The organism is Dactylosporangium thailandense (assembly GCF_059739745.1).
This window is the reverse complement of the sequence record NZ_AP029195.1, coordinates 9,318,649-9,549,334: the sequence shown is the minus strand read 5'-3', so window position 1 is coordinate 9,549,334 and position 230,686 is coordinate 9,318,649. Positions and strand designations below refer to the sequence as shown.

At 71.3% G+C, this 230,686-nt stretch carries 181 protein-coding genes, 2 tRNA genes and 4 pseudogenes (2 of these 187 running past the window's edge); 99 read left to right on the top strand and 88 right to left on the bottom strand.

The annotated features are described in order from the left end of the window. Window positions 1-194, top strand: the end of a protein-coding gene (locus AC6JBM_RS42420; protein ID WP_497979420.1) for a hypothetical protein. It extends 2,632 nt beyond the left edge of the window; only the last 194 of its 2,826 coding nucleotides appear in the window; the start codon falls outside the window, past its left edge; its stop codon occupies window positions 192-194. Next, a complete protein-coding gene (locus tag AC6JBM_RS42415) occupies window positions 191-1,132 on the top strand; it encodes a glycosyltransferase family 2 protein (protein WP_497979419.1) in 942 nt (313 codons plus the stop codon). The genes AC6JBM_RS42420 and AC6JBM_RS42415 overlap by 4 nt, the downstream gene beginning before the upstream one ends. A 33-nt stretch (window positions 1,133-1,165) precedes the next feature. Here the strand turns inward: AC6JBM_RS42415 and AC6JBM_RS42410 are convergent, their stop codons facing one another. Genes AC6JBM_RS42410 through AC6JBM_RS42395 form a run of 4 tightly spaced genes read right to left on the bottom strand, consistent with a single transcriptional unit; the run spans window position 1,166 to window position 7,381 of the window. Further along, the gene (locus AC6JBM_RS42410; protein ID WP_497979418.1) at window positions 1,166-1,921 is read right to left on the bottom strand and encodes a class I SAM-dependent methyltransferase; all 756 of its coding nucleotides are present in this window, start codon (window positions 1,919-1,921) and stop codon (window positions 1,166-1,168) included. Further along, window positions 1,911-3,065 (bottom strand): glycosyltransferase, encoded by a 1,155-nt coding sequence (locus tag AC6JBM_RS42405; protein WP_497979417.1) that lies wholly within the window; start codon window positions 3,063-3,065, stop codon window positions 1,911-1,913. Before AC6JBM_RS42405 ends, AC6JBM_RS42410 begins: the two co-directional genes overlap by 11 nt. Window positions 3,066-3,089: 24 nt before the next feature. After that, entirely contained in the window at window positions 3,090-4,475 is a 1,386-nt protein-coding gene (locus AC6JBM_RS42400) for a class II fumarate hydratase (protein WP_497979416.1), read from the bottom strand. An 11-nt stretch (window positions 4,476-4,486) separates the two neighbouring features. After that, complete coding sequence (locus AC6JBM_RS42395) at window positions 4,487-7,381, bottom strand: AfsR/SARP family transcriptional regulator (RefSeq protein WP_497979415.1); 2,895 nt, start codon at window positions 7,379-7,381, stop codon at window positions 4,487-4,489. A 426-nt stretch (window positions 7,382-7,807) separates the two neighbouring features. Between AC6JBM_RS42395 and AC6JBM_RS42390 the strand changes: the two genes are divergently transcribed. Further along, window positions 7,808-9,115: a hypothetical protein gene (locus AC6JBM_RS42390; RefSeq protein ID WP_497979414.1), complete on the top strand. Its 1,308-nt coding sequence runs from the start codon at window positions 7,808-7,810 to the stop codon at window positions 9,113-9,115. Window positions 9,116-9,597: 482 nt separating this feature from the next. Here the strand turns inward: AC6JBM_RS42390 and AC6JBM_RS42385 are convergent, their stop codons facing one another. The 3 genes from AC6JBM_RS42385 to AC6JBM_RS42375 form a co-directional block, all read right to left on the bottom strand. Further along, window positions 9,598-10,752 carry a hypothetical protein gene (locus tag AC6JBM_RS42385; RefSeq protein ID WP_497979413.1) on the bottom strand — a complete coding sequence of 385 codons (1,155 nt, stop codon included), beginning with the start codon at window positions 10,750-10,752 and terminating at the stop codon, window positions 9,598-9,600. A 511-nt stretch (window positions 10,753-11,263) separates the two neighbouring features. Then, on the bottom strand, window positions 11,264-12,064 hold the full coding sequence (locus AC6JBM_RS42380) for an endonuclease/exonuclease/phosphatase family protein (protein ID WP_497979412.1): 801 nt from the start codon (window positions 12,062-12,064) through the stop codon (window positions 11,264-11,266). Between the two features lie 43 nt (window positions 12,065-12,107). Then, a complete protein-coding gene (locus AC6JBM_RS42375; RefSeq protein ID WP_497979411.1) occupies window positions 12,108-12,740 on the bottom strand; it encodes an IclR family transcriptional regulator in 633 nt (210 codons plus the stop codon). Window positions 12,741-12,807: 67 nt separating this feature from the next. On the opposite strand from AC6JBM_RS42375, the gene cysS reads away from it, so the two are divergent. From cysS to AC6JBM_RS42360, 3 genes are read left to right on the top strand one after another with little or no spacing between them, the layout of a single operon-like run. Continuing rightward, entirely contained in the window at window positions 12,808-14,214 is a 1,407-nt protein-coding gene (gene cysS / locus AC6JBM_RS42370; RefSeq protein ID WP_497979410.1) for a cysteine--tRNA ligase, read from the top strand. Between the two features lie 7 nt (window positions 14,215-14,221). Then, complete coding sequence (rlmB, locus tag AC6JBM_RS42365; protein WP_497979409.1) at window positions 14,222-15,307, top strand: 23S rRNA (guanosine(2251)-2'-O)-methyltransferase RlmB; 1,086 nt, start codon at window positions 14,222-14,224, stop codon at window positions 15,305-15,307. 29 nt (window positions 15,308-15,336) lie between these two features. Then, a complete protein-coding gene (locus tag AC6JBM_RS42360) occupies window positions 15,337-17,946 on the top strand; it encodes an Hsp70 family protein (RefSeq protein WP_497979408.1) in 2,610 nt (869 codons plus the stop codon). 333 nt (window positions 17,947-18,279) lie between these two features. Here the strand turns inward: AC6JBM_RS42360 and AC6JBM_RS42355 are convergent, their stop codons facing one another. Continuing rightward, a complete protein-coding gene (locus AC6JBM_RS42355) occupies window positions 18,280-19,371 on the bottom strand; it encodes an ABC transporter ATP-binding protein (protein WP_433082351.1) in 1,092 nt (363 codons plus the stop codon). A gap of 217 nt (window positions 19,372-19,588) precedes the next feature. Between AC6JBM_RS42355 and AC6JBM_RS42350 the strand changes: the two genes are divergently transcribed. Further along, window positions 19,589-19,661 (top strand) — tRNA-Thr (locus AC6JBM_RS42350). A gap of 636 nt (window positions 19,662-20,297) precedes the next feature. Here AC6JBM_RS42350 and AC6JBM_RS42345 read toward each other — a convergent pair. Further along, window positions 20,298-20,420, bottom strand: a pseudogene (locus AC6JBM_RS42345) (SRPBCC domain-containing protein); the annotation flags it as partial. Between the two features lie 348 nt (window positions 20,421-20,768). Next, a complete protein-coding gene (locus AC6JBM_RS42340) occupies window positions 20,769-20,894 on the bottom strand; it encodes a hypothetical protein (protein ID WP_497979407.1) in 126 nt (41 codons plus the stop codon). Window positions 20,895-21,016: 122 nt separating this feature from the next. Between AC6JBM_RS42340 and AC6JBM_RS42335 the strand changes: the two genes are divergently transcribed. The 4 genes from AC6JBM_RS42335 to AC6JBM_RS42320 all read left to right on the top strand — a co-directional run bounded on the left by AC6JBM_RS42335 (window position 21,017) and on the right by AC6JBM_RS42320 (window position 28,531). Further along, window positions 21,017-22,039, top strand: a complete 1,023-nt coding sequence (locus AC6JBM_RS42335) for a DNA cytosine methyltransferase (RefSeq protein WP_497979406.1) — start codon at window positions 21,017-21,019, stop codon at window positions 22,037-22,039. A 232-nt stretch (window positions 22,040-22,271) separates the two neighbouring features. Then, a complete protein-coding gene (locus AC6JBM_RS42330) occupies window positions 22,272-25,859 on the top strand; it encodes a helicase-related protein (protein ID WP_497979405.1) in 3,588 nt (1,195 codons plus the stop codon). A 21-nt stretch (window positions 25,860-25,880) separates the two neighbouring features. Continuing rightward, on the top strand, window positions 25,881-27,719 hold the full coding sequence (locus AC6JBM_RS42325) for a DUF8724 domain-containing protein (protein ID WP_497979404.1): 1,839 nt from the start codon (window positions 25,881-25,883) through the stop codon (window positions 27,717-27,719). Further along, a complete protein-coding gene (locus AC6JBM_RS42320) occupies window positions 27,695-28,531 on the top strand; it encodes a phospholipase D-like domain-containing protein (RefSeq protein WP_497979403.1) in 837 nt (278 codons plus the stop codon). The genes AC6JBM_RS42325 and AC6JBM_RS42320 overlap by 25 nt, the downstream gene beginning before the upstream one ends. Window positions 28,532-28,573: 42 nt before the next feature. Here AC6JBM_RS42320 and AC6JBM_RS42315 read toward each other — a convergent pair whose 3' ends face one another. The 3 genes and pseudogenes from AC6JBM_RS42315 to AC6JBM_RS42305 all read right to left on the bottom strand — a co-directional run. After that, window positions 28,574-30,826 (bottom strand): MBL fold metallo-hydrolase, encoded by a 2,253-nt coding sequence (locus AC6JBM_RS42315; protein WP_497979402.1) that lies wholly within the window; start codon window positions 30,824-30,826, stop codon window positions 28,574-28,576. Then, window positions 30,823-37,215, bottom strand: coding sequence for a hypothetical protein (locus tag AC6JBM_RS42310; protein ID WP_497979401.1), 6,393 nt, complete (start codon window positions 37,213-37,215; stop codon window positions 30,823-30,825). The genes AC6JBM_RS42315 and AC6JBM_RS42310 overlap by 4 nt, the downstream gene beginning before the upstream one ends. Window positions 37,216-37,560: 345 nt before the next feature. Then, window positions 37,561-38,932 (bottom strand): annotated as a pseudogene (locus AC6JBM_RS42305) (ISNCY family transposase); the annotation flags it as partial. A 129-nt stretch (window positions 38,933-39,061) separates the two neighbouring features. On the opposite strand from AC6JBM_RS42305, the gene AC6JBM_RS42300 reads away from it, so the two are divergent. Next, window positions 39,062-41,482, top strand: a complete 2,421-nt coding sequence (locus AC6JBM_RS42300) for a DISARM anti-phage system protein DrmE domain-containing protein (RefSeq protein ID WP_497979400.1) — start codon at window positions 39,062-39,064, stop codon at window positions 41,480-41,482. 705 nt (window positions 41,483-42,187) lie between these two features. Here AC6JBM_RS42300 and AC6JBM_RS42295 read toward each other — a convergent pair. Both AC6JBM_RS42295 and AC6JBM_RS42290 read right to left on the bottom strand, forming a co-directional pair. Then, entirely contained in the window at window positions 42,188-43,636 is a 1,449-nt protein-coding gene (locus tag AC6JBM_RS42295; protein ID WP_497979399.1) for a tyrosine-type recombinase/integrase, read from the bottom strand. Further along, complete coding sequence (locus tag AC6JBM_RS42290) at window positions 43,633-43,935, bottom strand: helix-turn-helix transcriptional regulator (RefSeq protein ID WP_497979398.1); 303 nt, start codon at window positions 43,933-43,935, stop codon at window positions 43,633-43,635. Before AC6JBM_RS42290 ends, AC6JBM_RS42295 begins: the two co-directional genes overlap by 4 nt. Window positions 43,936-43,952: 17 nt before the next feature. Between AC6JBM_RS42290 and AC6JBM_RS42285 the strand changes: the two genes are divergently transcribed. Further along, on the top strand, window positions 43,953-44,582 hold the full coding sequence (locus tag AC6JBM_RS42285; protein WP_497979397.1) for a hypothetical protein: 630 nt from the start codon (window positions 43,953-43,955) through the stop codon (window positions 44,580-44,582). A gap of 149 nt (window positions 44,583-44,731) precedes the next feature. Next, window positions 44,732-45,340, top strand: a complete 609-nt coding sequence (locus AC6JBM_RS42280; protein WP_497979396.1) for an AfsR/SARP family transcriptional regulator — start codon at window positions 44,732-44,734, stop codon at window positions 45,338-45,340. Between the two features lie 64 nt (window positions 45,341-45,404). Here AC6JBM_RS42280 and AC6JBM_RS42275 read toward each other — a convergent pair whose 3' ends face one another. From AC6JBM_RS42275 to AC6JBM_RS42260, 4 genes are all read right to left on the bottom strand, one after another. Further along, the gene (locus tag AC6JBM_RS42275) at window positions 45,405-45,938 is read right to left on the bottom strand and encodes a hypothetical protein (RefSeq protein WP_497979395.1); all 534 of its coding nucleotides are present in this window, start codon (window positions 45,936-45,938) and stop codon (window positions 45,405-45,407) included. Window positions 45,939-46,069: 131 nt separating this feature from the next. Next, complete coding sequence (locus AC6JBM_RS42270) at window positions 46,070-46,744, bottom strand: DUF2637 domain-containing protein (RefSeq protein ID WP_497979394.1); 675 nt, start codon at window positions 46,742-46,744, stop codon at window positions 46,070-46,072. A 342-nt stretch (window positions 46,745-47,086) separates the two neighbouring features. Beyond that, window positions 47,087-47,956 (bottom strand): replication-relaxation family protein, encoded by an 870-nt coding sequence (locus AC6JBM_RS42265; protein WP_497979393.1) that lies wholly within the window; start codon window positions 47,954-47,956, stop codon window positions 47,087-47,089. Between the two features lie 985 nt (window positions 47,957-48,941). Continuing rightward, window positions 48,942-49,250 carry a helix-turn-helix domain-containing protein gene (locus AC6JBM_RS42260; RefSeq protein ID WP_497979392.1) on the bottom strand — a complete coding sequence of 103 codons (309 nt, stop codon included), beginning with the start codon at window positions 49,248-49,250 and terminating at the stop codon, window positions 48,942-48,944. A 285-nt stretch (window positions 49,251-49,535) separates the two neighbouring features. On the opposite strand from AC6JBM_RS42260, the gene AC6JBM_RS42255 reads away from it, so the two are divergent. From AC6JBM_RS42255 to AC6JBM_RS42245, 3 genes are all read left to right on the top strand, one after another. Further along, the gene (locus tag AC6JBM_RS42255; protein WP_497979391.1) at window positions 49,536-50,123 is read left to right on the top strand and encodes a hypothetical protein; all 588 of its coding nucleotides are present in this window, start codon (window positions 49,536-49,538) and stop codon (window positions 50,121-50,123) included. A 3-nt stretch (window positions 50,124-50,126) separates the two neighbouring features. Continuing rightward, window positions 50,127-50,783, top strand: a complete 657-nt coding sequence (locus AC6JBM_RS42250) for a nucleotidyl transferase AbiEii/AbiGii toxin family protein (protein ID WP_497979390.1) — start codon at window positions 50,127-50,129, stop codon at window positions 50,781-50,783. A gap of 421 nt (window positions 50,784-51,204) precedes the next feature. After that, window positions 51,205-51,591, top strand: coding sequence for a GIY-YIG nuclease family protein (locus AC6JBM_RS42245; protein WP_497979389.1), 387 nt, complete (start codon window positions 51,205-51,207; stop codon window positions 51,589-51,591). 9 nt (window positions 51,592-51,600) lie between these two features. On the opposite strand, the gene AC6JBM_RS42240 is transcribed toward AC6JBM_RS42245, so the two are convergent. From AC6JBM_RS42240 to AC6JBM_RS42215, 6 genes are all read right to left on the bottom strand, one after another. Then, the gene (locus AC6JBM_RS42240; RefSeq protein ID WP_497979388.1) at window positions 51,601-52,002 is read right to left on the bottom strand and encodes a hypothetical protein; all 402 of its coding nucleotides are present in this window, start codon (window positions 52,000-52,002) and stop codon (window positions 51,601-51,603) included. After that, the gene (locus AC6JBM_RS42235; RefSeq protein ID WP_497979387.1) at window positions 51,999-54,440 is read right to left on the bottom strand and encodes an AAA family ATPase; all 2,442 of its coding nucleotides are present in this window, start codon (window positions 54,438-54,440) and stop codon (window positions 51,999-52,001) included. Before AC6JBM_RS42235 ends, AC6JBM_RS42240 begins: the two co-directional genes overlap by 4 nt. A gap of 157 nt (window positions 54,441-54,597) precedes the next feature. Next, window positions 54,598-56,403 (bottom strand): DUF6884 domain-containing protein, encoded by a 1,806-nt coding sequence (locus AC6JBM_RS42230; RefSeq protein ID WP_497979386.1) that lies wholly within the window; start codon window positions 56,401-56,403, stop codon window positions 54,598-54,600. Next, window positions 56,328-56,615 (bottom strand): DUF7669 domain-containing protein, encoded by a 288-nt coding sequence (locus AC6JBM_RS42225; RefSeq protein ID WP_497979385.1) that lies wholly within the window; start codon window positions 56,613-56,615, stop codon window positions 56,328-56,330. Before AC6JBM_RS42225 ends, AC6JBM_RS42230 begins: the two co-directional genes overlap by 76 nt. A 199-nt stretch (window positions 56,616-56,814) precedes the next feature. Then, window positions 56,815-57,927: a hypothetical protein gene (locus AC6JBM_RS42220; protein WP_497979384.1), complete on the bottom strand. Its 1,113-nt coding sequence runs from the start codon at window positions 57,925-57,927 to the stop codon at window positions 56,815-56,817. Window positions 57,928-57,999: 72 nt separating this feature from the next. After that, a complete protein-coding gene (locus AC6JBM_RS42215) occupies window positions 58,000-58,968 on the bottom strand; it encodes a phospholipase D family protein (RefSeq protein ID WP_497979383.1) in 969 nt (322 codons plus the stop codon). A 162-nt stretch (window positions 58,969-59,130) separates the two neighbouring features. On the opposite strand from AC6JBM_RS42215, the gene AC6JBM_RS42210 reads away from it, so the two are divergent. The 3 genes from AC6JBM_RS42210 to AC6JBM_RS42200 all read left to right on the top strand — a co-directional run bounded on the left by AC6JBM_RS42210 (window position 59,131) and on the right by AC6JBM_RS42200 (window position 63,797). Further along, complete coding sequence (locus tag AC6JBM_RS42210; protein WP_497979382.1) at window positions 59,131-61,035, top strand: hypothetical protein; 1,905 nt, start codon at window positions 59,131-59,133, stop codon at window positions 61,033-61,035. A gap of 585 nt (window positions 61,036-61,620) precedes the next feature. Next, window positions 61,621-63,198, top strand: coding sequence for a plasmid pRiA4b ORF-3 family protein (locus AC6JBM_RS42205; RefSeq protein ID WP_497979381.1), 1,578 nt, complete (start codon window positions 61,621-61,623; stop codon window positions 63,196-63,198). Between the two features lie 89 nt (window positions 63,199-63,287). Then, entirely contained in the window at window positions 63,288-63,797 is a 510-nt protein-coding gene (locus tag AC6JBM_RS42200; protein ID WP_497979380.1) for a hypothetical protein, read from the top strand. Between the two features lie 299 nt (window positions 63,798-64,096). On the opposite strand, the gene AC6JBM_RS42195 is transcribed toward AC6JBM_RS42200, so the two are convergent. Beyond that, window positions 64,097-65,548 carry a TOTE conflict system archaeo-eukaryotic primase domain-containing protein gene (locus AC6JBM_RS42195; protein ID WP_497979379.1) on the bottom strand — a complete coding sequence of 484 codons (1,452 nt, stop codon included), beginning with the start codon at window positions 65,546-65,548 and terminating at the stop codon, window positions 64,097-64,099. Beyond that, entirely contained in the window at window positions 65,451-65,651 is a 201-nt protein-coding gene (locus AC6JBM_RS42190) for a TOTE conflict system archaeo-eukaryotic primase domain-containing protein (protein WP_497986657.1), read from the bottom strand. The genes AC6JBM_RS42195 and AC6JBM_RS42190 overlap by 98 nt, the downstream gene beginning before the upstream one ends. 357 nt (window positions 65,652-66,008) lie before the next feature. Here AC6JBM_RS42190 and AC6JBM_RS42185 point away from each other — a divergent pair, with 357 nt between their 5' ends. Continuing rightward, window positions 66,009-66,644, top strand: a complete 636-nt coding sequence (locus AC6JBM_RS42185) for a CBS domain-containing protein (RefSeq protein WP_497979378.1) — start codon at window positions 66,009-66,011, stop codon at window positions 66,642-66,644. Window position 66,645: 1 nt separating this feature from the next. Here AC6JBM_RS42185 and AC6JBM_RS42180 read toward each other — a convergent pair whose 3' ends face one another. Continuing rightward, entirely contained in the window at window positions 66,646-68,079 is a 1,434-nt protein-coding gene (locus AC6JBM_RS42180; RefSeq protein WP_497979377.1) for a protein kinase domain-containing protein, read from the bottom strand. A gap of 183 nt (window positions 68,080-68,262) precedes the next feature. Between AC6JBM_RS42180 and AC6JBM_RS42175 the strand changes: the two genes are divergently transcribed. Together AC6JBM_RS42175 and AC6JBM_RS42170 are read left to right on the top strand one after the other, a co-directional pair. Then, window positions 68,263-69,657 (top strand): ferredoxin reductase family protein, encoded by a 1,395-nt coding sequence (locus tag AC6JBM_RS42175; RefSeq protein ID WP_497979376.1) that lies wholly within the window; start codon window positions 68,263-68,265, stop codon window positions 69,655-69,657. Between the two features lie 2 nt (window positions 69,658-69,659). Continuing rightward, the gene (locus AC6JBM_RS42170) at window positions 69,660-70,133 is read left to right on the top strand and encodes an FMN-binding protein (protein ID WP_497979375.1); all 474 of its coding nucleotides are present in this window, start codon (window positions 69,660-69,662) and stop codon (window positions 70,131-70,133) included. 48 nt (window positions 70,134-70,181) lie between these two features. Here the strand turns inward: AC6JBM_RS42170 and AC6JBM_RS42165 are convergent, their stop codons facing one another. From AC6JBM_RS42165 to AC6JBM_RS42155, 3 genes are read right to left on the bottom strand one after another with little or no spacing between them, the layout of a single operon-like run. Further along, entirely contained in the window at window positions 70,182-71,672 is a 1,491-nt protein-coding gene (locus tag AC6JBM_RS42165) for a vWA domain-containing protein (protein WP_497979374.1), read from the bottom strand. Between the two features lie 49 nt (window positions 71,673-71,721). After that, a complete protein-coding gene (locus AC6JBM_RS42160; RefSeq protein ID WP_497979373.1) occupies window positions 71,722-74,109 on the bottom strand; it encodes a hypothetical protein in 2,388 nt (795 codons plus the stop codon). Beyond that, the gene (locus tag AC6JBM_RS42155) at window positions 74,106-75,179 is read right to left on the bottom strand and encodes a hypothetical protein (protein WP_497979372.1); all 1,074 of its coding nucleotides are present in this window, start codon (window positions 75,177-75,179) and stop codon (window positions 74,106-74,108) included. The genes AC6JBM_RS42160 and AC6JBM_RS42155 overlap by 4 nt, the downstream gene beginning before the upstream one ends. A 160-nt stretch (window positions 75,180-75,339) precedes the next feature. Between AC6JBM_RS42155 and AC6JBM_RS42150 the strand changes: the two genes are divergently transcribed. The 5 genes from AC6JBM_RS42150 to AC6JBM_RS42130 all read left to right on the top strand — a co-directional run bounded on the left by AC6JBM_RS42150 (window position 75,340) and on the right by AC6JBM_RS42130 (window position 78,521). Then, complete coding sequence (locus AC6JBM_RS42150) at window positions 75,340-75,648, top strand: hypothetical protein (RefSeq protein ID WP_497979371.1); 309 nt, start codon at window positions 75,340-75,342, stop codon at window positions 75,646-75,648. Between the two features lie 28 nt (window positions 75,649-75,676). Then, window positions 75,677-75,991 (top strand): hypothetical protein, encoded by a 315-nt coding sequence (locus tag AC6JBM_RS42145; protein ID WP_497979370.1) that lies wholly within the window; start codon window positions 75,677-75,679, stop codon window positions 75,989-75,991. Next, complete coding sequence (locus AC6JBM_RS42140; RefSeq protein WP_497979369.1) at window positions 75,988-76,563, top strand: DUF7691 family protein; 576 nt, start codon at window positions 75,988-75,990, stop codon at window positions 76,561-76,563. Before AC6JBM_RS42145 ends, AC6JBM_RS42140 begins: the two co-directional genes overlap by 4 nt. A gap of 115 nt (window positions 76,564-76,678) precedes the next feature. Continuing rightward, window positions 76,679-76,927 carry a PspC domain-containing protein gene (locus AC6JBM_RS42135; RefSeq protein ID WP_497979368.1) on the top strand — a complete coding sequence of 83 codons (249 nt, stop codon included), beginning with the start codon at window positions 76,679-76,681 and terminating at the stop codon, window positions 76,925-76,927. Window positions 76,928-76,955: 28 nt separating this feature from the next. Continuing rightward, window positions 76,956-78,521, top strand: coding sequence for a hypothetical protein (locus AC6JBM_RS42130; RefSeq protein WP_497979367.1), 1,566 nt, complete (start codon window positions 76,956-76,958; stop codon window positions 78,519-78,521). Between the two features lie 14 nt (window positions 78,522-78,535). On the opposite strand, the gene AC6JBM_RS42125 is transcribed toward AC6JBM_RS42130, so the two are convergent. Then, the gene (locus AC6JBM_RS42125) at window positions 78,536-78,925 is read right to left on the bottom strand and encodes a hypothetical protein (RefSeq protein ID WP_497979366.1); all 390 of its coding nucleotides are present in this window, start codon (window positions 78,923-78,925) and stop codon (window positions 78,536-78,538) included. Further along, entirely contained in the window at window positions 78,922-79,503 is a 582-nt protein-coding gene (locus tag AC6JBM_RS42120) for a hypothetical protein (RefSeq protein ID WP_497979365.1), read from the bottom strand. The genes AC6JBM_RS42125 and AC6JBM_RS42120 overlap by 4 nt, the downstream gene beginning before the upstream one ends. A gap of 24 nt (window positions 79,504-79,527) precedes the next feature. Here AC6JBM_RS42120 and AC6JBM_RS42115 point away from each other — a divergent pair, with 24 nt between their 5' ends. Beyond that, on the top strand, window positions 79,528-79,833 hold the full coding sequence (locus tag AC6JBM_RS42115; RefSeq protein WP_497979364.1) for a hypothetical protein: 306 nt from the start codon (window positions 79,528-79,530) through the stop codon (window positions 79,831-79,833). Next, entirely contained in the window at window positions 79,824-82,868 is a 3,045-nt protein-coding gene (locus AC6JBM_RS42110) for an esterase-like activity of phytase family protein (protein WP_497979363.1), read from the top strand. Before AC6JBM_RS42115 ends, AC6JBM_RS42110 begins: the two co-directional genes overlap by 10 nt. A gap of 61 nt (window positions 82,869-82,929) precedes the next feature. Here AC6JBM_RS42110 and AC6JBM_RS42105 read toward each other — a convergent pair whose 3' ends face one another. Genes AC6JBM_RS42105 through AC6JBM_RS42090 form a run of 4 tightly spaced genes read right to left on the bottom strand, consistent with a single transcriptional unit; the run spans window position 82,930 to window position 88,516 of the window. Next, on the bottom strand, window positions 82,930-84,276 hold the full coding sequence (locus AC6JBM_RS42105; protein ID WP_497979362.1) for a DUF4407 domain-containing protein: 1,347 nt from the start codon (window positions 84,274-84,276) through the stop codon (window positions 82,930-82,932). After that, on the bottom strand, window positions 84,273-85,661 hold the full coding sequence (locus AC6JBM_RS42100) for a hypothetical protein (RefSeq protein ID WP_497979361.1): 1,389 nt from the start codon (window positions 85,659-85,661) through the stop codon (window positions 84,273-84,275). Before AC6JBM_RS42100 ends, AC6JBM_RS42105 begins: the two co-directional genes overlap by 4 nt. Next, on the bottom strand, window positions 85,658-87,925 hold the full coding sequence (locus AC6JBM_RS42095; RefSeq protein ID WP_497979360.1) for a hypothetical protein: 2,268 nt from the start codon (window positions 87,923-87,925) through the stop codon (window positions 85,658-85,660). Before AC6JBM_RS42095 ends, AC6JBM_RS42100 begins: the two co-directional genes overlap by 4 nt. Before the next feature lie 3 nt (window positions 87,926-87,928). Next, window positions 87,929-88,516 carry a toll/interleukin-1 receptor domain-containing protein gene (locus tag AC6JBM_RS42090; protein ID WP_497979359.1) on the bottom strand — a complete coding sequence of 196 codons (588 nt, stop codon included), beginning with the start codon at window positions 88,514-88,516 and terminating at the stop codon, window positions 87,929-87,931. Between the two features lie 112 nt (window positions 88,517-88,628). Here AC6JBM_RS42090 and AC6JBM_RS42085 point away from each other — a divergent pair, with 112 nt between their 5' ends. Then, entirely contained in the window at window positions 88,629-90,185 is a 1,557-nt protein-coding gene (locus AC6JBM_RS42085; RefSeq protein WP_497979358.1) for a helix-turn-helix domain-containing protein, read from the top strand. A gap of 118 nt (window positions 90,186-90,303) precedes the next feature. Here AC6JBM_RS42085 and AC6JBM_RS42080 read toward each other — a convergent pair whose 3' ends face one another. Then, entirely contained in the window at window positions 90,304-91,269 is a 966-nt protein-coding gene (locus AC6JBM_RS42080; RefSeq protein ID WP_497979357.1) for a hypothetical protein, read from the bottom strand. Window positions 91,270-91,463: 194 nt separating this feature from the next. Here AC6JBM_RS42080 and AC6JBM_RS42075 point away from each other — a divergent pair, with 194 nt between their 5' ends. The 4 genes from AC6JBM_RS42075 (at window position 91,464) to AC6JBM_RS42060 (ending at window position 98,597) form a co-directional block, all read left to right on the top strand. Continuing rightward, entirely contained in the window at window positions 91,464-92,882 is a 1,419-nt protein-coding gene (locus tag AC6JBM_RS42075) for a hypothetical protein (protein ID WP_497979356.1), read from the top strand. Continuing rightward, on the top strand, window positions 92,879-93,589 hold the full coding sequence (locus AC6JBM_RS42070) for a hypothetical protein (protein ID WP_350610040.1): 711 nt from the start codon (window positions 92,879-92,881) through the stop codon (window positions 93,587-93,589). Before AC6JBM_RS42075 ends, AC6JBM_RS42070 begins: the two co-directional genes overlap by 4 nt. 92 nt (window positions 93,590-93,681) lie before the next feature. Then, window positions 93,682-98,055 carry a coiled-coil domain-containing protein gene (locus tag AC6JBM_RS42065; RefSeq protein ID WP_497979355.1) on the top strand — a complete coding sequence of 1,458 codons (4,374 nt, stop codon included), beginning with the start codon at window positions 93,682-93,684 and terminating at the stop codon, window positions 98,053-98,055. Then, window positions 98,052-98,597: a GNAT family N-acetyltransferase gene (locus tag AC6JBM_RS42060; RefSeq protein ID WP_497979354.1), complete on the top strand. Its 546-nt coding sequence runs from the start codon at window positions 98,052-98,054 to the stop codon at window positions 98,595-98,597. Before AC6JBM_RS42065 ends, AC6JBM_RS42060 begins: the two co-directional genes overlap by 4 nt. Before the next feature lie 3 nt (window positions 98,598-98,600). Here AC6JBM_RS42060 and AC6JBM_RS42055 read toward each other — a convergent pair whose 3' ends face one another. The 5 genes from AC6JBM_RS42055 to AC6JBM_RS42035 all read right to left on the bottom strand — a co-directional run bounded on the left by AC6JBM_RS42055 (window position 98,601) and on the right by AC6JBM_RS42035 (window position 103,999). Then, the gene (locus AC6JBM_RS42055; RefSeq protein WP_497979353.1) at window positions 98,601-99,275 is read right to left on the bottom strand and encodes an RICIN domain-containing protein; all 675 of its coding nucleotides are present in this window, start codon (window positions 99,273-99,275) and stop codon (window positions 98,601-98,603) included. A 56-nt stretch (window positions 99,276-99,331) separates the two neighbouring features. Then, window positions 99,332-100,621: an AAA family ATPase gene (locus AC6JBM_RS42050; protein WP_497979352.1), complete on the bottom strand. Its 1,290-nt coding sequence runs from the start codon at window positions 100,619-100,621 to the stop codon at window positions 99,332-99,334. After that, a complete protein-coding gene (locus AC6JBM_RS42045) occupies window positions 100,618-101,994 on the bottom strand; it encodes a hypothetical protein (RefSeq protein WP_497979351.1) in 1,377 nt (458 codons plus the stop codon). Before AC6JBM_RS42045 ends, AC6JBM_RS42050 begins: the two co-directional genes overlap by 4 nt. A gap of 80 nt (window positions 101,995-102,074) precedes the next feature. Beyond that, window positions 102,075-103,193, bottom strand: coding sequence for a hypothetical protein (locus AC6JBM_RS42040; protein ID WP_497979350.1), 1,119 nt, complete (start codon window positions 103,191-103,193; stop codon window positions 102,075-102,077). 23 nt (window positions 103,194-103,216) lie between these two features. Next, window positions 103,217-103,999, bottom strand: coding sequence for a hypothetical protein (locus AC6JBM_RS42035; RefSeq protein ID WP_497979349.1), 783 nt, complete (start codon window positions 103,997-103,999; stop codon window positions 103,217-103,219). Window positions 104,000-104,135: 136 nt separating this feature from the next. Here AC6JBM_RS42035 and AC6JBM_RS42030 point away from each other — a divergent pair, with 136 nt between their 5' ends. The 4 genes from AC6JBM_RS42030 to AC6JBM_RS42015 are packed head-to-tail and all read left to right on the top strand — an operon-like array spanning window position 104,136 to window position 109,313. Next, entirely contained in the window at window positions 104,136-104,447 is a 312-nt protein-coding gene (locus tag AC6JBM_RS42030) for a helix-turn-helix domain-containing protein (protein WP_497979348.1), read from the top strand. 46 nt (window positions 104,448-104,493) lie between these two features. After that, on the top strand, window positions 104,494-105,531 hold the full coding sequence (locus AC6JBM_RS42025) for a DUF559 domain-containing protein (protein WP_497979347.1): 1,038 nt from the start codon (window positions 104,494-104,496) through the stop codon (window positions 105,529-105,531). Between the two features lie 6 nt (window positions 105,532-105,537). Further along, entirely contained in the window at window positions 105,538-106,221 is a 684-nt protein-coding gene (locus AC6JBM_RS42020; protein ID WP_497979346.1) for a hypothetical protein, read from the top strand. Further along, the gene (locus AC6JBM_RS42015; protein WP_497979345.1) at window positions 106,218-109,313 is read left to right on the top strand and encodes an ATP-binding protein; all 3,096 of its coding nucleotides are present in this window, start codon (window positions 106,218-106,220) and stop codon (window positions 109,311-109,313) included. Before AC6JBM_RS42020 ends, AC6JBM_RS42015 begins: the two co-directional genes overlap by 4 nt. On the opposite strand, the gene AC6JBM_RS42010 is transcribed toward AC6JBM_RS42015, so the two are convergent. After that, window positions 109,291-110,292 carry a hypothetical protein gene (locus AC6JBM_RS42010; RefSeq protein ID WP_497979344.1) on the bottom strand — a complete coding sequence of 334 codons (1,002 nt, stop codon included), beginning with the start codon at window positions 110,290-110,292 and terminating at the stop codon, window positions 109,291-109,293. The genes AC6JBM_RS42015 and AC6JBM_RS42010 overlap by 23 nt on opposite strands. After that, window positions 110,289-110,597 carry a nucleotide pyrophosphohydrolase gene (locus AC6JBM_RS42005; protein WP_497979343.1) on the bottom strand — a complete coding sequence of 103 codons (309 nt, stop codon included), beginning with the start codon at window positions 110,595-110,597 and terminating at the stop codon, window positions 110,289-110,291. Before AC6JBM_RS42005 ends, AC6JBM_RS42010 begins: the two co-directional genes overlap by 4 nt. 131 nt (window positions 110,598-110,728) lie before the next feature. On the opposite strand from AC6JBM_RS42005, the gene AC6JBM_RS42000 reads away from it, so the two are divergent. The 5 genes from AC6JBM_RS42000 (at window position 110,729) to AC6JBM_RS41980 (ending at window position 114,914) form a co-directional block, all read left to right on the top strand. Then, on the top strand, window positions 110,729-111,499 hold the full coding sequence (locus AC6JBM_RS42000; RefSeq protein ID WP_497979342.1) for an ABC transporter ATP-binding protein: 771 nt from the start codon (window positions 110,729-110,731) through the stop codon (window positions 111,497-111,499). Further along, on the top strand, window positions 111,484-113,229 hold the full coding sequence (locus AC6JBM_RS41995) for a hypothetical protein (RefSeq protein ID WP_497979341.1): 1,746 nt from the start codon (window positions 111,484-111,486) through the stop codon (window positions 113,227-113,229). The genes AC6JBM_RS42000 and AC6JBM_RS41995 overlap by 16 nt, the downstream gene beginning before the upstream one ends. Before the next feature lie 31 nt (window positions 113,230-113,260). Continuing rightward, window positions 113,261-113,776 carry a DinB family protein gene (locus AC6JBM_RS41990; RefSeq protein WP_497979340.1) on the top strand — a complete coding sequence of 172 codons (516 nt, stop codon included), beginning with the start codon at window positions 113,261-113,263 and terminating at the stop codon, window positions 113,774-113,776. Between the two features lie 99 nt (window positions 113,777-113,875). Continuing rightward, window positions 113,876-114,724: a helix-turn-helix domain-containing protein gene (locus tag AC6JBM_RS41985; protein ID WP_497986656.1), complete on the top strand. Its 849-nt coding sequence runs from the start codon at window positions 113,876-113,878 to the stop codon at window positions 114,722-114,724. A gap of 43 nt (window positions 114,725-114,767) precedes the next feature. Then, a complete protein-coding gene (locus AC6JBM_RS41980; protein ID WP_497979339.1) occupies window positions 114,768-114,914 on the top strand; it encodes a hypothetical protein in 147 nt (48 codons plus the stop codon). Window positions 114,915-115,056: 142 nt separating this feature from the next. Here AC6JBM_RS41980 and AC6JBM_RS41975 read toward each other — a convergent pair whose 3' ends face one another. From AC6JBM_RS41975 to AC6JBM_RS41965, 3 genes are read right to left on the bottom strand one after another with little or no spacing between them, the layout of a single operon-like run. Then, window positions 115,057-116,109 (bottom strand): hypothetical protein, encoded by a 1,053-nt coding sequence (locus AC6JBM_RS41975; RefSeq protein WP_497979338.1) that lies wholly within the window; start codon window positions 116,107-116,109, stop codon window positions 115,057-115,059. A 23-nt stretch (window positions 116,110-116,132) separates the two neighbouring features. Next, window positions 116,133-118,223 (bottom strand): ABC transporter permease, encoded by a 2,091-nt coding sequence (locus AC6JBM_RS41970; protein WP_497979337.1) that lies wholly within the window; start codon window positions 118,221-118,223, stop codon window positions 116,133-116,135. Then, window positions 118,220-118,873 carry an ABC transporter ATP-binding protein gene (locus AC6JBM_RS41965; RefSeq protein ID WP_497979336.1) on the bottom strand — a complete coding sequence of 218 codons (654 nt, stop codon included), beginning with the start codon at window positions 118,871-118,873 and terminating at the stop codon, window positions 118,220-118,222. Before AC6JBM_RS41965 ends, AC6JBM_RS41970 begins: the two co-directional genes overlap by 4 nt. Before the next feature lie 85 nt (window positions 118,874-118,958). Between AC6JBM_RS41965 and AC6JBM_RS41960 the strand changes: the two genes are divergently transcribed. Continuing rightward, on the top strand, window positions 118,959-121,538 hold the full coding sequence (locus tag AC6JBM_RS41960; protein ID WP_497979335.1) for a helix-turn-helix transcriptional regulator: 2,580 nt from the start codon (window positions 118,959-118,961) through the stop codon (window positions 121,536-121,538). 86 nt (window positions 121,539-121,624) lie between these two features. Next, window positions 121,625-122,041 carry a nuclear transport factor 2 family protein gene (locus AC6JBM_RS41955; RefSeq protein WP_497986655.1) on the top strand — a complete coding sequence of 139 codons (417 nt, stop codon included), beginning with the start codon at window positions 121,625-121,627 and terminating at the stop codon, window positions 122,039-122,041. 9 nt (window positions 122,042-122,050) lie between these two features. On the opposite strand, the gene AC6JBM_RS41950 is transcribed toward AC6JBM_RS41955, so the two are convergent. Next, window positions 122,051-122,773 carry a DUF429 domain-containing protein gene (locus AC6JBM_RS41950; RefSeq protein ID WP_497979334.1) on the bottom strand — a complete coding sequence of 241 codons (723 nt, stop codon included), beginning with the start codon at window positions 122,771-122,773 and terminating at the stop codon, window positions 122,051-122,053. Window positions 122,774-122,918: 145 nt separating this feature from the next. Between AC6JBM_RS41950 and AC6JBM_RS41945 the strand changes: the two genes are divergently transcribed. After that, window positions 122,919-124,178, top strand: a complete 1,260-nt coding sequence (locus AC6JBM_RS41945) for a pectate lyase (protein WP_497979333.1) — start codon at window positions 122,919-122,921, stop codon at window positions 124,176-124,178. On the opposite strand, the gene AC6JBM_RS41940 is transcribed toward AC6JBM_RS41945, so the two are convergent. From AC6JBM_RS41940 to AC6JBM_RS41930, 3 genes are all read right to left on the bottom strand, one after another. Beyond that, the gene (locus tag AC6JBM_RS41940) at window positions 124,169-124,588 is read right to left on the bottom strand and encodes a hypothetical protein (RefSeq protein WP_497979332.1); all 420 of its coding nucleotides are present in this window, start codon (window positions 124,586-124,588) and stop codon (window positions 124,169-124,171) included. The two genes, AC6JBM_RS41945 and AC6JBM_RS41940, sit on opposite strands and share 10 nt — an antisense overlap. Before the next feature lie 506 nt (window positions 124,589-125,094). Beyond that, a complete protein-coding gene (locus AC6JBM_RS41935; RefSeq protein ID WP_497979331.1) occupies window positions 125,095-127,032 on the bottom strand; it encodes an ankyrin repeat domain-containing protein in 1,938 nt (645 codons plus the stop codon). Then, window positions 126,998-127,072, bottom strand: a tRNA-Arg gene (locus AC6JBM_RS41930). The genes AC6JBM_RS41935 and AC6JBM_RS41930 overlap by 35 nt, the downstream gene beginning before the upstream one ends. Before the next feature lie 251 nt (window positions 127,073-127,323). On the opposite strand from AC6JBM_RS41930, the gene AC6JBM_RS41925 reads away from it, so the two are divergent. Both AC6JBM_RS41925 and AC6JBM_RS41920 read left to right on the top strand, forming a co-directional pair. Next, window positions 127,324-129,723 carry a hypothetical protein gene (locus AC6JBM_RS41925; protein WP_497979330.1) on the top strand — a complete coding sequence of 800 codons (2,400 nt, stop codon included), beginning with the start codon at window positions 127,324-127,326 and terminating at the stop codon, window positions 129,721-129,723. Window positions 129,724-129,727: 4 nt separating this feature from the next. Beyond that, complete coding sequence (locus AC6JBM_RS41920; RefSeq protein WP_497979329.1) at window positions 129,728-130,111, top strand: hypothetical protein; 384 nt, start codon at window positions 129,728-129,730, stop codon at window positions 130,109-130,111. Here AC6JBM_RS41920 and alr read toward each other — a convergent pair. After that, window positions 130,098-132,581 (bottom strand): alanine racemase, encoded by a 2,484-nt coding sequence (gene alr, locus AC6JBM_RS41915; RefSeq protein WP_497979328.1) that lies wholly within the window; start codon window positions 132,579-132,581, stop codon window positions 130,098-130,100. The genes AC6JBM_RS41920 and alr overlap by 14 nt on opposite strands. Window positions 132,582-132,633: 52 nt before the next feature. Between alr and AC6JBM_RS41910 the strand changes: the two genes are divergently transcribed. Further along, window positions 132,634-133,125, top strand: coding sequence for an Lrp/AsnC family transcriptional regulator (locus AC6JBM_RS41910; RefSeq protein WP_350610010.1), 492 nt, complete (start codon window positions 132,634-132,636; stop codon window positions 133,123-133,125). Further along, window positions 133,122-134,264 carry an aminotransferase class I/II-fold pyridoxal phosphate-dependent enzyme gene (locus AC6JBM_RS41905; protein ID WP_497979327.1) on the top strand — a complete coding sequence of 381 codons (1,143 nt, stop codon included), beginning with the start codon at window positions 133,122-133,124 and terminating at the stop codon, window positions 134,262-134,264. Before AC6JBM_RS41910 ends, AC6JBM_RS41905 begins: the two co-directional genes overlap by 4 nt. 22 nt (window positions 134,265-134,286) lie before the next feature. Here AC6JBM_RS41905 and AC6JBM_RS41900 read toward each other — a convergent pair whose 3' ends face one another. The 3 genes from AC6JBM_RS41900 to AC6JBM_RS41890 form a co-directional block, all read right to left on the bottom strand. Beyond that, window positions 134,287-134,505, bottom strand: a complete 219-nt coding sequence (locus AC6JBM_RS41900) for a hypothetical protein (RefSeq protein WP_350610008.1) — start codon at window positions 134,503-134,505, stop codon at window positions 134,287-134,289. Between the two features lie 106 nt (window positions 134,506-134,611). Beyond that, window positions 134,612-135,064: a ribonuclease HI gene (gene rnhA / locus AC6JBM_RS41895; protein ID WP_497979326.1), complete on the bottom strand. Its 453-nt coding sequence runs from the start codon at window positions 135,062-135,064 to the stop codon at window positions 134,612-134,614. Between the two features lie 7 nt (window positions 135,065-135,071). Beyond that, window positions 135,072-136,727 (bottom strand): glycoside hydrolase family 64 protein, encoded by a 1,656-nt coding sequence (locus AC6JBM_RS41890; protein ID WP_497979325.1) that lies wholly within the window; start codon window positions 136,725-136,727, stop codon window positions 135,072-135,074. A gap of 154 nt (window positions 136,728-136,881) precedes the next feature. On the opposite strand from AC6JBM_RS41890, the pseudogene AC6JBM_RS41885 reads away from it, so the two are divergent. The 3 genes and pseudogenes from AC6JBM_RS41885 to AC6JBM_RS41875 all read left to right on the top strand — a co-directional run. Next, window positions 136,882-137,118: pseudogene (locus AC6JBM_RS41885) on the top strand (MFS transporter); the annotation flags it as partial. Between the two features lie 106 nt (window positions 137,119-137,224). Next, on the top strand, window positions 137,225-138,106 hold the full coding sequence (locus AC6JBM_RS41880) for an MFS transporter (RefSeq protein ID WP_497979324.1): 882 nt from the start codon (window positions 137,225-137,227) through the stop codon (window positions 138,104-138,106). A gap of 256 nt (window positions 138,107-138,362) precedes the next feature. Continuing rightward, window positions 138,363-139,577, top strand: coding sequence for an IS110 family RNA-guided transposase (locus tag AC6JBM_RS41875; protein ID WP_497979323.1), 1,215 nt, complete (start codon window positions 138,363-138,365; stop codon window positions 139,575-139,577). 49 nt (window positions 139,578-139,626) lie between these two features. On the opposite strand, the gene AC6JBM_RS41870 is transcribed toward AC6JBM_RS41875, so the two are convergent. After that, on the bottom strand, window positions 139,627-140,619 hold the full coding sequence (locus AC6JBM_RS41870; RefSeq protein WP_497979322.1) for an aldo/keto reductase: 993 nt from the start codon (window positions 140,617-140,619) through the stop codon (window positions 139,627-139,629). A gap of 102 nt (window positions 140,620-140,721) precedes the next feature. Between AC6JBM_RS41870 and AC6JBM_RS41865 the strand changes: the two genes are divergently transcribed. From AC6JBM_RS41865 to AC6JBM_RS41850, 4 genes are all read left to right on the top strand, one after another. Next, window positions 140,722-141,561 carry a helix-turn-helix transcriptional regulator gene (locus AC6JBM_RS41865; protein WP_497979321.1) on the top strand — a complete coding sequence of 280 codons (840 nt, stop codon included), beginning with the start codon at window positions 140,722-140,724 and terminating at the stop codon, window positions 141,559-141,561. Between the two features lie 117 nt (window positions 141,562-141,678). Next, window positions 141,679-142,236, top strand: coding sequence for a sugar O-acetyltransferase (locus tag AC6JBM_RS41860; protein ID WP_497979320.1), 558 nt, complete (start codon window positions 141,679-141,681; stop codon window positions 142,234-142,236). Between the two features lies 1 nt (window position 142,237). Next, the gene (locus tag AC6JBM_RS41855; RefSeq protein ID WP_497979319.1) at window positions 142,238-142,783 is read left to right on the top strand and encodes a TetR/AcrR family transcriptional regulator; all 546 of its coding nucleotides are present in this window, start codon (window positions 142,238-142,240) and stop codon (window positions 142,781-142,783) included. After that, on the top strand, window positions 142,780-143,970 hold the full coding sequence (locus AC6JBM_RS41850) for an MFS transporter (protein ID WP_497979318.1): 1,191 nt from the start codon (window positions 142,780-142,782) through the stop codon (window positions 143,968-143,970). Before AC6JBM_RS41855 ends, AC6JBM_RS41850 begins: the two co-directional genes overlap by 4 nt. 19 nt (window positions 143,971-143,989) lie before the next feature. Here the strand turns inward: AC6JBM_RS41850 and AC6JBM_RS41845 are convergent, their stop codons facing one another. From AC6JBM_RS41845 to AC6JBM_RS41815, 7 genes are all read right to left on the bottom strand, one after another. Next, window positions 143,990-144,505 (bottom strand): hypothetical protein, encoded by a 516-nt coding sequence (locus tag AC6JBM_RS41845; RefSeq protein WP_497979317.1) that lies wholly within the window; start codon window positions 144,503-144,505, stop codon window positions 143,990-143,992. 169 nt (window positions 144,506-144,674) lie between these two features. After that, window positions 144,675-145,766, bottom strand: a complete 1,092-nt coding sequence (locus AC6JBM_RS41840) for a hypothetical protein (protein ID WP_497979316.1) — start codon at window positions 145,764-145,766, stop codon at window positions 144,675-144,677. Between the two features lie 8 nt (window positions 145,767-145,774). Further along, window positions 145,775-146,308 (bottom strand): SigE family RNA polymerase sigma factor, encoded by a 534-nt coding sequence (locus tag AC6JBM_RS41835; RefSeq protein ID WP_497979315.1) that lies wholly within the window; start codon window positions 146,306-146,308, stop codon window positions 145,775-145,777. Between the two features lie 105 nt (window positions 146,309-146,413). Beyond that, window positions 146,414-148,873, bottom strand: a complete 2,460-nt coding sequence (locus AC6JBM_RS41830; RefSeq protein ID WP_497979314.1) for a DUF2334 domain-containing protein — start codon at window positions 148,871-148,873, stop codon at window positions 146,414-146,416. 85 nt (window positions 148,874-148,958) lie between these two features. Further along, window positions 148,959-150,446: a collagen-like domain-containing protein gene (locus AC6JBM_RS41825; protein WP_497979313.1), complete on the bottom strand. Its 1,488-nt coding sequence runs from the start codon at window positions 150,444-150,446 to the stop codon at window positions 148,959-148,961. A gap of 34 nt (window positions 150,447-150,480) precedes the next feature. Then, complete coding sequence (locus tag AC6JBM_RS41820) at window positions 150,481-150,690, bottom strand: hypothetical protein (RefSeq protein WP_497979312.1); 210 nt, start codon at window positions 150,688-150,690, stop codon at window positions 150,481-150,483. A 333-nt stretch (window positions 150,691-151,023) separates the two neighbouring features. Next, a complete protein-coding gene (locus AC6JBM_RS41815) occupies window positions 151,024-151,455 on the bottom strand; it encodes a MarR family winged helix-turn-helix transcriptional regulator (RefSeq protein WP_497986654.1) in 432 nt (143 codons plus the stop codon). Between the two features lie 43 nt (window positions 151,456-151,498). Here AC6JBM_RS41815 and AC6JBM_RS41810 point away from each other — a divergent pair, with 43 nt between their 5' ends. The 4 genes from AC6JBM_RS41810 to AC6JBM_RS41795 all read left to right on the top strand — a co-directional run bounded on the left by AC6JBM_RS41810 (window position 151,499) and on the right by AC6JBM_RS41795 (window position 155,262). Further along, the gene (locus AC6JBM_RS41810; protein ID WP_497979311.1) at window positions 151,499-152,605 is read left to right on the top strand and encodes a substrate-binding domain-containing protein; all 1,107 of its coding nucleotides are present in this window, start codon (window positions 151,499-151,501) and stop codon (window positions 152,603-152,605) included. Between the two features lie 59 nt (window positions 152,606-152,664). Further along, the gene (locus AC6JBM_RS41805; protein WP_350609991.1) at window positions 152,665-153,531 is read left to right on the top strand and encodes an LLM class F420-dependent oxidoreductase; all 867 of its coding nucleotides are present in this window, start codon (window positions 152,665-152,667) and stop codon (window positions 153,529-153,531) included. Window positions 153,532-153,597: 66 nt separating this feature from the next. Continuing rightward, window positions 153,598-154,152 carry a Uma2 family endonuclease gene (locus AC6JBM_RS41800; RefSeq protein ID WP_497979310.1) on the top strand — a complete coding sequence of 185 codons (555 nt, stop codon included), beginning with the start codon at window positions 153,598-153,600 and terminating at the stop codon, window positions 154,150-154,152. A gap of 153 nt (window positions 154,153-154,305) precedes the next feature. Next, complete coding sequence (locus AC6JBM_RS41795; protein WP_497979309.1) at window positions 154,306-155,262, top strand: NAD-dependent epimerase/dehydratase family protein; 957 nt, start codon at window positions 154,306-154,308, stop codon at window positions 155,260-155,262. Here AC6JBM_RS41795 and AC6JBM_RS41790 read toward each other — a convergent pair. Further along, window positions 155,210-156,967 (bottom strand): polysaccharide biosynthesis protein, encoded by a 1,758-nt coding sequence (locus AC6JBM_RS41790; RefSeq protein ID WP_497979308.1) that lies wholly within the window; start codon window positions 156,965-156,967, stop codon window positions 155,210-155,212. The two genes, AC6JBM_RS41795 and AC6JBM_RS41790, sit on opposite strands and share 53 nt — an antisense overlap. Before the next feature lie 116 nt (window positions 156,968-157,083). Between AC6JBM_RS41790 and AC6JBM_RS41785 the strand changes: the two genes are divergently transcribed. Then, window positions 157,084-158,526 (top strand): tyrosine-protein kinase domain-containing protein, encoded by a 1,443-nt coding sequence (locus tag AC6JBM_RS41785; protein WP_497979307.1) that lies wholly within the window; start codon window positions 157,084-157,086, stop codon window positions 158,524-158,526. Here AC6JBM_RS41785 and AC6JBM_RS41780 read toward each other — a convergent pair. Further along, entirely contained in the window at window positions 158,501-158,995 is a 495-nt protein-coding gene (locus AC6JBM_RS41780; RefSeq protein ID WP_497979306.1) for an arsenate reductase/protein-tyrosine-phosphatase family protein, read from the bottom strand. The genes AC6JBM_RS41785 and AC6JBM_RS41780 overlap by 26 nt on opposite strands. A gap of 27 nt (window positions 158,996-159,022) precedes the next feature. Here AC6JBM_RS41780 and AC6JBM_RS41775 point away from each other — a divergent pair, with 27 nt between their 5' ends. The 12 genes from AC6JBM_RS41775 to AC6JBM_RS41720 are packed head-to-tail and all read left to right on the top strand — an operon-like array spanning window position 159,023 to window position 172,863. Then, window positions 159,023-160,141: an aminotransferase class I/II-fold pyridoxal phosphate-dependent enzyme gene (locus AC6JBM_RS41775; protein ID WP_497979305.1), complete on the top strand. Its 1,119-nt coding sequence runs from the start codon at window positions 159,023-159,025 to the stop codon at window positions 160,139-160,141. Then, the gene (locus AC6JBM_RS41770; RefSeq protein ID WP_497979304.1) at window positions 160,138-160,713 is read left to right on the top strand and encodes a sugar transferase; all 576 of its coding nucleotides are present in this window, start codon (window positions 160,138-160,140) and stop codon (window positions 160,711-160,713) included. Before AC6JBM_RS41775 ends, AC6JBM_RS41770 begins: the two co-directional genes overlap by 4 nt. Further along, window positions 160,710-161,333 (top strand): acetyltransferase, encoded by a 624-nt coding sequence (locus AC6JBM_RS41765; RefSeq protein ID WP_497979303.1) that lies wholly within the window; start codon window positions 160,710-160,712, stop codon window positions 161,331-161,333. Before AC6JBM_RS41770 ends, AC6JBM_RS41765 begins: the two co-directional genes overlap by 4 nt. Continuing rightward, entirely contained in the window at window positions 161,330-162,484 is a 1,155-nt protein-coding gene (locus tag AC6JBM_RS41760; protein WP_497979302.1) for a glycosyltransferase, read from the top strand. Before AC6JBM_RS41765 ends, AC6JBM_RS41760 begins: the two co-directional genes overlap by 4 nt. After that, window positions 162,481-163,734: a lipopolysaccharide biosynthesis protein gene (locus AC6JBM_RS41755; RefSeq protein ID WP_497979301.1), complete on the top strand. Its 1,254-nt coding sequence runs from the start codon at window positions 162,481-162,483 to the stop codon at window positions 163,732-163,734. The genes AC6JBM_RS41760 and AC6JBM_RS41755 overlap by 4 nt, the downstream gene beginning before the upstream one ends. Then, a complete protein-coding gene (locus tag AC6JBM_RS41750) occupies window positions 163,724-164,953 on the top strand; it encodes an O-antigen polymerase (RefSeq protein WP_497979300.1) in 1,230 nt (409 codons plus the stop codon). The genes AC6JBM_RS41755 and AC6JBM_RS41750 overlap by 11 nt, the downstream gene beginning before the upstream one ends. Continuing rightward, window positions 164,938-166,146 carry a glycosyltransferase gene (locus tag AC6JBM_RS41745; RefSeq protein ID WP_497979299.1) on the top strand — a complete coding sequence of 403 codons (1,209 nt, stop codon included), beginning with the start codon at window positions 164,938-164,940 and terminating at the stop codon, window positions 166,144-166,146. Before AC6JBM_RS41750 ends, AC6JBM_RS41745 begins: the two co-directional genes overlap by 16 nt. Beyond that, window positions 166,136-167,917, top strand: coding sequence for a DUF4012 domain-containing protein (locus AC6JBM_RS41740; protein WP_497979298.1), 1,782 nt, complete (start codon window positions 166,136-166,138; stop codon window positions 167,915-167,917). The genes AC6JBM_RS41745 and AC6JBM_RS41740 overlap by 11 nt, the downstream gene beginning before the upstream one ends. 58 nt (window positions 167,918-167,975) lie before the next feature. Continuing rightward, entirely contained in the window at window positions 167,976-168,665 is a 690-nt protein-coding gene (locus tag AC6JBM_RS41735; protein ID WP_497979297.1) for a hypothetical protein, read from the top strand. 18 nt (window positions 168,666-168,683) lie between these two features. Next, the gene (locus AC6JBM_RS41730) at window positions 168,684-170,003 is read left to right on the top strand and encodes a nucleotide sugar dehydrogenase (RefSeq protein WP_497979296.1); all 1,320 of its coding nucleotides are present in this window, start codon (window positions 168,684-168,686) and stop codon (window positions 170,001-170,003) included. Window positions 170,004-170,034: 31 nt separating this feature from the next. Beyond that, complete coding sequence (locus AC6JBM_RS41725; RefSeq protein WP_497979295.1) at window positions 170,035-171,846, top strand: ArnT family glycosyltransferase; 1,812 nt, start codon at window positions 170,035-170,037, stop codon at window positions 171,844-171,846. Between the two features lie 42 nt (window positions 171,847-171,888). Then, entirely contained in the window at window positions 171,889-172,863 is a 975-nt protein-coding gene (locus AC6JBM_RS41720) for a hypothetical protein (protein WP_497979294.1), read from the top strand. A 16-nt stretch (window positions 172,864-172,879) separates the two neighbouring features. Here AC6JBM_RS41720 and AC6JBM_RS41715 read toward each other — a convergent pair whose 3' ends face one another. Genes AC6JBM_RS41715 through AC6JBM_RS41705 form a run of 3 tightly spaced genes read right to left on the bottom strand, consistent with a single transcriptional unit; the run spans window position 172,880 to window position 177,323 of the window. Continuing rightward, on the bottom strand, window positions 172,880-174,349 hold the full coding sequence (locus AC6JBM_RS41715) for an O-antigen ligase family protein (RefSeq protein ID WP_497979293.1): 1,470 nt from the start codon (window positions 174,347-174,349) through the stop codon (window positions 172,880-172,882). Beyond that, window positions 174,349-175,296: a glycosyltransferase family 2 protein gene (locus tag AC6JBM_RS41710; protein WP_350609974.1), complete on the bottom strand. Its 948-nt coding sequence runs from the start codon at window positions 175,294-175,296 to the stop codon at window positions 174,349-174,351. Before AC6JBM_RS41710 ends, AC6JBM_RS41715 begins: the two co-directional genes overlap by 1 nt. Window positions 175,297-175,343: 47 nt before the next feature. Beyond that, window positions 175,344-177,323 (bottom strand): hypothetical protein, encoded by a 1,980-nt coding sequence (locus AC6JBM_RS41705; RefSeq protein WP_497979292.1) that lies wholly within the window; start codon window positions 177,321-177,323, stop codon window positions 175,344-175,346. Between the two features lie 136 nt (window positions 177,324-177,459). On the opposite strand from AC6JBM_RS41705, the gene AC6JBM_RS41700 reads away from it, so the two are divergent. Further along, the gene (locus AC6JBM_RS41700; protein ID WP_497979291.1) at window positions 177,460-178,629 is read left to right on the top strand and encodes an LCP family protein; all 1,170 of its coding nucleotides are present in this window, start codon (window positions 177,460-177,462) and stop codon (window positions 178,627-178,629) included. A gap of 63 nt (window positions 178,630-178,692) precedes the next feature. Here the strand turns inward: AC6JBM_RS41700 and AC6JBM_RS41695 are convergent, their stop codons facing one another. After that, window positions 178,693-179,550, bottom strand: coding sequence for an RNA polymerase sigma factor SigF (locus AC6JBM_RS41695; RefSeq protein ID WP_497979290.1), 858 nt, complete (start codon window positions 179,548-179,550; stop codon window positions 178,693-178,695). A 501-nt stretch (window positions 179,551-180,051) separates the two neighbouring features. Here AC6JBM_RS41695 and AC6JBM_RS41690 point away from each other — a divergent pair. Next, window positions 180,052-180,255 carry a cold-shock protein gene (locus tag AC6JBM_RS41690; RefSeq protein ID WP_190251213.1) on the top strand — a complete coding sequence of 68 codons (204 nt, stop codon included), beginning with the start codon at window positions 180,052-180,054 and terminating at the stop codon, window positions 180,253-180,255. 341 nt (window positions 180,256-180,596) lie between these two features. Here the strand turns inward: AC6JBM_RS41690 and AC6JBM_RS41685 are convergent, their stop codons facing one another. The 4 genes from AC6JBM_RS41685 to AC6JBM_RS41670 form a co-directional block, all read right to left on the bottom strand. Beyond that, window positions 180,597-180,875: a hypothetical protein gene (locus tag AC6JBM_RS41685; protein ID WP_497979289.1), complete on the bottom strand. Its 279-nt coding sequence runs from the start codon at window positions 180,873-180,875 to the stop codon at window positions 180,597-180,599. 132 nt (window positions 180,876-181,007) lie between these two features. Continuing rightward, on the bottom strand, window positions 181,008-181,331 hold the full coding sequence (locus AC6JBM_RS41680) for an STAS domain-containing protein (protein ID WP_497979288.1): 324 nt from the start codon (window positions 181,329-181,331) through the stop codon (window positions 181,008-181,010). Then, window positions 181,328-181,696 (bottom strand): ATP-binding protein, encoded by a 369-nt coding sequence (locus AC6JBM_RS41675; protein ID WP_497979287.1) that lies wholly within the window; start codon window positions 181,694-181,696, stop codon window positions 181,328-181,330. The genes AC6JBM_RS41680 and AC6JBM_RS41675 overlap by 4 nt, the downstream gene beginning before the upstream one ends. A gap of 220 nt (window positions 181,697-181,916) precedes the next feature. Beyond that, window positions 181,917-182,180, bottom strand: coding sequence for a hypothetical protein (locus AC6JBM_RS41670; RefSeq protein WP_497979286.1), 264 nt, complete (start codon window positions 182,178-182,180; stop codon window positions 181,917-181,919). A gap of 514 nt (window positions 182,181-182,694) precedes the next feature. On the opposite strand from AC6JBM_RS41670, the pseudogene rho reads away from it, so the two are divergent. After that, window positions 182,695-183,897: pseudogene (gene rho / locus AC6JBM_RS41665) on the top strand (transcription termination factor Rho); the annotation flags it as partial. 1,134 nt (window positions 183,898-185,031) lie between these two features. Here rho and AC6JBM_RS41660 read toward each other — a convergent pair. Next, window positions 185,032-185,892, bottom strand: coding sequence for a DUF2207 family protein (locus tag AC6JBM_RS41660; RefSeq protein WP_497979285.1), 861 nt, complete (start codon window positions 185,890-185,892; stop codon window positions 185,032-185,034). Between the two features lie 100 nt (window positions 185,893-185,992). Next, window positions 185,993-186,961, bottom strand: a complete 969-nt coding sequence (locus tag AC6JBM_RS41655; protein ID WP_497979284.1) for a zinc-binding alcohol dehydrogenase family protein — start codon at window positions 186,959-186,961, stop codon at window positions 185,993-185,995. A gap of 71 nt (window positions 186,962-187,032) precedes the next feature. Here AC6JBM_RS41655 and AC6JBM_RS41650 point away from each other — a divergent pair, with 71 nt between their 5' ends. The 4 genes from AC6JBM_RS41650 to AC6JBM_RS41635 all read left to right on the top strand — a co-directional run bounded on the left by AC6JBM_RS41650 (window position 187,033) and on the right by AC6JBM_RS41635 (window position 190,523). Next, window positions 187,033-187,377: a winged helix-turn-helix transcriptional regulator gene (locus tag AC6JBM_RS41650; RefSeq protein WP_497979283.1), complete on the top strand. Its 345-nt coding sequence runs from the start codon at window positions 187,033-187,035 to the stop codon at window positions 187,375-187,377. A 224-nt stretch (window positions 187,378-187,601) separates the two neighbouring features. After that, the gene (locus tag AC6JBM_RS41645) at window positions 187,602-187,784 is read left to right on the top strand and encodes a hypothetical protein (RefSeq protein ID WP_497979282.1); all 183 of its coding nucleotides are present in this window, start codon (window positions 187,602-187,604) and stop codon (window positions 187,782-187,784) included. A 16-nt stretch (window positions 187,785-187,800) separates the two neighbouring features. Continuing rightward, a complete protein-coding gene (locus tag AC6JBM_RS41640; RefSeq protein WP_497979281.1) occupies window positions 187,801-188,952 on the top strand; it encodes an FxsB family cyclophane-forming radical SAM/SPASM peptide maturase in 1,152 nt (383 codons plus the stop codon). After that, the gene (locus AC6JBM_RS41635) at window positions 188,949-190,523 is read left to right on the top strand and encodes an HEXXH motif domain-containing protein (protein WP_497979280.1); all 1,575 of its coding nucleotides are present in this window, start codon (window positions 188,949-188,951) and stop codon (window positions 190,521-190,523) included. The genes AC6JBM_RS41640 and AC6JBM_RS41635 overlap by 4 nt, the downstream gene beginning before the upstream one ends. Here AC6JBM_RS41635 and fxsT read toward each other — a convergent pair. Both fxsT and fsxC read right to left on the bottom strand, forming a co-directional pair. Beyond that, entirely contained in the window at window positions 190,492-194,478 is a 3,987-nt protein-coding gene (gene fxsT, locus AC6JBM_RS41630) for an FxSxx-COOH system tetratricopeptide repeat protein (protein WP_497979279.1), read from the bottom strand. The two genes, AC6JBM_RS41635 and fxsT, sit on opposite strands and share 32 nt — an antisense overlap. A 45-nt stretch (window positions 194,479-194,523) precedes the next feature. Beyond that, window positions 194,524-195,825 (bottom strand): FxsC protein, encoded by a 1,302-nt coding sequence (gene fsxC, locus AC6JBM_RS41625; protein WP_497979278.1) that lies wholly within the window; start codon window positions 195,823-195,825, stop codon window positions 194,524-194,526. Between the two features lie 186 nt (window positions 195,826-196,011). On the opposite strand from fsxC, the gene AC6JBM_RS41620 reads away from it, so the two are divergent. Continuing rightward, complete coding sequence (locus AC6JBM_RS41620; protein WP_497979277.1) at window positions 196,012-196,605, top strand: class I SAM-dependent methyltransferase; 594 nt, start codon at window positions 196,012-196,014, stop codon at window positions 196,603-196,605. On the opposite strand, the gene AC6JBM_RS41615 is transcribed toward AC6JBM_RS41620, so the two are convergent. Next, a complete protein-coding gene (locus AC6JBM_RS41615) occupies window positions 196,571-198,982 on the bottom strand; it encodes a Tex family protein (protein WP_497979276.1) in 2,412 nt (803 codons plus the stop codon). The two genes, AC6JBM_RS41620 and AC6JBM_RS41615, sit on opposite strands and share 35 nt — an antisense overlap. Window positions 198,983-199,126: 144 nt before the next feature. Here AC6JBM_RS41615 and AC6JBM_RS41610 point away from each other — a divergent pair, with 144 nt between their 5' ends. Beyond that, window positions 199,127-200,944: a sigma-70 family RNA polymerase sigma factor gene (locus tag AC6JBM_RS41610; protein WP_497979275.1), complete on the top strand. Its 1,818-nt coding sequence runs from the start codon at window positions 199,127-199,129 to the stop codon at window positions 200,942-200,944. Here AC6JBM_RS41610 and AC6JBM_RS41605 read toward each other — a convergent pair. Then, a complete protein-coding gene (locus AC6JBM_RS41605) occupies window positions 200,923-202,542 on the bottom strand; it encodes an MFS transporter (RefSeq protein ID WP_497979274.1) in 1,620 nt (539 codons plus the stop codon). The two genes, AC6JBM_RS41610 and AC6JBM_RS41605, sit on opposite strands and share 22 nt — an antisense overlap. Window positions 202,543-202,595: 53 nt before the next feature. Further along, window positions 202,596-206,474, bottom strand: a complete 3,879-nt coding sequence (locus tag AC6JBM_RS41600) for a wHTH domain-containing protein (protein ID WP_497979273.1) — start codon at window positions 206,472-206,474, stop codon at window positions 202,596-202,598. A gap of 133 nt (window positions 206,475-206,607) precedes the next feature. Here AC6JBM_RS41600 and AC6JBM_RS41595 point away from each other — a divergent pair, with 133 nt between their 5' ends. Both AC6JBM_RS41595 and AC6JBM_RS41590 read left to right on the top strand, forming a co-directional pair. Then, the gene (locus AC6JBM_RS41595; RefSeq protein WP_497979272.1) at window positions 206,608-207,942 is read left to right on the top strand and encodes an RICIN domain-containing protein; all 1,335 of its coding nucleotides are present in this window, start codon (window positions 206,608-206,610) and stop codon (window positions 207,940-207,942) included. Between the two features lie 275 nt (window positions 207,943-208,217). Then, window positions 208,218-208,601 (top strand): DUF6082 family protein, encoded by a 384-nt coding sequence (locus AC6JBM_RS41590; RefSeq protein ID WP_497979271.1) that lies wholly within the window; start codon window positions 208,218-208,220, stop codon window positions 208,599-208,601. A 19-nt stretch (window positions 208,602-208,620) separates the two neighbouring features. Here the strand turns inward: AC6JBM_RS41590 and AC6JBM_RS41585 are convergent, their stop codons facing one another. Together AC6JBM_RS41585 and AC6JBM_RS41580 are read right to left on the bottom strand one after the other, a co-directional pair. Continuing rightward, complete coding sequence (locus tag AC6JBM_RS41585) at window positions 208,621-209,184, bottom strand: DUF1684 domain-containing protein (RefSeq protein WP_497979270.1); 564 nt, start codon at window positions 209,182-209,184, stop codon at window positions 208,621-208,623. 10 nt (window positions 209,185-209,194) lie between these two features. Continuing rightward, on the bottom strand, window positions 209,195-210,190 hold the full coding sequence (locus AC6JBM_RS41580) for a fatty acid desaturase family protein (protein ID WP_497979269.1): 996 nt from the start codon (window positions 210,188-210,190) through the stop codon (window positions 209,195-209,197). A gap of 101 nt (window positions 210,191-210,291) precedes the next feature. On the opposite strand from AC6JBM_RS41580, the gene AC6JBM_RS41575 reads away from it, so the two are divergent. Together AC6JBM_RS41575 and AC6JBM_RS41570 are read left to right on the top strand one after the other, a co-directional pair. After that, window positions 210,292-211,248, top strand: a complete 957-nt coding sequence (locus AC6JBM_RS41575) for a lactonase family protein (RefSeq protein ID WP_497979268.1) — start codon at window positions 210,292-210,294, stop codon at window positions 211,246-211,248. A gap of 84 nt (window positions 211,249-211,332) precedes the next feature. Beyond that, window positions 211,333-211,572 carry a hypothetical protein gene (locus AC6JBM_RS41570; RefSeq protein WP_497979267.1) on the top strand — a complete coding sequence of 80 codons (240 nt, stop codon included), beginning with the start codon at window positions 211,333-211,335 and terminating at the stop codon, window positions 211,570-211,572. Window positions 211,573-211,858: 286 nt separating this feature from the next. On the opposite strand, the gene AC6JBM_RS41565 is transcribed toward AC6JBM_RS41570, so the two are convergent. Further along, window positions 211,859-212,785: a hypothetical protein gene (locus AC6JBM_RS41565; RefSeq protein ID WP_497979266.1), complete on the bottom strand. Its 927-nt coding sequence runs from the start codon at window positions 212,783-212,785 to the stop codon at window positions 211,859-211,861. Window positions 212,786-213,198: 413 nt separating this feature from the next. Between AC6JBM_RS41565 and AC6JBM_RS41560 the strand changes: the two genes are divergently transcribed. Further along, entirely contained in the window at window positions 213,199-214,251 is a 1,053-nt protein-coding gene (locus tag AC6JBM_RS41560; RefSeq protein WP_497979265.1) for a DMT family transporter, read from the top strand. Here AC6JBM_RS41560 and AC6JBM_RS41555 read toward each other — a convergent pair. Further along, window positions 214,248-215,312, bottom strand: coding sequence for a hypothetical protein (locus tag AC6JBM_RS41555; RefSeq protein WP_497979264.1), 1,065 nt, complete (start codon window positions 215,310-215,312; stop codon window positions 214,248-214,250). The genes AC6JBM_RS41560 and AC6JBM_RS41555 overlap by 4 nt on opposite strands. A 203-nt stretch (window positions 215,313-215,515) precedes the next feature. On the opposite strand from AC6JBM_RS41555, the gene AC6JBM_RS41550 reads away from it, so the two are divergent. From AC6JBM_RS41550 to AC6JBM_RS41540, 3 genes are all read left to right on the top strand, one after another. After that, window positions 215,516-217,234 carry a potassium channel family protein gene (locus AC6JBM_RS41550; protein ID WP_497979263.1) on the top strand — a complete coding sequence of 573 codons (1,719 nt, stop codon included), beginning with the start codon at window positions 215,516-215,518 and terminating at the stop codon, window positions 217,232-217,234. Window positions 217,235-217,367: 133 nt separating this feature from the next. Then, on the top strand, window positions 217,368-218,609 hold the full coding sequence (locus AC6JBM_RS41545; RefSeq protein ID WP_497979262.1) for a trypsin-like serine peptidase: 1,242 nt from the start codon (window positions 217,368-217,370) through the stop codon (window positions 218,607-218,609). Between the two features lie 65 nt (window positions 218,610-218,674). Continuing rightward, window positions 218,675-219,391, top strand: coding sequence for a phosphatase PAP2 family protein (locus AC6JBM_RS41540; protein WP_497979261.1), 717 nt, complete (start codon window positions 218,675-218,677; stop codon window positions 219,389-219,391). On the opposite strand, the gene nagA is transcribed toward AC6JBM_RS41540, so the two are convergent. Both nagA and AC6JBM_RS41530 read right to left on the bottom strand, forming a co-directional pair. Beyond that, window positions 219,355-220,467, bottom strand: a complete 1,113-nt coding sequence (nagA, locus tag AC6JBM_RS41535; RefSeq protein WP_497979260.1) for an N-acetylglucosamine-6-phosphate deacetylase — start codon at window positions 220,465-220,467, stop codon at window positions 219,355-219,357. The two genes, AC6JBM_RS41540 and nagA, sit on opposite strands and share 37 nt — an antisense overlap. Continuing rightward, window positions 220,464-221,405 (bottom strand): ROK family protein, encoded by a 942-nt coding sequence (locus tag AC6JBM_RS41530; protein WP_350609944.1) that lies wholly within the window; start codon window positions 221,403-221,405, stop codon window positions 220,464-220,466. Before AC6JBM_RS41530 ends, nagA begins: the two co-directional genes overlap by 4 nt. A 185-nt stretch (window positions 221,406-221,590) precedes the next feature. Here AC6JBM_RS41530 and AC6JBM_RS41525 point away from each other — a divergent pair, with 185 nt between their 5' ends. Genes AC6JBM_RS41525 through AC6JBM_RS41510 form a run of 4 tightly spaced genes read left to right on the top strand, consistent with a single transcriptional unit; the run spans window position 221,591 to window position 224,249 of the window. Further along, window positions 221,591-222,376 (top strand): DeoR/GlpR family DNA-binding transcription regulator, encoded by a 786-nt coding sequence (locus AC6JBM_RS41525; protein WP_497979259.1) that lies wholly within the window; start codon window positions 221,591-221,593, stop codon window positions 222,374-222,376. Between the two features lie 49 nt (window positions 222,377-222,425). After that, window positions 222,426-222,911: a SigE family RNA polymerase sigma factor gene (locus AC6JBM_RS41520; RefSeq protein WP_497979258.1), complete on the top strand. Its 486-nt coding sequence runs from the start codon at window positions 222,426-222,428 to the stop codon at window positions 222,909-222,911. Continuing rightward, window positions 222,908-223,846 carry a hypothetical protein gene (locus tag AC6JBM_RS41515; RefSeq protein ID WP_497979257.1) on the top strand — a complete coding sequence of 313 codons (939 nt, stop codon included), beginning with the start codon at window positions 222,908-222,910 and terminating at the stop codon, window positions 223,844-223,846. Before AC6JBM_RS41520 ends, AC6JBM_RS41515 begins: the two co-directional genes overlap by 4 nt. A gap of 28 nt (window positions 223,847-223,874) precedes the next feature. Beyond that, complete coding sequence (locus AC6JBM_RS41510) at window positions 223,875-224,249, top strand: DUF3263 domain-containing protein (protein ID WP_497979256.1); 375 nt, start codon at window positions 223,875-223,877, stop codon at window positions 224,247-224,249. Between the two features lie 18 nt (window positions 224,250-224,267). Here AC6JBM_RS41510 and AC6JBM_RS41505 read toward each other — a convergent pair whose 3' ends face one another. After that, complete coding sequence (locus tag AC6JBM_RS41505) at window positions 224,268-226,520, bottom strand: AAA family ATPase (protein WP_497979255.1); 2,253 nt, start codon at window positions 226,518-226,520, stop codon at window positions 224,268-224,270. Between the two features lie 77 nt (window positions 226,521-226,597). Here AC6JBM_RS41505 and AC6JBM_RS41500 point away from each other — a divergent pair, with 77 nt between their 5' ends. From AC6JBM_RS41500 to AC6JBM_RS41490, 3 genes are all read left to right on the top strand, one after another. Further along, a complete protein-coding gene (locus AC6JBM_RS41500; RefSeq protein ID WP_497979254.1) occupies window positions 226,598-229,297 on the top strand; it encodes an alpha/beta fold hydrolase in 2,700 nt (899 codons plus the stop codon). Window positions 229,298-229,382: 85 nt separating this feature from the next. Further along, window positions 229,383-230,258: an ABC transporter permease gene (locus tag AC6JBM_RS41495; protein ID WP_497979253.1), complete on the top strand. Its 876-nt coding sequence runs from the start codon at window positions 229,383-229,385 to the stop codon at window positions 230,256-230,258. Between the two features lie 43 nt (window positions 230,259-230,301). Further along, a protein-coding gene (locus AC6JBM_RS41490; protein WP_497979252.1) for a hypothetical protein crosses the window boundary here: on the top strand, window positions 230,302-230,686 show its 5' portion. Its footprint extends 101 nt past the window's final position; only the first 385 of its 486 coding nucleotides appear in the window; its start codon is at window positions 230,302-230,304; its stop codon lies beyond the right edge, outside the window.

The window sequence follows — 230,686 nt, the reverse complement described above, 5'->3', positions numbered from 1 at the left end:
CCGACCAGGCGGTGGTCGCCGTCGCGGTCCCGGCCGGCGTGCACACCGTGGACCTTCGGTATTCTTCGCCCTACTCGGGCGCCGGCGGCTGGATCACGCTCGCCGCGGCCCTCGCGGCGGCCGGCCTGTTGCTCGCCGGCCGATGGCACCGACGGGGGCGCCGGCAATCACAGCGAGAGGCGGTACTTCGATGACCAGCTTCGACACTGCGCCCCGGACGTACCTGGAACCCGCGCAGCGCGCCGAGACCCTCGACGTGACGATCGTGCTGCCCTGCTACAACGAGCAGGACCACGTGGTGCGGGAGCTCGAGCGCATCACGGCGGCGATGGACGCGAGCCCGCACTCGTACGAGCTGCTGGTGATCGACGACAAGTCGACCGACGACACGCTGCCCGTGCTCACCGCGGCCGCGCACCGCTTCCCGCGGATGCGCCTGATCCCGTTCCAGCGCAACGGCGGCTCCGGCACCGCGCGCCGGATCGGCACGGCGGAGGCGCTCGGTCGCATCGTCGTGTGGACCGACGCCGACATGACCTACCCGAACGAGCGCATCCCCGAGTTCGTCCAGATGCTGCACGAGCGGCCGTACGTCGACCAGATCGTCGGCGCCCGGACCAGCGAGCGCGGCTCGTACCGCGCGCTGCGCGTCCCCGCCAAGTGGATGATCCGCAAGCTCGCCGAGACCCTCTCCGGCACACGGATCCCCGACCTCAACTCCGGGCTGCGCGCGTTCCGGCGCCAGGCCGCCCTGCCCTACCTGCGGCTGCTGCCGGCCGGCTTCAGCTGCGTCACGACGATCACGCTGGCGTTCCTGTCCAACCACCGCGCGGTCGAGTACGTGCCGATCGAGTACGCCAAGCGGGCCGGGAAGTCGAAGTTCCACTTCGTCGCCGACGCCTACCGGTACATCCTGCAGGTGCTGCGGATGGTGATGTACTTCAACCCCATCAAGGTGCTGATGCCGGTCGCGTTGCTGCTGTTCGGCGTGGGGGCGGTCAAGGCCGTCGTCGACGTCGTGCGGTACGACTTCCGGGTCACCACCAACGCGCTCCTGCTCGTCGTGAGCGGGCTGCTCGTCGGCTCGGTCGCGCTGCTGGCCGATCTGATCGTCCGGTCCCGCCCGGACTGACGGCCGTCATGGTGGTGGCCCGCGCGGCCTTGATCAGCCGTCGGTCACCGGCCCCGGAATCCGTGCCAGCGCGACGAGCCCGGGTCCCGTTCCGGGCCGCAGCCGCTGCAGCACGCCGAAGGGCATGACCGCGACCCGGATCGCGTGCCCGAGCACGGCCGAGCGAGGCTGGAGGAACCGGCCCGAGCCCGCGGTGCGCTCGGCGGCCGTGTCCGCGGCGGCGCCCTCGCGCCGGCGGGCCGCGCCGTTGCGCACGTGCTCCAGCAGGTAGGCCAGCGGCCAGCCGTAGTGGCGGACCCGCACGTCCACCGCGCCGGCGTCCGTCAGCAGCCGCCGCAGGTCCTCGGCGGTGTAGCGGCGGTAGTGCCCGACGAGCGCGTCGTGCGGCCCGAACAGGCGCGGATCCGCCGGGACCGACAGCAGGATGTGGCCGTCCGGCTTGACGAGCCGGAGCCACTGCGCGAGTACCGCGGCGTCGTGCTCGATGTGCTCCAGCACCTCGAACGCGGCCACCAGGTCGAAGCGCTGTCCGTCGGGGACCGCGGTGTGATCGCCGTGGATCACCTCGCCGCCCGCCGCCGCGATGCGCGGCTTCGCGACCGAGTAGGACTGCGCGTCGGGCTCGGCCGCCACGTACGTCGCGGTGCGGGCGAGCCGGACGCCAACGGCGCCCAGCCCGCAGCCCAGTTCGAGGATCGTGGCCGGCCGCAGCCGGGCGACCAGCGACCGCACGACGGTCCAGCGAAGGCGGGCCCGCGGCGGGAGCGGGGGCGCCGGTTCAAGCCGCATGGGGTACATCCTCGCCTGCACCGCGCCCGCCCCGCACCGCGGCCGCGCGCTCGCGCAGCCGGCTCACGACGCCGGCCGGGGTGAACCGGTCGACAGCGATCCGGTGCGCGGCGGCGCCGAGCCGCTCCACCTCGGCCCGGTCCGCGGCGAGCGCCCGCAGCGCCGCGGCGAGCGCGGCGGCGTCGCCGGGCGGCACGTACACGGCGGCCTCGCCGAGCGCGGCCCGCTGCGGCGGCGTGTCCGAGGTGACGATCGCGCATCCCGCCGCGGCGCCCTGGTACACCTTGGTCGGCACGACGGCACGCGCCTTCGCCGTGGTACCGAAGATGCCGAGGCTCACGTGGTGGGAGGCCACGAGCGCGGGAAGCTCGGTGCCCTCGACCCAGTCCACCCAGCGCACCCGCCCGTTGCCCGCGGCGAGCTGCCGGCACCGGGCATGGTCCTGTCCGGTGCCGACCATGGTCACCTCGATCTCGTCGCCGGCCAGCTCGGCCACCGCCTCGGCGATGGTCGGCGCGCCGTGCAGCGGCGTGAACACCCCGACGAAGATCACCCGCAGCGGGCCGGCCTCGCGGCCGGGCGCCCGCCCGCGGCGGAACCACTCGTCCGTCGCGCCGACCGGCGCCACGACGGCGTCCGGGGCCGCGGCGGCGGGCAGCGCGGCGCGATGCTCGGCGGTGTCGACGACGACGACGTCCGCGGCGCGCAGTGCGCGGGCGTCGATGCCGCGCATGAGCCGATCCTTGAGACCGCCGCTCTCGGCCAGGTTCCGGTCGCGGGCGGTCCCGGCCGCCGAGACGAGGTGGTCCAGGACGATCAGCGTGCGGGGAAAGAGCCGCCGGGCCAGCCGGACGTCGAAGTGGCCCAGGTATCCGACCAGCACGGCGTCGGGCGGTTCGCCGCCCGGCCGGCGCGCGTAGCGGCGGCGCCCCCGCAGCAGCCCGGACCAGCCGCCGAGCAGCTTCGCGGCGAGGATCGGGAGCCGCCACGGCTGGCGCAGCATCGCGACCCGGCCGGCGGTGTCCAGCCGCAGCGGTGCGTTGATCTCGACGACCTCGTCCCCGCAGGCGCGCAGCCCCTCGACCAGCACGGCCACCCGGGGGTGGCGCTCCTTGTCGTACGTGCCGAACACGACCCAGCGCACCGGCACATCGTAGTGGTCGCCGGCTCAGCGGGAATTGGTCATCCCGAGCAGGTCGAGGGCCTCGTCCAGCTGCTGTTCGCTCAGCGTGCCCCGCTCGACGTGGCCGCGCTCCAGCACCACCTCGCGGATGGTCCGGCCCGACTTCAGCGCCTGCTTGGCGATCGCCGCGGCCTCCTCGTAGCCGAGGTAACGGTTCAGCGGCGTCACGATCGAGGGCGAGCCGGCCGCATAGGCCTCCAGCACGTCCGCGTTCGCCGCGAGGTCCGCGACGCAGCGCTCCTCGAACAGGCGGGACACGTTCGCCAGCAGACGGATCGACTCCAGCAGGTTGCGCGCGATCACCGGGAGCATCACGTTGAGCTCGAAGTCGCCCTGGGAGCCCGCGAACGCCACCGCCGCGTCGTTGCCGATCACCTGGGCGACGACCTGGCGCAGGGCCTCGGGAATGACCGGGTTGACCTTGCCGGGCATGATCGACGAGCCCGGCTGCAGGTCCGGGATCGCGAGCTCCCGCAGGCCGGCCCGGGGACCCGAGCCCATCCAGCGGATGTCGTTGGCGATCTTGTACAGCCCCACGGCGATCGTGCGGATCACGCCCGACGCCTCGACGAGGGAGTCGCGGGCGCCCTGGGCCTCGAAGTGGTTGCGCGCCTCGGTCAGGGGCAGCGACGTGGCCTCGGCCAGCAGGGCGATCACCCGCTCGGCGAAGCCCGGAGGCGTGTTCAGGCCGGTTCCGACCGCGGTACCGCCCAGCGGCAGCTCGGCCACGCGGGGGAGCACGGCCGAGATGCGCTCGACGCCGTAGGAGACCTGCGCGGCGTACCCCGAGAACTCCTGGCCCAGGGTCACCGGCGTCGCGTCCATGAGGTGCGTGCGGCCCGCCTTCACGAGCGTCGCGAACTCGGCCGATTTGCGGGACAGGGCGCCGGCCAGGGAGGTCAGCGCGGGGGAGAGGGTGTGGGCCAGCTCGCCGGCGACCGCGATGTGGATCGCCGACGGGAAGACGTCGTTGGACGACTGCGACGCGTTCACGTGGTCGTTCGGGTGGACCGGCTTGTCCAGGGCGCGGGTCGCGAGCGTGGCGACCACCTCGTTGACGTTCATGTTCGACGAGGTGCCGGAGCCGGTCTGGAAGACGTCGATCGGGAACTGGTCGGCGTGCTCGCCGTCGGCCACCGCGCGCGCCGCGTCGGCGATCGCGTCGGCGATGTCGGCGTCGATCACGCCGAGCGATCCGTTGACGGCGGCGGCGGCCGCCTTGACCGAGGCCAGGGCGCGGATCAGGGCGCCTTCCAGCACCGTGCCGGAGATGGGGAAGTTCTCCACCGCGCGCTGGGTCTGAGCTCGCCACAAGGCGGACGCGGGAACGCGGACCTCACCCATGGTGTCGTGCTCGATGCGGTACTCCATGGATCCATCTTTCAGCGGGAGAGGGCCAAAAGATCCCGTGCGCCGAGGGATGTGAACAGCGCAACAGCGTCGTCCGTGTCGCCGAGCCCGAACAGCGCGCGGGCCTGCTCGTAGCGGTCGCCGATGCGCGAGGCCTTGGCGAACGCCTCCTTGTTGAGCCAGTCGGCCTCCTGCGAGCGCCCGAGGGCGCGCAGGGTCAGCGCCAGGTCGTTCGCCGTCAGGCACTGTCCGGATACGTCCGCGACGCGCTCCATCTGATCGCGAGCGGCCCGCTGGCACGTTTCGGCGTCGGCGAGCCGCCCCGCCAGCCGGTACGCGGTGCCGAGCTTGCTCAGCGTCTCGGCCGCCCCGTACTGGTTGACCGAGTCCTTCTTCAGCGCCAGGGCCCGCCGCAGCAGGGCGGTGGCGACGTGCAGGTGGCCGAGGTGCAGGTGTACCAGCCCGAGCTCGCCGAGGCTGATCGAGAACGGCCGAATCCCGCCGATGCGCCGCGCGACGGCCATGGCCCGGCGGTTCGCGGTGAGCGCCTGCGCATAGTTGCCCGCCTGCGTGTGCACGAGGGCGACCGTGTTGTGCAGCTTGAACTCGAGGCTGGGCGGCATCTCCGCCAGCCGCACCCGCGCCGCCGCCTCGGCGGACGCGATCGCCTCCGGATACTGTCCGAGCCGGCTGTGCAGCATCGCCAGGTTCGTCAGCGCCGTCCCGACCAGCCGCGGCAGGCCCTCCCGCTCGGCGATGCGAATGACCGCCTGCAACGTGGTGAGCGCGTCCGAGAGGCGCCCCATCCGGAAGTACACCGCCGCGAGGTAGTTGCGCGACTCGGCCTCGAGCTCGGCGTCGGGCAGGGTCACGGCGGCCTCGATCGCGCGTTCGTACAGGTCGAGTTGGTGCGAACCGAACCCGAACCCGAACAGGAACGGCGAGACCGCGCGCGTGAGCATGCACGTATGGCGATGGTGCCCGGACTCGGCCGCGAGCCGGGCGACGCTGAGCACGTTCGGCAGCTCGCGCTCGAGCCAGCGGCGAGCCGCCGGTGGAGCCGCGAAATCCAGTGCCGTCGGCGGTGGCGTCTCGAGGCGCAGCAGCGACTTCGCGTCCGAGAGCTCCATGAACTTCGTGGCGCTGACGACGCTGTACAGATAATGATCGAGCAGTCTTCCGACCGCCGCGGTGTCGTCTTGTGCGAGTTCGGCCGCGAAATCGCGCAACAGGTCGTGCAGCCGATACCGGCCCGCCGCCGGCGCCTCCACGAGGTGCACGTCGACCAGGTCCTCGAGCAGATCCTCACAGCGCGAAACCGGCAGGCCGGCCAGGGCCGCGGCCGCCGCGGGCTCGAAATCGCCCGCCGGGTGAAGGCCGAGAACGGCGAAGAGCTGCTGCAACGGTACCGCCAGCTGCTGGTACGACAGCGTGAACGCCGCCGCGACGGTCCTTCCGTCGACCGCGAGCTCCGGCAGCCGCCGGTTCGCGGTGCGCAGCCGCTGGGCCAGGTCGGACACGCTCCAGCCGTGCCGGTGCTGCAGCCTCGCCCCCGCCAGCCGCACCGCCAGCGGCAGTCGCCCGCACAGCTCGGCGACCTCGATGGTGCACGCGGGATCGGCGTAGGCCCGCTCGCCGACGGTCCGCCGCAGCAGCTCGACGGCGTCCTCGACCGGCAGCACGTCCAGCGACACGGTCTGCGCCCCGTCGAGCCCGGCCAGCCGGCGCCGGCTCGTGATGACGACGCCGGTGTGCGCGGTGCCGGGGAGCATCGGCAGGACCTGCCGCGTGTCCAGCGCGTTGTCCAGCAGGACGAGCACCTGGCGGTCGGCGAGCTCGGTGCGCCAGAGCACCGCGCGGTCGTCCAGCCCCGGCGGCACCCGCTCGGCCGGCACGCCCAGCTGCCGCAGCAGGGACCCGAGCGCCTCGCCGGGGTCGAGCGGGGCGCGGTCGCTGTGGCCGCGCAGGTCGAGGTACAGCTGACCGTCCGGGTAGCGCTCGGCCGCGGCGTGGGCGACCCGCACCGCGAGGGAGGTCTTGCCCATGCCGGCCATGCCGTCGATCGCGATCACCTCGGGCCGCTCGTCGCGCAGCGCCCCGACCAGCCGCCGTACCAACTCGGCCCGGCCCGAGAAGTCGGCGACGTCGCGGGGCAGGCAGCGGGCGGCCCGGCGGCCGAGCGTGCGCGGCGCCTGCGCCAGCAGCAGCTCCGCGTCGCCGTTGAGGATGCGCCGGTGCAGGTCGGCCAGCTCGGCGCCCGGCTCGATGCCGAGCTCCTCGGCCAGCAGCGCCCGGCCGCGGCGGAACACCGCGAGGGCGTCGGCGCGCCGGCCGGTGCGGGCCAGCGCGGTCATGAGGTGGCCGCGGAACTGCTCGTGGTGCGGATAGCGCTCGACCAGGTCGGCGACCTCGGCCAGGACCTCCTCGGCCAGGTCCAGCTGCAGCTCCAGGTCGAGGCAGAGCGCGGTGGCGGCGGTCCACTGCTCCTCGAGGTGCGCGGCCGCGGCCCGCACCACCTCCGAGTCGACGTCGGTGAGCGGCCGGCCCCGCCACAGCGCCAGGGCGGTGCGCAGATCGTCGCGGCCGCCGGCGAGGTCCCCGTCCGCGGCGGCGGCCCGGGCGCGCTCGACCAGCGAGGCGAAGAGCGCGGCGTCGAGATCTTCGGGGCCGACCTTGATCCGGTACCCCGCCGGCTCCGTCACCACCAGGTCCTCGGGCAGCCCGGCCTTGCGCAGCACCTGTCGCAGCCGCGAGACGCAGCTGTGCACCTGGGCCCGCGCGGTCAACGGCGGGTTGGTGTCCCAGAGCGCGGTGATGACCTGTTGTACCGGTACGAGCTGCCCCTCGCGCAGGAGCAGGAGCGCGAGCAGCACCCGTTCCCGCGGCGCAGCGACCGTGATCTCCGCGGCCGGTGTGCGGATCTGCACCGGGCCGAGGATTGAAAATCGGGTCGAATCGCGCATCATCACCCTCTGTGCGGCCGCCGCCTCCCCTCGAAGCTGCACTGGAAACTTGATGGTAGTCAGATGAGAGGCAGGAAAGAGCACGGGCGGCGACCCTTTTTCATCGGAGCGCATGCTTGTGCCGGAATGCGTCCAGTGCGCTGGTCTTACTCAGTCAAGACCAGCGCGTCACGCTGGACGAACGGGGATATTTCGGTCCGAGCGGGCGAAACATTTGATGCGGGGCCGCGCCCGACGCCGTGTGTGGCCCCCAAATCTTCGTACAACCGGCGTTTTGGGTCGTCGACTAGACGGACTTATCGCCCGACGGGGTATTCGCCGAATTTGGCCGTTTTTTGTCCGGGCATCTGCGGCGTCGAGGGGGTGCCGCAGATGCCGTACGTTCGGCGAATGCACCCGTCCGTGGCCCCGCCAGGCATGATCGAGCGCGCCACCGAGTGCCGTTTCGCCGGCGACTGGCTCGGCGCGTTCGAGGCCGCCTACGTCACGGTCGCCCCGACGGATCTCCACCGGCACTACGGGCCCCGGTTCGCCAAGACGGTCGAGGCGGAGCTGCGCCACGTGATCCCGGACCTCCTGCGCTGGCACCTCCCGCGCCGCCCGGACACCGGCGTGCTCGTTCCCGACATGTGCTACCCGCTGACCGCGCTGCCCGACGACTACGTCCTGGTCGCCCGCACCCCCTCGGCACAGCAGCCGCAGCGCGTCACCCTGAGCGTCGAGGCCCTCGACCGCCTCTCGCGCACCGACCTCCGCTTCTTCGAGCTGCGCGACCGGTGGGACGCCCGCCGCACCGGCGAGCTGCTGACCCGCTGCGGCGGCCCCGGCTTTCTGGCCTCCCGCCCGCTGCTGCTGGACGAGTCGGGCCGGCACGCCGAGGCCTGGGCGGCCGCCGGCTTCGACCTGCGCGTCCTGCTGTTCGACGACCGCTGGGGCCGCGACCGCACCGACCCGGCCGCGTGGACCGACCCGGCCCGCCGCGCGCGAGCCGTCGATCAATCGCTGGCCTGGCTCCGCCCGGCCTTCGCGTTCCTGCCCGAGGCGACCCGGCGCGTGGCGGACGCGACCGGCCTCGTCCGCATCGACCTGCGGGGCCGCCGCCTGGTGCTGGAGGCCGGCGGCCCCCGAGCGTGGCTGCTCAACGGCACCCCCGCGGCTGGCGCCGAGCTCGAGGAGTTCGGCGTGGAGCTGTCGCGGGTCCCGTCGATGCCCCTGGCCCTGGCCCGCCGCCCACCCGAGCTCACGGCCCTGCTGCGCGGCGAGCTCGGCCCGGGCGACCTGCACCCGGTGACGTTCGAGACCCTGTTCCCCGGCCTGCCGGGCCCGCACCCGCCCCCGCCGGTGCGCCTACCCACCGACATCCGGGTCCGGTGCGGCACCGCCACGCACACGATCCAGATGCGCGACGGCCGGATCGTCATCCCGCACACCGAGGAGGAGATTCGGCGGGAGCGGGCGTTGATCGCCCTGGGCGGGGGGCGTACCGGTTGCCTGGCCGCCCTGGACGGCTGGCGGGACGGACGGATACGCATGCCGCGGGCGATGCGCCGCCTCCGCGACGAGGTGATGCTGCTGGCCCAGCACGGCGACGTGTGGGCGCTGCGGGCCGCGGTGGAGTCGGGCATGGACCGCCACGCCCGCGACGCGCGGGGCCAGACCCTCCGCGACCGCCTGGCCTGGACCGGCGCCACGATCTGACCGACACGTCCGACGGCTCTCATTTTGGCGATCGCGTTTGTGTGAGCGCAGGTCTTCGCGTGGCCGGTGGTTGCGGTCGGGTCCGGCTCGATCGTTTCCGTCCGCGACGGCGTTGTGCGGGCTTCGATCGCGGCCTGACCGGTGGCCGTGGTCCGATCGGGCTCGACCTCGTGGGTGCGCGAGCGCGGCTCCCGGCGCGGCTGGGTGGGCGCGGACCCAGGCGGGCGGGCGTGGTTGGACCCGGCCCTGTCGGGCGGGCGCGGTCAGGCCCGGCCCGTTTGGGTGGGCGCGGACCTAGGCGGGCAGTCGCGGTCGGACCCGGCCCTTCGGGCGGGCGCGCGCAGGCCCGGCCCGGCCCGGCCCGGTTGGGCGGGCGCGGACCCAGGCCTGTCGGGCGGGCGCGGTCAGGTCCGGCGCGGCTGGGCGGGCGCGGACCCAGCCGGGCGGTCGCGGTCGGACCCGGCGCGGCTGGGCGGGCGTGGTCAGACCCTCCGCGACCTCCTCGTCTGGAATCGGCCGCTCGCCTTGGCCGACGCCGACGTCGTCCCGCTCTGATCCGCCGCCTGGAGGAGCAGTTGCAGCCGCCGCGGTGGTGCGGTCCGTAATTCCTCCAGCGGCGGCACCCCTGGCAACTCCGTCGGCAGCACCGGCAGCGCGTTGCCCACCAGCCGCGCGAAGGTCGCGCCGGCGCCCGAGGGCGACTCAGGTGCCAGCCATCGCAGCGTCCGCAACGGTTCCCGCGCCCGGCGACCGGCCGGCTCGATCGCCTCGACCAGCAACAGACACCGCTCGCCGGCGGGGATCAGATCACCGTCCAGCAGTACCGCCTGGGTGCTCTCCCGCAGCCAACCGATCACTCCCGGCCCGTCGCTCAGCACCCGCTCCACCAGCGAGGCGCGGTCGGCGGCCGGATGCGTGAGCGCCGCGTCGAGCAGCGCCGGCAGCAGCATCGAGGCGGCGTCCCACAGCGCGGCGGTCAGCGCGGTGACCAGCTCCGCGACATCGTCCAGCGAGACCCGCTCCGGCCCGAGCCCGCGCCAGAACAGCAGCTCGTCCAGCACCGTCTCCGGCCGCCCCACACCCCGATCGCGAACCGCCCGAGCCACCGCGGCGCGCAGCAACTCCATCGGCAACGTGGCCAGCGCATGCCCCGGAGCAGAACCGGAAGTCGAAGCGGAGACCGAACCCGGCGCAAAACCCGAACCCGGAGCAAAACCCGAACCCGGAGCGGACGCCGAACCCGAACCCGGAGCCGAAGCCGAAAACGAAGTCGAAGCAGGGCCCGAAGCCGCCGGCGCGGCGGTGGGCAAGGTCGTGGACAAGGCCGCGGCGCGCCACTGGGACTCGATGGCGCGCAGCACCGCGGCCGGCACGCCCATCACGTCGGCCACCGCCTCCGCCACGAACTCGTCCACCGGATGCTGCCGCGCCCGAGCCGCGATCCGGCCGCCCCACATGAGCCGTGCCTGAGTCGGCGTGCTCGGCCAGACCAGCCGGAGCAGCTCCCGCACCCGGGCGTCGAAGCGCGGCCCGCCGAAGGTCAGCGGGTCGCAGAAGGCCTGCCCCACCGCGGCGTCGCCGGCGATGATGCGCAGGTCATGGGCGCCGCCCAAGTTCGCGACCGGGTTGAACAGCACTGGCGAAAACCTCCCGCGACGGTCCGAACCGACCCCTCAACCCTACTCCTTTTCGAACACACGTACGAACCCAAAGCATGCATCTCCTCATGCCTATGGACTGGGGTGACAGGCGTGTGACGCTGAGTGTTCGTGAGTGAAGAGTCGGTGATGCAGCGTGGCTACCGGTCGTCACAATGACAGTTGCCCGAACGGGCGCAGGCATGCCTGCCACTGCGGCAGCTGCGGCGGATCTTTGCACGGCTGGCGGGCGCGGCTCGATCTGGCCATCGGGCCGAATCCCGAACGCGCGCAACGGTGGAACCGCCGGGATCGCGTGCTGGCCCAGCGCGGATTCCGCCGCAACCAGCGCAATCGCGAGATCGTGGGGGACCTCGCACGGATCGACATCAGCGACTGGCTCTCGGCCGAGGGTGGCGCACGCGGCCGGCATGCTCAGCGAGCGGACGCGGGAGCGCCTGCAGCGTCTACTGTGACGCGCGCGGCAATGGGAAGGCGGCGGCCGGCATGCTCAGCGAGCGGACGCGGGAGCGCCTGCACCGCCCACTGTGACGCGCGCGGCAACAGGAAGGTGGTCGCTCCCGGTCCGGGCGAGCGTCCAGACCCCGGACACCTCCCCGCCGCGCACCATGACCTGATCGATACGCCCGACGGGAAACGCGGCCGGGAAGCTCCACGCGAACCCGCCCCGCGCGGTGGACATGCGTGCCGTGATCGGCCGGAGCCCGCGATCCTCGACGACGCCGTTGAGATCGCCCATGAGCACGACCGGCCCCCGCTCACCGGCCAGCCACCGCCCGAGCTGAGCCGCGCTGTCGTCGCGCCATGCGGTGTCCAAGCGCACGGACGGCAGGTGTACCACGTAGACGACCACGCCCCGCACGACCGCCCGCAGCCCGCGCCGCCAGTCCGCGTCCAGCCCGTGCGGCTTGATGTCCACGGGCGCGGCGCTCGAGATCGGGTACCGCGACCAGAGCCCGACGGTCCCGAAGACCACGTGATGCGGGAGCGGCACCTCGAGGTCGACGGTGACCTCCTCGAGCCCGATCAGGTCCGGCCGCACCGCCATGAGCGTCGCGATCGTCCCGGCCGGATCCCGGTTCTCGTCGCTGAAGTTGTGCTGCACGACGACGAGATCGCCGGGCGCGGCCGAGGCCGGCAGGAGCGATCCGCCGAAGGCCGCGAGCCAGCCCGAGGCACACACCAGCACGGCCACGTACGCCGAGAGCGACCGCCGCCAGACCGCGATCCCGAACAGCGCCGGCACGCCCAGCCCGAGCCACGGCAGCGCGATCGCCGACCACGCCAGCACAACACCCATGGCAACGGAGACGCGCGACCCGCCCCGCCGGTTGTCAGGACAAGGCCCTCGCGATCGCGGCGGCGGCGTTGGCCACCTCAGCCGGTACCGTAGCCGGATCCAGCTCGGTGAGCGCCACCACGCCGACGCTCGCGTCGAGGCCCTCCACGCGCGGGACGGCCGCCGCGACGCCGTGGGCGCCCGGTTGCAGTTCGCCCGTTGTCGTCACCGGGTTGTAGTCGCCGCGGCGGCCCGCCAGGATCGCCTTGCCCGCGGCGCCCTGCTCCAGGGGGTGACGCGACCCGGTGCGATACGCCACGTGGAACTGGGTCCAGCTCGGCTCGACCACGGCCAGCGCGTAGGCCTCCCCGCCGTCGGCGATCGTGAGGTGGGCGGTGGCGCCCACGGTCTCGGCGAGGCGGCGCAGGGCGGGCAGCGCCGCGTCGGCGACCAGCGGCTGGGCGCGGCGGGCGAGGTGCAGCAGGCCGGCGCCGAGGCGCAGGCGGCCGGAGCGGTCGCGGCGGATCATGCCGTGCTCGGTGAGGGTGGCGGCCAGGCGGTACACCACCGCGCGGCCCACGCCCAGGGCCGTCGCGGCCTCGGTCATGGTCAGGCCGGCGGGGGTGTCGGCGACGAGGTGGAGGAGACGCAGTCCCCGATCCAGGGTCTGCGCCGTCTCGGTAGCCACGGGGCTCAGGGTATAAGGCCGACGGCGGACGCAAGGATGATCAGTATCGGCGGTTACCCTTGGACGTGTGACCCTACGCCTGTACGACACCGCCAGCCGATCGGTCCGGGACTTCGTCCCGTTGACGCCCGGGCAGGTCGGCATCTACCTGTGTGGGCTCACGGTGCAGGGTGGGCCGCACATCGGCCACCTGCGCTCCGGCGTCAACTATGACGTCCTGCGTCGATGGTTCCTCGCGTCCGGCTACGACGTGACGTTCATCCGCAACATCACCGACGTCGACGACAAGATCCTGGTCAAGGCGATTGAGGCGGGCAAGCCCTTCTGGGCCATCGCGTATGCCAACGAGCGCCTCCTGTCCGCGACCTACCAGCGCCTCGGGGTGCTGCCGCCGACCTACGAGCCGCGGGCGACCGGGCACATCCCCGAGATGCACGAGCTGATCAAGCAGCTGATCGCGGACGGGCACGCGTACGAGGCGGTCGACGGCAGCGGCGACGTGTACTTCGACGTGCGCTCCTACCCCGCCTACGGAGCGCTGTCGGGGCAGCGGCCGGACGCGATGGAGGCGGCGCAGGACGGGCCGGTGCGGGCCAAGCGCGACCCGCTCGACTTCGCGCTGTGGAAGGGCATCAAGGCCGACGAGCCCACCGACGCCAACTGGCCGTCGCCGTGGGGGCCCGGGCGGCCCGGGTGGCACATCGAGTGCTCGGCGATGTGCTGGCGATACCTCGGCACCGAGTTCGACATTCACGGCGGCGGGCTCGACCTGCAGTTCCCGCACCACGAGAACGAGATCGCGCAGTCCAAGGCGGCCGGGCACGGGTTCGCGCGCTACTGGGTGCACCACGCGCTGCTGAACCTGGGCAACACCAAGATGGCCAAGTCCGTCGGCAACGTCGTGTCCCTCGAGTCGCTGGTGGATTCGGGTGTACGTCCTGTGGAGGTGCGCTACTACCTCCTCGGCCCCCATTACCGCTCGGTCATCGAATACACGCCGGAGTCGCTCGCGGAGTCGGCGCTGGGGTATCGCCGGCTCGAGAACTTCGTGCTGCGCGCCGCCGAGCAGGTCGGCGAGGGCGAGCTCGGCACCGTGCCGAGCGCGTTCGCCGAGGCCATGGACGACGACCTCAACACCTCGCGGGCGCTCGCGGTCGTGCACGACGCGGTGCGCGACGCCAACGCCGCCCTCAACGCCGCCGATCGGCCTCAGGTCGAGCGGGCGCTGCGGGAAGTACGAGCGATGCTTGACGTTCTCGGGGTGGATCCGCTGCACCCGCAGTGGCGCTCGACCGACGCCGGCGACCTGACCAAGGTCGTCGACTCGCTCGTCGCGCTCGCCCTGGAGCAGCGCGCCGCGGCTCGCACACGCAAGGACTGGGCCGCCGCCGACGCGGTCCGCGACCAGCTCAAGACCGCCGGCGTCGTGGTGGAGGACACCGCGGCCGGTCCACGATGGACGTTGGAGCACTGAGAAACTGATGCCAGGAAACTCCGAACGCCGCGGCAAGCGGGTCGTATCGAAGAAGGGCGCCGTCAAGGGGTCCGGCGGCAAGAACCGGCAGTCCCTCGCCGGGCGTGGCCGCACCCTGCCCGCGGACGAGCGCCCGTGGCACAAGGGCTACTCCGGCGACGAGCCGCTGCCGCAGAAGACCGCCCGCAAGCAGGACAACGAGCGCCGGGCGGCCGCGGCCGAGGGGCGCGCGCCCAAGATCGGGCAGCCGGGGACGAAGCGGACCGCCGGCAAGGGCCCGTTCGGCGCCAAGCGATCCTCGCCCATCGCGAAGACCAGGGTCTCGCCGGGCCGGAAGTCGGCCACGCCCAAGGACGGCCCGGAGCTGCTCGTCGGGCGCAACCCCGTCGTCGAGGCGCTGCGCACGCACGTGCCGGCCACGGCGCTCTACGTCGCGCTCGGCATCGACATGGACGAGCGCGTCAAGGAGGCCGTGCGCACCTCGGCCGAGCGGGGCATCGCGATCCTCGAGATCACGCGCAACGAGCTCGACCGCATGACCGGCGGGGTCCTGCACCAGGGCCTCGGCCTGCAGGTCCCCCCGTTCGCCTACGAGCCGTTCCACGACCTGCTGGCCGCCTCGCTCGAGTCCGCCGCACCGCTGCTCATCGCGCTCGACGGGATCACCGACCCGCGCAACCTCGGCGCGATCATCCGCTCCGCGGCCGCGTTCGGGGCCGACGGCGTCTTCCTCACCGAGCGCCGCTCGGCCGCGATCACCGCGACCGCCTGGCGCACGAGCGCGGGCGCCGCCGCGCGGGTCAAGGTCTCCCAAGTCACGAATCTGACACGCACCCTGAAGCAGTGCCAGGAGGAGGGCTTCGTCGTCGCCGGGCTCGACGCCGACGGTGAGGCCTCGCTCTACGAGCTGGAGGCCGCGGTCGGCCCGATGGTCGTCGTCGTGGGCTCCGAGGGCCGTGGCATGTCGCGACTCGTCGGCCAGACCTGCGACCTGCGGGTCAGCATCCCCATGGTGTCCGATGTCGAGTCGCTGAACGCATCGGTCGCGGCCGCCGTTACGTTGGCCGAAGTCAGCCGTCGTCGCCGAATGTAGATCTTTACCCCCGACCCTAGGATGGGCCGGTGACTCAGCCTCAGCAGGGCTTCGCCATCGGGGTCGACCTCGGCACGTCCAACACCGTCGCGGTGGTTCGCCACCCCGACGGCCGGACGCGGCCCCTGCTCGTCGACGGCGCGCCGATCATGCCGAGCGGCGTGTACGTCGACGAGCAGGGCCGCATCCACGTGGGCCGGGACGCGTACCGGATGGCCGGCCTCGACCCGTCGCGCTTCGAGCCCAACCCGAAGCGGCGCATCGACGAGCCGACCGTCCTGCTCGGCGACCGCGAGCTCGCGACCGTCGACCTGCTGGCGGCGATCCTCGCGGCGGTCGCGCGCGCCGCCGTCGAGGCCGTCGGGTTCCTGCCCGCGGCGATCCTGACGTACCCCGCGGCCTGGGGCAACCGCCGCCGCGACACGCTCGCCGAGGCCGCGCGGCGGGCGGGCTGGCCGCCGGTGCGCCTGGTGCCCGAGCCCGTGGCCGCGGCCCGGTACTTCGCCGACGTCCTGCGCCGCCCCGTCGCCGTCGGCTCCTCGCTCGCCGTGTTCGACTTCGGCGGCGGCACGCTCGACATCGCCGTCGTGCGCAACGACAACGGCCGGTTCACGGTCATCGGCTCCGGCGGCCTCGAGGACCTCGGCGGCCTCGACGTCGACGCGGCGATCGTCGAGCACCTCGGCGCCGTGATCAACCAGACCGCGCCGGGCGCGTGGGCCGCGCTGCGCAACCCGCAGTCCACCACGCAGCGCCGCGACCGGCGCCTCTTCTGGGACGACATCCGCGGGGCCAAGGAGATGCTCTCGCGCGCGACGGTGGCGCCGATCGCGATTCCCGGCCAGGACGCCGCGCTGCACCTCACGCGCGAGGAGCTGGAGCGGGTCACGGAGCCGCTCATCCGCCGCGCCGTGTGGGAGACCGGCAAGGTCCTGCACGGCGCCGGCCTGCGCCCCGACCAGCTCGCCGGCCTGTTCCTGGTGGGCGGCTCGTCGCGCCTGCCCTTGGCCGCGCGGCTGCTGCACGCCGAGTTGGGAATTGCGCCGACTGTACTGGAGCAGCCCGAACTGCCCGTCGCGGAAGGCGCTTTGGCGGAGTTGGTACCGGTCACCGGCTACCAGACCGAAAGCATCCCCGTCTCGGCGGTGCCGGTGTCCGCTCCGCGATCGGCGCCCCCCTCCGCACCGCCCACGGCGCCGATCTCGCCGGTCGGCCCGCACACGGCACCCTTCTCGGCGCCGCCGTCCTCCGCACCCCCGGCGCCCTTCTCCGCGCCGCCGTCCGCCGCGCCCGCGGCACCTGCCGCACCTCCCCGCCGCCGGGGCCGGGCCGGGCTGCTCGTCGGGGCGGTCGCGGCGCTGGTCGTGATCGCGCTGGTGGGCGCCGGGACCTACTGGTTCTTCTTCCGCGACAAGATCAACTCGATCGACTTCAAGACGGTCGCGACCGCCGGCTCGCTGGACCTCGACGCCAAGCTCGACTACCCGGTGACGGCGACGCTTGCCTCGCGCACGTACGCGCTCTACACCCTGGACAAGAACGTGCACGTGGTGGCGTACGACCTCGACGATCGCAAGAAGGCCTGGCAGTACGACCTCGCGGACGACAACTACCGGTGGCAGATCTACCCGAACCCGAACGGCATCATCCTGATCGGCACCTCCGGGACCAGCCCGGTGCTCATCATGCTCAACAGCTCGGGCAAGGAGCGGGGCAAGCAGCCGTTCGCCACGGGCGACTCCGTGTACTTCCTCGACTCCGTGTGGATCTGGCACTCCACGAAGGCGAAGAAGACGAATGCGTACGGCTGGGACGGCGCCAACAAGTGGACGCTCGACGACAACGCCAGGGGCACCAGCGTGCTCGGGCCGATCGTGGCCGGCGACGAGCGCGGCCCGTCCGACCTGGTGGGCGCCCCGGCGAACCGCGAGCTGAAGTCCCGCACCCAGTTCGTCACCATCGACGACGACAAGATCAACCTGCGGGACTCGGGCAGCGGCAAGGTCGTGCGCTCGTGGAACGACACGGCCGACAGCTCCGCCGGCTACGCCATGTACGACCAGCGGCTCTTCGTGTACGGGACCAGCTCGAAGTACACGATCAAGGCCTATGACCTCACGAAGACGGGGGAGCCCGAGCAGCTCTACACCGCGCCGGACGACAAGCGCCGCATCGTGGACGTGGCCGCGTGCGGCTCCGATCGGCTGTGCGTGCTGGACTCGTCGTCGTCGGACGACACCGTGCTGCGGTCGATCTCGATCGCGGACAAGAAGCAGGTGTGGCAGGGCGACGCGAAGGGCACGTCCGGGCTGGTTCCGGTGGGCAAGGAGATCCTGGCCACGACGCCTCGCGGGAGCAGCGAGACGAGCCGGCTCTTCGGCGAGGACGGCGGGCAGCTGCTGAAGCCGGAGGATCAGGAGGGGTACGGCGTCCGCATCACCAACGGGAGCCTGCTCTTCTTCGCGAAGGCGCCTAGCTCGATCGAGGACAACGTGACGCTGACCGGGGTTACGTCGTCGTCTGGGGAGCGGGTGGCGCTGGGGACGCTGAACAAGGTGGCGTCGGCGAGCTGCTCCTGGAACGTCTCGAAGATCGCCTGTGTGGGCGGGGGGAAGCTGCAGGTCTGGTCGTTCGCCTGAGCTGTTTCCGCTGGGCCGCTGTCTGCTGGTCCGCTGTTGCGCTTGAGCCTCTTGTCTCTCAGCTCTTGCGCTTGGGCCCTCGCTCGTCGCTGTTGCGCTGTGGCCTGAGCCGGTCGCGGCGGCCTCTTGTCCGGTGCCGTGCCGCTCGCGGCGGCTTCTCGCGGCGGCTTCTTCTTCGCTGCCGTGCCGGTCGCGGCGGCTTCTTGTTCGCTGCTTTGCCGCTTCCGGCGGCCTTTTCGCTCGCGTGGCCGACGCGAAAGGGGCGGCGCTTTCGGCGCCGCCCCCTCGTTGCGTGCTAACTTCCGCCCGATTTTTCCGGACTTAGCGGGATCCTCAGATCCGGCGGCCGGTCGCGGCGTTGAACGCGTGGTGGGTGTTCGCGTGCGGGCGAACGTACACGATCTCGGTCAGGCGCGGCGTGCGGCGCGGGTCGGCACGGACCACGAAGCGCTCGTCCTGGCCCTCGAGCGCGACGGTGCCGTGCACGTAGGCGTCCGAGCCGAGCTCCTCGACCAGGTCGACCGTGATCGGGATGCCACCGTCGTTCGGCCCGACCAGGTCCGTGTCCTCGGGCCGGAACCCGACCGTGACGCGGCCGTTGGAGCCGTCCTGCTGCGCCGCGGCGATCTGCTCGCGGGTCAGCGGGAGGATGACGTCGCCGAAGCGGCCGCCCTGCTCGGTGAGCGGAACGGTCTTGATGTTCATCGCCGGCGAGCCCATGAAGCCCGCGACGAAGACGTTGGCCGGCCGGTCGTACAGCGCGCGCGGCGAGTCGACCTGCTGCAGTACGCCGTCCAGCAGAACGGCCACGCGGTGACCCATGGTCATGGCCTCGACCTGGTCGTGCGTGACGTACACGGTGGTGATGCCGAGCTTGGCCTGCAGCGTGGCGATCTGCGAACGGGTCTGCACACGCAGCTTCGCGTCGAGGTTCGACAGCGGCTCATCCATGAGGAAGACCTGCGGCTCACGCACGATGGCGCGACCCATGGCGACACGCTGCCGCTGACCACCGGAGAGCGCCTTGGGCTTGCGGCCGAGGTAGTCCTCGAGCTGCAGCATCGCGGCCGCTTCCTTCACGCGCCGGTCGATCTCGTGCTTCGGCGTCTTGCGCAGCTTGAGCGCGAACGCCATGTTCTCGTACACCGTCATGTGCGGGTACAGCGCGTAGTTCTGGAACACCATCGCGATGTCGCGCGCCTTGGGCGGCAGGTGCGTGACGTTGCGGTCGTTGATGAGAATGTCACCGGCGTCGACGTCCTCGAGGCCGGCGAGCATGCGCAGCGACGTCGACTTGCCACAGCCGGAGGGCCCGACGAGCACGAGGAACTCGCCGTCACCGATCTGGAGGTCGAGCTGGTCAACCGCGGGACGCGGGGTGCCCGGGTAAATCCGGGACGCCTTCGCGTAAGTGACCGTAGCCATGGGGTATCCACCTTCCACCGGCAGGAACGTGCCGGACGATCCGAGTAGAAGCTCACCGAGCCGGGCGACGATGCCAGACACGGAGTGGGGTTCACCTTAAGCGCTTACGGACCGTATGCCAAGGTCATGCTCCACTTTTGCCCGCCTTCGCCCACTTCCGCCCAGAGGCATCTCCCGCGCGAGGGAGCGATGTGACCAAGTACGATCGTGGGTCTAGGCCGACGTGGCGCAACTGGCAGCGCACCCGACTTGTAATCGGAAGGTTGGGGGTTCAAGTCCCCCCGTCGGCTCTCCCGCCCAAGCCTCTGACCTGTCGCTCCTTGAGCAGATCATGATTCTGGGCGGTCCGTGGCGTCGTGGTTTGTGCTCATTCCGTGCTCGGACGGACTGGCCATGCGCGGCACATTGCGCCTCTTGCTGGACGCGTGTGCGAACGGTGGCACGTTGGATGTACGGGTGTCGGCGCGATCCGCCTCACTGGCCGGTGGGTCGGGCCATACCAGGCATCTGGCTATCCAGTCTGCTCGTCTCGGCCAATGAATTTGCGCGTCCAAATGGCCTCGTAATGCGAGTCAATCATTGAGTAACTGAATCATGAGTGCAGCACGCCCAAGGCTAGGTCCAACTCGCACTTCAGACCTTCTGATCCGTAGGCCAGTCGTCCCGGGAGACACTGGCGGATCTCGATTCGCGTCCGTCCGTCGGCCTCGTCGTGGAACTCGACCCGGAGTCTCGTCTCGAACGGCTCAATGCCCTCCTGCAGCCGGCCGCTGACGTGCATGACGCCTTCGAGCAGCTCGCCATCGGCGACGTCGGGTGAGAGCAACTTGGATGTGCACGCGAAGGTCGGGTTCGGCCGCGTTGACCTCAGTCCAACGTTCATAGACGCCGGGGCGAACGTCGAACTCGATCTCGTGGTGCGGCAGTGAGTTGCCGGTCGGGCCCCACCACGCCGCCAGGTGATCGGGATCGGTGAAGGCCCGGTAGACGAGCTCCCGCGGCGCGTCGAACACGCGGGAAATGACGAGCTGCGCAGCTCCGGCGTTCATTCGAGCCCCCAGGGTCGTCGGCCATCCGGTCCGTCGCCGGTCCGGCGGCCTCCACCGCGGCGAGGCGAGCATCGAGGCGAGTGAGGGACAAGTCCCGGAACCGCCGGTAGCACTCGATCCGGTCGGCCGCCTCACGCAGCGGGGCAGCCTCGAGGTGGCTCGCGCGCCACTTGCCCGACCGCGACCGCGAGGTGAGCGCGGCGCGCTCAAGGCAGCCGGGCTGAACGCAGCTACCAGCTCGCCGCCGCGGGAGCGCCCACCGCACAGCGCCCGCCCGGCGACTGCCCTTCGACCTCGTCGAGGAACTCGTCGACGGACTGATCGAGATCTACCGCACCACCGGCCGGCCTACACGCCGACCGGGCGGCCCACGCCGCCATCACCGAGTTCGGCGAACGTCGCGGTGGGCAGGCCGAGCAAGTGGCTGGTCAGCCCGGCCGACGAGCAGTCCATCCAATGGCCGACTTGATCCACGCGGCCAGGCATGGCGCCATGGGCACGATGCCTGCAGAAGAACGAACGCTGGCGAGCGCACCTCGCATCGGCGTTCGGCGACGCGCGGGCACCCACGATGGAGTAGCCGGGGGATGTCTGGAATGATCGACGCCGTGCCGGAGGCTGTCGCAGGTGTTCCGACGTTGGACATCTTTAGCGGAGCCGGGGGCTTATCACTCGGGCTGACCGCCGTAGGTTTCTCCATCGTCGCTGCTTGCGAGCGCAATGAAGACGCCCAGGCCACCTTCGCCGGCCACCACCCACACACCGAGATCCTCGACGGCGACGCAGAAAAGATCGACTTTCGGCGGTTTCGTGGACAGGTCGAACTCGTCGCAGGTGGCCCACCTTGCCAGCCGTGGTCCGTTGGCGGCAAACGCCTCGGCGCGGAGGACGAACGTGACGGATTGCCAACCTTCGCACGGGCGGTTGCGGAGATACGACCCTTGGCGTTCCTGATGGAGAACGTCGCTGGAATCCTCAGCGAACCGCGCCGCGGCCACCTAGACGGTCTAGTCGCGACGATGATCGGCTTAGGCTACCGGGTGTGGTGGGACGTGCTTGACGCACCGCAGTACGGAGTGCCGCAACGGCGTCGGCGCCTGTTCGTCGTCGGCACCCGCAAGGGTTCGTTCGATGGGCCCGGCGCCAAAGGCCGGACCCGCGCCCGCCGTCAGCCGACTGCCGGCGACGTGCTCAGCACCCACACCATCATTGGCGAGCCGAACCCTTCGCCGGTAACCTACGCCCGCAACCCGGTCCTGCGACCGAGCCCGCACGCCGGCTTACTGTTCAACGGTGGAGGACGTCCGATCAACCTGTCCGCGCCAGCCCCGACGGTCCTCGCAAGCATGGGGTGGAATCGCACGCCCTGGATCGACACCGAGGGAATTCTCGCGGAGTACCACCAATACCTACTCAGTGGCGGGGCCCCACGCTCGGGACGAGTGCATGGGGCTCGCCGGATCACGATCGCGGAGGCCGCCCTCCTGCAGACGTTTAAACGCAAGACCACCTTTAAAGGCACGCGATCGTCACAGTTTTGGCAAATCGGAAACGCGGTCCCGCCCAAACTGGCCGAGGCGGTAGGTAAGCCGCTTCGGGCGATGTTCGACAACATCTGATAGTGGCCGCAGTCAGCCCGAACGCGTCGGAGGTGTCGCGATTCGGCTCGCCACGGTGGGACGCGACTCGCCAGCCCGGTTACTAGCCACCGGACCGCACGTGCCGTACGGTGATCGGCGAGAAACGCACAGCTCTCGAACCGCCACACACATCGCACGAGCAGGCGAGCACCGCCGGACCTGCTCAGGGCCGACAGGCCACTTTCCGCCTTGACCGAACAAGGAGAGTCCTGTGACGAACGTGCCTCCGTCCAGCTCGTCGCGTAGCGGTAAGCTCACCCAGGCAGCCAGCCAGCCTGGTCCGGCGCCCAGGGACGAGACATGGCGCGCCGAGGTTCTCGACAAGATCCTCGGCACCCTCTCCGACGAGATCGTCGATGATGCGACCGGCCGCACCCTGAGGCCAGGCGCCAGGCTTTCTCAACGGCCGCAATTCAACTTATGGCTCGGCATGCTCGCCAGCGAGCACGAGTTGGCGGAAAAGCCGCAGTTCCTCGCCGACAAGCGCGTCCCGGCCGCGCAAGGCTTCACCTTTCGGGTGAAGTCGTTACCTATCGACTTGGACATCACGGTCGGTGCGGCGTTGTACCTGCCGCTCCTACCTACCGTCGAGGAGCAACGGAACGCCGCCCGCGACCCGATCGAGGACCTGTCGCCGACCGGCGACGCCCAGACCTCCGGGCTGACGCCAGGAGGCTCCAACAACGCGAGCATCCCGCTGACGACCTACACCACCAAGACCGTGGTGGCCCCAGTGCACCTGCACACGACTGTGCGCGAAGGCTTGACCCGCGGCGGTACCCGCCGACTGTCGTCGGCACTTCGACGAGCGGTCGAGACCGCCCACCGTAGCCACCCGCTCGGCCTGTTCAGGCCGCCGACGCGAAGGTCGGCACCCCGACCCGCCGACCCGGACCTCCGCGATGACGCGACCTGGCAGTCCTACCTCCACGCGAGCCTCGTCGCCCCAGGGGACTTGGTCCTACCCTGTTACGACGCCGAGGTCGAGATCGAGGCGCGACAGCACCACGACCACGCCGAGATCACCGTCACAGTCGTCAACACGACCCCAGCGGGTCAGGACCAGTTCGCCGACAAGGCGGGGAAAGTCCTTTGGCCGGCCGACCGGCTGGACACGCACCTCTACGAGGTGGAGCTGACCGTCACGACGTCGAGCCCGGTGCTGCCCTACGAACTCGAACAAGTGGAGAAGTCATACCGCTACGACCGCGACGTGCCACTGTTCGGCGAGGCGACCGCTGCCGAACTGGAGCGGGTCGGCGACGAGGGTCGAGTGGTGATGTCGACCAGGTTCTCCGCCGACGCGCGGACCACGCGCATCTTTCCGCGCCAGACCGCGCCAGACGGCACCGTCTTGGACGCCACCTTCCAAACCCTGATCACCGACCCCGTCCCGGCACTGAGGGCCATCGTTGACGCCGCAGACGACTGGGTCCGGCAAGCCTGGTCAGCGGCCAACCTGGCGAAGTTGCACAACCGCAAGAGGTGGAACGACGACGCGCGTGAGCAGGCGGACCGCGATGCCGAAGCAGCCCAGGCGGAAGTTGCGTGGGTCCGCAGCGGACTGAAGGCGCTCGAGAGCGACCCGGAGCTCGTCGAAGCGTTCCGGCAGGCTATGCGCGCGATGCAAGTGATCGGGGCGCGCAAAGGCTACCGCGGCCTGCACCTGTTTCAGGTGGCTTGGATCGTGGGCTGCCTTCCCGGTGTCAAGGACCCAGCTGCCGACCTCACCGTAGACATCGTCTGGTTCGCCACCGGCGGCGGCAAGAGCGAGGCGTACCTCGGCCTGATGCTCGTCACGCTCTTCTACGCCCGCCGCACCGGCACCACGGCCGGAACCCTGGTGTGGGCGCGGTTCCCGCTGCGCCTGCTGTCGCTGCAGCAGACGGAGCGCTTCGGTGAGGTCATCGCCGTCGCCGAGCAGATCCGCCGTGCCGATCCGCTCACCGCGGCCGGCGAACCGTTCTCCGTCGGCTACTACGTAGGCAGCGGCAACACCCCGAACAAGTTCTACGCGGCCAACAGCCCGTACGCGCTCGAAAACCCCGAGGACCCGAAAGTAGCTGAACGCTGCCGCGTGCTCGACTACTGCCCTACATGTGCTGGCTACGGCGCAGCCGGTGCCCACAGCGTGCGGGTCGCCGCCGATGCGACAAGCACCGGGCATGCGCCGACCTTCGACGAGCTTCAACCGCGGCCTGTCACCGGCGAGCAGCGAGGGCTGCGGCTTGCCTTCGACGTGACCAGTTGGACGATGCACCACATCTGCGACGCCCCAGGGTGCCCCGCGCTGGGGAACCTGCCGGTCTATGTCGTCGACGACGACATCTACCGGCGCACCCCGTCGGTGCTTGTGGGGACCGTTGACAAGCTCGCCCAGATCGCCTTGCAGGCCCAGTTCGGTACCCTTCTCGGCAGGGCTGCCAGCCGCTGCCCCGCCCATGGGCTAACCACGAGCCCGCAATGGTGCGCGGTATTTGGGTGCGACACCCGGCCTGGCGACCGCCTGCCTGCAAGGGCCGGGCTCGGCGGCCTCCGACTAGAGATCGCCGATGAGATGCACCTACTCGACGAAGAACTCGGCGCCCTCGACGGCATGTACGAGACCTTGCTTGGAAAGATTAACGAAGCGGCGAAGAACCCGCCGCTCCGTATCGTCGGCGCGACAGCAACGCTAGAGGGCTACCAGCAGCAGGTGCAGCACCTCTACCAGCGCCTAGGCCGGCGCTTTCCCGCCAACGGACCCACCGTGAACGAGAACTTCTGGTCCTACACGCGCCAGGATCGTCCGCTGCGTCGATACCTAGGCCTCAGGCCGCGCCGCATCGCCTACACCACGGCCAGCATAGAGGTGGCCCTCACCCACAAGCGCTGGTTGGCCCGGCTGCATAGCGACCCTGGGCACTACCTGCGCCTCGCCGACCTGCCGGCTGACCCGCGGACGCTGGAGGTGGCCCGAGAAGCGGCCACCGACTTGTACGAAGTCTTCCTCGCCTACGCCCTGCGCAACGAGGACCTAGGCCGCTTTATGCGCGAGGAACGGTTGCGCGATTTCCACGCCGACCGTAACTGGGCGCAGGTAAACGGCGACGCGGACCCCGGCTACATCCGCCGCGCAGTGCGCCGGCTCGTCAACCCACGCGCCTACCCGGACGAGGAGCAGATCAAGACCGTCGTAGCGACGAAGGCGATCGGGCACGGCTTCGACGTCGGCCGGCTCGGCGTGATGGTCATGATGGGCACTCCCACCCAGGCAAGCGAGGTGATCCAGGCTTCGGCACGCGTAGGGCGAGTCCATCCCGGGCTCGTCGTCAGCATCGCCAACCCCACGCGCGACCGCGACGTCTCCACACACCGGTACTACAAGTACTGGGTCGCCTATTTGGACCGGCTGATCCACAAGGTGCCGATCAACCGGGAGTCGCTGCCAGTCCTCAAACGTGTCCTTCCGGGTGGACTAATGGCCTGGCTGCTACAGATCTATGACCGCGGCTGGCTCACCAGCGGCCAACGGCGACGCACCCTGCGCGACAGCGACATGCTCCGCGACGCGTTGACCAGCGGCTACCTAACGCCCGAGACCCTGACGCGGAATCTGCAGGAGGGCTTCGGACTCGCCCCCCGAAGCGCCTACCACGACCTGCACCGCAGCACCGTCCAGCAGTGGGTGGACGACATCCTGCGGCTCGTACAGGTGCAGGGCAGCGACAAGCGCAAGACACCAGAGCTGCTCGACCCGCGCGTGCCGAACTCGCTGCGCGACGTGGAGGAGCCGATCGACATTTTCCTCGATTACTGACCCAGCCGGGAGGAGTTCACCATGACCACCGACCGGCTCAAGCGGTCGCCCATCCAGACCCTGTTCCGCAACATGCCCGGGCAGCCCTATCCGTGGGCCACCAGCCGGCATCGCGGCGGCGCCATCGGCGGCAACCCTCGCACCACCAGTCCCCTCGACGTGCCGGAGGAATGGCTCGTCGAGCGGCTACGACGCCTCGTCGAGCCGTTCACGCTCAACGGACTGCCCAACGCACCCGCTGTCGGCGCGGTCATCGACAGGGGACAGTACAGGCTCGTCACCGCCCTCGATCTGACCGCCACCCGGTTCCCCAACACCTTTCTATGCGAAACGTGCGACTACTTCAGGCAGACCACAGGTCCGTCTGGGACCTGCCCGCGCTGCAAGCGGGCGCTCATGCAGTTCAACTGGGTGTACACCCATACCTGTGGCGAGATGGCCGAGCTGAGCGCACCCCGCACCCCGTGCCCGAAGGGCCACCGGGGCAGTTGGCGACTGCAGAACTGGCGCGAACGCGGCGCCCGGTGGGTGTGGCGCTGCAACACATGTGGTGCCCCAGACGGACGTAGTGTGTCGACCCTGTGGTGCCGCTCGTGCGGCAACGGATCCATGATCCTCGGTCGGTCGACCGCACAAGGGCTGCACTACCCACAGCAGCTCACCGTGCTCAACCCACCCACCCGCAGCGAACATGCTGGGCTCGCCTCGGCCCACCTCGGACCGGCCGCACTCGCCCAGACGCTTGGGGCCATGCGGCCTGGCAAAAAAGGGCTCCGAGAGGCCGGTCTTATCGCAGACAGCGACGGTGAGCAGCTGGTACGCCAGACCGCCGCCAAGCTCGGCTTGGAGTCCGATGACCCGCTCGTGCAGCAACTGCTAAACAAAGCACGGGGAAGCGCAGACGCCGGACCGGCGTGGCGTGCTGCGGTCGACGACCTCAACCTCGATCCCGACCGATTGCGCGTCGCGGGCGACGAGTGCCTCCAGCTCACGCTCGCCCGTGACGCCGACGCGTTGACGCTGGGGGAACTCCGTAACACTGTGGCGGCCGAGCAGCGCCCAGCGATCGACCACCTCGACAGAAGACTGCACGCCGAGTTCGGCATCGCAGAGGTGACATTGCTTCGCACCCTGCCGATCGCGTACGTCATAGCCGGTTTCACACGCGGCAGCAGCCGGTCCATGACGGACACCAAACGCGGTCCCCAGCCGGTCGGTTTTCGCTACTTCCCTAGCCTCGGCGACGGACGGATACCGATGTACGGCATCCGCAGCGACACCGAGGGTCTTCTGTTCCGGCTCGACCCGGTCGAGATCGTCCGCTGGCTCAGCAGTAACGGTTACGCGCCGAAGGTCATGGTCGATAGTGAGGGGGACGCCCAACGGTGGATGCTGAGCAACCTTGAGCCGGTCACCGACATCTTCGAGCCGCCGTCGCACGGTCCGACTGCAGCCGCGCTCACCTTGGTGCACTCGGTGGCGCACCGTATGATGAAGTCGCTCGCCGCACGCTGCGGCCTGAACATTGACAGCCTCGCTGAGTACCTGTTTCCGCTCACGGGCAGCTTCCTGATCTACGCAAACACCCGTAGCCAGTTCACGCTGGGCGGCCTCGAGCACGTGTTCCGCTACGACCTGTCCGACGCTCTTACAGAGCTGAAGGCGGAGACACGGTGCCTCTTCGACCCCGTCTGTCGCGACCGGGAAGCCGCATGCGTGGCCTGTCTGCACGTGTCGGAGATCAGCTGCGCCCGCTTCAACAGCGCCCTGTCGCGTAACGTGCTGTTTGGAGCGCCACAGCGGGTCACGCCAAGCGGCACCGCCAGAGGAGCGCAATGGATTCGCTTCTGGAGTCCCTGACACCGCTGGCATCACTGCTGTCCCGGGCCGCCGACCCCAGCGCGGCGGCCCAGGACGCTGGTGACGCACTCCGCTCGGGTCGCGAAGCCGCGGCCGTGGTTGCCCTACGCCGCCACATCGGGCGGGACGCCGATCACGCCGCCGCAGCCCTGCAACATGCGGGAGTAACAGCACAAGGTCATCTTCTTCCCGATGGGACACGAGCACTCGCCCAGGCCGAGGCTCTCGCCCTGCTGTTCGCCGACCGACGCACCACCAGCACGACTCTCGTCTTGACGGTCCCTGATTTCCTTCGCTCCGCTTGGCAGGAACACCTCCGGCAGACCCCTCCAACCGAATGGCCCCGCGAGACCTCGCCGGCCCTCATCGACGTCGCAGCTCAGGCGACCCACACGCTCCTGCTGTCAGCGCCCTACCTCGATATCAAGCAATGCAGGACCTTGGCGCCACACGTCACACGACTGACGCGTAACGGCGGAAGCGTTTTGGTCATCACCCGCGTAGCCGAAGTCCCGGGACCATACGGAAACGCCGACGCAGTTCGCGTGCTCCAGCAGGCCGCCGCGCACCCCGGCGCCTTCGCGGTCTGGTCGTGGCCGGGTCCGACGATCGGCCTTCATCTCAAGGCCCTCATCGCGGACAAGGCGCACGGATACCTGGGCAGTGCCAACCTCACGTCCCACGGCGCGCTCTTCCACGCTGAAGCCGGAGTCCTGCTCCATGGGCCGCTTGCCCGCCAGCTCGACGCGTGGCTCCGGCGTATCGCACGGCAGCCTCCGCCGAATGCGACAGAGCATGTGCCTTCGAAGTAGAAGTGGGGCGTTGAGGGCTGCCCCGACGACGGCCGAGCCAGCCTACCGGTGCGTTGTCCAGCGCGCGGTGGGTACGACCGCATGGCCATGCCAGCGTAGGTGGTCGGCGAAGTCGCGCTGTGCGGAGGCGATGCCGTGGACGAGCATGACCTGACGAGGGCTGACGTCGGCGATGATCGAGGTGAGCCCGCCACGATCGGCGTGGGCGGACAAGGCGAATTGCTTCACGGTGGCCCGGACCTCTATCGGGTCGCCCTCAAGGCTGAACATCGAGGACTGGTTCTCGGCGAGGGCGAGCAACTCGGCGCCAGCGGACTCCTCGTCCTGGTAGCCAGATACCAGCAGGGCCGCCTTCGGGTCGGGCAGCAGCCACCGGGCCCAGGTCACCGCGGGTCCGCCGACCAGCATTCCCGAGGTGGTGACGATGACTCCTCGGCGCATCGCGAGGTACTGCTCACGTCGGGTACCTGGAGCGACCTCGCGGACGTCTTCGCTGAAGATGGTCAATGGGTTGTCCCTACCGGCGGTCTGCTGTTCGTAGATACGCGAGATCTCCTTGGCGAGGCCGTCGACGAGGACCGGGACGCCCGGGAGCTCTTTGCGGAGGGTAAGGATGACCTCTTGGGCGCGCCCGAGCGCGAATGCCGGGACTAGGACACGTCCGCCGTCGTTGACGGTGTCCCGGACGGTGCGGATGAAGTTTTCTAGCTCGCGGGCACGGGGCGCGCCGCCCTTCCTGCAGTAGGTGGACTCGATGACAAGAAGGTCGCTGCCGCGAGCGGCGTCGGGCACGACGAGTCCCGACACCGACGCCTGGGCCTGAGCGGGATGTGACACGTCGCCGGTGACGGTGACACGCGACGGGCCGGCGGTGATGACGACGCCTGCGGCGCCGAGAATGTGCCCCGCCGGAAACAGCTCGGCGGTCACCCCGTCAGCAATCTCGACGACGCGCCCGAGATCGACCCGGCGGATGCGGTTGAGAGCGGCGAGCACCTGCGCAGTGCGGTATGGCGGTTCGTCGGCAGGCTCGCCCGACTGCACGCGCTCGTGACCGGTCCGTTCAAACACTTTGACCGAGTCGTTCCACATTGTTGGCAGCAGCGCTGCAGTGTCGGCGGTGGCGAGCACGTCCATGAACGGGTACCGGGATACCAGCACTGGCACGAAGCCAGCGTGGTCGTTGTGCGCGTGTGTGATGATGACTGCGTCGACCTCGCGGCCGTCGCCAAGGACGGCGTCGAGTTCGGGCGGTCCGATCCGTGACAACCGCTGTTTGGGGCGGGTGCCGCAGTCGACGAGGATCCGGGCGTCGCCGGCCTCGACGAGGATGCACGACCCACCGATGTCGGTGCCGCCCCCAAGTGGGGTCACAGTGATCTCGCGTGGATGAATGAATAGGTCTGCCGGCCGTCTGACCGGTGCGGCGGGAACGGTGATGGCGTCGAGCGCGGCGAGGAATGCATCGACATCGATGGCTGCTCGGGTGAGCGCTTCGGCGACGAGTTCCTCGACGGGCGCACGGGCCGTGACCGTGCCCGCCTTTTCAGGCCCCGTGTCAGGTCCGATCTCTAGGCTGTCCTGTCGGTCCAGCTCGCGGACGTCGTGTTCGGGCTCGGGCGCCTGTGCCGGACGCAACGCTCGGGCAAGGACGGCCGCGGCGTGGACGACGTCGCCGGACAGGGCGGCAGTATGCGCACGGACAGCGATTAGCTCGACGCGCAGCGCCTCGGCTGCGGTGAGCGCCTCATCACGGTCGGACAGGGCGGCGTCGCGTTCAGCCTTGACATCGCGCAATTCTTGCCGGGCATACTCAAGCTGCCCGCGAGCCTGGTCGCGGTGGACGCGAACACGTTCGAGGTCGCGTTGTAGACGCGTCGCGCGTCGATCGTCGGCGGAGCGCCCATTCGGGCTGGGCGAGCTTGTTGCGGTTGCCCGCCGGCGTTCCGTAGCAGATTGCCGCGCGAGCTGCTCGGTCGCTGGGGGCACGAGCGCGGCCTGGTCGGTACTGAGCTGTCTGGCGGCGGTAGCGGACGTCTCTGCGTCGGGCGACAGCAGGTTGTCGAGCAGGACATGGCAGCTCTGCGCGGCGCGCAGGTGGTCTTCGTAGTCGCGGGACAGCTTGACGCGCAGGCTCGGCTGGGCGGCGATGATGGTCAGCAGGTTCGTCCGATTCAGGGAGATGAACTCGTTCCGGTCGATGTTCTTGCCTGCCAGCGTGCTGCTGGACAGCGCTACGTCGGCCGCCTCGCCGATCAAAGTGACGAGCAGCTGCCCGGGACTACTGAACGTCACCGGGCAGCTCCAGCAGCTCTGGCTGCGACCGGCTCGAGGCGCAGCTGCCCGTCCTCGGTGGCGACGATCAGGACGCCTAGGGTGCGGAACACGTCGATGACCGCGCTGGTTGTTCCGTATCCAGCTGCGCCGAGCCGTTCTGGGGTAAGGGCCGCGTAGCGCTGGTCGCCGGCGGACGACTCCATGAGCTCGGCGAAGGTGCGAGCGTCGGCTACATCGTCCAACAGTTCGGTGACGAGGAAGTCCCATCCCGCGCGCAGCACTTCGTCGGCGTGTACACCGAGCGCGGCGAGGAACACGTTGGCGTTGGCGGGCTGACCCAGCCAGGTGCGAAGGTCACCGAGCGCGTCTGTGCGGTCGGTGTCCGGCTCACCGGTGGACGCCTGAGCGACCCGGTTGAGCAGCATCGGCCAGCCGCCCGACACCGACAGGAGGTCGGCCCGGGAGGCGTCGTCCTGGAAGGGGATGGTGGTCTCGTTCAGCCATAGGCGCAGGCCGGTGTTGTCGTAGCGGTGTAGAGCGGTCAGGTTCGACGAGGCGTCAGCTTCGGCGTTTGCCCGTACCCATAGCGGCGCCTGCATGGCGTCGGTGATGAGGATGATACCGACCGTTCCGCCAGCGCGGGCCGCGATCTGCTGGCGGGCGAGCGACCATGCGTCGAGCGCCAACGCATGAGGGGCGCTCCGAAGGTTGACAAGCACGACGGTGTGCCCTGGGTTCATTGCCGCCGAGCGGCAGACGTTGTCGAGGTTAGTGGTGGTCGCTTCCTTGATCGGGATCGACCGGGCGCCGTACACGGCGTGCTCGCTCTCGTCGCGCAGCACGCGTGCACAGTAGTCAACGGTGAGCGCCTCGCTGCCGGCGATGACTCGGACCTGGTTCCGGGTGGCGAGCAGGTCCGCGATTTGCGCCGAAGTGAGCGGGCTACGCATGTTTACGTTGCCCGCGAACGGCGGGCGCAGCAGCGACCCGTCGAAGCTGTCGGGCAGCGGTGTCGACTCTGCCGCATCGAGCACATCGTCCACCTCCTCGCGGGAGCCGAGGAGCGAGAGCACGTTCGGCGTGCGTAACCGGTACCTGCCCTCGGTCGAGGCGTATGACAGCACGCCGAGCGCGACGCACTCGTCGAGCAGGGCGCGGAACTCGCCTGTGCGTACCTCCTCTGCCGCGAAACCCTGCGGCCACCACAGCTCGCATTGGCCGCGCAGTTCGGTCGGGGTGAGCGCAGACCCGACGCCATACGTATGTGCATAGTAGGCGACGGCATAGGCGATGATCTTGTATCGGGGGTCGAGGTTGAGCGTCCAGTCGAATCGCTTGCGGAAGCTCTCGCGCAGGCTTTCGTCCGACCATACTGCCTCGACATCGTCGACCATGACGATCTGCGGCAGCGTGGCAAGCGCGCCTCGTCGCTGCAGGTGCATCAACAGCTTGGCGCCGAACAGTTGGATGAGCGACGGCTGATTGTTCGCCAGGGCGAGGACGCGGGCGGCGACGTTGCCGTCCTCAAACCGGTACCCGAGCGCGTGCAGAGGATCGGTGAGCAGGTCGTAGGCGTGCTGCGGGGTGAGAGGGCCGACGCACACTGGGTCGCCGAAGTGCGCGAGCGGGTGGTTCGCGAGCCGTTCGAATCGTGCGGTCTGGTGCAGTCCAGCGAAGACGACCTTGACGGCACGCTCGGTCCGCTCCATGAGTTCACGGAACGCGTTGACATGCGTGAATTTGCCCTCTTTAGCATCGGCGTCGAGAAAGAAGTCGGACTCGTCCAGCAGCAGGAGCAGCTGCCGCCCTGGGACGGCTTTGACCCAGCTGATGATGTGGCCGGTTACGGCGGCGGCGACATCGCCGGCGGGCATGTCCTCGGGCACTATCGCCTTCTCCGCCAGCCGCGGCCACAGCGTCGTCCACACCTTGTGCGCGGGGATGACGCCTTGTCCGACCTTATAGATCGACTGGTAGATCGCCTCGCGATGCTCGCCCTCGTTGAACTTGCGGGCTGCGGCGCGGAGTAGGGCAGACTTACCAAGCTGCCGCCCGCCGTAGACAATGCATGAGCCCATCATGTTCGCGACCCGGTCGAGTTCCTCGGTGCGCCCGTGGAACATCTCGACGGGCACTAGTCCGGCGACGTCCGGCGTGAACGGCGTCGAGGAGGCGAACGGCAATGTGATGGCCATGGTGGTGTCGCGCCGCGGGGTGGGCTGCGCGGCGAGGTAGCCGAACGCGGCCTGATCGACGACCACGGTTGTTGGCAGCTTCGGACCCGAGCGCATCCGTGTGGCGAGGTCGCGGCGGGCATCGACTCCGAGAGTGCCGAAGTACAGTACCAGCACCGAATGGTCTGCCGGCTCGTCGCGCAGTAGCTCGACCAGACGCCCCGGTGTCGGTGAGCCCCACACAGCGAGGACGCGGAGCGTGTCGCCAGTCGGGCTGATCTTGGACCCGAACGCCGGAATGAGCGCGTCGCCTTCGGTGCCCCGCACACCCGTCAGGTGCATCCATGAGCTGACCCCCAACACCTGTCCCTTACGGTGCGGCGGCGTGTTCGCCTTCGCGGCGAGGAACCCGAGCTGCTCAAGGACCGGTTTGACCTGCGACACCTTTGCATCGAGGGTGCGCGCCCCGGCGAGGTTCACCCATTGATCGAGGCGGCTGGCGGATGTGGAGCGTCGAGCAATGGCGCCCAGGTCGATGCCAGCGCCGTCCAGGACGTCCGCGAGCGGGCCGGCGTCGGGGTTGCGGCCGGCGTCGATGGCGCGCTTGAGTTCGGGGAGCGCCGAGCGTCCGCGGGCGGCGGCGAACATCGCCGGGAACGCCGGGAAGAAGAGAGCGAGGTGGTCGGCATCGGTTCGCGGGGCAGGCAGCTCACCGCGCGAACGGATCGTCTCGATGTACTCGTCGGCGGTCGTGATGTCCTCGGAGGCGATGCAGTCTGATATGCGGGCAGCCTGTTCGTCGGTGAGCACAGAAGCGGACTGCAGGTCGGCCAGTTGCTGCCACTTCGCTTCAATAGTTGCCCCGACGGCTTTCGAGCGTTCCTCCTCGACGACTGCGAGCTCGGCCTCCATGACGTCGAAATCTGGTCGTGCGCCACGGCTGTTGGGCTCGAGCGCGCGGGCGCGAATCGACAGCCGTGACCACGCATCGGCGTCGAGGCGCCCGAAGCGGCGGTCGGAGTCGATGCGTGCGGCGAGCGCGGCGACGTGCTCGTCGAGGGTGTCTGTAGCGGCGGCGACGTCCCGGTCGCGAATGGTGGAGATCCGGCGTGCCTGCTGAGCGTCGTGTCCGCGAAGCATCTCAATTATGACGGCGGTCCCGACGTGGTCACCGCGTTCGGCCCGTCGGTTGAACGCGGCGGTCCAGCCGGCGGCGTCAGCGCGTAGCGCCGCCGCAGCCGCGGCGATGTCGGTGACGGTGACCGCCCGGCGAGGTGCGAGCATCGGAACGGTGGTGAGTGGCAGGTCGTGCGCGAGCGCAAGCATGCCGTGGTCGACCCGGTCAGCGGCCAGCTCTGTGCCGGAGTCCGGCTGCGCGCCGACCGTGAGCAGGTCCAATGAGCTCTTGAGCAGTTCCAGACCGGCGTCGGTGGCGACGTTTTGGATGGCACGGTCAGCGCCGGCCAGCGGCGCGAGCTCCGAAAGGGCGGCCTCGCGGGTGGCGCCGACCCGGGCACGCAGCTCGGCAATCTGTCCAGACATCCATCCAGTCTTGGTCGACTGCGTCAGCCCCTCGGTCGTCTCGACCCAGGAGGCGAGAAGGTCCGCGACGTCCGTGGCACGTTCGATGATCTTGTCGCGAGAGCGGGCCTCGATTCGCCTCGTCTGCCGCGCGTGCGGGGCTCCGCGGTCGATAGCGGCCTCGAGTTCGCTGCGCGAGCGGAGCTCGGTGACACGGGAACGGACGAACTTGAGGTCCTCAGGCCGGCGCGAGCCTGACGCGACGATCGACAGAGCCGCGCCGAGGTAGCCGGTAGTTTCCATCCATGCCTTGAAGAGTTCGGTCGCGGCAGCGTACCGGATACTGCGGGCGTACGCGGTATCGAGCATCGTACGGGCTGTCTCGACGAGGTCGGCGTGTTCGCTCTCAAGCTTGGCGGCCTCGGCGACAGCGTTGGAGCTGTGTGGGGTGAGGTAGGCGCCGCTGTAGATGCACGTCAGGAGCGCGTCGGTGAGTTGTTCGGCTGCTGGTCCGGACTTTACGACGGCTGGGCACATGTCACGCAGCAGGTCGGCCGCGCCGGTGGTCGGCGACAGCAGGCCCGCTCGGACGGACGCGGCGTACGCAACCATTTGGGCGCCGGGAAGCTCGCGCAGCGCGGAAGCGTCGAGGTTGGCGACGAGATCCTTGAACACGGCGGCGTTGGGGCCGATCGAGGTGCGCATTGCCAGCGCGTGCGCCGCCATACGGTGTGCCGCGCCGACAACATCGGGTTCGCCCACGGTCTGGCAAAGCCAGCCGGCAAGCGCATACTGCCGCGAGGTCATCAGTGACTCGTACAGCGCGGTCACGTCGATTTCGTTATGGGCGCCGGTCTCCTGAACCACGGTATCGGCGTCGGAGGCGTCCGGTGTGATGGGGCCGGGGGCGCTGTGGACGCGGGCGTCGTCAGCGATCGGAACCGCGAGGTCGAGATCCGCGAGCACCTCATCGATACTCGGTTCCTGCCCGGCCTGTGCGTCCCAGGCGGTTGCGTAGGCCACAGCCGCCTCCGACGACTCGACCGGGTCCGGAGCGCCGTCGAAGCCGTCCGCCGCTGTAAGGTCGTAGTCGGCAGTGTTGTCGGGAACGCCGGTGCCGTCCCACTCGGCATCGGACGCGGTGACCACCAACGCCTCGGCTGCGGGAGCAGCGACATCCCCGACGTTTTCGCGGCCGGGTCCGCCGGTCCTCTCGAATGCGAGCTCAGACCTGTTTGCCCGCTCAACTGCTAGCGCCCGGTCGCCCGCAGCCGCGTTGACGGCATTGGTTCCGATCGGCATGTCGGCCTGGTTGTCGCTGCCACTCACGGCTGAGGTGGGTCCGAGTAGGGCTGCACCGTGGTCTTCTGTGGCGGGCGGATTCAGGGCGAGGACGCCGTTGGAGGCGAGCATGACGAGCACCGCGGCCGTCGGCAGTCCGGTCTGCACAATCCGGACCAGGTCAGCGGACCGCTGCGGATCGCTGCCGCCGAGGTCGATGGCGGTGACGAGCGCGTCGAGCGCCGCAAGGAGGACCGGGTCGGTGTCGGCGTCGACGCTGGCGGCGAGTTCGCCGATCTGCGACGCCTCTGCTACGACGTATTCAGGCGCGCTTAGGCTGGTCAGCCGCGACACGCGGTCCAGGACAGTCGCGGCCGTATGCACCGACGCGGCGGTGGCAAGGTCGTCCAGGGCTTGTTCAAGGGTGTCGGCCACTGGTGAGCCGGTGGTATCGGCGACGGATGCAAGCAGCGCTCCCATGTCCGTCGCGAGCGAGCCCAGCGTTTCGATGGCACTCGATGAAGGAGCGCGTCCGGCGGCTACGTCGGCGTTGAGAGCTGTGAGCGCGACCTGGAAAACCTCGCTGTGGCGGGCTTGGAAATCCGTTACGGCGGTGGTCAGCGCCCCAATGAGGCTGAGCGAGTCGTCGCTGTCGGCCTTGGTGTCGGTGGCGCCGTCCGCTTCGGCGCCCATCGCGTCGATCTTACTGGTCCGTTCGAGGTCAGCCACCAAATCGCACAGCTGCGACAATGGCACCGGCCGCTCGGGAAGTTCGGGTAGCCGCTCGCGAACCAGGGTCCAGACGTCGGCCACCGTCTGGTGCTGGGCATTGGTCCAGAACGTCGGCGGCTCGGCGATCAGCCACGCGAGCGCAGCGACGGCCCCGGCGTGGCCGGTGCAGATCATCGACGACCACACCGCGGTGCGCACCTCGCCAGACACCCCGAACTCGTCGACACCCGTTGCTAGTACGTCCCGGAGGGCGTAGCGGGTGAGGAAGCCCAGCCTTGGCCCGTCGGCGCGGAGCAGCGCCGCGAGTTCGGCGCGCTCAAGCTCGGAGCTCTGCATAGCCGAAGTGACCCCGTAGTGGAGGGCATCATGCAGCGCCCACTCCACGCGGTCCTCGTCAAGTTTGGCGAAAGCAGTTCGCAAGGCTTGCGCTATCGCAGCCGATGGCGCCGTGGCACTCTTTTGGAGGGTGCGGGTGACACGGGCTTTATCGCGCACGGACAGCCGATGTATCTCCGTGGTCAACTCTCGCAGGGGTAACCGGGTAGCCGCTGTTTTGCCTAGCCGCGCTGGGCGGAGCGCCCGCTGCTCGTCGGCCGTCAGGCCGAGGTCGTGTGTGTCGGCGTGTCTGTCATCGTCGGAGTGAACGCCAGCGAGATCCGGCCCGTGGACGATGCCAATTCGCTGCGACAATTCCGCCACGTGTACTCCTTCGTTCGACCAAGCCGACTCCTGCGAGAGGCTGCCGACCCCGGCGGTACGCCCTTAGGTCCCCTCCAAGAATCTGCCTGGCGCCGATGATCATGTGTCGAGGCAGGCTTGACGGTTTGGGTGGTGGCCATCGACGCCGTGCGTGCTCCATACGGTACACAGGGTGGCGAAGATCTTGGCGCCACCGGTTCGTCGCTCAGTCATGCCGAGGCGGGTAGTTACTTCAACCTGAAGATGTGAGTGGCGCCAGATGGGAGCGTCGGCCGAGGTTGTGGGTTGCTGTCTGGGCGGCTTGCTGGATCTGGTCTCACACTCTGGCGGCGGTGAGAGCAGTGATTTGGTGAGGTTGTGGGCGAGGATGCCGTAGCCGCACCAGATCCCGGCGCCGGTGAGTCCGTCGAGGCGGGTGTGGTGCAGGTCGTAGCGGTGTTTGAGGTGGCGGATGCGGCCTTCGCAGCCGGTTCGGCATTTGACGAGGCGCCGGAAGCCGGTTGCCGCGCGTGGGCTCGGCGGGCGGTGTCGGTGGTGCCCTTGCGTGGGATGGCGACCGTTTGCATGCCGGCGTCGAGCAGGGTGGTCTCGACGCTGGCTTCGCCGTAGCAGCGGTCCGCGGCCGCGGCCCGTGGAGCACCACCGGTGCGGCGGGTGATCCGTTCGATCGCGGGTGGCAGTTGCGGGGCGTCGGCTGGGTTGCCCTCCTCGACTGTGTGGTCCAGGACGATGCCGTCGGCGTTGTCGACGATCTAAGCCTTGTAGCCGAACTCAATGGGTTTGCCGAAGCGTCCCTCGACGATCGGGCGGCCATCGGGGCGTGGAGGCTGACCAGGCGGGTCGCGGAGTCGGGCTTGCTGCCGGCCAGGCGGATGCACGCCTGAGCGATCACGGTGTCGGTACGGTGGAGCATCACGGTTAGTTCGTTGACCGCCCGGCGCAGCCGTCCTCTGGCCCGACCTGTCATGCGGGCCACGGCGCGTCGGGCTTCGTCTAATTAGCACTGCCTGCGCCTCGGTCGCGCTCTACCGGGCCAGGCTGACAAGTTGCCCGGTGATTCGGGCGACGACGGCTTGCGCCTGTTCACGGGCCTGAGCACCACGCAACCGCAGGGGCGCGGCGATCGAACGGACGCGCCGCCCAGCCGCCCGGGTGCGGTCCCGGAACGGGGTCCACGACGCGGCGCCTACGGCCCTGATCCGGCTGACGAAGCGGGAGATCCGCGACACCGCCCGGGCGAGGAGCCCGGTGTCGGTGGGGTAGTCAACGTTCGCCGACACCACGGTGGTGTCGGCGCGGACTTTTCCCGTCTTCACCACCCTCGCCTCGACCGCCTTCGCGAGGAGTTCTTCGTTGAGCGCGGCGATCGCCGGCTCACCACAGCGGGTGGTGATCTTCATCAGCGTCGTCGGGTGTGGCAGCCGACCGTCGATATCGATGCGGCAGAACCGCCGCCACGAGATCGAGTCGAACACCTCCGCGCACGCGACTCGTAGCCGAGGCGGTAGCGGTGTTTGAGGAACATCAGCCGCAGGTAGGTCTCCATTGGCACGCTCGGCCGGCCCATCCGGGCCGAGAAGTGCGGGACGAACGGGGCGACGAACCGCTCATCGTCCAGCCACGCATCGACCCGCTCCGGGTCCGCCGGGAACCGCAGGCACACCTCGGGCAGCACCGACTCCCACAACGACGGCTGCACGTTCCGCGTCCGCAACATGACGCAATGCCTTGCGCGTCAACGACTTTCCTGCCCCCGTTCATTGTGGTCACCCGGCGTGTCCGGCACGGCCGGACACGCCGACCACCGTCGATCTACTTTCCAGGTCGAAGTAGTTAGGGTAGCCAAATGCTAATCCAGCCCTCGTCGCGGTTTGCGCAACTGCTGATTGCGGGGCATCTCGGGCGGCAGGTCGGCGCCCGAACGCAGCGTCTCGGCCCGACGGGGGTCGACGTCGAACTGCTCGACGCGGCCGACCGTGCGCTGACGACCCGGACCCCGCTGGCGGTCGTTCTTCCGGTGTCGGGTAGTCCTGCTGCGGTCGTCCTGGGCGCGGAGACGGTGCTGCGCGCCGCACTCAACCGCGGCCGGACGGACGTGCGGATCGCCGTCGCCTCGGCCGCGCTGACCGACCGAGCCCTATATGATCAGCTGACGCTTCGCGGCCAGCGGCTCGCGTCGCTGGTACCGCGGGCGCGGATCTCAGCCGACGGGACGATCGACGTCGCCGGTGGCGAGCCCGCACGGGTTCCGGGGCGATTATTTCTCACGAGCGATGCCGAACGACTGCTGCCCCTGCTGGACACGCTGGAAGCCATCATCGTCGACGCGGGCGCCGTCGACGGGCGCGTGCTGGAGGCGCTGCTGGTCAACGCCCGTCGCCGCGCGCCCGTAGTGTACGCCACCGACGACCCATTCGACGCCGCACTCGCAACCGTGCGCGCTGCCGGCGGTCTGGTGTGGTCGTGGGACGCGACCGCGCTCGGGATGCTCTCGCACTCGGTGGTTAGCCCCAAGGACACAGGTCCGCTGCCGCCGCTACTAATGGCATCCCCAACGCTGGCAGCGGCCGGGTCGTCCACGATCGCTGTGCACATCCCGACACGCGGTAGCGACCTTGACGACGCCCTAGCCGCGTTGTGGTCGGCCCTCGGCGCGCTTGCACGCGCCGTTGGAACATTGGAGGCATCCCTGGGCGCCGTGCGATGGGCGTGGGGAGTGTTCAACACCCTCGCGCTCCTGCCGGTCACCCCGGCTCGGTACGACCGGCATGTCGGCCGAAACCCTTATCTCCTTACGATCACCGACGCACCTGAGATCGCCCGTCGGCACGCGTCGCACGCGCCTTCCAGCAGCCAGGTGGCGTGGGCGTCAGTCGCCGCCGCGATCCGCTCAGCGGTAGCCGCCGCTGAGACCCTGCCGCGGGAGCATGAGTTGGCGCCCGTCGTCGGTGCCGCAGCCGAACAGCGGCGCCGGTGTGCTGTTGTAGTCCGTAATCGCATTGCTGCATCGGCGCTGCGTGCGGCACTGCGCGAATCGCCGCACACGCCGCTCGGATGGGACGACTGGGTCAGCGTGCTCGGGCTGGAGCAGCTCGGCAAGGTCGCCGCCGTCTCGGTCTGGGACCAACTCGTCGTCGCCGGAACGATCCCGCGCTCTCGGGCGGGGTTGCTGGCCGCGCCGCCCGCGTCAACGGTCACTGTCGTGGCTTGTGGGCCTGCCGAGGGTGCCCGCATGGCTCGCCAAGCCGCGGCGGCGCGACGCGCGCTAGCGTCGCTGCGGCGCGAGACCGTTGAGGTGTCCGCGCCGGTGCTCGGCGTCCGGCTGGCATCGGTCGAGCTGGACGAGCACCCTGCCGATGCCGTGTACGTAGTCGAGAACGACGTCGAGCGTGTACTGACCGACCAGGAGACTGGTGACGGCCCTGGGGTGTGGCAGCCGTTCGCCGTTGACCTGATCGCGCTGATCGAAGCAATCCGCGCCCGAGACGATGACGGCACACGGGCCGCAGCACAGCGTGACCCCGGGGGCGTTACCGAGGTCATCACGGTGTACCTCGACGAAATGGGGACCGGGGAACGGACTGCGCTTCTGGCGAAGGCGAACGACCTACTGACGCGCCGCTGTGGCGTCGAGCTGCACCGGGTCGCGGCCAAGAGCCTCGAGGCCGGCGACACAGTCGTCCTGGTCGACAACGCCGCGCGGCGTGACCTGCGCGAGACGATCTCGGCAAAGCTGGCCGAGCGACCCGAGTATGCGGTGCTGACCGCCATGATCGATTTGTGGCACGAACGTGCCGCGCTGGCCGGGCAGACCTCGGGGATGACGTACAAGGGGATTCTTGCGCGGATGGCAGGGACCACGATCAGCTCACCCGGCACGATCGGCAACTGGGTCAACGGTGCGGTCGACGGACCGGCAGACGGCGACGACATCACCAGGTTCGCTCGCGCGGTTGGCGACGCGACCCTTGAGCGGTACGCGCCGCAGGTCGTGTGGGCACTACGCACCATGCACCGGGTCGAGCGCCGCCTCGGGCGTTGGCTCGCCTTACGTGTCGACGCCGCAGCAACCAGCACCGGTGATGCAGTCGTCGACGCCGAGCTTGGCGTGCATGTCGCCGACCTGCTCGATTCGATCACCGACCATCTGGTCGTCGACGTCGACCTGCGTCCAGGCCGGTACGCGCCGGCCGACATGCTCGGCGTCGTCCTTCCGGCCAGGACCGCCGACGATCTGGTTGCAGATGCCACCACGCCCGCCCGATAGCTGACGATGCGCGGAGCCTTGCCAACCCTCGGCGCCTTGCAACCCACGTCGGTCCGATGCTGGTGCTGGAGTAGTGGTCGAGCCGATGTTGCTGTGCGCTGGGGGCCATCGAGTGGCATGGCCGGAGCGGCCATGTGCTCCGTGGTTGCTCGGACGTCCGCCACCACGGCGACAGCAAGGTTGCCACCGGGGGATCATTGAGTCCTTCCGCGTAACGTGTTGATCGGTGAGGGTTTCATATGGTGCGGCTGGCGTTCGGTGTGGAGCAGGACGAGTGCTGCGGCGACGGTCTTCCCGAGCCGCCAGGGAGACAGGCTGACGTTGCGCATGCCTTGAAGGTCATCTTGAACAGGGCGTTGCCGCGTTCGGCGACGGCGCGGGTAGCGTTGTGGGCCTGGTTGAGTTGCTGTTGAACGAGGGTGAGCCTGCCCGAGCACTACCGCGCATTCCTGACCCGGGTCGTCGCGGGCCTCACCGACCCGGCGTACGGCGTCTTGTGTCGGCCAAGGGCCGCTGGTACCGGCCCCGCACAGAGGTGGATGCCGTGGCGTAGCCGGACACGAGGCGGTCTGGCTAGATTCGCGAGAGCATCAGCAATCGGACCTGCCTGGCTGTCGCTGTCCGTCGCGGAGTCGCTCAGTACGATCTCCAGGCTGGACTAACACCCGGAAGCTGGCCGCTGCGCCGGGCTCGACCACCTGCTGCCTACCGCCGCCTGGGCACCAACGCGGCTGCCGCCTCGGCAGCATCCTTGGCGACCTGTGGCAGGACCGATGTGTACGTGTTCGCGGTCAGCACGATGGTCGAGTGGCGCAGCATCGCCTGGACGGTTTTGATGTCGGCGCCGCCGGCGAGGGCGAGTGTGGCGGCGCCGTGTCGGAGGTCGTGGAGCCGTATCGGTGGTAGGCCGGTTTCGGCGACAGCTTCCTTGAAGCGGCGGGTGACGTAGTCAGGGTGGATCATGCTGCCGTCTTCGCGTGTGAAGACGAGGCCGGTTTCGACCCAGGCTGCGCCGGCTTGCTCGCGGAGGTCGTCCTGGAGTTCGAGGTGTTCGCGGAGCAGCCGAACGGTGATGGTGTCCAGGGCGATGGTGGCTTCGCTGCCGTCGGTCTTTGGGGCGGTGAGGTTGAGTTTCCAGGCTTCGACGACCACCTGGTGCCGGACGGTCAGGGTGAGAGCGTCGAGGTCGAGGTCGGCGCGGTGCAGGCCGCACGCCTCGCCGCGGCGCAGTCCGCGGAGGGCGATCAGGTGGTACATGGCGTAGAGCGGGTCGTCGATGATGTGGTCGAGGAACGCGCCGGTCTGTTCAGCGGTCCATACCATGACCGGTGACGGGATGTGGCCAGTGCGCCGCCATTCGGCGACGCGCTGGTCGGTCCAGATGAGTGGCTTCGCGGACCGTACCGGCGGCAGTTCGACGTGGGTGGCCGCGTTGTACGTGATCATCTGGCGGCGCATGGCGGCGTTGAGCGCAGCCCGCAGCGTGGCCTGGATGCGTCGTTGCGCGGCCGGTCCGGCGGGCTTCATAGTGCGGCGGTCGCCGTCGAAGCGCTGGCCGAGGTCCAGGTCGGGGTCGGCGAGGTACGCCTGGAAGGCTTCGTTGTGAGCGTTGATCGCGTCGAACATGGCGGCGACGTGTTTGCCGGTGAGGCGGACCAGTTTGATGTGGCCGAGGTGGGGCTTGAGGTACTTGCGGATGTTGTCGGCGTAGTTGCGGCGGGTCGTCTCGCGCAGTGAGCGGCGGCCGGCGAGCCACACGTCGAGCCATTCGCCGACGGTGACGTCGTCATGTTCGCCGTCGCTGTGCAGCAGGCGGCGGGCGGTGGTCTGGTCGGGGAGGGGTTCGCGGCGGCTGATGGCGGCGGCGATGAGGTCGCCGATGCGGGTCGCGTCGGACGGGTCGTCGGCGAGGGCGAGCAGGGTGCGGATGCGGTCGAGTTCGGTGTCGGCGTCGGCTTTGGTGGCGAAGCCGCCGCGGCGCAGCGGGCGGCGTTTGCCGTCCGCGGTTGGCGGGAGTTCGCATTGGTACTGCCAGATGCCGTGCGTCGGGTGCCACGAACCGCCGGGTCGGCGCAGTTTCGGGCACGCGCGGCCGTATGGGCGGCCGGTGGCGGGGTTGGTGCAGCTGCACCGCTTGTAGGTGGTGCCGTTCAACCATGCCTCCTCACGGGCGGTCGGTGCGGGTTGCGGGTCGTGTCGATCGACGCTCCACTTCGCGTGGTGGTCAAGTCGCCGGTACCGGTGGGGTCGACGATGGTGAGCAGGTGGGCGACGGCGACGCGGTAGCGGCGGCCGACTCGCAGGACCGGGACGGGGAAGTCGCCGGCGGCGGCGAGGGCGTAGGCGGTGGAGCGGCCGATACCGAGTACGGCGGCGGCGGTGGGCAGGTCGGTGACGGCGCCGAGGGCGCGGATGTCGTCGACGGTCCAGATGCGTGGTTTGGTGGTGGGCACGGTGGTTCCTCTCGGGCATGGGCTGGGACGATTGCGCAGTGCATGACCCCGCGCGGCTGGTTGACCGCGAGAACTGGTCTGGTGGCTTCTATGAGCTGGACATCGAGCTCGGCAACGTGGGTCCGGACCGGCTGCAGTCGGCGCTGATGTGCCTGTGGGCTGTCGCGCGTATTGAGGGCTGCTACGCCGATCCGCGGACGCTCGGCACGGACCGGCTGGTCTCGGTACCGCTGCGGGCGTCTTCACTCGAGGAGCACGGACTGCTTGCGGGGGCGGTGGCGTTGCCGTCCGGGCATCGGGTGGTTTGTGCGTGTACGTCGGTTGAGTTTGACGGTGGGCAGCGCTGGCTGACGTTGCATCTGCCGCTCGGCGCCCTTGCTCGTACCGATCGGCGGATCGGTGGGTTCCCGTTCGGTGATGACGGGGGCCCGGTGTCGTTGCGCTGGCGGCATCCGCTCGATGCCTGGCTGGGCACCGTCGCGGATGCCGTTCACGCGGAGGTTGGCATCGCCTGCGCCGTGATCGGGTTCGAGATCGACGCCGGGAAGGACGCCGCCTCGTTCGCGGCCGGGCTGCCTGAGCAACGCTGGGAGGCGATCGCACTGCCAGGACCGGACGGCTTGGTGCACACGTCAGCCAACCGGTGAACCGGCGTGGTATGGCATGCCGGCGCTACCGTCTTGTCTATGGGAAGCGGGGGCTTGACCGGCGGTGTCTGGGCCGCCGCGGATCTCCGTTCATCGGCTGAGCCGTTCACCAAGGAGTCGAAGAGAACCGGTCCCACGGGGCGGATCTGGTGACGGGCGATCCGAGGCGCATCGCACTGCCCGTCCGGCTGCGGGTGCTTGGGCGGCCGACGATCGAGGGCGTTCCCGAGGACCATCACGTCCGCCCGCAGTCGCTGGAGTTCTTGACGTATCTGGTCGTCCGAGGTGGCTCGGCCTGGCAGGAGGACATCTTCGATGACCTGATGCCGGAGCCGTCACGGCGGCTGGCGGCGCAACGGCTGCACACGTACACCTACAACCTGCGCCGCACGTTCGTGCTGGTCGGTGGCGAGCGGCCGTACCTGCGGCTGAAGCGTCACCAGTACGTCCTGGACCGCGACGCCTTCGATGTCGACCTTTGGACGTTCCGCGACGCCCTCGCCGAGGCGGAGATGGACGCTGGGGCGGTGTACCGGGCGATGGCCGCGTATGGCGGACCGTTGTCGGCTGGCACCCGGTACCTGTGGATCGAGCGGTACCGCGAGTCGGCCCGTCGCGATTACGTCGACGCGGTGGCCGCTCTCGCCAAGAACCTGACTGGGCGGCCCGACGAGGCCGTACGAGTCCTCAGCGAGGCACTGCGACATCATCCCGACGACAGCGAACTCTTGGACGCTCTTGCACAGGTGCGCAGGTGAGCCCGCCCGGTGCCGCTGTTTGGACGGGCTCACCTGTTTCCGCACACGCCGACCTATCGGCGGGTCACGCGGCGGCGTTGACGGCGGCGGACCGGTCTTCGCGGACCAGGACGCTCAGCACCTGAACGGTGCGCCGCAGGCGGTCGTAGGCATCTTCCGGCCGGACCTTCACGTTGAGCATGCTGCCCAGCAGGCTTTCGACGAGGGCGATGACCGGTTCAGTCCGGATCGCCTCGGCCGGGTCTCCGCGCAGCCATTGGTTCGCGAAACGGACCGACTCCGCGGAGCCGGTCACGTCGTCCTCGTCCAGGACTCGATCGTGCACGCGGATGCGCTCGATCGCGTCGCGGTCATCGCTGTGGGCGTTGCCGGTGAGCGCGCCGAGCAACCGGACCGCGCGCCGCGCGGCGAGCATGGCCTGCGGCGCCGGAACCGACTCGTCGCGGAGGATGCTCGACAGTTCCTGTACCACCGCAATGATCGGTGCCGACCGTACTGCGAGGTGCCGGGCACCGCACAGCCACTGGACCGCGAACTCGGCCGCCTGGTAGTCGACGGGCGGCTGGGCCGGGGTGGCAAGCGTTGTAGGCGTGGTCATGATGTATCACCTCCTTCCTGTGTGAATTCAGCGCCGGCCTCATGAAGCGGTGGCCGGTGCCGCTGGTACCACCCGCTGGGCGTGGTGCACCGCAGCGGGCGAAGCTGGTGGGCCGGGAGGTGAGGGCGCCGTCATGGTGGTTCCTCGGCGTTGAGGATCCTCAGCAGCGCGGACGCCCGGTTGTTGGAGACGCGGTGGCCATCGGCGCGCAGCTGACGAGCCAGTGCGCCCCGGGTGAACGGGTCGCCGTTCGCGGTCAGCCGGTCCCGGGCGGATCGGGCCGCAGGCAGTAACCCGAGGACCGCGTCGTGGTCCCCGTTGTGGGACCGTTCAGCGGACCGGTCCTGGGAGCCGGTCCGCTGGATGCGCGGACCGTCCCGTTCTCGGCCGGTCGGCGGTCCCGGTTCGTCGACCTGGGACGACGTACGAGGGGACCGGGGATGCTCGATGGCGTCGGTCCGCTCGTCCGGCGGCTTGGCGGTGGTGTGCCCGAGCGCGATCTTCACCATGACCAGGAAGCCCAGCGCTGGGATCGCGGCGGCGACCCAGCCGATCAGGGATGCTTCGGCCTCGACGACCTGCGCGGCCAGGGAGAGCGCTACGGCGCAGCCCAGGACGACCGCGGGAAACGTTGTGGTGTTGCCGGACCGTTTGCGGCGGCGGAGTTCCAGGCCGGATGCGACCGACATCAGTTCGAGGACGATGGCGTCGGCCCAGGCGAGCCACCCGGGCTGGCCGTGGTTGCTGGCGACGTTGTGGACGTGGGTGAAGCTCGCCGGACCGGCGGCCCCGGCGACGACGAACATGATGAGGACCTGGACCGTTCCCTCGACCCGGCCCGTCCGGGACTGTTGGTCCCGCGGGGTTGCGGCTGCTACGTGACCACCCCCGTCCGCAGTGCGGGTCGGACTCGTGGATGGAATGCGGAACGCGGGCGCCGGCTCATGGCGCTGCGGATGTGGACATCAGTACCTTCCGGTAGGGAGAAGTGCGGACGGACAGTTGGGCCGTGCGACGGCGACGGACGGTACCTCTGGCCTCTGTCACGGCGGAGGAGTTTGCACCAGCGCGGTCGCAGTCGCGCGGTTCCGGCGTCGTTGACAGACCGGTGACAGATCGCGGGCCTGGTGGTCGACCGCGGTGGAGCGCTACAGTCCGCGCTCGGTCTGGGAGGGTTGCCCGGCCACGTCCACGAGGCGCACAGGTGCGCCGGGCCGCTGGTGCACCCACCACACCGGCTCGGCCGGGTTGCCTGCGCCGGGTTCGTGCACGGCGGTGGCGACCGGGTAACGCACACCGCAGCGGCTCAACTCCTGCTGCAGATGCCGCTCGCGGGCAGGGTTCGGCAGCCAGAACAGCACCGGCCATACCCGCCGGGTGACCCGCGCCAGATCGGCGTAGCCGTCGAGCTTGTCGACGAGCCGGCTGATCGGCCGCTCTGTACCCAGGTCGAACTCAAGGAAGAACACGGCTGTACGGCCGTTCTCGGCCCACATGCCGTGCCCGTCGGGCCGGGAGCGCGGTGTGTACGCGCGGACGTGCACGTCGTCGTGCTCCTCCACGAACTCGCCCATCCGCTGGCACCGCGCCGCGGACCACCAGCGGACCAGTTCACAGTCGGCGTGGGTGCGCGCGTAGCCGGCCAGTTGGGTGAAGAACCCGTTGACGCCCAACAGGTGCGGCAGGTTGGCGCGGTTCGTCAGGTGCCAGCGCCGGCGCTTCGCCCGGTCCCGGCGCGGCAACTCCTCGCCCCTCTGGGCCGACACGACCTCGACGCCCAACTGAGCGAGCACGTAGTGGTAGGGGTACGAGCCGCCGTCGGCCCGCTGCGGGCGGAACCTGTCCAGCAGACCGAGCCGGACCAGCTTCCGGAGCCGTTCCTGGGCATAGTCCAGCGACGGGAACAGCGCATAGGCGAGCTGGAAGGACGTCAGGACGCCGTGGTCGGCCAGCCAGCCGAGCAGGACGTGATCGCGGTCGGTCAACTGGGACTGGACCCGTAGGACCGGGTCGATCATCAGCAGTCCCCAGTCATGAAGCACGTTCCCTGGGGGAGAGACCCAGACCGGGGGGTCTGTCGCAGCGAAGCGGCGAACGCTGACAGTGGCCTTGTGCTGGGCTGTGAGCTGCCGGACCGGTCCGTTCGGAGGTCCGGTTCAAGGCGGAGGTCAACAGGGACGGCAAGGCCGGCCCCGCAACGGAGGGCAAGCAGATCGGCTGCACGAGAATCTCCTGGTTTGTCGTGAACGGATCCCGTAGATCTGAGGTGCGACGGCGCGCCGCCACCGCGAGGGCTACCTCGGCGAGGAACGGCGCAAGGAGGCGGAGCAACGACGCCGATGCCAGGCCGCCATTGAGCGGGTCCGGCCGAAGACGACCGAGGCGCTGCGACTGCTGTGCCGCTCCAGCCGTGCCGGGAGTACCGCTACGGACGAGACGAGGAGCGGCTGACCGGCGCCCGGCGGCAGGATGATCGGGCGTGGCATGCGCGGATGGCCATCCTGCTGGAGGGAACGCTGACCGGGGCAGCCCACGGTCACGTCGTCAGGTATCTCCGCACCCTCAAACCGGCTTCTGTCAGATTTCGCGGACACCTGTTTGCGAATGTGGTGCAGGACGCATGGACCGCCCGACGGTACCGGCTGAGCATTTTGATGGCGTCGGTGACGGGCAGCTCTGGTATCGGAGCCCAGCGTATTCGTCGTGTCCGGGAGGCGCGGCGGGCTGCTCATGGCCACCGCCACCATAAGATAGAACCGACGGGCCTCCTTGCGGACCGCCTACGCACCCCTATCGGCTCTTGTCAGATTCTGCGAACGCCCCCTCCGCGGGAAATCATCCGCTCGGCCGATGCTAAAATATGCTGTAACGGACATTCGTGACAGAGGTGGCGCCGGTTGCGCCTGCGGAAGCGACGCGGCAGCGTGTGCGGCTGACCGCCAGTGGCGATACCGGGCGCGGTATACCTGCGGAGGGTTTGTCGCGCGTCGGCGTGCAGGCCGATCACCCGGGACGGCTTGGTTCCGCGGCGCCCTCGCGCCGGCGCCGCGCCAGCGTTGCTTCGATCGCATCAGTGAGCGAGGCGATCGGCACGTCCAGCACGTCGGCCAGCACCGCGATCATGGGTCGCCCAGGCAGCCGCGTGCCGCGCTCGTACCGCGACAGCTCGTGCCTGGTGACCGTTGGCCGCCCGGACACCGCGCATACCCGGTCAGCGAGATCGCGCTGACTCATGCCGAGCCGTCGTCGACGGTTCGCGACAAGCACGCCGAAGTCGTTGGCGACGGCGGTACCGATGATGAGCTGCTCCATCGACGCTCCTGCAGGACGGCTGGACGTCGATGAACGCTCGCCTTTCCGTGAAGGTCAAGTCGTCAGCCGGGTCGGGTGACCAGGGATGCGATGAGTGTTGCGAGCCGTGCGGCGTGCATGTCGAGGTTGGAGCGACGTCGGCTGTGCCGGGCCAGTTCGTGCAGGTGTACAGCGTCGTGGCGACGCCGGTGAGCAGTCGCCGTGCTGAAGGATGCGCAGGGGCCGCGGTGATCAGACCGTAGAGGCTGCCTAGTGCTAGGCCTAGTGGTTGGCTATCGTTGGAATGTGACCTCGGGATACGACCTCAGTCGTGTCGACTCGCTCGGCCGGCGACGTGCTGAGCTTCGTGCCGAGCTCCGGCGCGTGAACGACGAACTCGACGCCGAGGTCGTGAAGGCCGCTCCGCATGTGTCCCAGGCGGAACTCGCGCGCCATAGCGGTCTGACCCGCGAATCTATCGCCCAGAAGGTGCTGCCGCCGCACCGGCGGTGGAAGCGCGGCGCGCGAGGAAGAGGCCAGGCCGCACCGGCGCCTGCCCCGCCCGCCGACTACAGGCCGTACGGTGAACGGAAGCCGGTCGTCGTCGCGGACAGCCTCTCCCAGCTGGTCGGGCCAGTGCGCGGGACGGTGACGCTCCCGAGTCATCTCGACTGGTCCGGCCACGCAATCTACGACCTTGACGACCCCAAGCGGTTGGTCACCATGTACAAGGTCGTCCTGCAGGAGGCGCAAAGCGTCGACGACCTCGCCACGTGGCTGAACCGCGAGAGGCTCGAAGCCGAATGGGCCAGCATGTACCTGCCGCCGAAGGTCCGCCGGCTTTGGGAAGCTCGGTTTCCTCAGCTCGGTCACGCCGGTGCCGGGCAGCGGTAGCCGGTGCATCCCTTCCACGAACGGCTGGCTCGCGTCGGACTCGCGGCCGCGGATCGGTACGGTTTCGCTTTGGCGGGCGGCTATGCTGTGCAGGCGGCTGGCCTTCTCGACCGGCCCAGCGAAGACGTCGATCTCTTCACGGCGTGGAACAGGACTGACGAGTTCGACGACGCCGTCGGTGCAGTCGTGAATGCCTATGACGGCGACGGCCTTCATGTGGCGGTCGAGCTTCAGCACGCTGGTTCCTTCGCGCGGCTTCGTGTCACCGACCCGGTGGACGGCAGCAACGCCAAAGTCGAGATGGGCGTCGACTGGCGAGCGAACGACCCGGTCCGCATGTCCATCGGCCCCGTCTTGCACCCCGATGATGCCGTCGCGAACAAGATGTGCGCCCTCTTCGGCCGCGCGCTTGCTCGGGACTTCATCGACGTTGACGCCGCTGCTGAGTCCGGTCGATACAGCCACGAGGATCTGCTGTGGCTGGCCCATCGAGCCGACAACGGGTTCGAGCCGCGCATGTTCGCCGACGCGCTCGGGGCGATCGACCAACTTTCGACCACCGACTTCGCCGAGTACGGGGTGACTGGCCGAGCGCTGGACAATCTGAGGGCTCGGTTCGCAGAGTGGCGCGTCAAGCTGATCGACAACGACCAGTTGTAGCGCGCAGGTCCACTGTGGATTCGGGCGGGCTCGACGCGTGCTCCGCCGTTTCTGGACACCACCCCGGCGCCTTGGACTCGGACCGCCCGGCTGGACCAGAATCCGGACAAGGCCGCACTAAACAGCACGCTCAATACTCGTAAAACCGGACATGGCTCGTCTTGAAATCGGAAGTATTGAGTCCAGATCCTGCAGTTGGCTGCTTGCTGGTCCATCGGCCGACGCTCGTGCTCTTGCGTGCTCGGAGAATCCAGGTTGGAGCCGGATCCTAGCGCTCGACACAGGCAGTGACGTCGTCGGCTGGGCGGCCGCGCCACTATGGGCGGACAGCCAACGCGTCGACGACGGCGTTGTAGGTCGTCCAGCGTCGGAGCTGGTGCGGGGCCAGGGCTGGCTGGCGCGACGCCGCTACGGTTGGCTGATGCCTGACTTGTCGTACGGCGATCTTCTCGCTGATTTCTCCGACGCTCAGCCGTATACGCCAGAAGTCGCTGCGACCGCACGCAGCTCGGCCGGCGTGCACGTGGTGCTCGACCGGAATCTGGTCGTCTACGTCGGCTCGACGGGCGACCTGCGGCGCCGGCTCCGGCAGCACCTGACCGGCAACCGCAGCTCCTCGGTGCTGCACGACCAGGTCGGCCAGCTCCTCGATACGCCGGACCACGCTGCCTCGGCCGGCGAGATCGCGGCCTGGCTGGGGCAGTGCACGGTCCGCTGGTACGAGACGGACAACCCGGAGGGCGTGAAGGAGGCATTGGTCCTAGCGCTGAAACCGCGCTTCAATCGGCGCGTGCCGAGCCAACGGTGAAGAGGGCGATCAGGCGTCGATCGCGGCCGCGCCGGCGTTGTCGAGGTCGGTGATGACTGCTGCCACGACTTCCCTCAGCCGGTGCAGCTCGCCTGCCGTCAGGCCGAGTTCGTAGCAGTGGTGGTGGCCCGCGCGCGACAATGCCCACCAGGCGTAACCGGCGCGGGTAGCGGTGCCTCGGCCGGCGTATCGCTCGAGGACGAGGAACTGCGGCGACCTGGCCTGTACGGCGGCGATCTCGGGATGGCAGCGCCGCCAGTAGTTGTCCATGGCTGATTCCAGTGCCAGCCGGAGCAGCCAGGCGCAGGCGCGCGGCCATGCGCCGCGGGCACCACGAACGACGCTGGTGAGTAGCCAGTCCGCGGCGTCGAGGCAGTCCTGGGGCAGCGTGGTCGCCTGGCCGGTTGTCATCGCAGTTCCTCGGCAAGCCGCCGACTGTCGCGGACGAGCCTTTCAAGGTCGAACGTCCCGGGGCGGTGAACGCCCTCCTTGCAAGCCTTGAACGCATCACCGGCCCACCTGCCGTACTGGTTGAGCCGGTTGAACACTTTGCTGCCCTGGTGCATGTCGCCGAAGAGCGCGAGAGCGGCCAACTGGTTCAGCGTGAACGCTTTCTCGATCAGTTCCTCTACTTCCCCGTGCCGTTCGCCCCGGGCGATGAATTCGCGCCGGATTCGCTCGTGACAGGCGGCCTCTAGCGCGGAGCGACAGAAGCCGGAGACCAGCGGGTAGCGGGCGTTGTCGGCGAGCTCGTCGGTCTTGAGTATCGCTGTGGCGTCGTTGAGGTACCGTTCGATTGGGTCGCTGTTCTTGCGGATCTCCACCTCAGACTGATCGCGGCGGGTGACCGCCCAGATGGTGGCCTCTATCCGCAGCCGGCGGACCGCTTCGGGCAGCCGGTTGTCATGGGTGAAGACAATGACCTGCCGGGTCTGCGACAGGCTGGCCAACACCCGGGCCAGACCGTCGACCTTCGATGGGTCCATGCTCTGTACCGGGTCGTCGATGATGACGAATCGGAACGGGCTGTCATCGGCACAGGCGCGCGGGAGGAACACCGACAGGCCGAGCGCCTGGAGCTCTCCCTGGCTCATCACGGCCATCGCAGAGGTACTGGTGCCGTCGACCCTGGCCGGGAAGGAAATCTTGCGACGGGTGTTGGCGCCGTCGAGCCGCATCCCGCTGAGCTCGACGTTGCTCTCCTGGCGTAGCTCGTCCCAGATTTCCTGGGAGCGCTGGGCGAACGGCTCGAACCGCTCGTCGCGCAGCTGCGCGATCGCCGGCCGCAACCAGTCCCGAGCGGCGTTGACCCGCTTCAGCTTCACCTCAGCCTCGCCGGAGGTGCGAGCATGCGTCGACCACTCCTGCAGCGCGGCGCCGTGTTCTCGCCAGGCGTCGTGGCGCTGCCGCAGCCAGGCACTCGTTAGGTCTTGCAGCTCGGCCAGCGCCGCGAGCAGCGGCGGATAGGCGGTACGCAGGTGCGTCGCGAGCTGGTCGGCACGTAGCTCGTCGACCTTGGCGCGGAACCGCCGTACCGCCTCTGGCTGGTCGAGTGCGCCCTCCACCGCTGCGAGATCGTCGAGGCTGACCCGTGCGTCGAGGTCGAGCAGTCGTGCGGCTTGGGCCCGCACCTGCTGCAGTCGGCGGCTGGCCTCCTCCATAGCGGCGGTGTCGCGCTGCAGCCGATCGAGGGTTTCCCCGGCGGTCGCGCGCCAAGCGGAGTCGAGGGTGCCGATGCCGCAGACCGGGCACGGGCCGTCACCGTGCTCGTCGTGGAAGCCGACCGCCATCCGCAGCAGCTGGGCCGCACGGTCGGCAGTACCGGCATGGGTGGTGGCGAACTCGGCGACGCGGGCCGTCGCGGCGGCGAGCTCGTCGGCCAGACCAACGGCATATTCGGCGTCGGGAAGTGCGACAGCGACGAGACGGCGGGCCGCGACGGCGACCGGATCGGTGGTGTCGTTGCCGGCGTCGGCAAGCAGCTGGTCGAGGGCGTCGAGGTCGGGGGCCCGCTTGGCCAGGATGGCGGCCGCTTCTTGGGCCCGCTGGTCGTCGACGTCGGCCAGCGCCGTACGTAGGCGCTCGCGCGCCGCCTTGACGACCGCGATCTCCTCGCTCAGTTCGCGGCGAACCCGCATGAGCCGCCCGTCGGCGTCGGTCAGTGGGGTCATGCCGAGGATTGGCGCCAGCGCGTCGAAGAGCCCACTGGGCTTGGAGGTGACGAGTCGGCCCAGGTCACTCGCGGTGAGGAACGGGCGATATGCCTCGAGCGGCTGTTGCCACCCCAGCTCGGCGGTGGCCGTGTAGCGCTGCCCGTCGTCGGCCAGGATGCTGCCCACGCCTTGGTCGGCCTCGGTGTGCTCCTCACGCCAACTGCGGCGTACCCGGATGGGCTTCGCGGCCCCGTCGGCGCGCAGCTGGACCTCGATCTCGCAAGGCGACCCGTGGTGAAGGTTGCGCCAGCCGTCCTTGAAGACACTATTGCGCTCGGCCCAGCGCGCACTGTCGCCGGTGAGGGCGAGCTCGACCGCCTCGGCATAGCTCGACTTGCCGGAGCCGTTACGCCCGACGACGAGCGTCAACCCCGCGTGCGGCTGCAGCCGCAGACTCTGCTGTGGCCCGACGCCGCGGAACCCGGCGACCGTGACGGAATCCAGGTAGACCTGCTGCGGTCGCGGCCGCATTCCGGGATCGCGGGCCGGAAGGTCAACCGGCTTGCCACCGAGCACACCGTCGAGGGCGTCGTCGCCGACGTAGGCCCCGAGGACGAGATCGACTACGTCATCGGCCACATCGTCCTTGGCCAACCGATCGAAGAGCTGGTCGAGCAGCGACTCATCCTCGGCCATCCGCGTCTCCTTTCACGGTCAGCGAGCGATTCCGTGTCGAAGACCGACTTGCATGACCGTATGGAGCCGCGACTGGGAATCGAAGAGCCGTATCGGCTCCGTTAACGGGCGTTCGGCTCATTGACTCCGGCTGCCAACGTTGCCCTAATTGCCGGAATCACATTCGTCCTGCGCGCTGGATGCCCTGCGGGCAGACGCTAGCCAGCGGGCAGCCGCCGCAGTCCGGCGTCCCCGGCCCGCACCAGCGCCGCCCGGTGAGCCATGCTGGATAGTCGAGCTCACCGGGACGTTCGGGGTGCAGCCACCGCGCCACCTCGACCATATGATTCAGGTCATCGACTTCTGCGAGGCGGGTGCGAGGGAAGACTCGACGTACGTGTACGTCGTAGGCGATGTCACTGCCGGACAGATCGCGAATCTTCACGCCCAGGTCGCGGTGGAGGATTTCGACGGCCATGGCGGCCTTCTTCTGCCCGATGCCGGGGAAGCGTCGGAGGCGCGCGTTGAGTTCGACAGCCCGTGGTTCGTCGCGCCAGATGCTGCTGGCGTCGCCGTCGTATCGCTCAAGCACGATTCGAGCGGCGTGGACAAGCCAGTCCGGCATGATCTTGACGTATCGGTGCAGCGCCGACGGCTGGGCGACCGCGTCGCGGATCTGATCCGGTTCTGCGACGAACCGCTTCGGGTCGAGATGGCCGAGTCGCTGCCGCAGGTCGTACGGCGCCCGCCAGGCGCGCTCGGCCGGAATGCTCTGGTCGAACAGGACAGCCAGCAGGAACGCGAAAGGATCAGCAAGCAGGAAGTCGTTGGCGTCGACGTGCGGGGTGAACGCCGGCTTCGTGTCGGCCCGTTCGCTACGGTGCTCCCTGCCGTAATGCAGCAGCGCCGCGACGACGGCCTTGGCGGGCGCGTTGTTGCCCTCGTCGGCATGAGCCGGCGCCGGAGTGTCGGGCAGCGCACCGCGCACCTGGCTGCGCGCCAAGGCGTATGCAGACCAGCCGAGGACGTCATCCTCAGTCATGCAGACGGCGAGCCCGTCGCGCGCGTACGGTCCGCTGACAACCTCGCGAAACGGCAAGAACGCGAAGGACGCGTACAGCGCGGGAACGGCTCCGTCAGCCGCGATCAGCTGACCGGCGCTGTCCTTGAGCAGACTTGCCAGCTGCCGGTTCGTGCCGTACTCGTCGGTGCCGGCAGCTTCGGCGACCGGCTCTCCGTCGATCCAGACGACGAGCCGTCGTCGCGTCCGGCCATAGGCGGGCCGATCCGCGGTGCCGATGCGGATGGGGCGTGGCCCGGTGGAGTGCGCCACCGTCAGCGTCCAACCGGCGTCGTAGGACTCGATCTCGGCTGGCCACTGGTAGGTGAAGGCTCCGCTCGAGGTTGGACCGTCGATGACGGCAAGGCTCGATCGGGTGGACAGGCCCGGCTCGTGCTGCCGGTACCAGGACAGCTGCCGACCGAGCGAGAGCCCCAGCAGCGGCCGTCGTACCTGCGCCCCGGCCTCCGTCAGCAGCGACGCGACAGCGGTGGCGTACTCGTCGCCGGCGTGGATGTCGATGACGAGCCCGCGGAGCGATGGTTCGGCGGTGAGGAGTTTCGCCACGACCCACTGTCCCCACGCGCGCCGGTATGCGCTGCTCTGCTGCGTAAGCGCTGTGTCGTACGGAGTCAGCAGCGCGTCCGGCCGGATCAGGCCGTGCTCGGCGCTGAGGATGTAATAGCGATCGGCGTGCCGCTCGGCGTAGGCACGCCGGTACGTGAACAGCGGCGAGCGGTACAGGTCTCGTGCCGGAGCGGGACGATCCAGTTTGGTCTTGACGCATCCGATGAGCGCGATGTGCGCCCGCGTGCCGTCACCCGGCACCGTCGGCTCCGGGGCGATCGTCAGGGGCATCCGGACGATCGGGGTGGCGTCGTTGCGGACGTCGCTTTCGATGAGCCGGTACCGGCCGTGCGACACCCGAACCAAGGGTGTGCCGCAAGGACTTGGCGGGCCGCCGGTGGCATCGCGCGCGTCATGCCCTGGATCACTGGTCCCAGCGAACCGGGCTGTCGACCCGGATCGATGCAGCGTACCCCGTCGATCAACTCCGACCGGTTGAACTCAGGCGACTGGGCCGAAAGTTCCCGGGCTACCCGCAGGATGAGCTGCCACGCCGGTGCCGCGCTCACGGCGCCGTCCTCCGATTTGTACGGTCAGGTGCCTGCTTTCCGCCATGTCAAGATCGAGACTGCGGGTAGCACGAGCTGACCCTAGGTGCGGGCGCTGGTCGCTGGAACGGCTGAGTCGGCACGGCGGGGCGCTGTTCGGCTGCCTTGCGGCAACGCGCGGGGGGCGCCGGGCTGACAACTGCCCGATGGATTCCGCGACTCAGGCGGATGCGGCGGCGCGCTGGAACGAGACCCTGGCCTCGGGGAACGCGTCGCGCAAGGTGATCAGCGTCGGCTCGGTGGCGCGGCCCCAGATACGGCGCACGAGCCAGGTAGCGCCGTCCTGCACAATGGCGTGTTCCGTGAACCACGCCTGCACGTTGACATCCGGGTACTGTCCGGCCAGCGCCGCCTGGACCGCCTCGTCGGTGGTGTGCTCGCCGTCGAGCCGGCGAAAGCGGCCGGGCGTCACCTTCGTCGCGATCGCGGTGGCCGGCACGCCGCGCTCGACGAGGCGTTGGATCATCAGGCGTACCGCGTGGCGCTTGTTGAGATCCTCCGAGGCTTGCCCGTCGACGATGATGTGGTACCTCGTCCAGTCGCGGCTGTCGCTGCTGTGGCGCTCCTGCGTGGCCGCCTTCTGGGTGGTCCGGACCTGGTAGTCGCCGGCCTCGGGCAGCGGAATGACCTGCTGGATGTCGAGCAGAATCCGACCGTCGATCGCGTATGGGATCAGGCGGACGCATCGCACGTCCATGCCGACGAAGCGGTTGAGCCACAGCACCGTGGTGGTCAGCTCCCGGCCGAAGTCCGCCGACACCAGCATGATGCGGACGTCGGACGAGATGACCGGGCTCTCCTCGGTGGCGTCGAGCCACGCGAGCAGCGCCGACCGGGCGTCCGTGTCGCCGTCCGGAGCCGTCGCGGCCAGGTGCGCCTCGTAGGTGGACACGACCTCCTCGAAGCCCATCGCGGCGATCATCGCCGCGTACCGCAGGGCCTGCAGTTCCATGTGCCCGCCGTCGTCGGTCCGCTTGAGTTCGATCACCACCAGGTGACCCACCTTGTCGATCGCGAGCAGATCGATGCGGCGCCGGGAGTTCTCCCAGTTGCCGAACTCCTCGGCGATGACCAGCAGATCCGGTGCCAGCACGGCGATGTCGTCGCGCAGCAGTCGTTGAAGATCGGCACGCTCGTAGATGCCCAACGCCGCGAACTGTGCCGCCTCTTGCCGGCGGAGGCCGTGCTCACCGATCTCGTACAGAGGCATGGTTTCGCTCCTGGTTTCGTATGAGGACGACCGTTGGCGCGGTGGGATGCCAAGGGACCGCACTACCCCGAAACGGCAACTTCGCGGTAGCGAAGTAATCCGTCAACCCGCCGGGGACCGTTCGACGCGCCCGGTTCACTCGCCGTGGCCTGCGTCGCCGGCCGGCCACATGCGGTACAGCGCCACGGCTGCTCGGACGTCGAGCGGGCGTTCCCAGTCGATCGCCGTGCCGGTACCGGTGATCGTTGCTCGCACGTCGGAGAAGCGGTAGCGGGCGAGCTCGGGGTCGCGGACGAGGATCGCCACCGGTCGGTGCTGTTCGCTGCCGGGAACAACGCGGACTACCTTGGACGGGCCCCACGCGGTTGCCTGCCCGACGGGTTCCTCGCGGTCCGACGGGTTGCTTACCAGGATGACGTTGTGGCCCGGCAGGACGATGCCCTCGTCGCCATCGTTGAGGTGCCACCACTCGACCTCGGCGCGCCGCCCGTCGTCCTGAACGACGTGCTTGTACTCGGCTTCGGCAGCGGGCGACAGCGGTTCGGCGACAGGGGTGGACATCCCGACCCACAGCGGCGCTTTCCGGTCCAGGCGTGTCCCACGCCGCCGGCCGCCGCCCTGACGCGGTTGCTTCGGCTCGCGGTACAGGGTCCGGGCGCGCTGCAGCCACGCGGCATCCACCGGATCGGCCATCCCGACCCACCGATCCAACTCGTCGCTGATCGACTGGCAGCAGTCGTGATCGTCGGTGGTGACGACGGCTTCGATGAGTTGGCTGTTGGCACGGTCGGAGATGTTGGCCGACCCGACGATCGCGGTGCGGGCACCGTCAGCGCCTTCCAGGAGCACGACCTTCGCGTGCAGGCCGGGCAGCGACCACACGTGAGCTCCAGCCGACAGCCACGTCGCCAGCGCGTCTGGATGCGTCGAACCGGCAGCCAAGGCGTCATCGCTGCCGTCTACGACCACCGTGTCGTTGACCGACAGCGGCAGGATCCCGGCTGCGTTTCGACCGGCGAAGGCAACCGCCACTCGTCGATGCGCCGCACCCGCAGTCAGTGCGCACAGCCGATCCCATACGTGCTCGCCGCCGATGAACGTCACTGCATCAGTATTCCAACTCGTGTTCCATCATCGAACCCTTGAAATCCGGCGCAAGGCACTGTCGTAGATGGCGACTGGCCGCGGGAGGCGCTGTTGCTTCGGCTGGGACGGGGCCCTGGACCTGCTCTCTATGACTACCCATGACCTTGCGATAGTCACGCCATGGTATTTGGGATCGGGCAATCGAGTTGGCTGGATGAACTGCAGGACGCGTCGACGTGGACCGACCGTGCCCCTTGGTGGGCTGCTCTGCATAACATCGACGTGCTGGTGGCACTGACCGAACTGCAGGCATGGCTGGATCACGACCGGCCCTACGGTGGGCAGCAGAAGTCGGGCTGGGTGTCGGTCGTCGACGACCTCCAGCACGCCGGCACGTTGATCGGTCCTGCCCTCCGGGACGAGCTGGAGCCGGAGCTGGACGTGCTGTTGAGCGCTGTCTCGGTCGTCCCAGATGCTTTCGAGAAGGACCGGACGGCGGTTTCAACGGCGGCCGGTGCTGCCGCGTCGGCCGCCGTGCTCGCGGTGCGGTCGAAGATCTCCACGTCGGCGGCCGCGGCGGCCGCCTGGCGGGATCTCGCGGCGGACTGCGAAGCATCGGGCACGGAGTACGACCTGCTGGCGCACCGCCGGGATCTCTTCTGGCGCATCGTTGAGGCCGCCGGCATGAACCGACGTGAGGTCGCGTCCGCGGTCACCGGGATTGTTGCGAACCGGGCCAGGAGTGTGTTCGAGGCCCGGCGGCGTGTCGGCGACACCTGTGCGGATTGGCCCGGCCCGCTCGAACGGGCGGACCTTGAGGAGAGCGATCGCCTGGCGCTCTGTGCCCGCTTCATCGCCGCGCCGCCCCGAGTGGCCCGCCATGTGGTCTGGGTCGCCTTCGACAAAGCGCGACTTCCCACGGACAGTGTTGCATTCGGTGCGGTGACCTTCTACTGGGGCGATTTGATCGACGGCTTGGTCCGGGCGGAGAGGTTCACGGACCCGAGATTGCCGGCGGAGTGGCGGGACGCCGGCTCCTGGTTCATCCCCGTCGATCTCGCGGAAGGGGCGGACGTCGTCTACGCGCGGGTCGACCTCGGCCTGGCCGCCATCCCCAATGCGCCGGACAAGGCGTTGCGGATGGCGGAAGGCGCTGTGGCGCTCGGCAAGTTCTACGGCGGAGACACCCGAAACTGGACCGCGATGCATGGCTTCCTGCACTTCCAGGACGATCGCCTGTCCGGCGTTTCGCCGTTCGTGGCGGCCTTCGAAGTGCCGGAGCGGAGTCTGAACATCGACTACACGGGTGCCGAGCTGGAGGCTCGGAGCAGGACGGTCGGCGCGCACTGGACGGCATCAGACGGTGACCTGTCGGTGCTGGTGGACGCTGTCCGTATCTGGCAGAGCGTCGCCGATCAGCAGCCGCCGGCCGCACTCGCGCAGTACGTGCAGGTGATCGAGCACGTGGCCGCCCGCGTCGACCAGTTCGCCTGGTACGACTACCTGCAGATCGTGCTGCGGAGGCGTTGGATTCGTGGCGTCATTGAGGATGACCTCGGCAATATGCTGCTGGCGACGATCCACATCCTGGACACGAGGTCCGGCCTTGCCCCCTCAGCGGTGAAATCGCTGCAGGCGCGGGTACTCGAACGGCGCGAGGGCGAGCAGATGGTGAACATGGTCGAAGGACTCTCGGCCCTGCCGGGGATCGGCGATGCGCTGTCGCCGTTCACCCGCACGGCAAGGCAGGTGCGGTCGCTCTTGCGCCGGCTGGCGTCTCCGGCCGCGATTGCTGACCTCGCGGACTCGATCGACGAAGGCTGGGGCCGCGCTCGGGTCCGGTTGCAACGCGTGAGGAACTGCATCGTGCACGGCGGGCCGGTCACGGCGGCCGGCGTCGGGAGCGTCCAGCCGTTCGCCAGGCAGCTGGCGGCAATGTCGATCAGCACGTGCATCGCCGGTCTGGTCGGTCCGGGCATCGTCGAAGAGCACGCCGAGCGGAAGCGGGCCGCCGAGGACTGGTTCGCGGGACTCCGTAGCGCGCCGAATCCGACCAAGGCGCTCTATCCGCCGTTACAGCTGTAGGCGCGGCCCGGTCGACACCTCCTCACCCTCCGGCAGGCGTGCAGTTCCGGCATACATGGTTAGGAGCACGATGCCTATGCTGTTGCTGGTCTTGCGCATTTCGTGGGCTGAGTAGCCGCTGGGCTTCCGGCCACTTCAGGAAGGCGGCGAGGTCTTCGAAGGAAGAGCCGTAGGCCGGCTCGGCGGCGATCTCGGTCAGTGTGGCGCTCCCCAGTGGTGTCCGCACAGCGGAGCCTAACGACCGGGTACGACAGTTCTCGGGCGGCATGGCTTCCCAAATGCCGACCGTCCACAGTGGAATCGTCGGCGCTCAATACGTGCTCCGCTGTTCCTGGACCCCGCCCCGCGATCCTGGACGCGCCCGATGGTGCGGGACGGAAATCCGGACAAGCTAGCACGAAATAGAACCGGTAATACTCGTAAAAACGGACATAGCTCGCCTTGTAATCGGAAGGTTGGGTGTTCAAGTCGCCCCATCGGACCCGAGCTGAGGTTTCTCAGGTTCGCCCATGGTGTGCAACGTTTCGGCCTGCAGGCGCGAGTCGCGCGCGAGCACCATGGCGGCGATCCTCCTATGCTCTCCCGATGACTGTCGCGCTCATCCAGGACGCCGTCAACTGCACGATCATGGTCCGTGCCAGCCGGCTGGCTGATTGGGTGGGCGCCGGCCGGCCGGTGACCGCGAAGGGGGTCCTCCGGCTGGTCGACATCTCGCCCGCCGCGGCAGCCATGGGCGTGGAGGCTCCGGAGAAGGCTCGCACCGCCGCCGACATCGAAGTGCTCCACCGGCCATGGATCGCAGCCCAGGCCATGGGACTTGTGGCGGTCGGGGCGGCCCGGGCCACGGCGACGGCCGGCCCGGTCGGCGATCAGCTGGAAGCGTGGTGGACCGCGCTACTCGCGGTACTGCGGGCGGAATCTCACGATCGCCGCGCCGAGGGTGCGGTCGTACTGTGCCGGACGCTGCTGAAGGTCCTGGAAGGCGAGCCACAGGTCGACGAGCTCGAAGACATGGTCGACGAACGACTTCGTGCGGAGGACGTGTGGCAGTTCGGCGCGGTCTTCGAGGCGTTCCGCCGAGGGGTGATGCCCGTCGAGGGCGGGCTGGAGGTGCTGGCCGAGTTCGGGGCCGTGGACACCGCGGCGCGGCTGACGTCGCTGGGCCGGTGGGCGAGCGGGCGCTTCGCGGCGACTACGTCACCATCGGTCTCGCCGGACCTGTCGGCGTCCGAACTGCTGACCAGGCTGGCAACCATGTCCGAGCAGGACCTTCTGCGCCACGCGCAGCGCTGGCTCGCCGGTCGGGACGTCAACGAGGCCGTCGCGGACGTTTTGATCGCCGCTGAGGCTGGGACGCCGGCGGCTCGGGTCGCCGGGATCGATCTGGTCGGCGCGCTGGGTGAGTCGATGCGACCGGTGTGGCAGGCAGCGCTCGAACAGCCGATGCTCGCCCCGCACGCTCGTGCGGCCCTGGCCACCTGGGATGCGGCGGAGGATCAGCCGGAGCCGAGCGAGGCGGACCGGTGCTGGCTGGCCGTGGAGTACGCGCTCGCCGTCGAGGATCTCGAAGAGGCGTACTACCTCGTGCAGGACTTCGGCGGCATGGCGGTCGTCGACGCGAGCGGCCATCCGGGCGCGCCCGGACTCCGCGACGCGCTCATCGCCGCCGGGCGCCCTCGCCAGCGCGTGTACCAGCTGAAGATCGTCCTGTCCGACGTCAGGCCACCTGTGTGGCGGCGGCTGCGCGTACCGGCGTCAATCCCGCTCGACGTCCTGCACTACGCGATCCAGACCGCCTTCGAATGGGACGACAGTCATCTGCACACCTTCGAGGCCGACCGGCGCCGCTATTCCGATCCGGATGTTGCGCTCGACGAGCACGAAGACGAGTCAGATGTACGGCTGGCAAAGGCCATGCCCCGCGAAGGCGCCACGATGACGTACGTCTACGACCTCGGCGACTGCTGGGAGCATCGGATCACGGTCGAGAAGATCGACGAGCTGGAGGAGCCGGACGCGGCTGTTGCCATCACGTGTACCGACGGCCGCGGTGATGCTCCGATCGAAGACTGGCATCCCGAGGACGGCGACGGTACGACGCCGTTCGACGTGGACGCGATCAACAAAAGGCTGGCGGCGCTGCTCGGCGTACCGAATGGATAGCACCTTCGTCGATGTGTTGGACTGTTGGAATGAGCCCGAAGAGTCGCGGGCGCCCGGCCGGCCGGGGCAGTCCGAAGGCTCGTCGTCAGATGCCCGCGCGTTCGCTGCGGCCCTCCGACCGCCTCGTCCGGGCCGCCCAGGATCTGCTCACATACACCGATCCGCTCGAGGCCGAACGATGGGCCTCCGGCTGGCTCGGCCAGGCCTGGCTGGCCGCACCGCTCGGCGCTGGAGCCCCGACGCGGTCGCGATATTCCTCGCCGACTGGCTGCCGGCGGAAGGCGTTCCTCGACGCGGACGGCCGGCTCGCGCTGCCCGACGCCCTCCGGGGCTGGTTGCGGTTCGCGCTGGAGCGCCGTGGGGTGGCCGACGAGTGGATCACGCCGGTGACCGCCGCGGTCGACACGTGGCTGCCGCAGTTCGAGCACGCGGTCGATGACGAGACGTCCTGGGGGCCGGCGAAGCAGATCGCCGCCGAGCTGAAGGCCCGCGGCGTCGACCCGCGGGACTCCGACGCCGTCGACGAGGTGATCGGCCGGCTCAACGCCGAACACATCGCCAACCGGCTCCGTGACTCATCGGGTGGCTCCTCACGCTGACAACGCCGGGCACGACGAGGTGCCGCCGAGCGCGTCGACAACATCCGCGCCCAGATGGCCCGGCGGTGGGACCGGGCCTTTCACGCGGGTCGATCGATGGCCGGGATACTCTGCCGCATGAGCGGCAGGCGATCGCGATCCTGGACCTTCCGTTGCCGTTCCACGGGCGGATGGACCAAGCTGCGCCTGGAGCACGCCCGCAAGCCGAGCCTGCTGGACCGCCTCGAACGCGCCGGCCTCATCGCTGGCACCACCGGGAAGACGCCGACATGAGCGCAGTTCCGTGATCTCGGCACGTGTCATGCCCTGGTGAAGCCGAGCGCGCGGTAGCCGGGCAGGCGGCGTTGGAGCGAGGCGGCGAGAATCGGGACGGCCCGGTCGTGGTAGTCGTGGACCTCGGCGACTTCCTTGCCGGGCGCGGCGCGGATCACCCGGCCGGCGCACTGGACGAGCAGCCCGTCGTAGGAGACCGGCGCAGCCAGGAACAGCGTGTCCAGTGCAGGTGCGTCGAAGCCTTCACCGATGAACGGCGTGGTACCGACGACTAGTACCCCATCACCGGCTTTCGCGTCGGTGAGCAGTCGAACAGTGGCGCGCCGGTCGCTGGTGGACATGTTGCCCTGCAGTACGAGGGCCTGCCGGCCGTGCGAGGCGAGCGCGGCGGTGAGCGATTCGACGTGTGCGACGCGGCGGGTGAGCACCAGGCAGTTGCGCCCGCGTCGCAGAGCGGCGGTCACGTCGGCGACGACCTGAGTGTTGCGTGCCTCATCTACGGCGAGGGCGCGGTGCGCCTCGGCGATCGCGGAGGGAGCGGACGAATCGGCATCGTCGGCGCGGAACTCGAAGCCGGTCTCGTGCACGTACAGCAGGCGCCGAGGCCCGGCATTCGTGCTCAAGGCTTCCAAGAGCGTCCCTCGATCGTCGTTGCGGGGTGGCTCGTGGGTGATGGTGTGCCGGACGGGTCCGAGCTGCCAGGTGACGAGTTCGCCGAGTCCGTCGCGGCGGGTCGGGGTGGCGGTGAGGCCGAGCCAGAACTGAGCGGCCATGCGCTTGACCGAATGGTCGTATGCCGCTGCCGCGAGATGGTGGCATTCGTCGACGGTGAGGTCGTACCCGCGAACGAACCGTGGCGTGTCCCAGGTGGATTTGCGCAACCGTTGCAGCTCGTAGAACTTCGGGTTGGCCATGGAGGCCGCGTGCTTGAACGTCGACAGAGCCGCGGGAGTCAGCTGGGTCGCGTCCAGGCTCAGCGGGGCGCCGAGCTCGGCGTGCACCACGACAGGTAGCGGCGGATGGACCCGGGTCGCGTCGGACCTGCTCAGGGCGGCGACTTCCGCGCCGACCACCGCCCGTTTCGCGCGGCGCGCGAGTCTGGCCGCATCCCCGGGGCTGAGCCGGTCGAGGGTCGACAGGAACGCCCACTGGTCCTCGTAGGGTTCCAGCGTGGCCAGGTCAAGGAACGCTGCCAGCCCGTCCTTGCGGCGCCGGCCCTGCAACGGGGCGGCGATCAGGTTGCCGAAGCCACCCTCGGGCAACACGTCCTGGTTCGGGAACAGCCGGTCGTACGAACGCAGGTCCATCGAGCCGCGCAGTACCGTGGCCCCGTGGATCAATGCGGTGCCGACGGAACGGGCGACGGCGGCTGAGATCGCTTCAGTGAAGAACACCCATACGTGTGCATCCTCCGGCGACCGCGGGCATCCATCCTGTCGCGCCGGTCCTGGCGTTCTCCCAACGCACCGCGTACACATCGGCCCGAGCCCGGAAACGGTCGGCGTAAAGGGCCAGTTTCTCCGCCACCGGCGATGCCATGCCGACGAAACCAGGCGGCGCGACCGCCACGGACCTGCTCAGGCGCTGGGACGGTGTCCTCGCCACGCAGGTCCAGCAGTCGCGCCAGGCGCGCATTCTCGGCCCGTAACCGCTCCAACTCCCGGCGAAGCCGAGCAAGATCGCCGCCCGCGGAGATATCGGCATCCACGGCAGGATCGTCGCATGCGGCTCCGGGCGAGAACTTATCTGGCAGCTGTAAGCCGACCGTCCACGCTCCGGTGGGCGCAATGACCTAGGCCGAGGTGAACAACGCCGGCTCCATCTCCCCGAAAGAGCCGATGGATCCGCGCGGGTGTTTCCTCGGCGGGGGCGACGTAGCGTTGGCTTTGCACCGCCGTTGTTGACCCCCGCGTTGAGGTACGCCGGAGGGAGGGCACCATGGCCTTCAACAAAATGATGGAGTCCGCCAAGCGTGGCCTGGCGACGAGCCGGGCCCGAGTGGACGAGACGCGAGCGCAGCGCCAGCGCGACAAGCTGCTGCACGAGCTCGGCGAGGCCAGCTACGCCGAGCACACCGGCCACGCGACACCTGAGGCCGTCGCCAGCAGGCTTCGTGCTCTGGACGACCACGAGCAGGCGATTCGCGAGAAGCAGGAGCGGCAGGCGAGAGACATCATGCACCCGGGAGCCGAGTGCGTCGATGAAGGGGAGACCGTCGCGTACGCCGCGCGGAAGATGCGCGATCTCGGCGTCGGCTCCCTGCCGATCTGCGGCGCGGACGACCGGCTGCACGGCATCATCACCGATCGCGACATCGTCGTGAGGTGCATCGCCGAGAGCCAGGACCCCGGCCATATCAGGGTGCGTGACCTGACCGGGGGTGAGCTGGTCTGGATCGACGCCGATGCCGGCGTCAACGAAGTGCTGCATCAGATGGAGGACCACCAGGTCAAGCGGCTGCCGGTCATCGAGAACCACCGCCTGGTCGGCATGATCAGCGAGTCTGACCTGGCTCGCAACCTCGACGAGCGCCGGCTCGCCGAGTTCGTGGGGAAGGTCTACACGACGTCCTGAACTAGGCCGGCAGATTCGCCGCGAGCTGGTCGGTCAGGTCGCGGATCGCCGAGTAGCCGGTGCCGGTGAGTGTGCCGTTCTGGTGCAGCTCGTCGAGCCGGCCGTTCAGACCCGACAGCTCCGCCGCCGCGCGGTCCTCGTCGCCGCGCGCGTACTCGCGGGCGAATCTGTCCAGCCGGCGGTTCAGGTCACGCGCGGTGAAACCGTCCAGGCCGCCGTCACGCAGGGCGGCGCGAACCGCGGCCAGCGTCGCCTCGGTCGTCTGGCTCGGTTCCTCGCTCGGGGTGTCGGTCGGCGTGTCGGTCGGCGTCGGGCTGGGGGTGTCGCTCGGTGGGTCGCTCGGCGCCGCGCTCGAGACATCCGCGGACGGCTGGGACAGGGTCGTTTCCGCGGGGGTGGGCGCCGTGGCCGGGTGGTGGTCGGATCGGCCCGGGAGGGTCCCGAGCGCGAACACGGCGGCGGCGACCGCGCCGAGCGCCGCCAGGGCGATCCCGACCGAACGGCCCCGTCGCCGCCGGGCGGTCGGCGCGGGTGGCTCGGCGAGCATGGGCAGGCTGCGCGTTGCCGCTCGTACTGGGGCGCGGCCGCGAAAAGGCGCCGGTTCTGGATCAAAGGAAGTCGTCGCGGCGCCGGCCAGAACGGCACCCGCCTGTGCCGCGCTGGCCGGGCGATCCGCTGCGCGTTTGGCCAGCAGCGCGCCGACGAGCTCGGCGAGCCGGGGCGGCAGGCCGGGCCGCAGGACTGCCACCGGTACCGCCGCCTCATGAACCTGCTGCCAGGCGGTCTGCACCGGCGAGTCGGCGATGAACGGCGGACGGCCGGTGAGCATCGTGTACAGCACACAGCCCAGCGCGTACAGATCGGTCCGGGCGTCCACGGGCTCACCGAGGACCTGCTCCGGCGCCATGTAGGAGCTGGTGCCGATCACGGTCGCGGGTGCGGTCAGCGCGGTCTGCGCCCGGTCGGTGATGCTGGCGATGCCGAAGTCGCAGACCTTCACCTCGCCTTCGCCGCTGATGAGGATGTTGGCCGGCTTCACGTCCCGGTGCACCACTCCGGCGTTGTGCGCGGCCTCCAAGGCGTCGCACACCCGCTCGGCGATGTGCGCCGCGCGCCGCGGGTCGAGCGGGCCCGCGGCCAGCTCGTCGGCGAGGCTGTGCCCCTGGACCAGCTCCATCACGAGGTACGGCGTGCCGTCGTCGACCCCGAAGTCGTACACGGCCACGATGCTCGGGTGCGACAGCCGTGCGGCGGTGTGCGCCTCGCGCTCGAAGCGCTCCGGCAGCGATGGGTCGGCGCCGCCGTCGCCGTGCAGAATCTTCACGGCCACGGGTCGTTCCAGCCGCCCGTCGACGGCCAGCCAGACGTCGGCCATGCCGCCCCGGCCGATGACCGATCGCAGCTCGTACCGGCCGTTCAACAGTCGCCCTGCCATGGTGGCCAACCCTGACACAATCGCCCCAATCAACGCATAGGGCCGTCGCGATACGTCACTGTGGCCGGGCGCCGGGCGGCATTCTGGAGTCAATCAAGGTTGTGGACCCGTCCGATTAGGGCTTGGTTAAAAGACTTTCAAGCGTTCGTCCGGTGTGACATCGGACTGGTACAACCGTCCACGGTGGACGCACAAGGGGCATTGGACGAGGCTCGGATCCCGTGGCGGTTCCGGCGGGCGTATCGGCCGCGGAGGTCGGTCGACGGGTGGCGCGCGGCGACGATCGCGGTCTTCTGGGCCGGGCTGGCGGCGACGCTGGCGCCGTGGTGGTGGAACACGCCGGACGGGTTCCTCGCCGGCGGGGCCGCCTCGCTGACCGCGGTCGGGCGGATCACCGGGCTGGTCGCCGGGTACGTGCTGCTGGTGCAGGTCCTGCTGATGTCCCGCGTCGGCTGGCTGGAGCGCTGGCTCGGGGCCCGGGACCTGCTGCACTGGCACCGCGACCTGGGCATGTTCGTCGTCGCGACCGTCGTGGCCCACGCCGGGTTCATCGTCGCCGGGTACGCCTGGTTCGAGCACACGTCCGCCGCGAACGAGGTCGTGCGGCTGCTGACCGTCGACAAGTACGCGTACATGACCGGCGCGTTCGTGGCGACCGGGCTGCTCGTCGCGCTCGCGGTGCTGGCCGTGCCCAGGATCAAACGGCGGCTGCGGTACGAGGTGTGGCACCTGCTGCACCTGAGCGCCTATGCGGTGCTCGTCCTGGCCGTCGGGCACCAGTTCGCCGTCGGGCAGGAGATGTCGGTCGCGGGATTTTCGCGGTACAGCTCCCTCTTGCTCTGGATCTTTGTCGTTGCCGCGGTCGTGTGGGGCCGGATCGCCGCGCCGCTGCGGCTGAATCTGCGCCACCGGTTCCGGGTCCGTGCGGTCGTCGACGAGGGGCCGGACATGATCTCCATCTACATCGGCGGGGATCGCCTGCGCGGGCTGGAGGTGCGGGCCGGGCAGTTCTTCCGCTGGCGGTTCCTGGACGCCGAGAACTGGTGGCAGGCGCATCCGTTCTCGATGTCGGCGGCGCCGAACAACGACTGGCTGCGGCTCACCGTGAAGGTCGTCGGCGACCACACGGCGGGACTGCGGCGCCTGAAGCCCGGGACACGGGTGTACATCGAGGGCCCGAGCGGTGACTTCACGGCCGACCGGCGCCGGCAGGCCCGCGCGCTGCTCGTCGCCGGCGGCAGCGGGATCGGCCCGGTGCGGGCCCTGCTGGAGGAGCTGCCCCCGCGCACCGTCGTGCTGTACCGTGCCCGCAGCGCCGACGAGCTGGTCTTCCGCCAGGAGCTCGAGCAGCTGGCCGAGGCGCGGGACGCCCGCATCTGGTACGTCACCGGCGGGCGCGACGACCCCGGCCCGAAGCGGGCGTTCAGCCCGGCCGGCCTGCTGGAGCTGGTGCCCGATCTGGTCCGGCGCGACGTGTACCTGTGCGGGTCGGCCGCCCTCGTCGACGCCTCGGTCATCGCGCTGCGCCGTGCCGGGGTTCCCCCACGCCAGATCCACCTCGACCCGTTCGAGTTCTGAGCATGGCCGGCCCGCACCGGATCGGGATCGCCCTGCTCGGCACCGCGCTGTTGACCGCGCTCCTCGTCGCCGTGAAGGCGCGGGCGCCCGAGGCGCGGCCGCAACCGGCGGTCGAGCCATCGCCCTCACCGACGGAGCCGACGAAGGCGCCGCTCGTCGGGATCGTCGACCTGAGCCGGATGACCGAGGGCGAGCACCTCGGCGCGGTCGTGCCGAACCACTTCGGGCCGGTGCAGGTGCGCATCACGGTCCACGACGGGCGGATGGTCGACGTCGCCGCGGTCCAGCTGCCCACGGCCGCGGCGCGCGGAATCGAGATCGGCCAGCGCGCGGCGCCGCGGCTTCGGGAGCAGGCGCTGCAACGGCAGAGCGCGGACCTGGACACCGTCTCGGGGGCGACGTACACGAGCGACGGATATCGCCGATCGCTCCAGTCGGCCATCGACGCCGCCCGGGCCGGCCGCCCCGCCGCCTGAGCCCCGTGCCGGACGCGCTCGATCCAGCCGCCACGCGCAGGGCGACGGTCAGACGTCGGCCCAGTCGAAGCGGACCCCGTTGATGATGACGTAGTTGTCGCACTCGATGATCCGCTTGACCTTGCGATGGGGTGCGGTGATCGGCCAGTACGTGACGACGAGCTGCTTCACCGCCTCGTTGTGGCGGCTGTTCGACCAGCGCGCCCGGATGCGAGCCGACCCTTGGAGCGCCCGCCTCACCTCCGGATTGAACTCGTACCGGCGTCCGCTGAGTTTGCGGCCGCTCACCAGCGTTCGAGCCGGATACGGGCAGGAGATGAGCAGCCGTCCGTGCAGCTGTGGGTTCTGCCGCCGCCACCAGACCACCACGGCCATGAGCGCCAGGACGACCACAGCTCCTATGCCGGAAGACCATATGTACGGATGACCCACCTGTACCGCGCCCTTGAACGGCCGCGGATTGTCGGTGAACCGCCAACCGAGCTTGACATCGAGATCGTTCTGCAGGACGGAGAGGTACTTCGAGCCGAACTCCGCGGTCAGGGTGATGCGGGCGTCGGCCGTCGCCGTGTCGACCATGGCGTGACTCGACGGTGGCGACCAGCGGACCACGGCCGGCACGGTCACCGCCTGCCCGGGTGGCAGCTCGATCGGCTTGTCGGCGACCAGGCGCATCTCGACGTGTGGGTTCGTTGACTTGGTGCTGACGTGACTGATGGTCAGCGGCAGACGCTTCGCCGTGCTGCGGAAGGTCAGATCGAGCTTGGTCTCGCCCGGAGACAACTCACGGTCCGGCCACTCGACGGTGACCGGCGCGTCGGCGTCGCTCGCCAGCGCACTACGGGCTTTCGCGGCGAGCAGCGCCTGACGCGGTTCCCTGAATCGGTCCGCGAGCTGGTTGACGGATGCCACCGGGAGCACTTGAGCGCCGGTGAACACGGACGCGAGCAGCGACGAATCGGTCTTCGCACCGAGCGGGACGGCGAATGCGCTCACCGACTCCTTCGCCTGCACGGCCTTCTCGGCCCGCTGGCGCAGTCTGTCCCACGACGAGCCCGTTTTGTAGGGGTACGCCGAGTAGGGTGCCTTGTTGTGCTCACCGTCGGTGAGCAGGACGATCGTCGCGACCGACGGAGACTCCGGCGATTCGAGCGCGGCCACGGCCCTGTCCAGGGCCGTACCGATATCCGTGTAGTCACCGGCGGCGTGCTCGGGCAGGTGGTCGAGGACGGTGTCCGGGGTGCTGCCGACTTTGCCCTGCCAAACCCGTGCGGACCGGTCGAAAGAGACGAGCGTCAGGTCGTCATCGGGATCCGCGGCGGCCAGCATGTTGCCGATCGCCTCCTTCACGCCGCTGTACAGATCGACCGGGCGTTCCATCGAGCCGGACGTATCGACGAGGAAGACGTACTGCCCAGCGACGCGAGGCAAGCCGAGCTCTGTGGACATGCGCTCGATGTCCTCAGCGTCGGCTCGGGCGGGCGCGGCGGGCACCAGCGCGACGAACACGCCGGTGAGCAGCGCCAGCAGGGCGCCCACGCGCTTGAACCACGGCTTGCAGGTGCGGCGCACGGATTCCTCCGGGAGGTCAGGCGTGGGGGCTTTGGCTCGCACCGGAGTGCTGCGCCCATGCATCGAGGCGCTCGCGGTACGTCTCGACTCGCAAATGCGGCGCCCGACCCGCGAGCAGCAGGACGTCGAGCTGTTCACGGAGGCGGCGGCCGCCCCCGTCACGCGTCCGGTAGAACACCACATCGGAGATGCCGCGGACGACGGCTATCCAGAACCACGCGTCCCAGCTGTGTGCGGTGGCGCCGCCCACGGCGACGAGGTCGTCCGCCCGTGCGCCGTGTTGATAGGCGGTCGCGCCGGCCGACCAGGCTCGCGCGAGCATCTCCTCACTGATCGCCTGGTCGGTGAGGATCTGGTGGAGACGATCCAGCGCGGTGCGCTTGCGGTCCTGCAATGCCGGCGAGGCGTCCACCACGGCGGTGACCACGGCATCGTCTCCGGCGAGCGCGGCCAGCGGCAGGCGGCCGTCCTCCACCGCGCGCGTCATGAGATCCAGCAGGTCCGCCCGAGCGTCTCCGGTCAACGCCGTCAGCAGCCGCAACAGCACGTCGACGGCGTCCTGCCGAGCCGGCTGCGGGCGAAGCAGGCGTTCGACCAACCCGGCGATGATGCGGCGGCGTCGTGACGCGGCCACCGCCGGGTCCGGATGGTGGCCGAGCGCGGCCAGGGCGAGCGCTGCCTGCTGGGCATACTCGTTCCGCCACTGCTGCCCGTCGGGCAAGGCCGCTGGGTCAGGGTCGCCGTTGTCGGTCGCGGTGAAGGCGGCGAGAAGGTCTGACAGAGCCCGGTCCGCCGCGGACGAGGCGTCGTGCAGGTGCAGCGCCCGCGCCAACTCATCGCGTTCCTGGCCGCTGACCAGTTCGAACATGCCTACGATGCGGACCCATGCCGAGCGCAGAAGGGAACCGACTCCGTTCGATCGTCGCGCCGCGCGAGCCAGATGCACGAGGTCGCGGTCGCGCACACCGATCAGATCGCCGGTGACGATGGCCTTCCCATCGATGGCCTGCTTGAATGCCCGCAGCGTCGACAGCTTGGGAAGTGCCTCCATCCAGAGGCGGGCCTGGTCGTACTCTTTCTGATCGAACAACGCCGTGACGACATCGGCCATGAGATACGGCTGCTTGCGTAGCTGTTTGATGAGACCGTCGACGTTGCCGGTGGCCGGTGGCGGCGTCGCGGCGAACGTCGCGACCACTCGCGCCGCGAGCCCTTCGGTGGACAGCCAGTCGAGGACGTCCAGGAGCACATCGGCTTGGCCGACCCCTACCGTGTCGGCCAGCGCGAGCACGCGTTGGACAGCCGTCGGGTTCGCGGCTCGCAGTGCGGCGATGGCGAGCGCGGAACTGCGCAGCGCGGTGGGAAAGCGTCGGAGTAGTTCGGCGAGGTCGGGCAGATCCGCCTCGACACCGAGCACCAGCAGTTCTCGCCATCGGGGTTCGCTGAGTGCGGGCACGACGCCGTCGCGAAGCGCGAGCCGAATCTGATCGGGTCGAACCTGATTGGTGCCGCTGGCTTCCCAGACGACCCGCGGCAGGTACAGCGGCCGTATCGCTTCGCTCGCCGCGGTTCCCGTCGCCGGCCGCACCGCGGTCAGCGAGCGCAGTGCTGCCAGCGTTCCGGCGAGGCCCCCGTCGACGATCGAGGGCAGGCGACGCAACCAGTTCACATACTGCGCGGCCGCGGGACTGGGCGTGGGTGGTTTGCGCACCCGCCAGGAGACTTCGCCGGGCCGGCCGGCGCGATCGCCGAAGCCGAGGCGCACCTCGACGTTGGTTGCGATATCCGAGAACGTGCTGACCACAAGGTCGCCGCGCAGGCCGAACGGGAGCAGCGACAGCACCGTTTCCATCACCGCGACCCGCTCGCCGATGGACAGTCCCTCGCTGTCGACGATTGTCACCGGCCCGTCGAGCACCGCTGCCGCGACGCCGGAGTACCACTCGAGGTCCTGCTCCAGCGCCTCCAATGTGGGGCCGGTATCGGTGGGGGCCAAGACGAGCGCGGGCGCGGGCCCGGGGATGCGGAAGTCCGCGATCAACGGCATCAGCGCCGGCAGCCCGGTTCCGGCGCCGGCGAGCGCCGTGAAGTCGCAGTCGAGATAGGAGACCGACGCGATTCGCCGGCGCACCGCATCGAACTGGGGCGGGTCCGTCCAGACGAGGGTGGCGACTGAGAACCGGAAACCGTGCGTCGCTGATCGCTGGCCTCCGAACATCACCCACGGGGGCTTGGCCAGACCGTCGTGCTGCGACGGGTTGCCGGGCACCAGTCTCCGGGCGAATGCGGCAAGTTCGGGCCAGTCCGCCTCGGGTGCCGACGCCTGCAGGATGCGATAGTCGCCACCCTTGCCGTGCTCCTTGCTGTATTGCGCCCATCTCCAACGATCATCGCTGTTGCTCATTCGGGACCTTCGGCGATGTCGAGGTAGAGGCGGACCAGCGGCTCGATGACGTTGATCGGCGTACGACGGCCCAGGGTTCCGGCGGTGGCGTTGGTGGGGTCATAGTTGAGTGGCTGGTCCGGATCGAATTCGCCGTTGCCGCCGATCCGAAATCCAATGGCGGAGGACGCATAGTATCGAATTCGACGGGGGTCGAACGTCGCTTCGATGGCCTCGAACAACGGCCGGGTCCCGAATTGGTCACAGAGCCAGATGAAATATTCCCGGGCGTGCTCGTCCAAGATGCGCGGCTGCCTCGGCTTGACCGGGTCCTGATTCACCCAGCCGAATTCTATGGCCTTTTGAAACGTCGCGTCGTCGTCGAATTTCGCGACGCAGACCGCAACGTGCTGTTTCGGCCTTGCGTCGTAGTACTGTAGGAGCTTGGCGCGCAAGGCATCGAAGTACTCTTTGTTGACCCGCAGGTTGTGCCGTTCCTGCTGTGGATCGAACAGATAAACGAAACCGTGTGCCTGCAGCAGTCGCAGCAGATCGTTGTCGTCTACGGGACCAAGATCCGCGAAGTCGCCGCCGGGCCGGTCCAGCGTTTCGAGTTTCACGGTGATCTGGCGGACCTCCGGCCCGGGCAACCGGAGCACGCGATGCCACCAGCGAGCCGGCTCTGGCATGTCGCCGCTGAGGATCCAGCTCTGGCGGTTGCCCTGGAAGGTGGCGGCGGGGAAGTCCAGGGAGCTGTTCGGTGTGGTCCGGGCCATCGGGTCCACGTTCGGATACGCCCGCCATTTGCCGTCGAGAGTATGTCCGGCGTCGACGGCGTCGCCGATCGCCTCCAGAAAGGTCGTTTTTCCACTCCCCGGCATGCCCCACACGGCGATGGTCGAGCCGAGAAATCCTGTATTGGCCGTACCCCAGGAACTGGCCGGGGCGGGCGTACGGGGCTCAGGCACCTTGACGCCGACCGCTATTTCGCCGGTGATCTCGTCGAGGTCGGTTGCCAACGAATCGGCGATCGGGGTGTGGTCGTTGCCTTGACGGAACATGCTCATATCGGGGGTCGCGTCGTCGGCCACACTTCCTCCGGTCCGTGAAGAGCCACGATTCCCCGAAGTCTATTTCTGGGGCGGTGACGGGTGGATCAACCGAGCGGGGCGTCCCAGCAGCGACGGTCGAGGATCTGCGGTGCCCGGTCGGACGAAAGATTCCGGGATCGCGGGCACCTACGATTCCTCCGTGCCGAACCAGTTTGAGCAGAACGCCGCACGGCTCCGCCGCTCGCGAGCGGGTGTCGTGCTGGCGATCTCCTTGGCGCTGCTGGTCGTGATTGTGATGGTGATCTACTACTTCACGCCCGCACCGACGGGTCCGCAGGTGGCCACGCCGGTGATTCCGGCGGATCTGCACCGAACGGATCCTGACTCCTCCGGCATCGTGCAGCCCATCAAGGACACCGCTTGGTACAACATCGCGGCACTTGTGATCGACTTTCTGACCGTCCTGGTCAGCGCGGCCCAGGTGTTGCGTGGCCGTCGCGACTCGTAGGGTGCGGGCAGGCAGTACGGTGGCCGCTGTGATCGAGAGCAGTAAAGACCGGGCGAGCGTGACGTTGAACGTCGGCGGGGACGATCTCGGGGTGCCGTTTCTTACCAAGGCGATGCTGGACCTCTGGGTGCACGCGCTGCAGGGGCCGAACCCGTTCCTCATCGTCGGCCGCCCCGGCGACGCCTGCCGGTTCATCCAGACCTACCGCAACGCCCCGGACGACTACACGATCGAGCACCGCGACGGCATCGAGGCGGACATCGTGTCCACCGCGGTCGATGCGCCAGCCAAGGTGGTCGAGCTGATCTGGGGCTGGGTACGACTGGAGGAGGCCGGCCGATGAGCTACGCGATCATGCCCTTCAAGATTCGGCTGGGCGCCCTGAACGAGGTGCTGGCCCTGCGCGACGAGGCGCTCTTCGCCTGGCTTCGCGACCGCTGCCGGGCCGAGCTCGCCGACCTCGACGACTGGAGCGACACCGAACGCCCGGCGAGGGAGTTCCTGGCCGACCTGGTGCTCGGACGATTCCCCGTCGAGAGGAGCGTTCATCTGTACGGGTACTGCGTCAAGGCGCTCTGCGAGCTCTGGGGCGCGCACCTGGCGAACGAGGGCTGGTGGGGGATGCGGTACGGCTGGTTCGGCACCGTCTCCGAAGCGGTCGCGCGAGCCGGCGTCAAGTACGACTTCACCGACCTCATCATCGGCGGACCCGGCGTCGACTGCCCCGCGCCGGACGACTTCCCCCTCATGGGGCACATCACCCGGGACCGCCTCCAGTCGCACCTCGACCGTCTGGGCGGCATCGACCTCGCCAAGCTCGACGATCGCCAGGTCGTGGAGGCCGTCGAACAGGTGAAGTCCTGGCTGCTGGAGTGCCGCCGCGACGACATGGACCTCGTCTGCTTCTACCACTGACAGCTCTCGGGGTGAAGGCATCAGGGGCCGACCGGGGTCGGTCCCTGATGCTCGGAAACCCCTTCGACGGCCAAGCTGAATGCATCAGATTTGGTACCTCGAAAGGGAGCCGACAATGGAAACCGTCTACGGCACGATGCGTCAGCACGGCCTCGTTCGTCCGACGCAGGGCCGGGTGCTCGGCGGTGTCGTCGCCGGTCTCGGACAGCGGTTCGGCATCGACCCGTGGCCCGCGCGGCTGCTGTTCGCGCTGATCCTGCTGGCCATCCCCGGCACCCAGATCCTCATCTACCCGATCCTGTGGGTGCTGATGCCGGCCGAGGCCGCCGTCGCTCCGAGCGAGCGGGACGCGTCCATCGCCTGACCGGCGGGACTGGCGCGGTGTCGGTACGGTGCCGGAGGAGACCGATCATGAGGAGGTCGCCCCGGTGTCCGACAGCGCGTTCCAGGACTGGCTGGTCAGCGACAGCTGGCAGGACTACAAGCAACAGCGGGCGATCCGCGAGATCGAGTCCTCCCTCGACGGTCAGCGCGCCGAGAGCCGGGCCCTGCGCTCGCAGCTGTCGCGGCTGCAGGGCTCCCTGGAGCAGCGCCTCAGCCGCCTGATCCGCTCCTTCGACGCGTTCGTCGAGCTCAGTGACCTGCGCGCAGAGCTGGCGGGATTCGATGAGGCGGCTCGCACACGGTACCGAATGCGTCAGGTTCTGGCCTTTCGCGCCGGTGCCGTTCCAGCCCTCCCCACGGCTCCGGAGGATGTCGACGGGTACTGGCTGGCGCCCGCCGCCTCCGCCCTGACCGCCCTCACCCGCGGCGACGACGCCGCCGCCGACCTGGAGCGGGCCGCCGGCCGCGACTCCCGCCGCACCGCGCTGCTGCTCGTGATGTCCGGCGCCGCCGCCGACCCCCGCTGGGTCGGCGCGGCCTTCGGGGACCTGCTGGCCGACACGCGGCTCACGGCGGCCGAGCGCGCGGTCTGGATCGCCGCCGCCGACGGCCACCTCGGCGACGCGGCCCTCGAGCTCGTCGCCGCGCGCCTGTCCGCGCTGGTCGCGGGCCTGGGCGACGAGCGCCGCGCGGAGCTCGACCGCTCGCTGTCGGACCGGATTCACGCCGTCCCGGTGACGGGCGTGACCACCTCCGCCGATCGCGGGGCCGTCGCCGCCCTCACCGCGGGCTCCCGCCTGGCCGCCCTCCGCGATTGGGCGCAGGCGCCGGTTGCCGCGGACGCTCCGGCGGAGTCGCGGCTGGCGCTGGAGGCGCTGCTGCCCGGCCTCGTGGACGAGGGCAGCAAGGAGGAGGCCGCGACCCTCCGGCGCATCGCGGAGCTGCGCGCGGTGATCGACGATCGCGAGGTCACGCCGGCCGCGCGCTGGGACGACCCGGCCGGCCTGCCCCTGGGCCTGCTCGTGACGGACGCGTTCGGCGAGGCCCCGGGCCCCCGCGCGCTGGCCCGGCGCGTCCTGCGGGACCGGGTGCTGGCGGTCGGCGAGGCCCTGCGCGCCGAGACCGACGTGCCGGACCCGCAGGAGCAGACGGTCACGATCGAGCGGCAGACGGTGCGCGTTCGCGCGGGCGGCCCGGCCCCGGCCGACGCCGCCGAGCTGGCCAAGGCGATCGAGTCGCGCTACCCCGAGCCACCTTCCAAGATCTGGCAGCGGTACGCCTGGTTCGCCGCCGCGGCCGTGCTGCTCCTGGGCGCCCTGGCCGTGCCGCTGGGCTTCGCGGTCGTGCTGGTGATCGTCGCCCTGATCTTCGCCTTCGTGGGCGTGCGCCGCATCTTCGCCGATCGCATGGAGGCCGGCGAGCGGCAGGAGCGCCTGCGCGGCGCCCGGGAGCGGGCCGACAAGATGGTGGAGCAGGAGCGGCAGTCCCTGGCGGAGCTGTGCCGCCGCCTCGACGAGGCCCGCCGCAAGGCGCCCGAGGACCTGACCGCCCTCCGCGCCGCCCTGGCCTCGTAACGAACCCGCGACCTTCACGGCGCGATCGGCCCGGCCTCCGCGCTGCGGAGGTCGGCGACGAGCTCCGTCACCGTGTCCCGCAGCCGGCGAAGTTCGCCGGCGGTGAGGCCGAGCTCGTAGCAGTGATGGTGCCCGGCGCGGGACAGGGCCCACCACGTGTAGCCGGCGTTGGCGGCGATCCGACGGCCGGCGTACCGCTCGAGCACGAGGAACTGCGGTGCCCTCGCCCTGAGGCCGGCCACGCCGGGGTGACAGCGCCGCCAGTAGTCGTCCATCGCCGACTCCAGGGCCATCCGCAGGAGCCACGCGCAGGCTCGCGGCCATGTGCCCCGGGCACCGCTCACCACGCTGGTCAGCATCTTGTCCGCCGCGGCGAGGCAGTCCTGCGATCCGCCACCGGTCATCGCAGGGCTCCCGCCAGGCGGCGGCTGTCGTGGACCAGTGTTGCGAGGTCCACGGTCCCGGCTCGATGGACGCCCTGCTTGCACGCCATGAAGGCATCGCCCGCCCAACGTCCCAGTTCCCCGTTGAGCTTCGTGAGGACCTTGCCGCTCTCGTGCATGTCGCCGAAGAGTGCCAGCGCCGCGACCTGGTTCAGGGTCAGCGCCTTCTCGATGAGTTCTTCGACGTCGGCGTGCTTGTCGCCGCGGCGGATGAAGATGCGGCGGATGCGCTCGTGGCAGGCGGCCTCCAGCGCGGAGCGGCAGAAGCCGGACACGAGCGGATACCGGGCGTTGTCGGCGAGTTCGTCGGCCTTCAGGATGGCGACGGCGTCCGCGATGTACCGGTCGATCGGGTCGCTGTTCTTGCGGATCTCGATCTCGGACCGGTCGCGGCGCGTGACGGCCCAGATGATCGCGTCGATGCGGAGGCGGCGGATGGCCTCGGGCAGCCGGTTGTCGTGCGTGAAGACGACGACCTGCCGGGTTTGGGCCAGGCCGGCCAGCACCTGAGCGAGGCCGTCGACCTTCGACGGGTCCATGCTCTGGACCGGCTCATCACGGCCATGGCAGACGTACTCGTGCCGTCCACCTTGGCCGGAAAGGCGATGGTGCGGCGGGTGTTGGCGGCGGCGAGTCGCATCCCGGCCAGCTCGACGTTGCTCTCCTGGCGCAACGCGTCCCAGATCTCCTGCGAGCGCTGTGCGAACGGCTCGAACCGCTCGTCCCGCAGCGCGGTGATGGCGGGCTTCAGCCAGTCCCGGGCGGCGTTGACGCGCTTCAGCCGCGCGTCGGCCTCGGAGGCGGCGCGGGCCTGCGGCAGCCATTCCTGCAACGCGGCCCCCTGTTCGCGCCAGGCGTCGTGGCGCTGACGCAGCCAGGCGCGAGTGTGCTCCTGGAGTTCGGTGAGCGCATCCAGCAGCGGGGGATAGGCGGAGAGTGCTTTCGCATCCCACGCATCGAGCAGCGCGCGGAACCGCGTCGCGGGTTCGCCGAGCGCTTCGAGATCCTCGGAACGGATTCGCGGGCCCACATCGAGCAGGCGCTCGGCCCGAGCGCGCACCTCCCGCAGCCGGTCGACCGCCGCGGTACCGCGTTGAAGCCGAGCGACGGTCTCGCCGGCGTTCGCGCGCCAGGCGGCGTCGAGTGTCCCGGCACCACAGACCGGGCAGACGACGTCGCCATGCTCATCATGGAAGGCGACCGCCATTCGCAGCAGCCGCGCGGCCTCGTCGGCGGCGCCCGCGCCGGCGGCGACCAGCTCATCGGCTCGCCGCGACGCCTCCGCGAGCTCCTCGCCCAGCCGATTGACCTGCTCGAGCTCGGGGAACTCGACGGCGACCACGCGACGACCGGCGACCGCGACCGGGTCGGCGGCGTCCTCGCCCGCGTCGGCGAGCAGCTGATCGAGGGCGTCGAGGTCGGGCGTCCGCTTGGCCAGGATGGCGACGGCGTCCGCGGCCCGCTGGTCGTCGACCTCTGCCAGCGCCAGGCGCAGGGCCTCGCGCCGGGCCTTGACGGTCGCGACCCTGTCGCTCAGCTCGCGGCGGACCCGCATGAGCCGCCCGTCGGCCTCGGTCAGCGGCGTCATGCCGAGGATGGGCGCCAGGGCGTCGAAGAGTCCGCTGGGCCTGGAGAGCCGTCACGGCCTCGTTGCTCGCCGTTCAGCCGATTGGCACCCGACGGGCAACGTCGCCTGCCAAGATCACGACGCATGTCCCGTCGCAAGATTTCTCTCGCGCTCGTGACGCTCGCGGTCACCTCGGCCGGGCTTGTTCCCGGCACGGCCGCCAGCGCGCACGGCAGTCGCCCCGTCTATTGGGATCGTCAGGCCACCTATCCCGTCTTCCAGAACCGGCCCGCCGGGCAGGACGCCGCCGCCCCGACGGCCGCCGAGATCTCCGCGGTCACCGAGGACGGCAAGAGGCTGATCTACACCGACGCGCTCGGCAAGCGCGTCGGGTTCCTCGACATCCGCAACGCGAAGAAGCCGCAGGGGCTCGGCACGCTCGGGGTCGACGGGGAGCCGACCTCGGTCACCGTCCGGGGCGAATACGCGCTCGTCGTCGTCGACACGAGCGCGAGCTTCACGAACCCGTCCGGTGTGCTGCTGGTCGTCCGCATCAAGGACCGCCGGATTGTGCGCACCATCGACCTCGGCGGGCAGCCGGACTCGATCGCGATCGGCAAGAGCAAGCGCTACGCCGCCATCGCCATCGAGAATCAGCGCGACGAAAGCGTGAACGGCGGGGATCTGCCGCAGGCGCCGGCCGGATTCGTGCGGATCGTCGACTTCCCGTCGGACAATCCGGCGCGCTGGGGAGTGCGCAAGGTCGAGCTGCCCGCGGAGAAGCTTCAGGGGCTCACCGCGCCCGGGGACGCCGAGCCCGAATACGTCTCGATCAACGCGCGCGACAAGGCCGTTGTCACGCTGCAGGAGAACAACGGCATCGTCGTCATCGATCTGCGGACGGGCCGGGTGGAGAAGGCATTCTCCGCCGGTACCGCCACCGTCAAGGGCATCGACGTCAAGAACGACGGCAAGCTCGACCTCACCGGGCAGATCACCGACGTGCCGCGCGAACCCGATTCGGTCGCCTGGGTGGATGACCGGTATGTGGCCACCGCGAACGAGGGCGACTGGAAGGGCGGGACCCGCGGCTGGACCGTTTTCGACACGTACACCGGCCGGGTCGTCTGGGACGCCGGAAACAGCTTCGAAAACCTCGCGGTCACCTATGGGCTGCACAACGAGGGCCGGGCCGGCAAGAAGGGCACCGAGCCCGAGGGTCTCGCGATCGCCACGTTCCACGGCACGCGCTACGCGTTCGTCGGGTCGGAGCGCAGCAACTTCGTCGCGGTGTACGACATCGACAACCCCGCGAAGCCGGTCTTCAAGCAGATCCTGCCCACGACGAACGGGCCCGAAGGACTGCTCCCCATTCCCTCGCGGGACATGCTCGCCGTTTCCAGCGAGGTCGACGACGCCTCGGTGAATGTGCGCTCGAGCGTCGGCCTGTTCGAGCTGGGCCGCGACGAGCCCGGATTCCCGGGCATCGTGAGCCGCGACCTCATCGGCTGGGGCGCGCTCGGCGCATTGTCCGCCGTTCCCGGAAAGCCCTCGAAGCTGTACTCCGTGACCGACGCGGCCTACTCGCCGACCCGAATCCTGACGATCGACGCGGCGCGGAAGCCGGCCGAGATCACGACCGAGCTGACCGTGACGGACGCGGCTGGGGCGCCGGTCGGATACGACGCCGAGGGGATTTACGCGCGGCCGCAGGGCGGTTTCTGGCTCGGTGTCGAGGGCGCGACGGGCGATGGCAACAAGCTCGTCCGGCTCGACGCGAACGGGCGGACGGTCGAGACCGTGCCGCTGCCGCAGGATATCGCCGCGGGCCTTTCGAAATGGGGCATCGAGGGCGTGACGGGCGCGGGCAACTATCTGTTCGTGGCCCTTCAGCGCGAGCTCGGCACCGACCCCAAGGGCATTGCCCGCATCGGGCGCTACGACCTCACGAACAAGACGTGGCGGTGGTACGGGTACCGGCTGGAGACCACCACGACGCCGGGCGACTGGATCGGGCTGTCGGAGGTCGTCGCCGTCGACGAGAACACCCTCGCGGTGATCGAGCGCGACAAGCTCAACGGCCCGAACGCCAAGATCAAGCGGGTGTACACGGTCAAGCTCCCCGACACCGACACGTTCCCGGTGCTGCAGAAGCGCCTGGCCGTCGACGTGCTGCCCTACCTGCGCGCCGACAACGGCTGGACGCAGGAGAAGCTCGAGGGCCTGACGATCGCCGGCGACGGCCAGGTGTACGCGATCACCGACAACGACGGCGTCCAGGACGCCACCGGCGAGACGGTCTTCCTGCGGCTGGGATCGGCCAAGAAGCTCTTCTGAGCGCCGAAGGTCTTGCGCATGAAGGTGGCCGCCCCTCGCGAACGGGGCGGCCACCGCGTTGTCAGACGTCGCCGCGCAGCCGGCGGGCCAGCTCCTCGATCTGGGCGTCGAGGTTCGCCTGGCGGTCCGCCTCGGCGTCGCGGCCCTGCTCCTCGATGCGCTCCTTGCGCACCCGGACGTTGTGCTCGTTCTGCTGGATCTGCACGTCGAGGTCGCCGATCTCGCGCTCGGAGTGGTTCTTCAGCGTCTTCTCGTGCAGCCGGTTGTCGACGGTGAGCTGCCGCGAGAGCAGACCGTCGTAGGTGGTCGGCCGGGTCATTTTCTTGACCAGCACGGGCAGGCAGTCCAGCACCACCAGCAGCAGTCGCAGCAGGTAGCTCTGGAAGAGCACGAAGGAGTTCTCCCGGCCGAGCTCGTCCAGCGCCTTCTCCTGGTCGAGCAGGCCGGGCCGCTCCATCTCGTCGCGCTTCTGGTCGACGCGCTGCTTGATGGTCGCGGTGACGTTCTCGGAGTACGTCCGGCTCGCCGCGGTCAGCTGCGCGTCGATTTCGGCGATCTTGGCGTTGGCCGTGTCGAGCTCCTTCTGGCGATCCGCGCGGCCGCTGCTCGCCTTGTACTGCTGCGTCTCACCGCGCAGCTGCCGGCAGTTCGGCCCCTCGCCGACCCGGCCGCTGAGCCCGGTGCCCTTGGTGCCGTTGCACTCCTGCCGGGCCAGGTCCTCGCGCCGGTTGATCTCGGCGTCGATCGCGGCGATGTCCGACTTGGCCTTGTCCCGCTCGCGCTCGGCAGCCGCCTTCGCGTCCAGCAGCGGCCGCGGTGCCCCCGCGACGTTGAGGGTGAACTCCTTCGAGCAGCCCGTGGGGTCCTTCGGTGCCTCGCCGTCGAGCGGGTTGCAGCGCTTGAGGGTGCTTTCGTACGTCTCGACGGTCGCGCTGCGGGTCTTGTTGACCTGCGAATGAATGTCCGAGCTGAACATCCACAGCAGCAGCGGCTCGGCGACGACGAGGCCCATGAGCACGGAGATCGCCGTGCGGGCGATGAAGGTTCCGGTGCTCATGCCGCCGGTGCCGTGCGTGTTCGACACCAGCCAGCGGTCGAAGCTCAGGACGATGTACCCCCAGGTCAGCGCGGCTGGCACGAGGATCAGGGGCGAGATCTCGTGCGAGCCGAGCAGGACGTACATCGACAGCGCGGCCATGATCCCGGTGTTGAGCACGATCGCGCCCAGCCGCGTGTACCGGTGCCGCTCCTCCGGCGCCCAGTCCAGGATCGTCTCGTCGACGCCGGCGATGTGCCGCAGCCAGCGCCCCGGGCCCATGCGAGCGGGGCGGGAAGGGCGGTACGGCTCCCGCTTGATCTCGACGGTGTCCTCGTCGGACTGCGGGCGGATCAGTACGGTCTCAGTCACTGGGCCTCATCCATTCCGCCCGGGTCGCCCTCCAGCTCGGCATCGACGCCGGACCCGACGGCCCGGCCGCCGCGCGCGTCCCGCCCAGCCAGCGCCGGCTCGGGCATGTCCATCACCTTGGCGAAGATCCGGTCGGCGCCGAGGTCCGACGTGTTGAAGTGGCCCTGCGCCGCCAGGTGCTTGGCCATCTCGAACTGCCGCTCCTGCAGCAGCCGGGCGTCCTCGCGGGCCTCCCGCTTGTCCTCGAGCCGCTCCTCGCGTTCCTGGTCGAGGCGGCGCTGGTCGAACTCCCGCGTCTGCCGCCGGTCCTCGGCCGACCAGGAGTGCCGTGCCCCCTCCGCCTTCAGGCCGGCCTCCTGCAGCGCCAGGGTCTCGTCCCGCTTCGCCAGCGCCTCCTGCAGCGTCGCCTCGCGGGCGCTGTCGTCGAGGGCCTTGAGCCCGGCGGAGAGACCCTGGGCGTCGAGCTGTCCGGCGGCGTAGGCGGCGAGCAGCGCCCGCTTCGGGTCGCCGTTGATCATTTCGGCGTTCGCCTCGAACTCGGCCCGGGCGGCCTCGTTGCGCTGGTGCACCAGCCAGAGCTCCTGCGCCGTGTCCGCGCGCGCCTGGCGCAGCGTCGAGGCGTGCTGCTCCTCGTCGAGCTCGAGGTCGAGCCGGGACTTGCGCTGGCCGTGCGCGTGAGTGTCGCCGTCCAGCTCCAGGTCGAGCGAGTGCCTGCCGCGCTGGAGATGCGCGCCGTGCCGGGCGGTCTGCGTCTCCTTGCGCTGGAGGTGCTCCAGCTCGTAGATGTCGAGCTGGTGGGCGAAGTCGGTGTCGCGCCGCTTGCTCTCGAAGTCGATCAGCGACTTGGGGCTGCTGACCTCGACGTTCGCGAAGCGGACCTGGAGGCCCGGCACGCGGGCCGGCACGTGCGTCAGGTAGGCCCGCACCTGCGCGCTGACCATTCGCCGGACGTCGTTGACGTCGGTGAGCTTGTAGTCCAGCCCGAGCTCGAAGATGCGGTGGTGTGCCTTCAGGTGCCCGGTCAGCGACGAGACGGCGTTGACGCCGCCCTTGACGACGAGCGCGGGGTCGGTGACGGTGCACGTGAAGGTCACGAAGACGTCGAAGTGCGACGCGTCCTCGGACGGGATCGTGAACTGCACGGTGACCAGCGCGTCGCGGCTCGTGTCGACCACGCAGACGTTGGTGGCGTTGACGACGCGCTCGTCGACCGGCGACATGCGGTCCTCGTCGAGGATGAAGTCGTTGCCGACGCGGTAGACCAGCGACTCGTGCGCCGACGGCCGCGGAATCTCATCCGCGCGGCGGCTGCGGCGGCTGAACCACCGCGACTTCTCCGCCTTGGTCAGGACACGGGATTCGATGATGGGGTAAGGACGGCTCATCGTGCTCCTCTGGACCGGATCTTCACTGCGATGGCTTCAAGACAGGCGACGAGGACCTCGGCCAGCGGTTCCCGTCGCCCCTTGCGGAGGCGCTCGTCGACGCGGACGAAGGTGTCGTGGAACGCCTCCCGCTCGCTCGTCGGCAGCGCCGCGGCGAGGGCGAGGCCGAACGCCCGGGCGGTCTCCGGCGGGTTCTCGCTGATGTCCCGCAGCGCGTGCAGGGCGCTTCGGAGTGCGGCGAAGGCCTCCCAGCGCAGCGGGCGGTAGACGAGGACGCCGGCCCAGATCCGGGCGATCTGGGCCATCCGGTCCGGGTCGGTGTAGAGGTACTCGGCGACCGCCGGGCGGTTGGTGCGGAAGCTGCGGGCGCTCAGGACCGACAGCGTCATCAGCATCGTGAGCTCGCGCAGGTGCATGAGCTGGTTCCACGGCATCGGGCGCTTGCCAGGGCGGCGCCCGTCGCCGGTGCCGAAGCTGGTCATCTTCTTCTCGAGCAGGCCGAGCACGATGGTCGGGTCCCCGTGCTCGTCGTCGCGCAGCGTGGCGAAGAGATTGGACATCGCGATGCAGCTGACCGTGAACAGCAGCTCGTCGCGGGTCTGCGAGCCGAGTTGCCAGAGCCCGTTGACCGCGTCCGCGGGGAAGAACATCCCCAGCTCGCCGCCGAGGGCGACGGCGGCCGTCCACCGTCGCTGCGGGCTCTTGTCCTGGGCCCAGCGCACCGCCGTATCCAGGGCGACCGGCTCGAGCCCGTCGCGGTGGCACAGCAGCCACAGCACGTAGGCGGTCATGATCTGGCCCGGCAGCCCGATGTCGCCCTTCGACCACCGCTCCAGAAAGGAGCGCTGGACCTCGTCGACGCTGCAGCAGGCCAGCCAGGCCAGGCCGCTGCTGATCGCGGTCACGTCGCCGGCGTCGGTCGCCACCGCGGCGTCGAGCCACTCACGGACGGCGTTCCAGAAGTGGATGGTCTGCGTGCGCCACAGCACGGCCAGGACGTATCGGCGGTAGGCCGGCTCCTTGAACCCGATCCGCTGGATGGTGCCGCCGCGCCACGGCAGGTCGGACATGACGATCAGGCTGGTGTCGTGCAGGCGTGCCTCGCGCTCGCCGAAGATCGAGGTGTCCCGGCGGCGCAGCTCCGACCTGGCCGTGCGGCCCTCCACCCGCCGCGCCATGATCTCGTGCAGCAGCTCCAGGAGCGTCTCGTACGTGCGCACGTCGGTGCCGGCGAGGAAGCACGCGGCGGTCACGGCGTGCAGCTCCCGCTGGCTCGGACCGCCGGCGAACCACTCCCGCACCTGCCGCTCCGCGCTCTCGTCCTGCTTGCGCAGCGCCTCCTCGACCGTGAGCCCCTCGTCGCGGATCATCGCGGCGAGCGCCACGACCTTGGCCAGCGAGGCGTCCTCCGGGAGCGTGGCGAGCACGCACGTCACGACCTCCTCGAGGTCCGCGCGTCCGGCCAGATGGGCGCGCAGCACGTCCGCGACGGGCGGGCAGGCCCAGGGCACGCGCGCGATCGCCCCCGCCGCCACGCCGACGTAGTCATTCGTGATGACGAGGAAGGCCCCGGCCGCCTGGACCTGCTGCCGGAGGCTCGACCAGCTGAACTCCAGGTCCGCCCGGACGCGTTCGCGCACCTGGTCGAGCACCAGGTAGCCCTTGGCCTGCTCGTACGTGCGCTCGGTGAGCTGCTGCGGCGAACTCAGCGGTGACAGCACCACGATCTGCTCGCGGGTGACCCGGCGCAGCAGGCTGATCGCGCCGGCCCGCCGGCCGAGACCGGGACGGCCCTCGATGATGACCACCCGGTCCCTCTGCAGCTTGGCCACCGTGTCGGCGAAGCACTCCGGCTCCGCGTAGGTCGAGACGATCGCCTCGACCTCGGCCGCGGCGAGCTTGCCGGTGACCTTGCGTTGGCCACCGGCCCGGCGCTCGCCGTCGTCCAGCACGCCGAACTGTGCGCCCGTGGCGTTGACGTCCGCGTAGAAGTGCATGTTGACGTTGCTGACCTGCTCGCGGATCTTCTCGTTCTCGATGCGGGCGGCCTTGGCCTGCTCCTCGACCACGCGGCCCAGATCGAGATCGGGCGCATCCTTGGGCTTCTCCGTGGGCTGCCCGGCCGGCTCGGCGGCCTCCCCGGGCTTGGGCTGTGGCTCGGCGGGCTGAGGCTCGGCCTGCTCCGGCTCGTCCGCTTCCGGCTGCTCCGCCGCCGGCTCCTCACTCGGGTCGTCCGGCTCCACCGGCTCGTCCTGCGTGCTCACGCCTCACTCCTGGTAGTGATTGACGATGCCGAAGATGCCGCGCTGGATGTCCACGGGCCCGCTGAAGGTGGTGACCACGCTCGGCGTGCCGGCCACGGTGGCGGGGTCGGAGGTGGTGGGCGACGCCGGAGCCGGCTCGGTCGCCGGGGCCGCGAGCAGCCCGACGAGCTCGTCGGCCAGACGGTCGGCGTCCTGGGCGGCGTCACGGAAGCGCAGCGTGCGGTACTGACACAGCGCGAGGCCGCGCAGCTCCAGCGGCAGGTCGCCCGCCGCGGGCAGCTCCGCGTCGCCGACCAGGATCGGGACCACGACGACCCGGCGGCGCAGGGCCTCGGCGACCTCGCGGCGGACGTAGTCCTTGGGGTCGTCGATGCGCCGGCGACCGTGCTCGTCGCGCTCCAGCCAGCGGGTGCCGATCACGGCCGCGAGGATCTGGCACTGCCCGACCGCGGTCCAGATCTCGGCCGGATAGGCGGCGCCGGGGGCGATCGACCGATGGTCGCGGAAGACGCGCGGGCCGATTCGTTTGGTCAGGGCCTCGTCGATCAGCACTGCGGCGAGGGGTTCGTCTGCGGTTCGGTAGCTGATCATAATGTCGATCATCGGTGGGTCAGCCTCTTTCTGAATGATCGCGATCGGTGATCGGCCGGGGCTACCGGTGAAAGGCTGGGGGGTTGCGAATGCACAGCTTTGCCGGTGATTCATGCATCGGCAAGGTGTTTCCTGTAGCTCATTCGGGGACGCTTCGGGTTATGCCCGGTCGGGTCGGCCGAGTCGGCCGTTCGGGCCCCGGGTCCCGGGTGCGGGCAACCGCGCGTTCGCTCGGCCAGCCGGTCTGGCCAGCAAATTGGCCACGAAATCGGCCGGAAGGGCCATCGGTGACTGGCCAATTTCCGTGCCATTCCGGGTGCCCGAGGCTTGGGCCCGGAATAGTACTTGGCGATGCTTGCGTGCCACCCCGATGCTTGGTGTAAGTCGCCGGTCGACGGCGCGACTATACGCGACGGAAACATCACTCGGAGGCACGGTGGTGGAGCAATTCGGCCCGGAAATGCGACGGCGACGACTCGCGGAGGGATGGTCCCTGAGCGATCTATCCGGCGAGGTTCACTACCACAAGAGTCATCTCAGTAAGATCGAGAACGGTGTGCAGCTGCCCAGCCCGGAGTTCGCTCGGGCGGTCGACACCGCGTTCAAGGCCGAGGGGCGGCTCGCCGCGCTGGTCGGAAGGCCGGCGCCGGGCCGGCGCCGCAGGGCCCGGCGACCGCAGCGACGGCCCGTCGAGGACGTCGACGTCCTGCGCGTCGGCGGCGACGGCGCCGGCGGCTACGCCGGCCGGTTCTCCTGGCTCGCGGCAAGCGCGCACGACGCCGGCGACGACACCTTCGCGTGGTACCGGATGGTGTTCGACCTGCTGCGGGGCCGAGGGCAGTCCACCGCGCCCTCGTCGCTGCTGCCGCACCTCATCCTGCACACCCGCGAGCTCGCGGCCATCGCCGGCGCCGCGACCGAGGCCGAGGGCGGGCCGTTGTGGCAGCTCGCGGCCAGGTTCGCGGAGTACACCGGCTGGATGGCGCAGGAGAGCGGCGACGACGAGCACGCGTGGCACTGGACCGAGCTCGCGGTGCGATTCGCCGATCGGGGCGGCGACCGCAGCCTGCGCGGGTACGCGCTCGTGCGGCGAGCCGAGATGGCGATGTACCAGCTGCGCTCGGACGAGACGGTCGCGCTGGCGCGGCAGGCGCAACTGCTCGACTGCGGCAGCCGGGTCCGGGGGCTCGCCGCGCAGCGGGAGGCCCAGGGGCATGCGCTGGCCGGGGCCGTGTCCGAGTGTCACCGGGCGCTCGAGCGGGCCGAGCGGTGGTTGTCCGAGCCGGAGACGCACGGCGCGCTGCCGGAGCTCGGCACGACCAACGTGATCGATCTCAACGACATGGCGGCCGGCTTCGCGCTCGTCGACCTCGGCGACGCGGCGCGGGCCGGTGAGCTGCTCAGTGCCCAGCTGGACCGCACACCGCGTTACGCGCACCGGATGCGGGCCCGGATCGGGGCCCGATACACGCTGGCCCTGGTCGGCATCGGCGACGTCGAGCGGGGATGCGCCGAGGCGCAGCGGGTGCTGCGCTGGTGCGCCGGCACCGGGTCGGTGACGATCGCCGCCGACCTGCGCCGCCTGGGTCGCGAGCTGAACCGCTGGACGGCGCGGCCGCACGTGCGCGAGCTCCTGCCCCGGCTCACTGCCGCGGTCGCCGAGCGTTGACCCGTGTTGCCAACGGGCAACCCCTGCCGCATGCGGGCCGCGCGGCACATGCTGATGAGCGGGTGCAACCGCCCCGGGGGGATCAGTGGAGGGTTCCATGGAGTCGCACGACCGATGATCACGGCGGGCTGGCCTGCGGGGTCCATCGAACGCCGTACGCCAGCCCCTCGTGCAGCCGCCAGAACTCGTGGTGCAGCTCCCCGAGGCCGTCGGGCGAGAGCCGTTCGCCCTGGCGGCCGCCGTCGACGACGCGCGGTGCGACGCCGTCCAGCTTCCAGGCCTGCCGCGGCGGCCGGCCCGGGTCGAAGCGCACGATCAGCTTGAAGTGCTCGCACGGCGTCAGCGGCTGCATGACGTAGTGCGGCGCGACGGCGGTACCCGGCGGGAACCGGAAGGCCATCGCGTACTCATGGCGGTCACCGGCGCCGAACGCCCGCGGCAGCCGGAGCCGGTACTGATGGTGGTCCGCGCTCGGATGCGTCTGCCCGGCGATCGCGACGCCGAAGAGCACGTCGACCGCGGGCGGCGCGGGCGCCGGCCGGGAGCCGTCCCGGCCGGGCGCGCTGAGCCGGCATGCGATCTCGTCGACCCCGTCGTCCACGAACTCGACCACCCGCCGCTCGGTCAGCCGCGGTCCGTCGGTGGTCAGATCCAGCACGCCCTCCAGCGAGCGGGTCCGCCAGCCGCCGGGCGCCCGGCCACCGGCCGCGCTCCCCGTCGTGCCGGCGGCCGCGGCGACGAAGGCATCGAGCGCCTCGTCCATGCGCCGGCGGGCGGTCCTGATGCCGTACCGCTCCCGCTCGGCCAGCCACGCCTGCCGCTCCTCGAGCGTCTCCAGCATCGCGTCCGGCAGCAGCGCGAACTGCGCCAGTCCCGGCAGCAGGAGCGCGGGCGCGTGCTCGCGCAGCACCGGCTCGAGAGCCTCGCGCAGCTTGGTCCGCGCTTGCGCCGTGGTGTCGGCGCCGGTGATGCCGGCAAGCGTGCGCAGTGCGCCGCCCAGCCGGCTCGCGAAGACCGGGTTCCCGGCGGCCCGGCCTTTGCGAAACGCCCTGAGGTCCCGGGTGAGCGACTGGGGATCGACCACGCCGTCGAGCTTGTCACATGCGCCGGGCCCCGCGTTCCGTCGCGCGGGATTCTTCGTTCTGTCTTTGGCGGCCTGGCGCGGCGCCGGGGCGGGACGGTTCGGGCGCACGTCACACCCGCTTTCGCTGTTCCGGATCCGCCGAGCGTGGTTGCTACGGTAGGCGGACGTGTCGGCGAGGCGGGGGAGGGCAGCGGGTGACCGAGCCCTTCGTGGCCTCGCCGGTGGGGCATGCCTCGATGCGCGCCCGGTGGCGGGCGCTCATCCTCACCGACCCGGTCGCGCGGCTCGTGCGCAACGCCGTCCACGCGGACATCCACGAGGCCTATGACCTGCGGCAACTTGCGCTCGCGGCGATCGACCTCGCGGTCGCCTCGCTCGGGTTCGCGCGGGCGCTCACGCTCGCCGAGCTGATCGAGTCGATCGCCGAGCTCGCCGCGCGGATGCGGCCGGGCGACACCGGCGCGCACGAGGACGCCGCGCGGTGGGTGGTCCGGGGACTGCTCAACGACACCGACAACCAGCGCGCGTTCGTGTACGTCTTCGACAACACCGAGGAGTACGCCTTCCGGCTCCTGCAGCTGCAGGACGGGCCCGACGGTGCCCTGGTGCTCGCCTCGCCGCAGGCCGTCATGCTCTACCTCAACGGGCTCGATCTCGACGTCGACGACGCCGAGGCCGCGTTCTCCGTCGTGCTCCAGCGGCAGCTGCGCGACCGGCGGTTCGAGGCCGCCGGGCGCACCGCGATGCAGGCCGAGCGCGTGTCCGTCGCGATGTCCGCCTCGCTCGCGGACATCCTCGATGCGACACAGCGGGATGTGCGTTCCATCGACTGGGTGAACGACGTGCCGCAGCGACTCCAACGCGCACGCGAGCATGTCGAAGCGCGCATCGCCGCCGACGCCGAGGTGCTCAACCACGTCGCCGCCGGCATCGACACCGAGACGGATCCCGAGGTCAGGCGGGCTTCCGGGGACCTTGTCGACACGCTGCGGCGCATTCGGCAGGTGCATCTGGACCTGGCCGAACGCGTCAGCGACGCCCGGACGATCTTCCTCCAGGCGCAGCTGCAGCAGGTGTTCGCCCGTCGGGTACACCTGCGGCTGTTGCATGTCGAGCGAGAACTGCTCCATCCGGTCCTGAAGCTGCACCGGGAGGCGGCGACCGAGGTCGTCGAGGCGTTCGGGGACCGCGTCGTCGGGCTGCGGATCCCACGCCTGCTGCAGCTGGACAACCTCGTCGACGTGCTGCTCGCGCCGCCGCGGCCGGTCGCCGGTGACGAGGAGGACAGCGAGGACCCGGGGGAGACCGAGGGCGTCGAGCTCCAGGCCTATCCGTCCACTGTGGTCGCCGAGGTGACGCGCATCCTGAAGCGCGCCGAGCGGGAGCCGGTGCTGCTCTCCGAGCTGCTCAAGGACGCCAAGGACGACCAGACCACGGAGCTGGTGCTGCTGTCCGCGCTGTGGGCCTACGCGCCCGACGTCGTCGAGCCCGGCGAGCAGCACAAGGACCTGAGCGCGCTGCAGACCGAGCGGACGGGCACCCGGCTCGACCACCCGTTGGCGTGGGGCGACGACCTTCGCGTGCAGTACACCGAGGAGGAGCAGGAAGCGTGACCGTACCCATCGAGGACGTCCGGGCCGCGGCGGAGCTGGTCGCGCTGGGCCTGCGCACGGGCGCGCGTCCGACGGACGGCAACCCGTACGGGAAGCTGCTGGAGCGGTACCGCACCCAGACCCTGTTCCGTGACACGGTGGACACGCTCGCGAGCGGGCTCGGGCTGGTCGTGCTCGGCGCGCCGCCGCGCACCGGGCTCGTGCTCAGCACCTACCCGGGGAGCGTTTTCGCGGTCCGGATGGGCGATCTGCGCAGCACCGGCATGTCCGCGGACGAGAAGCTCCTCGCCGGACTGATCGTGCTCGGCGTGGCGGCGTACGCGTTTCCGCAGGAGGTCGACCTCGACAGCACCGAGGTCAAGACGGTCGAGGTCGCGGCGCTGGACAAGTTCATCCGCGACACGATCGACCGGGTGCTCGCGATACCCGGCGACGACGACACGGTGGACGGTCAGGCGCGGCAGGCGGCCGAGGTCTACCGTCGCACGGCCGCGTTCCGGCCCAAGGACCGCCAGCCCGGCCCGGCCAAGGGGTGCACGCAGTTCGCGGTCGCCGAGGTGCTCGGCTGGCTCGTGGAGCGGGGCGCCGCGCGGCCGATGCCGCAGCTCGGGCCGAGCACGTTCCAGCTCACGGACCGCTTCCGTCTGCTGGTCGCTGATGTGGCGGGTGGCGAGGCCCTCGAGGCGATGAGGTCGGTACAGCACTGATGGCAGCTCCCGCGAGGCTCTGGAGAATCCGGCGGATCTACCTTGACCGGATCGGCTCGCCCGCCGCGCGTTTTCGCGAGGTGTGGCTGGATTTGACGGGACGCGACGGCGCCCCGCTCGACACCATCCTGTGGATGCGCAACGGCGGCGGCAAGTCGACCCTGATCGCGCTGCTGTGCGCGCTGATCCGCCCGGACCGGCGCGACTTCCTCGCCACCGGCACGACCGGGCGCCACCTCGAGGACTGCATCCTGGGCTCCGACACCGCGCACGTCGTCGTCGAGTGGATCGACCCGGCGGGGCAGCGGCTGGTCACCGGCGGCGTCTACGAGTGGGCCGACCGCGCACAGCCTTCGGACCCGAACGGTTCGCACGAGCGGCTGCGCCAGACCTGGTACGCGTTCACGCCCGCCGCCGGCGTCGAGCTCGAGCAGCTCCCGTACGACTCGGCCGAGCTCAAGGACTTCGCGAAGGCGGTCGAGGGGCTGGCGTACGAGACCGAGCCGATCGTCACCACCAAGCAGGAGCGCTGGGCCCAGGCGCTGCAGGACCGCGGGCTCGACCCGGGCCTGTTCACCGCCATCCTGAAGATCAACGCGACCGAGGGCGGGATCGAGCATCACTTCCGGTTCAAGACCGCCGACGAGTTTGTGCAGTACCTGCTGACGCTGGTCACGGAGCCCACCTCGGCCGGCAAGGTCGCCGCCATCCTGCGCACCACCCGCGACCGCCTCGCCCGCCAGCCGCGGCTGCGCGCCGAGGTCGCCTTCTGCGACGAGGCCACGACGCTGCTCACCGACCTGGCCACGGCCCGGGACACGCTCGTCGACGCCGAGCTCGCGGCGCGGGCGGCCCGCCTCGACGCCGCCGGTCTGGCGGGCGCGTTGAGCGCCGCCGTGCAGTCCGCCGCGACCGCCGCCGAGCGCCATGACGCCCACGCCGAGGAGGCTCATGCGGCGGTACAGCGCGCAGCCGCCGAGTCCGCGACTTTGGACGAGCACGTACGGCATTATCGATACCGGGCCGCCGACCTGACCCACGAGCACGCCGCCGCGGCCGCGCTGTCGGCCGACGCGCTGGTCGCCGAGCGCCGCCACCTGCACCGGTCCTGGCAGCTCGTGCCGGCCCTCATCCGCCACGTCGAGCAGGCCCAGCGCCTCGAGGTCGCCCGCCGCCAGCAGGAACAGGCCGAGGCGGGCGCGGCCCCGTTGCGCCGCTCCCGGGCCGCCGCGGCCGCGGTGCTCCTGGCCGTGTTGCGCAACGCCGCCGACGAATTGAGCGCGCGCATCGAGACCACCTCGCACGAAGCGTCATCCGCTCGTGAGCGTCAGGCCACCGCGCGCACCCTGGCCGACTCGCTGCGGGGCCGGCTCGGCAGCCTCGACGCGCAGCAGCGCACGATCGAGTCGCAGCTGGCCGTCTACGACCGCGACCTGGCCGCCGCGGCCGACCATCTCGACGGCGACGAGCTCGATCGCGCCCTCGAGCTCGCCCGATCGGCCGAAGCCGAGGCCGCGCAGCGAATCGAGCACGAACTGCCGGCCGAGGCCGCGCGCCTCGACGCGGACCGCGCCGCATACGAACGCGATCGCGCGGACGCGCAGACAGCGCTCACCGAGCTGTCCCGCGACAAGGCCGTGCTCGACGCCGAGCGCGGCCCGCTGTTCGCCGAGATCGAGGCCCTGGCCACGGACCCGAGGCTGACCGCGCTCGCCGAGCGGGACCGCGTCGACCCGATCGACTCGCAGCGCGCGCTCACCGACCTGCTCACCGAGGCCGTCATCACCGCCGACCGGCACCGCATCCAGCTCGCCGTCGCCGACGCCGAGGACGACCGCGCGGTGCAGGCGCTCGCCTCCGCGCGCGGGCTGCTCCCGGCCGCGCTGGACCTCGCCCGGGCCGCGGACGTCCTGGCCGCGGAGCGGATCCCGGCGACGACGGGCTGGCACCATCTGGCGGATTCGGTACCGTCCGCCGCCTGGCCGGCCGCCATCGCCGACGCGCCCCACCTGGTGGGCGGGCTGCTCGTGCACGACCCGGCCGACCTGGAACGGGCCCGCACCGCGCTCGAGGAGGCGCGCCTGTTCCCGACCTCGGCCGTCCAGGTCGCCGCGGTCGGCGACCTGCAGTCCATTGTGGACTCGGACCCGGCCAAGCCCGTCGGCTTCGTGCTGCCGCCGGCGCCCGCGATGTACGACCGCACCGCCGCCGCCTCCGAGACCGACCGGCGCAACCGGGGCCGCGACGAGCGCAACCAGCGCGTCCACGAGCTGATCGAGTCCCGCGACCGCGACCTGCAGCTGCGGGGTCAGCTGCTCGCGCTGGCCGAGCGCTGCCCGGCCGGGCACCTCGAGCACCTCGAGGCGGTCTCGGAGAGGCTCGGCCGCTCGCTGCGCGAGTCCGAGCAGCGCCTCGCCGAGCTGCAGGAGACCCGCCTCGTGCTCGACGAGCGCGCGGCCCTGCTCGAGCACATGCGCCGCGACCTGGCCGAGCGCCGCCGCCGGTTGACGATCCGCCTCGCCGCGCTGTCCGATCTCGCTCGCCGCGCCCCGGAGGCCGCGCGAATGCGCGGCGAGCTGGACGAACTGCCGTCGGTGCGCGCCTCGCTGCACGCGGAGCTGGCCTCGGCCGAGGCCGAGGAGCGCACGGCGGCGACCGCGGCCCACGCCCACGCCGCCGAGGCGGACCGCGATGCCGCCACCGTGCGCGAGCACCGCGTCCGGTGCGAGGACCTCCAGCGCGTCGCCGCGGACGAGGTGCCCGGTGAGCTGCCGAGCCTGGTCGAGGCCACGAACGCCTACCAGGCCGCGCACGACGCCTACCTCCGGCAGACGTCGGGCTCCGCGCTGGAGGCGACGATCGCCGAGATCACCAGCCGGCTGGCCGGGCTCGACGAGGAGATCCAGCAGTTCGCCCCGGACGAGCGCGCGACCGCGCAACGTCTGCTGGATGCTTCGGATCCGGTGACGGTACGACATGAAATCGCGCAGGCCGAGCGCGCCTTCCTGGACGCCCAGCGCGACGCCACCCTGGCCGGCGCCGCGCTCGCGAACGCGCGCCGGAACCTGGACGCGTGTCCACAGTCGACACTCGCCCTCCCGGCCGCCGACGCCGAGCCCGCGAACGCGCGCCGGAACCTGGACGCGTGTCCACAGTCGACGCTCGCCCTTCCGGCCGCCGACGCCGAGCTCGCGGACGCGCGCCGGAGCCTGAACGAGCGTCCACAGTCGACACCCACCCTCCCGGTCGCCGCCGACGCCGACGAGGCGACGCGCCTGGCCGACGCGGCCGCGCGCCGGCTCGCGGACTCGCGCCAGCAGGAGCAGTCCTCCCGCGACCGCGCGGCGGGGGCCGAGTCCGAGGCCGCCTCGGCGCGCCGCCGCGCGGACGACTTCCAGCAGCTCGTCACGGACCTGACCGAGGACACCGAGCCCACGGAGTCGGCCCCGTTCGCGGGCGACGTGGACGCGGCCCGCGAGTCGGCCCGGGGCGCGCGCCGGGCGCTGCAGGCCGCCGACCGGTCCGTGACCGCGGCCCGCAACCGGCTCAACGCCGAGGCGCACCGGGTGGACCGCTGGGCGTCCGAGGAGCGCTTCGCCACCGTGAGCCCCGAGGTGCGCGACCGCTTCCAGCTCGGCCGCCTCGACTTCGACGGGACCGAGCTGCTGGGCGAGCAGCTCTCGACGTACCGCCACGGCCTCGCCGGCGAGCTCGACGCCGTCGAGAAGGACAAGCACCTGGTGGTGACGGCGCTGTGTGCGGAGGTACGAGAGGGATTGAAGACCCTGCAACGGGCTCAGCACCACGCTCAGCTTCCCGCCGGACTCGCGGATCACCTGCGCAACCGGCGCTTCCTCGACGTCGGCCCACGCTCCAGTGTGGACACCAGCGACGCGACCTTGCGCAGCCGGGTGGAACGGTTGGTGGACAAGCTCGTCGCGGGCAAGGACCCGATCCCGGACGGCCTGAGCCTGGCCTGGGAGGCGATCGCGGCGGTGGTGGGCCGCGGTAACTTCGTCGCGCGCGTGCTGAAGCCGTCGACCGAGCTGACCGACGACCGCCAGCCGGTCGAGCTGATGAGCAAGTGGAGCGGCGGCGAGAAGGTGACGATCAGCCTGCTGCTGTTCTGCATGCTCGCCCGCCTGCGCGCGGCGAACCGCGGCGGCGACGTGCCAGGCCTGGGCGTCCTGCCGATGGACAACCCCCTGGGCACCGCGAACTACGTGGCCTTCCTGGACCTGCAACGCCGAGTCGCCGCCGCGAACGGCATCCAGTTGATCTTCTTGTCGGGCTTGGGCGACATGCGCGCGGTGGGCCGCTTCCCGAACGTGGTGCGCATGCGCAACACGCACAACCGGGGCCGCAACTACGCGCGGGTGATGGAGCGCGAGCTGAACGAGGACCAGATCCTGGAGGGCATCACCACCGCCCGCCTGACCTTCCCGATCCAAGGAACGCTGCTGTGATACATCTGGAAACCGAGCGGCTGGTGCTGCGCCGGCTCACGTCGGACGACCTGGACAACCTCGTCGAGCTGGACAGTGATCCGGAGGTCATGCGGTACCTCAACGGCGGCCATCCGACGCCGCGGGAGACGATCCGCGGCATGATGCCGTTCATCCTGGCCCACTACGAGCGGGGCGACGACCTCGGCTACTGGGCCGTCGAGGCCGACGGGCGGTTCCTCGGGTGGGTCTTCTTCCGGCCGTACCGCCATGACGGCCCGCCCGCCGACGTCGACCGTTCGGGCATCGAGGTGGGGTATCGGCTGCGGCGTGAGGCGTGGGGCAAGGGCTATGCGACCGAGGCGAGCCGTGCCCTGATCGCGCGCGGCTTCGACGTCGTGGGCGTTGACCGGGTCTTCGCCGAGACCATGGCCGTCAACGCCGGCTCGCGCCGCGTGATGGAGAAGGCCGGGCTGCGGCACGTGGCCACGTTCGATCGCGAGGGCGACAGCGAGGTGCAGTACGCCCTGACCGCCTCCGAGTGGCGGTCAGGGCGCGATTGATGCCTACTGCTGGAAGCGCCAGGTCTGGTTCGACTGGGCGTTGCCGCAGTCCCAGATGATGAGCTGGGTGCCGTTGGCGGTGCCCCAGCCGTCGGCGTCCAGGCACTTGCCCGAGTTCGGGTTGCGCAGGTTGCCGTTCACGAGCTGCCATTGCTGCGCGGTGTTGCCGAGGCACGTCCACAACTGGACGACGGTGCCTGACGACGTACGACCGCCGGAGACATCCAGGCATTTGTTCGTCTTGGTGTTGACCAGCGCGCTGCCGTTCCAGCGCCAGCGGACCTCCGGGCCACCGTGGAAGTCCCACAGCTGGACCTTCGTGCCGTCGGCGTCGCGGCCCCCGGACACGTCGACGCAGCGGCTCGAGCCCGTGCCGACGATCATCTGACCCGTCGGCAGGTCGTTCACGCCGCGGCGGTTGCCGCGCGTCCAGGCCTTCGCGCCCAGGCCCAGGTTGCCGGGGATGGTGCCGTTCAGGTAGTCCTTGTACCAGCCCAGCCAGTACGGCAGGCCATTGCTGTTCTGGTTGTAGCCCTTCGCCTCGCCGTCGTGCACGCCGACCTCGCCGGGCACGTGCAGCTGCTGGAAGTAGTACTGCTCGCCGAGCTGGTGGAGCATCTCGTGCACCCAGCCGGCGAGCGCGTCCTGGTTGTATCCGAGGTCGTCGCGGGCGTTCACGCTCGTCCAGCCGGGGAGTTTCGCAATAGTTTCGTGGACGGCGCGGTACCAGCCAGTCAGGCCGGCACGCGGTGTTGTTCGAGGTAGGACATCACGGCCTGGTTGGCTTCCCAGCCGTCCGGGAACTTGACGATCTCGTTCAGATAGACGCGGCCGGTCGACGGGTGGGCGTTCAGCAGTTCCGTGATGCCGGCTCTCGCCACCGCGATGCAGGCGTGCCGATGGCGCGACGTCAGCACGCACAAGCGGCCCGCCTCCAGGTGGAAAGCGGTCGCGTCGCGCCGGCCCGACAGTGGGTGCCACACCACCGTCACGTCGTACTCGCGGCCCTGCAGGCGATTCGCCGTGTCCACGGTGATGCCCGAGTCCGGGGGCAGGAACTGCCGTACCGCCGCCGCCTGGTCGCGATGCGCCGTGCCGATCGCGATTCGGTCCGCCGTCACGGGCGTGCCGGTGCGGGCCCGCTCCGAAACGGCGATGGGGCCGCGAGCCAGCAGGCGCAGGGCGACGTCCGCGCAGGCCCGGGCGATCTCGGCGTCCGTGCGCATGCTGTGCCGCGCCGGCAGTTCGTGCAGGGCCCAGCCCGTCGCCGCGGCCGTCTCGAGCGTTCTGTCTACAGGGGACGTTCCGAAGGCGTGCGTCGAGAAGGACAGCGAGCGGTCGGACAGCGACGTGCCCGCGGTGAAGCCCGTGAACGGATAGAAGGCCTCCGACACGACCGGGGCGGCCGTGGCGGGCAGGCGCCAGGAGACCGGCAGGCGGTGGGGCTCGATCTCGGGGTTGTGGCGCAGCAGCACCGCCACTGCGCTCAGCTGCGGGTCCCAAGACAGGCCCGCCCAGCGCTCCGTTTCGACCGTCGAGAACGGGTCCAGCTGACCCGGGTCGCCGACGAACAGGGTGCGGTCGAAGCGGCCCGCGATCTGGAGCAACGCGTCCGAGCGCATCTGGTACGCCTCGTCGACGATGGCCCACGGCCAGTCGCCCTGGGTCACGGTCGACCACTTGGCCGCGGTGCCGATGACCACGGCGGAGCCCGCCAGGCCGGCGATCGCGTTGTCCACGGTCACGTTGTTGTGGGTCGCGATGCGCGGAACCGGGACGTAGTTCTGGGCCGACAGGCGGCCGATCGGCAGTGTGGGGGAGGACCGGGCCAGGTTGGCGATCAGGTCGTCGACCTGCTCGTTGGTCTGCGCCACGATGGCCAGCGGCTCGCCGGTCTCGGCGATGTGCCGCGCGGCGCGAACGACCAATGTGGACTTTCCCGCGCCCGGCGGGGAGTCGACCACCACGCCGCGCGCGTCCGAGAACTGGAGATCCTCCATTACGGCCGGGAAGACGTCCTTCATGACCAGGCCTCCACGGCGTCCTCTTCGGTCGGTTCCGGGGGTGGGGGCGGGCCGCCGTGCGTCCACGGCGTGTCCTCGACGGGCGGGAAGTTGCCGCCGGGCTGGAAGCTCGTCGACACGGTGCCGTACGTGACGTGCTCGCCCACCTCGGGCACGCTGCCCGGCGCCGGCGTGAGCGCCCGGCCCATGCCGCCCGTGAGCTCCAGCACGACATCGGGGCCGTCGATGGCGACGATCCGGCCGGTCTGGGTGCGGCGGGAAGGGCATTGCACATCGGTACCGATGCCAAGCCGCAACGGATCCGCCGTGCGCACCGTCACGTGTGGACGGAGCTTGCGGCGCGGGCCCGAGGCGTCCAGGCGGTTCGGCTCCGCCGCGACGACCTCGCCCGCGAAAGCCTCGCCGGTCAGACGGAACTCGGCCATCACCAGCGGGTCGTCCAGCGCCCGTTGCGCGTCAAACTTGGCCTGCGCGCGCTCCAGGTGATTCAGGCGGCGTGCCGCGGCCACGGCGGAGTCGCGGCGGGCCTGGGGCAGGGAGCCGGCGCTGCCTAGGTACTCGACGTAGTTCGTGAACGCGTCGCGGTCCTCGGCCCAGCGCTCCACGACGGTCGCGCCCGGCTGCAGACTGCGCAGTTGTGCAACGCCGCGCCACATCAACTGCCAGGTTGGTTCGAGTTGACTGCGCAAGGCGACGCTCAGGCGTTCGAGTGCCATCTTGCGCGCGCTCGAGTCGGCGTCCGTTTTCGCATACCGCTCGATCGCCGGCATCAGCGTGGCCGAGTCGAACGTCGGGTCGGTCGCCGGGCCCGCCGGCGGCCAGATCTCCGGATCCTCGGCGGCCAGCGCGGCCTCGAAGGGGTCCTCGCCGAACCAGGACAGGAGGGCCGCGAGGTTGGCGTCCTCCATCGCGCTCTGGCCCGTGGCCCAGTGCTGGCTCAGCGCCGAGGTCATCGCGAGCATCAGCGACGAGCCTGGGTGCTCGGCGCGCTCGGCGAAGAACGTCAGCCACCGGCCCAGCAGGGGAACGACGGGCTTGACGGCGTGCTCGCCGTACGTGCGGCGGAGCCTGGTCGAGCGGCCGAAGAGCCGGACGAAATCCACGCCGCCCGGATTCGGTACCAGCAGCTGCGGCGCCTCCGCGAAGCGCCTCCGCCCGCGCACGTCCTCCTGGTGCCGCGCAAATCCGTCCACATAGGACACAATGACGCGCCCGAGCTCGGCCGCGAACTGGAAGCGCTGGTCTCGGTTGCGCGGCTGCGCGACGAACAGCAGGCGCGGCTCGTCCACGGCGGAGCCCAGCATCGCGGCCAGCGGCGCGTTCGCCTCGCCGGCCAGGGCGAGCGGGATGAGGACGAGTGGTCGATCGGACACGTGAACGTGTCGCACCGTGGTGATGGGCTGGGCGGCCTGCGCGCGAACGGCCAGCGCTCTTGCAAGTGCGGTCAGCGAGCTCACGCCAGGCACTCCTCGCGCAGGCGGAGGGCGGTGCGCAGTACCGCCGCCGCCTCCTGCTGCTCCGGGGACGGCTCGAGCTCGCCCGCGGCGAGGCGCAGCGCGGTGTCGACGGTCTCCACGCTGCCGAGCTCCTCGCTCACCGACTTGCCGAGCGCGTGCGTGCTGCCGCGGGCCTCGTGGCGGCAGAAGTACGACATCTCGCACGTCGACAGGCACTCGGGGGAGTAACGCGCGGGGATGTGCTCGATCGCGTCGCACAGCTCGCCGATCGCGCGTGTCGGGCGCCCGTCACGGTCGGGCGCGAGATCGAACGTGATGCCATCGTCCACATGGGACAGGCGCTGGTCGATGCGTTCCATGTTGCCCAGCTGTCGTTTCAGCACCGTCAGCTGCCGTCGTACGTCCAGCGGCGTGGCGACCGCGTGGTTGGAGAAGTTCTCGGGGCAGACGAGCACGACTCGATCGGAAACGGCCGCCGGATTGTGTCCGAGTTCTTGCAGGAGGTGCCGCAGCGCCACGACGTACACGGCGGACTGCACCGCCGCGGCGGCCACCTTGCCGCCGTCGGCCTGGCCGTCGATCACGGCGAACGACTTGATCTCGATGATGTGGAAGACGCCGCGGTACTGAAACGCGATGAGGTCCGGTTCGAGGAACACCTGGCGGCCGCCGACCGGGAGCTTGAGCAGCGGGTGGTCGAACAGGGTGCCGGCCTCGTCCGAGTGCGCGGCGGCGGTGCCGAGGACCTGGCGGGCCAGTTGGTGGCGCACCTCCTGGCTCTCGTTGCCGGCCGCGTCCTCGAGGTCCTGGTATGCGACTTCCTTGATGTCCAGGCGCAGCGTTTCGCGCAGCAGGCGCAGCAGTTCCGCGCAGCCGTTCGCCTTCACCTGCGACACGAACGAGCGGGTGCGCGTGATGGCGAACGGGGACTGGCCATAGGGCGGAGCGTGTCCGGCCCGCGCGGCGATTGCGCGTTTGTCGACGCCCGCGGCGTCCATGATTGCTCGGCGCGCGCAGCCGGGGTTGGTGGTGAGCGCGGCGATCGTGCGGGCGTTGTGGGCCACGGGCGGTACCGGACCGCGGATCTCGGCGAGCCGGTCTTCGATGCTGTTCACGCTGGCACTTCCTTCGCGGTGGTTCACGTGCCGGTTTCGGGCACCGCCCTCAGGCTGGCGCCGAACAGCTGGCCGGCGTCGTCGAGCTGGGCCCGGGCCCGGGCGGCGGCCGCTTCGCGGTGCGACCGGTCGACCGGTTCGTGCGTCGCCAGCTCGGCCTCGGCGGCGCGGATGACGACCTGCGGTTTCGCCGAGCCGACGCCGTCCGCGGCGCCCGGGATGTTCTCGGCGAACAGCCACAATAGGCGCGCGGCGCCCCGATCGGTATCAGGCAGACGATCGACGTGTTCCGCGATCCTGACCGCGGCTTTCAGGAAGTCGACCCGCGGGCTGAGCGCGCCGATGACGCGCTGCTCGAGCGGCCACGTGGAGATCGCGAGCAGGCCGCGGACCGGGGCGAGGCGGTCGGCGGTGAGGGCGGCGCAGAGGTAGTACGGCCGGGAGAACGCGGCCGCCCGGAACGACCGCTCCTCGTCGCGGCGCAGGCTCGTGAGCTTCGCGCTGTTGATGTCCCCGCCGAAGCAGGCGTTGTAGACCTGCGCGATGAGCTTCGGTGCCGCGGGCACGGTGAGCAGGGTGAGCGCCCCGTGCACCTGCTCGCGCAGGGGCAGCAGCGACCCGGCCTCGCGCGGCGCGAGCATGTCGGCCGGCTCCGGGGCGAGCGCCTCCTCCCACGCCTCTTCGAGTGCGCGCTGCTGTGCGCGGAGCGCCCGCTCACGCGGCCGATCGCCGGCGACGCGCGCCTGCCGGACCTCGGCTCGGAGCGCCGCGAGCCGTTGCTCGATCTCCTCGGCGTCATCCGGCATGCCATCGACCGTACGCCCTCCAGTAATTTCCAGCAATCCCCACTCGCGCCCAGAAGTGGTGTTGCACGCCTCCAGTATCTTCCAGTAAGTTCCAGCAATCGCCAGGCGTCCGGTTTCCGGACCGAGGGGGGTCTAGATGCACGACATCGCCGCACTGGAGGCGGTACTGCGAGGAGCCCTGGCCGGCGTGGCCGGCGATCGCGAGATCGTGATCGTTGCCGTCATGCCGGCCGGACAGCCCGACCAGACCGGCCGGCCGGTGCTGAGCAAGCGGGAGCGCGAGGTGGCCGGGCTCGTGCGCAAGGGCCTGACCAACCAGCAGATCGCCCGCCGGCTCGGCATCACGCCGCACACCGTGAACCATCACCTGCGCCGGATCTTCAAGAAGCTCGACATCGTCTCGCGGGTGCAGCTCGCCGCGCTCGAGGTCCCGGAATGGGTCGGGTGAAGAGATGACTGCGGTCGATCAGGCCCCCCGCGTACGGTCGGAAACTGTGACATCGGGGGTCGGGTGGTGGGCCGAGCCGCCGTCCGGCCAGGTCTGTTTCCTGGCTGACGTCGATCCGTCGTTGCTGAGCGTCGGGCTCGATCCCCTGCCCGCCGACGCTCCGGCGATCGTCCGGTTCTGCCCGCCACCGAGGCTAGGCGTCGGGCAGTACATCGCCGCCTTCCTCGACGCGTTGGACCGTGCCGCGGACAGTCTCTTCCCGGCCTGGCTGCCCGGCGCCGAGCGCCTCGACGGTCCGTCGGCGCTCGGCATCGCGGCCGCTCGCGCGATCGCGGCCCGCGTCTCGGCGCAGTCGGATCACTTCGGGCCGTTTCTCATGGCCGCGGCCGAGCGTTCCCTGCGCGGCGGAGGGGCTGGCTCGCCGCATTTCCCGGCCGAGGTCCGCGCCCGCGGGCTCGGGCTCATCCTGGCCGACGCGTATCGGCGATCGTCCGTCGCGGTTCTGCTCGACGTGCCGGCCGGGCCGGGCGTGAACGCGCTCGTCGCCGCCGCGGAGTGGCTGGCCGAGCACGGGCGCTTCGGCGTCTGGCTGGCCGGCGGCGCGCTCGGCGGCGTGGACCGGATCCGGACGATCCGGATCACCCTGCCGTCCGAGCTGACCCGCCTTCCGCCGGCCGAGGTCGACGGCGACGAGCCCAGGCCGCCGCTGCTGACGTATCCACCGCTGGCTGGCCGGCCCCGCGCCGACAGCCCGGCCGAGCAGGCGCTGGAGCGAGCACTCGCCCCGCATGACTGGGCCCGCGGGCGCCGCTGGAACGAGGAGCTCTCCTGGCACGCGCTGGGCAAGTCGTACCGCCTGGACCTGTTCTGGCCCGACGACGGACTCGTGGTCGAGGTCGACGGGGATGACCATCGCGGCCGCTGGAAGTACGCCGACGACCGCCTGCGCGACGCTCGGCTCCAGCTGCTCGGGCACGACGTTCTGCGCTTCACCAACGAGCAGGTTCTCGCGGATCCGTCGGCCGCGGCGCTGACGATCCAACGCCTGCTGCTGCTTCGCCGTACCCCTCTCACCCAGAAATGAGGCCCCATGCCCGCCGACGACGTCCCGAGCCTCACCCCGAACCAGATCCTCGCGCTGGTCGTCCTCATGTCGGAGGCCCGCGAGCTGAACAACAACGAGCTCAAGGAGCTGGCCGGCTTCTCCCTGACCGGAACCGACAACACCAAGCTGGAGTCGAAGCTCGGCCTGGTGGCGACGGACCGCAGCCACCGTCCGTTCTCGCACTCGCTCACCGACCGCGGCTGGCGAGTCGTGCGCGAGCTGCACACGATGGAGCCGCCGAAGGCGAGCAAGAGTGCCACCCGCACCCTCATCACCCTGCTCGGTAACATCCGCCGCGGGCTGGAGCAGTTGCAGACCAGCCACAGCGTGAAGATCACTGAAGGGGAGTTCTTCCGCCCGCTTGCGACCGCAGGCGAGGACTACGTCGAGCCGGTCGTTGCTGATGCCGATACCGAAGCCCGTGTGCGCGCGGCATATGCCCAGCTTGCCGGGCGGCCGGGGGAGTGGGTCGGGCTGGCCGACCTGCGCGACCAGCTGACCGAGCTGAGCCGGGACGCTGTCGACGAGGCGCTGCGATCGCTCCTGCGCCAGGACGGTGTCCGCATCATCCCCGTCGCCAACACGAAGGCGCTCGAGCCACGTGACCGCGCCGCCGCCCTGAGCATCGGCGGTGAGGACAGCCACGCCCTGTCGATCGGCCGGCCGTGATCAGCCCGGCCGCGCGGGCGGCGCTCGAGGCACTGCACTTCAACCCCGCCCCGACGCCGGACGACATCTGGCACTCGTCGCCGTACGACGTGCCGGAGCTGCACGAGAGGTCGGTTCGCGAAATCCTCAGCGGCGTCCAGCGAGCCCGGCGCAGCGACACCACGACCCCGCTCGCCGTGGCGCTGCAGGGTCGCGCCGGCTCGGGCAAGACGCACCTGCTCGGCGCCGTGCGGGAGACGATCCAGCGGGCCGACGGCGGCGGGTACTTCTTCCTGGTCAACATGATCAGCGGCCGGAACTTCTGGGAGAGCACCGTCCAGGGCATCATCAGCGGGCTCAGCCGGGATGCCTTCGGATGGGGCACGCAGCTCAAGACGTTCCTGCGCCGGCTGACCCCGCAGCTCGGCCTCACGCCGGAGGTCCGGGACGCGATCGCGGGGCAGACGCCCGTGACCCGCCCGCAGTTGGACGCCTTCATCGCCGGACTCCGGCGGTTCGACGCCGTCACCGGGCGCGAGTGTCAGGACACCGCCCGGGCGCTCGTGCTGTTCAACTCCCCCGACTTCGAGCACCAGGACATCGGTCAGGCCCACCTCATCTCGGAGCCCCCGGAGCCGTCGGATCGCACCGACTGGGGATTCACGACCGCCACGCGGAAGCCGGCCGAGGTGGTGGCCGACATCTCCCGACTCATCGCGCTGACGCTGAGCCCGAGCGTGATCGCGATCGACCAGCTCGACACGTTGTTCGCGCAGACCAGCAACACCTTCTTCAAGCGCGATCAGGGACTGGACGAGGAACTGCACGCCGTGGTCGGTCCGATCGCGGACGGGCTCCTGACGTTGCGCGACATCACCCAGCGCACCCTCGTGGTGATGTCGTGCCTGCCCGACACCTGGGCGCTGTTCGAGCGCAGTACGGCCGGCCCGGTGACCCAGCGCTTCCGGGCGACGGTCCTGCACGACCGTATCGACAGCGCCGAGATCGCCCGGGCCATCGTCGAGAAGCGGCTGACGAAGACGTACGCCGAGTACCACGTGCCGAGTCCATATCCCACGTGGCCCATCCGGCCCGAGGCCTTCGACGATGCGCGCGACTACACCCCGCGGGCACTCCTGCGCCGGGTCGAGGAGCACCTGCACCGCTGCCTGGTCGAGGACGAGATCGTCGAGCTGAGCCGCTTCGACGAAGACCTGCCGCCGCTGCCGCCGCCGGTCACCGGCGACCTGGCGCCGCTCGACGCGATGTTCCGGGAGCTGGTCGCCTCCGCGGACGTACACGGGGCGCTCGACTATCTCACCGAGGACATCGAGATGCCGCGGCTGCTCGCGGCCGGGATCAACGCGTGGATCGGCGAGCAGGCGCCGACCGGCGCGGTGTTCAAGCAGGACCCGCAGCCGGGGGCCAAGCCCGCGCTGCACGGGCGGCTCATCCAGGTGCTCAACGAGACGACCGAGAACGAGGCGCACTGGGCCATCCGGGCCATCGCGCACCCCAACGCCCGCGCGGTGACCACGCGCATCAAGAACGCGTGCGTCATGTCCGGGCTCGATCTCGCCGTGCCGCAGCGGCGGCTCGTGCTGCTGCGGCGGGGCGAGTGGCCGACCGGTGCGCGGACCAAGGAGACGATCGACAAGTTCATCGCGGCCGGGGGCATCTGGCACCGGATCGACGACGCCGATCTCAAGGTGTTCGACGCGCTGCGGCGCATGCAGGCCGTTCCGAATGCGCTGTTCGGCGAGTGGCTGGTCTCCCGGCGCCCCGCGAGCGGGACGGAGCTCTTCGCCGCGCTGTTCGGCGAGCACCAGCCTGCGTCTGCGCGTTCGTCCCCCGCGGTACCGCAGCAGCAGGAGTCGCCGCCGGACGGCCGGACGATTCGGCTCGGCAAGGTGATCGAGGACGAGGCGCCGTTCGTCATCGACCTGGAGTCGCTGCGCCGGCACACGGTCGTGTTCGCGGGTTCCGGCTCCGGCAAGACCGTGCTCATCCGGCGGCTCGTGGAGGAGTGCGCACGGCAGGGTGTGTCCTCGATCGTGCTCGACCCCAACAACGATCTGGCCCGGCTGGGGGACCCGTGGCCCGAGCCGCCCGCCGGCTGGGGGCCTGGCGACGAGGAGCGAGCGCGGGACTACCTCGAGCACACCGACGTCACGGTGTGGACGCCCGCGGTCAGCGGGGGCCGGCCGTTGAGTTTCCAGCCGTTGCCGGACTTCACGCCGGTGCGGGACTCGCCGGACGAGTTCAACCAGGCGGTCCGCGCGGCGGTGGAGGCGCTCGCGCCGCGGGCCGGGGTCGGGGGCACAACGAAAGCCGCCCAGCAGGGCAAGGCGGTGCTCAATGAGGCGCTGCGGGCGTACGCGCGCGGCAGCGAGGTCGGCCTCGAGGGCTTCACGGACTTCCTGGCGGATCTGCCGGACGACGTGAGCCGGATGGCCAGGGCCGGCAAGCTCGCCAATGACCTCGCCGAGACGCTCAAGGCGGCGATGGTCAACGATCCGCTGTTCGGCGGGCGGGGCGCGTCGGCGGATCCGGCGGTACTGCTGACCCCTCCCGCAGGCAAGCGCGCTCGCGTGTCCGTGATCAGCTTCATCGGGCTGATGTCCGACGAGGAGAAGCAGGGCTTCGTCAACCAGCTGCAGATGGCGCTGTTCACCTGGCTCAAGCGCAATCCGGCCGGGGATCGGCCGCTTGGCGGGCTGTTCATCATGGACGAGGCGCAGACGCTGGCGCCGGCTACGGGCACGACCGCTTCGACCGCGAGCACGATCACGCTCGCGTCGCAGGCGCGCAAGTACGGGCTCGGGCTCGTCTTTGCCACCCAGGCGCCCAAGGGGCTGCACAACCAGATCTCGGGCAACGCCACCACGCAGTTCTTCGGGCTGCTCAATGCCCCGGCGCAGATCGACGCCGCCAAGGAGCTGGCGCAGGCCAAGGGCGGGAGGCTGCCGGACATCGGATTGCTCGGCAGCGGGCAGTTCTATGCGGCGGGAGAGGGCTTCTCGTTCGTGAAGGTTCGGACGCCGCTGTGCCTGACGCACCACCCGAAGGCGCCGCTGTCTCCCGAGGAGGTCATCGAGCGCGCTCGCCGCTGACCTGAGCGCCTCGTCCGCCTTCTCGAACGAACTGGCCGTGCGACGCCTCGTAGACGCAGGCGATGTCCTGGGTCGCGAGGAGGTCGATCAGGTCCTGCTCCGGTCGCTTCGGGAGCAGGACCGCGCGGGAGGCCGGCTCGACGAAGCGCGCGTAGTCGCAGAGCTGGCCGATCGCGAGCCGGATGTGCTCGCGCCGAGTCGAGGACTTGGCCTCGAGGAGCTCGTCGGTCTCCTCGACATACATGTCGGTGAAGAACGTGTCCAGCCGGCCCGGCAGGGCGATCTCGTTGCGCACGGCGTGCTGCCCGTGCTCGGTGCGCAGGAACTCCTGGTACCGCTCGACGAGCGCGGCCTCCGTACGTGCGGCGATCACGGTCTCGCCGGGGCGGCGCTCGAACGTCGTCGTCAAGTTGCGCTCGATCGGGATCGTGCGGACGCGCGCCTCGCGGCCATCGGCGAACGGGATGCGCTTGTCGGGCTTGAGCGAGGCGACAGGAAAGGGCGGCGGCCCGAGGACCGGCCAGCCCTTCTGCACTGTCGAGTGCCGGATCGCGCGGAGGGCCTGCTCGTCGAGCGTGTCCGCACGGATCGACTCGACGTTCTCCTCGGGCTCGGGATCCAGTTCGACGCGGTACGGATACTGGTCATCGGGCCAGACCGTGCTCGCGTGATCCTCGTGCAGCGGGGCGATCAGCAGCCGGTACGTCATCGAATCGATCGTCGCGGTCTCCCACGCGCCGAAATCCTCCGGACGGGTGCGCGGCCAGCCGGTCGGGGCCGGCAGCACCGGCCGGACGCCGCGCACGAACACGAGCCACGTCGGCTCGGCCAGGTCCGGGTTGCGCAGCCAGTCCTCGGCCTCGGCGACCGTCGCGCCACCACGGTGGAAGGTCTTCCAGCCCCAGATGTTGCGGCGCATCCCGATCTCGAAGTTCTCGTCGGCGTCGCGGCCGACGTGGATGTACAGGTAGCGGGTCACCGGTCGCCCGCCTTGGGGAAGCGGGTCTCGTTGAAGGCGATCTTGTCCGCGACCGCCCGGGCGACGTCGATGCCCGTGACGTCCGCGAAGCGCAGGAGGTAGATCATCACGTCGGCGACCTCCTCCGCGACGCGCGGGTGCGGGGGTGGCTCCTCGGGGTCCCACTGGTACAGCTCGGCCAGTTCGCCGACCTCGCCGACCAGGGCCAGCAGCAGGTTGCGCGGCGTGTGGTACCGCGGCCAGTCTCGCTCCTCCGCGAAGCGGCGCAGTTCCTGCTGGACTTGAGCGGGCCACTCATTCGTCACCCGGGTGAGATCACCACAGGCCGCGTGCATTCCGGAGAATGGCCATATGGCTCTGCGGTGCAGATAACTGCACCTCCCAATCGGGAAGCAGCCTCAATCCGGTCGTCGCATAGATCTCTTACCGTGAATGCATGTCACAGGAAACGGGGCCGGCGCTCGAGATCGCCGGGCTGACCAAGCGCTTCGGGGACAAGGTCGCCGTCGACGCGATCGACCTCGCCGTGCCCAAGGGCTCCTTCTTCGGGCTCGTCGGGCAGAACGGGGCCGGCAAGACGACGACCCTCTCGATGGCGGTCGGGCTGCTGCGCCCCGACGGTGGGTCCGCGCGCATCTTCGGCCGGGACGTCTGGGCGGAGCCGGCCAAGGCCAAGGCGCTCGTCGGCGTGCTGCCCGACGGGCTCGCGATGCCCGAGCGGCTGACCGGGCGCGAGGTCCTGACGTATCTCGGCCTGCTGCGCGGGATGCCGCGCGAGGTCGTCGACCAGCGGGCGGACGAGCTGCTGGCGGTGCTCGAACTGGACAGTGCCGAACGCACGCTCGTGATCGAGTACAGCACGGGCATGCGCAAGAAGATCGGGCTCGCCACGGCGTTGTTGCACGCGCCTCGGCTGCTGGTGCTCGACGAGCCGTTCGAGGCCGTCGATCCGGTGTCGGCCTCGACCATCAAGACGATCCTGCGCGGATTCGTCGCCACCGGCGGGTCCATTGTGCTCTCCAGCCACGTGATGGCGCTGGTCGAGCAGTTGTGCGACCACGTCGGCGTGGTCGATGACGGCAAGGTTGTCGCGGCCGGTCCGCTCGACGCGGTGCGCGGCGCGCGGACGCTGGAGGAGACGTTCGTCGGGCTGGTCGGCGGGGAGCGGGCCGGGATGGGCAAGGAGCTGTCGTGGCTGTCGAACTGACGATGGCGCAGATGAAGCTCGCGGTCATGCGCCACGCGTACCGCGGCCAGCGCGCCCAGGCCGCCGGCACCGGCGCGACCATCGGGGTCGTGCTCGCGGCCGGGACCGCGTACCTCGGCTATCTCAGCCCCGATTATCTCGCCGCCGGGCTCGCCGTGTGGCTGCTCGGCTGGATGCTCGGCCCGGTGTTCATGGGCGGGGGCGACGAGACGCTGCGCCCCGAGTACTTCGCGATGCTCGGCATCTCGCCCCGGCGCCTCGCGGCCGGCCTGCTCACCGCGTCCTTCGTCGGCGTCGCGCCGCTGGTGTCGCTGGGCGCGCTCGCGGGGCTGATCGTCGCCGGGACGCGCGTGGGGGTGGTCAACACGCTGGTGGCGGTACCGGCGATGCTGCTGCAACTCGCGGTCTTCGTGCTGCTGTCGAAGATCTCGGTGGCCGTGGTCGGCGTCGCCCTGCGCAGCCGGATCGGCGCGATCGCCGCGGGTGTGATCAACGGCGTCATCCTCAGCTCGCTCGGCCAGATCTGGGTGTTCATGATCGCGTTCGGCGTGTCGGGCACGCCGGCGGTGGTGTGGTACCTCCCCTCGGCCTGGGGTCTGCTCGCCGTGCGTGGCCAGTGGTGGGCCCTGGCCGCGCTGGCCGCCCTGGTACTGCTCCTGCTCGGCCTGTGGGCGGCGCTGCTCGGCCGCCGGGCCGGTCGCCCGCGGGTCTCCGGTCGCGCCCGGCGCCCGATCGCCGCGTCCACCGCGGCCGGGGCCGTGGTCGCCAAGGAGCTGCGCACCTGGTCGCGCGATCTGGTCCGCAACCACCAGCTGGCCTTCTCGCTCGCCTACGGCCTGTGGTTCGCCGCGAGCCCGCTCGTCATCGGCTGGAACGGGATGCTGCCGTACGCCGGGCCGATCTTCATCGTGATGGCGGCCGGGATGGCCTCGAACCTGTACGGCACCGACGGCACCGCACTATGGCTCACGATGATGAGCCCGGGCGCGACCGACGTCCGCGGCCGCCAGCTCGCCTGGGTCGCCACCCAGGGCGCCATCGCGATCGTGCTGACCGTCGTGTGCACCGCGATCGTCGGCGGTCCCTGGCCGCTGGTCCTCGCGCTGCTGCCGGCCCTGCTCGGCGGCGCGGCCGGCCTCGTGCCGCTGGTCTCGGTCTACGCGCTCGTCCCGGCCACGGACCCGCACCGCCGCTCGGGCAACCCGCTGCGCACCAGCGAGGACGAGGGCGGGCTGACCGGCCTCGCGTACCTCATGCTGGCCCTCGTCCTCGTGACCGGCCTGCCCGCGGGCCTCGCCGCCCACTGGCTCGGCTGGGTGGGCGTGCCGGTGGGCCTGGCCACGGGCGCCCTGTGCTACTGGCTCTTCGGGCGCCTGGCCGAGGACCGGCTGCGCACCCACGGCCCCGAGCTGCTGGACACCATGCGCACCGGCCGCAAGCCCGTGACGGCCACGTCGATGCGCCGCTTCGAGGAGCTGTCGGCGGTGCAGAAGAACGTCGCCGGCGTGGGCTTCGGCCTCGGCGCCATCCCGCTCTTCCCGCAGGGCATCGTGGCGCTGGGCTTCGTGCACGCGGGGCGGACGGACATGTCGTGGTTCCTGGCCACCTACCTGCCCGGCCCGTGGAACTCCGTCGTGGCGATCGCGTTCATCCTGCTGGGAATCGGACTGTACGGATCCGCCCTGTGGGTCCTGCGAAAGCGGCCAGAACCTGACCGCATTCCTGCGTAACGTCATCCCCGTCGAGTTCTACGAACAAGGGATGACCACGATGACTCTCACCGCCGAGCGCTCCGACCTGCTGGAGTCCCTGGGTATGGCCCGCTTCTTCCTCCGCAACACCGTCCGCGGCCTGACCGACGAGCAGGCGCGGCTGCGCCCGACGGCGAGCGAGCTGACCCTCGGCGGCCTGATCAAGCACGTGAGCGACATCGAGCACGGCTGGGCCCGCTTCGTCACCGAGGGCCCGGCGGCCGTGGCCCCGCCCGAGAGCGAGGACGGCTACGAGGAGTGGGCCAACGGCTTCAAGATGCTCGAGGGTGAGACGCTTCCGGGGCTGCTGCAGCGGTACGAGGAGATCGCCGCCCAGACCGACGACCTCGTGCGCACGTGCGACCTCGACGCGTCGCACGAGCTCCCGCCGGCGCCCTGGTTCGAGCCGGGCGCCCGCCGCTCGGCCCGCCGCGTGTTCACGCACATCATCGCCGAGACGGCCCAGCACGCCGGCCACGCCGACATCATCCGCGAGTCCATCGACGGCCAGAAGTCCATGGGCTGACGCGCGGCCACCCCGCCGCCCGAGGGCATCTGCACGTGCATGCACGCGTGCAGATGCCCTTGCGTTTTCGTCCCACCGCTCGGCACCATACAGTCCGTGATGACTCAGATCACGGCCCGTCCGCAGGCCGTCTGGGAGATGATCGGCCGCCAGCTGCGGGACTTCCGCATCGCCCGCGGCATCAGCAGCGACGACGCCGGCGAGCACCTCGGCGCCGACCGCTCGAAGATCAGCCGGCTCGAATGCGGGCGCGTGAAGGTCAAGGAAGACGATCTGGAGCGCCTGCTCGACCTGTACCGGATCGCGGACGCGGACGAGCGGCGGGCGATCGTGGACCTCGTGCGCCGGGCGAGCGATCGCCAGTGGTGGTATCGGCACCGCGACGTGCTCGCCGACTGGTTCTGTTCCTACCTGCTGCTCGAGTCCGCCGCCGCCTCCATCCGCACCTACGAGGTGCAGTTCGTGCCCGGGCTGCTGCAGACCCGGGCGTACGCCGAGGCCGTCATGCGCACCCGGTACACCGACGAGGCCGAGGTCCAGCGCCGGGTCGAGGTGCGCATGGAGCGCCGGCGCATCCTGCACGAGCAGCGCTCGACCCACGTCTGGGCGGTCGTCGAGGAGGCGGCGCTGCGCAAGCGGATCGGCGGCCCGGACGTCATGCGGGAGCAGATCGAGTCGCTGGTGCGGGACAGCGCGCGCCCGTACATCCGCATCCAGGTGCTTCCCGACAGTGCCGCCGGCCGGGCGGGCACCGGCACCTCGTTCTCGATCCTGCGGCTGCGCAACGCGAAGTTGCTCGACGTCGTCTACCTGGAGCAGCTCGAAAGCGCGCAGTTCTTCACCGACGCGTGGCAGTCCGACCCGTACTTCGAGGCATGGTCGCGCCTCATCGTCGCGGCCCGGAAACCGGACGAGACCCGGGCGCGGATCATGGATAAGGTTGCATAAGGTGATGATAGAATTACAGACCGGCTCCGTTGAGGAGGGCGTCATGGAGCGCGATGTGACGCGGCGCGAAGAGTCCGCCGGCAAATCGCCGGAGCGTGAAGACGACGCCGTCAAGCGGCTCGAACGGGACGCCGAGGTGCCCGTCCGGCGGCACCGGCGGCGGGACGACCCGGCCGTCGACGAGCGCTGATCGGCGCCGCCGCTGTGGCCGAGGCCGCGGCAGCGAAGTAGTGCCATGTCGTGCGCCGCCGCCGGAGGTGGGAGTCCGGCGGGTGAGCGCTGAGCGACGGCCGGCCCACTGGCGGGGGCCGGCCGCCGCGAACGGTGGATGCTCAGAACTGCGAGTTCACGCTGATCAGGAAGCCGGTGTTGACCGGTGCGCCGGCGTTGGTGAAGCAGTTCACGTCGCGGACCACGGTATCCGGCGGGAAGTGGAACCACGCCGTGTTCAGGCCGCAGAAGTCCGACGTCGGGCCGGCCGCCGTCACCTGCACGGTGTCGGGCGTGATGGCCAGCTGCGGGAACTTCAGCAGCGACAGGCCCAGACCCGCGGAGGTGATGGTGTTCGCGCCCGCGCCCAGCACCGAGTTGAAGTTCGTCGCGGCGGGGCCGAGCGGCGGGGCGTTCCACAGGTAGCCGAAGTACTTCGGCGGGATCTTCGCGCCGTAGAGGGAGGTCTGCCACTGGTACGTCAGCGTGAACCGCGTGTTGACGGGCGCCCCGGACGCGTCGAAGCAGCCGACGAGGACGGTCTGCCCCGCCGCGCCCGAGCTCCACTTGAAGACCTTGCACCGGGCCGCGGTCGCCGAGACGGCCGTCGCCTGCAGGCTGCCGTCGATCGGGCCCGGCGTCGCGAGGCCCGGGAACTTCACGAGCCACTGGCCGGGCACGCCCGGGGTGACGGTGTTGAGCGCGCCCGCGGAGTTGAACGAGCTCACCAGGGCGCCGGTCGGCTGGGCGTCCACGTAGCCGAAGTGGCCCGAGATCGCGGCGGACGGCGGCGAGCTGCTCTCGAAGAACGCGGTGAACGGCGTGAAGTCGGGCGTGCCGCCGGCCTTGTAGCAGTCGACGTACACGATCTCGTCCACGCCGGACGGGCCCCACGTGTTCGCCTGGCACCAGTGCGGGATGTCGTTGATCGCCGTCACGTGTACCACGCCCCGCGCGGCGGCCGCGCCCGGGAACAGGATGCGGTAGCGCCCGGGCGGGCCGGTCACGACGGTCGTCGCGGAGGGGGTCGTGCCGGTGGCGACGGTGGCGGAGCCGTTCCACAGCACGAAGGCGAAGCGGTCGGGCATGGCCGCACTGGCGGGTGCGCTCCAGGCCAGGGCGCCGGCGGAGAGCGCCATCAGGAGTGTGGCCCCACGGGCCAGCAGTCTCATCATGGCAGAGATAGAAACATGTAAATCTATCCCTTAGTGTCGGCTAGGCTACACAGTGCAGCCAAGATGATCGTGCCGGCCGTGATCGCACCGAGCTCCGCCCACGGGACGGCGATCGGCAGCGGGCCCGTCACCCGCAGCAGCGTGAGCCACAGCCCACCCACCGCGACCAGCGCACACAGCGCGGCGAGGGCGACCCCGACGGCCACCGCCACGAGCACCTCCAGCAGCGCGATGCGCCGGACCTGCGCGCGCAGGGCGCCGAGCAGCCGCAGGGCGCGGCGCTCCCCGGCGCGGTCGGGAGCGGCCATGAGCAGCGTGTTCACGAGGCTCAGTGCGGTGTAGCCGAGCACGATCCCGAGCACGATGAACAGTCCGGTCCGGCTGGCGTTGGACCGCGGCGTCGATACGGATAAATCCGAAAAAGCATTTCCCGCACCCACCAGCGCATCGGACGGACTGCCGACCGGCAGCTCCCCGATCACGCGCAGCGCGGCCGGTGTCCCGTCGGCGAGCCACACGTGCGCCGTCGAGCCGACCGGCAACCGCAGGTCGCGGGTGACCATGATGGCGTCGTCGGGCACCCACGCGACCGCCGCCGCCGGACGCCGGATGAGCGCCGTGTCGCCCTCCAGGGTGTACACCGTGGTCGGCACGGCGGGCCTGGCTTCCTGACGGTCGAGTGCGGACTTCGCGGTGTCGGTCAGCGCCGACGCGGTGAGCAGGGCGGCCGCCAGCCCGACGGTCACGAGCACCGGCGCCGCGATCGCCGCCGTACGCCGGGCCGACGCCCGCGCCGAGGCCGACGCGACGAGCCCGGACGCGCCGGGCAGCCGGTCCAGGGGTGCCGTCAGCACCCGGGCCGCCGGCCGGACCAGCGCGGGCGCAAGGAGCCCGGCCGCGGCGACGAGGAGCATGACGACCGGCATGAAGGTCTTGCGGTTGGTGGCCGAACCCGGGTCCCCGATCGCCGTGACCGCCATGGTGACCAGCGCCGTGCCCAGCACCCCGAGCCCGAGCACCCACCGGGTGACCGGCATGACCCGCGGCTCGACCACCGACTCGCGCAGCGCCTCGCCCGGACGCACCCGGCCGGCCCGCCAGGCCGCCGCGAGCGCGCCGAGGAATGCGACCGCCACGCCGGTACCGAATGCGGTCCACAATGGCCAGTGGGCGGAGCTCGTGGCCGAGATCCAGCCCGGGACCAGGTGCGGCTGGACCTTTCCGGCCAGCAAAGGGCCCGCGGCGACCCCTGTGGCCGAGGCGGCGACGGCGACGAGGAGCGATTCGGCGTACACCATCCGCCTGATCTGGCCCGGTGTCGCCCCCGTGGCCCGCAGGAGGGCGAACTCGGGCCGGCGCTGGGCCACGGCGAAGGCGAAGGTGGACGCGACGACGAAGACGGCCACGAACGCGGCGAACCCGAGCGCGATGCCCACGATGGTGGCGGCGTTGTTGCGGGCGCGGGCGTCGGGCTCGCGGTTGGCGTCGAGGCGGGCGCGCCGGTCGCCGGTGAGCACGAGCGCGCGGTCGCCGACGACGGCCCGCACCTCCTCGGCCGGCCGCGTCAGGGCGAGGGCGTCGACGCGGGGCGAGAGGGCCGCGGCGCGGGCGTCGGTGAAGAAGACGGCCGGCTGCGGTCCACGGCTGACGATGCCGACGATGGTGTACTGCCCGAGCAGCCGATCGCCGAGCGTGCCGTTCTCGACCGCGATCTCGTCGTCCGCCGCCGGTGGCCGTCCACTGTGGAGTGTCTGCCCGGCCAGCGCGAGCGCCGACCACGGCCGCCCGACCGCGTCCCCGGTGGCATCCACCCGGAACACCCGGTCCACGACCGCGTCCGGCAGCGCGGCGACCACGTCCGCCGGCACGCCCCGCGGCACGGCCAGCGGCGCGCTCGCCCCGCCCCGCGGCGTCGCCACGGTGAGCGTCTGGTCGGCCGCGACGACGACGGGCACCGCGGAGTACCGCTGCGGAGGCCTCTGCGGCGCGGTAACCGTCGCGTCCAGAACCAGCCCGAGCGCGGCCATCAGGGCCGAGCCGAGCGCGAGCGCGACGAAGGTGCCCGCGAACGACAGCCGGCGCAGGCGGATCGTCTCCGCGGCGATGCGGATCACGCCGCCACCCGCCCGTCGCGCATGGTGACGATGCGGTCCGCGTACGACGCGGCACCCGGATCGTGGGTCACCATCACGATCGTCTGCCCGTGCTCGTCGACCAGCCCGCGCAGCAGCCGCAGCACATCCTGCCCGCTCGCGGAGTCCAGCGCCCCGGTCGGCTCGTCCGCGAACAGCACCGCGGGTCTCGCGACGAGAGCCCGGGCGATCGCGACCCGCTGCTGCTGCCCGCCGGAGAGCTCGTGGGGCCGGTGCCCGCCGCGCTCGCCGAGCCCGACCTCCGCCAGGCTCCGCTGGATCGCGCCGGGGTCGGGGCGCCGGCCGGCCAGGCGCAGGGGCAGGCCGACGTTCTGCCGCGCCGTAAGCGCCGGGAGCAGGTTGAACCCCTGGAACACGAACCCGATCCGCCGCCTCCGCAGCAGGGTCAGCCGCCGCTCGCTGAGCCCCGTGAGGTCCTGCCCGTCGAGCACCACCCGCCCGCTCGTCGGGCGGTCCAGCCCGGCCGCGCACTGCAGCAGCGTCGACTTCCCCGAGCCCGACGGCCCCATGATCGCGGTGAACGCGCCCCGTTCGAGGTCCACCGAGACGTCGTCCAGCGCCGTGACCCCGTTGTCGTACCGTCTGCAAACCGCTTCCAACCGCACTCCCATGCCCGAAAAGGTAGGAACGGCCGGGTCCGAGCCGGTACCGGACACATGACCAGTCGTGCCCCTAGTGGCGGTAGGGTCGGTGGTCGTGCTCTGGGGGCGGGAGGCCGATCAGGCGCTGGTCGCCGGGCTGCTCGCCCGGGCCCGCGCGGGGCACAGCGCCGTCCTGGTCCTGCGCGGCGACCCCGGCATCGGCAAGACCGCGCTCCTGCGCCAGGCCGCCGCGGCGGCGACGGGCATGACGGTCCTGCGCTGCACGGGGGTTCAGACCGAGGCGGAGGTACCGTTCGCCGCCCTCCACCAGCTCCTCAGGCCCGTCCTGCCCGAGGCCGACCCGCCGCCGGCCCTGCGGGCGGCCCTCGGCCTCGGCCCGTCCACCGGCGGCGACCAGCTCCTGATCGGCGTCGCGCTGCTGACCGTCCTGGCCAACCTGGCCGAGCGGCGCCCCGTCGCCTGCCTCGTCGACGACGCGCACTGGCTCGACCACGCCTCCGCGCAGGCCCTGCGCTTCGCCGCGCGCCGCCTGGAGGCCGAGTCGGTCGCCCTGCTCGTCGCCACGCGCGACGTCTTCGCGTCCGACCTGCCCACGCACGTCCTGCCGCCGCTGGGCGCGGACGCGGCTGAGCACCTGGTCGCGGCCCTCCCCGCGACCGTGCGCGCCCGGGTCCTCGCCGAGGCCGCCGGCAACCCCCTCGCCCTGCTCGAGCTGCCCCACTCGGCCGCCGCGGCCGCAGGCGTGAGCCCGCCGGACGCCGACCGTCGCCCGCTGCCGTTGCCCGACCGCATCCAGCAGGCCTTCGCTGCCCGGCTCGACGCGCTGCCGCCCGACGCCCTGCTCCTGGCCGCCGCCGACGACGAGGCCGACCTCGCCACCCTCCTGCGCGCGGGTGCGCACGTGGACGCGCTCGCGCAGGCCGAGCGCGCCCGCCTGATCGAGGTCGCCGACGGCCGGGTCGTCTTCACGCACCCGCTCCTGCGCGCCGCCGCCTACCGGCACCCGACCTTCGAGCGCCGCCTGGCCGCTCACCGCGCGCTCGCCGCCGCCGTCGGCGACCCGGACCGCCGCGCCTGGCACCTGGCCGCCGCCGCGGCCGGTGCCGACGAGGAGGCCGCGACGGCCCTGGAGCAGGCGGCCGAGCGGGCCCGCGGCCGCAACGGCTTCGCGGCCACCGCCGCCGCCCTCCAGCGCGCCGCCGACCTGAGCGTGGACCCCGCCCGGCGCGCCGCGCGCCTGGAGGCCGCCGCCGGGGCCGCGGACATCGCCGGGCAGCCGGACCGGGCCCGGGCGCTGCTGGACCGCCTCCCGCCCGGCGCGGCGGTCGCGCTGCGGGCGAAGCTCGCCTTCGACGAGGGCGACGCGGCCGCCGCGCACGACCTGCTGCTCGCCGGCGGCACCGGGCCGATGCTGTTCACCGCCGCCCGCAACGCCTGGCAACTGGGCGACCGGGCGCGGCTGGCCGAGGTGTCACGCCTCCTGCACGCGCGCGGCGCCCGCGCGGCCGCCGGCCTCGACGCCGCCCTGGCCATCGTCGAGGGCACCACGCCCCCGCGCGCGGGCCTGGACGCGATGGCCGAGCTGGTGGCCGCCGGTCTGGACGCGGCCCGGGCGACGATCGAGGGCACCGCGACCCGGCAGGCCGACCCCGACGCCAACCCCGACGCAGTGGCCGAGCTGCGCGCGGCCGGACAGGAGCTCGACGCGGCCTTCGTCGCCGGGTTGCTCGGCGACTTCGCGGCGAGCCGCACGATCGCCACGGCGGTGGTGGCCCGGGCCCGGGCCGACGGCGCGCCCGGACGCCTGCCGCGGGCCCTGGCCACGCTGGCCGCGGCCGAGCTGCACCTGGGCCTGTTCCGCGACGCGGCCGTCGCGGCCTTCGAGGCCCGGCCGCTGGGCGGGCCGGTCGAGGGCATGCTGGCCTGGCTGGCCGCCGTCCGGGGGGAGGACCTGGCCGAGGCGGTCGGGACGATGCCGGCCCCGGGGTTCGCCGGTCTGGGCCGGGGCCGGGCGGCCGAGCCGGCGTGGACGGAGTGGGCCCTCGCGCTTGTCGATCTGGGCCGCGGCCGGGCCGCCGAGGCCTCCGATCGCCTGGAGGAGTGCCGCTCGGTCTTCGCCACCCCCGACCGCGTCGAGGCGGCCGTGCGGGCGGGCCGGCGGGAGCGGGCCGAGGCGGCCTGCGCGCGGCTCGAGGCGTGGGCCGCCACCGGCACGTCGCCGTGGGCGGACGTGGCCCTGACCCGGTGCCGGGCGCTGCTGACGGACTCGCTGGAGGTGCCCGGCGGATTCCCGTGGGAGGCCGCCCGCACCCGGTTGGCGATCGGCGAACGCCTGCGTCGCGAGCGCCGCAAGACCGAGGCCCGCACGCACCTGCGGGCGGCCGCCGAGCTCTTCGACCGCCTGGGGGCCGCCCCGTGGTCGGCGCGGGCGCGCTTCGAGCTGCGCGCGGCGGGCGAGCGGGTGGCCGCTCCCGCCCCGGCCGACGACGCGCTGGCCGCGCTGTCGCCGCAGGAGCTGCAGATCGTGCGGCTGGTCGCGGCGGGCCGGACGAACCGCGAGATCGCCACGATGCTGTTCATCAGCCCGAAGACGGTGGCTTACCACCTGTACCGCGCGTTCCCGAAGCTCGGCGTCACCAGCCGCACACAGCTAGCCCGCCTGGACCTCACCTAGAGGAGTTCATTCTACGGCTGTTGACCGGCGCCTCCGTACGTTCTACGCTCGTTCAATCAACAAGCGTTGAATGACTGGGAGTGGCCATGACCGCCACGTCACGCGACGTTGTCGAGCAGCTCCTGCGCGCGAGTCGCGAGCGGGACACCGAGACGTTCGTCGAACTGTTCGCGCCCGACGGCTATATCGAGTGGCCATTCCGGCCGGCGGGCGTCCCGGGCCGCGTGGAGGGCCGCGACCGGCTTCGCGAGTTCCTCACCATGCAGGCCAGCGGCCTCGTCGAGTTCGACGAATACCGCGACACGGTGATCCACGAGACCGTTGACCCGCAGGTGGTGATCGTCGAGTACGAGGCTCACGGCACCGTGATCCCCACCGGCGCCCCGCTGCACCAGACGGTCATTGCCGTCCTGCGGATCAGGGACGGCCTGGTCGTCTCGTACCGCGACTACCTCAATCCTCTGGTGCTGGCCGAAATCCTGGCCGACGTCGGCAACGTGTAGCGGCGGCCTTCAGGGCAGATCGCGAAGGGGCGTCGTCGGCACCGCGATCCAGCCCTCGATCCGCGCGAGCCGCAGCTGCTCCGGCGCCGGTCGCGTCACGAGCCCGAGCGCCGCCGCGCGGGCCGTCAGCGCGGCGATCACCGAGTCGAACGCGTCGTGGCTCTCGCGCATCAGCGGCTCGAACGCGCCGAGGCCGAGCCATGGTGCGGCGGCCAGCAGGGCCTCCACCGGCACGGAGTTCTTTCCCTTGTACCCCCGGTGCGTCAATCCCCACCGGAAGAGCGACGCCGACGGGTAGGCCTCGACGATCCGCCCGGCGCCGGAGCGGTCCACGTCCACGTCCCGCGCCGCGAGGGACGACAGCAGCGCCGCGCACCGCATCGCCGCGTGCGCCAGCCGATCCGCCGACACGCTCAGCGGAATGAGTCCGGGAATGGTCGCGCGAATGACCTCGTCCGTGGTGCGGTACACCATTGTTCGGCGCCAGGCGGCCCCGGATCCGACGACCGGCCGCCCCTCCCCGTGCGCCACGATCATGCGCGTGAACGGCTCCGGCCAGCCGAGCGCGCAGTCGATCCCGGCCTTGTCCGACGCCGCCACGGCGTCCACGATCGCGCCGTCGTCGACGCCGAAGTGCAGCTCACGCACGGTGGCGCGGCCGGCTTCCCACTCCAGCACCGCGAGCGCGGTCCGCTCGTCGGCGGCCGCGAGGTCCACGCCGACGGTCAGCACGAGGTGTAATTTACAGCGACCATCGCCGATGTTACGTCACATTCCGCAGGCGCGTTGCAGGCTTGTTGCAGGCCGTTGACGCGCATTTCGAAATCCGTCTACGGTCCCCGTTCAGGAAAGCGCTTTCCCCTGAATGGAGGAGCAGATGCAATCCAGTCCCACGCGGCGGCGGGTGCGGCTCGCACTCGCGGCCGCGTCCGGCGTCGTCGCGGTGGCGGGGGTGACGCTGGTCGCCACGAACTCGGCGTCCGCGGCGACCGTCGACACCAGCGCGACGTACGTCTTCGTCAACCGCAACAGCGGCAAGGTCATCGACGTCTACAACTGGGCCACGAACGACGGCGCGCCGGTCAACCAGTGGTCGCGCAACGATCTCGCCGTCCAGCAGTGGAAGTTCGTCGACGCCGGCTCCGGCTACTACAAGATCAAGTCAGTGATGAGCGGCAAGGTCCTCGACCTGCCCAACGCCACCGACGGCCTGCAGCTCGTGCAGAACGCCGACAGCGGCTCGACGACCCAGCACTTCCGCCTCCAGGACTCGGCGAACGGGTACGTCCGCTTCGTCAACCGCCACAGCAACAAGGTCATCGAGACCTGGGAGTGGTCGACCGCCGACGGCGCCAAGCTCGACGGCTACCAGAACCTCGACGGCGCCAACCAGCAGTGGCAGCTGGTCAAGCTCGGCTCGGGCGGCGGCGGCAGCACCCCGACGTCGGGCGGCGGCAGCACCCCGACCGGCTCGTGGCCGAGCAGCACCGGCTCGGTCTCGGTGAGCGGCACCATCAAGGTGACCAGCTCGCTCGACGGTGGGATGAAGCGCTACTGCTGCATCGGCGACGGCGGCCAGAGCGAGAGCCAGGACCCGATGTTCGAGCTGTCCGACGGCGCGACGCTCAAGAACGTCATCATCGGCTCGCCCGCGGGCGACGGCGTGCACTGCCTCGGCCGCTGCACCATCCAGAACGTGTGGTGGGAGGACGTGGGCGAGGACGCGGCCACGTTCCTGGGCACCAGCGGCGGCGACTCCTACGTCATCGGCGGCGGCGCCAAGTCGGCGACCGACAAGGTGTTCCAGCACAACGGCAACGGCACCGTGCACATCAGCGGCTTCTACGCCAGCAACATCGGCAAGCTCTACCGGGGCTGCGGCAACTGCACGAACCACTACGAGCGCCACGTGACGGTGGACAACGTGCTGCTGGACAAGACGAAGTACGTCGTTGGGATCAACACCAACTGGGGCGACACCGCCACGCTGACCCGGGTGACCGTCACGAACTCGTCGGGCATCCACGTCTGCGCCGAGTACACGGGCGTGGCCAAGGGCAGCGAGCCGAAGTACCTCGGTGACGGCATGGGCGACGGCCACTGCAACTTCAAGTCCTCGGACATCACCTACAAGTAGTCGGTCACGGCGGCGGGCAGTGCGAGCTGCCCGCCGCTCACCGTGAACGACTCCGGCGCATCGTCCTCATAGAACCGCACGAACCCGGCGAACCCGACCTGATCCGCGTGCCGGGCGACGCCGGTGAGCAGGGCGTGCAGGGTCGGAAGTTCATCCGGGTGTACCTCCTGCAAAACGGTCAGCGCCCACCCTTTCCCGCGCTCGACCAGCTCGCCGACTACGGCTCCGCCCACCTTCCACGCGGCCCCGCGCGCGGCGAACACCGGCTCCGGGTCGAACGGCCCGGTCAGCGGCAGCACCTCGGGTCGCTGCTCGCCGAGCCCGAGGTGCCAGCGCAGCTCCGCCAGCTCGTCGCCGGGGATCTCAGCGCTCAGGTTGAGCGTCACCAGAATCTCGAACACGTCCGCCATGCCGCGCAGATTAGTGCAGGCCGGCGTCCACGCCGCCCATTCGCGCAGGCTCGCGCACTCCGCCGACGGTTGGGGTGTCCATTCGCGCGGGCTCGCGCAGTCCGGCGGCGGCGCTGCTCATTCGCGCACTCCGTCGGCGGCGGGGTGTCCATTCGCGCAGTCCGGCGGCGGTGCTGCTCATTCGTGCACTCCGTCGGCGGCGGGGTGTCCATTCGCGCAGTCCGGCGGCGGTGCTGCTCATTCGTGCACTCCGTCGGCGGCGGGGTGTCCATTCGCGCAGTCCGGCGGCGGTGCTGCTCATTCGCGCACTCCGTCGGCGGCGGGGTGTCCATTCGCGCAGTCCGGCGGCGGTGCTGCTCATTCGCGCACTCCGTCGGCGGCGGGGTGTCCATTCGCGCAGTCCGGCGGCGGTGCTGCTCATTCGCGCACTCCGTCGGCGGCGGGGTGTCCATTCGCGCAGTCCGGCGGCGGTGCTGCTCATTCGTGCACTCCGGTGGCCGCCGGAGTCACAGATTCGCCAGGAACTCCAGGTCGCGGCCGGCGTGGTAGTAGCGCGCGACGTGGGCCGGGGTCGTTCCGTGCACGGTCTCGGCCTTCGGGTCCGCGCCCGCCGCCAGCAGGTCGCGGACGAAGGCGGGGTCGCCACCCTGCATGACCGCCTCGTACAGCGGTGTCCGGCCGATCCGGTCCGCGCCGTCCACGGGCACGCCCGCGTCGAGCAGCACCGGCAGGACCCGCTCGTGGTCGAGCCAGACCGCCATGTGCATGAGCGACCATCCGTTGTGCGCGCGCATGCGCGGATCGACGGTGCCGTCGCTCAATCCGCGCAGGAGGTGCCCCGTGTCGCCGAACTGCAGGCGGTGCATGAGCGCGCGACGGTGCTCGTGCAGCGCCCGCGGCAGCCGCCCGCCGCCCTGCTGCCAGGCCTGTTCGACGCCGAAGCAGCCGTGGCTGTCGCCGCCGAGGGCGCGCAGTGCGGATTCGCGCACTTGTTCCTGCTCGTCGTGGTCGTGCAGGGTGAGCGCGCCGCCGGCGATGCCGAGCCGGTGCCAGTCGCCGCCGCAACGAACGCGGAACGCCGCCTGGTCGCCCCGCGCCAGTTGCCCGCTCGCCCGCGACCCGAGCCGCGGATCTTGCCGGCCAGAATCCGGCGTATCTGACATATCTCCTGACAGGGTAAATGTCCGAAAAGTCCGATCACGAAGTGTCGGACTTTTCGTGGCAGCGGCAGCGGCAGAAGCGGGAGCGGCAGCGGAGGTGGGAGGGGCGGCAGCGTGAGGGGCGGCGGCAGTGGCAGTGGCAGTGGCAGAAGCGGGAGCGGCAGCGGAGGTGGGAGGGGCGGCAGCGTGAGGGGCGGCGGCAGTGGCAGCGGCAGAAGCGGGAGCGGCAGCGGAGGTGGGAGGGGCGGCAGCGTGAGGGGCGGCGGCAGCAGTGGGAGTGGCGGCGTCAGAGGCAGTGGCGGCAGCAGTGGGGGTGGCGGCGGCAGTGGCAACAGCGGTAGCAGTGGCAGTGGCAGTGCCGTCCGGGTCGGTGCCGGGGCTGGCGAAGCCCGCGCGTGAGGCCGCCGGCAGCATGAGTGGGTGCAGGGCGTCCGGTGACAGCAGGCCCGCGGCGATGAGCGCGAGATCAGGAGGTACCGACGACGTGGGAATCCGGACGGGAACCTCGAGGTAATCGCTCGGGTCCGACGCCTCGGCCCGCAGCGACGGCAGGTTGATCGTCAAGTACGCGCCGAACAGGGTCGCGACCTGGTCCACGCCGAAGGCGGCGCCCGCCTCCGTGGCCAGCTCCGCGACGCCGACCGGGCTCGTCGGGGACATCGAGGGAGACTGCAGGCAGCTCAGGTCGTCGAAGTCCAGCGTGATGCCGCACTGCTGCCAGGCCTCGCGGTAGTCGCCGGACTCCAGTAGCGCGAAGACCGGCGGTGCGTCCCACAGCCGCGCCAGCGAAGAAGCCTCGCGGGCGTCCCAGGTGGGGCGCGGGGCGTAGTACCAGCGCTCGTGCTCGAGTTCGGCCAGCGTCGACACGCTCAGGTGGACGCGCTGCGGGCCGGTCGGGGACTTCGGCAGCCGCAGGCGCACCAGCGGTTCGGTGGCGGCGCCGGATCGGGGGGCGAGGACGGCGCTCACCTGGGCCTGCAGGGTGGACCGGCCGCCGCGGTGCCGGGGGAGGTGCCACCACAGCAGGTCGAGACAGAGGTGGTGCAGGTCGTCCTCCAGCCGGTCGGCGGAGGCGGTGCCGAACCGGGCGCGGACCGCGGCCAGGTCGACGTCGATCGTGACCGGCAGGAGGTTCGCGGCGGCCCGCCAATCGCCGGCCGACCGGGCCGAGGCCGCCGCCGCGACGAGCGCGGGCGGTGGCATCTCGGCCCGGATCTTGCGCCAGAGCGGCAGCTCACGAGCCAGGAAGGGCAGATCGGCCGGATTCGAACCGGCGTCCTCCAACTTCGCAAGGTGGCGTGACGACCTCTGCACTACGACCTGCCGCGCATGAGCGTAATCGTCCTCAGATCTCCAGGTGGACCCGGCACCGCCGGGGCGACGACGTCCAGGTTAGGTTCGCCGGGCCGTTCCGCGGCAACCCGGGTCATCGACGTCGCTCGTGCCGTCCTGCCCGGGGTGGCGGTGATCGTGATTCGCTGCCCGGTCGCGAGGGCGCTTCGCTTTGCCGACAGTGCGTGATCAGGCCCCGGTGTAATGTAGCCCCGTCGAAGTGGCCCAAATGAAGAGGAAACGATGGTCGACGTTGCGCTGCTGCTGGGCGGCCCGTCCGAGGAGCGCGGGATCTCGCTCAACTCCGCACGCTCCGTAGCGGACCACCTCGAGGGCGCGGTCGTCAACCTGACCGAGATCATCTTCTTCGACCGCCAGGTGCGGCCCTACTCCATCCCCCGTGGCCTGCTCTACTGCAACACTCCGAGCGACTTCGACTTCAAGCTCGCGCACGAGGGCCGGCCGCTCACCGAGGACGAGCTCATCGCCCGCCTGCGCACGGCCGGGCTGGTCTTCCCCTGCATGCACGGCGAGTTCGGCGAGGACGGGCAGGTCCAGGCGCTGCTGGAGAAGGCCGGGGTGCCCTTCGTCGGCACCGGGGCGCAGGCGTGCGCGACCGCCTTCGACAAGTACAAGGCCAAGCAGGCCCTCGACGCCGTCGGCATCGGCGCGGTGCCCTCGGCGATCGTCGACGCCGCCATGTCCGACGCCGAGGCCGAGCGGGTCGTCACCGAGGCCTTCCCGGACGTCGCCAAGCTGGTGTTGAAGCCGGCCACCGGCGGCTCCAGCATCGACGTCTTCGTCGCCCGGGACCGCGCCGCGGCCGTCGACATCCTGCGCACCCTGCGCACCCGCCACGACCGGATCGTCATCCAGCCGCGGATGCACGGCGTCGAGGTGACCACCATCGTGCTCGACGGGCCCGACGGGCCGGTCGCGCTCATCCCGGTCGAGATCGAGCTGCAGAACCAGGCGACCGAGGACGAGATCTTCGACTACCGCCGCAAGTATCTGGCCAGCAACGACTCGCACTACCACTGCCCGCCGCCCCGGGACGACGAGACGATCGCGCGCATCCAGGCCACCGCCGAGGCCGTGTTCAAGACCCTCGGCCTGCGCGACTTCGCCCGCATCGACGCGTGGCTCGAAGAAGACGGCACCGTGCTCGTCTCCGACGTCAACGTGATCAGCGGCATGGAGCAGAACAGCTTCCTGTTCGTCCAGGCCGCGCAGCTCGGCATGACCCACGCCGACGTCCTGCGCGAGGTCCTGCGCGCCGCGTCGCTGCGCAACGGCCTCGAGTTCGCCGCGCCCTACGACACCACGATCCAGACCGGCGAGCCGGTGGCCGTGCTCTTCGGCGGCGCCACGGCCGAGCGCCAGGTGTCGGTGCTGAGCGGGACCAACGTGTGGCTGAAGCTGGCCCGTTCGCAGAAATACGCGCCGGTTCCCTACCTGCTGTCGCCCGACGGATCCGTCTGGCAGGTGTCGTACTCGTCGGCCCTGCGCCACTCCGTCGAGGAGATCGTGTACGCCTGCCGCGACGGCCTGCGCCTCGAGGAGCGCCGCAGCCGCCTGGCCGAGCGGATCATCGAGCGCCTCCGGCTGCCCGCCGAGGCCCGCAGCACCTCCGTCGCGCCGCCGGTGCAGCTGTCGATGGAGGAGTTCCTCGACCGTCACGAGCTCGTCTTCATCGCCCTGCACGGCGGCGCGGGCGAGAACGGGACATTGCAGGAGCTGCTGGACGCGCACAGCATCCGGTACAACGGCTCCGGCCCGGCCGCGTCCCGCCTGTGCGCCGACAAGTACGAGACCGGCAAGGTCGTCGCGACCCTGGAGAGCGAGGGCATCCACACCGCCCGCCGCGTCCGCGTCGACGTCCCCGCGTCGGTCGAGGAGTCGGTGATCGAGACCCTCTGGCACGACATCATCACCGAGGTCACCGACACCCGGGTGGTCGTCAAGCCCCTGGACGACGGCTGCTCGGCCGGCATTCTCCCGCTGGGCAACGCCGCGGACCTGCAGCGCTACCTGGAGCTGATCAACGCCGGCGCGAGGCGCATCAAGGGCGCCGGGTTCTCCCTGCTCAGCCCCGACCAGCTGGTCGAGATGCCGACGAGCCGCCCGCACCACCTGCTCTTCGAGGACTACATCGACACCGACGACGTGCGGGTCGAGGACCACTCGGGCGACGCCGAGCTGCTCTGGGGCCGCGAGCGCGACACCGGCTGGATCGAGGTGACCGTCGGCGTGATCGGCCCGCGCGGCGCGATGGTCGCCATGAACCCCTCGATCACCGTCGCGAGCGCGGGCATCCTGTCGCTCGAGGAGAAGTTCATGGGCGGCACCGGCATCAACATCACGCCCCCGCCCGGCGCCCCGCTCGGCCGCGTCGAGCCCGGCGCGGTCGACGCCGTGCGCGCACGCATCGCACGGACGGCGAACGTGCTGGGCATGGAGGGGTACGGCCGGATCGACGCCTTCATGCACCGCAAGACGGGCGAGGTCATCATCATCGAGGCCAACTCCCTGCCGGGCCTGACCCCGGCGACGGTCTTCTACCACCAGGGCCTGGCCGAGGAGCCGCCGGTTCCCCCGCGCCAGATCCTCGAGCGCATCCTGGACCTCGCCACCCACTCGTAAAGACGTGGGCGCCGAGTGGGAGGTCGCGGACGCGTGGGTGTTCGCGGCCGTCTTCGGGTCCGGCCCCGAGGAGGGCGCGACGCTCGCGCGGATCATCGGCGCGGCCGACGGCATCAACCACGCGATCCTGACCGAGGACGAGTTCGTCCGGGCCGTGCCGCGGCTCGTCGCGGCCGGGCTCATCGGGGCCGACCCCGCGGCCGATCGCTACTGGCACACGGAGGCGGGGCGCGCGATCGCCGAGCGCTGGCACCGCCGCGGGCTGTTCGCCTGGGCCGAGGTGGTCCCGCCGGCCCTGCGCGGCACCGGCGAGCCGGCCGACGGGAACCTCACGCTGCCCGCGGGCGCCTTCGCCGCGGCCGTGCGCGAATACCTCAGTGCTGGGTGAAGATGCGCTGGACGCGGGGGCCGACCTGGGTCAGCACCTCGTGCGAGACGGTGTCCATGGCCGCGGCGGCCTGCTCGATCGGGGTCGAGAAGCCCGCGTACTGGCCGAAGATGAGCACGTCCGAGCCCACCTCCGCGTCCGGGTGGCCGGTGATGTCGATCGCCATCGAGTCCATCGAGATCGTGCCCGCGATCTCGCAGCGGCGGCCGTTGACCAGCACGTAGCCGACCTTGCGGAAGGCGCGCGGGACGGCGTCGTAGTAGCCCGCGGCGATGAGCGCGATCCGCGTGTCCGGGGACTGGGCGCGGAACAGGCCGCCGTAGCCGACCCGCTCCCCGGGCGCCATGTCGTGGATCTCGACGATCCGTGACACCAGGCCGACGCCGGGCGTGAGCGTGATCAGGCTGCTGGTCGCGGTCGAGGGCTGCAGGCCGTAGAGGCCGATGCCGAGGCGCACCATGTCGTAGCGCGCCTCCGGGAAGCGGATCGTGGCGGCCGTGGCGGCGGTGTGCCGTACGACATCCTCGAACCCCATCTCGTCCGCCGCCGCGCACACCGAGCCGAAGCGCTTGAGCTGCTCCCGGGTCAGGTCGTCCTCGGCGGGGTCGTCGGGGCAGCCGAGGTGGCTCATGAGCCCGGCCAGGCGCAGGTGCTCGCTGCCCTTGAGCTTGCCCAGCAGCTCGATCGCGGCCTCCGGGTACAGCCCGCTGCGGTGCATCCCCGAGTCCACCTCGACGTGCACGTCCAGCCGGCGGCCGCTCACGGCGGCGGCCCGGCAGGCGGCGTCGTACATCTCCACGGAGTACAGCGACGGCGTCAACCGGTGCCGGACCAGCCGCTCGAGGTCGCCGGGCACGGCGAGGAAGACCAGGATCGGCATCTGCACGCCCGCCCGGCGCAGCGCGACGCCCTCGTCCGCGGTGGCCACGCCGAGCCAGTCGACGCCCGCCTCCCGCAGGGTGTGCGCGACGGTGACGGGATTGGTGCCGTACGCCTCCGCCTTCACGACCCCCATGAGCCGCGTGTGCGGGCCCACGAGCTTGCGGAAGGCGGCGACGTTGTCCCGGATGGCCGCGAGGTCCACGTAGAGCCGGGTCGCGGCCGCGGCCTCCACGAGGTGCATCCAGGAGTCGGTGACCATGGTGTCCCGCGGTACGTGCACCAGCGCCACGTCGTCGGGGCGCAGCTCGGTCGCGACGAACGCGCGCATGCGGTCCTCGTCCGGGAAGCGGTGCACGGGCACGTCGCTGCCCGCGAGCGCGGCCTCGATCAGGCCGTGCGCCTCGTCGTCCAGGCCGCAGACCAGCCGCACGTTCTCGGCCCGCAGGCACCGGGCCATCGCGTCGGCGCCCTCGGCGGTCAGGCCGGTCAGCGGATCACCGATGATCATGAGGGTGCGGCCCTGGGCCCCCATGAGGGACCGGGCCGTGCGCAGGGCGCTGCTCAGCGCGAGCGGGTCGGTGTTGGCCAGCTCACCGACGACGGTCGCGCCATCGGGGCGGCGCCACATCTGCATGCGCGTCGACGGCGGTGTGTAGTCGGCGACCGCCGTGAGCAGGTCGGCCGGCCCGATCCCGAGCAGGGTCGCGGCGCCCATCGCGAGCTCGAGGTCGCTGAGCACCTCCGGCGACGGGGTCGCGACCAGCAGGTCCTCCTCCGTGCCGCCGGGCAGCGCGGCGCGGACCAGCGAGGAGCGCTCGACGTGCCGCAGCCTGGTCAGCCGGGGCAGCGCGGGGTCCCCGGCCGGCAGCAGCCGCGCCTTCGAGATCTGCCGGGCCATGTCGTGTACCGAAGCGTCTTCCTCGCCCATGAGCAGCCACCCGTCCTCGGGCAACCCGGCCGCCATGCTCAGCAGCTCGCGGGCGTGCTCCTCGCGGCTGCCGAAGCTCTGCCCGCTGCGGCCGAGGTTGGTGAACACGACCGCGCGCGGGTCGACCATCCGCGCGAGGCGGGCCATCTCGCCGGGCTCGGTCGCGGCCGCCTCGATCACGGCGACCGGCACATCGGCCGGGCACTGCAGCACCGACAGGGCCACGCCGAGCTGGCTGTTGTAGCTACCCGGGCTGCCGTACGTCGTGCGATGCCCCGCCAGCAGCCCGACGAGCGCGTCCTTGGTGAGCGTCTTGCCGTTGCTGCCGACGACCGCCACGAACGTCGTCGAGCTGAGCTGGCGCCGCCACCACACCGCCATCTCCTGCAGCGCGGCGAGCGGATCCTCGACGGCGATCACGGTCTGCCCGGGGAACTCGGCCAGCCGGCGCCGGTCCACGACCGCGGCGATGGCCCCGTTGGCGAGCGCCCGCGCCACGAACCGGTGACCGTCCGTGACACCCTGGAGAGCGAAGAAGAGACTGTCGGCCTGCAACCGGTCCGAGTGAATGGCGACGCTGCCGACCGCGCGCTCTTCCCCGGGGAAGTGCACCGTTCCGCCGACGATCGACGCCACCTCGGCGACCGAGACTGGGTCCATTCGGCGAATAGTAGTCTGGAGTGCGCCGCTGCACGGACAGTAAGATTGCCCGGTGTTGGAGATCATGGAGATCCTCCGGAAGGATGCCCACGCTACCCCGGAGCGCATCTCGGATTTGACCGGAATCGACGTCGAGCGCGTCCGGGCGCAGATTACGGCCTGGGAGCAGCAGGGCGTGATCCGGCGGTACAAGGCCGTCGTCGACGCCGACCGGCTGCGCGAGCTCAGCGGCGAGCAGGTGATCACCGCGTTCATCGACGTCGCCGTGATGCCCGCCCGCGGCCTGGGCTTCGACGACGTCGCGCTGCGGATCTCCCGCTTCCCCGAGGTGCGGTCGGTGTACCTCGTGTCCGGCGCCCAGGACCTGCGCTGCGTGGTCACGGGCCGCAGCATGCACGACATCGCCGACTTCGTGGCCCAGAAGCTCTCGACGATCGAGCGGGTGACGGCCACGGCCACGCACTTCGTGATGAAGACCTACAAGGAAGACGACGAGCTCTACGCGACCGCCGAGGTCGACCGACGCCTCCCGGTCACGCCGTGAAGCCGCTCAACCCGATCGTCGCCGCGTGCCCGCCGTCGGGGATCCGGCGGTTCTTCGACATCGCGGCGACCATGGACAACGTCATCTCCCTGGGCGTGGGCGAGCCCGACTACGTGACGCCCTGGCACGTGCGCGAGGCCGGGATCTACGCGCTGGAGCAGGGCTTCACGACGTACACCTCGAACGCGGGCCTGCTGGAGCTCCGCTCGGCCATCGTCGAGGATCTCTCTCGCCGATACTCCGTGACCTTCGACGCCGTCTCCGAGTGCCTGATCACGTCCGGGGTGTCGCAGGGCCTGGACCTGGTGATGCGCACCCTGCTCGACGCCGGCGACGAGGTGATCATCCCCGAGCCGTGCTACGTGGCGTACGGCCCGTGCGTGACCTTCGCCGGCGGCACCCCCGTGTACGTCCCGTCGTCCCCGGCCTTCGAGATCCTGATCGACGAGATCGAGCGGGCGATCACGCCGCGCACGAAGGCGATCCTGGTCTCGTCGCCGTCCAACCCGACGGGCGCGATCCAGCCGCGCGAGGTCCTGGAGGCCCTGGCCGACCTGGCGGAGCGCCACGACCTGTACCTGGTCTCGGACGAGATCTACGAGCGCCTGAGCTATGACGCGCCGCACACGTGCATGGCGTCGCTGGCCCCGTCCCGGTCGATCGTCCTGGGCGGCTTCTCCAAGGCCCACGCGATGACGGGCTGGCGGGTCGGTTTCGTGTGCGCCCCGGCGTTCGTGCTGGAGCTGGCGGGACGCATCCATCAGTACACGATGCTGTGCGCCCCGCACGTCTCCCAGGCCGCGGCCCTGGAGGGCCTGCGCTCGGGCGACGGCCAGGTGGCGGAGATGGTGGCCGACTACGACCGCCGGCGCCGCCTGTTCGTGAAGGGCCTGAACGCGATCGGCCTGACGTGCCACGAGCCGCAGGGCGCCTTCTACGCCTTCCCGTCCATCCGCTCGACGGGCCTGGATTCGGAGACGTTCGCGGAGCGCCTGCTGCAGGCGGAACGGGTGGCGGTGGTCCCGGGAAGCGTCTTCGGCCCGGGTGGCGAGGGCCACGTGCGGTGCAGCTACGCGACGGCGCTCCCGCTGCTGGAGGAGGCCGTCAAACGCATGGGCCGGTTCGTGGACTCCCTCTAGCCGATCGGGCTCGACGGACCGCTCAGGCCGCGAGCTCGCGCCACTCCGGGCGGCCGCCCATCCAGGCGTTGGCGAGGATCTCCGCCGCCGCCCGGCTCGGGCAGTGGTGGGTCTTCGACGGGCCGGAGGCGCCGCCGGTCTGCGCCAGGACCTCCCACTGGGTCCCGTCGGTGCTCAGATATACGTCGCGGCGACCACGCGGACCGTGGACGCCGTTCCACCAGTGCCGCTCGACCTTCACCCGTAGACCGTACCGTGCCGCGCTTCCGGGCGGAATCCGTCGCAGCGGTGCAACCTGTCGCCAGGCCACCCAGATACGGGCAATCGCACCGAGCGTGAACGCGGCGCTACCGAGCAGGACGACCGGTGGCCAGACGCAGACCCTTGGCGGCCAGGCGGTCGGCCCGCTCGTTCTCCGGGTGCCCGTTGTGGCCCTTGACCCAGTGCCACTCGACCTGGTGCTTGGCGACGAGCGCGTCGAGCTCCTGCCACAGGTCGACGTTCTTGACCGGCTGCTTGTCGCTCGTCTGCCAGCCGTTGCGCTTCCAGCGGGCCACCCAGGCGGTGATGCCGTTGCGCACGTAGGAGCTGTCGGTGTAGAGGTGCACGACCACGGGCCGGGTCAGGCTCTCCAGCGCGCGGATCGGCGCGGTGAGCTCCATGCGGTTGTTCGTGGTCGCCGTCGCCTCCCCGCCGCACAGCTCCTTCTCGACGGTGCCGTAGCGCAGGACGGCGCCCCAGCCCCCCGGTCCCGGGTTTCCGCTGCAGGCGCCGTCCGTGTAGATCTCGACGTGGGTCACATGGGTATTAGACCGTGTGCCACTTCTGGTTCGCCGTGCCGGCACAGTCCCACAGCTGCAGCAGCGCGTCGTTGTTCGGGTTCCAGTCCTTGATGTCGACGCACTTGTTCGCCTGCGGGTTCACCAGGTCCCCGGCTGCGCTGAGCACGAACTTCTGGGCCGCGTTGCCGGAGCAGTTCGCGATCTGGATCGCGGTGCCGTTGGCCGAGGAGCCCCAGGCGACGTCCATGCACTTGCCGTTCTCGGTGCGCAGCGTGCCGTCGACGAAGTTCCACTTCTGGTTGGTGCCGCCCGTGCAGTTCCACACGATCAGGCGCTGCCCGTCCGAGAAGTTCCAGTTCGGCACGTCGATGCACTTGTTGTTCCAGTTGCTGGCGATCGACTTCACCGAGCTGTTGCCGCCGCCGGTGGGCGGCGGGGTGGTGGTGCCGCCGCCACCGCCGGTGTTGCCGCCTCCGCCGGTGCTGCCGCCGCCGGTGAAGGGCGAGAGCGTGATGCCGGCCGCGCGCGGGTCGCCGTCGTGCACGAGCGACTCCTGGTTCTGCACGTCGTCGAAGGCGAAGCCGTACGCCCGGCCGTCGGCCATGTTCGCGTGCACGATCCGCGAGTAGTGGTTCGTGAGCGCGCTCTTGTAGAAGTCGGCCGCGGTCCCGCCCGGCTGGGTGTCGATGGTGCCGAGGGTGCTGCGGTGCAGCGCCGCGCAGAGGGTGCGCGCGATCGGCCCGACGACCTGGTCGTTGGGTGCGCCGAGGGCCCCGTCGCAGCCCCACACGTTGGCGGTGGAGGGCCGGTTGAACGAGGCGACCTTCTGGCCGGAGGCGTTCGTGAACGTCATCACGGTGCCGCTGGTGCGGCCGAAGTACTTGACGTTCGGCTGGTCGGTGAAGGGCACCACGGTGAGCGTCTTGGTGGTGTACGCGTTCCAGGCGTTGGCGATGTACGGGTCGAGGTACGTCGCGCTGAACAGCCCGGCGTCGGCCGCCTTGCCGGGCGAGAGCACCCGCAGCACCGTGCCGTCCGAGCGGGTCACCACGGTGTTGCCCCAGCCGGCCTGGGCCTTGATCTGGTTGATGACGTTCTGGCGCCCGTCGGCCTTGAGCGCGCCGGTCGTCGAGGTCGCGCCGTTCGCGCCGGTGACGCTGACCGCGTGCGGCACCGCGAACATGTCGACCTGCGAGCTGTTGAGCCACAGGCCGGCGTCGTTGTACGTGAACTCGCTCCAGTCGAACAGGATGTTGTGGTTCGGGTCGCCCGAGGCCCACGGCGCCGGCTGGACCAGCCCGTCGGGGGTCAGGAAGAACTTGAGCCGCTCGCCCAGTGACATGTAGACGCGGCCGGAGAGGTTCTTCGGCAGCTGGATCGTCTTGCTGCCGCCGTTGGCCGGGCCGGGGATCGAAACGTCCGGGGCGGGCATGGGCGGGTTGGTGCCGGAGGACCACTGGGTGAACGTCCCGTTGGCGGAGACGTACCCGAGCTTGCCGGTGCTGAGGTTGGTGCCGAGCACGTACAGGTAGACCGCGTCCCCGCGCCCGGTCGAGTTCGTGACGGTGAACGGCAGGAGCGATGGTCCGGCCGCCTGGGCCGAGGGCAGGGCGGCGATGGCCACGGGTATCGCGGCGGCGACCACGGCCGCGGCGCCGAGCAGCTTCGTCCTCAATCGCACGGGAACTCCTAGGTTGGATCGTGAGAGCGCTCTCAGCTTCCGGGGCAGCGCGAACGCGTGTCAACGGACACCAACAAGACCCAACGATCTGTTAAGGGCGTGTTGAGATTGACGGGTATAGCAAACCGTACGTACGTCTTGTTAGAGTGTCGCCATGCCACCGCTGCGGTTGCTCTCGCTCATCTCGCTCGTCAACACCACCGGAAGCGGCCTGTGGATGGTGTCGAGCGCGCTGTACCTGACCCGGTTCGCGGGCCTGTCGATCGCGCAGACGGGCCTGGCCCTGACCGCGACCGGCCTGGTGTGCATGGTGGCGAGCGCCCCGATGGGCTACGTCGCCGACCGGCTCGGCGCGCGGGAGGTCTTCGTCGCCGGCCTGCTCGCCCAGGCGCTGGGCACCGCCGCGTTCGCGCTGGTGCACAGCGTGTGGGTGTACCTGCTGATCGGCGCCCCGCTCGCGGTCGCCGACGCCGCCCAGCGCGCCGCCAAGGGGGGCCGTGATCGGCGGCGCGGTCCCGCCCGAGCAGCGCGTACGCACCCGTGCGTACCTGCGCTCCGTCACCAACGTAGGCATCGCGCTCGGCTCGGCCCTGGCCGGCGTAGCCCTGGCGATGGACACCCGCGCGGCCTACGTCGTGCTCATCCTCGGCGACGCGCTCACCTACCTGGTCGCCGCGGCCCTGGCGAGCCGCCTCGAGCACATCCCGCGCCAGGTCCACACCCCCGGCGCCCCGCGCCTGGTCGCCCTGCGCGACCGGCCGTTCCTCGTGTTCGTCCTGCTCGACGGCCTGCTGTCGACGCACTTCGGGCTGTTCGAGGTCGGGCTGCCGCTGTGGATCGCACACCGCACGGACGCCCCGGAGTGGCTGGTCGCGGTGGTGTACCTGACCAACACCACGGCGGTCGTGCTCCTGCAGGTGCGGGCCGCCCGCGGCACCGACGAGCCGCGGGGCGCCGCCCGGGCCGCCCGCCGCGCCGGGCTGACCCTGCTGGTCGCGTGCGGCCTCTACGCCCTGTCGGGCCACGCCCACCACGCGGTCACGATCGCCCTGCTGGTGGCGGGCGCGCTGGTCCACGTGGTGGGCGAGCTGTGGCACGCGGCGTCGGGCTGGGGCATCTCGTTCGGGCTGTCGCCGTCGGACAAGCACGGGCAGTACCAGGGTGCGTACGCCATCGGCATGCAGCTCGGCCAGATGCTGGCCCCGTTCGTCGTCACGACGCTCGCCCTCGGCTGGGGCGACCCGGGCTGGCTCCTGCTCGCCGTCGCCTTCGCGCTCGCCGGTGCGGCCATGCCCCCGACGGTCGAGTGGGCCCTCAAGAACCGTCCACATGAGACACAAGCCGAAGAGCCTCATGGCTCGGGCCGCGTCAGTATCTGACCGTCGCTCATTGGTAGAACTGGTGCTGCCCGGCTCTTGGTGGGGTTGGGTGGCACCTGGGCCGCTAGGTCACTGCCAACCGTTGCCGCCCCCGGTGTGAGGGCTTGCGGGAGTTTCTGCGGGGTTTGGCGGTCCGGGGCATCCCGACTGGCAACAGGGCTACTGCGCCGTGGAGAGCGCCCGTCAATGAGCGTCCGGCAGTGATGTCCCGAACCACCAGGTGCGCCTTCCACTGATCTGTGCAGCGGTTGGAGCGGTGTTGAGTGTGACAGGTGAGCGGTTCGCGGGTATCGACTGGGCTGAGGACTCCCACGCGATATGCGTGATCGACGGGGCTGGGGAGCCGGTCGAGCGGCTGGTCGTGGGCCATTCGAAGGCCGGGATCGGGAAAGCGGTGGCGGTCCTGGTCCGTCACGGGGTGGCCGGGGTCGGGATCGAACGGCCGGACGGGCCGCTGGTTGCGGGGTTGCTCGCGGCGGGCCTGGAGGTGTTCGTGGTGCCGCCGTCGCAGGTCAAGAGCTTGCGGGGCCGGTATGGGTCGGCGGGACACAAGGATGACCGGTTCGATGCCTATGTGCTGGCTGACACGGTGCGCACGGACCGGCGCCGGCTGACGCCGTTGCGGCCCGACACGGCCGCGACGACCAGCCTCCGCACGCTGGTGCGGGCCCGGGCGGACCTGGTCGGGCATCGGGTCGGCATGGTCAACCAGCTGCGGGCGCATCTGCTGAGCGTGCTGCCCGGGGCGGTCGGGTTGTTCTGTGAGCTGACCTCGCCGATCAGCCGGGCGTTCCTGACCGCGTTCGGCACCCAGGACGCGGTCGACGCGCTCACCCTGGACACGCTGACCGCCTGGCTGGCCGGGCAACGCTACCGCCGCATCAAACCCGGCGTTCTCCTCGCCCGGCTGCACGACGCCCCGGCCGGGGTGACCGGCCCCGCCGGGCAGGCCCTGGCCGGGGTCACCACCGCCTACCTCACCGCCGTGACCGCCCTGATCGACCAGATCACCGCACTCGAGGACCAGATCGCCGACGCCCTGGCCGCGCACCCGGACGGGCCGATCTTCACCTCACTGCCCCGGGCGGGGACGGTCCGCGCGGCACGGCTGCTCGCCGAGATCGGCGACGCCCGCGGGCGTTACCCAAACCCGGCAGCACTGGCCGGCCTGGCCGGCGTCACCCCATCAACCCGCCAATCCGGCAAGGTCACCATCATCGCGTTCCGGTGGGCTGTGAACAAACAACTCCGCGGCGCGGTCTGCGACTTCGCCGCCGACTCCCGCCACACCAACCCCTGGGCCGCCCACCTCTACCAGCAGGCACGAGCCCGCGGCCACCGCCACCCACACGCCGTCAGAATCCTCGCCCGCGCCTGGCTCGGCATCATCTGGAAATGCTGGACCACCAACACCCCCTACAACCCCGACCAGCACAACGCCCTGCAAAAAGTCCTCACCCAAACCCCTTGACCCCACAGGGCACTCCCGCCAGGAATCCCGACGTCCGTGGGTGGCGCAATCAGTTGCCGACTCCCAGGCTGTCCATGAACGCCGTCGGATACCGGTCGCCGCGGGCCGAGCCGGCCGGGACGGCCTCTTCGATCTCGGCGAGGTCGGCGGCGGACAACGACACGTCGGCCAGCGCCTCCGACAGGCGCTCGCGGGTGCGGGCGCCGACCAGCGGCACGACGTCCGGCCCCTGGGCGGCGACCCAGGCGATGGCGAGCTGGGCGACCGTGCACCCCTTGGCCGCGGCGACCCTGCGCAGCGCCTCGACGAGCCCGAGGTTGTGCTCGACGTTGCCGGGCGCGAAGCGCGGGGTGTGGACGCGGAAGTCCCCGGGCGCCGCGGGGCGCCGCGCGCTCCAGTGGCCGGAGATGAGCCCGCGGGCCAGCACGCCGTACGCCGTCATCCCGATCCCGAGCTCGCGCAGGACCGGCAGCACCTCGGCCTCGACCGCGCGGGACAGCAGGGAGTACTCGATCTGCAGGTCGGCGACGGGGTGCACCGCGTGCGCGCGGCGGATGGTCTCGGCCCCGACCTCGGAGAGCCCGAGGTGGCGCACGTACCCGGCCTCGACCATCTCCTTGACCGCGCCCACGGTGTCCTCGATTGGCACCGCGGGATCGAGCCGCGCGGGGCGGTACACGTCGACGTACTCGACGCCGAGGCGGTTGAGGGAGTACGCGAGGAAGTTCTTCACCGCCTCGGGCCGGTTGTCCTGCGGCCCGAACACCGGCCCGGGCCCGCGCAGCTGCCCGAACTTCACGCTGAGCACATAGCTGTCCCGCGGCCGCCCGCGCAGCGCCTCGGCGAGCAGCAGCTCGTTGGCGCCCATCCCGTAGAAGTCCCCGGTGTCGATGAGCGTGATGCCGGCGTCGAGCGCCGCGTGCACCGTGGCGATGCTCTCGCCGCGATCGCTGGCCCCGTACGCCTCGCCGGACAGCCCCATCGCCCCGAGCCCGAGCGCCGAGACCACCGGCCCGGCCGTTCCCAACTGTCGTGTCTGCATGGTTGCGACGATGCCCCCGATCCCGCCCGCTCGGCAGCGGAGCGTGCATCGTGGGAGCGACGCTCCCTGGCTGCGCCCGCGAGGAGGAGCACCATGGAGCACATGCAGCGTGAGCAGCTCGCCGACTTCCTGCGCCGGCGCCGCGAGGCCATCCACCCGGCCGACGTGGGCCTGGCCGACGGCCCCCGCCGCCGCACCGCCGGCCTGCGCCGCGAGGAGGTCGCGATGCTCGCCGGCATGTCCGTCGACTACGTGGTGCGCCTCGAGCAGGCCCGCTCCAGCCAGCCGTCGACGCAGCTGCTGGCCGCCCTCGCGCGGGCACTGCGTCTCAGCGACGACGAGCGCACCCACCTCTTCCACCTCGCCGGCCACCGCCCGCCCCCGGCCGAGGGCGTGGCGAGGCTGGCCCGGGCCGGCCTCCTGCGCATGCTGGACCTGCTGGCCGACACCCCCGCGCTGGTCATGTCCGACCTGGGGGAGATCCTGGCCCAGAACCGGGCCGCGCTGCTGCTCTCCGGCGACCTGACCCGCTTCACCGGCCTGCGCCGCTACACCGTCTACCGCTGGTTCACCGAGCCCGAGGCCCGGGCCGTCCACCCGGAGGGCGACGCGGAGCGCCAGTCCCGCCAGCACGTCGCCGACCTGCGCGCCGTGGCCGGCCGCCGGGCGGGAGACGCGGACGTGACCGAGCTCGTGGAGCGGCTGCGGTCCGAGAGCGAGGACTTCCGCGCGCTGTGGGAGGAGCACGCGGTGGCGGTGCGCCGGGCCGACCGCAAGACGCTGGTCAACCCGCGGGTGGGCCCGATCACGCTGGACTGCGAGACGCTGGTGACCCCGGACCTGGGGCAGCAGCTGCTGGTCCTGACCCCGGCGAACGCCGACGCCCGGGAGCGCCTGGAACTGCTGCGAGTCCTCGGCACCGAGACGTTCACGGACGCTTGATCGAAAAGTCGGGCACTCCGCGCCACGACTTTTCGGATTTATACCCCGACGGGCGGTATGTCCGGTCGGCGACGGAGCTTGTGTACAGGCGTACACAACTAGCGTACGTTTGTACACATGACCGAGAAGTCCATGCGCCAGCGCATGCTGGACGGGGAGCTGTACATATCGGACGGGGAGATCGCCCGGGACTACCTGCGCGCGCAGGACCTGACCCACCGCATCAACGCGCTGCCCGCCGCCGACGGCGCGACCAGGCGCGAGCTGCTCACCGAGCTCCTCGGTGCGCTCGGCGAGGACACCGATCTCCGCACGCCGGTGCAGTTCGACTACGGCTTCCAGACCTTCTTCGGCGCGCGGACCTTCGTCAACTTCGGCCTCGTCTGCCTCGACGTGGCCCGGGTGACGATCGGCGACGACGTGCAGATCGCCTCGAACGTGCAGCTGCTCACCGCCTGGCACCCGGTCGAGCCCGAGGCGCGGCGCGCCAAGTGGGAGGCCGCCTCGCCGATCACCATCGGCGACAACGTCTGGCTCGGCGGCGGGGTCATCGTCTGCCCGGGCGTCACCATCGGCGCGAACACCGTCGTCGGCGCGGGTGCGGTCGTGGTCAAGGACCTGCCCGCCAACGTCGTCGCCGTCGGCAACCCGGCCCGGGTCATCCGCGAGATCTGAGATGTCCGTCCGGCGCCACGACCCCGACCGCAAGGACCGCATCATCGACGCGGCCATCGCGGTCATCGCCGAGCACGGGGTCGCGGGCACGACCCACCGGCTCATCGCCAAGGCGGCCGACGTGCCGCTGGGGTCGCTGACGTACCACTTCACGAGCCTCGAGGACCTGCGCTGCCAGGCGTTCCGGCGCCACGCCGAGCGCATGTCGGTCATCTACGAGGCGCACTTCCGGGCCGTACACACCCGTGAAGCCCTGGTCGAAGCGGTCACCGACCTCATCGAGGGCGACGCCGGCGCGGACGCGTCGGACTGGGCGATCGCCTATGAGCTGTATCTCGCCGCCCTGCGCGAGCCCGCCCTGCGCGAGGTCACCGAGACCTGGATGCGCGCCAGCCGGGCCGTGCTCGAGCGGTTCGTCGACCCGACCACGGCCCGGGGCATCGACGCCCTGATCGAGGGCCTGGTCATGCACAAAACCCTGTCGACCGGGCCGGTGTCCCGCCAGGACATCCGCGTCATCGTCGACCGAGCGATCGGAAGTTCATGACCCTCTCCGCCCCCGTCACCGCCGACCCCCGCCCCGCCACCCGAGCCACCTACGCCGCGTTCATCTGGTCCGGCGTGGCCATGGCCAGCTGGGCCTCGCGCATCCCGCAGATCCGCGACGCCCTGCACCTCGAGCCGTCGAAGCTCGGCCTCGTCCTGCTCTCGATCGCGGCCGGCTCGATCGTCTCGCTGCTCGCGTCCGGCCACATCGTCGCCCGCTTCGGCTCGCGCAAGACAGTGGCGACGATGGCGCTGCTGCTGATGCTCGCCCTGGCCGGCGCCGCATCGGGCTACCACTTCGGCGTGGTGCCCGTGGTGCTGAGCCTGCTGCTGTTCGGCTTCGCCAACGGCGCCTGGGACGTCGCCATGAACGTGCAGGGCGCGGTGGTCGAACGCGCGGTGGGCCGTTCGATCATGGCCCGATTCCACGCGGGATTCTCCGTCGGTACCGTCGCCGGCGCCCTCCTCGGCGCGGCCATGGTCGCCATGCACGTACCGGTGACGCTCCACCTGTCCCTGACGGCCCTCGTGGTCGGCGCGAGCACCGCGTACGCCGTGCGCAACTTCATGCCCGACGGCGCCTCCCCGGACGCGCCCACGGAGGGCGGCCTGGCGCACACGCTGCGCTTCTGGCGCGAGCCCCGCACCCTCCTCGTCGGCGTCTTCGTGCTCGCGTTCGCCTTCGCGGAGGGCACCGGCATCGACTGGATCGGCATCGCGGTCATCGACGGCTACCACGCCCCGGCGGCGGTGGGCACCCTGGCGTTCGCGGTGTTCCTGGCCGCGATGACGACCGGCCGCTGGTTCGGCCCGAACCTGCTGGACCGCTTCGGCCGGGTGCCGGTGGTCCGGGCCCTGGCCGTCCTGACCGTCGCGGGGCTGCTGCTGTTCGTCTTCGGCCCGAACACGCCGCTGGCCTTCGTGGGCGCCCTGCTCTGGGGCGTGGGGACGTCGCTCGGGTTCCCGGTGGGGATGAGCGCGGCCTCGGACGACCCGGCCTTCGCGGCGCCGCGGGTGAGCGTGGTGGCGTCGATCGGGTACTGCGCCTTCCTCGGTGGCCCGCCCTTGATCGGCTTCCTGGGCGACCACATCACGGTGGTGCGGGCACTGGCCGCCGTGGCGGTCCTCATGGCGGTCGCGTCCCTCGTCGCGAGCGCCGTCCGCCCCCTGCCCGCGACCACCGAGTAGGCCCGGCGGTGCGCTGGGGTCAGGAGGAGGCGCCCGCGGGGATGACGTGCGTGGCGCCGACGCCGAGGCGGGTCACGACCTCCGTGGCGATCTCCGGCGTCAGGTTGCGCGTGTCCGCCACGTTCCAGCCGTCGCCCGAGGCATAGGACGCGCCCGACCAGGTCGGGTGCAGCACCGGGATCACCGCGGACATCACCGCGTCGAAGGTCTTGCCGTCCGCGACGGTGTCGAAGGTCGTGATGGTGACGACCACGCCGTTCAGCGTGCAGGTGCCCTGGTCGCGGTAGTCGTAGACGGCGTTGTCGTGCTTGCTCGACTGGGTGTAGCCGGTGCACGCCAGCTTCGTGGCCACCTTGTCCGCGTTCTCGCCGAGGTACGGGGGCTTCGTCAGGGCCGCGATCGCGGTCGGTGCCTGCCAGCCCGCGACGCCCGCCACGGCGGCCAGGGCCACGCCGGCCAGGACGAGCCGGCCACGGCGGGGAGCCGGTGCGGTGGGAGTGGTCGTGCTCGAGGGCTTGTCGACGATCGTGGCCACTGGGCAACCCCGCTTCTGCTCCGCCAGGTAATCGGTACAAAACCAGGCTAGGTGCGAAAAGGGTGCAGATCTGTCCCCCGATGCGCCCGCAAAGGACGCGAAAGACCCGGCGCTGACGCGAAAGACCCGGCACCCCAACGGGTGCCGGGTCCGTAGCAGCCGACCGGGCTCAGCCGATCGGGAACCAGGTCGAGGGCTGCTTCGGGTCCGCGAACTGCAGACCGTCCAGCGTCTTGAGCAGGTCGGACTGGGGGATCGCCGCGCCGCCGTCGGCGTAGATCTCGGCCAGGTACCTGCCGTCGGCGGTCATCCTGAAGCACAGGTTGGCGTTGCCGGAGTTGCAGAAGGCCGCGCCGCCCGGCTTGCGGTGCGTGGAGTCGGTGAACTCGACCGGGTACAGGGCGATGCGCACCGTCGGGCCGTGGCCCGTCGAGGCGTCGATCGGCTCCGTCAGGGACGCGTACGACGGGACCGTCTTGCTCAGGCGGATGCTCGCCGCCATGTACGAGGCGCCGCTCGGAAAGTCGTCGGTGCGCCCGGCGGACACCAGCGTGTATCCGGCCGGCACGAAGGACGCCTTGATGGCCACGGTCGCGGGGGTCGCCGCCGCGGGCGCGAGGCCCGAGGCCAGCTGGAGCAGCTCGGCCTTGTTGTACTCGCCCTGCACCACCGAGCTCGCGACCGCCCACGCGTCGTCGGCGTACTGCCACGCGAGCGCCACGCCCGGCGCCAGGTCGGAGGAGCCGATGTACTTGAGGCTCGGCTTGAACAGCCCCGGCCGGCCCTTGACCGTGACCGCCTCGCCGCCGCTGAAGCGCGAAGGCTGGAAGACGCCGGGGCGGTACACCGTGATGTTCGCGCTGTAGAGCGGGGAGGACGCGACCACGCCGCCGCCGTTGCCGTCGTACAGGTCGGACACCTGCTTGCCGCGCCGCACGTAGAGCTCCTGGTAGCCCGGCGTGATGTGCTCCGGCGCGGTGACCGTGAACTCGCCGGTCTTGTAGCCCTTGAACCCGTAGGTCCACCCGGTGTCCGGATACGACACGGGGGCCGCGACGGGAGTGGGGGCCGGCGACGGGGACGAAAGGGCGGGCACCAGCGCCAGGGCGACGAGCAGCGCCGCCGCTCCGCCGCCGCCCTGGAGCAGGCGGTGGCGGGTGCGGCGCCGCTTGCCCTCGGTCACGAAGTCTTCGATGTCGCGGCGCATCGGGGGCGCCTCGGCCAGGGCGTCGGTGCGCGCCTGCGCCAGCAAGTCCTGCATGTTCTGGGTCATGACGCCCTCTCGATATGTCCGGATCCCGCGATGGTGCCCAGGGGTTCGGCGACGTCGAGCCGCTCACGCAGCTTGGCGAGGCCGCGCGCCGTGTGGGTCTTGACGGTTCCCTCGGGGCACCGCAGCGCCTCGGCGGTCTCCTGCACGGTCCGGCCCTCGAGGTACCGCAGCACCAGCACCGCGCGCTGGTGCACCGGCAGGGTGCGCAGCGCGCCGAGGACCGTGACCCGATCGATGACGTCCGGCGTGCCGTCGCGCACGGCGGGCTCGGGCATCGCGTCGCCCACCGCCTGCTCGCGACGCCACCACGGGCGCCGGACCTCGTCGACCGCCGCCCGCACCACCATCGTGCGGGCGTAGCTCTCCGGCCGGTCGACCTTGTGCCAGCGGGCGTACAGCTTCGCCAGGGCCGTGCACACGGCGTCCTCGGCCAGCTGCCAGTCCCCGCAGGTGAGGTACGCCAGCCCGCGCAGCTGATCCATCTGCACGGACACGAACTCCCGGTATGCCACCTCGTCGTCGCGGTTCACCAGTCAGTGCTCCAATCGTCGCGAGGGCTAGACGGACACAAGGGGCGGCCCCGTTTCAGCTTTCGCCGAAATTCTCGGGACCGCCCCAAACCTTGCCGGACAGCGCTACATCGATGACGCCGGGACGAAGGTGTAGCCGGCCGCCTGGATGCCCTCGACGGTCGCCTTCAGGTAGCTGACGTCCACGTACGGGTGGAAGAAGAAGCTCGCCACGCCGTCCTTGACCGCGGTGTTGAGCTGGGCCGACGCGATCAGGTCGGCCGGCAGCATCGCCGGGTGGTTGTTGTACGGCTCCAGCTCGATGTTGCCGAGGTTCTCCGGGTAGGTGAGCACGCCGTAGATGTCACGCACCGTGTACGGGAAGAACTGCCCGATGATCCGCGAGTTGTCCACCGTCGAGCCGCGCAGCGCGCCGGACGGGTACAGCCCCCGGTCGTAGCGAGTCGAGAACGTCGCGGCGACCGCGCGGTTGTCCGGGTCGGAGCCGGCGTAGTGCGGGAACTCGAAGATCGTCGGCTTGCCCAGGCCGGCCGCCGCGAACGCCTGGAACGAGGCGTCGATGCGCGACTGCGCCCAGGCCTGCGAGTCCTCCGCCACCGGGCCGTCGTAGATCACGTTGTTCGTGACCGGGTCCACGTGGGCCTGGTAGAACTCGAAGTCGTCCGCGCTCACGCCGTTGTACGGGTTGTCCTTCGCCGCGTACTGGTGCGTGTACCCGTGCATCAGCAGCGTGCCCCCGTGCGCCTGCATGTTCTTCAGCGCCGCGACCACCTGCGGCCGGTCCGCGAGGGTGTAGCTCTCGGGCACGCCGTTGTTGTTCGCGCCCTTGGCGTCCACGTAGCGCGGGTACACCGCGACCGTGAACGGCACGTTCCGGCTGGACAGGTAGGTCGTGATCGCGTTGAGCTCGGCCGGGTCCGCGTCCGGGCCGACGTCCTCGATGCGCACCAGCGCCCGGTGCCGCTCGACCGTGGAGCTGGACAGGGTCTGCTCGAGCAGCGCGGCGAAGGCGACGTACCGGTCGTTGGTGGCCATGTACGCGTACGGGATCTCGCCGAGGTAGGTGAAGTTGCCGGCCCGCACGCCCCAGTCGAACGCCGAGCCGTCGGTGTCGCGCACCGCGGTGCCGATCGGGGTGGCCTTGGTGGTGTCGTAGATCGTCGTGCCCATGATGCCCGCCAGGTTCTGCGGGTCGCGGGTGAACGTCCGGCCCTCGTAGTTGACCTTCGACACCGCCGAGACGTCGAACTGCGTCCAGGTGAAGCCGCGGTTGGCGGCGAAGTTCGGGTCGCGCGCGGTCAGCTGCCAGATGTTGTCGTACACCCAGATGACCGGCTTGCTCGTGGCCGTCACGTCGTCGAGGAAGGCGGCCGGGATCGGCTCGTCGTAGGTCGAGCCCATGTAGATGACGGCCTGGTACGCGTCGAGCTCGCCGGCCGAGTAGTCCACGACGGGCTGGGCCGTCCAGTCGCCGAAGTGCGAGGCCAGCTGCGCGGTCGCGATGGCGTACTGCTCGCCGAGGAAGCCGTAGGGGCCCGTGGTGTCGTAGAGCACCAGGGTCTTGCCGCTCGCACCCGGGATGCCGGCGCCGTCGCGCGCGTTGACCAGCGGCGCGGCCGGGGTCGTCACGAGCGTCGCGGGCGAGGCGGCGGAGACGTTGCCGGCCGCGTCGAGGGCCTCGACGGTGAACGAGTAGGAGGTCTTCGCGGCCAGGCCGGTGATCGTCGCGTTCGTCGCCGTGACGGTCTGCACGGCGGGGCCGCCGGTGATGCGGTACGACACCACGCCCCGGTCGTCGGTGGACGCCGCCCACGACAGCGCCACGGTGGTCGAGGTGAGCTCGCCCACCACCGGCGCGCCGGGGGTGCTCGGCGGCGTCACGTCCGGCGGGGGCGGCGGGGTGAGGGTGGTGAACGCGGCGGCGGCGCTGGCCGGCGAGACGTTACCGGCGGCGTCGACGGCCTTCACCGTGATCGAGTGCGCGGTCGTGGGCGTGAGGCCCGACAGCGTCGTGGTGGTCGCGGGCGGGTTGCCGGTCAGCGTGGCGATCGGCGCCGTGCCCGCCCCGTCGAAGAGCTGATATCCCGTGACGCCGGTGTCGTCCGTGGAGGCCGCCCAGCTCACGGTCGCGGCCGTCGTGGTCACGTCGGTCACGCTGGGCGCGCCCGGGGCCGTCGGGGCGGTGCGGTCGGTGACGCCGGTCGTGAACGACCACACGTACTGGTCGCTCAGCACCCCGGAGCTGCCCTTCACCTTCACCGTGATCGTGTACCGCGTCGAGTCGGCGAGCGCCGTGCGCGGGACGAGCGTGAAGGTGTGCGTCGGGGCGTCGTACGTGTAGTAGGACGCCACGGCCGCGCCGCCGGCGGTCTTGACGAACGAGTACCGCAACGAGGCCGGGTCGGTCGCGTCGTTGAACGTCACGGTCGGCTTGACGGAGGTCGCGACCCCCGTGCTGCCGCCCTTCGGGGTGACCGCCGCGATGCCCGGGGCCGCGGCGTGTGCCACCGTCCCGAGTCCGCTCGCGGCGAGGGTGCCGACGACCGCCGACCCCACCAGCTTCACCGAAATCCGCACGGTTCGCCTTTCTGGCTTGATGGAAGGGCCCCGGCTCCGAGGTGTCGAGCCGGGGCCCCGTGGGGGTGCTTCGTCAGCCGGCGCAGTAGAGGGTGGGGGTGAAGCTCGCCGAGCCGCTGCCGGACCGGGCGATCGTGAAGACCCAGCTCTTGCCGGACTCGTCGGTCTCGTCGCGCTTCGAGCCGGACTGCGAGAGGCTGCCCGAGTTGATCGTGATGGAGCCGCCGAGGACCACGCCGCTCGTGCAGGAGAAGGTGTACGTCCGCGAGCCCGTCGAGGTGATCGTGGTGGCCGAGGTCGCGGTGACCTTCGTGTAGCCGGCACCGGCCGGGCCCTGGGCACCCGCCGCACCGGTGGCGCCCGTGGCACCCGCGGGGCCCGTCGAGCCCTTGATGCTGCCGATCGAGGCCCACGTGCTCGCGTCGGTCTTCTTGTACATCGAGAAGTCCGTCGTGTTCAGGTACACGTCGCCGACCGAGCCGAGGGCCGCGGCCGGGGCGCCCGCGCCCGTGAGGATCGAGCTGCCGTTGGCGCCGTCCTTGCCCGCGACGCCGTCCTTGCCGACGGCGCCGTCCTTGCCCGCCGCGCCGTCCTTGCCCTGCTCGCCCTGGGCACCCGCGGCACCGGTCGCGCCCGTCGCGCCCTTCAGCGAGTCGAGCCACTCCGTCTCGCTTCCGGTGTACCCGTTGTCGCGCGCGGTCTGGTAGACGTCCTTGCCGTCGGTGCCGTGGCCGATGAGCGACTGCAGCCACTCCTCGATGGTGCCGATGCTCGGGTCGGCCGACTTGGCGATGTCGTACGCGCTGGCGCCGGGCATGCCCGGGATGCCCTGCGCACCGGTGGCACCGGTCTCGCCCTTCTCGCCCTGGGCGCCGGTCGCCCCGGCGTCTCCGGTGTCGCCCTTCTCGCCCTTCTCACCCTGCGGGCCGGGGGCGCCGTCCTTGCCGTTGACGCCGGGGATGCCCTGGATGCCCTGCTCGCCCTGGGCGCCGGTCGCGCCGGTCTCGCCGGTCTCGCCCTTTTCGCCCTGAGCGCCCTGAGCACCGGCGGCACCGGTCTCGCCCTTCTCACCCTGCACGCCCTGGGCTCCGGTGGCACCGGCCGCGCCGGTCTCGCCCTTCTCGCCCTGGGCGCCCTGGGCACCCTTCTCACCCTGAGCGCCGGTGGCGCCGGTCGCGCCCTTGGCCCCGGTCGCGCCGGTGGCACCCGTGGCGCCCGTCGCGCCGGTGGCACCTGTCGCGCCGGTCGCGCCCTTGGCTCCGGGCGGGCCGACGGGGCCGGCCGGGCCCTGGGCGCCCATGGAACCCGTCGCGCCGGTCGCGCCCGTGGCGCCCTTCGGGCCCTGGTTGTTCCACTGGATCTGCTTCTCGCCGCTCTTGCAGCGCTGGCCGCCCTGGTAGTCGATGACCCGCAGCGCGCCGCTGCTGGAGTTGCGGCAGCCGGTGATCACGCCGGTGCCGGAGTCCGGAACCGCGCCGTACGCGGTGGCGCCGACGCCGACGAGCACGGCCGCGGCGGTCGCGCCGATGGCGGCGATCTTCTGCTTCTTGGACTGGAACACGAGCTCTCCCGAATCTCAGTGGCGGTACTGGGTGCTACTTGCCGATGACGACGACGCGTTCGGACGGCTTGAGCTGCGGCGGCGCGGGTGGCGCCGGCATCTCGCCGTCCTTCGCGGGCCGGCTCTCCGCCGTCGGCGCGTGCTGGGCGGTGTCCCGGTCGGCCGCGATGCCGAACCCGATGCCGAGGGCGAGCGCGCCGGCCGAGACCGCTGCGGCGATGCCGATGACGACCTTCTTGAGCACGACGGTTCCTCCTGGGCGTGCGGGCACGGCGCAGCGACCGCGGGGCACGCGGCTTGCGCTGTGAGCGGATGCGTCGGAGATTCGAGCGTCAGGACACGCCGGATCCCCATGGAACACACACAGTTGTCCGGGGCCGGTTTCGCCACTGGCTCCCCGCCGGGCCGATTCGGCGACCAAGAATGGTGCGCCCGGCGGATCGTTGCCTTCCCGTCAGCCCGTCGCCGGGCTGGTCCACTTAAGGTAGCGGGCCGGGTGCAGGAGCGTTGTCGTCAGCGCGGGACGGTCTGCGCCGCCGACCGGATGACAAGCGGGGAGCGCCGCCGCCGTGAGCAATTATCGGACGGTCTCGATGAGCTGGGTGAGTTCGCGCATGAGCCGCTCGGCCCGGGCGGCGCCGAACACGGCCTCGACCGCGCGGTGGTGGGCCGTGGCCGTGTGGTCGAGGCGGTCGAGCAGCGTGGTGCCGGCCTCGGAGAGGTACACCGCGACCCGCCGGCGGTCGTTCGGGTCCTGGCGGCGGTAGACCAGCGCGCCGTCCACGAGCCGGTCGACGGCCTTGGTCAGCGTCGGGTGCGGCATGAGCGCGGCCTCGGCGAGGTCACCCATCGAGTGCCCGCGCCCGTCGGAGAGCGCCTGGAGGATGCGCCACTGCTCGACGGAGACGCCCTTCTCCGAAAGCGCCGCCGCGAGGCCGCGGTTGACCGCGCGCTCGGCCTCGCTCAGCACGTATCCGAGGTGGGACCGCAGCCCGACCGCATCCACCATGGTCACCCTTCCACCCGCCCGCCATTGGAAAGATACTCGGCGCGTGGACGAGGTCCGGGTCATCTGCGATCCGCTCGAGGCGCGGCTGCTGCCGCCCGAGCCGGGCGGCGCCGTGCGCGTGGCGCTGGCCGTGCCCACGTCGGGCACGCTGGGCATGATGGGCCCGGCGGTGCTGAACTGCGCCCGGCTCGCCGTGGCCGAGCTCAACACGACCGGCGGTCTTCTGGGCCGTCCGATGGAGTTGGTACTGCTCGATGCCGGCCGGCCCCCCGCCGCCGTGGCCGAGGACCTGGCCGACCTGGCCCGCTCGGGCGCGATCGCGGCGGTCGTCGGCACCCACGCCAGCGACGTGCGCGTGGCCGCCGTGAGCGCCCTGCGCGGCCGGGTCCCGTACGTCTTCACGCCCCCGTACGAGGGCGGCGAGCGCTCCCCGGGCGTGTACCTGCTCGGCGAGACCCCCGCGAGCCAGGTGCGCCCGGCGATGGACTGGCTGGTCCGGCACCGCCGCGCCCGCCGCTGGGCACTGATCGGCAACGACTACGTGTGGCCGCGGATGCTCCACCACGCGGCGGTCGCCTACCTGCGGGCGGCCCAGGCCCGGGTCGTGGCCGCGCGGTACGTGCCGTTCGGGGCGCTGGACCCGGAGGCGCTGCTGGACCTGATCGCCCGCCGCCGCGCCGACGCCGTCCTGCTGACGCTGGTGGGCAGCGACCTGGCCGCCTTCAACCGCGCCTACGCCGGCTCCAAGCTGCGCGCACCGCGACTGTGCGCGGCGCTGGAGGAGAACGGGCTGCTGGCGACGGGCGGGGATGACACGGGGGAGCTGTACGCGACGATGGGCTACTTCGGCGCCGTGGCCACGGACGCGGGCCTGGCCTTCGTCGAGCGCTACACGCACCGGTACGGCTGGCAGGCCCCGGTCCTCAACGGCCACGCGGAGGCCTGCTACGACGGCGTCCGCCTGCTCGCGGCCCTGGCGTCGAGGGCCGGCGGCCTGCACCCGGCGGCCATGGACGCCGTGGCCGACGGCACGACGATCACCGGTGGCCGCGGCATGCTCACCGTTCGTGGCCGTCACGTGGACCCGCCCGTGTACCTGGCCCGCGCGGACGGGCTCGACTTCGACGTGCTCGGCGCCTTCGGCCACTGACGGAAACGGTTGCGGGCGGATCGCGGCGGGGCCGTCGCCGAGCGCGTAAGAATGGGCCTATGAAGCTGGGTCTGCACTACTGGAACTTCTCCAACCCCGCCGAGCCCGTGGCCATCGCGCCCACGCTGCGCGAGACGGCGCTCGTCGCCGAGCAGGCGGGGGTCGCCTCCTTCACGGTCATGGATCACTACTTCCAGATGGATCAGTACGCGCCGGCCGAGGAGCCGATGCTCGAGGGGTACACGACCCTCGGGTACGTCGCGGCGCTGACCCAGAAGATGACGCTGGGCCTGCTCGTGACCGGCGTGATGTACCGCCACCCGGGCCTCCTCGCGAAGATCGTCACCACGCTGGACGTGCTCTCCGGCGGCCGCGCGCGGCTCGGCATCGGCGCCTCCTGGTACGAGCGGGAGCAGCGGGGCCTGGGCGTGCCGGTGGTACCGATGGCCGAGCGCTTCGAGCGCCTGGAGGAGACGCTGCAGATCTGCCTGCGGATGTGGAGCGGCGAGGGCGGCACGTTCGACGGCACCCACTACCGGCTGACGGAGATCCTGAACTCCCCGGCCGCGATCAGCACCCCGCACCCGATGATCATGATCGGCGGCGGCGGCGAGAAGAAGACGCTGCGCCTCGTGGCCAAGTACGCCGACGCCTGCAACCTCTTCGGCACCTCGGCCGAGGACGTGGCCCACAAGCTCGACGTGCTGCGCGAGCACTGCGCCGCCGAGGGCCGCGACTACGACTCGATCGTGAAGACCGCCCTGGTGACGCGCCCGGCCCTGACCGACCCGGACGCCTGGCTCAAGGACGTCGAGTCCTTCAAGGCGCTGGGCATCACCGAGGTCATGACCATGCCCGACCGCAACCCGGTCGAGTTCGCCAACGGCTTGGCCGAGAAGATCCTGCCCCGCCTGGCCTCCATCTAGCGGGGCAGCCTCGTCCGGGGTTTGCGTGAGAAGCTTGAAGCGGTCGTCGGTGGGAGGTGGTCAGCAATGAGCGTCGCGGTGCTTGAGCACGTCGGCCCGTGGAGCGAAGGTGACTACCTCGCGCTGGGTGAGACGGTGGACCGGATCGAGCTGATCGATGGGAGCCTGTTGGTGAGCCCCGCGCCGAGCAAGCGTCACCAGCATGTCTCGCGGCGCCTCGCCAATGCGCTCGACCAGTCGGCGGCCGTGGCGGGCCTGTGGGTCTACGAGGCCGTCAACGTTCGTCTCGCCGCAGGCAGGATCGTCATCCCGGACGTCGTCGTCGCGGACACGGACGATGAGGGTGCGTTGGTCGAGTCCGTTGACGTGCGATTGGTCGCCGAGGTCGTTTCGCCCGGTAATGCGGCCGCGGACCGGCTCGTCAAGATGCAGCTCTGTGCCGCCGCCGGGATCGAGTGGTACCTGCTGGTCGAACAGGAGGCGGGCGGTATCGCACTGCGTGCATGTCGGCTCGACGGCGCTCACTATGTCGAGCACGCGGTGATCTCGAGCGGTGACGTGCTGATCGCCGACGAGCCGTTTCCTTTCCGGATCGACACCGCGGCGCTCGTCCGCCGCTAGGCACGGGCCGGCCCCGATCCGTGCCGGATCGGGGCCGGAAACCGTTTCGCGCGCACGTGTGGCGTCCGTCTAACGGTCAACCGGGGTCGCCGAAAAGTCCGAAATACGGCGAAGGGGGTATCTGTCCGGCTTCGCGCGCGTTGGACTTGAACGATGAGAGTTCTGGTTACCGGCGGGGCGGGGTTCATCGGCGGGAATCTGTGCCGTGAGCTGGCCGCGCACCCAAGAGTCTCCGAGGTCGTCGCGTTCGACGATCTCAGCACGGGCAGCGAGCGCAATCTCGACGGCGTCGACGCGCGGCTGGTCGTGGGCAGCATCCTCGACCGGCCCGCGATCGACTCGGCCGTGGGCGAGGCCGACGTCGTCGTGCACCTCGCCGCGCGGCCCAGCGTGCCGCGCTCGGTCGCCGATCCGATGCGCAGCCACCTGGTCAACGCCAACGGGACCATGCACGTGCTCGAGGCGTGCCGGCTCGGCGGCACCCCGATCATCGCGGCGTCCTCGTCCTCGGTGTACGGGCCGACCCGCACGCTGCCCAAGCACGAGGAGCTGCCGACCCGGCCGCAGAGCCCGTACGCGGCGAGCAAGCTGGCCGCCGAGTCCGCGATCCTCGCCTACGGGGCCACCTACGGGCTGCCGGTGCTCGCGCTGCGGTTCTTCAACGTGTACGGGCCGCTGCAGTCGGTCGGGCACGCGTACGCCGCCGTCATCCCCACCTTCACCGACGCCGCCCTGCGCGGGCAGCCCGTCCACGTGCACGGCGACGGGCGGCAGACGCGGGACTTCACCTTCGTGGGCTCGGTCGCCCGCCTGCTCACCGACGCCGCCGTGCGCCGGGTCACCAGCCCGACGCCGGTGAATCTCGCCTTCGGCACGCGGACCTCGCTGCTGGAGCTGGTCGACAAGATCCGCGTCCTCGTCGACCGGCCGGTCGAGGTGGTCTTCGACCCGGCCCGCCCCGGCGACGTGCGCGACTCCCAGGCCGACTCGACCCGGCTGCAGGAGCTGTTCCCCGGGCACGGCCCGGTGCCGCTGGACGAGGGCCTGGCCGAGACGGTCAGCTGGTACGCGCGGCAGTTTCAAGGTCAGGCAACGCCGGCGCCGCAATAGCCGGCAGCGCGGGCACCACGCACAGGTCGGCCATCGCGCCGACGAGCGCGGCCCCGTCCCCGTGCAGGGCCCGGGCCAGCGGGGGGTCGAGCGGCGGGACCTGGACGTGCGAGATGAGCGGGTGCAGCGGCCGCACGTCGGCCTCGCCCGGGGCGAACAGCTCCTCGTGCAGCTTCTCGCCCGGGCGCAGGCCGGTGAAGACGATCTCGACGGGCGCGTCGCCGATGAGCTGGCGCGCCAGGTCGGCGATGCGCACCGGCGAGCCCATGTCGAGCACCAGCGCCTCCCCGCCCGAGCCGATGGCCGCGGCCTGGATGACCAGCTCGACGGCCTCGGGGATGGTCATGAAGTACCGCGTCACGTCCGGGCTCGTGACCGTGACCGGGCCGCCCTCGGCGATCTGTGAGCGGAACGCGGTCACCACCGAGCCCCGGCTGCCCAGCACGTTGCCGAAGCGCACGTTGAGGAAGCCGTGGTGCGCGGTCAGCCGCTCGGTGATCCGCTTCGAGTACCCCAGCACGCTGGTCGGGGCGGCCGCCTTGTCGGTGGAGATGTTGACCAGCCGCCGTACGCCGGTGGCCGCGGCCGCCTCCAGCACGTTCAGCGTGCCCAGCACGTTGGTCTGCAGCGCCTCGGCGGGGTGGCGCTCGAGCAGCGTGAGGTGCTTGAGCGCGGCCGCGTGGAAGACCACCTCGGGCCGGCGGTCCTCGAAGACGCGCCGGATGGTGGCCGCGTCGCGCAGGTCGGCCAGGATCAGCGACGGGTCGTCGAGCAGGGCCCGGCCGTGGATGGAGAGCTGGACCGCGTGCAGGGCGGACTCGTCGCGGTCGAGCATCATGAGCTCGGCCGGCGCGAACCGGTGCAGCTGGCGGCACAGCTCGGAGCCGATCGAGCCGCCGGCGCCGGTGACGAGCACCCGGCGGCCGGTCAGGTAGTCGCCGATCGCGGCGAGGTCGGTCTCGATCTGCCGCCGGCCGAGCAGGTCGGCCAGCTGGACGTCGCGCACCTGGTCCAGGTCGAGCGAGGCGTCGAGCGAGGGCAGCACCTTCACGAAATATCCCGAAATTTTGGACAGGTCGAAGCGCAGGGCGCGCAGCAGCGAGCCGTCCTCGTTGCGCACGGCGAAGATCACGCCCGCGGCTCCGGTCGCGGCGAGCGCCGTGCGCAGGGCGCCGCGGCCGCCGAGCACGGGGATGCCGCAGATGCGCAGCCGGTGCTTGTGCGGGTCGTCGTCCAGGAAGCCCACCGGGCGGTAGCGGCAGTGCGGGTCCCGCGACATCGCCCGCAGCAGCCGGTGCCCGGCCGCGCCCGCGCCGTAGATGAGCACCGCAACGCCCTCGGACGCCCGCGACGGGCGCCGGGCCAGCCGGGTCCAGCGGATCGCGACCATGGCGGTCAGGGCCGCCGCGCCGCCGAGCAACGGAATCGCCCGCGAGACGGGCGCGAGGGCGGTCAGCAGGCCGCCGGCGATCACCACAGTGGCGACGAGCGCCCGCAGCTCGCTCATCGAGGCGCGCTCGTACCGCCGCCGGTAGAGCTGGATCGGCCACGCCGCCAGCGAATGCAGGGCGGCCGCCAGCAGGATCGTTCCCGCCGCGACATGCAGAGGCGGGTGCGTCAGGGCCGCGGCGAGGGCGAGCCCTCCGGTCCAGGCGTACAGGTCGGCCGGCCAGTCCCCGGGCCCCGCGGGTCGGTGATCGTCCACGCGACGATTCTTCATGAATAACCGTCCCATTTCGGCGTAAAAGCCCGTATCGCTCCCGAACCCCCGGTCGAGATGTCACGCTGTGTTGAGCTAACGGCTACGGGAGGTCATGGCGTATGGAGCTGCGCGACTACGTCAGCGCGGTCCGCAAACGCTGGTGGCTGGTGGCCACGACGGCGTGCCTCGCGCTGGTCGCCGCGGTGGTGGTGACCGCCCAGACGGCGCCGACCTACGCCGCGAGCGTCACCTTCTTCGTGAGCACCCCGAGCAGCGGGGTCACCGACGCCTACCAGGGCGGCCTGTTCTCACAGCAGCGCGCCCGCTCCTACGTGAACCTCGTCGGCAGCGACCGGCTCGCGACGGCGGTCGCCGCCGACCCGAGCGTCGGCCTCGACGCCGCCGGGGTGCGCCGGCGGATCAGCGCGCGCACGGTGCCGGACACGGTGCTGCTGGAGGTCACCGTCATGGACACCGACAGCGCGCGGGCCCTGCGGATCACCGACGCGGTCGCGACGAAGTTCGCCGCGCTCGTGGCGACGCTGGAGACCCCGCCCGGCGGCACCAACCCGACCGTGCGCGTCGACGTGGTCACCGGGCCCTCGGTCAGTACCGACCCCATCAGCCCCCAGCCGGCCCGCAACTTCGCGGTCGCGCTCCTGCTCGGCCTGGTCGCGGGCGCCGCCGCCGCGGTGCTGCGGGAGTTGCTGGACAACAGCATCCGCTCGGTCGCGGCGCTGCGGCAGGCCACGAAGAAGGCGATTCTGGCCGCGGTACCGCACGATGCCCACGCCGTCGAGTCGCCCCTGCTCGTCGAGGACGCCGCCTGGTCCCCGCGCGGGGAGGCGATGCGGCACCTGCGCACCAACCTGCAGTTCGTCGACCCGGACCGGCGGGCCCGCTGCGTCGTGGTGACCAGCGCGCTGCCGGACGAGGGCAAGTCCACGATCGCGTGCAACCTGGCGATCGTGCTCGCCGAGGCGGGGCACCGGGTGCTGCTGGTGGACGCGGACGTACGCCGCCCGAAGCTCGCCGAATATCTCGACCTGGAGGGCGCGGTCGGCCTGACCAATGTCCTCGTCGGGCAGGTCGACGTCGACACGGCGGTGCAGCGCTGGGGCGAGCAGGAGCTCTACGTGCTGCCCAGCGGCACGATCCCGCCCAACCCGAGCGAACTGCTCGGCTCCCAGCAGATGACCCGGCTGCTGGCCGAGGTCAGCGAGGACTTCGAGTACGTCGTGGTGGACACCTCGCCGCTGCTCGTCGTCACCGACGCGGCCGTGGTCGCCAGCCGGGCCGACGGGGCGGTGCTGGTCACGCGGGCCGGGCGGACCACGGTCACCCAGGCCCAGGCGGCCGTCGAGGCGATCGAGGCCGTCTCGGCGCGGCTGTTCGGCTGCGTGCTCAACGGGGCCAAGGGCGGCAACGGGGACGGCTACACCTACGCGTACTACGGCCCCCACGAGGGCGCCCACCGCCCGCAGCGCGCCCTGCCCGCGGCCCCGGCGAAGCCGGTCGACGAGGAGCCCCAGCCGGTCAAGGCCGGAACGCGGGGAGCCTGAGGATGCCCTCGATCGTCGCGGCGCACTCGCGGAAGCCCTCGATCGGGCCGCCGAAGGGATCCTCGAGATCGTCGTCGGCCGGGGTGCCGGGCTGCAGGCGCCCGCGAACCGCGGAGATGTCCCGCGGCGACACCGGCCCGGGCGGCAGCGCCGCGACGTACCGCGCGTACTGCCGCAGCGTGAACGTCCGGCCCGCGGTGGCCGGGGCCAAGGTCACGCAGTGCGCGCGCTCGGCCCGCGTCGCGGTCAGCACCAGCGGCGCGGTCAGCAGCAGCGACGGCACCACGCGGCGGCTGACGAAGGCCGACGGGTCCGCGCCGTGCTCGCGCAGGACGGTCTCGGCGTGCTCGGGCATCTCGAGGCCCGGCACGGCGTGGGTTCCGGCGCTCGCGGCGTCCAGGCCGAGCGCGCGGGCCAGCCGCTCGGCCATCGCGGACCGGCACCGGTTGGCCCGGCAGACGAACAGCATCAGGGCCGACTCCAGCGGGGGTATGTGGTGAACACGCGGATCTTCCTGTCGGCGCCCGACGTCTCGGGTGTCGAGGAGCGCTACCTGGTCAACGCGCTGAGGTCCGGGTGGGTCGCGCCCGTCGGCCCGGATCTCGACGCTTTCGAGGCCGAGGTCGCCCGCCGGTGCGGCACCGCGCACGCCGTCGGGGTCAGCTCCGGCACCGCGGCCCTGCACCTGGCCCTGCTCGCGATCGGCGTCGGGCCGGGCGACGCGGTGATCGTGCCGACGCTGACGTTCGCGGCCACGGCCAACGCGGTCGTCTACACCGGCGCCGAGCCGGTCTTCGTGGACAGCCTGCCGGGCGACGGCAACCTCGACCCGGATCTCACCGCGGCCACCGTCGCCGAGCTGCGGCGCGAGGGCCGGATCGTGAGCGCGATCGTGCCGGTGGACCTGTTCGGCTCGGTCGCCGAGTACGCGTCGCTGACCGACCTCGGCGTGCCCGTGATCGAGGACGCCGCGGAGGCGCTCGGGGCGAGCCGGGACGGGCGGCCGGCGGGCTCCTTCGGCCGGGCGGCCGCGCTGTCGTTCAACGGCAACAAGATCATTACGAGCTCGGGCGGCGGCATGGTCGTCACCGACGACAAGGACCTCGCGGCCCGCTGCCGGCACCTGGCCACCCAGGCCCGGGAGCCGGTCGCGCACTACGAGCACCGCGACATCGGCTACAACTACCGCCTGTCGAACCTGCTCGCCGCGCTCGGCCGGGCCCAGCTGTCCCGCCTGGACGAGATGATCGGGCGGCGAAGGGCTCTGCGGGAGCGGTACGCCAAAATCTTCGCGGCAACGGACGGCACCCGCCTGCTGGGTGAGGGCGACCTCAGCGCGAACTGCTGGCTCACCACGCTGATCGTCGAGCCCGAGCGGGCCGGCTGGGCCGCCGCCGACCTCGGCGCGTGGCTGGCCGCCCGCGACATCGAGACGCGGCCGGTGTGGAAGCCGATGCACGCCCAGCCGGTGTTCCGCGGCCACCGGGCCGCCCTCACCGGCGTGGCCGACCGGCTCTTCGCCACCGGCCTCAACCTGCCCAGCGGCTCGGGGATGCGCGACGACGCCCAGCGGCGGGTCTTCGACGCGATCGGCGACTTCCTGGACGCGCGATGAGGCGCCCGCTCGACCTGCTCGCCGCCTCGGCCGCCGCGCTCCTGCTGGCCCCGGTCATCGCGGCCACCGCGGTCTTCGTCCGCGCCACGCTGGGCGGGCCGGTGCTGTTCCGCCAGGAGCGGGCCGGGCGCCACGGCGAGCCGTTCACGCTGGTCAAGTTCCGCTCGATGCGGGAGGGGCCGGGCTCGGACGCCGAGCGGCTCACGGCGGCCGGGCGGTTCCTGCGCGCGTCTAGCCTCGACGAGCTGCCGGCCCTGTGGAACGTGCTGCGCGGGGACATGAGCCTGATCGGGCCGCGGCCGCTGCCGGTGGCCTACCTCGAGCGCTACTCCGCCGAGCAGCGCCGCCGCCACGACGTGCGCCCCGGGATCACCGGCCTGGCCCAGGTGCGCGGGCGCAACGCGCTGAGCTGGGAGCAGAAGTTCGCCTACGACCTCGAATACGTGCGCAACCGGTCGCTCGGGCTGGACCTGCGCATCCTCGCCGAGACCGTGCGCACGGTGCTGCGCCGCGACGGCATCACCGCGCAGGGGGCGGCCACCGCCCACGAGTTCGAAGGTCTACCGCGATGAAGAACGGTCTGGTCATCGTCGGCTGCGGCGGGCACGGGCGGGAGCTGCTCATGATCGCCCGGGCGGCCGGGATGCCGGTGCGCGGCTTCGTCGACGACGGGCCGAGCCAGCGCAACCTCGACCGCATCGCCGCGCTCGGGGTGCCGTTCCTGGGCCCCAGCTCCCGGCTGAGCGACGAGCGGCCCTCGATCGGCTACGTCATCGGCATCGGCGACCCGCGCATCCGCGCGCGCATCGACGACGACCTGCGCCTGCACGGGCTGGCCGCGGCGACCCTGGTGCACCCGGCGGCGACGATCGGCGCCGACGCGGTGCTCGGCGAGGGGTTCGTGGCGTTCCCGGGCGCCCGGGTCACCACCAACGTCACCATCGGCCGCCACGTGCACCTCAACCAGAACTGCACCGTCGGGCACGACTCGGTGCTGGAGGACTTCGTCCAGGTCAACCCGCTCGCGGCGATCTCCGGCGACTGCCACGTCGGCCCCGGGGTGCTCATCGGCACCACCGCGTGCGTGCTGCAGGGGCTGCGGGTGGGCGCGGACGCGACCGTCGGCGCCGGGGCCTGCGTGACCCGGGACGTCGGCGCGAAGACGACCGTCAAGGGGGTACCCGCGAAATGAAGGTGGCTCTGGTCCTCAAGACGGACGAGGGCGGGCGCTGGACCCTGCCGCACGTCGACGAGCTGCGCGAGCGCGGCCACGAGGTCGTCGCGGTGTTGCCCCCGGGGCACGAAGGGCGGCTGCGCAAGGCACTGCACGACCGGGGCGTCGACGTGGTGCAGTCCGCGTTCGACTTCCGCTTCCGCCCGTCGCCCGCCACCCTGACCGGCCTGCTCGGGCTGCGCCGGCAGCTGCGCGGGATCGACCCGGACGTGCTGCACTACCACCTGTACGCCTCCGCGCTGGCCTGCCGCCTGGCCGCCCTCGGCCTCGACGCGGCCAAGGTGCACATGGTGCCCGGCCCGCTGTTCCTGGAGTCGCCGCTGATCCGGTCGGTGGAGCGCTTCCTGTGCCGGCTCGACGACGTGGTCATCGGCGGCAGCGAGCACATCGCCCGCCTGTACCGCGAGATCGGCCTGGCCGACGAGCGCACCCCGGCGATCCCGTACGGCGTCGACACCGACGATTTCACCCCGCCCTCGCCCGCCTACCGGGCCGCGTCCCGCGAGGCCCTCGGCGCCGGCGACGACACGTTCGTGGTGGGCATGGTCGCCTACGTCTACGCCCCGAAGCGCCTGATCCGCCCCGGCCGCGGCGTGAAGGGCCACGACGTGCTCCTGACCGCCTGGAAGGCGTTCGCGCGGGACCGCCCGGACGCGCGCCTGGTGCTGCTCGGCGGCGGCTTCGACGCGACCGGCGCGGCGCACAAGCGCGAGCTGCTGGCCCGCTTCGACGTCGCGGGCGACCCGAGCATCGACTGGCACGAGTCCGTTCTCGACGTGCGCGACTGCTATGCGGCCGCGGACCTCAGCGTGAGCCCGTCGCTGTCGGAGAACCACGGCGCCGCGGTCGAGGCCGCCGCCATGGGCGTGCCGAGCATCGTCTCCGACGCTGGCGCGCTGCCGGAGACCGTCGATCCGGCGTCGGGCTGGGTGGTGCCCCGCGACGACCCCGAGGCGCTGCTGGGCGCGCTGCGGGAGGCGTACGCCGACTTCCGCGCCGGCACCCTGGCCCGCCGCGGCGAGCTCGCCCGGGAGCGGGCCGAGCGACTGTTCGCCCAGCGCCCCGCCGCCCGCGCGGTCGCGGACGTCCTGGAGAACGCCGCGCGATGACGACGACCAGGCACCGCACCAGCCCCGTCAGGCGGCCGTCCTTCACGGGCAACCTGGCCTGGAGCGTGGCCGGCAACGGCGGCTACGCGCTGTGCCAGTGGCTCGTGCTCGTGGTGGTCGCCCGGCTGGGCACGCCCGCCATGGTCGGCGACTACGCGCTGGGGCTCGCGATCGGGGCGCCGGTCGTGCTGCTGGCCAACCTGTCGCTGCGCACGGTCCTGGTGACCGACCCGAACGGCGAGCACCCGTTCCGCCGCTACCTGAGCGTCCGGCTGGTCGGCATGGGCGTGGCCATGGGCGTGATCTCGGCGATCGTGATCACCTTCGGCCTGCCCCCGGCCGTCGTACTCCTGGTGGGTGCGGCCAAGGCCTTCGACGGCATCGGCGACATCTACCTGGGCCTGCTCCAGCGCCACCACGACCAGCGCAGCATCGCGGTCGCCCAGCTCGTCAACGGCGGCCTGACCGTCGCGCTGGTCGCCGCCCTGCTCTGGGGCACCAGCAGCGTCGCGTGGGCCGCCGCCGGCTCCGCGGCCGCGTCCGCGCTGACCTGGCTCATGTGCTGCGCGCCGTTCGCGGGCCGCTTCCACAACCGCCCCGACCCGCGGGCCAAGCAGCACACCCACCGCGCCGCGGGCGGGGTCGCCGAGCTGCTGTGGACCGCGCTGCCGCTGGGCCTGGCCTCCGGGCTCTCCTCGCTGACCGTGAACGTGCCGCGGTACGCCCTCGAGCACCGCCTCGGCGCCACCGCGCTCGGCGTGTTCGCCGCGGCCGGGTACCTCGTGCTCACCGGCAACGTCTTCTTCTCCGCGATCGCCCAGACCCTGCTGCCCCGCCTGACCGAGCTGCGCGTCAACGGCACCCCGGCCGGCTTCCGCAGCCTGCTGTGGCAGTCGCTGCTCGGCGTCGCGGTGGCCGGCGGGCTGGGCGTGTGGGCCGCGTGGCTCTTCGGCTCCGAGCTCCTGCGGCGGCTGTACGGCGAGGAGTACGCCGGTCAGGGCCGGGTGCTCACGGTGCTGACCCTGGCCACCGTGGTCGGCGGCGTCTGCTTCGTGCTCGACGCCGGCCTCTCCGCCGCGCGCCGCTTCACCGGCCAGCTCGCCGTGAACGCGGCCGTGCTCCTCGCCGCCGGGCTGGCCGCGCTGCTGCTGGTGCCCCGCTACGGGGTGCTCGGGGCGGCGTGGGCCACCGCGGCCGCCGCGATCGTGCACTGCGCGCTGAAGTGGGAGGTGCTGCGGCGTGCCCTTTGACCTCGCGGCCCAGCCCTGGTGGTCGGCCGGCCTCGCCGCCCTGGCCGTGCCGGTGCTGCTGTTCGCGGGGGGCCGGCGGGACATGCTGGCCTACCTCGCCGCGTACTTCCTGCTCTTCGGCTTCGGCCCGGTGGTGAGCTACCTGCTCGGCGGCACCATCTACTTCGGCACGAACACGCTGCTCATCGGCCGGGCCGCGCTCGGGCTCCTGCTCGCCTTCGCCGGGGTCGCCGCGGCCGGGCTGCTGCTGCGTCAGCGCCGCGACATCCGCGACCCCATCCAGCTGCTCGAGACCGGCCGGCGGATGCCGCTCGTGCCCGCGGTGCTGGCGCTGCTGGCGCTGTACGCGCTGGGGGTCCTGGCCTGGGGCGGCCCCGCGTTCCTGGCCGGCAACAAGCTGGACCGCATCGCCGTCGCCGGCCCGTTGCACTACGACTACCTGTTGCTGGAGATGTGCGCCTGCGCGCTGTACTTCATCGCGCAGGAGAGCTCGACCGGCCGCTTCGCCTACCGGGTCAACCTGGGCGCCTACATCGCCTACTGCCTGGCCACCGGCGAGCGCGACTTCGTCTTCGTGCTCTTCGCCCTGGTCCTGCACCGGGAGCTGGTGCGCACCGAGCGCCGGCTGCCGCGCTCGGTGCTGTGGGGCGCCGGGCTGCTGCTCGGCGCGACCGCCCTCTTCGCACTGCGGGGGAGCGGCACGCAGGGCGGCACGGACGCGAGCGCGATTCTCAACCAGGGCTCGGTGCTGTTCGTCGACACCTGGGTGATGGGGCACGTGCCGTCGACGGAGCCGTACATGCACGGCGCCAGCTACCTGCACGCGCTCGTGAACCTGATCCCGGGCCAGCACCAGACCCCGCTCGCGCAGTGGCTCGTGGACCGGTACGCGCCCGGCAGCGACTCCGGCTACGGGTTCTCGCTCACCGGGGAGGCGTACGCGAACTTCGGGCTGGCCGGCATCCCGGTGCTCTTCGCGCTGCTCACCGCCGTGCACCGCTGGCTCGTCAACCGCGTGGACCGGGCGCCGGTGTACGCCTACGCCAGCATCCTGTTCACGGTCGCCTGGATGTACGGCTTCCGCGGCGAGAGCCAGTCGCTGCTCAAGACGGTCGTCTACGGCGCGGTGTTCTTCGGCGTGATCCGCATGGTCTCGGCTCGTGCCCATGATTCGGCTCGCGCCGACGATGAGGAGCCCCTCGCATGCGTCTCGTCGTGACGACCGAGCAGCGGTACCTGCGCACCCCGGACGGCGCCGTCTGGTCCACGACGGGCGCCCCCAACGACTTCTGGCAGCGCTACCGGGCCGTCTTCGGCGAGGTCCGGGTGGTGGCCCGCTGCGAGGAGAGCCCCGGTCACCCGCCCGGGGCCGTCCGCGTCGACGGCAACGGGGTCGAGGTGTACCCGCTCCCGCACTACGTCGGCCCGGGGCGGTACCTGCTGCGGCTGCCGCGCATCAGGCGCGCGCTGCGGGAAGCCGTGGCGCCCGGCGACGCCGTGCTGCTGCGGGTGCCCTCGGCGATCGGCACGCTCCTGCGCAAGCGCCTGCGGGCGGCGCCGTTCGGGCTCGAGGTCGTCGGCGACCCGCACGACGTCTTCGCCCCCGGCGCCTCCCGGCACCCGCTGCGGCCGCTGCTGCGCTGGTGGTTCACGCGCCGCCTGCGCGCCCAGTGCCGGGCCGCGTCCGCGGTCTCCTACGTCACCGAGCGCGCGCTGCAGGCCCGCTACCCGGCCGCGCCCGGCGCCGTCACCGCCGCGTACTCGAGCATCCAGCTGGAGGAGGCCGCGTTCGCCGGGGCGCCCCGGCGGGACACCGGCTCGGCGCGCGTCGCGCTGCGGCTGGTCACCGTCGGCTCGCTGGAGCAGCCGTACAAGGGGATCGACACGCTCATCGAGGCGCTGCCGCTGCTGGCCGGCAACGGCATCGAGGCGAGCCTGGTGCACGTCGGCGACGGCCGGTGCCGGGCCGACCTGGAGCGGCTGGTGCGCGAGCGCCGGCTCGGCGGCCGGGTCTCCTTCGCCGGGGCCGTCCCGCCGGGCGCGCCCGTGCGCCTGTTCCTCGACGACGCCGACCTCTTCGTGCTCCCCTCGCGCACCGAGGGCCTGCCCCGGGCCCTGATCGAGGCGATGGCCCGCGGCCTGCCCGCCGTCGCCTCCGCCGTCGGGGGCGTGCCCGAGCTGCTCGGCGGCGCCCGCCTGGTCCCGCCCGGGGACCCGGCGGCGCTGGCCCGCGCGATCACCGCGCTCGCGGCCGACCCCGCCGCGATGGCCGCCGCCTCGGCCCGCAACCTCGGCCGGGCCCGCGCCTACGCCGCCGAGACCCTCGAGCGAAGGCGCGCGGACTTCTACCGCGCCCTGCGTGTCCTCACCGCCCCCGATCGAGTCGAGGAGGTGGTCAGCGGTGCCGATTGAACAGCTCAAGCGCCTGCTGCGGACCCGGCGACGGCGGATCGTCGCCGCGGCCGTGGTCGTGCTGGTGGTGCTCGCCGGGTTCGGGCTGCGCCTGGCGACGGTGGGCGCGGACGCGGCCGGGCATCTGCAGCGGGCCGCGACGCTGGTCGGGGACCTCGAGGCGCAGCTGCGCGCCGGGGACCTGGCCGCGGCCCGGCGCACCACGGCGGATCTGCAACGGCAGACCGGTGCGGCCCGGGCCGACGCGCACGGCCCGAGTTGGTGGCTGGGCAGCCGCCTGCCCGTGGCCGGGGACGATCTCACCGCGGTGGGGGCGGTCGCCGACGCGATCGACGCGCTCGCCCGGGAGGTGCTGCCGCCGCTGCTGGACGCCGCCGACGGCATGACCGCCGCCATGGACGGGGACGCCACGCGGCTCACATCGGTGGCGGGCGCCGCACCGCGGATCGCCGAGGCCGCCACCGTCGCCAAGGCCGCCCGGCACCGGCTCGCCGGGCTCGACCGCGGCGGCCTCAACGCCCGGGTGCGCACCGCGCTGGACCAGGTCGACGCCGGCCTGGACCGGGTCGTGCCGATGCTCGACCCGGCCGCCCAGGCCGCCAAGCTGCTGCCGGCGCTGCTCGGGGCCGACGGGCCGCGGACCTACCTCGTGCTGTTCCAGAACCTCGCCGAGGCCCGCGCCACCGGCGGCATGCCCGGCGCCTTCGCCGTCGTGCGGACCGACCACGGCCGGGTCTCCCTCGTGGAGCAGGGCACCGCGGCCAAGACGCTGCGCGACTTCGACGCGCCGGTGCTGCCGCTCGACCCGGACCAGGAGGACCTGTTCACCAACCGGCTCGGCACCTACCCGGCCGACGTGAACCTGACCCCCGACTTCCCGACCGCGGCCGCGCTGATCCGGGAGATGTACCGCCAGCGCTCCGGCCGGGCCGTCGACGGCGTGCTCGCCACCGACCCGGTCGCGCTCGCCTACCTGCTCGGCGCGACCGGCCCGGTGAGCCTGCCCGGCGGCGCGCAGCTGACCGGGGCGACGGCGGTGCGGCAGCTGCTGTCCGAGGTGTACCTCAAGATCGCCGCCGAGCCGGACCAGGACGCCTTCTTCGCCGGGGCGGCCAAGGCGGTGCTCGACAAGCTCATGGGCGGGGTGCCGATGAGCCGGAGCATCGTGCAGGCCCTGACCCGGGCGATGGACGAGCGGCGGCTGCTGGCCTGGAGCGCGCACCCCGAGGAGCAGGCGGAGATCGCCCGGACCCCGTTCGCGGGCACGCTGCCGGCCGACGACGGCGCCCATCCCACGGTGGGTGTGTTCCTCAACGACGGCACCGGCGCGAAGCTCGGCTACTACCTGACCCACTCGGTCGCACTGGAGACCGGCCGCTGCCTCGACGACGGCACCCGCCCGCTGCGGCTGACCGTCGAGCTCGGCTCCACCGCGCCCAAGACCGGCCTGTCGCGCAGCGTGCTCGGCCTGAGCCTGGCCGGGGAGGGCGTCCTGCGCACCAACGTGCTCGTCTACGCCCCGACCGGCGGCTCGCCCATCGCGGCGAAGCAGGACGGCGCCGAAGTCGACTTCGGCACCGGCTACGAGAAGGGCCGCGAGGTCGCCGTGCTGCCCGTGGACCTCGCGCCCGGGGCGAAGAGCACCCTCGTCGTGGATCTGGTCTCGGGTCCGACGGGGACCAAGGGGGCCGTGGAACCGCGGCTCATCACGACGCCGGGCATCTCGCCGTGGGCCACTCGGTTGCAACCTGGCCCGAGTTGCGAGAAATAGTCCGGTTCACCCCTAATGCGGGTTTACGGTAATTCCCGGGGAGAGGAAAGGGAGAGTCATGCGAGCCCGAACAAGAACGTCGCTGTCAACACTGGCCGGCCTTGCCGGTGCCGTCGTCGCGGCGGCCGTGCTCGGCGCGCCGACCAGCGCTCAGGCCGCCCCGGAGGCTTCATACCCGGCGCCCGCGCCGCAGATCCGGGTGAGCGCCGCGTCGATCTCCGTCGGTGGCGCGGTCCGGCTCCAGGGGCGCAGCTTCGTGGCCGGCGAGCCGATCGGCATCAACGTGCACTACCGCAACGCCGACGGGGAGCCGTGCGATGTCATCATCAACGGCGACCGCCGCGCGGACGACGAGGGCCGATTCTCGGCCCGCATCCGGTTCGAGGCGCCCGGATACGCCGTCATCAAGGTGACCGGCAAGAAGTCGCACAAGACGCTCAAGGCCACCGTGCGCGTCAAGGACCTCCAGCACTTCAACTGGGGCGGCTGGCCGGACGACATCTTCGACGGCACGCCGCTGGCCTCCAGCCCGGCGCGCGGGCACTGGGACGGCCACGACCGCCCGGTCGGCTTCTACGGGCCGTTCCGCAGCGGCTGGTCGCCGTTCAAGCTCCAGGCGAACGAGACCGCGCTCGCCGCGCCGGAGCAGCACAAGACCTACGGTGCGGACCTGATCCCGGGCATCCTCGGGCTCACCGCGCTGGTGGGCAGCGGCTGGATCTCGTTCCGCCGCCGCCGCACGAACTGACGCTTCTGCAGTACCTCCATGGCCCGTCGGGTGTTGCTCGCCCGGCGGGCCGAGTGCTTCCCGGATAGGATGATCATGGGCAAAGTCGTCATCATCGGGCAGGGGTACGTCGGCCTGCCGCTGGCCATCCGCGCCGTCGAGGCGGGCGACGACGTCGTCGGGCTCGACGTCGACACGGACCGCATCAAGTCGCTCGGCGCCGGGATCTCGTTCGTCGAGGACATCTCCGACGAGCGCCTCGGCCGGGCGCTGGAGACCGGGCGCTACCGCCCGACCGACGACTACGCGGACGCGGCCGGCTTCGACACCTGCGCGATCACCGTGCCCACCCCGCTCACCGACGGGGTGCCCGACATCAGTCACATCGAGCACGCGGCGCTGCAGATCGCGCCGTACCTGCGCCCCGGCTGCACGGTGATCCTCGAGTCGACCACGTATCCGGGCACCACCGAGCAGGTGCTGCGGCCGCTGCTGGAGCACGCCAGCGGGCTGCGCACCCCCGACGACTTCCACCTCGGCTACAGCCCCGAGCGCATCGACCCGGGCAACCCGACGTGGCACCTGGAGAACACGCCGAAGCTCGTGTCCGGCATCGACGAGAGCTCGCTCGCGGCCACGAAGGCGTTCTACGAGCGGTTCGTGGATCGCACGGTACCGGTGTCGGCCCCGCGCACCGCCGAGCTCACGAAGCTCTTCGAGAACACGTTCCGGCACATCAACATCGCGCTGGTCAACGAGCTCGCGATCGTCGCCAACCAGCTCGGCGTGGACGTGCGCGAGGCCATCGGCGCGGCCGCGACCAAGCCCTTCGGCTTCATGGCCTTCGACCCCGGCCCCGGCGTCGGCGGGCACTGCCTGCCGATCGACCCCTCCTACCTGTCGTGGCAGGTGAAAAGGGAGGTGGGACAGCGCTTCCGGTTCATCGAGCTGGCCAACGACGTCAACGAGGGCATGCCCCGCTACGTGGTGCAGCGCATCGCCGCCGGGCTCAACACCCGCTTCAAGCCCGTCAATGGCAGCCGGATCCTGCTGCTGGGGCTGGCGTACAAGAGCAACGTCGGCGACCTGCGCGAGTCCCCGGCCCGGGCGGTCGCCGAGCTGCTCGTTGACCTGGGCGCCGACGTGCGCGCGGTCGAGCCGCACGCCCTGCCCCGCGACGTGGGCACCCTCGGCGGGGTGACGCTGGTCGATCTGACCCCGGTCGAGGTGATGGCCGCGGACGCGGTGGTGCTGCTCACCGACCACGACGACTTCGACTACTCGCTCGTCGAGGAGCACGCGCAGTACATCTTCGACACCCGCAACCGCTGCCAGGGGCGCGTCGTCGAGCGGTTGTAGGCCTCTCAGGAAAGTTCGATAGCCTGCCGCGGTGCCCGTTGCGCCGACCCGACTCCTGCTCATTCGCGCCGGCGTCGTCTTCGGCACCGCGGCGGTCGCGCTCGTCGAGCTCCTCTCGGCGCTCGGCTGGCTGAACCGCCCCGTCGTCATCGTGCTGTGGGTGGCCGCCGCCCTGGCCGTCGGCTGGCTCGGGCGGCACCGCCTTGCCGGTTTTCACCCGAAATTTCGGGACTTCTGGGGAAGCGCCGACCGGCTCGAGCGCGTGGTCGCGGTCGCGCTCGGCGGGCTGTTCCTGGCCGACCTCGTCATCGCGCTGATGGCGCCGCCGAACAACTTCGACTCGCAGACCTACCACCTGCCCAAGGTCGAGCACTGGGTGGCGCAGGGCGGGGTGGGGTTCTACCCCACGATCATCGACCGGCAGCTCGCCATGGCGCCCGGCGCGGAGTACATCCTCCTGCACCTGCGCCTGCTCACCGGCGGCGACGCGCTCTACAACCTCGTCCAGCTCGCGGCGGGCGTGTTCGGCACGCTGATCGCGTCGCGGATCGCCGCCCAGCTCGGCGGCAACCGCCGGGCCCAGCTCGTCGCGGCGCTGATCTTCGGTACGACCCCGATCGTCCTGCTCGAGGCGACCAGCACCCAGACCGACCTGGTCGTGGCCCTCTGGGTCGGCGCGGTCGCGACCCTGGTGCTCGACGAGCGCGGGCGCGCGACCCCCTGGCCGGCGGTGGTCCTGCTCGGCGCGGCCGCGGGCCTGACCCTGCTCACCAAGGCGACCGGCCTGCTCGCCGCGGGTCCCCTGCTCGTGTGGTGGTTCGTGGAGCAGGTGCGCCGCCGCGAGTGGCTGCGGGCCGGGGCCGGCACCGCGATCGTCGTGGCCATGATGGCGCTCATCGCCGGCCCGTACCTGTGGCGCGTCGAGACCACCTACAGCAACCCGCTCGGCCCCGACCACCTGCGCGATTCGATCTCGATGCAGCGCCACAACCCCGCCTCGGTGCTGATCAACGCGCTGCGGATCGCCGAGACGGCCCTGCAGACGCCGGCCGGGCCCGTGGGCGCGGGCGCGATCCGCGGCCTGGCCCACGCGATCGGCGTCGACCCGGACGCGCGCGACATCACGTACTGGGGCGCGACCTACCCGTACACCTCCTGGCCCCCCGACGAGGACCGGGTCTCCCTGCCGGTGCAGGGCGCCCTGATCCTGATCGGCGCGGCCGTCCTGCTGTGGCGGCGGAGCCCGGCGCGGGTCTACGCGTCCCTCTTCTGGCTGGCCATGCTCGCGTACGTCGTGCTGGTCAAGTGGCAGCCGTGGGGCAACCGGCTCATCGTCTTCCTGATCCTGCTGGGCACGCCGCTGGCCGCGCTCTGGGTCGAGCCGCTGCTGGTCCTGCGCCGCCGGGCGGTCGCCCGCCTCATGGCCGGGCTGCTCGTGATCGGCGCCCTGGCCGGGGCCGCGGCCGTGACCGTCGGGTGGCCGCGGCGGCTGGTCGGGCCCGGCTCGGTGTTCACCACGTCCACGCTGGACGAGCGGTTCGTCCGCCGGCCGGAGTGGGGCCGCGACTACCGGTGGGCGGCGGACGCGATCAACGCCTCGGGGGCCCGGCGCGTCGGCATCATCCAGGGGTACAACAGCTGGGAGTACCCCTGGTGGATCCTGCTCAAGGGCGACGACCTGGTGTCGATGCAGTCGCTGCAGCCGGATCACCCGCCCCCGCCGATCGAGTCCGTCGACGCGGTCGTCTGCGTGGACCCGCCCAACGGCTGCGGCTTCCACATCCCGGCGAGCTGGAACCCGCAGACCCGGGGCGAAGTGACCTACGCCATTCGTCCCCGCTGATGCAAAGGTTCCGGGCCCCCCGCGCGTGTAGTCCGCGAGGGGGTGCCCGCGGTCGACTTCGCCGGCGCCGCCATGGCCCGCGGCCGGAGCATCCGCCGCCGCCGGCGCGTCGCCGCCGGTGCGGGCGCGCTCGCCGCCGTGGTCGCGATCCTGCTGCCGTTCGCGGTGCGGCACGACGCCGACCGGCGGCCGGTTCCCCCGGTCGTCGCGTCCCCGGGGCCCGCGGTCACGTTGCCCGGCGGCTGGCGGCTGATGGGAGCGGGCCGCCAGGCCCTGAACGCCAAGGGCGCCTACGTCCTGCTGGAGTCCGGTTCCCGGCGGCCGGTGGTGGCCCCGGCCGGGTACCGCGCGCTGAGCCAGGACGGTTCGGGCGACCCGCCGGTGGTCATCGACGTCAACGGCGGCCAGCCGGCGCAGCTCGGGCCCACCGACGTCTTCGGCGACCTGATCCGCTGGTCCCCGAGCGGCGACCGTCTGGTCTCCGCCTACTCCGTGAAGGACACCGGCGAGTTCGGCTTCTCGATCTTCGACGCCCGCACCGGCGAGGCGACCAGGCACGCGTTCGACCACACGAAGTACGACTGCAGCCAGTGCGAGTTCGCGTTCACCCGCGACGGCCGGGAGGTCTACATGACCCTGGCCGACCGCTCGCTCGGCGAGGCCGGGGACCTGCCGGGCGGCCTGCAGTTCTTCGACGCCACGACCGGGGCCCCGACCCGCTCGGTCCCGGCCCGGGTGTGGACCGCGGCGAGCGCGTACGCCTTCTCGCCGGACGGCCGCTACCTGATCGCCCCGGGCGATCGGGCTACCGGGCAGTACCAGCGCGTCGACCTGACCACCGGCAGGTCCGAGACGTTCGCCCCGGATGCCGAGGCGGTGTGGGTCGACGACACCACGCTGCTGGCGCCCGTGGGCAACGGGGTGGCGGTGCTGCGACCGGACGGCACCCGGGTGTCCGAGTGGCCCGTGGACGACCCGGACCTCGCCCCGCCGTTCGTCCTCGGGCCGCCGGCCTAGGACAGGGCCTGGCCGGCTAGGAGACGGCGAGCTCGGGCTCGGGGGTCACGTCGGCCGGCTCGTCGCGGCGCAGGAGCGTCCTCGCCTCGCCCGCGGCGAGCAGGAGCCAGATGGCGCCGTTGGTGCCGCCGATGAGCCAGTCCTCGGTCGCGATGGTCGGGACCACCGCCAGAGCGCCGACGGTGAACCAGGCGGCCGGGAGCGCGCCGTTCGGGCGGCGCCGGATCGCGTGCCAGAGCAGCAGGGCGAGGCCGAGCAGGAAGGCGGCCGCGCCCAGGACGCCGCCGCGGCGGAAGGCGCCCACGGCGGCGTTGTCGGTGTTGAGCTGACGCCGCGGGCCCTCGATCGGGTTGCCGTCGTCGAGGCGCTCGACCACGGCCCGGGAGGTCCGCGCGTCGCCGAAGGTCTTCTCGGCCCACCCCGCGTCCTTCCAGTCCACCCAGACCTGGCGCCAGGTGTCGGTGCGGCCGCTGGTGACGTCGCCCGGGTTGTCGGCGAAGCGGTCCTTGAGCACCCACTGGTAGCCGCCGCCGAGCGTCAGCACGATCGCGATCACCGCGAACGGGAGGGCCAGCGCGGGCCACCGCCGGTCGAGGCCCTCGGCGTGCTCGTGGCGCTTCCACAGGGCCAGGCCGAGGTGCACGACCGCGGCCGCGGTGGCGAAGACGAAGCCGGTGCGGGACTCGCAGATCGACAGCACGAACGCGGCCAGCGCGGCCACGCCGAGCCGCTGCCACCACAGCATCGCGCGGTCGAAGCCGATCCGGATGCCGGCCACGGCCATCAGCCCGGCGAGGGAGTTCGGGTGGTAGAACAGGCCCGGCCCGCCCCAGAAGCGGTCCGTCATCACCTTCGCCGAGGCGTTGTCCGGGATGGCGTGGACCTTGTCGAAGAGGCTGCCGGAGCCGGCGAGCAGCAGCGCGGCGATGCCGAGCAGGATCGCGGCGGCCATGCCGACCGAGAGGTCCTTGCCGTGCGCGCCGCCGCGGCGCTTGGCGGCGGTGTTCAGGGCGATGAGCGCGAGCACCGCGAGGGTGAAGACGCCGGCGTAGGCGACCCGCTGCCCCGCCACCTTCCACTGCGCGACGAGCACGGCGCCGAGGATGCCGAGGAACCAGTACGCCAGGCCGAGCCACGCGGTGCCGAGCCGCGACAGGGACTTCAGCGAGCGCAGCCACGGCCACGCCCACACCGCGAAGACGACCACCTCGACCGCGAGGACGGCCCAGATGATGCCGGGGCGCTTCGTCGCCGTCCAGGTCAGGATGCCCGCGAGCACGAAGAGCCCGCCGAGCACCAGCCCCTGCAGCGTGATGCCCGGCAGGCTCAGGGCGATCCCGGCCACGGCCATCGCGATCAGGCCCGCCGCGAACGCCGCCGCCGACTGGCCGATCGAGTCGGTCCGGGTGTACTCCAGCACGCCCGCGAGGAGCGCGACGACGACAGCGACGACGGCGAAGGTCGCGCGTCCCCTGGCGGTGATCATCAGGCGTTGGTCCCTGCGCGGCGGCGGCTGAGGAAGAAGTCGCGCACCACCCGGCGAGGTCCGGCCGGCACCAGCCAGACCTGCAGGAAGGTGACGTAGTCGGTGAAGCTCGGCTTGCCGTGCTTGCGCGCCTCGTGCAGCAGGTCGAAGAAGACTCGCGGGCTGCGGCTGGCCGCGGCCATCGAGCCGACGACGCTCATCGCCAGCGCGGCGTAGGCCCGCGGGGTCACGCGCGGGCGGGTCTGGCGCAGCCACTCCAGCGACTGCTTCCACGGGGCGTCGAAGCTGATGCGGGGGCGGTTCTCGTCGGCGTACCAGATGACGAGCGGCTCCTCGGCGTAGATCAGATCCACGCCGTCCTCCTGCAGGCTGCGCAGGGTCCAGTCCAGCTCCTGCAGCCGCCGCAGCCCGTCGGCGAACGGCACCTTCCGCAGCAGGGCCGTCGGGGCCAGGATCGTCGAGGTCTGGATGAAGCCGTCGCCGTGGAACAGGCCGTGGCGCACCGCGAGGTATTCGCTGATCGGCTCGCCCGGCGCCGGCACCCGGCGGGGCATGATCAGCTCGGCCCGTGGCGTGCGCATGTAGAGCCGGCTACCCACGATAGGCTGGGCCACACCCGAGGCGCGGGCGCGCTCCAGCTGCGTGGCGAGCTTCTCCGGCAGCCACTCGTCGTCGTCGTCGAGGAACGCCACCCAGTCGGCCCGGGCGTTGTCCACGCCGCGGTTGCGGGCGTTGGGCGCGCCCCCGGACTCGGGCAGCTCGACCGGGCGGATGCGATCGTCGCCGACCGCCTCCAGCGCCGCGATCGTCGCCGGGTCCGGGCCGTCGACGACGACCACGATCTCGATGTCGGTGAGGGTCTGGGCCAGCGCACTGCGCACGGCACGCACCACCAGCTCGGGCCGGTTGCGCGTGGGGATAACGACGCTGACCTCGGGTCTTTGCACGATGACCAATCCGTCTCGGTTGCGGTGCTGCGCCACCACACGGGGTCCTATGGGTTCGCTGGCGTAGCGTACACGACCTGCACTTTCGTCGGATATTTCGCAGCCAGCGCCCGGGCCGCGGCGATGTTGGTCGGCGCGGCCGGGTCGCCGAACGCCACCGGGAGCGGCTGACCAGGCTTCACGTTCGGCCGGTGCGGGCGCTCTCCATCGACAACGAGCAGGCTCGCCTCCGGGTCGTGCACGAAGAAGCGCACGGGCACCGGGCTCTCCCGCACCAGCCGGTCCAGGTCGTCCATCGTGCTCGCCTTCCCGGCGGACCCCGGGTACAGCAGCCCGGACCAGGCCGGGAAGTAGCGGTACTGGTGCTGCAGCGCCGCCGCGCCCAGCGTCGCGGACCAGTTGCGCCACGGGCTGCCCATGAGATCGACGTTCACCGCGCCGCCGCCGTCGGGGAACATGCGGGCCATGAGCAGGGCGTCGCGGGCGGCCTCGGGCGAGCCGCGGTCCTTGCCGAGCGCGAGCTTCACGCCGGGCGCGACGGGCTCGGCGTGCCACTCGCCGCCCGCGACCGCCAGCGCGGCGACCACGGGCAGGGCCACGGCCACGCGCGCCGCGACCGACAGGCCCGGCAGGAACCGGACCAGGCCGCCGAGCGCGCACAGGCAGACCACGATCAGCAGGTGCAGCAGCTTGTCGAAGTAGTACACCGGGCGGCCGATCGTGGCGGTCTGGTACAGCCCCAGCCCGGCGGCCAGCGTGAACGCCACCGCGACGGTGAACAGGGCGGCCCGGTGGCTCGGCGCGCGCAGCCCCCGGCGCACGAGCACGGCGAGGACCGCGAGCCCGGCCAGCGCCGCCGTGGCCGGCCGGTCCACCACCCGGGCCGTGCCGTTGAGCAGCAGCTGCGTGCCGCTGGAGGCGGTCATCGCGGTCAGCGGGCCGATCGCGCTCACGAGCGCGACCAGCGCCGCGGTCAGCCAGCCCCACCAGAACCGCCACAGCCGGGCCCGCCAGATCCACCACAGCGCGGCCAGGCCGCCGAAGGGCAGGAACAGCGGGTAGCTGAACGAGATGCCGACCAGGAGCAGGGCCACGGTCACGGTCTGCTCGCCGAGGCGGTGCAGGGGCCGGACCACGATCGCCGTGAGCACCGCGCAGCAGGCGAGGCCGGCCAGTTCGTTCGGGTACCCCCGGGACAGCACGGTCACGGGGTCGCCCAGCACCAGCCAGGCGGCCGCGACGAGCAGGACGGGCAGCAGCCGGGCGTTCGTGGTGCCCGGGCCGGCCAGCCGGCGCACGGCCCACAGCACGGCCAGCGCGAGCAGCAGGAAGGTGCCGACGAGCAGCCACATCATGACGTCGGCGCTCGCCGCGGCCGAGGTGCGGCCCGTGGTCGAGGAGACGAACTTGAACAGCACCGCGTAGGCGAAGTGCAGGCCCTGGGGGTAGTTCGCGATGCCGGTGAGCTCCTCGTCCGGCACGAAGGGGCGCAGCGCCTCCGGGCGCAGGAAGAGGTATCCCCCGTTGCGCCCGATCACGTCGTAGAGCAGGTAGTGCCGGGCGATGTCCTCGCCCGCCAGCGGCAGGCCCAGGCGGCCGCCGAGGTCCCGCGCGGCGTACGGGATGAGCGACACCGCGCTGACCCCGGCCACGGCGAGCGCGAGCAGCCGGTCGAGGCGGGCCTTGCCCGGGCGCTCCAGGCGGCCCGTGGCGGCCGCGATGATCACGAGCACGGTGAAGGCGACGCCCGCGACCAGCGTCGGGTGCAGGTGCCCGGGCCAGAGGGTCAGGCCGAGACCGAAGACGCACGCGGCGCCGAAGAGCTGGGCGCAGGCGAGCAGGAACCGGTCGATGAGCCCGGTCGCGCCGCGCTGGACGGCCATCGTGCCGGCGAGCGCGAGCAGCGGCAGCAGCACGTCGAGGCGCAGCGGGTGGGCGGCCAGGGGGACGACCCAGGCGAGGACGAGGGCGAGCGCGACCGTCTTCGGGCTGGTCCGCGCCGGCGCCCGCTCGGTTTCGGGCCGCATCACCGTCACCACAAACACGCTCCGTTACTGGCCCCGTCAGTCGATTCGCGTCGGCCGCTGGGAGGTGACGATATCGCGTCGCCCCGGTACCGTCGGTTCCGGCGTCATCTCAGTGACTGATGGTGATGGAGGTGTCTTGGCTTCGCCCGGCGCGGTGCGTCCGAAGAAACGCAAGAAACGTCGGCGGGATCCGGCCTGGGCCCGGACGCTGGTCATCGTCGGCGCCCTCATGATGATCGTCGCGGGCGGCACGTTCGTGGTGAAGGACACGGTGTTCGGCTTCGCGACACGCAGCGTGCACAACGAGGATCTGCTGCCGGTCGAGAACCAGGGGCGGCACGCCTCGATCAACGGGGCGAAGAATCTGCTCCTCATCGGCATCGACCCGCGGCCGAACCAGGATCCGACAGATGCGATTCGCTCCGATTCGATCCTGATTCTGCACATTCCCGCGTCGCACGACATGGCGTTCCTGATTTCGATTCCGCGGGACACGTGGGTGTCGATTCCGCGGTACGACAACGGCAAACGCGTCTACAAGGGTGGCAAGGACAAGATCAACGGTGCGTTCGCCGAGGGCGGCTACGGGCTGACCGGCAAGGACCAGCGCAAGCACGGCACCACGCTGCTCGCCTCGACCATCAAGCAGAACTGGGGCGTGACGTTCGACGCGGCGGCGATCGTCGACTTCGTCGGATTCCAGGACGTGGTCAAGGTGCTGGAGGGCGTCGACATGTACGTCGACCAGCGCACGGTCTCGGTGCACATCGGCCACGACGCGCAGGGCAACACCAAGACGCCGTTCGAGCAGCGCGACGCGCCGGGCGGTGGCACCCAGCTGATCCCGATCAAGGGCGTGACGCCGGTGGTGTACGAGGTGGGGTACCAGCACCTCGACGCCTGGCAGGCGCTGGACTTCGTGCGCCAGCGCGAGACGCTGCCCAACAGCGACTACGACCGGCAGCGCCACCAGCAGCAGTTCATCAAGGCGCTGCTGAAGAAGATCGCCAGCAAGGAGGTGCTCGGCAACCCGGGCAAGCTCAACAAGGTCCTCGACGTCGTGGGCCGCGCGATGACGATCGACACCGGCCCGTTCGGGCTGGACGACTGGATCTTCGCGATGCGCGGGATCGACGGCGACCGGCTGCTGACGCTCAAGACGAACAACGGCGGGTTCCACCAGTCCAGCGAGAACCCGGGCGCGGAGGCGCTGGATCAGACCACGCTCGATCTGCTGGCGGCGGTGCGCTCGAAGACGGTCCCCGAGTTCGTGCTGGGCCACCAGGGGATCGTCGGCTCCTCGTAGTTACAGCGGGTGCCCGTCGATCTCCCCCCGACGGGCACCCGCTCTCCATCCCCCCAGTGGGCTCTATTCGGCGACGGCGCTGAGCTCGGTGCGCAGCGTGCGCAGGGCCGCAGCCAGTAGCCGGGACACGTGCATCTGCGAGATGCCGAGCTCGGCCGCGATCTGCGACTGGGTCAGGTTGCCGTGGAAGCGCATCGCGATGATCTTCTGCTCGCGCTCCGGCAGCTTGGCCAGCAGCGGGCGCAGGGCCTCGCGGTTCTCGACGTTCTGCATGTCCGGGTCCTCGGAGCCGAGCATGTCGCCGAGGCCGGCCGCGCCCGGGTCGCTGCCCTCGCCCGCCGGGGCGTCGAGGGAGAGCGCGCGGTACGCCTGCCCGCAGTCGAGACCCTCGATGATCTCTTCCTCGCTGACCCCGAGCCGCCCGGCGAGGTCGGCGACGGTCGGCGAGCGGCCGAGGTCCTGGGCCAGGTCGCCGGAGACCTTGCTGATCTCCAGGCGCAGCTCCTGCAGCCGGCGCGGGACGCGCACGTCCCAGCCCTTGTCGCGGAAGTGCCGCTTGAGCTCGCCGACGATCATGGGGATCGCGTAGCTGGTGAACGCCGCCCCGCGGGACGGGTCGTAGCCGTCGACGGACTTGATCAGGCCGAGGTTGGCGACCTGGACGAGGTCGTCGAAGTGCTCGCCGCGGTTGCGGAAGCGGCGCGCGAGGTATTCGGCGAGCGGGATGTAGAGCTCGATGAACCGGGCCCGGACGCGGTCGCGGTCGGCGCCGGCCGGGAGGTCGGCCATCAGCGACAGCAGCGCGCGGGCCTGCGCGTCGGTGGCGCGGGTGCTCGTGGCGTTGTCGGCGGAGGCCTGCGTGCTGGGGCGGGCCTCGGCGAGGGCGCGGTCGATGGCACGGTCGACGGAGATGGTGGTCATGGGGTTTGTGGCCCTTCTGGTGCTTGACCGGCGGTTTCCGTGGTCGGCTGCCTGCGCGCAGACTCGTGCTGCGCCCGGGAAGGAAGGAAGGCATGCGCCGCCACGCCGGTCGGGAATCGCTACTCGGCACCCGTTTCTTGAGCGCCGGTGCAAGACCTGCGTCGCCCACGGGGATCACGCCGCCGCTGCTGGACGGCACCCCGCCGCCGAACTGTCCGTTCGGCTGAGGTGAGCTGACCCGACTGTACTAGATGCTCGCGCGATGCGCGAGAGTCAGGCGTTGAAGTTGGTCGCTATATCACTGACTGTCGAGTAGGGCAATACACTGAGTATCCAGAAGTGCCGGATGTGCATTTCAGTTTGACCGTCGATCTGGTCCGCATGCCGATACCGGGGCTGCGTTTTCGCAGCGCGCAGGCTACCGTCTCACCCGTGGCGTGTGCCTGTTTCAACATTGATCCGTGAGGTGCGGATCGGGGCGGCGTCGCTAAGGAGTTACACGTGGCATCAGGCACGGTGAAGTGGTTCAACTCGGAGAAGGGCTACGGCTTCATCTCGCAGGACAACGGTGGACCCGATGTGTTCGCGCACTACTCGGCGATCCAGGCCACCGGCTACCGCGAGCTGACCGAGGGTCAGAAGGTCGAGTTCGAGATCACGCAGGGCCAGAAGGGGCCGCAGGCCGACAACATCCGCGCGGTCTGACACACACCCCAAGTCGTAGGCCGAGACCCGCTTCACGGCCGAAGGAGTAGCAAGCCCCCGTCCGAGCACACTCGGCGGGGGCTTTGCAGTTCGGCTTGACGGTTCGGTGTCGTGAGAGTTTCACGAATTCGCAGTTCGCGGCGTTTCGGGCTTTCTTGCCGGCCGCCTTGGCCTGACTTCTACGCCGGGCCGCCTTGGCTTGGCTTCTGCGCCGTGCCGGCTTTCTCGCGTCTCTACGCCGTGGCCGTCTTGGCGTGGCTTCTCCGTGGTGCCGGTTTCTTCCGGTTCTCCGCCGTGGCCGTCTTGGCGTGGCTTCTCCGTGGTGCCGGTTTCTTCCGGTTCTACGCCATGGCCGCCTTTGCGCGGGCGAAGACCTCGGGGGTGCAGGAATCGGCATACGCGTGGCGGATCATCTGCAGGGCCCAGCCCATCCGGTTGGTGGCGCACTCGGGGTGGTCACCGAACTCCGTCGCCACGTTGGCCGCGCAGCCCTGCGCGCCGATGCGGCGCAAGGTGCTGGTGACCGCCGCGCGGACGGCCAGGTCCGCCGGGAACTCGGACATCTGCAGCGTGGAAGCGAAAAGCGCCTCGGCGCGGACCGCTTCGAACGTGGACTCCATCACAACCTCCTGCCGAACGTCTCCCTGCTGTGTTCCAGCTAACTCCTGTCCAGGTGCCGGGTCGGGAACTGTTCGGTTGCGAAATGGTTCGGGTCCCCTTGCGTCTTCATCGTGCGCTCGGAGAACCCTGCTTCAACTAGAACGCTCGGCGGGGAGCCCGAATTCCTGGAGCACACCCGTGAGCTGGAGGAGCCGGTGCACCGCCGGGCTCGTGCCGGTGATGCGCAGACCGCCTCCGACGTCGGTGTTCGCCGCGACGAGCACCTGCAGGCCGGTCGAGTCCATGAAGGTCACGCCGGTCAGATCGAGGTCGACCCGGGACGGGCCGTGGCGGTGGATAGCGTCCCGCAGCACGTTGATCAGGTGCGGGGCGCTGGTCATGTCGAGCTCGCCGGAGGCGGTCACGGTGACCGTGCCGTCCGGGGAGGGGGTGGCCTGGGCGGCGAACTCGGTCATAGCAGCTTCGTGACCTTCATCAGCAGGCCGTCGCGGTCCACGTCGACGGCGTCGGCGAGGCTCCGGACGACCTTGAGGGAATGCCCGGAGGTGGTGAGCGCGTTGACGGTGTCGGCGGCCTGCTCCCCGGGGTGAGTGACTTCAATCACACACTGGAGCTCGTCGACCGTCGCGCGGACTTGAAAGGCAACACCGACGCGCACATGAGCGATCACGTTCGCCCACGTTTCGCTCACGATGAGGCCGATGTCTGTTCGGGCCTGTTCGGACACGCCGAGCCCGCTCAACGCCCCGTCCAGGATGTGCCGGAGCGTATTCATGCGATCAAGATCGCGAGGCAGGTCAACGGTGAGGCGAAGGTCCACAAACCAACTGTTACCGCAGCCGTTCAACAAGGAAACGTCGGTCTGGTCGCAATTGGATCAAGCTCTTCGTCCCCGACTTGCGGCCGGGGGCCGACTGGTTCATAGCCGGTTGGCGGTCGGCGGGTATCGGGTCCCGCCTCGGTCCGTCCTGCTTCAGCTTTCTGCTTCAGCCTGTCCTGCTTCAGCCTGTCCTGCTTCAGCTGTTCTGCTTCAGCCTGCCTCAGCCGGCGAATGCGAACTCGCGGGCGGCGAGCTGCTCGTAGGCCTCGCGCACCATCTCCAGCGCCCAGGACATGCGGCGGGCGGCCGTCTCGGGGTATTCGCCGAACTCGCCCGCGACCCGGGCCGCGCAGCCGTTGACGCCGTAGCGGCGCAGCGTCGTCGTCACGGCGGCGCGCACCTGCAGCGGGGTCGGCTCCTGCGAGGCCTGCAGGGCGGACGCGAACAGGGCCTCGGCTCGCGCCGCGTCAAACGTCGTGTTCATGTCAACCCCCCGGTTGGTGTGCTCCCTGACACCAATCAGAAAACCGTCGGCTCGGTGCCGTGCCGGGACCCGTTCGGGTGCCGGACGGTAGCGCGCCGTCCGCACCCGTGTAGGGCGCCGGTGCCCGTTCGGTTGCCGGACGGTGAGTGGGGGTCGGCCCGGTGTGTCTGGATGCCTCGCGGGGCTTATGTGCCGATTCGCCGCATAGGTCGCGTGGACCCGCCCCGAGGGCCGCGCCGACCCGCCCGGGAGTGGCCGGTTGCCCGCCACGCCACGCGCAGGGCTTGCCGACCGATCGTGTTCGCGTTACGGTCGAGCCAGTCCCGCGGAAGTCGGCAATCTGCCGCCCGGGGACGCCCTTTCGCCACCGCGTGTCACGCTCTCGCGTAGGAAGCCAGGCGGCCACCGTACACGCAGCGCAGCCCGTTCCTCGGATACACGCGTACCCGAAGAGCACCCTTTCCTCAGGCCGCACAGTCCTAGGAGGACGCATATGGCCCCAACCGAAGTGTTGGATCGTACCGCCCAGAAACAGAATCCCGCAGGCCAGAGCCGTCGCAGGACCCGCTCCTCGCAGCGCAACCGCGACCACAGCCGCCCGGCCAACCAGCCGCAGCCGCCCACCCCGGGCGAGGCGCGCGACGTCGCCGGCATCGTCGACGTCCACCGCGACAAGATGATCCTGCGGGTCGACAGCTACCTGCCCGGCCCCGACGACGTCGCGATTCCCGCCGCGATGGTCCGCAAATACGGCCTGCGCCACGGCGACGCCGTCACCGGCAGCGCCAACGGCGGCACGCTCACCCGGCTCGACACCGTCCACGGCAACGACCCGGAGTGGGCGCGCAACCGCCCCGAGTTCAGCAAGCTGACCGCGCTGTTCCCGCAGGAGCGCCTGCGCCTGGAGACCACCCCGCGCCGGCTCACCACCCGCCTCATCGACCTCGTCATGCCGATCGGCAAGGGCCAGCGCGCGCTCATCGTGTCGCCGCCGAAGGCCGGCAAGACCATGGTCATCCAGGCGATCGCGAACGCCATCGCCACGAACAACCCCGAGTGCCACCTCATGGTGCTGCTGGTCGACGAGCGGCCCGAAGAGGTCACCGAGATGCAGCGCTCCGTGCAGGGCGAGGTCATCGCCTCGACCTTCGACCGCCCGGCCGCCGAGCACACCGGCATCGCCGAGCTCGCCATCGAGCGGGCGAAGCGCCTGGTCGAGCTCGGCCACGACGTGGTCCTGCTGCTCGACTCCATCACCCGGCTCGGCCGCGCGTACAACAACTCGGCCCCGGCCTCCGGCCGCATCCTGACCGGCGGCATCGACGCGAACGCGCTCTACCCGCCGAAGCGCCTCCTCGGTGCCGCTCGCAACATCGAGAACGGCGGCTCGCTGACCATCATCGCGTCGGCGCTGGTCGAGACCGGCTCGATGGGCGACACGGTCATCTTCGAGGAGTTCAAGGGCACCGGCAACGCCGAGCTCAAGCTGGACCGCAAGCTGGCCGACCGCCGAGTCTTCCCGGCGATCGACATCGACGGCTCGAGCACCCGCCGCGACGACGTGATCCTGCACCCGGACGAGCTCATGGCCGTCCAGCGCCTGCGCAAGGCCCTGAGCGCGACGGGCTCGCCGGCGACGGAGCAGTTGATCGACCGCCTGTCGAAGACCCAGTCGAACGCCGAGTTCCTCACCCTCCTGCTGCGTGGTCAGGCCTAACGCCACTCAGTGATGCGACGCTGACCCCTCGTGAGATTACAAGATCGAACTTTTTCGAGGGTGGTAGCGTAGGGATATCGGAACGCCCGCCGAGCCATGGCCAAATTTCGGTTCGGCGAACGTCACGAGGCCGGCCCGAGTCGATGAGGACGGGCCGGGCAGGTCGGTGAGTGTCGAGCCCGCTCGCGCGGTGGGCGCTGGACGCCGGATCGGCCACGGCGCACGTCGAATGGCGAGCGCGGTGGTGTGTAACGCCGGATCGGCCACGGCGCACGCAGAGTGGCGAGCGCGGTGGCGCGGGACACCGGATGATCGGCCACGGCGCGCGTGGAATGGCGAGCGCGGTGGTGTGTAACGCCGGATCGGCCACGGCGCACGCAGGGTGGCCAGCGCGGTCGTCTGTAACGCCGGATCGGCCACGGCGCACGCAGAGTGGCGAGCGCGGTGGTGTGCGGGCGGTGATGTGCCGAGGGTTGCCCGCGAGTTGGGCGCACGCACGGCACGCGCGGACCTGCGAGCGGTGAGTTCGAGGCGGGCGCGCCGGACGACCGACCGGCCACGGCGCGCGGAAGAGTGTGAGTGGTGAGGTTGAGGCCGCTCGCGAACTGGGTGCGGGGCGCCCGCTCGGTCGCGGCGCGCGGAAAAGTGCGAGCGGCGGGTTCGAGGGCCGCTCGCGACCAACGGCGCGCGGAAGAGTGTGAGTGGTGAGGTTGAGGCCGCTCGCGAACTGGGTGCGGGGCGCCCGCTCGGTCGCGGCGCGCGGAAAAGTGCGAGCGGCGGGTTCGAGGGCCGCTCGCGACCAACGGCGCGCGGAAGAGTGTGAGCGGTGAGGTTGAGGCCGCTCGCGAACTGGGTGCGGGGCGCCCGCTCGGTCGCGGCGCGCGGAAAAGTGCGAGCGGCGGGTTCGAGGGCCGCTCGCGACCAACGGCGCGCGGAAGAGTGTGAGCGGTGAGGTTGAGGCCGCTCGCGAACTGGGCGCGGGGCACCCGCTCGGTCGCGGCACGCGCGGAATCGCGCGATCCGCGGGTTTGGCGAGGCCGCTCGGTCACGGCACGCGCGAAGTGCTAGCGCGTGCGAGAAGGCGCAGGTGGGGGAGCGGCTGGCTGCGAAAAGTAGGAGCCGGCTGCGCGAGCGCTACAGGGCGACCCGGGACCGCATCAGGGCCTCCTCAGTGGGCAGCACGCCCAGCGCCGAGGCGAAGGCCATCTCGCGACCCCACGACGCCACGTCGGCCGGGGCGAGGTCCTTGACGCCCTCGACCGCGAGCAGATGCGCCCGGTACGCGAGCCACGCCGTCGCCGTCCGCGTGCCCTCCGGCGTGTTCTGGTCGCTCCAGCGCATCTCGACCACCAGGTACATGGCGAGGTAGACCGCGCCCGCGGCCATCAGGGAGCCGGTGATCTGGTCGGCCAGGTTCGCGTGGAGCTTGTACGCCGCCCACATCCACGTGGCGAACATGAACGCCGCCGGGATCGCGGCCGTGCCCAGCAGGGTGCGCCGCGTCGGGCGGGAGAGGCGGCGCTGGGAGAGGCCGCGGGTGCGGGCCTCCTCGATCACCGCGCGGTAGAACGCGCCTCGCCAGCGGCGGGCCTCCGTCCAGCTGCGGAACGCCAGGCTGGTCAAGGATGCCTCGCCGTTGACCGAGAGCTGGTTGACACGGTCGAGAACCTGCTGCTCGTACGGCGTCAGGCTCCGCCCGTCCCCCTTGCGCAGGCGTACGGTCGTTTCCTCCGGATCATCGCCGGGCTGGCGCAGCTCCAGGAAGCCGCGGGCGGCCAGGTCGAGCAGCGTGCTGTCGATCGCGTCCTCGTCGGAGCGCCACCGGTTGACCATGAGGCTCACCACCGCCGGAGGCTCTTCACCCGGTGGAGTGTCCAGCGCCTCCCCGGCCTCGGGCAGCCGCGGCCGCGAGCGCCAGAGTGCCACGACCGTCAGCAGCACCCACACCGCGAGCGTGACGGGCACGCTGAGCTGCAGGAACGGGGGCCAGTCCACGGGGAACCTCCGGGCGGGGGCGGATCGTCGGGCGGGCGGATCGTCGGGCCCCGCCGAAAGGGGCAGGGCCCAACCACCTTAAACCGTCGAGCCCGACTCCTCAGAAGCCGCCGAGGACGACCTTGCCGACCATGTGCCCGTCCTCGACCATCTCGTGCGCCTTGGCCAGGCCGGCCGCGTTGATCGCGCCCAGGTTCGAGGTCATGGTGTGCCGCACGGAGCCGGCGTCGACCAGCTCGGCGGTGCGGTTCAGGAGCTCGTGCTGTACGACCATGTCCGGCGTCTGGAACAACGGGCGCGTGAACATCAGCTCCCAGTGGAACGTGATGCTCTTGGCCTTCAGCGGGAGCAGGTCGAGGCCGGGCGGCTCGTCGATCGCCGTGATCTCGCCGCCCGGGCGCAGGATCCGCGCGAAGTGCTCGATCTGCCCCGCGGTGAACGGCGAGAAGATGTAGTCCACGCCCGACGGCAACTCGTCGTGCCCGACCACCTCGTGCGCGCCGAGGTCGAGCGCCCACTGGCGCGAGTCGGGGCGTGAGGCGGTACCGATGACGTGGGTCTTCGTGAGGGCCCGGGCGAGCTGGATGATCATCGAGCCCACCCCGCCCGCGGCCCCGAGGACCACGAGCGTGCCGGTGCTGTCCGGGCCGAGGCGGAAGCGGTCGAAGAGGGTCTCCCACGCGGTGATCGTGGTCAGCGGCAGGGCGGCCGCCTGGGCGAAGCTCAGCGAGGCCGGCTTGCGCCCGGCGATCCGCTCGTCGACCAGGTGCAGCTGCTGGTTGCTGCCGGGCTTGTCGATGGAGCCGGCGTAGTACACCGCGTCGCCCGGCGCGAACAGGGTGACCTCGGGCCCGACCGCCTCGACGATCCCGGCCGCGTCGAAGCCCAGCACGCGCGGCTGCGCGCCGGGGTTCGCGCTCGCGCGCACCTTCACGTCGACGGGGTTGACCGACACCGCCTCGACCCGCACCAGCAGATCGCGCGGCCCGGGCGAGGGAACCGCCAGTTCGAGGTCCTCAAGTACGGCGACCGGCCCAGCGGTCCGATACCCGACAGCTCGCATGCTCATGCCTCCGACGCTATTCCGGCACCGGTGGTTACCCGCAAGGGTCATTACTTCCCATTGGGTACCGTCACAGCATGCCGAACCGCGATGACGTCTACGCCGCCTGCTGCCCCTGCCGCGACATGCTCGACCTGCTGGCGAACAAGTGGAGCGCCCTCGCCCTCGGCGCGCTCGAGGCAGGCCCGCAGCGGTTCGGGGCGCTGCGGGCGCGGCTGCAGGGCGTGAGCCCGAAGGTGCTGACGGCGACCCTGCGCCGGCTCGAGGAGCACGGGCTGATCGAGCGCGAGGTCTTCGCCGAGGTTCCGCCCCGGGTGGTGTACAGCCTCACCCCGCTGGGCCGCGACGCCAACGGTCCGCTGTCCCTGCTCCGGACCTGGGTCGAGCAGAACATCGCCCGCTTCCCGGCGGGGGTTCGATGACGTCTGACCATGTGTTTCCACCGGCCGAGGGAGCGTCCTTGCCGGCCGGGCGAAGTTGACTGGAGCAAGGGTCACGACACCGGTGCGTTTACGCCTCATGGGCTGGGTAGGCGGTGCAGAGTGTGCAGTGGGCCGTCTGTGTATGGAGCCCGGTCACGCGGAGGCGCGAAGTCATGAGTAAGCCACCGATACTGGTGTGTGCGACGCGCACTAAGATGCGCCCGGTGACCACCACCACGGCCCGTGAGGCCGGTGTCATCGCCAACATTCCGGCATTGCATGACATGTCCATCGAGGACCTGCTGGGTCTCGATCGCTCCGTTCTCGCGGAGTCGCTGCTGCGCGTTCGTGAGCACCTGAACTCCGATCAATCGGAGAATGTTTCGCGTTTCCAAGCGGCGCTCTGAACAGGGTGGGGGCCCGGTGGCTGTCAGCGCATTACCGATCGGCCAGGTGCTCCTCAAGATCAACGGTCGCTGCAATCTCCAATGCGACTATTGCTACATATACGAGCATATGGATCAGGGCTGGCGGCGGAGGCCGGCGGCGATGTCAGAGGCGATCGTCATGCAGACGGCTCGTCGGCTGGCCGAGTATGCCACCGAGCGGCGGTGCGCGGGCGTGGAGATCGTCTTCCATGGCGGCGAGCCGCTCCTCGTCGGCCCCGGGCGTCTTGACCGCGCCGCCGAGGTGCTCCGGGATGTGGTGCCGGTGCCTGTCTCGTTCATCGCCCAGACGAACGGAACGCTGATCAGCGACGAGTTTCTCGACGTGTTCCGCCGGCATGGCATTCGGGTGGGTGTGTCCCTCGACGGGGGTGAACGGGCCACCGATCGCCACCGTCGTTACGCCGACGGCCGCGGAAGCTTCGACCTCGTGGCGCGAGGGCTGGACCTGCTCCGCCTCGAACCCGATCTCTATGCCGGAATCTTGTGCACGATCGACGTCGCCAACGATCCCGTACAGGTCTACGAGGATCTGCTCCGGTTCGCTCCGCCTCGGATGGACCTGTTGCTTCCGCACGGAACCTGGGACCGGCCGCCACCCGGGCGCGGCGCCGATGTGACCCGGACCCCGTACGCCGACTGGCTGATCGCCGTATTCGACCGCTGGTACGACGCTCCGATCCGAGAGACCTCCATACGGCTCTTCGAGTCCATCTGTGATCTGCTGCTCGGCGGCCGTGGTGAGAGTGAGGTCGTCGGCCTCGGCCGGGACATGGCGGTGACCGTGGAGCCCGACGGGTCGATCGGGCACAACGACTTCTTCAAGATCACTGTTGACGGCGGCGCGGACACGGGCCTGAACGTCTTCGATCACAGCTTCGGCGACGTGCTCGCCCACCCCGCCTGGAACACCCCGGCCGGGCTGGAAGGGCTCTGTGCGGTCTGCCGGTCCTGCCCTGTCGTCGGCATCTGCGGGGGCGGTCTTCCCGCGCACCGGTTCGGCTCCGGAAGCCTCGACCACCCGTCGGTCTACTGTCCCGATCTGTTCCGATTGATCGCTCACGTGCGGCATCGCCTGATGGCCGACCTCGAACGCCTGCGCGCGGCCAAGGTGGAGACCACGGCGTGATCCGGCCGTACGCACTGACAACCGGCGAGCTCGACGACCTCGCCGCCGGTTACGGGACGGTCGAGACGCACCGGCTCCTCGCCGCTTCGCAGAAGTCGAGGCGCATGCTGCTCGTCAGGGCACTGCACGACTCGGCCCGCGACGCGGCTCTTCGCCGGGCCGAGGGCTTCGACACCGCCCTCACACTGTTCGTCCGCACCCAGGCGGCGGCGCCGGAGGCCGCAGACGAGGTGCTGTACGACCCCTTCTTCGGAGTCTGGGCGGAGGAGGCGATCCGTCAGCCGGCGGGCCGGCTGCGGTTGTTCGCCGTCTACGCCGCGTCTGCGGCGGCACGAGCCGGCCTGCCGTTCCGCATCGAGGTGCCAGTCGCAGGGGATCGCGTGACACTTCCCGGCCTCGGCACCTTCTCCGGTGTCGAGGGCGGTTCCGCGGTGGTCGAGAGCGGTCCCGAGGGCCTGCGCGCCGGCTCGGTCGTGGCCGGCACTCCGCTGAGCGTGCCGCGCCCGGGCTGGGCCCCGCTGCGGCGGCTCGGCTCCGGAATCGTGGTGGACGACGCTGATCCACATCGCAATTGCTTCGACTGGGCGCCGGCGACTCGTCTTGACGACGCGACCGCCGCGCAGTTCGTTCGCAACCTCCGGGCGGCGCTGGATCTGCTCGACGAGCACCATCCCGAATACGCGGCCGGCATCCGAGCCACGCTGCGGTCCCTGGTGCCGGTCACCGCGCCCGGTGGTGCCAATGTCAGCGCCGCCTCTCGCCAGGCGTTCGGCGCGATCGCGCTCCAAGCCCGAAGCGGACCGGCCGACCTGGCGCTGTCGCTGATCCACGAGTGTCGTCACATGACCTTGGGCGCCGTGCTCGACCTGGTCGATCTCTACGAGGCCGGCGGGCCCGCCCGGCACTTCGCGCCGTGGCGAGCCGACCCGCGGACCGTCAGCGCGTTGTTGCAAGGCACGTACGCGCACGTCGGCGTGACCGACTTCTGGCGCGTCGAGCGGATGAGAACGGGTTCCGCCGCCGCCGAGTTCGAGTTCGCCTACTGGCTTGCGCAGACGTCGGCGGGAGCGCGCAGCCTGCTGGCGTCGGGCGAGCTGACGCCGCATGGCGATCGTTTCGTGACCAGGCTGGCCGAGACCCTGCGCCGTTGGGAGGCGGAGCCGGTGCGCGCTGACGTGCGCGCCGCCGTGTCGGCTTCGGTGCTGGCGGTCGGGGTCCAATGGCGCCTGGACAACGCCGAGCCCGACCCGGGCGGCGTCCAGCGCTTGGCCGACGCCTGGAACGACGGCACGGGCTGCCCGTCGACGCCCGAAGCCACCATCCGCCCGGCCGCGGCGCGCCCGGCCCGCGTGCCGGCCGTCGCCGACCGGAAGCGCCAGCAGATCCTGGGCGAAGCGATGCTCGCGCCGGACGGTGGCGCCGATCCCTGGATTCGCCTCGCCCTCGAGGCCGGGACGGGCCCGCTCGTGGAGCATCCGGAGGTCGTCCGGGCGGTATCCGCCGCCACCGGCGCCGACCCTCACCGGCTCGCCGAATGGATCACGTCGGCGGCGGCTCGATATCGCAGTTGAACCGAGTCTGTACGGCCGGCGGGGCCGTCTCCTCGATCTTGATCTGCAGCACGTTCGGATGCCCTGGTCCCAGCGCCTCGAGCATGCGGGCCAGGGTCGGCTGGAACAGCGCCGTTGCCCCGGTGGCGTCGCCGGCCCGGGCTCGGCTGATGGTCAGGTTCATGCTCGCCGCCAGCGTGTCCGGATGGTCCTGGCCGAGCGACCGGGTGAAGTTGCTGACCGTCTGCTGGTCGAACTCGAGGGCGCTGTCGATCTCCCCCAGCGCGAACAGGTCGTTGGCGAGATTGAGCTCGGCGGCGTAGACGTACGGGTGCTGGGGTCCGAGTGTGCCGTGCAGGCCCGCCACGACCGCCTCGGACATCACGCGGGCCGAGACGTGGTCGCCTTGACGCCGCACGAAGATGCCGAGATTGTTCAGGCACGCGAGCGTGAAGGCATGCGCCGGCCCGAGCAGGGTGGTGTAGCGGTCCAGCACCTCCTCGGCGTACCGCTGGGCCAGCGCGTCGTCGTCGTGCGCCGAGAGGTCGCAGGCGAGGTTGAGCTGACACGCCAGGAAGTCCAGCTCGTCGGTCTGGACGGTCCGCTGATAGGTCTCCCAGGCCCAGGTCGTCAGCTCGCGCGCCTGGGCCGGCTCACCGAGCTTCCGCAAGGTGACCGCCAGGCTCTTGGCCGTGCGCAGCGTATCGGCGTGCTCGCCGCCGAGCATCCGGCGACAGTCGTCCAGAACCTTCTCCAGCAGCTCGCGGGACTCGCGGAACCTTCCGATCTCGCGCAGGTCCCGCCCGTAGTTGCCGGCCTGGAACAGCGTGTACGTGTCGTAGGGCAGGATTCGGCGCCGCCGTTCCCAGATCTCGCGATCCAGCTGTTCGGCCTCGCGGAACTCGCCCACGAGCCGGAGGCTGACGGCGAGGTTGTTCATCGACATCAGCGTGAGGCGGTTGTTCTCGCCGAACTTTTCCTTGTAGCGGGCCACCGTCGTCTCGTCGAGGGCCCTGGCCTCGGCGTAGTGGCCGAACGTGCGGTGGTGACTGCCGAGGCCGTTGCCAGCCACGAGCGTGTACGTGTGGTTCGGGCCGGCCACCGCGTTGAGCCGCTCGTACACCTCGCGGTTCTCGTCATACGCCTCCCGGTAGTCACCTCGGGCGCGCATGGCGACCGAACGCTGATACCGCACGAGCAGAACCTGCAGGTGGTCCGGTCCCGACTCCCGCGTCCATTCCTCGACCGCCAGGTCAGCCAGTCGCACGGAGCTGTCGTAGTCGCCCCGCCGGCGGTGGTACACGACCGCATCGATGACCATGCGCCGCACGTCGGCGACCTTCGACAGATGGGCCTTCGAGGGCCCGAGGTGCGGGATGATCGCCCGGTACCCCTCCCAGGACCGGCTGTCGGCCGGGTCGCCGGGGCGGGTGTGGGCCAGGATGCGATGTACCTGCGCGCGGTTGGCCTCCCACGCGTCGCGCCCCAGGTTGTCCCTGATCACGGCCTGGACGAGGCGGTGGACGTAGACGACGCCCTGGCCGCCGGAGTCGCTGACGTCCTCCTGCAGCAGCGCGTACCGGGCCAGCTCCTGGACCTTCGGCGCGATCGAGGTCGGGTCGCGGAACTCCGCGATCTCCGGGTCGTACTCGGCCAGGATGTCGACGCAGACCTCGCTGTAGAGCAGCGACAGCGGGATCCGGTCCGGCCCGAAGAAGGAGCAGAGCTCGATCAGCTTGGCGGCCGCCGCGTCGCGGGCTCGGATGCGTTCCAGCGACACGGTCCAGATCGCCGCGGCGCGCTCCGGGTAGCCGCCCTCGCGGCGGGTCGGCAGCGCGGCCTGAGGTTCCGCGTCGAGCAGGTGCAGGTACTCCTCCACGGTCTGCGGCGACCCGGCCGCGCCGCTGGTCGACTCGGCCACCAGGTAGGCGGCGGCCTGTTCGACCGCCAGTGGCAGGTCGCCGAGCTTGGCCGCGATGCGGTCGGCGTCTTCCGCCGACAGGTCCTCCACCATGCGCCGCAGCAGCGCGACACTCTCGGGGCGGGAGAAGACGCCGACGCGGACCGGCCGGGCGAGGTCGGTCCAGGCCGGGCTGCGGGAGGTCACCAGGACGTGGCCGGTGCCGGCGGGGATGTAGGGCAGGATCTGCTCCGGGTCCTCGGCGTTGTCGAAGATCAGAAGCCAGCGGCCCGTCGGGCGGCTCTCGCCGAGAGCGCGGACCGCCTCGGCGGCGGTGTCCTGGAGGTTGGCCGCGATCGGCGTGCCGATGGCATGGGCCAGTTGCTCCAGGTGGCCGGGGATCTCCGACGGGTCCTCGGCCGGAATCCACCAGACGAGGTCGTAGTCGGCGCTGAACCGATTGGCGTACTCGTGTGCCACGACGGTCTTGCCGACGCCGCCGAGGCCGTACAGCGCCTGGGGCACGACGGCAGCGGTCTGCCCGGCCAGCTCGTTGCGCAGCTTCTCCAGCAGCCGGGCCCGGCCGATGAACGTGGTGCTGCGGGTCGGCACGTTCCACACCGCCGGCTTGTCGCCGGGGAAGCGTGGGGCCAGCGACGGCTCGGCCGTGATCGCCGCGACAGGCTGCGAGCCCGCGATGTGCAGCGCGTCGAAGAGCGCCGTGCGCACGTCGTGCCAGCTTCGTCCCACGACCTCGATCGGTGGACGGTCGGCGAAGGGGCCGGTGAGCTGGATCTGGCCGGTGCGGATCGGCAGCAGGAAGCGCCGGCGGCCGCCCCACTCGCGGTCGAGACCGTGCTTCCAGGCCTCGGTCCCGCTCGACGAGCGCACCAGGTCGTCGGAGAGCAGGAGCAGCAGCCGGCTGGCGCGGCCGACGCTGTCCGTGAACTCGGCGGCCCGCTGCAGGTCGAGGTGGTCACCGATCTCGCGATAGGTCGCCCGCACTCCGGCGAGCGCCAGGATCGACCGCAGCCATTCGGCCCACATGCGATCGACCGCCGCGTAGCCGATCAGCACCTCCGACGGGGCCCTGGAGGTGCCGACCTCGAAGTCGCCGAGCACGCGCCGCCGCTCGGCCTCGGCGATCGGCGCGAGACGGTCGACCAGGCCGCCACTGACGACGCCGGCGAGGCGCTCGTAGGCGCGCAGCACGACGTGCTCGTCACCGCCGGGATCGCCGAACACGGCGAGTGTCTCCTCGTAGGCGTACCGCGGGTGGTACGGCACCTCCACATCGGCCCAGTAGGCCTCCACCAGCAGGTCGTCCAGCCCGGCCGGGTAGCCCTCGAACCGGAAGCGGGCCAGGCTGCGCAGCGGCTGGACGTGGCCCTCGTCGGACGGATCGACACACATCGGTACCGGGAACATCCGGATGGGCGCGCTCTCCCGGTGCCGGGCGATCGACTCGGCGGCGGCGGCCGAGCCCTCGATGCCTTGCAGGTTGAGCCGGAAGCAGTTGACGACCTCGTCGGGGAGGGACAGGGTGCACAGGCTCGAGATCGCGCTGATGCCGGCCGCGCTGTCGATCAGGACGAAGTCGTAGTTGGCCCGCATGTCCTCCGCGAGGGCCCGCAGCAGCGTCGCGCCGCTCATCCGCCGGAAGAAGGACCACCAGTCGAATGAGCGGATGCGTTGTTCGTACACGCCGTCCTGGCGCCCCGCGGAGACGATCTCCAGGTATCCCTCGCCGCCGAAGTCCCACGCCAGCCGGGTCGCGTAGTCCTCGATCCGCGTGTAGTCGAGGTACCAGTCCGCGCTCTCCCCGTCCGCCGGCTCGTCGAGCATCGCGTTGCTGAACTTGCGGATCAGGTCGATGACGCCGTCGGTGGCGGTGGTGTAGTCGTCGTCGAGGAACGGGCGGAAGTATCGATGCAGCGCCGGCGCATCGAGATCCCAGTCGACGGCCAGCACACGAAACCCGCGACTGGCGAGAATCCACGCGACGTTCGCCAACGCCATCGTCCGGCCGGTGCCGCCCTTGTACGAGTAGAAGGTGACAATCCTGCCGGTGCCCATGTCACCTCACCCCCTTCGCACTCGCCATGCCAACCTGCCCCCGCATCATCTGGTCGGAGCCGCGAGCATCGGCGGCTCACCCTCGTCGTCGCCCGGCAGCCGGCGGCGCAGGTTGCCGTCGCGGAACAGGTCGTTGTTCGCCGTGACCAGCGCCTCGTGCAGCATCCGGGGGAGCGCGACGACGTCCTGAACCGGCAGTGGCAGCGGCCGATGCTCGCCGACCTTCGCGAAGTAGGGCCCGAGCAGGTCGAGCACCTCGGGCTTGAGCGTGCGCCATTCCAGATAGGTCTCGAGGTCGTCCTCGTTGAGCGGTACGAGCACGAGGTCGCGCCGCTTGACCTCCTCGTTGAACCGGTCCACGGCCGCCCGCTTGGAGGAGCGGGTCACCCAGGCGTCCATCAGCAACACGACGAGCTCGTTGTGCTCGCGAATGTCGTCGCGCAGCCCCGGCAGGTCCTCGATCGTGCTGATCCGCGCGCCGAAGTCGTGGTCGAGGGCGACGTTCGTCGCCATCCTGGCCAGGGCGGGCGGATCGGCGAGCGGGTACGGCTCCCAGTCGCGGTCGCGGTCCTTGTAGAACTCGATCTGCTGGCGGACGCCGTCCATCTCGTTGCGGGTGCCGGCCGCGATCACGAAGTTGACCATCCGGGCCTTCGGCTCCGCACGCGCGGCGGTTCCGGTCGCGGGGCGGGCGCCGCCGGCGAGTGCCGGGGCGGACGCCGGCGTGGCCACGACGGGCGGGTCGGGGATCGCCGGGGTGCTCAGCGCGGCGTCGGACAAGCCGAAGGCGCTGATGGCGGACTCGAACCGCTCGGCCGGCGACAGCGGCGGCAGGCTGTGACGCTCCTTGACCTGGATGATGTGCTCGGCCAGCGCCTCGACGAGCTGTGCCCGCCGTTGGTAGAGGCCCCGCCGGAACCAGTTGAGCAGACCGTCCTTCGGGTAGCGGGGGCCGAGATGGTCGGTCGCGTACTGGACCTGCTGCGCCACCGCCGGCAATCGTGTGTTGCGGACCCACAGCAGCGGCAGCATGACCGGCGGCCGTTCGCCGGCGGCAAAGCCCGACAGCCGGTCGGCGAACAGTGACCACTCCCGCCCGCACTGGAGGCTCTTGAAATAGGTCGGTGTGCACAAAGCGACAAACGTGGCGCTGTCCGACAACGCCTGCATCAGTGCGCTCTCCCACGCGCCGCCCAGCTCGATGTTCACATTGTCGCGAAAGCCGATGGTGACATCGCCGCCCACGCCGGCATGGCTGCGGATTTCGGCCGTCAGCTCGTTGAAGAACCGTTCGACGTGCCTATTCCAGTCCAGGCGGGCATAGCTGAAGAAGAAGTAGTGGCCCACGGTCAAACCCCCCTGGCCGCGCGCTGCTCGACTCGCTCCACCCTGAGCCGTAGTTCAGTCTAGCCGTGTGGCATTGACCGGCGATGATCAATGAAAAGATTGGCACAATCGGACCCGGTGCCATTCGCGATTAGCGCGATCACGTTATTGACGGATCCCGCGCCGATGCCGGATAGGGTGGGCTGTGTGCGGGTGCCGTTGTTGCCGGAGGTCGAGCTGGAACTGGCCGCGGAGGGGGTGCGGTTGTTTGATGCCACCGATGGGTACCGCAGCGACACCCCGCCACCGTTCTGGGCATTCGCGTGGCCCGGGGGAGTGGCTCTCGCGCGGTTCGTCCTGGACCGGCCGGACGTCGTCAGCGGCAGAAGCGTCGTCGATCTCGGCAGCGGCTCCGGTGTCGTCGCCATCGCGGCCAAACTCGCCGGTGCGCGCGAAGTCATCGCCGTCGACACCGATGCCGAGGCGCGAGCGGCCGCCGTCAGGAATGCCGTCGCCAATGACGTCGTCATCGAAACGGCCGCCGAGCCGGTGCCGGCCGATGTGATCCTGGCCGGCGACGTGTTCTACTCGGCCGGCGTCGCGCAGACGGTGCTGAAGCTCCTGCGCCGCGCGGACGCCTACGTCGGCGATCCCGGCCGGGGGTTTCTGCCCGAGCGGCTCTTCGAGAAGCTGGCCACATACGACGTCCCCGTCCGCCGGGCACTGGAGGACGGGGACGTCATGCGTACGACGGTGTGGCGGCTCGCTACTTCCGCCGCTGCTTCGGCTGCTGGTCCTTGAGCCCGTCGAGGCCCTTGTCGAGCCCGGCCCGCCGCAGCGCGTCGGCGAGCGCCCCGCCGCCCGTGAAGGAGCCGCCGCCGCCCCCGGAACCGGAGCGGCGCGAGTCGCCGCCACCGCCGCCGCCACCGCGCGGCCGGCCGCCACCACCGCCGCCGCCACCACCGCGGGACTCGCGGTTCTCCCGGGGCTTGGACGCGGTGGTGGCCTCGTCCTCCAGGCGCAGCGTCAGCGAGATGCGCTTGCGCGGGATGTCCACGTCGAGCACCTTCACGCGCACGATGTCGCCGGGCTTGACCACCTCGCGCGGGTCCTTCACGAACGTGCGCGACAGCGCCGACACGTGCACGAGCCCGTCCTGGTGCACGCCCACGTCGACGAACGCGCCGAACGCGGCCACGTTCGTGACCACGCCCTCCAGCAGCATGCCGGGGGTCAGGTCCGAGATCTTCTCGACGCCCTCGGCGAACTCGGCGGTCTTGAAGGCCGGGCGCGGGTCGCGGCCCGGCTTCTCGAGCTCCTTCAGGATGTCCGTCACGGTCGGCAGGCCGAAGGTGTCGTCGACGTAGTCCGCGGGCTTGAGCCGGCCCAGCGCCGTACCGTTGCCGATGAGCCCCTTCAGGTCCCCGCCGGTCGTCGCCAGGATGCGCCGGACCACCGGGTAGGCCTCGGGGTGCACCGAGGACGAGTCCAGCGGGTCGTCACCGTCCGGGATGCGCAGGAAGCCGGCGCACTGCTCGAACGCCTTCGGGCCGAGCCGGGCCACGTCCTTCAGCGCCCGGCGGTTGCGGAACGGGCCGTTGGCGTCGCGGTGCGCGACGATCGCGGTGGCCAGGGTCGAGCCGATGCCGGAGACGCGGGTCAGCAGCGGGGCGGAGGCGGTGTTGACGTCGACGCCGACGCCGTTCACGCAGTCCTCCACGACCGCGTCGAGCGAGCGGCTGAGCTTCGACTCCGACAGGTCGTGCTGGTACTGCCCGACCCCGATCGACTTCGGATCGATCTTGACCAGCTCCGCGAGCGGGTCCTGCAGCCGCCGGGCGATCGACACCGCGCCGCGCAGCGACACGTCGAGGCCGGGCAGCTCCTGGGAGGCGTACGCGGAGGCGGAGTAGACCGAGGCGCCCGCCTCGGACACCATCACCTTCACGACCGACAGCTGCGGGAACTGCTTGACCAGGTCCGCGGCGAGCTTGTCGGTCTCGCGCGAGGCGGTGCCGTTGCCGATCGCGATGAGCTCGACCTTGTGCTTCTGGCACAGCGCGGCCAGGATCGCGATCGACTCGTTCCACTTGTTCTGCGGCACGTGCGGGTAGATCGTGTGCGTGTCGACGACCTTGCCGGTGGCGTCCACGACCGCGACCTTCACGCCGGTGCGGAAGCCGGGGTCGAGGCCCATCGTGGCGCGGGTGCCGGCCGGGGCGGCCAGCAGCAGGTCGCGCAGGTTGGCGGCGAAGACCCGCACCGCCTCCTCCTCGGCCGCCTGCCACAGCCGCATCCGCAGGTCGATGCCGAGGTGCACGAGGATGCGGGTGCGCCAGGCCCAGCGGACGGTGTCGGCGAGCCACTTGTCGCCGGCGCGGCCCTCGTCGCGGATGCCGAACTTCGAGGCGATGGCCGGCTCGTAGAGCGACGGCGCCTCCGGGTCCTGGGTCGGCTCCATCACCAGGTCGAGCATCTCCTCCTTCTCGCCGCGGAACATGGCGAGGATGCGGTGGGAGGGCAGCTTGGTGTACGGCTCGCTGAAGTCGAAGTAGTCGGAGAACTTGGCCCCGTCGGTCTCCTTGCCCTCGCGGACCTTGGAGACGAGCCGGCCCTGGCCCCACATCTTCTCGCGCAGCTCGCCGATGAGGTCCGCGTCCTCGGAGAAGCGCTCGACGAGGATCGCCCGGGCGCCGTCCAGCGCCGCGGCGGCGTCGGCCACGCCCTTCTCGGCGTCGACGAAGACGGCCGCGGCCGCCTGCGGGTCCACCGTCGGGTCGGCGAGCAGCCCGTCGGCGAGCGGCTCCAGCCCGGCCTCGCGGGCGATCATGGCCTTGGTGCGGCGCTTGGGCTTGAACGGCAGGTAGATGTCCTCGAGCCGGGCCTTGGAGTCGGCCGCGTTGATCTGCGCCTCCAGGGCGTCGTCGAGCTTGCCCTGGCTGCGGATCGACTCGAGGATCGCGGCGCGGCGCTCTTCCATCTCGCGCAGGTACCGCAGCCGCTCCTCCAGCGTGCGCAACTGGGCGTCGTCGAGCATCTCGGTCGCCTCTTTGCGGTACCGGGCGATGAAGGGCACCGTGGCGCCGCCGTCGAGCAGGTCGACCGCGGCGGTCACCTGCCGTTCCCTGACGCCGAGCTCTTCCGCGATGCGCTGGTGAATCGAGACCGTCACGACCATGCATTCTGCCCCACGCGCCCCGCGGGGGCCCATCAGCCACAACACCAAATAACGGAACGGGTCAGTCACGCAAAGTAGTTTTCGGGGAAGCGTTATTGACCCCGGGCCACCACGTCTCCTGAATAGGTTCGACAGGAGGCGCGAATGAGCACGGCCACGGTGATCGCGGCGCGAGCCGGTGACCAGCGGGCACTGGATGCCCTGGTCGGCGAGTACCTGCCGCTGATCTACAACATCGTCGGGCGCGCGCTGCAGGGGCACGCGGACGTCGACGACGTCGTGCAGGAGACGATGCTGCGGGTCGTCGACGGGCTGCCCCGCCTCCGCGAGCCGGAGAGCTTCCGCTCCTGGGCCGTGGCCATCGCGATGTCGCAGGTCCGCGACCGCCACCGCCGCCAGACCCAGGCGCCGCTGGTCGGGGACTGGGCCGACCCGACCGACACCGCCGACCCCGGCGCCGACTTCGCCGACCTCGCGATCACCCGGCTGCGCCTGTCCGGCCAGCGCCAGGAGGTCGCCGAGGCCACCCGCTGGCTCGACCACGACGACCGCGAGCTGCTCTCGCTGTGGTGGCTGGAGGCCGCCGGGCAGCTCGACCGGGAGGAGGTCGTCGACGCGCTGCACCTGACCCGCCAGCACGCGGCCGTGCGCATCCAGCGGATGAAGGCCCAGCTCGACGCGGCCCGGGCGGTCGTGCGCGCGCTGGCCGCCCGGCCCCGCTGCCCCGAGCTCGGCGCGGTGCTGCACAGCTGGGACGGCCGCCCGAGCGCGCTGTGGCGCAAGCGGCTGGCCCGGCACACCCGGGAGTGTCACCAGTGCGACCGGGCGTGGTCGGACATGGTCGCGGCCGAGCGCCTGCTGGCCGGCATCGCGCTCGTCCCGGTCCCGTTCGTGTTCAGCGCCATGGCCTCGGGCGCCGGGACCGCGGCCACCACGACGGCCGCGGTCACCACGGGGAAGGCGGGCGGGCTCAAGGCGGTGCTGTTCGGCTGGTTCGCCGCCTCGAAGCCGGCGCTGGTCGGTCTCGCGGCGACGGCCGCCATCGCCGGCACCGCGGGCGCGGCCTACATCGCCACCCAGGGCGACGAGAAGCCGGCCGTGGTGGCGGCGGCCCCGTCCACCAGCGCCGCCCCGGCCCCGGCCAGTGAGGCGCCGTCCCCGCCGCCCAGCAGCGCGCCGCCCAGCGCGACCCCGGCCAAGAGCACCGTCGCGGCGCTGCCCCCGCCGACCAAGAGCGCGAAGAAGGGCGTCAGCACCAACGAGAAGTTCGGCGCGAGCAACGGCCCGGCGATCAAGGACGTGCGGGCCGGCTGGTACTACGACTGGTCCCCGAACCCGATGTCCGGCGTCTCCGGGGCCGAGTTCGTGCCCATGATCTGGGGCGGCGGCAACGTGAGCGGCGACCTCGCCAAGGCCAAGGCCAACGGCAAGACCCTGCTCGCGTTCAACGAGCCGGATCTCAAGGAACAGTCGAACATGACCCCACAGCAGGTCCTCGACCTGTGGCCGCAGCTGCAGGCGACCGGGATGCGGCTGGGCAGCCCCGCGCCCGCCTACGGCGCGGACACCCCCGGTGGCTGGTTCGACCAGTTCATGCAGGGCGTGAAGGAGCGCGGCTACCGGGTCGACTTCATCACCCTGCACTGGTACGGCGGCGACTTCGGCCCGAACGCGGCCGGTCAGCTCAAGACCTACATCCAGAACGTCTACAACCGCTACCACCTGCCGATCTGGCTGACCGAGTACGCGCTGATGCGCTTCGACAACGGCACCGTCTACCCCTCGACGGACCAGCAGGTCGCGTTCGTCAACAGCTCGACGGCCATGCTCCAGGGCCTGTCCTACGTCGAGCGGTACAGCTGGTTCCTGCTCTACACCAGCAAGCCCGGCGACACCGGCCTCTACAGCAACGGCACCACCCCCACCCAGGTGGGCGCCGCCTATCGAGCCGCAGGAGGATGACCATGGACGCGAGATCGAGTGGGGCCGCCACGCTGCTCGCCGCTCTCAACGAGGCGTGCGAGGACTTCCAGCGCTTCGGCCAGCAGGCCGCGGCGACGCACGGGCGGACGCAGGGTCCGCTGCACTGGGAGCTCATCGGCCGCATCGGCCGGATCGGCCCCGGCGAGTCGCCTTTCGCGCTCGTCGGGGTCGTGCTGCGCTACGAGCGGACCACCGTGGACCTCGGCGTGGACGTGTGGGTGCGCGAGGGCAACTTCGAGGTGAGCGGGTACGCCACCGTCGACGGGCGCCGGATGCTCATCGACCTGCCCGACGTGCTCACCGAGGACGTCGACGAGGCGATCGCGGCGCTGCGGGAGTACACCCGGCGGCTCTGCGCTCACCTCAGCGTGCTGGACGAGGTCGCCTGAGAAGCCGCCCGGCTCGAGCCGGGCGCGTAACCGCACGACCAGCGCCACCAGGCCGAGCACCGTGGTCGCCGCGCCGCACGCCACCAGCGTCGCGGCCGGCCCGGCCGCCTGCACCAGGGGCGCGCCCAGCAGCGTGCCCAGCGGCGTGGCGACGACGAGCACCGCGCCGCGGGCCGCCAGCACCGCCGGCAGCCGATCGGCCGGCACCAGCCGCTGGAAGAGCGACATGCTCGCGGTCGGGAAGGGCGCCCAGGCGAGCCCGGCCAGGGCCAGCGTGAGCAGGCCGGCCCAGCGCGGCAGGCCGAGGCCGAGCGGCAGGAGCAGCAGGCCGAACGCGAGCACGGAGCCGATCGCGGCCGGCCACAGCGGCAGGCGCGCCAGGTGCCCGATGGCGATCGCGCCGATGACGGCGCCGACGCCGAAGGAGATGTACAGCAGCGCCACCTCCGGCGCCGAGGACGCGAAGAGCGGCATAGCCACCGGCAACGGCCCGAAGAGCAGGAAGAACCCCGCCGACAGGCTCGTGAGCGCGAGAAGCCGCCGATCCTTGCGGATCGCGGCGAACCCGGCCGAGCGGCGCTCCCGCCGCGGCAGGGGCGCCCGCGCGCCCACGAGCGCGAACGAGACGGCCAGCACCGCGAAGGTCGCCGCGTCGGCCGCGAGCACGGCGGGCGCGCCGAGCCAGGCGATGAGCGGCCCGGCGAGCACCGGCCCGGCCACCGTGGCGGCCTCGTTGAGCAGCGTGAGCAGCGCGTTCGCCGGCACGTGGAGCTCGGCCGGGAGGACCTGGACGACGAGGGTGTACCGCCCCGCCGACCCCCACGCCGACAGCAGCGCGGAGCCGGCCAGCAGGGCGGTGTACCGGCCGATGGTGAGCGCGCCCGTCCAGGCCAGCACGGGCACGGCCCCGAGCAGCAGCGCGCGCAGGGCCGCGTCGAGCGCGGCGAGGTGCGCCCCGCTGCGCCCGCGCAGCAGCGGCGCCAGCAGCACCGCGCCGAACGCGCCGGGCAGCGTGTAGGCCGCGATCGCCAGCCCGATCCACAGCCCGCGCTGCCCCGGCGGCGCGCACTGCAGGGCGAGCCAGCCGATCGCGACCGCGCTCATCCCGTCGCCGAGCGCGGAGAGGGCCAGGCCGGGCAGCACCCGGCCGAAGACCCGGTCGCGCACGACCGGCCAATAGGGAGGCATCGATGTAATTCTGTCCCATGGCAGGCATGGGGGTCGATGCCTCGTGAGGTTTGCTACACGCCGCCGGGGCGCAGGCGGGGCAGGCGCGAGTCGACGTCCGGCACCGAGTAGCCCAGCGCCCGCAGCCGCGCGCTGACCTCCTCGATCGGCTTGCGGATCTTCTGGGCCGCGGCCAGCAGGTGGTTGAGCGGCACCGGCTGGGAGGCGTCGAGCCACGGGCGCGAGCCGTCGAGGTCGGTGCTGGCCAGCAGCAGGTCGTTCGGCTTCACCGAGTCGACGGCGATGCTCGAAAGATCCACGTCCACGGTGTACCCCAGCGTCTCCAGCCGGGCCGCGATCTCGTGCACGGGCCGGCGCACCCGCCGGGCGGCCTGCAGCAGGTGCGGCAGCGGCACCTGCTCGTCGAGGTCCAGCCACGGCTGCGACCCGTCCAGGTCCCGGCTGGTGATGAGCAGGTCGTCGGGCTCCACCTGGTCCAGCGTGGGCCCGGCGCCGTGCAGGCTCACCGCGTAGCCCAGGAACGTGAGCCGGGCGGCGATGTCGTGCACGCTGCGGCGGGTCCGCTGGGCGGCGCGCAGGACGCGGATCGTCGGGATCGGCTTCATCGGGTCCAGCCAGGGGTCCGAGCCGTCGAGGTCCTCGCTGGTGATGGTCAGGTCGTCGGGCTCGAGGTGGTCGATGAGGATCGCGTCCGGGTCGACGTCGACGCGGTACCCGCACGCCGAGAGCCGCGCCGCCACCTCCCGCACCTCGCGGCCGGTCGACTCCGCGGCCCGCAGCAGGTGGATCAGCGGCACCGGGCGGGACGAGTCCAGCCACGGCTGCGACCCGTCCAGGTCGCGGCTGGCCAGCTGCAGGTCCTCCGGCTCCAGCTTCACGACCTCGATCGCGTCGAGGTTCCCGCCGAGGGAGAAGCCGAACGAGCGCAGCCGCGCCGCGACCTCGGTCACCGGCCGTGAGGCCCGCTCGGCGGCGCGCAGCACGTGCACCGGCGCCACCTCCTCGCTCAGGTCCAGCCACGGCGAGGTGCTGTCCAGGTCGCGGGAGATGAGCACCAGGTCGTCGGGCTCGGTGGTGAGCGTCTCCCAGCCGCTGTCCAGCGGGTAGCCCAGCAGCGCCAGGCGGGCCGCGGTCTCGTCGGCCGGCAGCCCGACCTTGTGCGCGGCGCGCAGCAGGTGCAGCAGCGTCACCGGCTCCCGCGGGTCGAGCCACGGGTGCGAGCCGTCCAGGTCGCGGCTGGCGATGATCAGGTCGCGCGCGTCGAACTGCTCCAGCGGCAGCACGTCGACGTCCACGTCCACCTCGAAGCCCAGCTGCCGCAGCCGGGCCACCACCTGGTGCACGATCCGGCCGCTGCGATGGGCGGCCCGCAGGAGGTGCACCAGATGTACCGGCTGATCGGGCTGCAGCCACGGCCGCGTCCCGTCCACGTCCCGGCTGGTGAAGATCAGGTCGTCGGGGTCCACGCCCACGGACTCGGCGCCCACCGACGGCTCGAAGCCGAGCGCGTCCAGCCGCGCGGCGACCTCCGGGGCCGAGCGGCCGGTCTTGCGCGCCGCCCGCACGAGGTGCACGAGCGGCACGATGTCCACCGGGTCCAGCCACGGGCCGGTGCCGTCGACGTCGACGCTGAGCAGCAGCGCGTCGGACGGCCGCGCCCGCAGCGCCCGCTTCCAGTCCGGGCCGGGGCGCAGCACCTTGCGGTAGCGCCCGCCCGCGGCCAGCGCGGTGAGCCGCCACTCGACGAGCTCGTCCGGGCCGCCGACGGGGCCGTCGTTGGCCACGAAGCAGCCGGTCACCGCGGCGTCGACGGTCTCGCCGTCCATCTCCCACCGGCCGTGGCCGCGCTCGATCGCCTGCTCGTAGATCAGGTCGGCGACGAGCGGGCGGACGGGGGCGAGCCGGCACAGCCACTCGTAGCCCAGCAGGGTCGTGCCGGGTGCCGTGAGCGCGGGGACGGCCTCCCAGAGCAGGCGGTCGACGTCGTCCTCGCGGTACGCCAGGATCTTCGTGCGATCGACGGACAGGCGCGGCGCCAGGTCCCGGTTGAGGTTGACCACCGCCCCGAAGATCTCCCGGCCGGCGTAGAGCCCGTCGGCCAGCAGCGCGCCGTTGTTGCGGCACCACCAGACCCGCGATCCCTCGGCCGCGACCACGCCCGGCCCGACGCGGTCCTCGTCGTCCTCGTCGTCGCCGAGGTTCTCGGCCGCGCTGGACAGCACGCCGGGCGCCCAGGCCTGGCTCTGCACCCCGTCGGTCGCGTCGGTGGCGAACTCGGCCACCCACAGCAGCTTGCGCAGCTCCTCGACGGCGCTGACGGTCACGCCCTCGCGCAGGTGCAGCCGGACCGTCGTGCCGGTCTCGGTGCCCGGCCCGAGGTCCTGGATGCGGAACAGGCTGCCCGGGCCCGCGATCGAGACCCGCAGCCGCTCGCCGGACTGCCCGTCGCGGCCCATCCGGCACGTCTGCACGGTCAGCTCGTCGGCGAGCATGAAGTAGCTGAGCACGCCGATGCCGAAGCGGCTGTTCGGGAACAGCTGGACCGGCGGGTCGAGCCGCGCCCACTCGGCCTGCTCCTCCAGGAACTCGGGCAGGTCGGCCAGGCGCACGCCGGCCTGCGAGAAGACCTCGCTGAGCTCGCGCACGCCCATGCCGATGCCGTTGTCGGAGCAGTCGAGGTAGCCGCGGCCGTGCTCGTCGACGCCCTGGGTGAATGTGATGTGCCCGTCCCACGGGAGCTTGCGATCGTGGGCGCGGGTCAGGTACTCCGTGCGCGCCTCGCGGTATCGGCAGGCGTCCAGCGCGTTCTGGTACAGCTCCCGGATCGCCAGTGCCGGATCACCGTAGAGCTGCTCGCCCATGAGCAGCTCGCGGACCCGGTCCTCGGCCAGCCGGAAACGCACGCCGGCGGACTGGTAGGCGGGCACGCCGTCGCGCACCAGCGGCCCGACGTCGTCGGTGGCGGCCCGGTTGGGCAGGTGCCGCAGCGGCTGCAGCGCCTCGTCGCGGCTGGCCGCCCGCTGCGCCTCGGCCAGCAGCTGGTTCAGCGTGTCGATGTGCGCGCGCAGGGCGACCTCGATCGACGGGTGCGCGCACGCGGCGGTGAGCACCAGCGTCGCGCCCCGCAGGTCCCAGTGCGAGTCGCGGACGGTGTCCAGGACCTGATCCGCGGTGACCGGGTCGCCGATGCCGAGGTGCTCGCCGACGACCTCCGGCAGCACGGTGACCTCGATCGCCAGGCCGCGCGCGATGGCCAGCAGGAAACCGATGAGCCGCTCCCGTACTGCTCCCTGCCGCGACAGCAGCGACTCGGGCCGGTCGTGCCGGTTGAGGAACGCCGGGTCGGCCCGGATCGCGCGCAGCAGCTCGGCGGTGCGCGCGTCCTGCGTCGCGCCGGTCAGCGCCGCGATCGTCGCCGGCTGGTAGGCCTGCGGCCGGCGGCCGATCCACCGGTGCAGCAGCCACCAGCCGAGCTCGGCCGCGGTCTCGCGGCGCCCGGCGCGGATCGCGGCCAGGGCCCGGCGGTGCGGCTGCGCATAGGTCTGCGTGAAGCGCTCGAACGCGGCCCGGTCGCTGCTCGCGTCCTGCGAGGGCTCCAGGTCGCCGGGCTGCACCCCGCGCTCCTGGGCGGCCAGGCCCGACCACAGGGTGTCATGCAGCAGCGGCAGCGTCACCAGTAGCAACGCCTCGGGTCCCGTGAACCGCACGTCCGGCGGCAGCTGCTCGATCAGCTTGCTGATCTGGTTCGACATGCGATCGCCGAAGTCGTCGTCCTGCCACGGGTCATCACCCAGCGAGGCCGCGGCCCGGCCGCGCGCGGCGGCGAGTTCCCGCACCAGCGCAACGGCTTGGTCACGATGCGTCGACGCGTCGTCCACGCGACCCCAAACCGTATGCTGCCCCGCGATCGTTTCCCAGCCCGTTGGCACCATGCGGGAAAACTTACCGGGGGATCGCAACGCACTGCGCGTAAGACCGGGATTGGACTTCCGGCCGGTCGCCTTTTGTTGCGCAAGCAGCTACGGTGCTCTCGGCTTTCTTCGGCTCCTTGAGGGGGATCACGGCATGTCCGTCGCTGGAGACGGGGACAACGCGGGCGATTCGGGCGCGCAGTCCTCACTCGCCGGCCCGCTGCCCCCCGCCGCCGGTCCCAACTCCCGCCACCGCGTGCCCCCGACGGCCTCGGCCGCCGCGCGCGTGCTGCCGGAGCCGTTCACCCCGCCGAAGCCGACGATTCCGGCGGTTCCGCACCAGCGCCGCCCCGACGGCCCGACCGCTGTCGCCATGGCGACGGTGCCGGCGGTCATGGCGGACGAGCCGGACCCGTCCCCGGTGGCGACCCTGGCCGGCGAGCGGCGCGCGGACGCGGCCGACCTCAGCGACGCCGAGAACGCCGAGAACCTGGCGTTCATCGTCTCGCTCCCGGGCATCTCCAACGACCCGGAGCTGACCGACGACTCCTCGCCGGCCGCCGACCCCTCGCCACCGGACGAGACGGTGGTCGAGACGGTCGAGGGCGAGCTGCTTCCCGTCGGTCCCGTGGTTCCCGGCGACGACTCCCCGACGGTGGCTGACTTTCACGCACCGGCGCTGGCGATCGTCACGGACTACGACCATGAGGACGCCGAGGACTACCGCGGCAGCCGTCGCCGGCGCGTGATGCCGTGGAAGAAGTACCCGGTCGGCGCCGTCGCCGTGGCGGTGCTCCTGCTGCTCATCACGGGCGCCGTGGCGTTCCAGGCCATGCGCGGCGACGACTCCGGCGGCAACGACAACGCCCTGCCGGGCCGGGTCCCGGGCGTGGACATGCCCGGCGGCCGGGCCCCGGGCGGCGCCGCCGTCTCGTCCCCGTCCGCGTCGGCGGAGTCGACGGAGGATGCGGCGACCGAGGCCGCGGCCCCGACGACGACCCGCGCCCACACCGCGACGACCGCCCCGGCCGCCTCCCAGCCGGCGTCCTCGCCGACCGCCTCGCCGGCCGCGACCAAGACGACGACCACTGCGCCGCCCGCCCCGCTCACCCAGGGCCGCCTGATGGGCGCGCAGTCGCGCAAGTGCCTCGAATACCGCCCCGGCTCCGCCAACCGCGTGGTCATCGACGCCTGCGGCGGCTCGGCCCAGGTCTTCCGCATCCAGGGCAACGCGGCGACGGGCGCGACCCTGCTCGCGGACAACGGCTACTGCCTGGACGTGGTGAACCGGGACACCGCGAACGGGACGCCGGTCCAGGTGTACGCGTGCAACGGCACGCCGGCGCAGGTCTTCGTCCGCCGCGCGGACAACACGTGGCAGAACCCGAACGCGAAACGCTGCCTGACGGCGGCCGGCACCGGCTCGGGCGCGGTCGTGGTCATCTGGGACTGCGCGGCCGCCTCGAGCCAGATCTGGACCATGCAGTAGCTTCGTGAATGCACGTGCCGACGCGCCGTGAATTCGGCGGCGATCGTTTGGTTCCGAGCAATTTCCGATGCTAATGTGACGTGCGGACGTGCGGTTCCGGCTCATTCACGATTCATTCAACCATGAGTCCCGGAATACGATCACCGAATATCATCGTCGACGCCCATGATGGATCCTTGGTCGCCCGGCTCCGGCCGTGCGAAGGCGTTCATGAGGTCGGGTGAGCGATGGGCAGAATTCCTGCCGGTCGCGTCGTTTCGGCGCGACCGCTGATCGTGTCCGGCGCATTGCTGGCCGCCGTGCTGCTCGCCGGCGTGCTGGGCCTGGCCGGAATCGGCGCCGCGGAAATGGCCACCGGCACGCGCGCGCCGCGGGGCTGGGACGAACTGAGCGACGCCTTCTCGGTGGTGAACGGGATCTTCTCGGCGTTCGCCCTCATCGTGGTGCTCGTGACGCTGTGGGTGCAGTTCAACGAGCTGCGCATGCAGCGGGCAGAGCTCAGAATGCAACGCGAGGCGGCCGAACAGTCCGGCCGCGAACTGTTCCGCTCCTCCGAGTCCGTCGTCCGGGAACTGCACAACCATCTGCTGGAGATGGCGATCAACGACGAGGACCTGGCCGAGGTGTGGCCCTTTCAGCGCTTCCGGTCGCCGGAATAGGCGCCCCCGCGACGGCCGGTCAGTGGTAGGAGAGCTCGCCGGCGCGGATCGGGTGCTCGAGGCGGTTCTCGAACGGGGCCAGCGGGCAGGCCCAGGCGTCGTCGTAGGCGCAGCTCGGGTTGTACGCGTAGTTGAAGTCCAGCCGTACGCGGCCGTCCGGCAGGGTGACCACGCCGCGGCCGTGGGTGCCCTTCACGGAGTCGGTCAGGTAGCGGCCCGCGCCGTAGGTCTCGTGGCCGCTCGTGCCGTCGCGGAACGGCAGGAACAGGCCGCCGCCGTAGGCCGCGAGCCAGAACAGGGTCAGCCTGCCCCACGGGGTGTCGAGGATGCCGGCCCGCTCGTAGGTCAGGACGCCGTCGGGGCCGCCCGTGGCGATCTCCAGGGTGCCGGACGCGGGCGTCAGGGGCACCGTGGCGACGAACTCGTCCGACGCGGGGAAGTAGCGCAGCGGGCCCGGCGCGGCCGACTGGGAGTGGGTGGCGAAGAGGTCGTCGCGAAGGGCCCGGAATCCCGCCAGGTCCTCGTCGGAGAGGTACATGGCGGCGACCCGGGCCCGGTAGTCGGCCAGTGCGAGATGGTCCACGCCCCCGAAGTTACCGCCGCAGCGGCGCCCCGGCCTCGTGGAGGTGGCGGAGGGCCTGGGCGTAGGAGTCCACGAACGTGGCCGAGTGGTACGGGACGCCGATCTCCGCGCAGTACCGCTGCACGATCGGCTGGGCCTTGCGCAGGTTCGGCGTGGGCATGTTCGGGAACAGGTGGTGCTCGATCTGGTAGTTCAGGCCGCCGAGCACGACGTCGAGCCACACGCCGCCGCGCACGTTGCGCGACGTGAGCACCTGCTTGCGCAGGAAGTCGAGCTCGTCCTCGGACGTCAGCACCGGCATGCCCTTGTGGTTCGGTGCGAAGGTCATCCCGAGGTACAGCCCGAAGAGCCCCTGGTGGATGAGGATGAACGCGATCGCCATGCCGGGGGAGAACAGCAGGAAGGCGGCCGCGAGGTAGACGGCGATGTGGCCGTACAACAGGAAGCCCTCCAGGCGGCGGCGCTTCACGGTGGGCAGGGCCCGCGCGCTCGACACGTGCAGGTTGAAGCCCTCCAGGAGCAGCAGCGGGAAGAACAGCAGCGCCTGATGGCCGCCGATGATCCGCGCGAGGCCGCGGGCGCGCTCGGCCTGCCGCGTCGACCACACGAGGATGTCCGGCGCGACGTCCGGGTCGTGCTCCTCGTGGTTGGGGTTGGCGTGGTGGCGGGTGTGCTTGTTCATCCACCAGCCGTAGCTCATCCCGATGCCGGCGTTGCCCGCGAGCATGCCCAGCGCCTCCGACCAGCGGCGGCCGCGGAAGACCTGCTTGTGGGCGAGGTCGTGGGCGACGAGGGCGACCTGGGCGTACGCGACCGCGAGCACGGCCGCGAACCACAGGCTGTGCGTGACCGCCAGCCCGGCCCAGCCGCCGGCGTAGAGGGCGACGACCAGGGTGAGCCGGAGGGCGTAATAGCCGGGCCGCCGGTCGAGCAGTCCGGCCGCGCGGATCCGCTGGGACAGGGCGGTGAAGTCGCTCGTTCGCTCCGCAGAGACCAGAACTGTCATGCGTTTCAGCGTTCCGGTTTCATGGGCCGTGATCGAACCCGGCAGCCCCCGCGATTGATGGTAGTGCTGCCCCCACCCTTAAGGGTCGATAGGTTTGACGGGTGCCATTGCTCATCGGCTCCTACGCAGACCAGTACTCCACCTACGACGACGACTTCAAGCCGCTCGCCCCGCCGGTGCGCTCGCCCGCGCCGAGCTTCCTCGCGGTGGGCGCGGGCGGGGTCCGGTACGCCGTCGGCGAGCTCGACGGCGGGCAGGTCTCGGCCTTCACCCCCGGCGGTGAGCTGATCAACACGCTGCCGACCGGCGGCGGCTCCCCGTGCCACGCCGTGGTCGCGGACGACCGGCTGTTCGTGGCCAACTACGCCACCGGCAGCGTCGCGGTGTTCGCGCTGCGGGCCGACGGCGGGCTCGATCGGCAGACCGACCTGGCCCAGCACGCCGGGGCGAGCGTCAACCCGGACCGGCAGGAGGGGCCGCACGCGCACCAGGTGACCGTTCGCGGCGCGATGCTGCACGCCGTCGACCTCGGCATGGACGCGATCGTGCACTACCGCGTCACGCCCGAGGGCCGCCTGGAGCACCTGCGCACCACGACGGTGCAGCCGCTGGGCACCGGGCCGCGGCACCTCGTGTTCCACCCCGACGGGCGCGTGTTCGTCGCCAACGAGCTGGCGTCGACCGTCTCGACGTACACCTCCGGCTTCGAACTGCTCGACGTCAAGCCCTCCTGCCTCGTGCAGCCGGTCGGCAACAACCTGCCCAGCGAGCTCGCGCTGTCCCGCGACGGCCGGCACCTCTACGTGGCCAACCGCGGCAACGACACGATCACCACGTTCGCCGTCGAGGGCGGCGGCCTGCTGCCCGTCGACGAGGTGAGCACCGGCGGCACCTGGCCGCGGCACTTCGCGGTGCTGGACGGCGCCCTGTGCGTGGCGAACCAGCACTCGAACACCGTGGCGGTCCTCGATCTGGATCCCGACTCCGGCGTACCGTCCCCGGCCACCGTCGTGATCGAGCACCCGTCGCCGAGCGCAGTGATCCCCGTCGCTGCCTGACCCCGCCCTCGCCCTGGGCGATCTTGTGGATGAGGCGGCACCGAACACTTGCTGAACCGGCGTTAGGTGCCGCACCATCGATGCATGGGTGAGCTCGTGGCTTTGCCCAAATCGGGCGACGTGTTCGAAGACCGCCGCGGCGGCGACCGCACCATGCGCGTGACGGGCCACCCGGAGCGGGGCACCGTGGTGGTGTCGCTGTGGGTGGACAAGATCTGCCGGGCGTCGTTCCAGCTCGCGGAGGACGACCTCCCGCGGCTGCGGGAGGCCCTGGCCGAGATGCGGTTCGAGCGGCCGGCGGACGCCCTTTCCGACACGGCCTGACGCGCGTCCTGACCCACGGCACCGGACCGTCCGCGCCGGGTGTCAGCAGGGCATGACTCGGGTCCGCGGGGGTGCGGACCGTTGCTCCCGCCAGACACCGCTCGGCGCTGCGCGCCGACGCTGCCAGGTCCGGGGGTGGTCGCGCTGAGCCTCATCCGTTCTACGCGAGCGTCCGCCTGAGGTCAGACGGCCTCGCCGGCCGCAGGTTGGGGCCGCGCGCCGACGTTGCCGGGTCCGGGGTGGTCGCGCTGAGCCCTTGCCGTCCTACGCGAGCGTCCGCCCGAGGTCAGACGGCCTCGCCGGTCGCGAGCGTCGCCTTGTCCGCCGCGTCCGATCGCAGGTTCCGGTTGCGCTGCCGCGGCACCCGGGTCCTGGGCAGGATCGTCGACGCCGTGATTCCCGCCTGCCGGGCCGCGTCGAGCGTGTCGCGAAGCTCCGCGGCCTCCGCGGCCACCTCCGCCGCCTCCTGGGCCAGCGCCGCCGCGGCCACCACGGCCACGTCCGCCGCCTTCACCGCGGCGCGCTCGGTGGCGGCCGCCGCGTCGTAGAGCCGCCGCGCGCGGCTCTCCGCGGTGCGGCGCAGCTCGACCTCGCGGGCCGCGAGTTCCTGCAGCGGATCGGCCCCGGCCACGCCCTTGAACACCTGCTCGAGCGCGTCCACGGTGATGTCGCCGCGCTTGAAGGCGTCCAGGGCCGCGCGCGAGACCTCGCGCTTGGTCTCGTCGTCCTGGTCGAGCACCGGCTGCTGCGGCTCGGCGGCGACCTGACCGGCGGCCTGCAGGGCCTCCTGGTAGGCCTTCTGGGCCACGTCGAACACGTTCCACGCGTGCTCGCGGGCGGTCTGCGCGGCCAGGCTGCGGGCCTGCGCCTCGACCACGGTGAGCTGGGCGCGCTTCGCGGCGGCGGCGGTCGCGGCGGCCTGGCGGATGAGCTCGCCGGCCTCGACCCGCAGCCGGGAACGCTCGGCCGGGCTCAGGCTCGCCTCGGCCTGCTCGACGGCGGCCCGGCGGTCGGCGCGGTTGAGCCGGTAGAGGCTCCAGCGCGACAGGAACGCGGCGAGGAGGACGAACAACACGATGACGGCCATCAACCCGACCCAGAGCACGATGGCCCCGGTGACCGGGTCGAGACCAAAGATTCCGCGCCCGCCCGTGAGGGTCCACGGCAGGTCACGGGGGGATTGTGCCAACGTGGCGGGGGTGTCAATGGCCACGGCGCGACCTCCGGCTGTGCGTGTTGCCTCAGCGTAATCGCCGCGACCCAGGCGGGCACCCCATCGAGACGTGACTATTCGGCGAAGTTACGTACACGAATAGTGACCCTCGGGCAAGAAACCGCCGCTCAACGGCGTGTCGGGCGGCGTGTCGCGGTCGCGGTCCGTGCCGATCGACGGGTGGGTGTCGGCGACTTGTCATCACATCGTGATCGGCCGGGAAAATCGGGTGTCCGTCCGCGGGGTGATCGCTAAGGTCCCGCGCATGTGCTTGCGCGTCGTGTGCCCGCCGCCCATTCGGTAGCGGGCAGGCCCGAAGACCACGGCACCCGGCGGCGTGACCCCGGGTCGGTGGCGGCTGCCCGCGTTCGGAAACGCGTCCAGCCCAGCCGATGACCCGGGAGCACACCCGTATGCGAAATTCCGTTGGCCTCAATCTGTTCTTCATCGCCCTCGCCGCCGTGTCGTGGGGCTTCGGCGGCTTCGTGGCCGCCGTGCTGTACGACCACAGCGGCCTCGGCCCGATCGCCGTCACGTTCTGGCGCTACGCCGGGGGCCTGGCCCTGCTGGCGGCGCTCCGGCCGTTCCTGCGCACCGCGACCGGCCGGCGCGCCAAGCCGGCGACGCGCATCCTCAACGGCCTCGGCATGGCCGTGTACCAGACCGCCTACTACGTGGCCATCGCGCTCGGCGGCGTCGGCATCGTCACCGTGGTCACCCTCGGCTCCGGCCCGATCCTGATCGCCATCGGCGCCCGCCTGTTCCTCGGCGAGCGTCTCGGCCGGGCGGGCCTGGCCACGGTCGCCGCCTCGGTCGCGGGCCTGGTCCTGCTGGTCCTGCGGAGCCCGGGCGCTGGTCCTCACCCCGTGGCCGGCATCGCGGTGGCCCTGGTCTCGGCGGCCGGCTACGCCGCGGTGACCCTGCTCAACCGGGCCCAGGCCGACGACCCCTTCGACTCCGCCCTCACCGGCTTCGCCGTCGGCGCCGTCGCGCTGCTGCCCATCGCCGCGTTCGAGGGCCTGCTGCCGAGGACGGACGGCCTGGGCGAGACGCTGGCGCTGCTGGCGTTCCAGGGCGCGGTGCCCACGGCCCTCGCCTACGCGCTGTTCTTCCGCGGGCTGACCGTGGTGCGGGCGACGACGGCGTCCGTGGTCGCGCTGAGTGAACCCTTCGCGGCCGTCGCGCTCGGGGCCCTGGTGCTGCACGAGCGGCTGACGCCGTGGTCCGCCGCCGGCGGCGCGATCCTGCTGGCCTGCGTCGCCGCGCTCGCGGTGCAGGAACGCCGGGCCGGACGCGAAGGCCCGGAACGCGAAGGACGCGAAGGGCTGGAACGCGAAGGACGCGAAGGGCTGGAACGCGAAGGACGCGAAGGGCTGGAACGCGAAGGACGCGAAGGGCTCGAACGCGAAGGACGCGAAGGGCCGGACGCTCAGCGCCCGGCCCTTCGCGAAACCAGCAGCAGCTAGCCGACGATGCCGCTGAAGAAGGGCAGCGCGCCCTGAGCCAGGCCGCCCACCACGGGCAGGCCCGTCACCACGGGCAGGGCCTCGGTCTGCGCGTGCCGCGGCGCGTAGGAGTCCGACTCCGCGTGCCGCGGCGCGTACGCCGCCGACTCCGTCACCAGCGGCAGGTTGCTCGCCGCCTGCGGCAGGGCGCCCGTCGTCGGCACGAGCCGGTTCGCCACCGCGGTCGTGCTCACGCCCGGCGTCGGGCCCACGCCGCCGATCACCGGGACGCCGGTGATCGAGTCGTTCTTGAGCACGTCGCTGCCGCCGAGCGGGAGGTCGTCCACCAGGGGCAGGCCGCCCGCCTCGGTGGCGCCGCGGCCCGCGCCCGGCAGGCCGCCGCCGATCGGGAGGCCGAGGTTGTCGACGGGGTTGAGCGTGCCGCGCACCGGCAGGCCGCCGCTGAGCAGCGGCAGGCCCCCGACGAGCGGAAGGTCCTCGGTCTTGCCCTGCTTCGCCTTGCGCGGCGACGGCTTGACCGACGGGAACGCGGTGGAGGTGTCCGCGATGGAGGTGCCCCGCAGCGTGTCGGTGCCGGGCAGGCCCAGCTGCGACAGGTCCGTCAGCCCGCCGACGAGCGGCAGGGTCGACAGCGAGTCCTCGGTGTCGGCCAGCGACGGCGCCTGGCCCGCGCCCGGCAGGGCGTTGGCGGCGACGGCGTCGGTCGGCAGGGCCGGCAGGTTCGGCAGCCGGCTCGACGTCGTGCGCGGCAGGCCCAGGCTGTCGGTCGGCACGAGGCTCGACACCGGCAGGCCCTGGAGCATGCCCGGAACGGCCTGGCGGTTGATGCGGTTGCGGCTCAGCGGGGCCGACGTCGTCGCCTCGGTGCTGGTGTCGATGCGGTCGGTGTGCGCCTGCAGCTGCAGGGACTGGTTGTTCGGGCCGCCGGCGGGCGAGAACAGGTCGTCCAGCTGACCGGGCGCCAGCGCGGTGTCATCGGCGTGTGCGGCGCCGGCGCCGAGCAGCAGCATGCCGCCCGCGATGCCGACGGTCCCTACCGTCCGGCGAAGCCACGTGTTCATCCTCGAAAACCAATCTGGTCGACAATGCGATTCGCCGGGACCAACGAGATCGCCGGTCATCGGAAACTGGTGATCTTCGCTAGGATCGGCCGGTGACGTCCGAGTCGTGGCTGATGAGGCGGTTGCGGGGGAACCTTCCACGCGTTCAGGCGATCACCCGTCCGTGGTCGATCGAGCCGGTCGCCGGGCCCGAGCGACACATCGTGCACGCGCCTGCGAAGCGGGTCGTGGTGTGCGGGGACGATCCCCTGGCGGTGCGGCTGATCAATGAGCTGATCCTGCAGTACGGGGTGCACGTCACCGCCATCCTGCCCAGCACCCGGCGGCGGTACGGCCCCGACATCGCCCGGCTCGTGGCCGAGCACGGCGGCCGGGTGATCGAGGCGGAGAAGCCCGACACCGAGGCGTTCGAGCGGGCCGACCTGGCCGGGGCCGACGCCCTCGCGCTGGTCAAGCAGGACGACATCGGCAACCTCGACGCGGCCCTGCAGGCGCAGGAGGTCAACCCGCGCATCCGGCTGGTGATCCGGATGTTCAACCTGCGCCTCGGGCACAGCGTGCGGCGCAACTTCGCCGACGTGCGGGTGCTCTCCGACGCCCAGATGGCCGCGCCCGCCTTCGTCTCCGAGGCACTGGGCGAGGTCGCGCCGGTGCACGTCCGGGTCGCGCAGCGCACCCTGTTCGTGGCCCGCCGCGCCGAGGTCCGCCCCGAGGACGTCGTCTGCGGCCTGGCCCGCACCCGGGCGGAGGACGAGCCCGAGCTGTTGCCCCGGGGGGACGCCGATCTGGTCCTGGCCGTGGCCAACGGCGAGCGCGCCGCCACGGTGGTCGAGCGCGGCGAGCGCCCGGACCGGCCGCCCGCGGTGCGCGAGAGCCGGTTCCGCCGCTGGTGGCGCCATCAGCTGCGCCATCCCCTGCGCGCGCTGCGCGGCCTGGTGAGCCGCAAGCTCTGGCTGACCGCGCTCGTGCTGGTGGTCATGCTCGTCGCCGGCACCGCGGTCATCGCCCACTACAAGCACGTGAGCTGGTGGAACGCCGCCTACGTGACGCTGCTGGCCGAGCTGACCGGGGCGAGCCCCGAGCTCGAGTCGCACTGGCCCGAGAAGGTGGTCACCACCCTGCTCGGGCTGGTCAACGTGGCACTGATCCCGGTGATCACGGCGGCGGTGGTCGAGGCGGTGGTCAACGCGCGGCTGGCGCTCGCGCTCGGCCGGCTGCGCGAGCCGGTCTCCGGGCACGTGGTCGTGGTCGGGCTCGGCAACGTCGGCACCCGCGTCATGCACGCCTTCGTCGACCTCGGCGTGCCCGTGGTGGTGATCGACCGCAACGAGAACGCCCGCGGCGCGGAGGCTGCCCGCAGCCGCGGGGTGCCGTTCATCGTCGGCGACGCGAGCAACGTCGAGACGCTGCGGGCCGCGTCCGTGGACACCTGCCGGGCGCTGGTGGTGGTCTCCACCGACGACCAGGCCAACCTCGAGGCCGCGCTGGAGGGCCGCACGCTCAAGCCCGACCTGCGGGTCATCCTGCGGCTCTTCGACGGCCGCTTCGCCGACCGGGTGCAGCGCGCCTTCGGCATCACCGCCTCGCGCAGCGTGTCCTTCCTGGCCGCCCCCGCCTTTGCCGCCGCCCTGCTCGAGCGGGAGGTGATCGGCACCATCCCGGTCGGCCGCCGGGTGCTGCTGCTCGCCGAGGTGCCGATCGTCGCCGGCTCGCGGCTGGACGGGAGCCCGGTCGAGGCGGCCCAGGACGTCGGCGAGGTCCAGGTCCTCGCGGTCGCCACCGACGAGGAGCGCCGCACGGTCTGGGCCCCGCCGGGCACCTACGTGCTGCGCGCCGACGATCTGCTGACCGTGGTAACGACGCGGGTGGGGCTGGGTGGCCTTCTGGCCCATACCGGTGGGACGGTCGACCGCATTTCCTAACCAGGCGGTCAGAGCGGCCGGATCCCGATCCCTTGTGCGGGGATCGGTCGTTGAATGGGCGGATCGCCCGATTTAACCCGCCCTCCGGCGGGCGTATCCCTTCTGCTCTGCGAACCCATGGAAGGACGCGCTCATGCGGCGTAAGTCGTTGCTGGTGGCAGGGGTCTGTGCCCTGCTCGGAGTCACCGGGGCGGGGGTCGCCATGGCCTCCTCCGGCTCGCCGCAGCCGCAGAGAGCGCCGGCCGCCGCGCCGCAGCTGCGCCTGTTCCACGACGTGTCGGGGCTCGAGGAGCCGGGCGCGACCCAGACCGGCGTGCTCGAGTCGGTGACCGGCGGCAGCATCGAGCGGGCCGCGTCGCGCACGTTCACCTACGCCGGCGCCGACTACGTCAAGGTGCACTTCTCGCGGCTCGCGCTCGGCGACGGCGACAAGGTCGTCGTGAGCGACGCGAGCGGGGCGGAGCAGTACGAGTACACCGCGGAAGAACTGAGCGGATCCGACAACTGGACGATGTCCGTGTCGGGCGACCGCGCGGTCGTGCGCGTGCGGAAGGCGGGCAAGGACGTCTTCGGCATCCGCTCGCGGCTGGCCAGCATGGGCGTGACCGTCGACAAGGTGGCCCGCGGGCAGACGGCGACCGAGCGCGCCAAGGCCGACGCCGACCGCAAGGCCGCGCTCGCCGCCGCGCCGCACGAGGAGAGCATCTGCGGCCGGGCCAACGAGACCGAGAACGCCGCCTGCTACAAGTCGTCGGACCCGGTGGCGTACGCCAACTCGAAGCCGGTCGCGCGGTTGCTCATCAACGGGGTGGAGCTGTGCACCGCGTGGCGGGTCGGCACCCAGAACCGGATGCTGACCAACCACCACTGCTTCACCACGAGCCGCGAGGCGCGCAGCACCGAGGTCTGGTTCAACTACGAGTGCGCGCAGTGCAACGGCGGCAACACGCTGCGCCCGGTCAAGGTCATGGGCGACCAGGTGCTCGCGACCGACGACATCCTCGACTACACGCTGTTCAGCGTGAAGAACTTCGCGCAGATCCAGCAGTTCGGCTACCTGCAGATCGACGACCGGGCGCCGGTGCGCGGCGAGGAGCTCTACATCCCGCAGCACCCGCGCGGCGCCCCGACGGTGATCACCAGCCAGGACAGCACCGAGCGCAGCGGCAACTGCGCCGTGAGCGACCCGTCCTACGACGGCTACGCCGCCAACACCGACATGTCGTACTACTGCGACACCGACGGCGGCTCCTCGGGCTCCCCGGTCATCTCCCGCCGCACGAACAAGGTCATCGCGCTGCACCACTTCGGCGGCTGCCCCAACTCGGGCGTGCGCATCGACCGGATCGCCGCCCAGCTGCGCAACCTCATGTAGAGAACCTGTGCACGAAGGGCCCGGGCGACCGGGCCCTTCGTCGTGTTCGGGTACCGTTTGCCCTCGTGCGCATCGAGCTTCGACCCGTCCGTCCCGCCGGCTGGTGGCTCGACGCGCTGCTGCTCGCGGGCTTCGCGCTCATCACGATCCTGCTCGCGGCGAAGACCCCGCTGCTGGGTCTGGATCTCGCCGTGCGCGACTTCGTCGACGCGCACCGGCCCCGGTGGTTCTACCTCGTGCTGCGCGGGGGCAACCTGCTCGGCCAGGGCGGGGCCGTCCTGACGCCGCTGGTCGCGATCGTCGCCTTCTTCATGAGCCGGGCCCGGCACACGGTCCGCCCGTTCCTGCCGCTCATCGGGGCCGAGCTGATCACCTACGTGACCATCGGCCCGGTGAAGCTGTGGACGGACCGCACCGCGCCGAGCAACCACGTGCTCAGCCATCCCGAGTGGCTCTTCCGGATCGACTCGGGCATGTCCTATCCGTCGGGCCACGTCATCAACACCATCGTGTTCTACGGCGTGCTTGCCACCCTGCTCACCGGGGTGCTGCGCCCGGGGTTCGTGACCGCGATCCGCTACACGGTCCCGCTGGTGGTCCTGTTCACCACGACGTATCTGAGCTTCCACTGGCTCACCGACGGGCTCGCCGCGCTCATGGTCGGCGTGCTCCTCGACCGGATCCTGCGGCGGGTGCCGTGGGACGCGATCCCCCTGGGCGTTTTCAAGAGTTGGTCCGGCCCGTTCTACGACACCCAGGAGCCGGCGCGCATCACGCGCTGAACGTGCAGCTCCGCGTCGAGCAGCACCAGATCCGCGGTGGCGCCCTCGCGAAGCTCGCCGGTGGCGTCCAGGCCGATCGCCCGGGCGGGCGTGCCCGAGGCCATCCGCGAGGCGTGCACCAGCGACAGCCCCGCGCCCACGGCCCGGCGGAACGCGCGGTCCATGGTCAGGGTGCTCCCGGCGATCGCCCCGTCGCGGGTCAGCCGGGCCACGCCCTCGGCCACGTCGACGGTCTGCCCGCCGAGGTCGTAGGTGCCGTCGGGCATGCCGGCCGCGGCCATGGCGTCGGTGATGAGGGCCGCGCGGGCCGGGCCGGTGACCGAGGCGGCGAAGGCCAGGGTGCCGTCGTGCAGGTGGATGCCGTCGGCGACGAACTCGCAGACCACGCCGGCCGCGCCGAGCAGGGCGAAGACCGGGCCGGGCTGGCGGTGGTGCGGCGGGCGCATGCCGTTGAACACGTGCGTGCCGACCGTCGCGCCCGCCTCGACGCCGGCGAGCGTCTCCTCGTAGGTGGCGTCGGTGTGCCCGATCGCGGCGACGACCCCGCGCTCGACCAGCAGGCGGATCGCATCCAGGGCGCCGGGGAGCTCGGGGGCGACCGTCACCAGCCGTACCGCACCCTCACCCGCGTCGATGAGCGACTTGAGCTCGCCGAGGTCCGGGTGGCGCAGGTGGGCCGGGTTCTGGGCGCCGCAGCGGGCCTGGGACAGGTACGGGCCCTCGAAGTGGATGCCGGCGATCGGGCCCTCGGCCGCGAGCGGGGCGAACGCCCTGGTGGCGCTCATCATCAGCTCCGGCGACGAGGTGACGAGGCTGGCGAGCATCGTGGTGGTGCCGTGGCCGAGGTGGTACGCGGCCGCCTTGCGCGCCTCGTCCGCGTCGCCGGTGGTGAAGGTCGCGCCCCCGCCGCCGTGCACGTGGATGTCGACGAACCCGGGCACGACCAGGGCGGCATCCGTTGCCTGGCCGGAGGGCGACTCGCCGACCTCGGCGATCCGTGAGCCCTCGACGCGGACGAAACCGTTGTCGATGACGCGGCCGCCCGCGACGACCCGGACCCCGGATACCACTGTCATGCGGTGCTCTCCTTCATGTGCAGGTGGTCGAGCGCGATCAGGGCCGCGCCCAGGCAGCCGGCCTCGTCGCCGAGCGCCGCGCGGGTGATCTCGGGCTCGCGGTGGAACGTCACCCGCGCGTGCACGCCGGCCCGCAGCGGTGCGAGCAGGGCCTCGCCGGCCTCGGCCAGGCCGCCGCCGAGCACGATCACCGCCGGGTCGAACAGCGCGATGCCGGTCATGAGCCCGTCGGCGAGGGCGTCGATCGTCTCGCGCCACACCTCGACCGCGGTCGCCTCGCCCTCGGCGGCCAGGCGCGCGACCTCCTCGGCGGTGGCGGTGCGGCCGGCCTGCTCGGAGTAGCGCCGGCCGACCGCCGACGCCGAGGCGATCGCCTCCAGGCAGCCGCGCTGGCCGCAGCCGCACTCCGGGCCGCCCGGGCGCACCACGATGTGGCCGATCTCGCCGCCGGCGCCGTGCCCGCCCGTGTAGACCTGCCCGTGCACCACGTTGGCCGCGGCGATCCCGGTGCCGATCGGGATGACGAGCACGTAGTCGCGGCCCCGCCCGGCGCCCAGCCGCGCCTCGGCCAGCCCGCCGGCCCGCACGTCGTGGCCGAGGGCCGCGGGCAGCCCGAGGCGGGATTCCAGCAGGGCCTGCAGCGGTACGTCCCGGAAGCCGACGTTCGCCGCCCAGACCGCGATGCCGTTGACCTCGTCGATGACCCCGGGCACCACCAGCCCGGCGCCGACCGGCTCCAGCCCCTTGGCCCGCGCGGTGGCGGCGAGCCCCTCGGCGATGTCCAGGATGGTCGCGATGACGGCCTCGCCGCCGCGCTCGGCCCCGGTCGGGTGGCGCTCGGCGTGCTGCACCGTGTGCAGCGCGTCGCCGTCGGCGCCGACGAGCGCGCACTTGATGCCGGTGCCCCCGACGTCCAGAGCGATCACGGTCTGCGTCATGTGCGGCTCTGTCCTCGCCCCATCGTTACTGTGAACAAACCTTCCGGTTGGCGCATCATCGCGCACCGGCCGTCGGGCTGCAACTGTCGCCCATCCGTTGGTTCGAGCAGTTGCCTTTGCGTTTACCGGCCGTTTCGCGCATTATTGTGCACACATCTCGCACCGTACGCGCAGGGAGGGGCCGCGTGGACCGTTACGCGCGCTGGAACGCGCTCCTCGAGATCCTCACGGACAGCGGCCGGATCAGCGTGGAGGACGCGGCCGAGCGCCTCGACGTGTCCCAGGCCACCATCCGGCGCGACTTCGATCAGCTCGCGCAGCAGCAGATGATCACGCGTACCCGGGGCGGGGCCGTCGCCAACGGGGTGTCGTACGACCTGCCCCTGCGGTACAAGACGGCCAAGCACGCCCCGGAGAAGCAGCGCATCGGCACGGCCGCGGCGGCCCTGGTCTCGCCGGGCATGGTGGTCGCGCTCAACGGCGGCACCACCACGACCGAGGTCGCCCGCGCGCTCGCGGTGCGCCCGGAGCTGACCGGGGGCGTGGACGACGCCCAGCTCACGGTGGTCACCAACGCGCTCAACATCGCCAACGAGCTGCTCGTGCGCTCGCGGATGAAGATCGTGGTCACCGGCGGCGTGGTCCGCCCGCAGTCCTTCGAGCTCGTCGGCCCGCTCGGCGGCAACATCCTGCGCGACGTCACGCTGGACATCGCGCTGCTCGGCGTCGACGCGCTCGACGTGACCCTCGGCGCCGCGGCCCACCACGAGGGCGAGGCGGCGATGAACAGCCTCATGGTCGCCCGCGCCCGCCGGGTCGTGATCATCGCGGACAGCTCGAAGCTCGGCGGGCACGCCTTCGCGCGCATCTGCCCGATCGACCGCATCGACACCCTGGTCACCGACTCCAACGCGACCGATGCCACGCTGGGCGCCTTCCGCGAGGCCGGCGTGAAGATCGTCACCGCCTGACTCCACATTTCCCGGCTCCACCCGCGTCATAGGGGCGAAGGGGGCGCCGGTGGAATTCGAGGAGTTTCTCAGTGCACGGCTGGCCGCGCTGCTGCGGTACGCCACCGTGCTCGCGTGCGATCCGCATCTCGCGGAGGACATCGTGCAGGAGGTGCTGTCCCGCGTGCAGACCCGCTGGGCGCGGATCAGCGCCGCCGATGTGCCCGAGGCGTACGTCAAGCGCATGATCGTCAACGAGCTCGCCTCGTGGCGCCGCCGCCGGGCGGCCCGGGTCGTGCCCATGTCCCTGTCCGCCCTGGACACCGTCGGCGCCCCGCTGGACGACCCGGCGACCGCCGTCGACGAGCGCGACGCCATGATCCGCCGCCTGGCCGCGCTGCCGGTGCGCCAGCGGATCGTCATCGCCCTGCGCTACTACGAGGGCCTGTCGGACCCGGAGATCGCCGACCTGATCGGCTGCCGCCCGGCGACCGTCCGCAGCCACGCCGCCCGCGGCCTCGCCACCCTGCGCGAATATTCGAGGAGCACGACGTGACCGACGAACCGCTCATCCACGCCGCCTTCGAGGCCATCGCCGCGACCGCGCCGCCGCCCGAGCGGGTGCGCGCCCGGATCGCGGCCCGGGCCCGGGTCCACCGCCAGCGTCGCACGCTCCTGGTCGGCGCGGGTGCCCTCGGCGGCGTCGCGGCCGTGACCGCCGTGGGCGTGCCGCTGCTGGCCCGCTCCGGCTCCGGCGTTCCGGCCGGTCCCGCCGCCCCCTCGGTGGCGGCCGGCACCGCGTTCCGCTTCGGCCCCGGCTGGCTGCCCGACGGGGTCTCCGAGCAGTATCGCCAGGTCACCGTCGTGCCCTCGGACGCGGCGTTCTTCGGCTCGCGGCGCAGCTGGCTGCCGCCCGGCGTCGCCTACCCGGAGGACCACTCGCTGGCGCCCGGCATCACCCTGACCATCGGCGAGCGGTTCGGCAACGCCGACGCCGGCGAGCCGGTCACCCTGGGCCAGGCCCGCGGCCGTCTCGCGGTGACGGACATGGCCACGGTGTCGTGGGAGCACGAGGGGACGCCGATCCGGGTCACGGCGTATCAGCTGCCGAACCAGGCCGACCTCGCCGTGCGCGTCGCCCGCTCCCTGACCCGCAGCACTTCCGCGCTCCCGATCAACCTGACCGTCGGCTTCCCCGCCCGCTTCGGCGGCCGGCTGACGCTGGCCGTGCACCCGCGCCCCGGCGGCTGGCTGACCTCGCTCACCTCGGAGACGCTCGACCGCACCCGGTCCGCCATGGTGCTCGCCTCGACGGGAGAGGCCCCGAAGCACACATATGCCCAGGTCGGCCGCCCCGGAGGCATCACGCTGTGGGTTGCGGACGAGCAGGATCCCAGCGCCAACTTCACCCGGGACGAGGCGGACCAGGCCCTGATGGACCTGGCGTTCAGGGACCCGGACCTGAGCTGGGTCGGCGGCCGCGTTGCGTAGCGGGTGATCGAGGCCCTCACCCGATAGGGTGGTCGGCGTGGGTGAGGTGCGGAGGTTGCGGCGCGACGACGTCGCTGCTGCCCGCGTGCCCGCGCAACCGTCCACAGAGGACATCGACGACTTCCTCGACGGCGACGAGCCGGCCCCGGCGCCGGACATCGCGGTCGCCGAGGAGCCGGCCGAGCTCGACGAGCGCGGCAAGGGGATCCTGGCCTTCGAGAAGCGGTGGTGGCGGCAGGCGGGCGCCAAGGAGCAGGCCATCCGGGACACCTTCGGCCTCAGCGCGACCCGCTACTACCAGCTGCTCAACGGCCTGCTGGACAACCCGCTGGCGCTGGCCCACGACCCGATCGTGGTCCAGCGCCTGCGCCGCCTGCGAGCCTCGCGCGCCCGCCGCCGCTGAGCCGGCCGCGCCGGCCGCTCAGCGGGCCTGCTGCTGCTCCGCGTAGTTGGCCAGCCACTCCACCTGCGTCGGGTCGAGCGACGGCCGCACGCGCGAGCGGGCCAGCTCCACGTGCGCCGCCGTCACCTCGGTCGCGTCCAGGGACTCGCGCATGGCGGCCAGGGCCGACTCCCGCACCAGCGCCGCGCAGTCCGCGGCCGAGAAGCGGTCCAGCGATGCGGCCAGGGCGGCGAGGTCCACGTCCGGCGCGAGCGGGACCGACTTGGCCGCCGCGCGCAGGATCTCGGCGCGCGCGTCGGCGTCCGGCGGCGGCACGAAGACCAGGCGCTCCAGGCGGCCTGGGCGCAGCAGGGCCGGGTCGACCAGGTCGGGGCGGTTCGTGGCGCCGATGACCACGACGTTGCGCAGCGACTCGACGCCGTCGAGCTCGGTGAGCAGGGCCGCGACCACGCGGTCGGTCGTGCCGCCGTCGGTCGCCTGGCCACGGGTCGGGGCCAGGGCGTCCACCTCGTCGAGGAAGACGAGGGTGGGGGCGGCCTCGCGGGCCCGGCGGAACAGCTCGCGGACCGCCCGCTCCGACTCGCCGACCCACTTCGACAGCAGCTCGGCGCCCTTCACCGAGAGCACGTTGGCCTTGCCGGTGCCCGCGATCGCCTTGACCAGGAAGGTCTTGCCGCAGCCGGGCGGGCCGTAGAGCAGCACCCCGCGCGGGGGCTCGACGCCGAGGCGGGAGAAGGCGTCGGGGTAGGACAGCGGCCACAGCACCGACTCGGTCAGCGTCTGCTTCACCTCCACCATGTCGCCGACGTCGTCCAGGGTCACCTTGGCCAGCTCCAGCGAGCTCTCGGCCATCGACGTCGGCCGGACCACCTCCAGGGCGGCCTCGAAGTCGGCCATCACGACCTTCGGGGTCTCGGCCTCGCGGCGATGGCGCAGCGCGGCGCGTACACCCGCCTCCCGGGCCAGCGCGGCGAGGTCCGCGGCCACGAAGCCGGGCGTGCGGGAGGCGACGTCGTCGAGCTTCACGTCGTCGGCCAGCGGCATGCCGCGGGTGAGCACCGTGAGCTGCTCGCGGCGCAGGGCGGCGTCGGGCAGCGGCAGCGAGATCTCGTGGGCCAGCAGCTCCGGGGAGTGCAGGGCCGGATCGACCGACTCGGGGCGGCTGGTGGTGCACACGACCGCCTCGCCCTCGCGGATCAGCTCGCCGAGCAGCTGACGGAAGACGGTGGACAGCGGGCCGGGCTGGTCGCGCGGGGCGAGCGCGTCGACGTCGGAGATGAGCAGGATGGCCGGGCCCGGCCCTCGCATCTCGTCGGCGGCCTTGCGCAGCCGCCCGGCCGCGTCGTTGTTGGTCAGGGCGGCGATCTCGGGCGCCCACAGCGCCACCACCTGGGCCTCGACCTGGGCCGCGACCGCGTGCACGAGCGCCGACTTGCCCGAGCCGGCCGGCCCGGTGACCAGCACGCCGAGCGAGACCGTGGTGCCGAGCTTGGCCAGCACCTCGCCGTGGTGGAAGCCGAGGTCGAGCAGCTCGATGAGCTGTTCGCCCTGGGCGCGCAGGCCCGGCAGGTCGTCGAGGGTCGGCGCCGGACCGGCCGGGGTCACGGTCGGCGTGGCCGGGGCCGGGGCGGAGCTGGGCGTGGCCATCACGCCGCCCGGGGCGTGTGTCGCGTGGCCATGCAGCCAGCCGACCGCAGTGTCCATGGTGACCAGCGCGGCGCCGGCCGGCTCGGCCGCCTCGACGCTCAGCAGCGCGCTGGTGAACGCGTAGCCGACGGTGTTGGACAGGCTGCGCCGGGCCGCCTCGACGAGACCGCGGTCGACCATGTGGACCGCCGGCGCCGACACCGACAGGGTGCCCAGCGAGACGTCCTGGGGCAGCAGCGACACGTTGTCGCCCACCGTGACGACCTTGCCCAGCAGCGCCAGGCGCAGCATCTCCGGCGACACGACCGCCATGATCTCGGACGGCCCGGACAGCGTGACCGTCCCGGCCGCGCGCAGCGGGGCGGTCGCGACGGTGACCTGGCCGCCGTCGCGCAGGCCGAGGTTGCCCAGCAGCAGGTCGTCGGCGTAGAGCAGGGCGCGGCTGGCCCCGGGCTCGGCCACCGCGACGATTCCGGCCGAGGTTCGCCGCCCGGTGAGCGTGACCGGGTCGCCGGGGCGCAGCCCGAGCGCCGTGAGCACCTCCGGGTGCAGGCGCACGACCCCGCGGCGGGCGTCGAGCGCGGCCGGGCGCAGGCTGGCAGTCAGGGTCAAGGTCGCCGACACGCGTTCGAGCGTAGCTGTTGCTGTGAAGGGGCTGAGTCTTTCCACTTTCCGCAACATCCGGTGCGTACGTTTGGTCAATGCGATTTCGTCTCCCGAGCCTCAGCCGGCGCCAGATCATCGCCGGCGCCGTCGGGATCGTGCTGGTCGCGGGGCTGGTGGGGTGGGCCGCGGCGCCCGCGCCGAAGAGCTACCGCACCACCGACCAGATGCTCACGGTCCGCACCGGGCCCGGCGACACCGACGAGGTCACCCTCGACACGACGCTCTACCTGCCCAAGTCCGCGAGCGTGGCGGCCCCGGTGCCGGCGATCCTGCTCGCGCACGGCTTCGGCGGCACGAAGCAGAGCGTGAAGAGCGACGCCGAGTTGTACGCCGAGCAGGGCTACGCCGTCCTGGCCTGGACGGCCCAGGGCTTCGGCCGCTCGACCGGCGAGATCCACCTCGACAGCCCCGACTGGGAGGTGAAGGACGCCCAGCGGCTCATCGACTGGCTCGCCGCGCGGCCCGACATCGCCAAGTCCGGCAACGACCCCAAGGTGGCCGCGGTCGGCGGCTCCTACGGCGGGGCGCTGGCGCTGCTGCTGGCCGCCCAGGACACCCGGGTCGACGCCATCGTGCCGATGATCACGTGGAACGACCTGGTCAACGTGTTCCTGCCCGGCGGGGTGTTCAAGAAGCAGTGGGCCGGGCAGTTCTTCGGCGCCTCCGAGAACCCGGCGAACCCGCAGTGCGGGCGCTTCGCGGCCGACATCTGCCGGGCCTACCTCGACATCGCCACGACCGGGAAGGCCACCCCGGCCGCGGAGGCCCTGCTGCGCAAGTCCTCGCCGTCGTCGGTGCTGGAGAAGATCAAGGCGCCGACGCTGCTGGTCCAGGGGCAGGTCGACACGCTGTTCCCGCTCAGCGAGGGCGACGCGAACGCGCGCGGCATCGCGGCCACGGGCACCCCGGTGCGGGTCGCGTGGTTCACCGGCGGTCACGACGGCGGCACCGGCCCGCAGTCCGAGGTCGACCGGCTGAAGCTGCTCACCGGGCAGTGGCTCGACCACTACGTGAAGGGCAACGGCAAGGCGCCGGAGAACAGCTTCACCTACTCGCGCGTCTCCGGCCTCAACGCCCAGGGCCGCGGCCTGGTCACCGCCGCCTCGAAGGTGGACACCTACCCGGGCATCACCGGCGCGGGGACCACGGTGGACCTGAGCGGGCCGGCCCAGCCGATCGCCAACCCGCCCGACGGCAACCCGGCGGGGATCTCGTCGCTGCCGCTCGCCGGGCTGTCGAGCCTGCTCGGCTCCAGCGGCCTGGCCTCGGGCGTCTCGCGGGAGATCCCGGGCCAGCACGCCGACTTCGTCTCGGCCCCGCTGGGCGCCGCGCTCGACACCGCCGGCGCGCCGCGGGTCAAGATCCGCGCGGCGTCCCCGACCGGCGAGGCGACGCTGTTCGTGAAGCTCTACGACCTGCCGTCCAAGGGCACCCCGTCGATCCCGGACGGGCTGATCGCCCCGATCAAGCTGACGGGCCTGCCGAAGGACATCGCGGATGCGGTACCGATCACCGTCATCCTCCCCGCCGTCGTGCACCGCTTCGAGGCCGGCAGCCGGGTCGGGATCACCGTGGCGACCGCCGACACCGCCTACTGGTCGCCGCCCGAGCCGGTCGTCTACACCGTCGCGGTCGACGGGGCGATCACCCTGCCCGCCGCCGCCGGGACGCCGATCGCGAACCCGGACGTCATCTGGCGGTACGTCCTGGCCGCCCTCGTCGCCGCGATCGCCCTCGCGCTCGTGATCGCGCTGCTGGTGGCCCGCGGCCGGGCCCGGCGCATCGATCGCAGCGTCGACACCGAGCACGTGGACACGCCGCTCGTGGTGCGGGGGCTGCGCAAGGAGTACAAGGACTTCGTCGCCGTCGCCAAGGTGGACTTCACCGTCCACAGGGGACAGGTCGTCGGCCTGCTGGGGCCGAACGGCGCCGGCAAGACCACCTCGCTGCGCGTGCTCATGGGCCTGACCCGGCCCACGGCCGGCGAGATCCTGGTCTTCGGGCACCGGCTGCTGCCCGGCTCGCCGGTGCTGTCCCGGGTCGGCGCGCTCGTCGAGGGGCCGGGCTTCCTGCCCCACCTGACCGGGGCGCAGAACCTGGAGCTGTACTGGCGCGCCACCGGCCGGCCCGCGGCGGACGCGCACTTCGAGGAGGCGTACGACATCGCCGGGCTCGGCAACGCGGTGCACCGGCGGGTGAAGACGTACAGCCACGGCATGCGCCAGCGCCTCGCGATCGCCCAGGCCATGCTCGGCCTGCCGGAGCTGCTGGTGCTCGACGAGCCGACGGACGGGCTCGACCCGCCGCAGATCGCCGAGATGCGCAAGGTGCTGCGCCGCTACGCCACCGGCGGCCGGGCCGTGCTGGTCTCCAGCCACCTGCTCGCCGAGGTGGAGCAGACCTGCACCGACGTGGTGGTCATGCACCGGGGCGAGGTGGTCGCGGCCGGGCCGGTCGAGGACATCGTGGGCGACTCGCCGACGGTGCAGCTGGACGTCTCCGACGTCGACGAGGCCGAGAAGGTGCTGGGCGAGGTGGCCGGGGTGCGCTCGGTGGCCTGGTCCGGCGGGCGCGGGCTGGTCATCGACATCGACGGCACGCCGCGGGCCGAGGTCGTCGCGGCGCTCGTGCGGGCCGGGGTCGGCATCGACCGGGTCACGCCGCGGCGGCGGCTGGAGGACGCGTTCCTGTCCCTGGTGGGCGGGGACACCAAGGCGAGCGGAGAGCGGGAATGAGCGGTACGGAGCGAAGCGGAGTGGCCGCTCATCAGCAACACAGGTTCAGCTCAGGCCGGCGCCGGAGCGAAGCGGAGGTGTCGGCATGAGCACCACGGAGGTCGTCGGGGGCGCTGCCGGGTATCGGCCCGGCGCGACCCTCTCGCTGTGGACGGAGATCCGCCGGCAGGGCTCACGGCGGCGCACCCAGCTCGCGCTGGGCTTCATGGTGCTGCTCCCGCTGATCATCCTGACCGCGTTCCAGCTCGACAGCGGCAACTCGAACGACAACGGCGGCGGGGGCGGCGAGTTCTCCCGCCTGTCCGACCTGGCCACGAGCGGCGGGCCGAACTTCACCCTCTTCACCCTGCTCGTCTCGGCCGGCTTCCTGCTCGTCGTCGTGGTGGCGCTCTTCCACGGCGACACCGTGGCGTCCGAGGCGAGCTGGGGGAGTCTGCGGTACCTCCTGGCGATGCCGGTCCCGCGCTCCCGCCTGCTGGGCATCAAGCTCGCCGTGTCGATGCTCTACAGCCTCGCGGCGATCCTGATCCTGGTGGCGACGGCGCTCGCCGCGGGCACCCTGCGCTACGGCTGGGCGCCACTGAGCGCACCGATCGGCGGCGAGATCGCGGCCGGGACGAGCATCGTGCGGCTGATGGAGATCGTGGCGTACCTCTGCGTCACCCTGCTCGTCGTCGCCTCCCTCGCGTTCCTGCTCTCGGTGTCGACCGACGCCCCGCTCGGCGCCGTCGGCGGGGCGGTGCTCCTGCAGATCCTGTCGAACATCCTCGACCAGATCACCGCGCTCGGAAACCTGCGCACCGTGCTGCCGACGCACTACGCCGACGCCTGGCTCGGCCTGCTGTCGAGCCCGATGCAGACCGACGACCTGGTCAAGGGCACGATCGCGTCCCTGGTCTACGCCACCGTGTTCTTCTCATTGGCCTGGTGGCGCTTCCTGCGCAAGGACGTCGTGAGCTGACCCGCATTGGACGGGCCCCTACCGGCGGGTAGGGTGCCCGTCCATGCGGATCTCCGCCTTAGCCGGCGCATGTGCCCTGGCCGTGGGGCTCGCCGCCCTCGCGGCCGGGCTGTACTACGACCAGACCCACCTCTACGAGTGGACCCACTTCGCCCAGAGCTCGAACCTGACCCGGGGCCCGGTGGAGGCGCAGACCGCGAAGATCTTCACGCTCATCGGCGCGATCGCGAGCGCGTTCGGCGCCACGGTGGCCGCGGGCAGCACGGTCATGGCCCGCCTCGGCGGCCGCACCGGCCGGTGGATGCTGCGGCTGGTCTCGGTCCTGCTGCTGGTGCTGATGCTCCTGGTCGCGGTCGTGCTGGTGGTCGCCTCGATCTCCGGCGAGCCGCCGGTCGCGATCATCGAGACGCCGTGGTGGCTGCTGACCG

Coding starts and splice junctions, on each gene's coding strand:
- AC6JBM_RS42415 (WP_497979419.1), top strand. CDS start 191: ATGACCAGCTTCGACACTGCGCCCCGGACGTACCTGGAACCCGCGCAG.
- AC6JBM_RS42410 (WP_497979418.1), bottom strand. CDS start 1,921: ATGCGGCTTGAACCGGCGCCCCCGCTCCCGCCGCGGGCCCGCCTTCGC.
- AC6JBM_RS42400 (WP_497979416.1), bottom strand. CDS start 4,475: ATGGAGTACCGCATCGAGCACGACACCATGGGTGAGGTCCGCGTTCCC.
- AC6JBM_RS42390 (WP_497979414.1), top strand. CDS start 7,808: ATGCACCCGTCCGTGGCCCCGCCAGGCATGATCGAGCGCGCCACCGAG.
- rlmB (WP_497979409.1), top strand. CDS start 14,222: ATGCCAGGAAACTCCGAACGCCGCGGCAAGCGGGTCGTATCGAAGAAG.
- AC6JBM_RS42355 (WP_433082351.1), bottom strand. CDS start 19,371: ATGGCTACGGTCACTTACGCGAAGGCGTCCCGGATTTACCCGGGCACC.
- AC6JBM_RS42335 (WP_497979406.1), top strand. CDS start 21,017: ATGATCGACGCCGTGCCGGAGGCTGTCGCAGGTGTTCCGACGTTGGAC.
- AC6JBM_RS42325 (WP_497979404.1), top strand. CDS start 25,881: ATGACCACCGACCGGCTCAAGCGGTCGCCCATCCAGACCCTGTTCCGC.
- AC6JBM_RS42320 (WP_497979403.1), top strand. CDS start 27,695: ATGGATTCGCTTCTGGAGTCCCTGACACCGCTGGCATCACTGCTGTCC.
- AC6JBM_RS42300 (WP_497979400.1), top strand. CDS start 39,062: ATGCTAATCCAGCCCTCGTCGCGGTTTGCGCAACTGCTGATTGCGGGG.
- AC6JBM_RS42285 (WP_497979397.1), top strand. CDS start 43,953: ATGGGCTGGGACGATTGCGCAGTGCATGACCCCGCGCGGCTGGTTGAC.
- AC6JBM_RS42275 (WP_497979395.1), bottom strand. CDS start 45,938: ATGACCACGCCTACAACGCTTGCCACCCCGGCCCAGCCGCCCGTCGAC.
- AC6JBM_RS42270 (WP_497979394.1), bottom strand. CDS start 46,744: ATGTTCGTCGTCGCCGGGGCCGCCGGTCCGGCGAGCTTCACCCACGTC.
- AC6JBM_RS42265 (WP_497979393.1), bottom strand. CDS start 47,956: ATGATCGACCCGGTCCTACGGGTCCAGTCCCAGTTGACCGACCGCGAT.
- AC6JBM_RS42260 (WP_497979392.1), bottom strand. CDS start 49,250: ATGGAGCAGCTCATCATCGGTACCGCCGTCGCCAACGACTTCGGCGTG.
- AC6JBM_RS42245 (WP_497979389.1), top strand. CDS start 51,205: ATGCCTGACTTGTCGTACGGCGATCTTCTCGCTGATTTCTCCGACGCT.
- AC6JBM_RS42240 (WP_497979388.1), bottom strand. CDS start 52,002: ATGACAACCGGCCAGGCGACCACGCTGCCCCAGGACTGCCTCGACGCC.
- AC6JBM_RS42235 (WP_497979387.1), bottom strand. CDS start 54,440: ATGGCCGAGGATGAGTCGCTGCTCGACCAGCTCTTCGATCGGTTGGCC.
- AC6JBM_RS42210 (WP_497979382.1), top strand. CDS start 59,131: ATGGTATTTGGGATCGGGCAATCGAGTTGGCTGGATGAACTGCAGGAC.
- AC6JBM_RS42205 (WP_497979381.1), top strand. CDS start 61,621: ATGACTGTCGCGCTCATCCAGGACGCCGTCAACTGCACGATCATGGTC.
- AC6JBM_RS42200 (WP_497979380.1), top strand. CDS start 63,288: ATGCCCGCGCGTTCGCTGCGGCCCTCCGACCGCCTCGTCCGGGCCGCC.
- AC6JBM_RS42195 (WP_497979379.1), bottom strand. CDS start 65,548: ATGTGTACGCGGTGCGTTGGGAGAACGCCAGGACCGGCGCGACAGGAT.
- AC6JBM_RS42185 (WP_497979378.1), top strand. CDS start 66,009: ATGGCCTTCAACAAAATGATGGAGTCCGCCAAGCGTGGCCTGGCGACG.
- AC6JBM_RS42180 (WP_497979377.1), bottom strand. CDS start 68,079: ATGGCAGGGCGACTGTTGAACGGCCGGTACGAGCTGCGATCGGTCATC.
- AC6JBM_RS42170 (WP_497979375.1), top strand. CDS start 69,660: ATGGCCGGCCCGCACCGGATCGGGATCGCCCTGCTCGGCACCGCGCTG.
- AC6JBM_RS42160 (WP_497979373.1), bottom strand. CDS start 74,109: ATGAGCAACAGCGATGATCGTTGGAGATGGGCGCAATACAGCAAGGAG.
- AC6JBM_RS42140 (WP_497979369.1), top strand. CDS start 75,988: ATGAGCTACGCGATCATGCCCTTCAAGATTCGGCTGGGCGCCCTGAAC.
- AC6JBM_RS42135 (WP_497979368.1), top strand. CDS start 76,679: ATGGAAACCGTCTACGGCACGATGCGTCAGCACGGCCTCGTTCGTCCG.
- AC6JBM_RS42125 (WP_497979366.1), bottom strand. CDS start 78,925: ATGACCGGTGGCGGATCGCAGGACTGCCTCGCCGCGGCGGACAAGATG.
- AC6JBM_RS42120 (WP_497979365.1), bottom strand. CDS start 79,503: ATGGACCCGTCGAAGGTCGACGGCCTCGCTCAGGTGCTGGCCGGCCTG.
- AC6JBM_RS42115 (WP_497979364.1), top strand. CDS start 79,528: ATGGCAGACGTACTCGTGCCGTCCACCTTGGCCGGAAAGGCGATGGTG.
- AC6JBM_RS42100 (WP_497979361.1), bottom strand. CDS start 85,661: ATGAGCCGTCCTTACCCCATCATCGAATCCCGTGTCCTGACCAAGGCG.
- AC6JBM_RS42090 (WP_497979359.1), bottom strand. CDS start 88,516: ATGATCAGCTACCGAACCGCAGACGAACCCCTCGCCGCAGTGCTGATC.
- AC6JBM_RS42085 (WP_497979358.1), top strand. CDS start 88,629: ATGCATCGGCAAGGTGTTTCCTGTAGCTCATTCGGGGACGCTTCGGGT.
- AC6JBM_RS42050 (WP_497979352.1), bottom strand. CDS start 100,621: ATGAAGGACGTCTTCCCGGCCGTAATGGAGGATCTCCAGTTCTCGGAC.
- AC6JBM_RS42035 (WP_497979349.1), bottom strand. CDS start 103,999: ATGCCGGATGACGCCGAGGAGATCGAGCAACGGCTCGCGGCGCTCCGA.
- AC6JBM_RS42030 (WP_497979348.1), top strand. CDS start 104,136: ATGCACGACATCGCCGCACTGGAGGCGGTACTGCGAGGAGCCCTGGCC.
- AC6JBM_RS42020 (WP_497979346.1), top strand. CDS start 105,538: ATGCCCGCCGACGACGTCCCGAGCCTCACCCCGAACCAGATCCTCGCG.
- AC6JBM_RS42000 (WP_497979342.1), top strand. CDS start 110,729: ATGTCACAGGAAACGGGGCCGGCGCTCGAGATCGCCGGGCTGACCAAG.
- AC6JBM_RS41990 (WP_497979340.1), top strand. CDS start 113,261: ATGACCACGATGACTCTCACCGCCGAGCGCTCCGACCTGCTGGAGTCC.
- AC6JBM_RS41985 (WP_497986656.1), top strand. CDS start 113,876: ATGACTCAGATCACGGCCCGTCCGCAGGCCGTCTGGGAGATGATCGGC.
- AC6JBM_RS41980 (WP_497979339.1), top strand. CDS start 114,768: ATGGAGCGCGATGTGACGCGGCGCGAAGAGTCCGCCGGCAAATCGCCG.
- AC6JBM_RS41975 (WP_497979338.1), bottom strand. CDS start 116,109: ATGATGAGACTGCTGGCCCGTGGGGCCACACTCCTGATGGCGCTCTCC.
- AC6JBM_RS41965 (WP_497979336.1), bottom strand. CDS start 118,873: ATGGGAGTGCGGTTGGAAGCGGTTTGCAGACGGTACGACAACGGGGTC.
- AC6JBM_RS41955 (WP_497986655.1), top strand. CDS start 121,625: ATGACCGCCACGTCACGCGACGTTGTCGAGCAGCTCCTGCGCGCGAGT.
- AC6JBM_RS41945 (WP_497979333.1), top strand. CDS start 122,919: ATGCAATCCAGTCCCACGCGGCGGCGGGTGCGGCTCGCACTCGCGGCC.
- AC6JBM_RS41940 (WP_497979332.1), bottom strand. CDS start 124,588: ATGGCGGACGTGTTCGAGATTCTGGTGACGCTCAACCTGAGCGCTGAG.
- AC6JBM_RS41925 (WP_497979330.1), top strand. CDS start 127,324: ATGGTCGACGTTGCGCTGCTGCTGGGCGGCCCGTCCGAGGAGCGCGGG.
- alr (WP_497979328.1), bottom strand. CDS start 132,581: ATGGACCCAGTCTCGGTCGCCGAGGTGGCGTCGATCGTCGGCGGAACG.
- AC6JBM_RS41870 (WP_497979322.1), bottom strand. CDS start 140,619: ATGCAGACACGACAGTTGGGAACGGCCGGGCCGGTGGTCTCGGCGCTC.
- AC6JBM_RS41865 (WP_497979321.1), top strand. CDS start 140,722: ATGCAGCGTGAGCAGCTCGCCGACTTCCTGCGCCGGCGCCGCGAGGCC.
- AC6JBM_RS41860 (WP_497979320.1), top strand. CDS start 141,679: ATGACCGAGAAGTCCATGCGCCAGCGCATGCTGGACGGGGAGCTGTAC.
- AC6JBM_RS41855 (WP_497979319.1), top strand. CDS start 142,238: ATGTCCGTCCGGCGCCACGACCCCGACCGCAAGGACCGCATCATCGAC.
- AC6JBM_RS41850 (WP_497979318.1), top strand. CDS start 142,780: ATGACCCTCTCCGCCCCCGTCACCGCCGACCCCCGCCCCGCCACCCGA.
- AC6JBM_RS41840 (WP_497979316.1), bottom strand. CDS start 145,766: ATGCAGGACTTGCTGGCGCAGGCGCGCACCGACGCCCTGGCCGAGGCG.
- AC6JBM_RS41815 (WP_497986654.1), bottom strand. CDS start 151,455: ATGGTGGATGCGGTCGGGCTGCGGTCCCACCTCGGATACGTGCTGAGC.
- AC6JBM_RS41805 (WP_350609991.1), top strand. CDS start 152,665: ATGAAGCTGGGTCTGCACTACTGGAACTTCTCCAACCCCGCCGAGCCC.
- AC6JBM_RS41800 (WP_497979310.1), top strand. CDS start 153,598: ATGAGCGTCGCGGTGCTTGAGCACGTCGGCCCGTGGAGCGAAGGTGAC.
- AC6JBM_RS41795 (WP_497979309.1), top strand. CDS start 154,306: ATGAGAGTTCTGGTTACCGGCGGGGCGGGGTTCATCGGCGGGAATCTG.
- AC6JBM_RS41785 (WP_497979307.1), top strand. CDS start 157,084: ATGGAGCTGCGCGACTACGTCAGCGCGGTCCGCAAACGCTGGTGGCTG.
- AC6JBM_RS41780 (WP_497979306.1), bottom strand. CDS start 158,995: ATGCTGTTCGTCTGCCGGGCCAACCGGTGCCGGTCCGCGATGGCCGAG.
- AC6JBM_RS41770 (WP_497979304.1), top strand. CDS start 160,138: ATGAGGCGCCCGCTCGACCTGCTCGCCGCCTCGGCCGCCGCGCTCCTG.
- AC6JBM_RS41765 (WP_497979303.1), top strand. CDS start 160,710: ATGAAGAACGGTCTGGTCATCGTCGGCTGCGGCGGGCACGGGCGGGAG.
- AC6JBM_RS41760 (WP_497979302.1), top strand. CDS start 161,330: ATGAAGGTGGCTCTGGTCCTCAAGACGGACGAGGGCGGGCGCTGGACC.
- AC6JBM_RS41755 (WP_497979301.1), top strand. CDS start 162,481: ATGACGACGACCAGGCACCGCACCAGCCCCGTCAGGCGGCCGTCCTTC.
- AC6JBM_RS41745 (WP_497979299.1), top strand. CDS start 164,938: ATGCGTCTCGTCGTGACGACCGAGCAGCGGTACCTGCGCACCCCGGAC.
- AC6JBM_RS41735 (WP_497979297.1), top strand. CDS start 167,976: ATGCGAGCCCGAACAAGAACGTCGCTGTCAACACTGGCCGGCCTTGCC.
- AC6JBM_RS41730 (WP_497979296.1), top strand. CDS start 168,684: ATGGCCCGTCGGGTGTTGCTCGCCCGGCGGGCCGAGTGCTTCCCGGAT.
- AC6JBM_RS41715 (WP_497979293.1), bottom strand. CDS start 174,349: ATGATCACCGCCAGGGGACGCGCGACCTTCGCCGTCGTCGCTGTCGTC.
- AC6JBM_RS41705 (WP_497979292.1), bottom strand. CDS start 177,323: ATGCGGCCCGAAACCGAGCGGGCGCCGGCGCGGACCAGCCCGAAGACG.
- AC6JBM_RS41695 (WP_497979290.1), bottom strand. CDS start 179,550: ATGACCACCATCTCCGTCGACCGTGCCATCGACCGCGCCCTCGCCGAG.
- AC6JBM_RS41685 (WP_497979289.1), bottom strand. CDS start 180,875: ATGGAGTCCACGTTCGAAGCGGTCCGCGCCGAGGCGCTTTTCGCTTCC.
- AC6JBM_RS41680 (WP_497979288.1), bottom strand. CDS start 181,331: ATGACCGAGTTCGCCGCCCAGGCCACCCCCTCCCCGGACGGCACGGTC.
- AC6JBM_RS41670 (WP_497979286.1), bottom strand. CDS start 182,180: ATGAACACGACGTTTGACGCGGCGCGAGCCGAGGCCCTGTTCGCGTCC.
- AC6JBM_RS41655 (WP_497979284.1), bottom strand. CDS start 186,961: ATGAGCATGCGAGCTGTCGGGTATCGGACCGCTGGGCCGGTCGCCGTA.
- AC6JBM_RS41650 (WP_497979283.1), top strand. CDS start 187,033: ATGCCGAACCGCGATGACGTCTACGCCGCCTGCTGCCCCTGCCGCGAC.
- fxsT (WP_497979279.1), bottom strand. CDS start 194,478: ATGGGCACCGGCAGGATTGTCACCTTCTACTCGTACAAGGGCGGCACC.
- AC6JBM_RS41615 (WP_497979276.1), bottom strand. CDS start 198,982: ATGGTCGTGACGGTCTCGATTCACCAGCGCATCGCGGAAGAGCTCGGC.
- AC6JBM_RS41610 (WP_497979275.1), top strand. CDS start 199,127: ATGAGCACGGCCACGGTGATCGCGGCGCGAGCCGGTGACCAGCGGGCA.
- AC6JBM_RS41605 (WP_497979274.1), bottom strand. CDS start 202,542: ATGCCTCCCTATTGGCCGGTCGTGCGCGACCGGGTCTTCGGCCGGGTG.
- AC6JBM_RS41600 (WP_497979273.1), bottom strand. CDS start 206,474: ATGGTGCCAACGGGCTGGGAAACGATCGCGGGGCAGCATACGGTTTGG.
- AC6JBM_RS41595 (WP_497979272.1), top strand. CDS start 206,608: ATGTCCGTCGCTGGAGACGGGGACAACGCGGGCGATTCGGGCGCGCAG.
- AC6JBM_RS41580 (WP_497979269.1), bottom strand. CDS start 210,190: ATGACAGTTCTGGTCTCTGCGGAGCGAACGAGCGACTTCACCGCCCTG.
- AC6JBM_RS41570 (WP_497979267.1), top strand. CDS start 211,333: ATGGGTGAGCTCGTGGCTTTGCCCAAATCGGGCGACGTGTTCGAAGAC.
- AC6JBM_RS41560 (WP_497979265.1), top strand. CDS start 213,199: ATGCGAAATTCCGTTGGCCTCAATCTGTTCTTCATCGCCCTCGCCGCC.
- AC6JBM_RS41555 (WP_497979264.1), bottom strand. CDS start 215,312: ATGAACACGTGGCTTCGCCGGACGGTAGGGACCGTCGGCATCGCGGGC.
- AC6JBM_RS41545 (WP_497979262.1), top strand. CDS start 217,368: ATGCGGCGTAAGTCGTTGCTGGTGGCAGGGGTCTGTGCCCTGCTCGGA.
- nagA (WP_497979260.1), bottom strand. CDS start 220,467: ATGACAGTGGTATCCGGGGTCCGGGTCGTCGCGGGCGGCCGCGTCATC.
- AC6JBM_RS41530 (WP_350609944.1), bottom strand. CDS start 221,405: ATGACGCAGACCGTGATCGCTCTGGACGTCGGGGGCACCGGCATCAAG.
- AC6JBM_RS41500 (WP_497979254.1), top strand. CDS start 226,598: ATGCGATTTCGTCTCCCGAGCCTCAGCCGGCGCCAGATCATCGCCGGC.
- AC6JBM_RS41495 (WP_497979253.1), top strand. CDS start 229,383: ATGAGCACCACGGAGGTCGTCGGGGGCGCTGCCGGGTATCGGCCCGGC.